221 protein-coding genes, 1 tRNA gene, 1 other RNA gene, 1 pseudogene and 1 other annotated feature (2 of these 225 cut by a window edge) are annotated in these 230,686 nt (G+C 41.7%); of the genes and pseudogenes, 175 read left to right on the top strand and 49 right to left on the bottom strand.

What is annotated here, in order from left to right:
- The 7 genes from MHB41_RS16585 to MHB41_RS16555 all read right to left on the bottom strand — a co-directional run.
- Positions 1–347 carry the start of a sugar ABC transporter ATP-binding protein gene (locus MHB41_RS16585; protein WP_081124932.1) on the bottom strand. 1,135 nt of this gene lie to the left of the window's left edge, so 347 of the gene's 1,482 nt are visible here — the first part of the coding sequence; it begins with the start codon at positions 345–347; the stop codon falls past the left edge of the window.
- 15 nt (positions 348–362) lie between these two features.
- Positions 363–755 carry a D-ribose pyranase gene (gene rbsD, locus MHB41_RS16580; RefSeq protein ID WP_081124929.1) on the bottom strand — a complete coding sequence of 131 codons (393 nt, stop codon included), beginning with the start codon at positions 753–755 and terminating at the stop codon, positions 363–365.
- Entirely contained in the window at positions 752–1,630 is an 879-nt protein-coding gene (rbsK, locus tag MHB41_RS16575; protein ID WP_070326100.1) for a ribokinase, read from the bottom strand. Before rbsK ends, rbsD begins: the two co-directional genes overlap by 4 nt.
- On the bottom strand, positions 1,627–2,613 hold the full coding sequence (locus MHB41_RS16570) for a LacI family DNA-binding transcriptional regulator (protein WP_176967154.1): 987 nt from the start codon (positions 2,611–2,613) through the stop codon (positions 1,627–1,629). Before MHB41_RS16570 ends, rbsK begins: the two co-directional genes overlap by 4 nt.
- A 117-nt stretch (positions 2,614–2,730) precedes the next feature.
- Positions 2,731–3,873, bottom strand: a complete 1,143-nt coding sequence (locus MHB41_RS16565; RefSeq protein WP_075621605.1) for a Ger(x)C family spore germination protein — start codon at positions 3,871–3,873, stop codon at positions 2,731–2,733.
- Positions 3,863–4,960, bottom strand: coding sequence for a GerAB/ArcD/ProY family transporter (locus MHB41_RS16560; protein ID WP_041108093.1), 1,098 nt, complete (start codon positions 4,958–4,960; stop codon positions 3,863–3,865). Before MHB41_RS16560 ends, MHB41_RS16565 begins: the two co-directional genes overlap by 11 nt.
- The gene (locus tag MHB41_RS16555; protein WP_217008703.1) at positions 4,950–6,431 is read right to left on the bottom strand and encodes a spore germination protein; all 1,482 of its coding nucleotides are present in this window, start codon (positions 6,429–6,431) and stop codon (positions 4,950–4,952) included. The genes MHB41_RS16560 and MHB41_RS16555 overlap by 11 nt, the downstream gene beginning before the upstream one ends.
- Positions 6,432–7,177: 746 nt before the next feature.
- Here MHB41_RS16555 and pgsB point away from each other — a divergent pair.
- The 5 genes from pgsB to MHB41_RS16530 all read left to right on the top strand — a co-directional run bounded on the left by pgsB (position 7,178) and on the right by MHB41_RS16530 (position 11,508).
- Positions 7,178–8,359 carry a poly-gamma-glutamate synthase PgsB gene (gene pgsB, locus MHB41_RS16550; protein ID WP_024423670.1) on the top strand — a complete coding sequence of 394 codons (1,182 nt, stop codon included), beginning with the start codon at positions 7,178–7,180 and terminating at the stop codon, positions 8,357–8,359.
- Between the two features lie 15 nt (positions 8,360–8,374).
- Complete coding sequence (pgsC, locus tag MHB41_RS16545; protein ID WP_007497520.1) at positions 8,375–8,824, top strand: poly-gamma-glutamate biosynthesis protein PgsC; 450 nt, start codon at positions 8,375–8,377, stop codon at positions 8,822–8,824.
- A gap of 18 nt (positions 8,825–8,842) precedes the next feature.
- Complete coding sequence (locus MHB41_RS16540; RefSeq protein ID WP_217008704.1) at positions 8,843–10,009, top strand: CapA family protein; 1,167 nt, start codon at positions 8,843–8,845, stop codon at positions 10,007–10,009.
- Positions 10,006–10,176: a hypothetical protein gene (locus tag MHB41_RS16535; protein ID WP_087976066.1), complete on the top strand. Its 171-nt coding sequence runs from the start codon at positions 10,006–10,008 to the stop codon at positions 10,174–10,176. The genes MHB41_RS16540 and MHB41_RS16535 overlap by 4 nt, the downstream gene beginning before the upstream one ends.
- Before the next feature lie 108 nt (positions 10,177–10,284).
- A complete protein-coding gene (locus MHB41_RS16530) occupies positions 10,285–11,508 on the top strand; it encodes a C40 family peptidase (RefSeq protein WP_340899851.1) in 1,224 nt (407 codons plus the stop codon).
- Between the two features lie 56 nt (positions 11,509–11,564).
- Here the strand turns inward: MHB41_RS16530 and MHB41_RS16525 are convergent, their stop codons facing one another.
- Positions 11,565–12,446, bottom strand: a complete 882-nt coding sequence (locus tag MHB41_RS16525) for a Cof-type HAD-IIB family hydrolase (protein WP_176544449.1) — start codon at positions 12,444–12,446, stop codon at positions 11,565–11,567.
- Between the two features lie 163 nt (positions 12,447–12,609).
- Entirely contained in the window at positions 12,610–13,575 is a 966-nt protein-coding gene (locus MHB41_RS16520; RefSeq protein ID WP_025093927.1) for an LCP family protein, read from the bottom strand.
- A 257-nt stretch (positions 13,576–13,832) separates the two neighbouring features.
- Here MHB41_RS16520 and MHB41_RS16515 point away from each other — a divergent pair, with 257 nt between their 5' ends.
- A complete protein-coding gene (locus MHB41_RS16515; protein ID WP_340899855.1) occupies positions 13,833–15,197 on the top strand; it encodes a sugar porter family MFS transporter in 1,365 nt (454 codons plus the stop codon).
- A 136-nt stretch (positions 15,198–15,333) separates the two neighbouring features.
- Positions 15,334–16,731 (top strand): bifunctional glycosyltransferase family 2 protein/class I SAM-dependent methyltransferase, encoded by a 1,398-nt coding sequence (locus MHB41_RS16510; RefSeq protein WP_340899857.1) that lies wholly within the window; start codon positions 15,334–15,336, stop codon positions 16,729–16,731.
- Positions 16,732–16,744: 13 nt separating this feature from the next.
- Here MHB41_RS16510 and MHB41_RS16505 read toward each other — a convergent pair whose 3' ends face one another.
- The 5 genes from MHB41_RS16505 to kduI all read right to left on the bottom strand — a co-directional run bounded on the left by MHB41_RS16505 (position 16,745) and on the right by kduI (position 22,166).
- Entirely contained in the window at positions 16,745–17,890 is a 1,146-nt protein-coding gene (locus tag MHB41_RS16505; RefSeq protein ID WP_101676540.1) for a Ger(x)C family spore germination protein, read from the bottom strand.
- Complete coding sequence (locus MHB41_RS16500; RefSeq protein WP_101676539.1) at positions 17,887–18,987, bottom strand: GerAB/ArcD/ProY family transporter; 1,101 nt, start codon at positions 18,985–18,987, stop codon at positions 17,887–17,889. Before MHB41_RS16500 ends, MHB41_RS16505 begins: the two co-directional genes overlap by 4 nt.
- Positions 18,988–18,990: 3 nt before the next feature.
- Positions 18,991–20,457: a spore germination protein gene (locus tag MHB41_RS16495; protein ID WP_101676538.1), complete on the bottom strand. Its 1,467-nt coding sequence runs from the start codon at positions 20,455–20,457 to the stop codon at positions 18,991–18,993.
- A gap of 102 nt (positions 20,458–20,559) precedes the next feature.
- Complete coding sequence (gene kduD / locus MHB41_RS16490) at positions 20,560–21,330, bottom strand: 2-dehydro-3-deoxy-D-gluconate 5-dehydrogenase KduD (RefSeq protein ID WP_180951402.1); 771 nt, start codon at positions 21,328–21,330, stop codon at positions 20,560–20,562.
- 8 nt (positions 21,331–21,338) lie between these two features.
- The gene (gene kduI / locus MHB41_RS16485; protein ID WP_041115552.1) at positions 21,339–22,166 is read right to left on the bottom strand and encodes a 5-dehydro-4-deoxy-D-glucuronate isomerase; all 828 of its coding nucleotides are present in this window, start codon (positions 22,164–22,166) and stop codon (positions 21,339–21,341) included.
- Positions 22,167–22,424: 258 nt separating this feature from the next.
- Here kduI and MHB41_RS16480 point away from each other — a divergent pair, with 258 nt between their 5' ends.
- From MHB41_RS16480 to MHB41_RS16425, 12 genes are all read left to right on the top strand, one after another.
- Positions 22,425–23,435, top strand: coding sequence for a LacI family DNA-binding transcriptional regulator (locus tag MHB41_RS16480; protein WP_101676536.1), 1,011 nt, complete (start codon positions 22,425–22,427; stop codon positions 23,433–23,435).
- Positions 23,436–23,521: 86 nt separating this feature from the next.
- A complete protein-coding gene (locus MHB41_RS16475) occupies positions 23,522–24,538 on the top strand; it encodes a sugar kinase (protein ID WP_340899866.1) in 1,017 nt (338 codons plus the stop codon).
- A complete protein-coding gene (locus tag MHB41_RS16470; protein ID WP_101676535.1) occupies positions 24,510–25,109 on the top strand; it encodes a bifunctional 4-hydroxy-2-oxoglutarate aldolase/2-dehydro-3-deoxy-phosphogluconate aldolase in 600 nt (199 codons plus the stop codon). The genes MHB41_RS16475 and MHB41_RS16470 overlap by 29 nt, the downstream gene beginning before the upstream one ends.
- A 121-nt stretch (positions 25,110–25,230) precedes the next feature.
- On the top strand, positions 25,231–25,686 hold the full coding sequence (locus MHB41_RS16465; protein WP_024423655.1) for a GNAT family N-acetyltransferase: 456 nt from the start codon (positions 25,231–25,233) through the stop codon (positions 25,684–25,686).
- A 68-nt stretch (positions 25,687–25,754) separates the two neighbouring features.
- Positions 25,755–26,756, top strand: a complete 1,002-nt coding sequence (locus MHB41_RS16460) for a sugar-binding protein (RefSeq protein WP_101676534.1) — start codon at positions 25,755–25,757, stop codon at positions 26,754–26,756.
- Entirely contained in the window at positions 26,753–28,195 is a 1,443-nt protein-coding gene (locus tag MHB41_RS16455) for a sensor histidine kinase (protein ID WP_217008707.1), read from the top strand. Before MHB41_RS16460 ends, MHB41_RS16455 begins: the two co-directional genes overlap by 4 nt.
- Positions 28,189–29,607 carry a response regulator gene (locus MHB41_RS16450; protein ID WP_101676532.1) on the top strand — a complete coding sequence of 473 codons (1,419 nt, stop codon included), beginning with the start codon at positions 28,189–28,191 and terminating at the stop codon, positions 29,605–29,607. Before MHB41_RS16455 ends, MHB41_RS16450 begins: the two co-directional genes overlap by 7 nt.
- A gap of 103 nt (positions 29,608–29,710) precedes the next feature.
- Positions 29,711–30,976: an ABC transporter substrate-binding protein gene (locus MHB41_RS16445; protein WP_101676531.1), complete on the top strand. Its 1,266-nt coding sequence runs from the start codon at positions 29,711–29,713 to the stop codon at positions 30,974–30,976.
- A 56-nt stretch (positions 30,977–31,032) separates the two neighbouring features.
- The gene (locus MHB41_RS16440) at positions 31,033–32,004 is read left to right on the top strand and encodes a sugar ABC transporter permease (RefSeq protein ID WP_101676530.1); all 972 of its coding nucleotides are present in this window, start codon (positions 31,033–31,035) and stop codon (positions 32,002–32,004) included.
- Positions 32,001–32,822, top strand: a complete 822-nt coding sequence (locus tag MHB41_RS16435) for a carbohydrate ABC transporter permease (protein ID WP_024426281.1) — start codon at positions 32,001–32,003, stop codon at positions 32,820–32,822. Before MHB41_RS16440 ends, MHB41_RS16435 begins: the two co-directional genes overlap by 4 nt.
- A gap of 147 nt (positions 32,823–32,969) precedes the next feature.
- The gene (manA, locus tag MHB41_RS16430) at positions 32,970–33,920 is read left to right on the top strand and encodes a mannose-6-phosphate isomerase, class I (protein ID WP_340899875.1); all 951 of its coding nucleotides are present in this window, start codon (positions 32,970–32,972) and stop codon (positions 33,918–33,920) included.
- Positions 33,921–34,043: 123 nt separating this feature from the next.
- Complete coding sequence (locus MHB41_RS16425; RefSeq protein ID WP_340899878.1) at positions 34,044–36,674, top strand: N-acetylglucosaminidase; 2,631 nt, start codon at positions 34,044–34,046, stop codon at positions 36,672–36,674.
- 17 nt (positions 36,675–36,691) lie between these two features.
- Here the strand turns inward: MHB41_RS16425 and MHB41_RS16420 are convergent, their stop codons facing one another.
- Together MHB41_RS16420 and MHB41_RS16415 are read right to left on the bottom strand one after the other, a co-directional pair.
- Entirely contained in the window at positions 36,692–37,882 is a 1,191-nt protein-coding gene (locus MHB41_RS16420) for a CDP-glycerol glycerophosphotransferase family protein (protein ID WP_340899881.1), read from the bottom strand.
- Between the two features lie 11 nt (positions 37,883–37,893).
- Positions 37,894–38,664 carry a WecB/TagA/CpsF family glycosyltransferase gene (locus MHB41_RS16415; RefSeq protein WP_024426277.1) on the bottom strand — a complete coding sequence of 257 codons (771 nt, stop codon included), beginning with the start codon at positions 38,662–38,664 and terminating at the stop codon, positions 37,894–37,896.
- A gap of 359 nt (positions 38,665–39,023) precedes the next feature.
- Between MHB41_RS16415 and tagD the strand changes: the two genes are divergently transcribed.
- The 6 genes from tagD to tagH all read left to right on the top strand — a co-directional run bounded on the left by tagD (position 39,024) and on the right by tagH (position 48,465).
- On the top strand, positions 39,024–39,413 hold the full coding sequence (tagD, locus tag MHB41_RS16410) for a glycerol-3-phosphate cytidylyltransferase (RefSeq protein WP_008343212.1): 390 nt from the start codon (positions 39,024–39,026) through the stop codon (positions 39,411–39,413).
- 97 nt (positions 39,414–39,510) lie between these two features.
- A complete protein-coding gene (locus MHB41_RS16405) occupies positions 39,511–40,977 on the top strand; it encodes an alpha-glucosyltransferase N-terminal domain-containing protein (RefSeq protein WP_340899883.1) in 1,467 nt (488 codons plus the stop codon).
- Positions 40,978–41,025: 48 nt separating this feature from the next.
- On the top strand, positions 41,026–43,296 hold the full coding sequence (locus tag MHB41_RS16400; RefSeq protein WP_171464737.1) for a CDP-glycerol glycerophosphotransferase family protein: 2,271 nt from the start codon (positions 41,026–41,028) through the stop codon (positions 43,294–43,296).
- Positions 43,297–43,479: 183 nt separating this feature from the next.
- Complete coding sequence (locus tag MHB41_RS16395; protein ID WP_024426274.1) at positions 43,480–45,846, top strand: CDP-glycerol glycerophosphotransferase family protein; 2,367 nt, start codon at positions 43,480–43,482, stop codon at positions 45,844–45,846.
- Between the two features lie 170 nt (positions 45,847–46,016).
- A complete protein-coding gene (locus MHB41_RS16390; RefSeq protein WP_024426273.1) occupies positions 46,017–46,844 on the top strand; it encodes an ABC transporter permease in 828 nt (275 codons plus the stop codon).
- Positions 46,845–46,863: 19 nt separating this feature from the next.
- Positions 46,864–48,465 carry a teichoic acids export ABC transporter ATP-binding subunit TagH gene (gene tagH, locus MHB41_RS16385; RefSeq protein ID WP_340899890.1) on the top strand — a complete coding sequence of 534 codons (1,602 nt, stop codon included), beginning with the start codon at positions 46,864–46,866 and terminating at the stop codon, positions 48,463–48,465.
- Between the two features lie 225 nt (positions 48,466–48,690).
- Here tagH and galU read toward each other — a convergent pair whose 3' ends face one another.
- Positions 48,691–49,572: a UTP--glucose-1-phosphate uridylyltransferase GalU gene (gene galU, locus MHB41_RS16380; RefSeq protein WP_008343198.1), complete on the bottom strand. Its 882-nt coding sequence runs from the start codon at positions 49,570–49,572 to the stop codon at positions 48,691–48,693.
- A gap of 269 nt (positions 49,573–49,841) precedes the next feature.
- On the opposite strand from galU, the gene wecB reads away from it, so the two are divergent.
- Complete coding sequence (wecB, locus tag MHB41_RS16375) at positions 49,842–50,981, top strand: UDP-N-acetylglucosamine 2-epimerase (non-hydrolyzing) (protein WP_340899892.1); 1,140 nt, start codon at positions 49,842–49,844, stop codon at positions 50,979–50,981.
- A gap of 33 nt (positions 50,982–51,014) precedes the next feature.
- On the opposite strand, the gene MHB41_RS16370 is transcribed toward wecB, so the two are convergent.
- Entirely contained in the window at positions 51,015–51,935 is a 921-nt protein-coding gene (locus MHB41_RS16370; protein ID WP_024423641.1) for a LytR family transcriptional regulator, read from the bottom strand.
- 182 nt (positions 51,936–52,117) lie between these two features.
- On the opposite strand from MHB41_RS16370, the gene MHB41_RS16365 reads away from it, so the two are divergent.
- From MHB41_RS16365 to MHB41_RS16295, 15 genes are all read left to right on the top strand, one after another.
- Entirely contained in the window at positions 52,118–52,441 is a 324-nt protein-coding gene (locus MHB41_RS16365; protein WP_025093953.1) for a hypothetical protein, read from the top strand.
- A gap of 24 nt (positions 52,442–52,465) precedes the next feature.
- Positions 52,466–54,574: a SpoIID/LytB domain-containing protein gene (locus MHB41_RS16360; RefSeq protein WP_171464735.1), complete on the top strand. Its 2,109-nt coding sequence runs from the start codon at positions 52,466–52,468 to the stop codon at positions 54,572–54,574.
- 23 nt (positions 54,575–54,597) lie between these two features.
- Positions 54,598–56,088, top strand: coding sequence for an N-acetylmuramoyl-L-alanine amidase (locus MHB41_RS16355; protein ID WP_024423639.1), 1,491 nt, complete (start codon positions 54,598–54,600; stop codon positions 56,086–56,088).
- Positions 56,089–56,215: 127 nt separating this feature from the next.
- Positions 56,216–57,712, top strand: a complete 1,497-nt coding sequence (locus MHB41_RS16350; protein ID WP_340899900.1) for a cell wall-binding repeat-containing protein — start codon at positions 56,216–56,218, stop codon at positions 57,710–57,712.
- 129 nt (positions 57,713–57,841) lie between these two features.
- Positions 57,842–58,438, top strand: coding sequence for a hypothetical protein (locus tag MHB41_RS16345; protein WP_340899902.1), 597 nt, complete (start codon positions 57,842–57,844; stop codon positions 58,436–58,438).
- Between the two features lie 199 nt (positions 58,439–58,637).
- Complete coding sequence (locus MHB41_RS16340; RefSeq protein ID WP_024423636.1) at positions 58,638–59,297, top strand: exopolysaccharide biosynthesis polyprenyl glycosylphosphotransferase; 660 nt, start codon at positions 58,638–58,640, stop codon at positions 59,295–59,297.
- An 18-nt stretch (positions 59,298–59,315) separates the two neighbouring features.
- Positions 59,316–60,767, top strand: a complete 1,452-nt coding sequence (locus tag MHB41_RS16335) for an MOP flippase family protein (protein ID WP_340899904.1) — start codon at positions 59,316–59,318, stop codon at positions 60,765–60,767.
- Positions 60,764–61,948: a glycosyltransferase gene (locus tag MHB41_RS16330; RefSeq protein ID WP_198456600.1), complete on the top strand. Its 1,185-nt coding sequence runs from the start codon at positions 60,764–60,766 to the stop codon at positions 61,946–61,948. The genes MHB41_RS16335 and MHB41_RS16330 overlap by 4 nt, the downstream gene beginning before the upstream one ends.
- A gap of 79 nt (positions 61,949–62,027) precedes the next feature.
- Positions 62,028–63,365, top strand: a complete 1,338-nt coding sequence (locus tag MHB41_RS16325) for a UDP-glucose/GDP-mannose dehydrogenase family protein (protein WP_034281112.1) — start codon at positions 62,028–62,030, stop codon at positions 63,363–63,365.
- Between the two features lie 14 nt (positions 63,366–63,379).
- The gene (locus tag MHB41_RS16320; protein ID WP_111926818.1) at positions 63,380–64,309 is read left to right on the top strand and encodes an NAD-dependent epimerase/dehydratase family protein; all 930 of its coding nucleotides are present in this window, start codon (positions 63,380–63,382) and stop codon (positions 64,307–64,309) included.
- A gap of 39 nt (positions 64,310–64,348) precedes the next feature.
- Positions 64,349–65,809 carry an O-antigen ligase family protein gene (locus tag MHB41_RS16315; protein WP_065214831.1) on the top strand — a complete coding sequence of 487 codons (1,461 nt, stop codon included), beginning with the start codon at positions 64,349–64,351 and terminating at the stop codon, positions 65,807–65,809.
- Positions 65,810–65,870: 61 nt separating this feature from the next.
- Positions 65,871–66,548 carry a hypothetical protein gene (locus tag MHB41_RS16310; RefSeq protein ID WP_048237565.1) on the top strand — a complete coding sequence of 226 codons (678 nt, stop codon included), beginning with the start codon at positions 65,871–65,873 and terminating at the stop codon, positions 66,546–66,548.
- Positions 66,549–66,572: 24 nt separating this feature from the next.
- The gene (locus MHB41_RS16305) at positions 66,573–67,328 is read left to right on the top strand and encodes a glycosyltransferase family 2 protein (protein WP_041115571.1); all 756 of its coding nucleotides are present in this window, start codon (positions 66,573–66,575) and stop codon (positions 67,326–67,328) included.
- Positions 67,329–67,347: 19 nt separating this feature from the next.
- Complete coding sequence (locus MHB41_RS16300; RefSeq protein WP_340900278.1) at positions 67,348–68,544, top strand: glycosyltransferase; 1,197 nt, start codon at positions 67,348–67,350, stop codon at positions 68,542–68,544.
- A gap of 134 nt (positions 68,545–68,678) precedes the next feature.
- Positions 68,679–69,746 carry an MraY family glycosyltransferase gene (locus MHB41_RS16295; RefSeq protein ID WP_340899906.1) on the top strand — a complete coding sequence of 356 codons (1,068 nt, stop codon included), beginning with the start codon at positions 68,679–68,681 and terminating at the stop codon, positions 69,744–69,746.
- Positions 69,747–69,781: 35 nt separating this feature from the next.
- On the opposite strand, the gene MHB41_RS16290 is transcribed toward MHB41_RS16295, so the two are convergent.
- Entirely contained in the window at positions 69,782–70,873 is a 1,092-nt protein-coding gene (locus MHB41_RS16290) for an LCP family protein (RefSeq protein WP_034281103.1), read from the bottom strand.
- Complete coding sequence (locus tag MHB41_RS16285; protein ID WP_012011434.1) at positions 70,858–71,526, bottom strand: YigZ family protein; 669 nt, start codon at positions 71,524–71,526, stop codon at positions 70,858–70,860. Before MHB41_RS16285 ends, MHB41_RS16290 begins: the two co-directional genes overlap by 16 nt.
- Before the next feature lie 220 nt (positions 71,527–71,746).
- Here MHB41_RS16285 and MHB41_RS16280 point away from each other — a divergent pair, with 220 nt between their 5' ends.
- From MHB41_RS16280 to MHB41_RS16165, 24 genes are all read left to right on the top strand, one after another.
- Positions 71,747–72,922: a sensor histidine kinase gene (locus MHB41_RS16280; RefSeq protein ID WP_003213166.1), complete on the top strand. Its 1,176-nt coding sequence runs from the start codon at positions 71,747–71,749 to the stop codon at positions 72,920–72,922.
- 64 nt (positions 72,923–72,986) lie between these two features.
- The gene (gene degU / locus MHB41_RS16275) at positions 72,987–73,676 is read left to right on the top strand and encodes a two-component system response regulator DegU (RefSeq protein ID WP_008348273.1); all 690 of its coding nucleotides are present in this window, start codon (positions 72,987–72,989) and stop codon (positions 73,674–73,676) included.
- 215 nt (positions 73,677–73,891) lie between these two features.
- Positions 73,892–74,734 carry a DegV family protein gene (locus MHB41_RS16270; RefSeq protein WP_214755360.1) on the top strand — a complete coding sequence of 281 codons (843 nt, stop codon included), beginning with the start codon at positions 73,892–73,894 and terminating at the stop codon, positions 74,732–74,734.
- Between the two features lie 120 nt (positions 74,735–74,854).
- Entirely contained in the window at positions 74,855–76,252 is a 1,398-nt protein-coding gene (locus tag MHB41_RS16265) for a DEAD/DEAH box helicase (RefSeq protein WP_217008717.1), read from the top strand.
- A 48-nt stretch (positions 76,253–76,300) separates the two neighbouring features.
- Positions 76,301–76,594, top strand: coding sequence for a competence protein ComFB (locus MHB41_RS16260; RefSeq protein WP_024423623.1), 294 nt, complete (start codon positions 76,301–76,303; stop codon positions 76,592–76,594).
- Positions 76,595–76,620: 26 nt separating this feature from the next.
- On the top strand, positions 76,621–77,277 hold the full coding sequence (locus MHB41_RS16255) for a ComF family protein (protein WP_260983460.1): 657 nt from the start codon (positions 76,621–76,623) through the stop codon (positions 77,275–77,277).
- 56 nt (positions 77,278–77,333) lie between these two features.
- Positions 77,334–77,753: a TIGR03826 family flagellar region protein gene (locus tag MHB41_RS16250; protein WP_034281098.1), complete on the top strand. Its 420-nt coding sequence runs from the start codon at positions 77,334–77,336 to the stop codon at positions 77,751–77,753.
- A gap of 79 nt (positions 77,754–77,832) precedes the next feature.
- Positions 77,833–78,096, top strand: a complete 264-nt coding sequence (flgM, locus tag MHB41_RS16245; RefSeq protein WP_024423620.1) for a flagellar biosynthesis anti-sigma factor FlgM — start codon at positions 77,833–77,835, stop codon at positions 78,094–78,096.
- A gap of 18 nt (positions 78,097–78,114) precedes the next feature.
- Positions 78,115–78,597, top strand: coding sequence for a flagellar protein FlgN (locus MHB41_RS16240; protein WP_024423619.1), 483 nt, complete (start codon positions 78,115–78,117; stop codon positions 78,595–78,597).
- Positions 78,598–78,612: 15 nt separating this feature from the next.
- Complete coding sequence (gene flgK, locus MHB41_RS16235; protein ID WP_024423618.1) at positions 78,613–80,133, top strand: flagellar hook-associated protein FlgK; 1,521 nt, start codon at positions 78,613–78,615, stop codon at positions 80,131–80,133.
- A gap of 9 nt (positions 80,134–80,142) precedes the next feature.
- The gene (gene flgL, locus MHB41_RS16230; protein ID WP_034281095.1) at positions 80,143–81,051 is read left to right on the top strand and encodes a flagellar hook-associated protein FlgL; all 909 of its coding nucleotides are present in this window, start codon (positions 80,143–80,145) and stop codon (positions 81,049–81,051) included.
- Between the two features lie 46 nt (positions 81,052–81,097).
- A complete protein-coding gene (locus tag MHB41_RS16225) occupies positions 81,098–81,676 on the top strand; it encodes a DUF6470 family protein (protein ID WP_217008718.1) in 579 nt (192 codons plus the stop codon).
- Positions 81,677–81,704: 28 nt separating this feature from the next.
- On the top strand, positions 81,705–82,139 hold the full coding sequence (gene fliW, locus MHB41_RS16220; protein ID WP_024423615.1) for a flagellar assembly protein FliW: 435 nt from the start codon (positions 81,705–81,707) through the stop codon (positions 82,137–82,139).
- Positions 82,133–82,357 (top strand): carbon storage regulator CsrA, encoded by a 225-nt coding sequence (gene csrA / locus MHB41_RS16215; protein WP_008360181.1) that lies wholly within the window; start codon positions 82,133–82,135, stop codon positions 82,355–82,357. Before fliW ends, csrA begins: the two co-directional genes overlap by 7 nt.
- Positions 82,358–82,518: 161 nt before the next feature.
- Positions 82,519–82,860: a flagellar protein FlaG gene (gene flaG / locus MHB41_RS16210; protein ID WP_034281093.1), complete on the top strand. Its 342-nt coding sequence runs from the start codon at positions 82,519–82,521 to the stop codon at positions 82,858–82,860.
- A 20-nt stretch (positions 82,861–82,880) separates the two neighbouring features.
- Positions 82,881–84,395 carry a flagellar hook-associated protein 2 gene (locus MHB41_RS16205; protein WP_217008719.1) on the top strand — a complete coding sequence of 505 codons (1,515 nt, stop codon included), beginning with the start codon at positions 82,881–82,883 and terminating at the stop codon, positions 84,393–84,395.
- Positions 84,396–84,412: 17 nt separating this feature from the next.
- On the top strand, positions 84,413–84,817 hold the full coding sequence (gene fliS / locus MHB41_RS16200; RefSeq protein ID WP_217008720.1) for a flagellar export chaperone FliS: 405 nt from the start codon (positions 84,413–84,415) through the stop codon (positions 84,815–84,817).
- The gene (fliT, locus tag MHB41_RS16195; RefSeq protein WP_046313066.1) at positions 84,814–85,155 is read left to right on the top strand and encodes a flagella biosynthesis regulatory protein FliT; all 342 of its coding nucleotides are present in this window, start codon (positions 84,814–84,816) and stop codon (positions 85,153–85,155) included. The genes fliS and fliT overlap by 4 nt, the downstream gene beginning before the upstream one ends.
- A 13-nt stretch (positions 85,156–85,168) precedes the next feature.
- On the top strand, positions 85,169–85,549 hold the full coding sequence (locus MHB41_RS16190; RefSeq protein WP_024426250.1) for a hypothetical protein: 381 nt from the start codon (positions 85,169–85,171) through the stop codon (positions 85,547–85,549).
- Between the two features lie 33 nt (positions 85,550–85,582).
- The gene (locus MHB41_RS16185; protein WP_046313069.1) at positions 85,583–87,268 is read left to right on the top strand and encodes a methyl-accepting chemotaxis protein; all 1,686 of its coding nucleotides are present in this window, start codon (positions 85,583–85,585) and stop codon (positions 87,266–87,268) included.
- A gap of 187 nt (positions 87,269–87,455) precedes the next feature.
- The gene (gene raiA / locus MHB41_RS16180; RefSeq protein WP_024423608.1) at positions 87,456–88,019 is read left to right on the top strand and encodes a ribosome-associated translation inhibitor RaiA; all 564 of its coding nucleotides are present in this window, start codon (positions 87,456–87,458) and stop codon (positions 88,017–88,019) included.
- Positions 88,020–88,217: 198 nt separating this feature from the next.
- Positions 88,218–90,743 carry a preprotein translocase subunit SecA gene (gene secA, locus MHB41_RS16175; protein WP_034281086.1) on the top strand — a complete coding sequence of 842 codons (2,526 nt, stop codon included), beginning with the start codon at positions 88,218–88,220 and terminating at the stop codon, positions 90,741–90,743.
- 67 nt (positions 90,744–90,810) lie between these two features.
- A protein-coding gene (prfB, locus tag MHB41_RS16170) for a peptide chain release factor 2 (RefSeq protein ID WP_098677688.1) occupies positions 90,811–91,912 on the top strand; the annotation gives its coding sequence in 2 pieces (ribosomal slippage) (positions 90,811–90,882 and positions 90,884–91,912; 1,101 coding nt in all).
- Between the two features lie 124 nt (positions 91,913–92,036).
- Entirely contained in the window at positions 92,037–93,830 is a 1,794-nt protein-coding gene (locus tag MHB41_RS16165) for a M3 family oligoendopeptidase (protein WP_217008721.1), read from the top strand.
- A 17-nt stretch (positions 93,831–93,847) separates the two neighbouring features.
- On the opposite strand, the gene MHB41_RS16160 is transcribed toward MHB41_RS16165, so the two are convergent.
- The gene (locus tag MHB41_RS16160; protein ID WP_217008722.1) at positions 93,848–94,582 is read right to left on the bottom strand and encodes an alpha/beta fold hydrolase; all 735 of its coding nucleotides are present in this window, start codon (positions 94,580–94,582) and stop codon (positions 93,848–93,850) included.
- A gap of 189 nt (positions 94,583–94,771) precedes the next feature.
- On the opposite strand from MHB41_RS16160, the gene MHB41_RS16155 reads away from it, so the two are divergent.
- The 5 genes from MHB41_RS16155 to MHB41_RS16135 all read left to right on the top strand — a co-directional run bounded on the left by MHB41_RS16155 (position 94,772) and on the right by MHB41_RS16135 (position 99,324).
- Entirely contained in the window at positions 94,772–95,620 is an 849-nt protein-coding gene (locus MHB41_RS16155; protein ID WP_024426245.1) for a YitT family protein, read from the top strand.
- Positions 95,621–95,668: 48 nt separating this feature from the next.
- Positions 95,669–95,998, top strand: coding sequence for a cytochrome c551 (gene cccB, locus MHB41_RS16150; protein WP_024423602.1), 330 nt, complete (start codon positions 95,669–95,671; stop codon positions 95,996–95,998).
- 383 nt (positions 95,999–96,381) lie between these two features.
- Positions 96,382–97,068, top strand: a complete 687-nt coding sequence (gene ftsE, locus MHB41_RS16145; protein ID WP_024423601.1) for a cell division ATP-binding protein FtsE — start codon at positions 96,382–96,384, stop codon at positions 97,066–97,068.
- Positions 97,061–97,951, top strand: a complete 891-nt coding sequence (gene ftsX / locus MHB41_RS16140) for a permease-like cell division protein FtsX (RefSeq protein WP_034281079.1) — start codon at positions 97,061–97,063, stop codon at positions 97,949–97,951. The genes ftsE and ftsX overlap by 8 nt, the downstream gene beginning before the upstream one ends.
- Positions 97,952–98,061: 110 nt before the next feature.
- A complete protein-coding gene (locus MHB41_RS16135; RefSeq protein WP_217008723.1) occupies positions 98,062–99,324 on the top strand; it encodes a M23 family metallopeptidase in 1,263 nt (420 codons plus the stop codon).
- 49 nt (positions 99,325–99,373) lie between these two features.
- On the opposite strand, the gene MHB41_RS16130 is transcribed toward MHB41_RS16135, so the two are convergent.
- The gene (locus tag MHB41_RS16130) at positions 99,374–100,114 is read right to left on the bottom strand and encodes a sulfite exporter TauE/SafE family protein (RefSeq protein WP_024423598.1); all 741 of its coding nucleotides are present in this window, start codon (positions 100,112–100,114) and stop codon (positions 99,374–99,376) included.
- A 153-nt stretch (positions 100,115–100,267) separates the two neighbouring features.
- On the opposite strand from MHB41_RS16130, the gene MHB41_RS16125 reads away from it, so the two are divergent.
- The 3 genes from MHB41_RS16125 to MHB41_RS16115 all read left to right on the top strand — a co-directional run bounded on the left by MHB41_RS16125 (position 100,268) and on the right by MHB41_RS16115 (position 103,670).
- On the top strand, positions 100,268–101,716 hold the full coding sequence (locus tag MHB41_RS16125) for a S41 family peptidase (RefSeq protein ID WP_034281075.1): 1,449 nt from the start codon (positions 100,268–100,270) through the stop codon (positions 101,714–101,716).
- A gap of 344 nt (positions 101,717–102,060) precedes the next feature.
- On the top strand, positions 102,061–102,414 hold the full coding sequence (locus tag MHB41_RS16120) for a swarming motility protein SwrAA (RefSeq protein WP_007500014.1): 354 nt from the start codon (positions 102,061–102,063) through the stop codon (positions 102,412–102,414).
- 68 nt (positions 102,415–102,482) lie between these two features.
- Positions 102,483–103,670 carry a PDZ domain-containing protein gene (locus MHB41_RS16115; protein WP_024426241.1) on the top strand — a complete coding sequence of 396 codons (1,188 nt, stop codon included), beginning with the start codon at positions 102,483–102,485 and terminating at the stop codon, positions 103,668–103,670.
- Positions 103,671–103,679: 9 nt separating this feature from the next.
- On the opposite strand, the gene MHB41_RS16110 is transcribed toward MHB41_RS16115, so the two are convergent.
- Entirely contained in the window at positions 103,680–104,045 is a 366-nt protein-coding gene (locus MHB41_RS16110) for a winged helix-turn-helix transcriptional regulator (RefSeq protein ID WP_046313076.1), read from the bottom strand.
- A gap of 227 nt (positions 104,046–104,272) precedes the next feature.
- Between MHB41_RS16110 and MHB41_RS16105 the strand changes: the two genes are divergently transcribed.
- Both MHB41_RS16105 and MHB41_RS16100 read left to right on the top strand, forming a co-directional pair.
- Complete coding sequence (locus tag MHB41_RS16105; protein ID WP_034281073.1) at positions 104,273–104,947, top strand: NAD(P)H-dependent oxidoreductase; 675 nt, start codon at positions 104,273–104,275, stop codon at positions 104,945–104,947.
- An 89-nt stretch (positions 104,948–105,036) separates the two neighbouring features.
- Positions 105,037–105,262, top strand: a binding site (T-box leader).
- Between the two features lie 75 nt (positions 105,263–105,337).
- Entirely contained in the window at positions 105,338–106,687 is a 1,350-nt protein-coding gene (locus MHB41_RS16100) for an amino acid permease (protein ID WP_034281072.1), read from the top strand.
- A 193-nt stretch (positions 106,688–106,880) separates the two neighbouring features.
- Here the strand turns inward: MHB41_RS16100 and MHB41_RS16095 are convergent, their stop codons facing one another.
- The 6 genes from MHB41_RS16095 to MHB41_RS16070 form a co-directional block, all read right to left on the bottom strand.
- Positions 106,881–108,296, bottom strand: coding sequence for a HAMP domain-containing sensor histidine kinase (locus MHB41_RS16095; protein WP_098677683.1), 1,416 nt, complete (start codon positions 108,294–108,296; stop codon positions 106,881–106,883).
- The gene (locus tag MHB41_RS16090; RefSeq protein ID WP_101676518.1) at positions 108,293–108,979 is read right to left on the bottom strand and encodes a response regulator transcription factor; all 687 of its coding nucleotides are present in this window, start codon (positions 108,977–108,979) and stop codon (positions 108,293–108,295) included. The genes MHB41_RS16095 and MHB41_RS16090 overlap by 4 nt, the downstream gene beginning before the upstream one ends.
- Positions 108,976–109,959 (bottom strand): YncE family protein, encoded by a 984-nt coding sequence (locus tag MHB41_RS16085; RefSeq protein WP_144496408.1) that lies wholly within the window; start codon positions 109,957–109,959, stop codon positions 108,976–108,978. Before MHB41_RS16085 ends, MHB41_RS16090 begins: the two co-directional genes overlap by 4 nt.
- Positions 109,960–110,232: 273 nt before the next feature.
- Positions 110,233–111,567: an MFS transporter gene (locus MHB41_RS16080; RefSeq protein ID WP_101676515.1), complete on the bottom strand. Its 1,335-nt coding sequence runs from the start codon at positions 111,565–111,567 to the stop codon at positions 110,233–110,235.
- 40 nt (positions 111,568–111,607) lie between these two features.
- Positions 111,608–112,180, bottom strand: a complete 573-nt coding sequence (locus MHB41_RS16075) for a TetR/AcrR family transcriptional regulator (RefSeq protein WP_046313085.1) — start codon at positions 112,178–112,180, stop codon at positions 111,608–111,610.
- A 90-nt stretch (positions 112,181–112,270) separates the two neighbouring features.
- Positions 112,271–114,802 (bottom strand): PEP/pyruvate-binding domain-containing protein, encoded by a 2,532-nt coding sequence (locus MHB41_RS16070; protein ID WP_340899978.1) that lies wholly within the window; start codon positions 114,800–114,802, stop codon positions 112,271–112,273.
- Positions 114,803–115,083: 281 nt separating this feature from the next.
- Here MHB41_RS16070 and MHB41_RS16065 point away from each other — a divergent pair, with 281 nt between their 5' ends.
- From MHB41_RS16065 to uvrA, 3 genes are all read left to right on the top strand, one after another.
- Positions 115,084–115,329 carry a CsbA family protein gene (locus MHB41_RS16065; protein WP_034281059.1) on the top strand — a complete coding sequence of 82 codons (246 nt, stop codon included), beginning with the start codon at positions 115,084–115,086 and terminating at the stop codon, positions 115,327–115,329.
- 293 nt (positions 115,330–115,622) lie between these two features.
- Positions 115,623–117,608: an excinuclease ABC subunit UvrB gene (uvrB, locus tag MHB41_RS16060; RefSeq protein ID WP_024423583.1), complete on the top strand. Its 1,986-nt coding sequence runs from the start codon at positions 115,623–115,625 to the stop codon at positions 117,606–117,608.
- A 7-nt stretch (positions 117,609–117,615) separates the two neighbouring features.
- Entirely contained in the window at positions 117,616–120,492 is a 2,877-nt protein-coding gene (gene uvrA / locus MHB41_RS16055) for an excinuclease ABC subunit UvrA (RefSeq protein WP_025093988.1), read from the top strand.
- A 30-nt stretch (positions 120,493–120,522) separates the two neighbouring features.
- On the opposite strand, the gene MHB41_RS16050 is transcribed toward uvrA, so the two are convergent.
- On the bottom strand, positions 120,523–120,753 hold the full coding sequence (locus tag MHB41_RS16050) for a hypothetical protein (RefSeq protein WP_034281058.1): 231 nt from the start codon (positions 120,751–120,753) through the stop codon (positions 120,523–120,525).
- Positions 120,754–120,950: 197 nt separating this feature from the next.
- Here MHB41_RS16050 and MHB41_RS16045 point away from each other — a divergent pair, with 197 nt between their 5' ends.
- The 5 genes from MHB41_RS16045 to MHB41_RS16025 all read left to right on the top strand — a co-directional run bounded on the left by MHB41_RS16045 (position 120,951) and on the right by MHB41_RS16025 (position 126,926).
- The gene (locus tag MHB41_RS16045; RefSeq protein WP_087978111.1) at positions 120,951–121,286 is read left to right on the top strand and encodes a hypothetical protein; all 336 of its coding nucleotides are present in this window, start codon (positions 120,951–120,953) and stop codon (positions 121,284–121,286) included.
- Positions 121,287–121,297: 11 nt separating this feature from the next.
- A complete protein-coding gene (locus tag MHB41_RS16040) occupies positions 121,298–122,389 on the top strand; it encodes a DUF4097 domain-containing protein (RefSeq protein WP_034281057.1) in 1,092 nt (363 codons plus the stop codon).
- Between the two features lie 6 nt (positions 122,390–122,395).
- Positions 122,396–122,590 (top strand): PspC domain-containing protein, encoded by a 195-nt coding sequence (locus tag MHB41_RS16035; protein WP_024423578.1) that lies wholly within the window; start codon positions 122,396–122,398, stop codon positions 122,588–122,590.
- The gene (locus tag MHB41_RS16030; protein WP_024423577.1) at positions 122,591–122,977 is read left to right on the top strand and encodes a phage holin family protein; all 387 of its coding nucleotides are present in this window, start codon (positions 122,591–122,593) and stop codon (positions 122,975–122,977) included.
- 94 nt (positions 122,978–123,071) lie between these two features.
- Positions 123,072–126,926: a metallophosphoesterase gene (locus tag MHB41_RS16025; protein ID WP_217008725.1), complete on the top strand. Its 3,855-nt coding sequence runs from the start codon at positions 123,072–123,074 to the stop codon at positions 126,924–126,926.
- A 30-nt stretch (positions 126,927–126,956) separates the two neighbouring features.
- Here MHB41_RS16025 and MHB41_RS16020 read toward each other — a convergent pair whose 3' ends face one another.
- From MHB41_RS16020 to nagA, 3 genes are read right to left on the bottom strand one after another with little or no spacing between them, the layout of a single operon-like run.
- Positions 126,957–127,682 (bottom strand): GntR family transcriptional regulator, encoded by a 726-nt coding sequence (locus tag MHB41_RS16020; RefSeq protein WP_065214814.1) that lies wholly within the window; start codon positions 127,680–127,682, stop codon positions 126,957–126,959.
- A gap of 18 nt (positions 127,683–127,700) precedes the next feature.
- On the bottom strand, positions 127,701–128,426 hold the full coding sequence (gene nagB, locus MHB41_RS16015) for a glucosamine-6-phosphate deaminase (RefSeq protein ID WP_034281053.1): 726 nt from the start codon (positions 128,424–128,426) through the stop codon (positions 127,701–127,703).
- On the bottom strand, positions 128,423–129,616 hold the full coding sequence (nagA, locus tag MHB41_RS16010; RefSeq protein ID WP_041115593.1) for an N-acetylglucosamine-6-phosphate deacetylase: 1,194 nt from the start codon (positions 129,614–129,616) through the stop codon (positions 128,423–128,425). The genes nagB and nagA overlap by 4 nt, the downstream gene beginning before the upstream one ends.
- Positions 129,617–129,793: 177 nt before the next feature.
- On the opposite strand from nagA, the gene hprK reads away from it, so the two are divergent.
- The 8 genes and pseudogenes from hprK to MHB41_RS15970 all read left to right on the top strand — a co-directional run bounded on the left by hprK (position 129,794) and on the right by MHB41_RS15970 (position 135,599).
- The gene (gene hprK, locus MHB41_RS16005) at positions 129,794–130,726 is read left to right on the top strand and encodes an HPr(Ser) kinase/phosphatase (protein ID WP_024423572.1); all 933 of its coding nucleotides are present in this window, start codon (positions 129,794–129,796) and stop codon (positions 130,724–130,726) included.
- An 11-nt stretch (positions 130,727–130,737) separates the two neighbouring features.
- On the top strand, positions 130,738–131,562 hold the full coding sequence (gene lgt / locus MHB41_RS16000) for a prolipoprotein diacylglyceryl transferase (protein WP_327827528.1): 825 nt from the start codon (positions 130,738–130,740) through the stop codon (positions 131,560–131,562).
- A gap of 19 nt (positions 131,563–131,581) precedes the next feature.
- A complete protein-coding gene (locus tag MHB41_RS15995) occupies positions 131,582–132,526 on the top strand; it encodes a nucleoside recognition domain-containing protein (RefSeq protein ID WP_034281047.1) in 945 nt (314 codons plus the stop codon).
- Positions 132,523–133,173, top strand: coding sequence for a pyrophosphatase PpaX (gene ppaX / locus MHB41_RS15990; protein WP_024423569.1), 651 nt, complete (start codon positions 132,523–132,525; stop codon positions 133,171–133,173). The genes MHB41_RS15995 and ppaX overlap by 4 nt, the downstream gene beginning before the upstream one ends.
- A gap of 1 nt (position 133,174) precedes the next feature.
- The gene (locus MHB41_RS15985) at positions 133,175–133,693 is read left to right on the top strand and encodes an acyltransferase (RefSeq protein ID WP_024423568.1); all 519 of its coding nucleotides are present in this window, start codon (positions 133,175–133,177) and stop codon (positions 133,691–133,693) included.
- A 69-nt stretch (positions 133,694–133,762) separates the two neighbouring features.
- Positions 133,763–134,191: an Rrf2 family transcriptional regulator gene (locus MHB41_RS15980; RefSeq protein WP_024423567.1), complete on the top strand. Its 429-nt coding sequence runs from the start codon at positions 133,763–133,765 to the stop codon at positions 134,189–134,191.
- Between the two features lie 87 nt (positions 134,192–134,278).
- A complete protein-coding gene (locus tag MHB41_RS15975) occupies positions 134,279–134,920 on the top strand; it encodes an NAD(P)-dependent oxidoreductase (protein WP_061110127.1) in 642 nt (213 codons plus the stop codon).
- 45 nt (positions 134,921–134,965) lie between these two features.
- Positions 134,966–135,599, top strand: a pseudogene (locus tag MHB41_RS15970) (DsbA family protein).
- A 40-nt stretch (positions 135,600–135,639) separates the two neighbouring features.
- Here the strand turns inward: MHB41_RS15970 and MHB41_RS15965 are convergent.
- On the bottom strand, positions 135,640–136,428 hold the full coding sequence (locus MHB41_RS15965; protein WP_070326058.1) for a C39 family peptidase: 789 nt from the start codon (positions 136,426–136,428) through the stop codon (positions 135,640–135,642).
- A gap of 233 nt (positions 136,429–136,661) precedes the next feature.
- Between MHB41_RS15965 and MHB41_RS15960 the strand changes: the two genes are divergently transcribed.
- The 17 genes from MHB41_RS15960 (at position 136,662) to MHB41_RS15880 (ending at position 152,367) form a co-directional block, all read left to right on the top strand.
- On the top strand, positions 136,662–137,837 hold the full coding sequence (locus tag MHB41_RS15960; RefSeq protein ID WP_340899982.1) for an ATP phosphoribosyltransferase regulatory subunit: 1,176 nt from the start codon (positions 136,662–136,664) through the stop codon (positions 137,835–137,837).
- A complete protein-coding gene (hisG, locus tag MHB41_RS15955; RefSeq protein WP_065214810.1) occupies positions 137,830–138,477 on the top strand; it encodes an ATP phosphoribosyltransferase in 648 nt (215 codons plus the stop codon). The genes MHB41_RS15960 and hisG overlap by 8 nt, the downstream gene beginning before the upstream one ends.
- Positions 138,474–139,760: a histidinol dehydrogenase gene (gene hisD / locus MHB41_RS15950; RefSeq protein ID WP_340899984.1), complete on the top strand. Its 1,287-nt coding sequence runs from the start codon at positions 138,474–138,476 to the stop codon at positions 139,758–139,760. The genes hisG and hisD overlap by 4 nt, the downstream gene beginning before the upstream one ends.
- The gene (gene hisB, locus MHB41_RS15945) at positions 139,760–140,344 is read left to right on the top strand and encodes an imidazoleglycerol-phosphate dehydratase HisB (protein ID WP_024423560.1); all 585 of its coding nucleotides are present in this window, start codon (positions 139,760–139,762) and stop codon (positions 140,342–140,344) included. The genes hisD and hisB overlap by 1 nt, the downstream gene beginning before the upstream one ends.
- Positions 140,344–140,982, top strand: coding sequence for an imidazole glycerol phosphate synthase subunit HisH (gene hisH / locus MHB41_RS15940; RefSeq protein WP_024427670.1), 639 nt, complete (start codon positions 140,344–140,346; stop codon positions 140,980–140,982). Before hisB ends, hisH begins: the two co-directional genes overlap by 1 nt.
- Positions 140,979–141,716 carry a 1-(5-phosphoribosyl)-5-[(5-phosphoribosylamino)methylideneamino]imidazole-4-carboxamide isomerase gene (hisA, locus tag MHB41_RS15935; protein WP_098677519.1) on the top strand — a complete coding sequence of 246 codons (738 nt, stop codon included), beginning with the start codon at positions 140,979–140,981 and terminating at the stop codon, positions 141,714–141,716. The genes hisH and hisA overlap by 4 nt, the downstream gene beginning before the upstream one ends.
- Positions 141,713–142,471 (top strand): imidazole glycerol phosphate synthase subunit HisF, encoded by a 759-nt coding sequence (gene hisF / locus MHB41_RS15930; RefSeq protein WP_034281034.1) that lies wholly within the window; start codon positions 141,713–141,715, stop codon positions 142,469–142,471. The genes hisA and hisF overlap by 4 nt, the downstream gene beginning before the upstream one ends.
- Positions 142,468–143,097, top strand: coding sequence for a bifunctional phosphoribosyl-AMP cyclohydrolase/phosphoribosyl-ATP diphosphatase HisIE (hisIE, locus tag MHB41_RS15925; protein ID WP_024423556.1), 630 nt, complete (start codon positions 142,468–142,470; stop codon positions 143,095–143,097). The genes hisF and hisIE overlap by 4 nt, the downstream gene beginning before the upstream one ends.
- 131 nt (positions 143,098–143,228) lie before the next feature.
- A complete protein-coding gene (locus MHB41_RS15920; protein ID WP_340899987.1) occupies positions 143,229–144,689 on the top strand; it encodes a tetratricopeptide repeat protein in 1,461 nt (486 codons plus the stop codon).
- A gap of 364 nt (positions 144,690–145,053) precedes the next feature.
- Entirely contained in the window at positions 145,054–146,439 is a 1,386-nt protein-coding gene (locus MHB41_RS15915) for a C40 family peptidase (protein ID WP_034281030.1), read from the top strand.
- A 234-nt stretch (positions 146,440–146,673) separates the two neighbouring features.
- A complete protein-coding gene (gene trxB, locus MHB41_RS15910; protein ID WP_087976242.1) occupies positions 146,674–147,624 on the top strand; it encodes a thioredoxin-disulfide reductase in 951 nt (316 codons plus the stop codon).
- 357 nt (positions 147,625–147,981) lie between these two features.
- Positions 147,982–148,446, top strand: coding sequence for an 8-oxo-dGTP diphosphatase (locus MHB41_RS15905; protein WP_034281027.1), 465 nt, complete (start codon positions 147,982–147,984; stop codon positions 148,444–148,446).
- Between the two features lie 39 nt (positions 148,447–148,485).
- Positions 148,486–149,373, top strand: a complete 888-nt coding sequence (rapZ, locus tag MHB41_RS15900; protein ID WP_034281443.1) for an RNase adapter RapZ — start codon at positions 148,486–148,488, stop codon at positions 149,371–149,373.
- The gene (locus tag MHB41_RS15895; protein WP_034281026.1) at positions 149,374–150,333 is read left to right on the top strand and encodes a YvcK family protein; all 960 of its coding nucleotides are present in this window, start codon (positions 149,374–149,376) and stop codon (positions 150,331–150,333) included.
- Between the two features lie 17 nt (positions 150,334–150,350).
- Entirely contained in the window at positions 150,351–151,301 is a 951-nt protein-coding gene (whiA, locus tag MHB41_RS15890) for a DNA-binding protein WhiA (protein ID WP_034281025.1), read from the top strand.
- 26 nt (positions 151,302–151,327) lie between these two features.
- Positions 151,328–151,585, top strand: a complete 258-nt coding sequence (locus tag MHB41_RS15885; protein WP_024423549.1) for an HPr family phosphocarrier protein — start codon at positions 151,328–151,330, stop codon at positions 151,583–151,585.
- A gap of 38 nt (positions 151,586–151,623) precedes the next feature.
- Positions 151,624–152,367 carry an arylamine N-acetyltransferase gene (locus tag MHB41_RS15880; RefSeq protein ID WP_340899988.1) on the top strand — a complete coding sequence of 248 codons (744 nt, stop codon included), beginning with the start codon at positions 151,624–151,626 and terminating at the stop codon, positions 152,365–152,367.
- 50 nt (positions 152,368–152,417) lie between these two features.
- Here the strand turns inward: MHB41_RS15880 and MHB41_RS15875 are convergent, their stop codons facing one another.
- Both MHB41_RS15875 and MHB41_RS15870 read right to left on the bottom strand, forming a co-directional pair.
- A complete protein-coding gene (locus MHB41_RS15875; RefSeq protein WP_024423547.1) occupies positions 152,418–152,906 on the bottom strand; it encodes a ribonuclease in 489 nt (162 codons plus the stop codon).
- 374 nt (positions 152,907–153,280) lie between these two features.
- The gene (locus MHB41_RS15870; protein ID WP_024423546.1) at positions 153,281–154,258 is read right to left on the bottom strand and encodes a D-glycerate dehydrogenase; all 978 of its coding nucleotides are present in this window, start codon (positions 154,256–154,258) and stop codon (positions 153,281–153,283) included.
- A 553-nt stretch (positions 154,259–154,811) separates the two neighbouring features.
- Here MHB41_RS15870 and MHB41_RS15865 point away from each other — a divergent pair.
- On the top strand, positions 154,812–155,393 hold the full coding sequence (locus MHB41_RS15865; RefSeq protein ID WP_024423545.1) for a carbonic anhydrase: 582 nt from the start codon (positions 154,812–154,814) through the stop codon (positions 155,391–155,393).
- Positions 155,394–155,430: 37 nt separating this feature from the next.
- Positions 155,431–157,053: a SulP family inorganic anion transporter gene (locus MHB41_RS15860; RefSeq protein ID WP_328699368.1), complete on the top strand. Its 1,623-nt coding sequence runs from the start codon at positions 155,431–155,433 to the stop codon at positions 157,051–157,053.
- 26 nt (positions 157,054–157,079) lie between these two features.
- On the opposite strand, the gene MHB41_RS15855 is transcribed toward MHB41_RS15860, so the two are convergent.
- Positions 157,080–157,421 (bottom strand): MazG-like family protein, encoded by a 342-nt coding sequence (locus tag MHB41_RS15855; RefSeq protein ID WP_268420049.1) that lies wholly within the window; start codon positions 157,419–157,421, stop codon positions 157,080–157,082.
- A gap of 137 nt (positions 157,422–157,558) precedes the next feature.
- Between MHB41_RS15855 and MHB41_RS15850 the strand changes: the two genes are divergently transcribed.
- Positions 157,559–158,137 (top strand): TIGR00730 family Rossman fold protein, encoded by a 579-nt coding sequence (locus tag MHB41_RS15850; protein ID WP_041088147.1) that lies wholly within the window; start codon positions 157,559–157,561, stop codon positions 158,135–158,137.
- A gap of 62 nt (positions 158,138–158,199) precedes the next feature.
- Here MHB41_RS15850 and clpP read toward each other — a convergent pair whose 3' ends face one another.
- Entirely contained in the window at positions 158,200–158,796 is a 597-nt protein-coding gene (gene clpP / locus MHB41_RS15845; RefSeq protein WP_024427684.1) for an ATP-dependent Clp endopeptidase proteolytic subunit ClpP, read from the bottom strand.
- Between the two features lie 253 nt (positions 158,797–159,049).
- On the opposite strand from clpP, the gene MHB41_RS15840 reads away from it, so the two are divergent.
- The 13 genes from MHB41_RS15840 (at position 159,050) to abc-f (ending at position 172,050) form a co-directional block, all read left to right on the top strand.
- Positions 159,050–159,125 (top strand) — tRNA-Arg (locus tag MHB41_RS15840).
- Between the two features lie 604 nt (positions 159,126–159,729).
- On the top strand, positions 159,730–159,906 hold the full coding sequence (locus tag MHB41_RS15835) for a hypothetical protein (protein WP_268436348.1): 177 nt from the start codon (positions 159,730–159,732) through the stop codon (positions 159,904–159,906).
- A gap of 366 nt (positions 159,907–160,272) precedes the next feature.
- Positions 160,273–161,319 carry an AAA family ATPase gene (locus MHB41_RS15830; RefSeq protein ID WP_268436347.1) on the top strand — a complete coding sequence of 349 codons (1,047 nt, stop codon included), beginning with the start codon at positions 160,273–160,275 and terminating at the stop codon, positions 161,317–161,319.
- The gene (locus MHB41_RS15825) at positions 161,306–161,731 is read left to right on the top strand and encodes a hypothetical protein (protein WP_268436346.1); all 426 of its coding nucleotides are present in this window, start codon (positions 161,306–161,308) and stop codon (positions 161,729–161,731) included. The genes MHB41_RS15830 and MHB41_RS15825 overlap by 14 nt, the downstream gene beginning before the upstream one ends.
- Positions 161,728–162,477 carry a hypothetical protein gene (locus tag MHB41_RS15820; protein ID WP_268436345.1) on the top strand — a complete coding sequence of 250 codons (750 nt, stop codon included), beginning with the start codon at positions 161,728–161,730 and terminating at the stop codon, positions 162,475–162,477. Before MHB41_RS15825 ends, MHB41_RS15820 begins: the two co-directional genes overlap by 4 nt.
- A gap of 306 nt (positions 162,478–162,783) precedes the next feature.
- The gene (locus tag MHB41_RS15815; protein ID WP_252050519.1) at positions 162,784–163,674 is read left to right on the top strand and encodes an ABC transporter substrate-binding protein; all 891 of its coding nucleotides are present in this window, start codon (positions 162,784–162,786) and stop codon (positions 163,672–163,674) included.
- Between the two features lie 168 nt (positions 163,675–163,842).
- A complete protein-coding gene (locus MHB41_RS15810) occupies positions 163,843–165,012 on the top strand; it encodes a macrolide family glycosyltransferase (protein WP_252049831.1) in 1,170 nt (389 codons plus the stop codon).
- Positions 165,013–165,131: 119 nt separating this feature from the next.
- Positions 165,132–166,775 (top strand): nickel ABC transporter substrate-binding protein, encoded by a 1,644-nt coding sequence (nikA, locus tag MHB41_RS15805; protein WP_106025594.1) that lies wholly within the window; start codon positions 165,132–165,134, stop codon positions 166,773–166,775.
- 15 nt (positions 166,776–166,790) lie between these two features.
- A complete protein-coding gene (opp1B, locus tag MHB41_RS15800) occupies positions 166,791–167,720 on the top strand; it encodes a nickel/cobalt ABC transporter permease (protein WP_058837582.1) in 930 nt (309 codons plus the stop codon).
- Between the two features lie 5 nt (positions 167,721–167,725).
- Positions 167,726–168,613: a nickel/cobalt ABC transporter permease gene (opp1C, locus tag MHB41_RS15795; RefSeq protein ID WP_151284840.1), complete on the top strand. Its 888-nt coding sequence runs from the start codon at positions 167,726–167,728 to the stop codon at positions 168,611–168,613.
- On the top strand, positions 168,576–169,394 hold the full coding sequence (locus MHB41_RS15790; protein ID WP_064498008.1) for an ABC transporter ATP-binding protein: 819 nt from the start codon (positions 168,576–168,578) through the stop codon (positions 169,392–169,394). Before opp1C ends, MHB41_RS15790 begins: the two co-directional genes overlap by 38 nt.
- Positions 169,388–170,158 carry a dipeptide/oligopeptide/nickel ABC transporter ATP-binding protein gene (locus tag MHB41_RS15785; protein ID WP_151284839.1) on the top strand — a complete coding sequence of 257 codons (771 nt, stop codon included), beginning with the start codon at positions 169,388–169,390 and terminating at the stop codon, positions 170,156–170,158. The genes MHB41_RS15790 and MHB41_RS15785 overlap by 7 nt, the downstream gene beginning before the upstream one ends.
- A 332-nt stretch (positions 170,159–170,490) precedes the next feature.
- Positions 170,491–172,050 carry an ABC-F type ribosomal protection protein gene (abc-f, locus tag MHB41_RS15780; protein WP_342502613.1) on the top strand — a complete coding sequence of 520 codons (1,560 nt, stop codon included), beginning with the start codon at positions 170,491–170,493 and terminating at the stop codon, positions 172,048–172,050.
- Between the two features lie 15 nt (positions 172,051–172,065).
- On the opposite strand, the gene MHB41_RS15775 is transcribed toward abc-f, so the two are convergent.
- Positions 172,066–173,475, bottom strand: coding sequence for a polysaccharide deacetylase family protein (locus tag MHB41_RS15775; RefSeq protein WP_326847894.1), 1,410 nt, complete (start codon positions 173,473–173,475; stop codon positions 172,066–172,068).
- A 322-nt stretch (positions 173,476–173,797) separates the two neighbouring features.
- Here MHB41_RS15775 and MHB41_RS15770 point away from each other — a divergent pair, with 322 nt between their 5' ends.
- The 4 genes from MHB41_RS15770 (at position 173,798) to MHB41_RS15755 (ending at position 177,110) form a co-directional block, all read left to right on the top strand.
- Positions 173,798–174,826 (top strand): iron ABC transporter permease, encoded by a 1,029-nt coding sequence (locus tag MHB41_RS15770; protein ID WP_081372098.1) that lies wholly within the window; start codon positions 173,798–173,800, stop codon positions 174,824–174,826.
- Positions 174,823–175,824, top strand: coding sequence for an iron ABC transporter permease (locus MHB41_RS15765; RefSeq protein WP_024426098.1), 1,002 nt, complete (start codon positions 174,823–174,825; stop codon positions 175,822–175,824). The genes MHB41_RS15770 and MHB41_RS15765 overlap by 4 nt, the downstream gene beginning before the upstream one ends.
- Before the next feature lie 17 nt (positions 175,825–175,841).
- Positions 175,842–176,741: an ABC transporter substrate-binding protein gene (locus MHB41_RS15760; RefSeq protein WP_268436358.1), complete on the top strand. Its 900-nt coding sequence runs from the start codon at positions 175,842–175,844 to the stop codon at positions 176,739–176,741.
- A 144-nt stretch (positions 176,742–176,885) separates the two neighbouring features.
- Positions 176,886–177,110, top strand: coding sequence for a phage holin (locus tag MHB41_RS15755; RefSeq protein ID WP_024423530.1), 225 nt, complete (start codon positions 176,886–176,888; stop codon positions 177,108–177,110).
- Positions 177,111–177,401: 291 nt separating this feature from the next.
- On the opposite strand, the gene MHB41_RS15750 is transcribed toward MHB41_RS15755, so the two are convergent.
- Positions 177,402–177,872, bottom strand: coding sequence for a helix-turn-helix domain-containing protein (locus tag MHB41_RS15750; RefSeq protein WP_034280998.1), 471 nt, complete (start codon positions 177,870–177,872; stop codon positions 177,402–177,404).
- 257 nt (positions 177,873–178,129) lie between these two features.
- Here MHB41_RS15750 and MHB41_RS15745 point away from each other — a divergent pair, with 257 nt between their 5' ends.
- The 19 genes from MHB41_RS15745 to MHB41_RS15655 all read left to right on the top strand — a co-directional run bounded on the left by MHB41_RS15745 (position 178,130) and on the right by MHB41_RS15655 (position 198,505).
- A complete protein-coding gene (locus MHB41_RS15745) occupies positions 178,130–178,861 on the top strand; it encodes a Wzz/FepE/Etk N-terminal domain-containing protein (RefSeq protein WP_024423528.1) in 732 nt (243 codons plus the stop codon).
- Positions 178,851–179,534, top strand: a complete 684-nt coding sequence (locus tag MHB41_RS15740) for a CpsD/CapB family tyrosine-protein kinase (RefSeq protein ID WP_024423527.1) — start codon at positions 178,851–178,853, stop codon at positions 179,532–179,534. Before MHB41_RS15745 ends, MHB41_RS15740 begins: the two co-directional genes overlap by 11 nt.
- 165 nt (positions 179,535–179,699) lie before the next feature.
- Complete coding sequence (locus MHB41_RS15735) at positions 179,700–181,574, top strand: nucleoside-diphosphate sugar epimerase/dehydratase (protein WP_268436312.1); 1,875 nt, start codon at positions 179,700–179,702, stop codon at positions 181,572–181,574.
- Positions 181,540–182,688 (top strand): glycosyltransferase family 4 protein, encoded by a 1,149-nt coding sequence (locus MHB41_RS15730; RefSeq protein WP_340899997.1) that lies wholly within the window; start codon positions 181,540–181,542, stop codon positions 182,686–182,688. Before MHB41_RS15735 ends, MHB41_RS15730 begins: the two co-directional genes overlap by 35 nt.
- Positions 182,681–183,520 carry a glycosyltransferase gene (locus tag MHB41_RS15725; RefSeq protein WP_061110107.1) on the top strand — a complete coding sequence of 280 codons (840 nt, stop codon included), beginning with the start codon at positions 182,681–182,683 and terminating at the stop codon, positions 183,518–183,520. Before MHB41_RS15730 ends, MHB41_RS15725 begins: the two co-directional genes overlap by 8 nt.
- Positions 183,513–184,643, top strand: a complete 1,131-nt coding sequence (locus MHB41_RS15720) for a glycosyltransferase family 1 protein (RefSeq protein WP_061110106.1) — start codon at positions 183,513–183,515, stop codon at positions 184,641–184,643. Before MHB41_RS15725 ends, MHB41_RS15720 begins: the two co-directional genes overlap by 8 nt.
- A 14-nt stretch (positions 184,644–184,657) precedes the next feature.
- Positions 184,658–185,761 (top strand): EpsG family protein, encoded by a 1,104-nt coding sequence (locus MHB41_RS15715; protein WP_034280988.1) that lies wholly within the window; start codon positions 184,658–184,660, stop codon positions 185,759–185,761.
- A 27-nt stretch (positions 185,762–185,788) separates the two neighbouring features.
- The gene (locus MHB41_RS15710) at positions 185,789–186,811 is read left to right on the top strand and encodes a glycosyltransferase (RefSeq protein ID WP_340899999.1); all 1,023 of its coding nucleotides are present in this window, start codon (positions 185,789–185,791) and stop codon (positions 186,809–186,811) included.
- Between the two features lie 11 nt (positions 186,812–186,822).
- Positions 186,823–187,845 carry a polysaccharide pyruvyl transferase family protein gene (locus MHB41_RS15705; RefSeq protein ID WP_340900284.1) on the top strand — a complete coding sequence of 341 codons (1,023 nt, stop codon included), beginning with the start codon at positions 186,823–186,825 and terminating at the stop codon, positions 187,843–187,845.
- Positions 187,846–187,873: 28 nt separating this feature from the next.
- Positions 187,874–189,388 carry an MATE family efflux transporter gene (locus MHB41_RS15700; protein ID WP_340900001.1) on the top strand — a complete coding sequence of 505 codons (1,515 nt, stop codon included), beginning with the start codon at positions 187,874–187,876 and terminating at the stop codon, positions 189,386–189,388.
- Between the two features lie 20 nt (positions 189,389–189,408).
- Positions 189,409–190,002, top strand: coding sequence for a sugar transferase (locus MHB41_RS15695; RefSeq protein WP_029707401.1), 594 nt, complete (start codon positions 189,409–189,411; stop codon positions 190,000–190,002).
- Positions 189,965–190,651 carry an acetyltransferase gene (locus tag MHB41_RS15690; RefSeq protein ID WP_340900002.1) on the top strand — a complete coding sequence of 229 codons (687 nt, stop codon included), beginning with the start codon at positions 189,965–189,967 and terminating at the stop codon, positions 190,649–190,651. The genes MHB41_RS15695 and MHB41_RS15690 overlap by 38 nt, the downstream gene beginning before the upstream one ends.
- Complete coding sequence (locus tag MHB41_RS15685) at positions 190,651–191,829, top strand: aminotransferase class I/II-fold pyridoxal phosphate-dependent enzyme (protein ID WP_098677540.1); 1,179 nt, start codon at positions 190,651–190,653, stop codon at positions 191,827–191,829. The genes MHB41_RS15690 and MHB41_RS15685 overlap by 1 nt, the downstream gene beginning before the upstream one ends.
- A gap of 149 nt (positions 191,830–191,978) precedes the next feature.
- The gene (gene nikA, locus MHB41_RS15680; protein ID WP_041107862.1) at positions 191,979–193,601 is read left to right on the top strand and encodes a nickel ABC transporter substrate-binding protein; all 1,623 of its coding nucleotides are present in this window, start codon (positions 191,979–191,981) and stop codon (positions 193,599–193,601) included.
- A gap of 18 nt (positions 193,602–193,619) precedes the next feature.
- A complete protein-coding gene (nikB, locus tag MHB41_RS15675) occupies positions 193,620–194,564 on the top strand; it encodes a nickel ABC transporter permease subunit NikB (protein WP_248351078.1) in 945 nt (314 codons plus the stop codon).
- The gene (gene nikC / locus MHB41_RS15670; RefSeq protein ID WP_024423513.1) at positions 194,561–195,394 is read left to right on the top strand and encodes a nickel ABC transporter permease subunit NikC; all 834 of its coding nucleotides are present in this window, start codon (positions 194,561–194,563) and stop codon (positions 195,392–195,394) included. The genes nikB and nikC overlap by 4 nt, the downstream gene beginning before the upstream one ends.
- Before the next feature lie 4 nt (positions 195,395–195,398).
- Entirely contained in the window at positions 195,399–196,214 is an 816-nt protein-coding gene (gene nikD, locus MHB41_RS15665; RefSeq protein WP_176544472.1) for a nickel import ATP-binding protein NikD, read from the top strand.
- Positions 196,215–196,227: 13 nt separating this feature from the next.
- On the top strand, positions 196,228–197,043 hold the full coding sequence (gene nikE, locus MHB41_RS15660; RefSeq protein ID WP_103131635.1) for a nickel import ATP-binding protein NikE: 816 nt from the start codon (positions 196,228–196,230) through the stop codon (positions 197,041–197,043).
- A gap of 136 nt (positions 197,044–197,179) precedes the next feature.
- Entirely contained in the window at positions 197,180–198,505 is a 1,326-nt protein-coding gene (locus tag MHB41_RS15655) for an MATE family efflux transporter (protein ID WP_176967197.1), read from the top strand.
- 21 nt (positions 198,506–198,526) lie between these two features.
- Here MHB41_RS15655 and yvfG read toward each other — a convergent pair whose 3' ends face one another.
- A complete protein-coding gene (yvfG, locus tag MHB41_RS15650; protein ID WP_024423509.1) occupies positions 198,527–198,742 on the bottom strand; it encodes a protein YvfG in 216 nt (71 codons plus the stop codon).
- Between the two features lie 70 nt (positions 198,743–198,812).
- On the opposite strand from yvfG, the gene rpoN reads away from it, so the two are divergent.
- Positions 198,813–200,111: an RNA polymerase factor sigma-54 gene (gene rpoN, locus MHB41_RS15645; protein WP_046313156.1), complete on the top strand. Its 1,299-nt coding sequence runs from the start codon at positions 198,813–198,815 to the stop codon at positions 200,109–200,111.
- A gap of 172 nt (positions 200,112–200,283) precedes the next feature.
- Positions 200,284–201,021, top strand: coding sequence for a FadR/GntR family transcriptional regulator (locus MHB41_RS15640; RefSeq protein ID WP_046313158.1), 738 nt, complete (start codon positions 200,284–200,286; stop codon positions 201,019–201,021).
- Between the two features lie 30 nt (positions 201,022–201,051).
- On the opposite strand, the gene MHB41_RS15635 is transcribed toward MHB41_RS15640, so the two are convergent.
- Positions 201,052–202,491, bottom strand: a complete 1,440-nt coding sequence (locus tag MHB41_RS15635; protein WP_046313160.1) for a sigma-54-dependent Fis family transcriptional regulator — start codon at positions 202,489–202,491, stop codon at positions 201,052–201,054.
- Positions 202,492–202,700: 209 nt separating this feature from the next.
- Here MHB41_RS15635 and MHB41_RS15630 point away from each other — a divergent pair, with 209 nt between their 5' ends.
- From MHB41_RS15630 to MHB41_RS15570, 13 genes are all read left to right on the top strand, one after another.
- A complete protein-coding gene (locus tag MHB41_RS15630; RefSeq protein ID WP_034280960.1) occupies positions 202,701–203,894 on the top strand; it encodes an ornithine--oxo-acid transaminase in 1,194 nt (397 codons plus the stop codon).
- A gap of 139 nt (positions 203,895–204,033) precedes the next feature.
- Positions 204,034–205,407 (top strand): amino acid permease, encoded by a 1,374-nt coding sequence (locus MHB41_RS15625; RefSeq protein WP_051149965.1) that lies wholly within the window; start codon positions 204,034–204,036, stop codon positions 205,405–205,407.
- 309 nt (positions 205,408–205,716) lie between these two features.
- Positions 205,717–206,754 carry a sugar-binding transcriptional regulator gene (locus MHB41_RS15620; protein ID WP_034280955.1) on the top strand — a complete coding sequence of 346 codons (1,038 nt, stop codon included), beginning with the start codon at positions 205,717–205,719 and terminating at the stop codon, positions 206,752–206,754.
- A gap of 31 nt (positions 206,755–206,785) precedes the next feature.
- Positions 206,786–207,793 carry a type I glyceraldehyde-3-phosphate dehydrogenase gene (gene gap / locus MHB41_RS15615; protein WP_007500174.1) on the top strand — a complete coding sequence of 336 codons (1,008 nt, stop codon included), beginning with the start codon at positions 206,786–206,788 and terminating at the stop codon, positions 207,791–207,793.
- 213 nt (positions 207,794–208,006) lie between these two features.
- On the top strand, positions 208,007–209,191 hold the full coding sequence (locus MHB41_RS15610; RefSeq protein ID WP_024426073.1) for a phosphoglycerate kinase: 1,185 nt from the start codon (positions 208,007–208,009) through the stop codon (positions 209,189–209,191).
- A 30-nt stretch (positions 209,192–209,221) separates the two neighbouring features.
- Positions 209,222–209,983, top strand: a complete 762-nt coding sequence (gene tpiA / locus MHB41_RS15605) for a triose-phosphate isomerase (RefSeq protein ID WP_017359213.1) — start codon at positions 209,222–209,224, stop codon at positions 209,981–209,983.
- Positions 209,976–211,511 carry a 2,3-bisphosphoglycerate-independent phosphoglycerate mutase gene (gene gpmI / locus MHB41_RS15600; protein WP_034280952.1) on the top strand — a complete coding sequence of 512 codons (1,536 nt, stop codon included), beginning with the start codon at positions 209,976–209,978 and terminating at the stop codon, positions 211,509–211,511. Before tpiA ends, gpmI begins: the two co-directional genes overlap by 8 nt.
- A 31-nt stretch (positions 211,512–211,542) precedes the next feature.
- Positions 211,543–212,835 carry a phosphopyruvate hydratase gene (eno, locus tag MHB41_RS15595; protein WP_003212752.1) on the top strand — a complete coding sequence of 431 codons (1,293 nt, stop codon included), beginning with the start codon at positions 211,543–211,545 and terminating at the stop codon, positions 212,833–212,835.
- A 258-nt stretch (positions 212,836–213,093) separates the two neighbouring features.
- Positions 213,094–213,363, top strand: coding sequence for a hypothetical protein (locus tag MHB41_RS15590; RefSeq protein ID WP_024423498.1), 270 nt, complete (start codon positions 213,094–213,096; stop codon positions 213,361–213,363).
- Between the two features lie 58 nt (positions 213,364–213,421).
- Positions 213,422–214,189: an ABC transporter ATP-binding protein gene (locus MHB41_RS15585; protein ID WP_041115638.1), complete on the top strand. Its 768-nt coding sequence runs from the start codon at positions 213,422–213,424 to the stop codon at positions 214,187–214,189.
- A complete protein-coding gene (locus MHB41_RS15580; protein ID WP_061110095.1) occupies positions 214,161–215,558 on the top strand; it encodes a hypothetical protein in 1,398 nt (465 codons plus the stop codon). Before MHB41_RS15585 ends, MHB41_RS15580 begins: the two co-directional genes overlap by 29 nt.
- Complete coding sequence (locus MHB41_RS15575; RefSeq protein WP_034280943.1) at positions 215,555–215,923, top strand: metalloprotease family protein; 369 nt, start codon at positions 215,555–215,557, stop codon at positions 215,921–215,923. Before MHB41_RS15580 ends, MHB41_RS15575 begins: the two co-directional genes overlap by 4 nt.
- On the top strand, positions 215,920–216,201 hold the full coding sequence (locus MHB41_RS15570; protein WP_034280942.1) for a hypothetical protein: 282 nt from the start codon (positions 215,920–215,922) through the stop codon (positions 216,199–216,201). Before MHB41_RS15575 ends, MHB41_RS15570 begins: the two co-directional genes overlap by 4 nt.
- 22 nt (positions 216,202–216,223) lie before the next feature.
- Here the strand turns inward: MHB41_RS15570 and MHB41_RS15565 are convergent, their stop codons facing one another.
- Together MHB41_RS15565 and MHB41_RS15560 are read right to left on the bottom strand one after the other, a co-directional pair.
- Positions 216,224–216,688, bottom strand: coding sequence for a GNAT family N-acetyltransferase (locus MHB41_RS15565; RefSeq protein ID WP_034280940.1), 465 nt, complete (start codon positions 216,686–216,688; stop codon positions 216,224–216,226).
- 14 nt (positions 216,689–216,702) lie between these two features.
- The gene (locus tag MHB41_RS15560; protein WP_061110094.1) at positions 216,703–217,167 is read right to left on the bottom strand and encodes a hypothetical protein; all 465 of its coding nucleotides are present in this window, start codon (positions 217,165–217,167) and stop codon (positions 216,703–216,705) included.
- A gap of 119 nt (positions 217,168–217,286) precedes the next feature.
- On the opposite strand from MHB41_RS15560, the gene MHB41_RS15555 reads away from it, so the two are divergent.
- On the top strand, positions 217,287–217,919 hold the full coding sequence (locus MHB41_RS15555; protein WP_034280938.1) for an NAAT family transporter: 633 nt from the start codon (positions 217,287–217,289) through the stop codon (positions 217,917–217,919).
- A 54-nt stretch (positions 217,920–217,973) separates the two neighbouring features.
- On the opposite strand, the gene MHB41_RS15550 is transcribed toward MHB41_RS15555, so the two are convergent.
- Positions 217,974–218,510: a GbsR/MarR family transcriptional regulator gene (locus MHB41_RS15550; protein ID WP_034280936.1), complete on the bottom strand. Its 537-nt coding sequence runs from the start codon at positions 218,508–218,510 to the stop codon at positions 217,974–217,976.
- A 269-nt stretch (positions 218,511–218,779) separates the two neighbouring features.
- Here MHB41_RS15550 and MHB41_RS15545 point away from each other — a divergent pair, with 269 nt between their 5' ends.
- From MHB41_RS15545 to MHB41_RS15530, 4 genes are read left to right on the top strand one after another with little or no spacing between them, the layout of a single operon-like run.
- The gene (locus MHB41_RS15545) at positions 218,780–219,928 is read left to right on the top strand and encodes a betaine/proline/choline family ABC transporter ATP-binding protein (protein ID WP_025094044.1); all 1,149 of its coding nucleotides are present in this window, start codon (positions 218,780–218,782) and stop codon (positions 219,926–219,928) included.
- 13 nt (positions 219,929–219,941) lie between these two features.
- Positions 219,942–220,595: an ABC transporter permease gene (locus MHB41_RS15540; RefSeq protein ID WP_034280933.1), complete on the top strand. Its 654-nt coding sequence runs from the start codon at positions 219,942–219,944 to the stop codon at positions 220,593–220,595.
- Between the two features lie 13 nt (positions 220,596–220,608).
- Entirely contained in the window at positions 220,609–221,526 is a 918-nt protein-coding gene (locus tag MHB41_RS15535; protein WP_061110093.1) for an osmoprotectant ABC transporter substrate-binding protein, read from the top strand.
- Positions 221,527–221,547: 21 nt separating this feature from the next.
- Positions 221,548–222,237 carry an ABC transporter permease gene (locus MHB41_RS15530; protein ID WP_034280931.1) on the top strand — a complete coding sequence of 230 codons (690 nt, stop codon included), beginning with the start codon at positions 221,548–221,550 and terminating at the stop codon, positions 222,235–222,237.
- A gap of 77 nt (positions 222,238–222,314) precedes the next feature.
- On the opposite strand, the gene MHB41_RS15525 is transcribed toward MHB41_RS15530, so the two are convergent.
- From MHB41_RS15525 to MHB41_RS15515, 3 genes are all read right to left on the bottom strand, one after another.
- On the bottom strand, positions 222,315–222,635 hold the full coding sequence (locus tag MHB41_RS15525; RefSeq protein WP_024423485.1) for a helix-turn-helix domain-containing protein: 321 nt from the start codon (positions 222,633–222,635) through the stop codon (positions 222,315–222,317).
- A gap of 70 nt (positions 222,636–222,705) precedes the next feature.
- The gene (locus MHB41_RS15520) at positions 222,706–223,107 is read right to left on the bottom strand and encodes a transcriptional regulator (protein WP_034280930.1); all 402 of its coding nucleotides are present in this window, start codon (positions 223,105–223,107) and stop codon (positions 222,706–222,708) included.
- Between the two features lie 138 nt (positions 223,108–223,245).
- Positions 223,246–223,641 carry a helix-turn-helix transcriptional regulator gene (locus MHB41_RS15515; RefSeq protein WP_034280928.1) on the bottom strand — a complete coding sequence of 132 codons (396 nt, stop codon included), beginning with the start codon at positions 223,639–223,641 and terminating at the stop codon, positions 223,246–223,248.
- Between the two features lie 154 nt (positions 223,642–223,795).
- On the opposite strand from MHB41_RS15515, the gene MHB41_RS15510 reads away from it, so the two are divergent.
- From MHB41_RS15510 to ssrA, 7 genes are all read left to right on the top strand, one after another.
- A complete protein-coding gene (locus MHB41_RS15510) occupies positions 223,796–224,029 on the top strand; it encodes a helix-turn-helix transcriptional regulator (protein ID WP_101676480.1) in 234 nt (77 codons plus the stop codon).
- Positions 224,030–224,066: 37 nt separating this feature from the next.
- Entirely contained in the window at positions 224,067–224,357 is a 291-nt protein-coding gene (locus MHB41_RS15505; protein ID WP_024423481.1) for an AbrB/MazE/SpoVT family DNA-binding domain-containing protein, read from the top strand.
- 185 nt (positions 224,358–224,542) lie between these two features.
- Positions 224,543–224,776, top strand: a complete 234-nt coding sequence (gene secG, locus MHB41_RS15500; RefSeq protein WP_003212746.1) for a preprotein translocase subunit SecG — start codon at positions 224,543–224,545, stop codon at positions 224,774–224,776.
- Between the two features lie 124 nt (positions 224,777–224,900).
- Positions 224,901–225,647 carry a carboxylesterase gene (locus MHB41_RS15495; protein ID WP_034280925.1) on the top strand — a complete coding sequence of 249 codons (747 nt, stop codon included), beginning with the start codon at positions 224,901–224,903 and terminating at the stop codon, positions 225,645–225,647.
- A gap of 19 nt (positions 225,648–225,666) precedes the next feature.
- Entirely contained in the window at positions 225,667–228,009 is a 2,343-nt protein-coding gene (gene rnr, locus MHB41_RS15490) for a ribonuclease R (protein WP_041115651.1), read from the top strand.
- 139 nt (positions 228,010–228,148) lie between these two features.
- Positions 228,149–228,619, top strand: a complete 471-nt coding sequence (gene smpB / locus MHB41_RS15485; protein ID WP_012011279.1) for an SsrA-binding protein SmpB — start codon at positions 228,149–228,151, stop codon at positions 228,617–228,619.
- A gap of 176 nt (positions 228,620–228,795) precedes the next feature.
- Positions 228,796–229,159, top strand: a transfer-messenger RNA (tmRNA) gene (gene ssrA / locus MHB41_RS15480).
- Between the two features lie 163 nt (positions 229,160–229,322).
- Here the strand turns inward: ssrA and MHB41_RS15475 are convergent.
- Positions 229,323–229,562, bottom strand: a complete 240-nt coding sequence (locus MHB41_RS15475; RefSeq protein ID WP_034280923.1) for a hypothetical protein — start codon at positions 229,560–229,562, stop codon at positions 229,323–229,325.
- A gap of 239 nt (positions 229,563–229,801) precedes the next feature.
- Between MHB41_RS15475 and MHB41_RS15470 the strand changes: the two genes are divergently transcribed.
- Positions 229,802–230,686 carry the 5' portion of a histidine kinase N-terminal 7TM domain-containing protein gene (locus MHB41_RS15470; RefSeq protein WP_034280922.1) on the top strand. Its footprint extends 717 nt past the window's final position, so only the first 885 of its 1,602 coding nucleotides appear in the window; it begins with the start codon at positions 229,802–229,804; the stop codon falls past the right edge of the window.

Below are 230,686 nucleotides of genomic sequence, written 5' to 3'. Positions count from 1 at the left end.
ATTTTCTTAGTATCTAGCAGTCCGAGTTTCGTATAGATTTCTTTCCCGATGAATAGATTCTCCAAGACGGTCATATCCGGCCATATGTTGAGCTCCTGATGAATGAAGGCGATGCCGTGCTGTTCCGCTTCCTTCGGATTTTTGAAAGCGGTTTCTTTTCCGTCGATTTGTATCGTTCCTTGATCTAAAGAATAAAGACCTGTAAGCAGATTCATTAAAGTTGATTTTCCCGCACCATTTTCACCCATGAGTGCGTGGACTTCACCTGTGACGAGGTCAAAGGAGACCCCGGAGAGAACGGTGTTTTTTCCAAAAGCCTTATGGATGTTATGCATCTCTATGTTCATATCTGGCTCCTCCTTTTAAAAGATGACACCGGCATGAAGAATGCAGTTTGCGTATGGGGTGGCTTCACCCGTTCGAATGACTGCTTTTGCCTGTTTGGTCATGTCTTTGAACGTCTCGTGGTCTACTTCATGTAACGGTTTTGAGAGCGCTTTCTTAAGAAATAAATGATCTCGTTCATTGGCTTCTTTGATTTCACTAGCTACAGTGATGTTTTCAACGGCCATTTCCTGAAGAAGGAGGGAGGTGACCTCCTGAAAGGATGGTATGCCGATTGATAACGCCAAGTCGATTTTGACTGGACCTTCTGGGATAGGGAGACCACAGTCTGCGATGACGATTGTATCTGTGTGGCCAAGATCAGCAAGCACCTTGGCGATATGGCTGTTTAGGATGCCGTTTTTTTTCATTTCTTTTTCTCCAATTCTTCTCTTGTTGGCATACCGCCTTGTGCGCCAAACTTTGTGACGGACATTGATGCGGCAAGATTGGCAAAGGCAAGTGCGTCATAGAGGGATTTGCCTTCTGTTAGAGCGACAGCCAAGGCTCCGTTAAAGGTATCGCCAGCTCCTGTTGTATCGACTGCTTCGACAGGAACGCCTGGAACCAACACGTCTTTCGTTCCATCAAAATATCGAACCCCATTTTTTCCTTCTGTGATCAATAATTTGTTAGGGTATTGACGCAAGGCATCACTGGTTGGCAGACCATCAAACATTAGAACAGCTTCATGTTCATTCGGTGTAATGTAAGCAGCCTGCTCTAAAACCTGCTGCGATACTTTGCGGGCTGGTGCAGGGTTTAAAATGACAGGGATTTCTTTTTCACTGCAAATGGCGCAGACCGCTTCGACCGTTTCTTCAGGTATTTCCTGCTGGATGAGAACCATCCCGATATTATCAATTGTAGAAAAGGCCTCTCTTACATAGTCAGGAGTGACCTCATTATTTGCCCCTTTGACCACAACAATGCTGTTATCACCTTCTGCTAAAATGATATGAGCTGTGCCGCTCTCCATTTCAGTAACCGGTTTCATATATGAGGTGCGGACACCTTGTGTTTCTAAATTGCTGAGAATATCCTGACCATAAGCGTCATCACCAACGCGGCCGACCATATATACATCTGCACCGAGTCTGGCACTTGCGACTGCCTGATTGGCACCTTTTCCGCCGGGGACGGTTTTAAACGATTCACCTAAAACCGTTTCACCGGCATTTGGCCGTTTATCTGATGTGACGACTAAATCCATTGAACAGCTTCCTACTACAACAATATGACTCATTGTGAATCCACCTTTCTTGTGGTCTCTCGTTCAATAAAAGAGACGGGCATTTGAATAACTGGTTCATCTATCGGTTGTTTCTGAATCGCTTTGATTAACAGCTGTGCCGCTTCTTTTCCCATCTCATAGGCGGGCTGCCTTATGGTCGATAAGGAAGGGAAGAGCAGCTCACTTTGCGGAATATCATCAAATCCAATGATTTGAACGTCTCCTGGAATGGCTTTTCCGATCCGAAGCGCTTCATGGATGACCGCTGTTGCGACGATATCATTGCTGGCAATGATCCCATCTGTTTCAGGGTACAGCTGGAAAAGGGCCTTGGCGCTTTTTCGGGCTTCTTGAAAGGAAAATGAAGCATTTGACATCACATGAAAGTCGACGCCTGTTTCCGTGAGAACATCGAGTGCGCCTTTGAATCGCTGCCGCGCTGTTTGCAGATGGGCAGGTCCTTTTAACAGTGTGATCTGCCGGCTGCCGCGTCTGATTAATTCCATTGCCGCCATTTTCCCGCCAGCTGCAGCATCTGCAAAAACAGAAGGTGCATGTGGGACCGTTCGATCTAAAAACACAACAGGTAGATCATCATCATTGTATATATCTGATTCAGGTTCATTTGTGACCGCAATGACACCGACTACTTGATTTTGTTTAAAGGTTTGTAAGTAAGCCATTTCCTTCGCTCGATCTTCATCACTGTTCCCGAATAATAACCGAAAACCGTGCGCATGAATCTCATCCTCAACGCCTCTAGCAAGCTGAGGAAAGAAGGGATTTGTGATATCAGGCAAGATTAAGCCGATTAAGCGTGATTCTCTTTTAAAAAGGGATCTAGCCACTTCATTGGGAAAGTAGTTCAACTCCTGCATCGCTTGTGTCACGCGAATTTTCGTATCTGAATGAACATATCCAGTATCATTGAGCACGCGTGAAACAGTGGCAACAGACACTTGTGCAGCTTTTGCAACATCTTTAATTGTAGCCAATGGAGAGCCTCCCTTCATGAATGTGTAACCGTTTACACACATAGATTATCACGAAAGCATCAAAATGACAATCTAAAAAAAATAAAAAAAGAAAAGAAAGAAGGCTTCTTCCTTTTCTTAACTAATAATACCTGTTTGTGTAATGTTCACTTTCACTTTTGGAATGATTTTCACCTTCGGATAATCGGTGACCCAGTTCATTTTCATATATTCATCATAGTGTTTTACCCTATATTTTCTGCCAAGGCTTAGGACGTCAGAATTTGCTTCTTGCAGGGCCGCAATGACTCTTTCGGCGTCTTTAGTCAAAATAGCTGACAGCCTTTTATTTAACATTTTAATTTTCTTGTCTGTATCTAAATTATCTTTCGGATATTCAATAATAGAGGTATTGAATTCAAACTCAAGAGAGAAGGTTACGTTTCGATGATCAGGATTGACGATTTTAATGTCTCTCTTTGTATCGGTAACTTGAATGCTGATGTAATTGTTCTCCTTTGATTTCATATCACTTCTTACTTTTTTTGTGAAGTTTGCATAACTGCCCATTTTTCCATCCATGATGGTGAGCAGAATGGCATCCTGCGCATAAAGTTCACCTTTCTTTTTCTCATTATCAAATAAGGCGACCCCCCTTACACTCGTTAACTTTTTTGATTTATCGTAGTAGAGTAATGGCAGTGTGAAATCCTCGCCGGTTTGCAGCATTTTGGACCGGATGTTTTGAATGTTCTTAGGTGCAACTTGTGAGGAGCGTGATGCAGAAGTGATCAGGTTGTTTAAATAGTCGCTCACAATCAGTTTTTCCTTGAGCAGAGAATTGATTAAGTCCACACAGCTCCCGCCTTGCACCACCGCCAAGTTTGCGAGCAAAGGGCTTTTGGGATCGCGATAAAACATATCTAAGTAAGGGAGCAGCCGGTTTTGGGCAAATTCATCACCGATTAGCAGCACCCGCATTTTCGACAAATCAATTTTTTGGTCTACACTCCGGCTAAAGTTGCTTCTTGCTTTTCTTAAAGTAGGCGCCTCGGTTGTGAGAACAGTAGTTAAATAACTGCCAGTATTCCCTTGCTGCATACTTTGAGATTGCTGCACCTTTCGATAGGTAATTGAATATTTCGCATTGTCATCTTCTCCTTGATCAACGGCTGAAGTTAAAACAAGAGAGATGTCTTTTAATAGGTTTTGATCCCAGCAGCCAGGCATGAAAATGAGAGAAACACACATAAGCAGCGTCAACATGTACTTATGATGCATGTGATTTCACCTTCTTTTTGCGGTGTTTGATCAAGATGATAACGGCCATCATGATTGGAAGTGTGTAAATAAATGAATATTGTGCAGCGGTAGTGAAGTCGTTGAATCGCTGTATTCTAAAGTTATCAGTTGAAAGAAAACAGCTTGCAGCATAAATCAAAATGGCAAAATAATAGACATATTTTTTGTGTTTTTTTTTCTTCAGTATACTCGACACACCATTTGCACAAAAGTACAGGTAATTACTTAGTGTGGCTAGAATGACAAAGACCCAAAAGCTTAGGAAAATTAAATCTGTCCGCTCAATGACACCGAATGTAATGGTTTTTAACAGATACAAAACAGGATTCGGGATGACATCAAGCTCAGCCGGGCTGAAAAACATAAAACAAATTAATGTAATAAATAGGTAGTAAAGCGTCGTGCATATATTTGAAATGGTCATCACTTTATATCGTTGCTTAATGGTGCCCTTCATCAGTGGAGAGATGATCAAAATCATCTCGAATCCATTCATTGACAGTACCACGTCCTTCAATCCAAGCTGAAATTGAGAGATATCCGTTTGGAAAAAAGGCAGGAGGTAATCAATATTGGTTCCTTTCAATGAATAGAACATCAATAGAGAGAGCATGAGCAAAAAGGGAGTTAAGATAAAATTAAACCTGACAATGGCTGTAATTTGCTCCTTTGCGATATAGACAATGCATATCATCAGTAATAGGTTAATCACCCAGTTTGGTGTGAGCGGGAGCACCCATATGCCAAGAATCCTTGTGAATATAGAAAGGACCACAATGCAAACCGAAGCAAAGTATACCGTATAGAGCACGACCAAGGTGCGTCCAATCCATTTTCCAAAGACCTTAATCAGCGTTTGAAAGAATGACGTTTCTGGATATTTGTAGATGATATAAAGAAAAATGGTATTGATGATCTGGATGAAAAAACAAGCTAAAATAATTGCCATCCAGCCATCGTGTCCCATGTCTTTCATCAGCAAATGGGGGAGCGCTAAAATACCAACACCAATTTGAGACTGGATGATAAAAAAAACAGCTTGAGGTGGAGATATTTTATTTTTCATTTTTCTTTTCCCACCCTCTCAGTTCTTCAATTTGTTTTTTCTTTTGCGGATTTAAATAAACAGGGCGGTTTTTGTACATCCACATTGGGAGTCGAACTACAGTATCTTTTAAATCCTGCCAGTTAAAAGGAGTAACAGATGATAAATATGGTACCCCTAGTGATTCTAAGCGGCATAAATTCATGAGAATAATGGCGAGCCCAAATGAAATGCCAATAAAACCAAACATTGATGCCATAAACATGAGCGGGAAACGAAGCATCCTGATGGTGGACGTCATTTCAAACGATGGAAGTACAAATGAAGCGACAGCCGTCACAGCGACTACAATCACTTGGACATTCGAAATAAGTCCTGCTTGTACAACCGCATCCCCAATGACCAAACCACCTACGATTCCAATGGTCTGCCCGATTGGTTTAGGCAGACGTACCCCAGCCTCCCGTATAAGTTCAATCGTGATCTCCATCAGCATAGCCTCTATCAATGGAGGAAAAGGAATGCCAATAATAGAGTTCTTCATCGTAATAGCGAGTTCATCTGGGACAACCTCATAATGAAACGCAATAACAGCAATATAAAAAGATGGCAATATAACTGCGATAATGCAAGCAAGATAACGAAGAATACGAATAAACGTAGCAGGAATCCAGCGGCTGTTATAATCATCTGGTGACTGAAAGAAACTAAAGAACGTGATAGGCAGAATGATGGCCATTGGACTGCCATTCATGAGTACGACTATCCTGCCTTCAAGGATCGCAGATCTCACCTTGTCTGGACGTTCTGTGTCAATCAGCTGCGGGAAAATAGAAAATGAATCTTCCTCAATTGCCTCAACGATAGAGCCAGGACTTATCAGTGTGTCTACTTTAATAGAAGAAATCCGTCTGTTGACTTCTTCGACCTTTTCTTGATTGGCAATATCAGATATATACACCGTTGCAAGCTTTGTTTCCGATTTTGTACCGACCTTATGATATTGAATGGCGAGCTTCCGATCATTTAAATGCGAACGCAGTAAGTAGATATTGGTATCAAGGCTTTCAACAAACCCGTCATGTGCACCCGCGATAATACTTTCAGAAGAAGGTTCAGAAATAGAGCGAAGCGGCGGCTGTCCGACAGCAAACAGCTTGATTTGCGAGGAGTTTTCATCAAGAAAGGCAATACTTCCCGCAATAATACTGTCTGTGATCAGTGTCAAGTCGCCTGTTTCAAGTGTGCTAAGAGATTTTATATAATTCTGCTTTCCAGGAGAGCCTAACAAGTTACCGATAATGAAATCATTTAGTTTTCCTTCATCTATTCTTGTTTTAATAAAAAACAGTGCAGATTTCGTTTCATTCACCATCAACTCTCGGTACTCAAAGTCGCCGCTTTGCTGAAATGTTTTTTTTAGGATACGGATTTTTTCCTCGAAGCTGCCTGATAAAAAATGCAGGCGTGTCTGCTCATTGGTGTTTGGCATCTTTAGCCTCCTCTCACAGATTTTTTACCCATAGTGTAAGCGGAGAAGCGAATTTTATTCGTCTCCTTTGGGGAAAGCCTGACATAAGCTGACAACTTTCAACTAAATTCACATTAAAAATGTTAAGAAATGATGAATCTTGATAAAAACAAATGAATAATGTTTCATTGTTTAGGTCATAAGATGCGAATCTCGTAAAGAGAAGGTACACCAAAATGATCAAATATTTACATCTTATCCCAATTTTTCGTGACCTAAAAATAAGCAGATGACTTGATTTTTTTAGAGGTGACCTTTGTCATAGGTCAACACACAGCGATCTGACCAATGAGAATGACTTTCTAACCTGTTCATTCAAAAATATAAAACATTCCAAAACACGCACTATTCATTTAAAGCGCTGATATGACTGTTGTTATAGAGAAGAGCGGGCTTTAAAACATTGATTCAAAATACATCTTAATAATTGTCAAAAAATTTAGGGAGAAAAGGACAAAAGATTTTCGGATCATTGATGGTAACGCTTTCTCATGAATTCAGCGGAAATTCAGACTGATTTTTGTCCGCCTTTTGGCCTTTTCATTTAAAGGATGGGTAGGCAAAAAAGCCTTCTGATTAGAGGAATTTGGCATACGAGGAAGTGAAAGATTATGTTACATAATACCGATTGTGATTTTATGCTGAACAGATATACTGTTGATTGAATTTACATATCACACTCATAAAAAAAGGAGATGTAGATAGCGATGTGGTTAATCGTTATAGCCTGTGTCATCATGTTAGGGATTGGCTTTATTGAAAAGAAGCGTCATCAGAAAAATATCGATGCCCTGCCGGTGCGCGTCAATATTAATGGTATTCGCGGAAAGTCTACCGTCACAAGATTGACAACCGGTATCTTAATGGAGGCAGGTTATAAAACTGTCGGTAAAACAACGGGAACGGATGCAAGAATGATTTATTGGGATACGCCAGAGGAGAAACCGATTAAAAGGAAACCGCAAGGACCGAATATCGGAGAGCAGAAAGAAGTTATGAGAGAAACAGTTGAAAGAGGAGCAAATGCTATCGTCAGTGAATGTATGGCGGTAAATCCAGATTACCAAATTATCTTTCAGGAAGAGCTGCTTCAAGCAAACATTGGCGTGATCGTAAACGTTCTTGAAGACCATATGGACGTCATGGGGCCGACACTTGATGAAATAGCAGAAGCCTTTACAGCGACAATTCCTTACAATGGACACTTGGTTATTACGGATAGTGAATATACGGATTTCTTTAAAGAGATTGCGAAAAAACGCAACACAGAAGTCATTGTTGCAGATAATTCCAAGATTTCCGATGAGTTTTTGAGGAAATTTGAGTACATGGTTTTCCCAGATAATGCTTCACTGGCACTTGGTGTTGCCCAAGCATTAGGGATTGATGAAGATACGGCATTCAGAGGAATGTTAAATGCGCCGCCTGATCCAGGAGCGATGAGAATTCTTCCATTAATGGACGCGAAAACGCCTGGACACTTTGTAAATGGATTTGCGGCAAATGACGCAGCATCTACATTGAACATTTGGAAGCGTGTGAAAGAAATTGGATATCCAACAGATGAACCGATTATTATTATGAACTGCCGTGCGGATCGGGTAGATAGAACGATCCAGTTTGCGGAGGATGTACTTCCATATATTGAAGCAAGTGATCTTGTCTTAATTGGTGAAACAACAGATCCAATTGTGAAGGCATATGAGGAAGGGAAAATTCCGGCTGACCACTTACACAACCTTGAATATCAATCTACAGAAGAAATTATGAATATGCTTGAGAAAAAGCTTCATAATCGAGTGGTTTATGGAGTCGGCAATATCCATGGTGCCGCTGAACCGTTAATCGAAAAAATTCAAGAATACAAAATTAAGCAGCTTGTCAGCTAGGAGGAAATATAGAAAATGTTCGGATCAGATCTTTATATCTCGTTAATTTTAGGTGTTCTACTTAGTTTAATCTTTGCAGAAAAAACAGGAATCGTACCAGCTGGACTTGTTGTTCCGGGTTATCTGGCGCTTGTATTTAACCAGCCAGTCTTCATTTTAGTCGTCTTATCTGTCAGCTTGCTTACGTACGTCATCGTTCGCTTTGGTCTATCAAAATTTATGATTTTATACGGACGCAGAAAGTTTGCTGCGATGCTGATTACAGGGATTGCTTTGAAACTGATATTTGATTTCTTCTATCCAGTGGTCCCATTTGAAATAGCAGAATTCCGCGGAATTGGAATCATCGTTCCTGGATTGATTGCGAATACGATTCAAAAGCAAGGTCTTACAATTACCCTTGGAAGCACGTTACTTCTAAGTGGTGCAACATTTGCCATCATGTATGTTTACTATCTATTTTAAGATAAGGTGTGTCCAATGATGAATAAAAAATTGAGCTTTCAGGAAAAGCTGCTGAAAATCACAAAGAATCAAAAGAAAAAGACGAATAAACATGTACTGATTGCTTTACCGATCGTTATTGCTTGTACATTTCTATTTACGTTTATCGGGCAAGCACAAGTGCCAACTGTACAAAAGAATCCAGAAAACATCCTGACCGCTTCGTTTGTCGGTGACATTATGTTTGGAAGAAACGTAGAGAAAGTAACAGACCGCTATGGAAAAGAGCATCTCTTTCGTTATGCCAAGCCATATTTTGATGTGTCAGATTATGTGACAGGCAACTTTGAGCATCCTGTCGCTTCAGATAAGGAGCAGGCAGCCCAAAAGAATATTCATTTAAAAACAGATGAAGATTCTGTCCAAGCGTTGAAGGATTTAAATTTCTCTGTCTTAAACTTTGCGAATAACCATGCGGCAGACTATGGTGAAAAAGGGCTGAACAACACGATCAATGCCTTTGAACAAAATGGCATGGATTATACAGGTGCAGGCCGTAACCTCCAAGATGCGAAGCAGAACATTTCGTACAAAGAAGTAAATGGTGTCAAAATTGCTACACTTGGTTTTACAGATGTGTATGGGAAAGATTTCAAAGCAACGAATCGCCAGGCGGGTATTCTGCCAGCCGATCCATCTATCTTTATTCCGATGATTTCGCAGACTGCTGAAAAGGCAGATCTCGTCGTTGTTCATGCTCATTGGGGACAGGAGTACAACAATGAAGTAAACGACAGACAAAGAGAATTGGCAAGAGCGATGTCTAAGGCCGGAGCCGATATCATTATCGGTGCTCATCCGCACGTCCTTGAACCAATGGAAGTCTATAACGGAACAGCGATTTTCTATAGTCTAGGCAACTTTATTTTTGATCAAGGCTGGTCAAGAACACGTGATTCTGCACTTGTTCAGTATCATCTGAATGAAGATGGAAAAGCGACATTTGAAGTTGTCCCAATGTACATCAAAGAAGCAACACCTGCTCCAGTAAAAGCAGGATCTCTAGAATCAAAAGCCATTATCCGTATGCTGACCAATGGAACGAATGCGGATTGGAAAGAAAAAGACGGACACATTTTCTTTGAAGTAGATCACGCTGATAAAGTTAAAAACTTAAAAGAAAACGGAGGGAAAGAGAAGAAATGAAATTCCTAAAAGCAAGCTGGCCGTTTGTTGCGTTAATTTTAGTCTTTGTCTTTATGTCTGCTTTTAAATTTAGTGACAGTCTGACAGATCACGAAAAACAAAAGATTTCGGTTGAAATGCAGAAAATTGAACAGCAAAAGCAGTCAAAAGCGGAAGCAGGTAAATAACCTAAAAAGGATAAAGGGCACGCACATCGCGTGCTCTTTTTTTGTCGAAATACGGTGTAAAATGAAAGGTGTCATGTCGAAACTATAGAAGAAAGGAGGGAAAGGATCATGAAATGGAAAGGAATGTTAATTGGAGGGTGTGCGCTTGTAGGGCTGATGTTCATGTCTCAAACAGCGGTTTCTGCTCAAACACCATCTCTTTTGGAGCAAGCGGAAAAGCTGATTGGAACACCTTATCATAAAGGAGGAACCGATCCAAAAACGGGCTTTGATGCATCTGGGTTTATTCAATATGTGTACAAGACATCCGAAACATTTGATTTGCCGCGGAAGGTCATCGACCAATATCAGATTGGAAAAAAGGTATCATGGGATAAAGCGCAGCCCGGTGACCTTGTGTATTTCCGAAGCCTTGAAGAAACGAAGGATATCCCAACACATGTGGCGTTGTACGCTGGGAACAATCAGGTTATCCACATCACGCTTAGTCAAGGTGTGGTGAGAACAGATGTCAGCAAAAGCAAATATTGGACTGATCGATTTTATGCGGTCAAACGACTGCCTGGCACACAAGAAATTTCTGATAACCCTCTTGTGAAAGATGCGATGACCTACTTGGGAATTCCTTATGTGTTTGGAGGAGCAGATCCAAAGACTGGATTCGACTGCTCAGGATTTTTACAGTATTTATTTGAAAAATCACTTGGAATCTATTTACCTCGAAGTGCTGAACAGCAGTGGATCGTTGGAGAAAAAGTGGCATTAGACGATATCCGCCCTGGGGATTTTGTTTTTTTTAGTAACACATATAAGCCCGGAATTTCTCATGTAGGTATGTATATTGGAGGCGACCGCTTTATTCATGCGAGCCGTTCTGAAAGTGTGACAATTTCTTATTTGTCTGAATCGTATTGGCGCGAGAAATGGACAGGTGCGAAACGATTAACAGATCTGGAGCTTGCGAAAGAGGACCCTATCGTATCAAAAGCCGCTACGTATATTGGTGAAGTCCCTTATGTCAAAGGCGGTACGAATCCAAAGGAAGGATTTGATACAGCAGGGTTCACGCAGTACGTGTATCAAGAAGTGCTTGGCATTGAGCTGCCCCGCTATGCATCAGGTCAAGTTAAAGCAGGTACACCTGTGAAACGTTCTGAGCTTCAGCCGGGAGATCTTGTCTTCTTCAGCGGAACAACATTGATGCCGGCGATATATGCAGGATCAAATCAAGTCATTCATGTGACTGTCTCAAACGGTGTTGTCTTAACCAATATGAAAACAAGTACGTACTGGAAGGACAAATATGAAACGGCTGTTAGAATCAAAAAATAAAGAAAAAGCCCGATCAATACTTGTATCGGACTTCTGGACTTCTCTCTAGGCGCTGATCAGACAAGCGTCTTTTTTTCATGGAATTGATTTTGTAAAAGAAGATCAATAAAATAAGCGACACCATCTTCATGATTTCCTTTTGTGATGAAGGTGCTCTTTTCTTTAATGACATCAACAGCATTCCCCATTGCAATGCGGTGGCCTGCTTCTTCAAACATAGAAAGATCGTTTGGGCTGTCACCAATTGCATAAATATGTGAGCGGTCTACACCATAATGGGCTGCGAGCTTTTTCAGGGCATGTCCTTTTCCAGACTCTTTTGGCAGCACCTCAATAATATGTTTACCAGACGAGGTCAATGAAAGCTCGGGCATGTCTGCCAGAAGATTTCGTGCTTCGTTCAGTTTGTTCATATCAAACGAGAAGCAGAGTAATTTATAGGTCGGTTCGTTCGACTCAAAAATCTCACGTATATCATCCACTGGTTTGATGCCAAATTGTTTAAATTGCGTCATGGCTCCTTCCCATAGATCAGCGAGATCCTCATTTGGGTTTGCGCTTTTGATCAGATCAAATTCTGCTTTCAGCTTCTCTTTTCCATCAAAAGGAGAGAGGAGAGCATCATCTGTATAGACTTCAAAGTAAATGTTTCGTTCCACTAATGCCTTTGCAGCCCGCTTGCCCGCTTCTTGGTCCAATGTGATACGGCTGAAGAGCTCGTATCCTTCTGTATGGACAGTCCCGCCGTTTGCCGCAATAATGGGGATGTCCAAATCGCCAAGCAGCTCCTTTACATCAAAAGTTGCCCGCCCTGTACAGATGGTCACAATATAGCCAGCATCCTTCGCACGAATCAATGCCTCTCGGTTTTGTGCGGATATTTCACTTTTTGTATTTAAGAGTGTACCGTCTAAATCAATCGCAATCATTTTTTTCATCGCTGTCAAATCCTCCTTCATTCATGCAATAGCCTCTTCAAAGTATGTACGATTTCCTTCATTCTCATAAAAAAGGAAGGTTGATTCCTCTCTATCAAGGCTAAACAAAAATGAGTGAATGATCAAGGAAATAAGAAAAAGCGCCCCAAAGGGACGCTTTTATTTATGATAATTCAAGCTGCTTCTTCAATTCAGTTTTCACTTCGTTCAGCTGGTTTTGATCCAATTGGAAATAATAAACACCGTTTGGCTGGTAATCAGATCCTTTAAGCTGAATGGTATCAACCGATTTCAATGATGTCAGAAGCGGGAAAAGACCGACTAACTCCTTCATTGAAAGGGTGGTAGACACATTATCGCCGAGAGTATCAATGATATTGTCGTATGACGGAATAGATGTTAATGATTTTGATTTATCAAAAATGGCTTTTAACACTTCCATTTGACGCTGTCCACGCATTAAATCACTATCTGCTTTTCTTGTTCTCACATATGCGAGCGCTTGATCACCATCTAGTGTATGAGTTCCAGTTTGAAGCACAACCTTGCCTTTTGTATCCTTTTTAATCTGTTTCACAAGATACTCATCCTTGATGTTAATAGGAACACCGTTTAATTCGTTGACGATTTCTTTAAACGCTACGAAATTACTTTGAATGACAAAATCGACCGGAATATCTAGTAAATCTTCAACTGTGCTCACTGTTAAATCTGCACCGCCAAATGCGTGTGCGTGAGTAATTTTATCAAAACCGTGGCCTGGAATATTAACGTATGAGTCCCTAGGAATGCTTAATAATTTAACGGTTTTATTTGTGCGGTTAATGGTTGCCAAAACCATTGCGTCACTTCGTGCTTGTTTCACTGTTTCGCCCGGTCTGCTGTCAATTCCAAGCAGCAAGACAGAAAAACTGTCTTTTCCTGGATCGAATGCTTCAATTCGTTTCACAGATTGTGCGCCGCGATCAAGAGATACTTGAGCCTTTTTAGCAGCATTGGTTATTTTATAGTAGGCATAGCCTGTGACTGAAGCCGTTGTCAGTAAAAGAATACTAATGATAAAAAGAGTGACTTTCACCCATGGTTTTAAACGCTTTTTTCCTTTGCGTTTACTTCGTGATTGATCCATATATTTTAAACCCTCGCTATGATTTTATAGTAAAGATGTCCTTCTTTCTGCTTACAAACTAAAACAAATATACCTTAAAACGGGATATAGTGCGACATTTTTTTCACTAACGCTTAATTGACGTTTCCTTCTCGTAAAAAGTTTCAAAGATACACAAATGAAATATATTTGTCATAAAACATCGAAATGTTTGAAATGACAGGAAGTGAGGAAAATGACTTTTCATAGAGTACAGAGACAAAAGTGGGGTTATGTATATGAAAAATCGGAATGGATGGCTTTATTTCTTCGGCGCCCTTGGCGGTGCCTTATATGGCTATGATACAGGTGTCATCTCTGGCGCCATCTTATTTATGAAAGAAGATTTAGGTTTAAATGCGTTTACAGAGGGGCTTGTCGTCAGCTCGATTTTAATCGGGGCGATGCTTGGTTCCTCTCTTTCTGGAAAGCTGACAGACCAATTTGGGCGGAAAAAAGCCATCATCGCCGCAGCTATTTTGTTTATTATCGGTGGATTTGGTACAGCTCTTGCCCCGAATACGGAAGTGATGATCTTATTCCGAATTGTACTAGGGCTCGCTGTCGGGTGCTCGACAACGATTGTTCCATTATATTTATCTGAACTTGCGCCAAAAGAATCACGAGGGGCACTGTCCTCTTTAAACCAGCTCATGATCACATTTGGTATTCTTCTTGCCTATATTGTGAACTACGCTTTAGCGGATGCAGAGGCATGGCGCTTGATGCTTGGAATTGCGGTTGTTCCTTCTGTTCTTTTATTATTCGGGATTTTGTTTATGCCGGAAAGTCCCCGCTGGCTGTTTGTCTACGGACAGGCTGACCGTGCGAAGGAGATATTATCTAAACTCAGAAAAAGTAAGCAAGAAGTGGAAGAAGAAATTTCAGATATTCAAAAGGCGGAAAGTGAAGAGAAAGGCGGTTTTAAGGAATTATTTGAGCCATGGGTACGCCCAGCATTGATTGCTGGTGTCGGCCTTGCCTTTCTGCAGCAGTTTATCGGTACAAATACGATCATTTACTATGCACCAAAAACATTCACAAGTGTTGGCTTTGGGAATTCAGCAGCGATTTTAGGAACTGTCGGAATTGGTGCAGTGAATGTCATCATGACGTTTGTTGCCATTAAAATCATTGACCGTGTAGGGCGTAAAGCGCTGCTCCTATTTGGGAATGCAGGAATGGTCCTTAGTTTAATTGTCCTGTCAGTGGTCAACCGATTTTTTGAAGGATCACCAGCAGCAGGATGGACAACCGTTATTTGTTTGGGTCTCTTTATCGTCATCTTTGCTGTCAGCTGGGGTCCTGTCGTTTGGGTGATGCTTCCAGAGCTGTTCCCAGTACATGTCAGGGGAATCGGTACAGGTGTCTCGACCTTCCTTCTTCATACAGGAAATTTAATCATCTCGCTGACATTCCCAGCTTTATTAAGCGCGATTGGTATCAGTAATCTTTTCCTCATCTATGCGGTCATTGGCGTAGGCGCCTTCTTATTTGTGAAATACTTGGTGACCGAAACGAAGGGGAAAAGTCTTGAAGAAATTGAAGAAGATTTAAAAAAGAGAAATCGTGCCGTCGCAAGTGGCGAAGGAAAAACGGTATGAACAATGGCCAGCTGCCGTGTGCAGCTGGTTTTTCTATGTTAAACAAACGTTTAATCAAGAAAGGACATTCCCTCATCTTCTGAACGTGCTGCCTATCACATACATATGGAACAGGCGGGAGAAAGGTGGAAATGAGATGAAAGGGAAAACAAGCATTGTCATGCTGACGTACAATGAACTGCATTTGACGAAAACATGTATCGATAGCATGAAACAGCATACGAATAGTGACCAATATGAACTCATCATCGTCGATAATGCATCAACTGACGGCACGAAGGAATATGTAAGAGAGCTGGATGATGTGATTTTCATTGATAATGAAGAGAATGAAGGTTTTGCAAAGGGATGTAATCAAGGGGCAAAAAAAGCTTCTGGAGACAGCATTCTCTTTTTAAATAATGACACGATCGTGACGGAAAATTGGCTTTCTCCATTAAAAGAGGCGCTATTCGCTTCAGAACGAATTGGGATGGTGGGACCCGTCTCTAATTATGTGAGCGGCCCTCAGATGGTCCAGCCATCGTATACAGATGTGAAGGAGCTCCCAGCCTTTGCTAAGGAGTATACGTCTAAGAGAAAAGGTAAGAGAACTTATGTGCACCGGCTTGTAGGGTTTTGCTTGCTCGTGAAAAGAAAGCTGATCGAGGATGTGGGATTATTTGATGAGCGGTTTGTATATGGATCATTTGAGGATGACGATCTATGTTTGCGTTCATTACTAAAAGGATATCAGCTGCAAATTGTGCATGATTCCTTTGTGCATCATCATGGTCATGCTACCTTTAATGCCAATCAAGCAACGAACATCTCTACACTGTTTACTGAGAATAGACTTCGATTTTTAGATAAGTGGGGCATAGATCTAAATTTGATCACTCCTCATCCGTATTTTGCGGAATTACTCCCTGAGGACGCTGCTCGCGTGCTGGATGTTGGGTGCGGAGCGGGCGCAACTGGGCTTGAACTGATGAATCGGCAGTCGGTACACATGTACGGGGTAGAGGCAGATACATTAAAAGCAGCGGTCGCAAAGGCGTATTATGAAGAAGTCATCGAGGCAAATGCAGATGAATACCCATGGTCAGAGAAAGAGGCCTTTTTTGATGCGGTCATTTTTTCGGATGTTTTAGAGCATGTGTCAGATCCTTGGCACATCATTGAGCAAGCGCACGCCTCTTTAAAGCCAGGCGGTGTTATCATTTGCTGCCTGCCTAACATGATGCATGCAGAGGTGCTTCTTCCTTTGATGACAGGTGATTTTACTTATCAAGATGTAGGAATCTTAGACCGAACCCATATACGGTTCTTCACACCAAACACCATGCGTGCGCTTTTCCCAGACCAATTATTTGAACGCGTGATCGAGCAGCGGATCAATGTACAGATTGATCAAAACATCCAATTGTTTTTTGACGAGGTGGCGAGGATAGGAGCATCACTTGGCTTTCAAACAAAAGCGTTGTCTGATCAAGTGACTTTGTATCAGCTTCTCATTGTCGTACGTAAAAAAGGCGGCTCTCTTTTGGGATAACCGCCTTTTTGTATTACCATTTGAAGCTTTTCGTTGCACCTTCTGCACCAAAGTTCAAGATGCTCACTTTGATGTCATACGTTATGTCTGCTTCTTGAAATAGTTTGTCCCATTCATCTCGATGCTGATCCCAATATTCAGGATACTTAATACGAAACTGCCGGCTAAAAAAAATAGGATCAACACCTACTTCATGTTGCATATGACTGACCGTTTTTTGTATGCGCTCTTTAATTTTATGAGAAAAAATCTTCTCAAATCGTTTAATGTACTGTTCATCGTATGAGTTTTCCGGGGGATATTGATCCTCTGACAATTTTCCATTTGTTTGTACACTAACGTTAAATGAAACCTTTCCGTCTTTCAGGTAGGGTTCAATCTTGGTTTTGGCTTTCTTAATTTCATACGTAATCGGAAAGCCTTTATAGGTGGCAGGTACAACGCCGCCTGAGATACGGTCCATCACCCAGTTTAAATATTGTACATCCTGTGCAGAGATGAAACCGATCAGCTTTCTTGTTTTTCCGTGAATGATACCTGCCCCATCATAAATAAGTTCACCGTCTACCGCATCTACACTTTGTACAAGGAAGCTAATGCCCATCTGAAAATAATCAGATGCCCGGCCAATACGTGTTGGCAGTGCGATCTTCCCGTTAAAGCTTCGGTTTTTGGATGTTTCGAAGATATGTTCAACCGGAACCTTTTGCTGTGATTTCAATTTTTGATTGATGACTTTTGACGCTTCACCTCGTGACACGAGGAGATAGCTGCTGCGCCGAACCTCATCATCTCGAATAAAATGATTGAGTGTTCCTTGAATATCGTGATGCTCCGCCTGGGTTTTGCCGAACAAGAAGATTTTCAGGTGATCACTATAGATCGGCGGGTCCTTCAAGGCGACATTACTGACAGCCTCCAGCACATTTTTTCCCTTCGAGACGACATTCACATAGCCGGGAGAATCGGCTTCTTGTGTTCCGCCTGTTTTCGGTACAAGGTTTTGATAGGTCAGCTTAACTCCATTCTCATCTTGTTCATCAATGCCAACACCGCGTACAAACGATAGTTTTTCAATATCCTTTAAGTCCCAGCAGCCTGCTGATAGAAGGAAAAGAAAGCAGGATAAAAAGAATAAAAGTACACGTCTTCCTCTCATGCAGAACGACCTCCCCATTTTTTGCGTATCATCAGCAGGACAGCTGTAATAAAAGGAATGGCTAAAACCGCGAACAATGCGTAGCCAAGTAAAGTAGAGTAGTAAAAGACTTCATTGATATTTTTAGGAAAAAGTGAGAGTGCTGATGTAATCAAAAATAGCACCCATAGCAGTCTCGTTAAGTTGGTTGTTTTAAAAACGGTGAAGCAGCCTTTAATCGCAAACTGGAAAAAGCCCAGCATACAAATGAACTGCTGACACGTCCAAATTGTCAGTAAGAAAATATCAAATCGTTCGATAAACACCCCTTCAAGTTCAAGCGCTTGAATGAGGGAAACTGTCGGCCAGGTGAGAGATTTCGTTTCTCCGACGGTCATGGAGCCAATCACAATAAAAAGTGTGAGCGAGTACACGATAGACGTAATGCCAACGCCAATGGCAGCTGCCCATTTTGCCTTCGACCATTTGTCTTTATAAATGAGCGGTACAACAAATAAAATCACTTCAAAGCCTGTAAATTGAATAAAGGTTTGTGAGAACAGCTTACTAAAATCTTTAAAACCATGCGCCATCACAGGACGTAAATAATCAAAATCAAATATCTTTAAACAAAACAGCATGAGCGCTATGTAAATGATCATGGTGATCGGATAAATATAGGTCACCATTTTGACAACTGGAAAGATACCGCTTTTTAAATGATAAATCGCCACGAGTAGAAAAATCATCACAATCACTGCCATGGGAGTTGATTGCAGGAGGAAAAATTGGACCACCTCGCCGAGAACACGTGCCTCAAAGCCGACAATGCCTAGTAAATAGGCGATCAGCATTAAATTAAAGATCGTGCCAAAGAATGCCCCTGCTCCTTTTGTATTTGACTCAAAAATGGTGTCTGGCGCATTCTTTTCGGCAATCCACCCCAACAAAAAAGCAACGAAAGCAAAGATGACTCCCTGTATTAATACAATGATCCAGCCATCAGGAGATCCTGAATTGGCAGAACTGCGTGGAATGGTTAAAATTCCAGCGCCTATCATTGTAGAGCTGCACAGAATGGTGACTTGTAACAATGATAGCTTCTCAGGTCTGTACATCGTTTAATCTCCTTGTCTTTTGAGATTTTTTATTTTTGCTGTTTTCGGTCTGGATTTAAATAGCCCGATTGGTAAACGAACGTACGTATCCTTTAAATCTGAAAACGGTGAAGACAACACTGGTGTGAAATAGTCAAAACCAAAGGTTTTTAACTGCATCAGGTGACAAAGCACAAATAAATAACACATGATTAAGCCGTATAATCCAAATAATGCTGAACTAAAAATGGCCATAAACCGCAAAATACGCAGTGGGAAACTAAAGTCATATGACGGTGCTGTGAAATCAGCCAGTGCGGTCAGCGACACAATAATGACCATTAAGGCACTGACGATATTGGCTTGGACCGCTGCCTGACCAATAATCACGCCGCCAATGAGCCCAATTGTCTGTCCGATGGCTCTTGGAAGCCGAAGTCCAGCTTCCCGCAGCAGCTCTATCGTAAAAGACATGAGAATCGCCTCGACAACAGGAGGGAAGGGGACATTCTGCCTGCTGCCTGCGATGGTGAGTGCCATTCTTGTCGGTAATAAACCGGGATGATAAGAGACAAGTGCAATGTAAAGCCCGGGTAAAAAAATCGTGAGCAGCACGGCAATATAACGAAGTAAACGCAAAAGAGTCGCGCTTGTCCACCTTTGATAATAATCCTCCGGAGATTGCATTAAAGCTGTAAGTGTCATAGGTAAAATAAGGGCAAAAGGAGTCCCATCGAGCAAAACGGAGACTTTTCCTTCAAGTACAGAAGCAATCACCCGGTCAGGACGTTCTGTGTTTTGAATCTGTGGAAAAATGGAGGTATGACTGTCCTCAATCAGCTGTTCAATATAGCCGGTTTCAGGAATGTCATCCATTTTGATTTTCATCATACGTGATAGAACATCTTCTACTAGTTTAGGATCAGCAATATCGCGAACATACACAAGAGCAGCGGACTTTTTATTGCGAGTACCGATACTCACCTTTTGAATCACAAGATGAGGGTCGTTTGCCCGTTCACGAAGTAAAGCCGTGTTTTTTTCAAGATTCTCAATAAATCCGATCCGCGGTCCTCTTACAAGAACTTCAGATTGCGGCTCTTCTACTTCTCTAAATTGAAAAAGATTCGTATGGAGCGCAAGCGCTTGAGCCGCTCCATCTACAAATAAAATAGCCTTGCCGCTATATAACTGCTCGATGGCAAGGTTCATATCATCCAGCACATCATTTTGAATGCCAAAGAACGTTTTTGAAAGGGAGGGAAGTGTAGTAGAACCAACCTCAGTGATGTCGAGTTCCTTTTGCATTGGTGAAATGATTTGCTTAGAAAGCATCTCAAATTCTGTGAGTCCTTCAACGTACACGAGACATGCAGAAATAGTGGAAGGACCAAATGAAAAAGAGTGGAACACGATATCATCACTTCTTCCGGCAAAGCTTTTGACACGCTTAATGACGGACGCTATATCTTGTTCAATACGACTTTTCATAATACCTCACCCTCATCACATGTTTTTTATAGAGTGACTCGGAAGGTGGAGAATTATACAAATAGAAAAAAGAGAATCCCGGATAGGAATTCTCTCGTTTGTTTATCTTGCAAGCCATCCGCCATCAACAGCTAAAATGTGGCCGTTCATATAATCAGAAGCTGGTGAGCTAAGGAAAACAGCAGCACCGGCTAGATCCTCAGGCTTTCCCCAGCGCCCGGCGGGAATTCGTTTCAGAATCTCTTCATTTCGATTTTCATCGTCACGAATGGCTTGTGTGTTATTAGTCGCAATATACCCAGGCGCAATCGCATTCACTTGAATATGCTGGCTTGCCCATTCGTTGGCAAAAGCTTTCGTCAGCCCAGCGACAGCATGCTTACTTGCTGTATAAGCAGGGACAAAAACGCCGCCTTGAAACGATAGAAGGGAGGCGATATTGACGATTTTCCCTTGCCCATTTTTCAGCATCTGCTGCCCAACCTTTTGCGTGAGGAAAAAGAGACTGTTGATATTCACATCCATGACCGTATGCCAATCTTCCTCTGAATAGTGAGCCGCCTGCTCTCTTTTAATGGTTCCAGCATTATTGATTAAAATATCAATCGTATGCTTCTTTAATATGGCATCGACAGCCTGCTTTGCAGACTGAAGATTAGAAAAGTCAACCTGAACCGCATGAAATGATCGGCCTGCCTGTTCGACAAGCGCCTTTGTTTCTTCAAGCGGTGTGTGATGGTACGTACCGATGATATCTGCACCTGATTTGGCAAGCGCCACGGCAATGCCTTGCCCAATGCCGGTTCCAGGACCTGTCACAAGGGCTGTTTTTCCTTCAAGGGAGAAGAGGGACGCTGCATATGAAGTTGTCATCACCCTCGTTACCTCAGCTGATCCATTGGGACAAAGTCCATATCTTTGAACGTATAGTTTTCGCCCGCCATTGCCCAAATAAATGAATAATTCGCTGTTCCTGAGCCTGAATGAATGGACCAGGCAGGTGAAATGACTGCTTCCTCATTTGCCACCACAAGATGTCTCGTTTCAGATGGCTCCCCCATAAAATGAAAGACCCGTGCATCCTCTTCGATATCAAGATATAAGTACACTTCCATCCGGCGATCATGAATATGAGCAGGCATCGTGTTCCATGTATTATTGGTTTCAAGCTGAGTGATGCCCATCATGAGCTGACAGCTTTGGATGCCGTCTGCATGGATGACTTGATACAGGTTTCGTACGTTGGAAGCAGCTGCTTCCCCTAAGTGGTTTGGTGTTAATTCAGCGATGGCTGCTTTTTGCGTAGGGTACGCCCTGTGAGCCGTGGCTGATACTAAATAGAACTTGGCCTGCTCGCCTGATGAACTAGCGAACTGTACATCTTCGTGACCAAGGCCAATATATAAGAAATCTTTATGCTCCAGCACAAAGGCCTCACCATCAACAGTGACCGTTCCTTGTCCGCCGACATTCACAATCCCGATTTCTCGTCTTTCAAGAAAATACTCCGTCCGTAAAAAGTCTCCGGCATCTAGTGTGATCGGCTCTGCTGCCGGCATCGCTCCGCCAATCACCACGCGGTCCTCATGCGAGTAATAGAGCTTTAATTCACCACTGACAAACAGCGTAGGAATATGAAAATGACGACGAAGTTCCTCTGTTGTAAAACGTTTGACCTGCTCAGGATGTACAGCATAACGATTTTCCATTTGGATAAGCCTCCCTTTCCATCTGAAACAAATATTGATATTTATTTGGTATCGGTTTCAAGGAAAATTTTAGAGGAAAAAGAGAGCGTCGTCAACCGTTATTTTGAAATCGCTTTCTTTTCCTCTAATTAGACAAATTATTTCTATCATCATGCAAAAAAATCTTCTGAAATGCATTCAATTATGATATGCTCTTTTTAAGTTTATTTGAAATCGGTTTCGAACCTAATGAGAAGATCAATTGTGGGAGTTTTTTGAATGAAAGAGAAAAAGCCAACGAAAGTGACCATTAACGAAGTTGCAGCTTATGCAGGGGTCTCGAAATCAACTGTATCCAGATATATCAATGGCAGAACAAATGAAATTTCTTCAGAAAAGGTAAAAAAAATCAAGAAAGCCATTGAGGAACTCCATTATCGTCCTAGTCAGCTCGCTCAAGGATTGAAAGTCAGAAAAAGCAAGGTCATTGGGTTTATTGTAGCCGACATTACGAATCCATTCTCTGTGGCAACACTTCGCGGGGTCGAAGAGATTTGTGATGAATATGGATACAGCATCATGGTGTGCAACACAGATAATCGTCCAGAAAAAGAACGAGAAATGCTCCTAAAGCTGAATGCACATTATATTGAAGGGCTCATCATCAATACGACAGGACAGAACAATGACATTCTGGAGGATTTTAAGAAAAACGGTGTACCGATTGTTCTTGTAGACCGGAAGCTGCCTGAACTGAAAGTCGACACAGTGACCACGAACAACCGTGATATCACCATCCGGCTGCTTCAACAAATGTATGAGAAAGGCTATGATCACATCGCTTTCTTTACTGAGCCTGTCGATGGAATCAGCCCTCGTGAAGAACGAAAGGAAGCATATGAACAGACAGCTTTGAGTAAACATAAGAAGCCGATCATTGCAGAAATTGATTTAAAGCAAAAGGAACAAATGCGCGAAGAGATTGTCCGTTTTTTACAATCAAACGAACAGAAAAAAGCGATTTTAGCCGGTAATGGTTTACTCATGCTGAAGCTGATTAGTGAACTTGTAGAGCTTGGGGTGAAGATTCCTAAAGAGATAGGCATTGCAGGGTTTGATGATACAGAATGGTATAAGCTGATTGGACCTGGAATCACAACGGTCGCCCAGCCATCTCATGAAATGGGGAAAGCAGCCATGCAAAAAATCAAGACGCGGCTAGAAGGGGATGAAAGTGCGCCCCAAACGATTCAGCTTGATGGAGAAATCATAGTAAGGAAATCTTTATAAATGATAGGCAGAGAAGAGTATACATACGTGCATGCTCTCTCTTTTTCAACTGATTTGAAACCGGTACCAAGAAAGGGGAGAAATGGGTGAAAGCGTTGGATGCGGTCACATTTGGGGAATCAATGGCGATGTTTTATGCAAAAGAAGTTGGAGAGCTTCATCAAGTGCATACATTTCAAAAGGCGCTTGCTGGTGCAGAGAGTAACGTGGCTGTCGGCTTGGCGCGGCTGGGCTTTCATGTGGGATGGATGAGCAAAGTCGGAGCAGATTCACTTGGCACATTCATTTTAGAAGAGCTTCAAAAAGAAGGGGTCGATACAAGTGCAGTGCTCCGTTCAAATGATGGATCTCAAACGGGAATCTTACTTAAATCAAAAGTGAAGGAAGGAGACCCTGACGTCACGTATTATCGGAAAGGATCTGCTGCGAGCACAATGAGTCCAAGCGACTTTCCCGCCGCTTATTTCAAACAGGCAGGCCACCTTCATATGACTGGTATTCCGCCTGCCCTATCCAGTGAAATGAGAACGTTTTCTTTTCGTGCTCTTCAAGAAATGAAGGAAGCGGGCAAAACCATTTCATTTGATCCAAACCTACGGCTTCAGCTATGGGAAGAGGAGGAAGATATGATTCAGACGGTGAATCATATCGCCTCGCAAGCGGATTGGTTTTTTCCAGGGCTTGCAGAAGGGCAAAGGCTCACGGGTTGTCACGAGCCAGAAGAGATTGCAGATGTTTATTTGAAAAAAGGTGTCAAGCTAGTGGTCATTAAGCTAGGGGCAGAAGGTGCCTTTTATAAAAGTGCAGCCGGTCAGGGGATTGTGAATGGATTTTATGTGCAGGATGTCGTAGACACAGTTGGAGCTGGTGATGGATTTGCAGTGGGGGTCATCAGCGGCTTGCTTGACGGCTTATCACATGAAAAATCCGTGACAAGAGGCAATGCGGTCGGGGCACTTGCAGTGATGTCACCTGGCGATAAGGACGGACTGCCTACCCGGAAGGAGCTTCAGGCTTTTATGAAAGAAGCCAAGCGATATCAAAGGCGGGAGTACATGAAAGGGGATGAGAGATATGGAAAAGTCAGCAAGTTTGAGCGTTAAAAAGCAGCTAGCGTCTTGTAAATTAATTGCAGTGGTAAGAGCAGGTAGTGAAGCAGAAGGCATTGAAATGATTGAGCGTTTAAAGAAAAAAGGGGTTCGTGCCATTGAAGTAACGTATACTACGCCAAATGCTGAACGCATCATCGCATCCTTCCAGAAGCAGCAGGACCTGATTGTAGGAGCGGGAACAATTACGACGCTGGAGCAGGCGCAATCAGCCATTGAGGCAGGTTCACAGTTTATCGTCAGTCCAGGATACCTTCCTATGATTGGAGAACATCTTTCATTTTACGACACACTCTATGTACCAGGGGTTCTCACCCCGAGTGAAATCATGCAGGCAAAAGCAGATGGATATAGCTTGCTCAAGCTTTTTCCGAGCGGCTCTTTCGGTTTATCCTATATGAAAAACTTACAAGGTCCATTTCCAGAGATTGAATTTATCCCTACGGGCGGCATTCATCCAGCTGATGTTCCAAAGTGGCTCAAAGCAGGCGCGGTGGCTGTTGGTGTCGGAAGTCAGCTTGAAAGCAGTACAGCAGAGGAATTACAAGCCGTTCTTTCTTCATAAATACTTGTCAAACGAACAAACAACTGGCTCGTTGATGCCGGTTGTTTGTTCGTTTATCTGACATAACAGCAGATAAAATTTCAACTCTTCACGTACAATGATCGTGAAGGAGTGATTGAAAATGTACATTCTACAAGATGAACTCACGGATGGACGAATTGACCAGCTGATTACCGCACATATAGAAGAGATGAAGGAGCATTCGCCGCCAGAAAGCATTCATGCCCTTCCATTAACTGATTTAAAAAAACAGGATGTCACCGTGTGGAGTGTGCGAGATGGAGAGGAGCTTCTTGGCTGCGGAGCGTTAAAGGAACTGTCAAGTGAACATGGGGAAATCAAATCGATGAGAACCGCAGCCCTCCATATGCGAAAAGGTGTAGCGAGATATATGCTGAATCATCTTCTCCAAGAGGCAAAACGGCGCGGCTACACACGTGTCAGCTTAGAGACAGGGGCAATGGCTTTCTTTGAACCAGCAAGAAAACTATATGAAAGTGCTGGGTTTCAGTATTGTCCGCCTTTTGGTACATATCAAGAAGATCCAAACAGTTTATTTATGACAAAGGAATTATAGAGGTCAAGAGAGTATGCTTATAAGCAGCTCTTTTTTTATGCGGAAATAGTGGGAAGGAGGAGGACACGGTGAAATTATCTAAGTGGATCGGAATAAGCGCATTTCTCATATTTTGTGCGGTATCTGTCATCTTCTTAACGTTATTAGGTCAAGATTTCTTTAAAATTGAAAGCGCTTCCGATAAAGCGGAGTCAACGTATCAATATCATTTTGTTCTTATACCGGAGGAACTTGATAATGAATATTGGCAGCTTGTACAAAAGGGAGCTGCGGATGCGGCAGACGTTCATCACGTTTATCTAGAATATTTGGGCCCAAAGCAAGCGGATGTAGACGATCATCTGAAAACCATTGATATGGCAATCGCTGGACATGTTGATGGCATTATGACGCAGGGACTTGATGCGAAAAAATACAAACCGCTTTTTCAGAAGGCGAGGGAAAAGGGAATTGATGTTGTCACCGTTGATACAGATGCAGAGGGGAGCAAGCGTCAAGTGTATGTAGGGACGGACAATTACTATTCAGGCTTTATCGCAGGACAGGCACTCATCGTAGATACAAAAGGTGAACAGTATGTAGGAATTGTCACAGGCAGGCTGGATGCCATTCATCAAAAGCTGCGTGTCAAAGGCTTTCGAGATGCCGTCTCTGCTGAAAAACGCATTCATATTGCTGGGATAGAAGAATCAGCCATTACGAAGTCAGGTGCTTCAGGTGCCGCTTATAAATTATTAAACGATCATGCGAAGCTCACCGCATTTTATGGTACAAGTGCATTAGATGGCGCAGGCATTATTCAAGCAATCGCACAGTATCGATCAACCACTGATTTTTATGTGCTTGCATTTGACACATTGCCTGATACGATTCAGGCGCTTGATGATGGAACAATTGATGCCGTGGTCGTACAGCATCCTTATGAAATGGGCTATCAAGCGGTTGAATCGCTTGTTCGTTTGCAGAAAGGTGAAAAAGAAGAACCGCTTCAGTACACGGGAACGAGTGTGATCCGGCGCGGGGATCTGCCTCTTCAGCAAACAGACAGAAAGCAGGGGGTGCAGCCATGAGAAGGATTCGAAGTAAGCTGTTATTGGCATTTTTAATCCTTGTGCTTCTTGGCAACGTAGCCGCTTTTTTTGTCTACTGGAGCAGTTCAAAAATCACATTAGAATATAGCCGGAGCTTTCGTTCTTTTCTCCTGCTCAATGATATATCGACAGAGGCGAAAACGATGTATGAAAAGGTCAATGCCTATGCCATTGAAAAGGAACGGAAGTTTGCCAAAGAATATCTTACGTCAAAACAGAAAATGAAATCATACGATCAAGCGCTGCGAAAGGATGCCGGTCTTCATGCGGCAATTCCTTCTATTGAAAAATATCAATATATGATGCGGACGCTCATCAATGAAAGTGATGCGACCATGACACATGTAAAAGAAGGGAAAATCGAAGAATATGCTGCAAGTGTGAAGGAAGTGAGAACCGTCTCTTCCTATATACAAGAGCAGACGATGACTCTGCTTGATGATGAATTATCTGAGTATCAGATACTCTATCAATCTCTTCAAAAAAGGCATCAAACCTATGCGCTCTTTACCTTATGCCTGTTTACGTTATCAATCGGGGTCGCCTTATGGATGGCGTATATGATTGCTGGCGGGATCTCAAGACCCATCGTTCATCTGTCCCGAAGCGTAAAAGAAGTATCAGAAGGACATTTTGATGGAGCGAATTTGCATGTCACCTCAAAGGATGAAATCTCTGTTTTAAATGAAGCCTTTCAGCGAATGCGACAAGAGATGAAAATGATGATTGAAGAGATCAAACAAAAGGCAGCATTGGATCAAAAAATCAAAGATATGAAGCTAAAAACGCTGCAAAACCAAATGAATCCGCATTTTTTATTTAACACATTAAACATCGTTTCACGTATGGCTTACTTAGAATCAGCAGAAGCCACATCGAGGTTGATTCAATCCGTTTCCACGCTGATGCGGTATTCGCTGTCTGCTCTTAGTACATCCGTTACATTGGAACAAGAAGTGAAAGTGGTGAAAGAGTATTTTCATATACAAGAAACGAGATTTGCCGATCGTATTACGTGCAAAACGTCCATCGATGAATCGTGCTTATCTGTGCATATCCCAAGTCTAACCTTACAGCCGCTTGTCGAAAATGCCTTTATTCATGGCGTCGAGCCAAAGGAGGAAGAGGGACTTGTCGAGCTCTCGATCTATGAAGAAGGCGGCTATGTGATGATTCGGATTCGGGACAATGGGATGGGCATCAATGAACAGGAGAAAAGAAGATTGCTGTCAGAAAAAGAAGAGGAAGATCCGAACATACTGAGTAAAGGCCACTCGACAGGAATCGGTCTTCGAAATGTAATGTCAAGACTGCGCTTGTTTTACGGGGTGCAAGATGCCCTTCAAATTGATTCAAAGCCAAACGAAGGCACCACCATACAATTGGCTATTCCGATGAAGGAGGGACCGGCATGCTGAACGTGCTGATTGTCGATGATGAAAAAATAGAACGGCTAGCGATGCGGAAGTTCTTAACCGAATGGCTTCCAGAGTGTCATATAGCAGGAGAAGCGGAAAATGGAAAGAAGGCGGTTGAATTCGTGCGATCTGAGTCCATTCATCTTGTGCTCATGGATATTCAGATGCCTGGCATGGATGGACTGACAGCGATCAAACAGATCAAAGCAATCAGTCCTCATACAAAATTCATTATGCTGACAGCCTACGATACATTCGATTATGCCAAGCAAGCGATGCAGGAAGGGGTGAAACAATACCTCGTCAAACCAGCTGACAAAGATGAAACCATCGCAGCCATTCGATTTGTAGCAGCAGAGATTCAGCAGGAGGCGACTCTGCGGCAGGCGGCAGCGGCCGATCAGCAGTCAAAGTGGCTTGAAGCGCATGTCATGAACGGTCAATCTTATACATCCATGGAGTTTCAACAACTATTCTCCGAATATGAAGCAGGTCTTATCATCGCTGTGCAGCGGACAGAAGGAGATCAGCTGTTGATCGATTTACAGAAATCAGCACGATTTCATACAGTACCGATTCAGATGGGAAGTGAACTATTTACATGCCTCATTTATAGTCATCAAGGATCAGGTCAGCTAAAGGCAGAGGTGCTGCAAGCCATTCGAGCTGCCATGACAAACGGTCAGCCTTCACCTGTCGTTGGCATAGGGCACCCAGTCTCAAACCCGCTTCATCTTCAGAAAAGTGCAGCAGAGGCGAAGCTTTCCTATTATCAGCGAAAAAAGAGTGGCGGCGTTGTTCGTTATGGCTTTTACCAAACAGAGGTGAAGCCCGGTCCATTGATTTATCTGCCGGAGCTTGCAGACAGCATGATGCAGGCGCTCGAGGAAGGGAGAAGAGAGGATGCGCTGGCTTTATTTGATGCCTTTCAATTAGAGGGGGCGACGATTTCACAGGTAAAAGAACTGCTGATTCTCTTCAAATCACGCCTCCGTACAGACCTATCGATATTGACAATCAGCACCGCAGCTGAATGCCGCCAATGCTGTGAACACCTATTTGATGTGTATGAAGCGAGAACCCAGACCATCAATGACATCGAGCGGGCAAAACGTTACATCAAAACATATTATTGTGAACAGATCACGCTTGAGCAAACGGCTGCTTATGTTGATTTAAGTCCCACCTATTTCACAAAACGATTTAAAGACGAGACGGGTCTGACATTTAAAGAGTATGTGACAGCCTGCCGGCTGGATAAAATCAAAAAGCTCCTCAAAGACAGCACGCTTAGCTTAAAAGAAATTACCTTTCAGGCAGGATATACAGATCCTAATTACGTCAGCCGTGTGTTTAAGAAGATGGTCGGCTGTTCACCGAAGGAATATCGAAAACAGGCCATAAAAAAATGAAGAATTTCATAAAAAAGTGAAGAAGTTTGCCTGAAAAAAAGCAAGGATCTGCCATTATACTTATTTTGATAACGCTTACAAAATGGGGATAGGGGGATCAATTATGAAGTTCAAATTAGGCTTTACACTGCTGGCACTCTGTATGCTTATCGTCACTGCCTGCAGCTCATCGACGAACTCAGAGGCAAAAAAAGAAGGCGGAGCGGAAAAACTCGAAATTTTCTCTTGGTGGACAGGAGCTGGTGAGGAAGACGGGCTGAAGGCACTCATTCAATTGTTTGAAGAGGAGAATAAAGACATTCCAATTGAAAATGCAGCCGTCGCAGGTGGTGCTGGTACGAATGCAAAGGCTGTCCTGACTAGCCGTATGCAGGGAAATGATCCGCCTGCTACGTTTCAAGTGCATGGCGGGGCGGAGCTGAATGAGAGCTGGGTCGCGGCAGGCAAAATGGAGCCTCTGGATGATTTATATGAAAAAGAAGGCTGGAAAGATAAATTTCCAGAATCACTGATTGACCTTGTCAGCAAAGATGGGAAAATCTATTCCGTGCCAGTGAACATTCACAGGGGCAATGTGCTTTGGTATAACAAGAAAGTATTTGATGATGCAGGCTTAGAGCCGCCAACGACATTTGATGAATTTTTCAAAACAGCAGATGCATTAAAGAAAAAAGGAATCACACCACTTGCACTTGGAGATAAGGAGCCTTGGGCAGCGACTCATTTGTTTGAAAGTGTTTTGCTGGGAGTATTAGGTGCAGATGGTTATCAAAAACTTTGGGCTGGCGACATGAAAATGGATGACCCGAAAGTGAAGGAAGCGGCAGACATCTTTGGACGTATGCTCGAATACGTCAATGACGATCACAGTTCACGTAACTGGCAGGATGCCTCACAGCTCGTGGCAAAAGGAGAAGCGGCAATGAATGTCATGGGCGACTGGGCGAAGGGGTACTTTGTGAATGATCTTGATTTGAAGGTGAATCAAGACTTTGGATACGCGGCGACTCCTGGAACGGAAGGAAGCTTTATGGTGATCACCGATACATTTGGACTGCCAAAGGGTGTGAAACAGCCAGAAAACGTGAAGAAATTCTTATCCGTTTTAGGATCTGTGGAAGGACAGGATGCGTTTAATCCGCTAAAAGGATCGATTCCAGCACGTGTGGATGCAGATGTATCAAAATATGATGAATACGGAAAATCGGCGATGAAGGCATTTAAAGAGTCAAAACTGGCGCCGTCTCTTGCTCATGGCTCAGCTGCTGAAGAAGGGTTTGTGACAAAAGCGAATCAAGCCGTCAATATCTTCGTGACACAAAAAGACAGCAGTCAGTTTGTTTCATCATTAAAAGATGCAATGAAATAAAGACGAAGGAGGCGGCGGCTAGGCACCGCCTCTTTTTTAGAAAGGAGTGCAGTTTCATGCGCATAGACACATCGCCGATGACAAAAATACCTGTGCCCAAAGTTAAACGTATGCGGAAAAAATGGAATGGAGACCAGCTGCTGGCGCTGCTCTTTTTAGCCCCGTCAGCGGTTTTATTATTCATCTTTGTTTACGGTTTTATTGGCTGGACAGGATATGTGTCATTATCAAACTGGACCACACTTGTTCCTGATTTCTCTTTCGCAGGTCTTCGCAATTATGTCATGCTGTTTCAAGATTTCCGCTTTCAATCAGATCTTCGAAACACGGTCTTTTTCACTTTATTTTTTATTGGAGCGGTCATTGTCTCTGGTCTCGCACTTGCGATTTTACTAGACCAGAAGATCAAGGGGGAATCTCTTTTTCGGAATTTATTCTTCTTTCCGATGGCCCTTTCCTTCGTTGTCACAGGAGTCGTATGGCAATGGATTTTAAACCCGTCAACTGGGGTGAATTTATTTTTGAAAACGCTTGGTATCCAGCCTAAGTGGTATACGGATACGAACATATTGGCCGGATTTGTCTGGGGGAAAATTGAGTTTGGTGTACCTGCGGCCATGATTGCTGTTGTGATTGCAGCTGTTTGGCAAATGACAGGCTTCTCTCTGGCGATGTATTTGGCGGGGCTACGAGGAATTCCAGAGGAAGTAAGAGAGGCTGCTAGAATGGATGGCGCAACGGAGTGGCAGATTTACTGGAAAATCATTTTCCCTCTTTTAAAACCGATTACTGCAAGTGTTGTCATCATCATGGCTCACATTTCTTTAAAGATCTTCGATTTGATTTACTCGATGACAGGGCCGGGTGCGAACTTTGTCACGGATGTTCCGGGCGTGTATATGTTTGAAATGACCTTTAGAGGAAACCATTATGCAGGCGGTGCCGCCATTGCGGTTGTCATGCTGATCTCTGTTGCGGTCTTTATCGTGCCATATCTCCTGTCGAGCCGGAAGGGGGCTTCATCATGACAGCCAGATGGTTTGTCCGTCCAGTTCTTTATGCTTTATTGATTTTGTGCAGTCTCTTTTTTCTGATGCCTGTTTATGTCATGCTCGTCACAAGCTTGAAGCCATTAGGTGAAGTCACCCTTGAGCGAATGTGGTCGCTGCCATCTACTATCGATTTTTCAAGCTATCAAATCGCGTTTGAAAAGCTGGCGCCCAATTTAATGAATTCTCTTTATCTTGTTATTCCTGCTACTTTACTGTCAGCTGTATTAGGTGCAATGAATGGCTATGTATTATCAAAATGGCGCTTCAAAGGATCAGAAGTCGTCTTTACGCTGATGCTGTTTGGGATGTTTATTCCATATCAAAGTATTCTAATTCCACTTATTCAATTTTTGCGTGAAGTCGGATTGTATAATTCAATTCCAGGGCTTGTGCTTGTCCATGTCGTATACGGACTTCCGATCACAACACTCATGTTTCGAAATTTCTATGTGAGCATCCCAGATGAAATGATAGAATCTGCGAAAATGGATGGTGCAGGGTTTATCGGGATTTTCAGACATATGATTCTTCCGCTTTCGATCACAGGATTTGTTGTGGTGGCCATTTGGCAGTTCACAAATGTGTGGAATGAATTCTTATTTGCGGTCACGATGACCACTGCGGAGCATCAGCCGGTGATGGTTGCCTTGCAAAATCTATCAGGCAGTCAAATTGTGCAATGGAACGTCCAAATGGCAGGGGCGATATTGGCTGCGCTGCCGACACTACTCGTCTATATTCTTCTTGGAAAATACTTTGTCAAAGGGCTTCTTGCTGGCTCTGTCAAAGGGTAAAATATTTTTTGTGTTATCGTTTTCATTCGGTGTACTGAAAGGATTGACTTCTCTTTAGATAGCGTCATAATAAAAGTTGAGACTTACTAGTTTTCATCAAGCTAGGTAAGGATTATCAAAGGGTAGCAAAGGGAGGAGTCATCCTGAATGAAGCAGTCACCAATTTTTTTACTGCCTGAATTGAAGGAGAGAATATGGGGAGGTACAGCCTTAAGGGATCAATTTGGCTATGATATTCCTTCTGATCAAACGGGAGAATGCTGGGCAATTTCTGCTCATCCAAACGGACCAAGTGTCGTACAAGACGGTCCATATAAAGGGAAAACGCTGATCGAACTCTGGGACAATCATAGAGAATTGTTCGGGGGGATAGAAGGCGACCGCTTCCCGCTGTTAACTAAAATATTAGATGCAAACCAAGACTTATCCGTTCAAGTGCATCCAGATGATGATTATGCGGAAAGACATGAAAATGGCGAGCTTGGAAAAACAGAGTGCTGGTATATCATTGACTGCGAAGAAGGAGCAGAAATGATCTATGGGCACAATGCAAGAACAAGAACTGAGCTTGTCACCATGATGAATAGCGGAGATTGGGAAGGTCTTTTGCGGCGGGTGAAGATTAAGCCTGGTGATTTTTATTATGTGCCAAGCGGTACCATCCATGCGCTTTGCGAAGGAACGCTTGTCCTTGAAACGCAGCAAAGCTCAGATACAACCTATCGCGTATATGATTATGAACGAAAAGACCAAGATGGCAACGAACGTGAACTTCATTTTGCGCAAGCGATTGATGTCACAACAGTTCCTCATGTAGACGGGTATGCAGATGAATCAGTTGAAACACGCCGGGGAGTGACCATTCGTACATTTGTCGAAGCAGAATATTTCTCTGTGTATAAATGGGAAATTGATCAAAAAGTAGAGCTTTCGCAGGATTATCCGTTTTTGCTATGCAGTGTGATTCATGGAGAAGGTTCTTTACAGCATGACGGACACACATATCCACTGCCAAAGGGCGCTCATTTTATTTTGCCGGCTGAAACAGGAAGCTTCTCAATTGAAGGATCTTGTGAACTGATTGTGTCGCATATATAAGGAAAAGAGGACTTCGAGGGGTCCTCTATTTTTCTATTGCATAAATGACTTGAAAGAGTACTTGTTTTTGTCGATAAAGAGATTAGTAGACTATTATGCAAAGTTAAGAGAGGGACAGGGAACGTGAAAAAAACCATCAAGATTATGTTACTCGCAGCTGCCTTTGGTATGACATTACACACGGGTAAAGAAGCGCAAGCAGCCTCCTATGTCGATCAATCCATTTATACGATGAACACCTCAAAGGTATTTACAACAGAAGCAGAAGTGAAAAAAGCAGTGGAAACACTGAAGAAAGACAAAAAATGGACAGCCACTTATCAAACCTCAGGAAATACGTCGACCTATCAGCTCACTGCTTCAGGATATGAGTCGCAAGCAGCAGCGAATGCAAGTGCAGCTGCATTAAAAAAAGAAGTGGGCATGAGCGGTACGGTGTCTCCAGTAGGTGACCGCCTTCCTTTACAAAAGGTCGTATCTGACCCAGTCAATGATGAAAGTCAGGCGAAAAAGCTTTCACTTGAACTAACGAAAACATCAGGGCTCAATAGCTCCTATGAAGTCATCAATCAAAGCAAACCTTCTTATCAGGTCATATCAGGAACCATTGATTCTGAAACGAAAGTGAAAAATATTCAAACTGAGCTGCAAAAGCAGGCAGGCGTCACCAGTACATACCAAACCGAAACGAAAGCTGGCACTGTGTATCAGCTGATTTCAAGCGGTATTGTTGGACAAAGTAAGGCGAATTCCATTCTGCAAGGCTTTCAAAAGGCATCAGGTTTAAAACCAGTCCTTCAAACGGTGACAGCAGGTAAGCCGTATTACATCGTCACATCCGCTGCACAAGCGAACCAGTCGAAAGCACAGACGCTCCTTACACAGCTGCAAAAAGAAGCAAAGATCAGCGGGAAGATTCAAAAGGCTGGTGCCTTAAAAAATGTCTACAGCTTGGAATCAGGCTATTTTAAAGACAACAAACAAGCAGCTTCAGCTGCAGCTCAGATTAAGAAACAAACTGGTGCTGCAGGTACTGTCCAGCGCGTGGGGAAAACAAAAAATTATATCGTGAAGCTCAATCAACTGAACGATACAGCTTACGCCAAAACGGTAGCCTTTTTCAAGAAAAAGAAATGGCGCTACACGTCCAAAAAGATTTCTTCTACACAGCCATATCAAGTCGTGACGGGAAACCTTTTAGGAGATGACCAAGCGAAAAAAGCAGCGGCTTTCTTCCAAAAGAAAAAAGTATCTGCGACAACGAAAAAAACCGGCAAGGTATCAGACAGCACATATCGACTCGTGGTCAATCAAGCAGTGGACCAAGCGAAAGTGAATAAAGGTGCCGCCTACTTAAAAACGCAGAAGCTGACAAGCAGCATCAAGGCAAGTAATGGACAGGCTGTCAGCAAAACGTATAGTCTCAAGACAACACCTGTATATGAACAAAGTAAAGTGAAGCAGGCTCAAGAGATTATCAAGAAAAATGGCGTTGCCAGCAGTACAAAAACGCTGACAGAAGCGGTCAAGCAATACCGTATCACGACAGAGCCGACAGTGAATCAGACAAAATTGAATCAAGCACTCAGCTATTTGACCAAACAAAAAATGAAGGCCGCTGCTCAAAAAACAGGCGCAGCCGATTATGCTCAATATCAGATCAAAACAGGTGTCATCTCAACAGCTGCACTTCGTGACCAAGGCTTGGCATTTTTCAAAAAACGGAATGAAACCGCTGCGTATACAACAACAACGAAACCAACTTACAAAATCAACATTACGCAGCAATTTACAGGATTACCAACTGTAAATGAAGCCATTGCTTTTGTGAAAAGCCAATATGGCTGGACCGCCACAGCCGTAAAAATTAAAAATGGCCCAATGGTCATGCAAACGAACTACAACCTTACTGTCAATGAGATGGTCAACAAACAAATGAAGGTGTCACCACAGACAGATGGTGCGGCCTATGTCTATGCAGCATATGTAGACCAAGCCACATCGACAGTGAATACGGATGGCTTAAATGTCCGTTCTACACCTGATTCGAGCTCTGCAAGCAACATTGTGGCACAGCTCAATAAAGGAGCAAAAGTGAAACAGCTTGGGAAAGAAGGGAACTGGATCAGGATCAACCTAGGCTGGAGAAATGCAAGTGCAGCAGAGGTGCAAAAATATGTAGATCCAGCTAATATTGCCGAAGGCACGCAATCTTATTTTCAATTTCTGAAACTCTCTGAAGCTGCGAATCTCAATCCAGCAGAGGTCAATTCAAAGATTTTAGCAGGAAAAGGGATTCTTGCGGGTAAAGGACAAGCCTTTATTACAGCAGCAAAAACGTATCATATCAACGAAATTTATCTTATTTCTCATGCGTTGCTTGAAACGGGTAACGGAAGTTCCATTTTAGCGAATGGTACAATGTATAATGGAAAGAAAGTTTATAACATGTATGGCATTGGCGCATATGACAGCAATCCGAATTATCTAGGTGCAAAGTATGCGTATGAACAACAATGGTTCACGCCAGAGGCTGCCATTATTGGCGGAGCAAAATTCATTGGCAACAGCTATATCAATAATGCCACATACAAGCAAGATACAATTTATAAAATGCGCTGGTCGGCTACAGCGACTCATCAATATGCAACAGATATTGGCTGGGCTTCTAAGCAAGTCACTCGCATGTATAGTTTGTATAACCTGCTTGATGACTATACACTGTATTATGATATCCCGGTGTATAACAAATAAAAAAACGTCCGTGCTTCCTAATGAGAAGCCGGACGTTTTTTGTGTAGGAGCAGCTGCTGTTCAATAAATGAGAGGAGCTGCTGACTGGATTGTCCCTTTGAATATTGGTTCCATTCCTCAGCAAAGGTTTTGATTCGTTCTTTATTGGTTGATCTGTTTAGGTGTAAAAGCTCCTGCAAGAGCATGTCTTGAGTGACGCAAGCCTTTCCAGGAATGATATCTTCATACCGATCGACTAAGCCGCGTTTCTCTCGATAAGTGTCTAAGTCATAAGTGAAGAACAACACAGGCTTTTCGAGCAGTGCATATTCAAACACAATGGACGAATAATCTGTCACCAGGACATCACAAGCACAAAGCAATGGATAGAGCGGCTGATCGGACACATCAAATATCCATTCACCGTCTGTTTCTGCTTTCGCTAAATGTTTGACCGCAGGATGAAGCTTGACGAGCAGAATGTAATCGCCATTCAGCTCAGTTTGCAACTGCTCTTTTGAAAAAGGCAGCACAAGACCGTCCATTGCAAAGTCTCGATAGGTCGGTGTATAGAGCAGGATCTTTTTCCCTTTTGGGATATCATTTAGCTTCAAGGAAGGCTGATGCTGTTCATAGTACACATCCGTCAGTGGTACACCAGTTGGTAAAAAGCGATCATCGTTGACCCCAAACGAGGTCTTGAAAATCTCACGCATGTGATCTGAGCCTGTCACGATGTAATCGAAAGACGCATAAACACGCTTGAAGCGTTCGATGTCACGGGGACTTCGTTCAGAATTTGAAGCATCTTCAAGCCCGAACTTTTTCAAAGCCCCATTGGCATGCCATACTTGAATACAGGTGGTAGAAGGCCGTTTTCTTAGCACACTCGTCATGAGAAAGTAATTATCCGTCAAGACAACCTTGCTTTTAAACATCGTATATATACATTGAATGAGATGGAGAGGGTTTTTTTCATGAAAATAGCGAAATGACAGATGAGGCTCGTCCTTTTCTATCGCAGAAGCATGCTTCGTATAGAGGATAGTGAGCTTCATTGTCATGTTCGCCTGTTGTTGATAAGTATGAATGAGAGCAGCCGCATTCTCTTGGAATGAAACAAGCAGCGTCACCTGGTTTTCACGAGGCTTCACGCCGCTCATCAGCCATCCAATGAAAGAAATAAAAGCTGCGTAACATGAAATCATCATTGAGCGTATATTCATCATTTATCAGTCTTTCACAGCTGTTTCGTCTGATCCTTTACTTGCTCAGGATAGTAACGTTTTTTTCCTTTGCTTTCCTTTAAGACGGCAAAAGCGTACTTAGGAATATTCAGCATTCGTTTCCATCTCCATGGATTCACAATCAATCTGTACAGCCATTCTGTATTTGTCTTAATCATCCAGCGTGGTGCACGCTTCACCGTTCCGCTAAATACATCAAAGCTTCCGCCTAAACCGATGCAAACAGCTTGCGGGAATAAATGGCGGTATTCGTAAATAAAGTTCTCCTGGTTTGGATAACCTAATGCAACAAACACCATATCAGGTTTCGAGCGCGCGATTTGCTTCGCTACGAAACGTTTATCGGCTTGATAGCCGTCACAGCTTCCTGCGAGGACCACATTTGGATATTCCGTATCAATTCGCTGTTTCACAGCCTCAAGCACTTCTTTTTTGGCACCATATAAAAAGATTCTTTTAGACTGCTTGTTTGCTAGATCAAGCATAGACATGAAGACATCAAAGCCGGCAATTCTAGACTTAAGCGGACTTTGGGTCATGCGGGACATCAATACGACGCCTACGCCATCCGGTAGTACATAATCCGCAGATGAGACGACTTGATGGTACGCATGATCCTTCATGACGGCATAGCCTATCTCTGGATTGACAGTCGCAATCATGGCGCCTCTTCTCTGAGAAATATGATGCTGGTTCATATAGCTGATAAATTCATCTAAGTCGCCGTTTACATAAGAAAGGTTAGAGACCACTTCTGTTTGCATTGTTTAGACCTCCTTTTTAACTTGTTATCTATGAACGTTCATTGTAAATTCATTCTTCACCTACTCATCATTTTATCACAGATGCTCCATGAAATATTAACAATAACTTTACAAACCTTTAAATTTCATGACATTTTCATCATTTCATCTGGACAATCCTTTGTGAAACATTGATTCTTCGGACTTTTCCTCCTTTGCCCAATAAATTGGAAATAGTTTGTCTTTACATCTGCTTAACGTTTGGTAGGCGCTGTGATATAATGAGGTTCCGAAGAGCGAATCGAATATCACAGAATTACGGATAAATTACTGCACGAATGCAGTCGAATAAGGATTGAAGAAAGGAGTTTATGTTTGCAATGAAGAAAGTTATTACTTACGGTACATTTGATTTATTACACTGGGGGCACATTAAGCTGCTAGAACGTGCAAAGCAGCTCGGAGATTACTTAGTGGTGGCCATCTCTACAGACGAGTTTAATTTACAAAAATCAAAAAAAGCTTATCACAGCTACGAGCATAGAAAGCTGATTCTTGAAACCATTCGTTATGTAGACGAAGTTATTCCAGAAAACAGCTGGGATCAAAAAGTCCGTGACGTGCAAGAGCACGATATCGATGTGTTTGTCATGGGAGATGACTGGGAAGGTAAATTCGATTTCTTAAAAGAACATTGCGAAGTCGTATACTTGAAGAGAACAGAAGGCATCTCGACAACACAAATTAAGGAAGAAATTGCGGGACTTTAATAGATCGAAAAAAAGTACTTCTTATCTTTTGGTGAGAAGTACTTTTTCATGTAAAATACAATGAGCAAGTCATCATTATTTTTAAGGAGAGCTTCCTTTGTTTCAAAATTGGATGAAGATAAAAGTTGAAGACACATTGGATCAACCTGAACAACATGAAACAATGGCATCAATGAACGTGCCTGATATGGACTACTACTTTATTATGGGTGATGTGCCAAAACAGGATGAGAGCTTAACGAAGTCTTTAAAGACAAGGATTAAGCCTTTGGCTGATCAACATAAACGTACTGCAATTTTAACTTTAAATTACGATGCAAATGTGAAGGAACGTATTCATCACATGGGAGAGTTCTTTTCTCCTGAGGTTGACATATTGAATGTATATGAACACTATATTCTACCGGAAAGTGGTAGTAAAAGACGTTACTCGGAATTTATTGTTGGTGAATCATCGCATTCGATCAATGAAGCAGTGATTCCAGCAGATGAATCCACGATTCAAGTGACGAGATATGAATTGCCTGCTTCCCCCATTTGTTATATTGATCAATATAATGAAGAGCAGCAACTGGTGAAGAGGGAAGAATACAATTGGCAGGGCGTTTTATGCAGAGTACAAAGCTTTGTTCCCCATACAGGTGCACTATACTTAGAGGAATTAATCAATGAAGATGGCAGTATTTATATGGAGCTCATCTATCCTGGTGATGCAAAAAAGAATCCAGTCCGGCATATTAATTGGTATAAAAAAACAGGAATTCAAACATTTACAAAGAAGACGGATATTAAACAATTATGGCTATCCAGCATTCAATCACAAAATGACCGTTTGAAACTGATGATTACAGAAGACCGGGATCAAGACCGCCACCTGTTTAAAATTGATCAGCCTGAAACAACTTATTATGCTGCATTTGTACATGACGCACATTATGAGGAAGATCTGCATCAAGTCAATTCTCAATATGGAGAATTATTTAAACAAATAAGAAAACAGCAAGTGGATGCTGTCTTTTTTGGGGATACTAAACATAAAGAAGATGTCGAAAAACTATTGGGAGAACAAGCCTATTTTTATCTTGTTCCTTCTGACGAAGAGACTGTTTGGAATACGGCGATTCATCATATGCTCGAAAATCGTGAGCATAAAGATGAACTGAGAGGGATCGTTGACAGCATGAAATGGGTCTTGCGTGATCTAAGCTCTGAGCATCATGTTCTTCACCTTCAACTCGAGTTAAAAGATGAAATGAGTCATGCGGATCATGTGCAAATTGATTTCGCAGGATATGATCGAGTGAATGGAGCTGAAATCATCTCTCAAACAATCGATGAGAACCATCAAGTCAGCTTCCCAATCGGCCATTTTCAAACAAAGAAAAACATTGAAATCAACCAAACGAAATTTGTGGATTTTTACATTCGTTTTAAAACAGAAGAACTTCAAGAGGTTTTGCAGCGTCTAGAAATAGAAGGTGAGCTGCTTACGAATAAACCATCGTCCATCGATGGATGGTCATATCAAACGAAACAAGGCAACTATTCTTGGAAAGTGAAATAGTGATATAACATAACGGTAAGATTTCTGAACAGAGGAGATTAACGATTAATGATTGAAGAGGGAATTCATAAGAAGAGTGTCGTTGAAGGGTTAAAAAATCACCATGAGAAACTAGAAATGCTGATTCGCATCAACGATGACATGCCATTAACAGATAGAGAATTTTATTTGTTTATGAGGGAGAGAGTTTCGAAACAAGAACTCTTCCTTCCGCTTGTTCATCAAGAAGAGAATCTATTCAAATTGGTATTGAATGAAGCATCGCTGCCGCTTGCGTTAGAGCAAGGCCAGACATATAACTTGTATGTCACGGACTATTTGAGCACAAACAAAGAAGAGGATGAGGACGAGCTTGAGGACTCAGCTTATGATTCTGATTCCGAAGAAGAGGAAGAAGAAGTAAAAGAAGCGGATATCAATACAGATATTGAATCTGAAGAGAAAACGTCAAACTATAAACGCCGTTTAAAAATGGAAATAGAAAAGCCTGAGCTGACCTTTTTAGAAAATAAAGACGCCATGCTGTGTATCATTCCATACCGTACAGACAAAGGAAATGCTTCTTTGAAAATCAAGCGTGAGCTAAAGGTTGTGAAATTCAATCATATCGAGCTCAACAAAGGGTGTATGTTATCTTTATCCGGGTATGCAGGCGTATTAAGTGCAGAACATCCGTATGAGATCAAAGAAGCAAAGCTTCTATTGAAGAAAAATGGTGAAGAACCAATTGAACATCGCTTTCCGGTTAATATCACCCATATAAATGACGAAGTGATCGAATACCGTGATGATCAACATGTACCACAGCTTTATCAATTTTTAGCAGAAGTCCCTTTAGAGGAATTGACCTATTCATTAAACAAACGCTTTGTATATCGCTTCTATCTTGAATTTATCTGCGATGTAAACGGAGTAGAGGAAACATTAACAACCACTTCTTTAGTGCTTGGAGACCGCTCGAACAAACTCAAAGGACTTGTTCAAATTCATAAACGAAACGATGTACCGATTCGATATGAAGTGTACCGAAAGAAAAAAAGACAAACGCTTGGCATCCGTATTAATGATTACACAATGAAAACACGTGCCAAGTATTACGTCAAAAGCAAGTGGAAGAAATTTAAAAAGAAGATCAGTAAAATCAAAAAAGTCCGTAACCGTCTTGTGACAAGAACGTTTAAAACGACCTTTAAACTGGCGAGTAAGCTGTCTGTGAAAAAGAAAACGGTTGTTTTTGAAAGTTTTAACGGAAAACAATTCAGTTGTAACCCGCGTGGGATTTATGAGTATATGAAGGAACATCACCCTGAATATACGCTGATCTGGAGCGTTAAAAAGGGTCATGAAGCACCGTTTAAGGAAAAAGGCATCTACTATATCAATCGTCTGTCATTGAAATGGATCTTTGCGATGGCAAGAGCTGAGTATTGGGTCGTAAACAGCCGTTTGCCGCTATGGGTTCCAAAGCCAGATCACACAACATACTTGCAGACTTGGCACGGTACGCCGTTAAAACGGCTGGCAATGGACATGGACGAGGTGCATATGCCTGGAACAAACACGAAGAAATACAAAAAGAATTTCACAAAAGAAGCATCGAATTGGGATTATCTCATTTCTCCAAATGCCTACTCGACTGAAATCTTTACACGTGCGTTCCAATTCCAAAAGACCATGATTGAGTCAGGATATCCGAGAAATGACTTCCTTCACAATCAAAACAATGAAGAAACGATGAGAGCACTGAAACAAAAAATGAACCTGCCGCTCGATAAAAAATTGATCTTATACGCACCGACATGGAGAGACGATCAATTTTATAAAAAAGGGCAGTACAAATTTGATTTAGACCTTGATCTGCATGAACTCAGAGCTGCAATCGGAGATGAATATATCATCATTCTGCGTATGCACTATCTAGTTGCTGAAAACTTTGATTTAGGGCCATATGAAGGCTTTGCCTATGACTTCTCTCATTACGAAGACATTAGAGACCTTTATATGATTTCAGATCTGCTCATCACAGATTACTCATCTGTGTTCTTTGATTATGCAAACCTCAAACGTCCGATGCTGTTCTATGTGCCAGACATTGAAACATATCGTGACAAGCTCAGAGGCTTCTACTTCGACTTTGAACAAGAAGCACCTGGACCACTTGTGAAAGAGACAGCAAGTGTCATTGACTGGGTGAGAGAAACAGAACAGCCAGACTTTACACTACCAGCTTCTTTTGCACCGTTTTATGAGAAATTCTGTTACTTAGAGACTGGAGAATCTTCGAAGCGGGTCGTTGAAGTAGTGTTTTCTGAAAAATAGTTTAAAAAGTACCGTTCTTCGCATAGTAGAACGGTACTTTTTTGTTTTTTTTATTCCATTGTACACATATTTAAATGTAATGGTAAAAATAAAAAAACATAGAAATTTAACAGTAAACATGCTAAATTTAGATAAGATTATCCGGTACTGTAAAAATGCTGAAAATAATATAGAGGTGCTTCAATGTACAAACTTTATCATAATTTTATTGAAATTCTTAATTTAGATGAACAAAAGTTAGTGTTATATATTGATGACATAGAGAAGTTATGTACTTTTGAATTTAAAGAGCTAATTGTAAACGAATCAAAGAAGATTTGTGAAATTAATGTTAAGGATCAGATGATTTTTGAATCTTCAATAGATCATTCTAATGAAATGATCTATCTCTATTCTAAGGATCAGAACTTGTATATTGTCAAAGAAAGCTCTGACATCCTTCAATCAAATCAAATACATCCTATTGACATTAACAATCAATTTGAAGATATATATGTCAAACAATTAGGGTTAGACCGCTATGGCTTATATAGAGGCGAAGAGGAACTGTTATTATTCTCAGGGCTGCTGAACGTTGATGAGATCAATCGGAATTATAAAATGGATTTGAAGATTCACGGGGCAGAAAGAAGATTTGTAGACATCTCCTTTATCCAATATAGTCCCTTCAACTTTGTTGTTACGTATGATTGCCAAAATAAAGAACTAAATGTAAGGAAAATTTTGTTTGATGTGATGCAGGAACATAAAGATATTGAAGTGACTGTGAATAATCGTAATCAAATCAAAATTTTAAATAAGGTGACTGAGCAAAAGAAAATCGTCAACTTTAGACTTGTTCCTAGATATCAGCCGCTCAAAGTTTTTGGTAAAGATACATTAGAGCAATTCAAAGAAGATAATATCCTCAATATTTTGGTGATTAATAAACAAAGGTATTACATATATGTAAGAACGAATGGTGTTTACTTAGTAAGAGGAAACCCTTATCTTGTTACAAAACATACATCAAGACTACGTATTTTTAGTTTGTTTAATAGCTTTTATGTTTATGGAAGACTGACACATTACGCGTATAATTCAGACCAAAAGTATGAATACCTGTACATTAGAAATTCTGATCACCAAGTGGCGAAATTTATAAGACCATTTAGAAAGATCAAATTCTTAAAAAGGTATGGTTTCTTTAAAATTTCGTTAAATGATCTTGACTTAGACAGCAGAATCCATAATAACCTATTTGTTGGCAATGATAACCGAATTATCCATAGTTTAAGGCTGAAAAAAAGAGATAAAAAGGTGAAAACATATATCACGAAAAAGAATGGGGACAAGCTTCAAGTACTAAGAACAAATCTATTTGGAAATGTGACATCAACCATTATTCCTTATTCACAGGAATATTCTTTATTTAGTAAAGTAAAAATAAAAATAGCGAGTATCTTATCATCATTCTATAAAGACAAGAATTATCGTGTGAATTTGTTTTTTGAGAAAAAGAGTGATAAAGCAGATGAATCCGCTATTAGAGTGTATGACTATGTACAAGAGAATTGTCAAACAGACTCAAGAAATTACTTTATTCTTAATAAGAAATCAAGTGCTTATCCGGCACTTAAAGCTAAGTATGGAAAGGGAATCATTCCGAAATATAGTCTGAGACATTATTTAAGTATCTTCAATGCCAGCTATTTTATTTCAAGTGAGTTATCTAACCATGTTCTGAACGATAGATTATATATTGATCATCTTAGAGAGAGAATTATGAGCGTACCACTTGTCTTTTTGCAGCATGGAATAATGTTTGCGAAACCAGTTGATAATCCAATGGCCTTTGGATTCCATAAAGACAAGAACCAATATAATATTTATAAATCAGTCATCAGTTCTGAACTAGAGGCTGGTGAATTCTACAAAATGAAATATGACCGTGAGGATTTGATTTTGACAGGCCTCGCAACTTTTGATCATGCCAAATTAGTAGACGGTGCAGATAAGATCGCCTTTATGCCAACTTACCGCTATTGGGAAGAGGGGCTAATATATACAAATAGAATCGAAGAAACATCTTACTATAGAGTTCTGATTAAAATCATTAAAAGCTTTGAAGAAGCAGGTCTTCTTGATCGTTTGTTAATTGTACCGCATAACAAATTTTCTCAGTACGTTTATCAAAACCTGCCTCAGTATAAACATATTATTTCTGATAATCCATCAGAAGCGCTAAAAGTATCAAAGGTGTTTATCACTGATTACTCTTCTGCTATTTATGATGCACAATATAGAGGAGCGTACCCTATTTTTTATTGGGAAGAAAAAGATTACTTGATTAGACAGTATAAAGCGATTCCTCCTGTAAACGAAGAAAATGCACCAGGACCGATTGCATATAATACTCAAGAGCTTATTCGTATTGTCAAACATGCGATTGAGAATGAGTATGTCGTGGAAGATGAATATAAAGAAAAATACTTGAAAATTAACAGCTTTAACGATAATCAAAATACGAAAAGAATTACAGATTTCTTAAAAGAGCATCAAATTATCTAATGTCTTATGCCCCCTGAATCTAAGATTGAAAGGATTCAGGGGTTTTTTGTCTTCTAGTTTGACGTGCATGATTTTGTTATAAGATGAAATGTGTATCGTTATCTGTTACAATTATGAGCGGTGCTTTTTAAAAAAGTAATCCCAAAAACTTATATCTAAGGAAGATTAGAATGAACGCAATGTTGACGATACTAAAGGAGCAAATCAGCTCATTTCCGCTGATTATGCGACTTGCTGTTTATGAAACAAAATCAAAATATCAGATGAATTATTTAGGTGTTTTATGGCAGTTTTTAAATCCATTGATTCAAATGCTGGCTTACTGGTTTGTTTTTGGTATGGGCATTCGCGGAGGACAGCCAATTGTTATTGGCGGTGTGGAGATTCCATTTATCATCTGGATGCTTGCCGGATTAATCCCGTGGTTTTTCATTAGTCCGACCATTCTTGATGGATCAAACAGTGTGTTTAAACGCATTAATATGGTATCGAAGATGAATTTTCCGATTAGTGCGCTGCCGTCTGTGGTGATTATGTCCAACTTGTTCAGCTACTTTGTTATGATGGGTGTCTATCTGATTGTGCTGATTTCCTATGGCATCTACCCTGATGCGCATTGGCTGCAATATATATACTATTTTATTTGTATGATCGCGTTTATGTTTTCGTTTAGCTTGTTTAATTCCACGATTAGCGTACTCGTGAGAGACTATCAATTTCTTTTACAATCCGTGACACGATTACTTTTCTTTTTGCTGCCGATTTTTTGGAATATTTCAGAGAAACTTACTGGGGATAAAGCGTGGATTGGAGATATTTTAAGACTGAATCCTCTTTTCTACATTATTGATGGTTTTAGAAATAGTTTGTTAAAGGGAGAATGGTTCTTCCATGATGTCAAATACACACTTTATTTTTGGCTGATCACGCTTCTTCTTTTAACAGTTGGTTCATTGCTTCATATGAAATTTAGGGATAAATTTGTCGATTTTCTTTAAAAAGTAAGGAGATTATACGATGAAACTAAAGGTTTCGTTTCGAAACGTATCCAAGCAATACGTCCTATATAAAAAGCAGTCAGATAAGATTAAAGGGCTGTTTTTTCCTAATAAAAATGAAAAAGGTTTTTTTGCTGTTCGTGATGTGTCCTTTGATGTCTATGAAGGCGAGACAATTGGTTTTGTAGGAATTAACGGATCGGGGAAATCGACAATGTCGAACCTTCTAGCGAAAATCATTCCACCGACAAGTGGTGAAATTGATATGGACGGCCAGCCTTCGTTAATTGCCATTGCAGCAGGGCTGAACAACCAGTTAAGCGGAAAAGACAACATTCGATTAAAGTGCTTAATGATGGGACTGACGAATAAAGAGATAGATGAGCTTTATGAAAAAATTGTAGAGTTTGCGGATATTGGAGACTTTATTGACCAGCCGGTTAAGAGCTATTCAAGTGGAATGAAATCACGTCTTGGCTTTGCCATTTCAGCGCATATCGATCCAGATATCCTCATTATTGATGAAGCACTGTCTGTTGGAGACCAAACCTTCTATCAAAAATGTGTGGACCGCATTACAGAATTCAAGGAACAAGGAAAGACGATCTTTTTTGTCAGTCACTCCATTAGCCAAATTCAAAAAATCTGTGATCGGGTGGCTTGGATGCATTATGGTGAGCTTCGTATGTTTGATGATACGAAAAAGGTCGTGAAAGAATATAAGGAGTTTGTTGATTGGTTTAACAAGCTTTCCAAGAAAGAGAAACAAAAATACCAAATGGAACATAAAGAAGGTAGAAAAGGCGTACAAAAGACAGAAAAGGTGTCTCGTTATCAAGAGAACGGCAAACGGCGTTCATTGTTTGGCCCCGCATTTCAAGTGACAGTTTTAGCGGTCTTAACGCTATTGCTAGCCTTATCGATGTTTTCAGATCGCCCGCTTCGTACATTGGCGACATTTGGCGCAATCCCATCAGATAAGACAGAAGCGCCTCAGTCGAAGAACCCGCAGACCAAAGGAGCACCTGATATGAAAAAGGTGGATCAACAGCTGATAGTCACGGCAGATCCACTTACGGTTTACAAAGACCAAGCCATGAAAAAAAAGGCCGATGTCACTTTGCCATTTGGACTAGAAGTACAGGCTGTGGCTGAAAATAAACAAACCGTTCAAATTAAAACAGCGTCAGAAACGTATTTTGTCAAACCCGATGCGTTTCAAAATGCAGAGGAATTAAAGTCATTATCTATTAGGCCAGGACAGTTTAATTCCTATGTATCGCCTGCATCGGCAGGTTCGTATGAGTATTTACTTTCTTTCCTTGGAAAAGAAGAATCTGTGCTGAAACAGAGAATGCAGACGCTGAGTTCAGTGAAAAATGACCAAGGAGATACGATTGAGCGATTGACCACAGAGAAAACCGACTATGTCATTCAAAATGGTCAGGCAAACACGATTATGTTTCGCGGCATTATGCCAATCTCTCCTTCCACACTTGGGCTGACAGAACAAGATGTCTGGATGAATGAGAAACGAACAAAGTTCGCAGTGAAGGGTGAAAACAACCTGTTTGTCATTGATAATGAACAGCATACACTGACTATTTCAGTCATTAAATAAAAAAGCTGCCGATGCCGGCAGCTTTCAGCGTGTAGACAAACCCTCGCATTCGGTGTCAGGTCTGCGCTCCGGTGCTCACGAATGTCCAATTCGCTCCGCTCCGGTACTCGCCCTTCCTAGACTGCAAAGGTTTTCTATCACGCTGAAAAGAAGACAAAGGGCTAAAATGATCTTGATTTTAGCCCTTTGTCAACAATCTGAAAGCTGCCGATGATGGCAGCTTTTTTAATTCACTTCTTCTTTTTCGAGAAGCTGTTTCATAAATGGAATGAGTTTCTTTTTCAATTCTTCATCCTGAAGAGCAAACTCAAGCGTCGTTTCAATGAAGCCTTGCTTCTCGCCGACATCATATCGTTTTCCTTCGAAATCATAGGCGAAGACGCGCTGGATGTCATTTAGCTTTTGAATGGCATCTGTCAGCTGTATTTCTCCGCCTGCACCAATCTCTTGCTGATCGAGGTACATAAAGATCTCTGGCGTGAAAATATAGCGCCCTAAGATGGCTAGGTTCGATGGTGCTGTTCCTTGCGGCGGCTTTTCAACAAAGTTTTTGACTTGATAGCGGCGTCCTTCTTGTGTAAGAGGGTCGATGATCCCATAGCGATGCGTATCGCTGTCCGCTACTTGCTGAACCCCGATGACAGATGAAAGGGTTTTTTCGTATTCATCCATCAGCTGGCGAAGCCCAGGCGTTTCGGCTTGAACAATGTCATCACCTAATAAAACAGCAAAAGGCTCATCACCGATAAAGTTACGTGCACACCAAACGGCGTGTCCGAGTCCTTTAGGCTCTTTTTGACGTATGTAATGGATGTCAGCAATGTTAGAGGATTTTCTCACTTTCTCTAAAAGCTCGCTCTTTCCCTTTTCCTCAAGATTGCGCTCCAGCTCTGGTGCAAAATCAAAATGATCCTCAATGGCTCTTTTCCCTTTTCCAGTGACGATAATAATGTCTTCGATTCCTGATTCAACAGCTTCTTCAATAATATATTGAATGGTTGGTTTATCAACGATTGGGAGCATTTCTTTAGGCATCGCTTTTGTTGCAGGGAGGAAACGTGTCCCAAGACCTGCAGCTGGTATAATGGCTTTACGTACTTTTTTCAATGAACTTTGCACCTTCCTTACATAGATAACCGATTTCATATTTCAATGTTTGTTCTTGGTCGTCTGTTTAAAGTGTAACTTACAAATCATAGGAAAGACAAATGATTTCACTAAAATGACTTTTAGATAATTCATATTTTATATGTAAAATGTAAAGGAAAGAGAAATTTAACGTTAATTCAATGTAAATTTCTTTTTTTATATCATTAATTTTATCCTCCCAATTGTGTATAATTGAAAGTACTATACTAGGAAAGAGGCATAAACAAGTGAAAAAACTAAATGTAATGACTATTTTCGGTACTAGACCTGAAGCAATTAAAATGGCACCACTTGTCCTTGAACTGAATAAACATCCGCAGATAAATTCGATTGTTACTGTAACAGCTCAGCATAGAGAAATGCTTGATCAAGTCCTTGAGGCTTTTTCTATTACGCCAGATCATGATTTAAACATCATGAAACAACGCCAGACATTATCTGAAATCACATCAAATGCACTCTTAAAACTAGATCAACTATTCCAAGAGGAAAAACCTGATATTGTCCTTGTTCATGGAGACACAACAACAACCTTTGCAGGAAGCTTGGCCGCATTCTACCACCAAATTTCGGTTGGTCACGTTGAAGCGGGTTTAAGAACACACAATAAATACTCGCCGTTCCCTGAAGAATTGAACCGACAAATGACAGGCACTATTGCTGATATTCATTTTGCTCCTACAAATGAGGCAAAGCAGAATCTTTTAATTGAAAATAAAAAAGAAGAGACGATTTGTGTGACGGGGAATACTGCGATTGATGCGTTGCAAACAACGGTTACAGAACAGTATGAGCACCCTATTTTAGAGAAGATAGGCACAGATAAAATGATCTTGTTAACGGCTCATCGCAGGGAGAATCTCGGTCAGCCGATGAAAAACATGTTTAAAGCAATTAGACGTATTGTAGAAGAGTTTGAAGATGTTCAGGTTGTATATCCTGTACATTTAAACCCTGCTGTTCGTGATGCGGCTCAAACAGAATTCAGTGATCTTGATCGTGTGCACTTAATTGAGCCGCTTGAAGTCGTTGATTTCCATAACTTCGCTGCTGCCTCACACTTTATATTAACGGATTCTGGCGGTGTCCAAGAGGAGGCGCCTTCTCTAGGGAAGCCAGTATTAGTTCTGCGAGATACAACAGAACGCCCTGAAGGTGTGAAAGCTGGCACGCTTAAGCTCGCGGGTACAGATGAAGAGACCATTTACAACATGGCAAAACAGCTGTTAGTCGATCAGAAAGAGTACGACAACATGTCGAAGGCGTCTAATCCATATGGTGATGGACAAGCGTCAAAACGAATTGTCGAAGAGCTTCTCCATCGTTTTGGATTAAGTGAAGAAAAACCAGTTCCATTTCAATCATAAAAAAAGAAGACTACATTTCTGTAGTCTTCTTTTTTACTGCTCCAAACTTTCCTTCAATTCCTTCTTCACATTCGCAAGACTGCTGTCATCAAGCTGGTAGTAATAAATGTTATTGATACGTGTGCCTGATCCTTTCAACTCGTGCTGCTTCACATGCTGTCTTGCATCACGATAATCATTCATCATCGTCCACATATCATCAAAAGACATGTTTGTCTTCATATTATTTTCTACGACTTTGAACATATCGCCGAATTTCGTAATAGATGAAATGTTGGCACCTTTTGCAATGATGCCTTCAATGACCTGACGCTGTCTTTGCTGACGTCCGAAGTCACCTTTTGGATCTTGCTTTCTCATTCTCGTATAGGCAAGGGCTTGATCCCCATTCAGGTTAATTTCTCCTGTACCAAATGAATGGCCGTCATAACTAAATGCAAACGTGCTATTTACTGTAATGCCGCCAAGTGTATCAACAATATCTTTGAAGCTTTCCATGTTCACTTTGACAAAGTAATCAACAGGTACATCAAGCAGTTCCTCTACAGTATCTGCTGCCATTTGTGTACCGCCGAATGCATAGGAGTGGTTGATTTTATCCATTGTGCCTTTTCCGACAATCTTCGTATACGTATCACGCGGGATGCTCACCATCTCGGTCGTTTTCGTTTTGGGATTTACTGTCATGTATATTAATGTATCTGCACGGCCTCGGTCATTTTTTCGTTCATCGACACCCATGACTAAAATAGAAATCGGGTCTTTCTTACTTAAATCGACATCTTTGTCACGCTTATCTGACTTCTTTAAATTCTCCTGAATGCCTGCGACGGTCGATGCTGCTGTGTTCCAAAGATGATATGCGTACCCGCCAGTTGCTAATACGAATAAGCCAATAATCGATAAAACAATCCAAAGAACCTTTTTCTTCTTTCTTTTTCTTTCAGCTCTCATAATGTCCCTCACCTTTTCTATGATTCTTCCATGATTATAGGTTTACGAATCTTGATAAACAAGTTATTTTTTTACTCTGAACCTAGATATAGACGTTGTAACAAAAAAAAGGTTTCAAAAAACCTTAAATTTACCTTAAAATAATAACTTATAAGACGATACAAAGACATGAGGTGAAAAAAATGAAGAAAATCGTCGTTTTACCGTTCTTAATACTGCTACTAGGTATCGTGCTCACAGCATGTGGAACGGCTGAGCAGTCCTCAGGAGAAAACAAGACAAGCAGTTCAACTCCTCAGGTACTGGAAGAGAAAGCTGAATTTATTGGAATGGCTGATGCACATACAGTCGAAGTGAAAAAAGTGAATACGACCCTAAGCTATGAATTTACGGAAAATTTTAAAGATGTGTTAAATGAATTTAAACCAGGAGACACAGTAGAAATTTCTTACTTTATTAATGACAATGGTCAAAAGGAAATCCAGAAGATTGAAAAACAGAAGTAAAAAAGATGGGCGGGATGAACAAAATTGAAGAAAACAGGCGTTACACTAATCGTTCTCATGATACTGACTCTACTAGTTGCACCCTTTCAGTCTGCCATGGCAAGCTCGGCAATTTCAGTGAAATTGTCTAATTATATCGGAAACAAAACAAGCATGGATATCTCAACAACTGGGGAATACAAGCTATCAGGATCAAATGTTGCTGTGACGAAAAGATATGACGGCAAAAATAGATACGAAGTAGCCAACAGCATCGCATCTGCTGGCTGGAAAAATCCATCAACTGTTGTCATTGTCAGTCGTGATGCATTTGATCATGCAATTTCTGTATCACCGTTAGCATACAAACTGGGCGCACCTATTTTGTATACGAATATTGAAAAACTGACGAAAACAACAGAAAACCAGCTCAAGAAAATGAAGCCGGATAACATTCTGATTGTCGGAAATACGAAAAGCATTTCAACAGCTGCTGAGAAGTCTATTAAAAAGTATGGCAAAGTCAGACGTATTAGTGGAAAAGATAAGTTTGAAATCTCCCAAAAAATCGCTAAAGAAATGGGTAACTATAAGCAAGCTGTCGTTGTCGGCGGGAACTCATTTATGAATGGGATTGCCATTGCATCCTACGCATCGAGAAAGGGATACCCTATCCTGTTAACAAAAAAAGATTCCATTCCGTCTTATAGAATGCCAAGTAAAGTGATCATCATCGGCAGTACGAAAAGTACTGGACAAAAAGTTGAAAATCAAATCAAAAAAACCTCACAGGTGACAAGAATCAGCGGTGCCAATCGCTATGAATTATCTGTGAATATTATAAAGAAATTAAATATTAATGCAGATAAAGTTTATTTGGCAAAAGCCTCTAGCTATATTTATGCGATGCCGCTGTCTCAATTGGCTGCAAAATCTAACAGTACGGTTGTGTATGTAAAGCCCGATTCTGTCACAGCGTCTTTAAAAGCACTGCTGAAGGAAAAAGGTACATATGCTTATCATCTTGCTGGCAGCACAAGTGCAATTAAAGATAGCTTGAAAAACTCATTAGCCAAACAAGTCTATCTGAAAAAAAATCAAAACTACCAATTGAATATTTCTAACGGAAAAATTTCATTAAAAGGCATAAAGACGTATAACACAGTAAGAGTTGTTCCTGAGAAATATTCAACAAAAAATGTCCTTCAAATTGCAGGAAAGCCGTATTTAGGCAGCGTAAACTTTGCAATTGAATCAGGGTATATCAGGCCGACTCTCGAAAATATTCCATTTGAAGACTATTTAAAAGGTGTAGTGCCAAATGAAATGCCTGCAAGCTGGAATGTCGAAGCGTTAAAAGCACAGGCGGTTGCTGCTAGAACGTATTCGGTGAAAAGTATTGGAAAAGTCGTCCCTGATACAACAGCCTTCCAAGTATATGGAGGATATAACTGGTATACAAATTCGACAAAAGCTGTCGATGCCACAAAAGGAAAGGTTCTGAAATATAACAATCAGCTCATTTCAGCAACCTATTACTCTAGCAATGGCGGTTATACAGAGGCAAGTGAAGAAGTATGGGGAAATGCACTGCCATACTTAGTGGCCAAAAAGGATCCAAAAGATCCAGTCAATCCATGGACACTGAAACTCTCTAAAAAACAACTAGGCACGACATGGACTGCTAGCACAGCAGCATCTGAGTGGTCTAAAGCAAAAGAGACAAATGCAGCTGACCTTGCCGGCTTGAAATCATGGCTGCTCAAAAACAAAGAAACTGCTGCATCTGATATGAAAATCGCATCGATCTCAAGCCTGACGTTCTCAGGGAAAACAAAAGGACAGCGTGCGAAGACGGTATCGATCAAACTGACATACCATCTGAAAAACAAAACAGGCACATATTCGGTAAACAAAAGCACAACGGCAAGTATGAAGATGACCGAGTTTCGATCAGTCATGGGCGCAACAAAGGTGAAAAGCACGTTTGCGTCAGTCAAAAACAATACAAATGACTTCACGATTTCAGGAAAAGGATATGGCCACGGCATTGGTATGAGCCAATACGGAGCCAAAGCGAGAGCTGAATCTGGAAACTCATATTCTTCCATACTCTCGTTCTACTATCCAGGTACAAAACTAACAAACTATTAAAGGGAAAAAGGAGGACATAGAAGATGCGCTCAATGATGAAAACAGCCATCCTCAGCCTCATCGCCATTTTCGTTATCGTTCCAACAGCATTGGCAGACAATTCAGTCTCAAGAATTGATGGCGGGAGCAGATATGCTGTAGCGGCAAACGTAGCGAAAAAAGGATGGGGAACTGCAAGTACAGTCGTTTTAGTAGGGAAAACTGCGTATGCAGATGCAACAGCAGGAATTCCACTTGCATATCAAAAAAATGGACCAGTTCTTTATACAAACAGTAAAAGCCTTTCGGGTGATACAAAAAAAGCCTTAACTTCATTAAAAACAAAGACGGTGATCGTTTTAGGCAGCACATCAAGTGTGTCAAACAACGTGGTCAACCAAGTGAAGAAAATGGGCATCTCCACACAGCGTATTTCAGGAAAAAACCGATATGAGCTATCTGCCAATATCGCGAAAAAAATGAAAAAGCCAGCAGGCGTCGTTGTCGTTGAGGGTTCTTTCTATGCACATGGGATTGCGATTGCACCTGTAGCAGCTCAAAAAGGATTCCCAATTCTATATACAGATAAAAAGGGACTTCGTTCTGAAATCGCTTCTGTTGCAAAAGCAAGCAATGTGAAACAAACCATTGTAGTCGGCGGAGAGAATTACGTCACAAAAGCAGCTTATAACCAATTGAAATCACCAACACGGATCAAAGGCTCGACTCGTTATGATGTCGCGGCAAATATTGTGAAAAAGTACAATATGAGTGTCAATAATACCTATGTAGGAAGAGGATTTGGTTATGCCACTTCATCTTCTGCTGCAGGCATTGCAGCGAAGCAAAACAAAGCATTGCTTCTAACGAATGAAAAGACACTGCCAAAAGTAACAAGAGCAACAGTGAGCAGTAAGAAAATCACCAAATTTACTGTCGTAGGCAGTACAAATACAGTGACACCAACTGTTGTGAACCAGCTGAAAAACCCGGCTGTTGGGAAAAAAGTATTCATTGACCCAGGTCATGGTGCGCATGATTCAGGAGCTGTAGGATACGGATTATATGAAAAGAATTTGAATTTAGATGTAGCAAAGCGTTTAAATACGAAATTAAACAACGCTGGTGCACTTGTGACCATGTCAAGAACATCAGACACATTTGATAGTCTTCAAACACGAGTGAGCAAAGGTGCGTCAGCAAATGCAGATATCTTTATCAGTGTCCATGCGAACTCAAACGATAACAGCAGTGCAAATGGAACAGAAACGTATTATGACAAAACCTATGCGGCTGCAAACAGCCTGAAGCTGGCGCAAAACATCCAGCCTAAAATGGTCAGCGCACTAGGTACAAGAGACCGTGGTGTGAAAACAGCTGGCTTCTACGTCATTAAATATTCTAAGATGCCGAGCGTTCTTTTGGAAACTGGTTTTGTTTCCAGTCCAGTAGATTCAAACATCTTGAAATCTGCTACGTATAAAGATCGATTAGCGTCAGGCATTTCAAGCGGTGTGTCAGGTTATTTTAGATAAGAAAACACAAACCTGAGGGGTGCCTCAGATACTCCTCTTAGGCTGCTCGAGAACGTACTCGGCAGCCTTTTTTCAAAAGTCCATGAAGCATCTTTGGTGAAGGGTTCAAACCAAGGAGGTTGACTTCATGCGTTTTGATATCAAATGTATGTTACTGATTGCTATTTCACTATGTTTATATACACCATCCGTTTTTGCTCAGCACACTGTATCGAGGATAGAAGGAAGCAATCGATATGAGGTGGCTGTAAATGCCGCGAAAAGGGGCTGGCAGGAAGCGCCTGCCGTTGTTCTTGTGGGCGGTGATGCTTATGCAGATGCCCTGAGTGCTGTGCCTTATGCTTACCAGCAAGGGGCCCCAGTCCTGTTAACGAATGCTGGCAGTCTTTCAGGTGCTGTAAAGACAGGGTTGCAGCAGCTCAAAACGAAGCGGGTAACGATTCTTGGCGGGACTGCAAGTATTTCTGAAAACGTCGTGAAGCAGCTAAAAGCAATGAATCTATCTGTTTCCCGTATTCAAGGAAAGAACCGCTATGAATTGGCGGCAAATGTGGCTAAGCACATGAAGAGTGCTAGTGCGGCAGTCGTCGTGAATGGTTCTGCTTATGCTGATGCTGTCGCGATTGCTCCATACGCTGCCAAACAAGGCTATCCTATTTTATTAACAGATGCGAAAGGACTGCGCGAGGAAACAGCCAATCTATTAAAAAACAAAGCAGTCAAGCGGACCATTGTGATAGGCGGAGAAGCAAGTATCAATAAAACGGCTTTTCAAAAGCTTCCATCACCAGTCAGAATAAGCGGAGCCAATCGGTATGAGGTGGCTGCCCAAATTGCTAAAACGTATCCAATGAAGACAAGCCAAACATTTATAAGTTATGGGTATGCCTATGCAGATGCAGCCGCTGCGGCAAGTATAGCAGCGAAACAGGGCCAAACCCTTCTTCTTACAGACGCTCAAACGGTGCCGGATGCTATCAGAAAAGTCATCGGAGCCAAACAGAAGTCAGCTTTTTCTGTTGTAGGCGGAACATCAACCGTTCAAACGAATGTCATCACGCAGTTGAAAAATGCGGTGTTAGGTGAAACGATTTTTATTGATCCAGGTCATGGTGCGCAGGATGCTGGAGCGATAGGGAATGGGCTGCTTGAAAAGAACATCAATTTAGAAGTAGCATTAAAACTTCAGTCGAGGCTCAATCAAGCGGGTGCCCTTACTGTCATGTCGAGAACATCTGATACATTTGATTCTTTGCAGACACGTGTCAATAAAGGAGCGCAGGCCAATGCTGATATTTTCATCAGTATCCACGCCAACGCAAATGATAACAGCGGTGCGAATGGAACAGAGACGTATTATGATACGACATATGCGGCTGCTCATAGTATCAAGCTGGCACAAAAGGTTCAGCCTCGAATGGTCAGTGCCCTTGGAACAAAAGATCGCGGAGTGAAAACAGCATGGTTCTACGTCATCAAATATTCTAGAATGCCGAGTATTTTGCTAGAAACCGGCTTTGTAACAAGTCCAATCGATGCGAGTATTTTAAAATCTACCACTGCAAAGGATCGGCTGGCTTCTGGAATTACAACTGGTGTGTCCAATTACTTTGACGCAAAATGAACTGATAAAAGAAGTGTCAAGTTAAAAATACATTTCATTTTTGGTTATGTTTGTTATAATTGAAACATAGAAGGTGAATGGTTTACACATAAATCTTCAAACGACAGCAAACCGACAAATCATGAAGAGGTGACGATTTTGAAAAAATTAATCACAATGCCGTTTCTAGTATTGCTTCTAGGTGTATTGCTCACAGCGTGCGGCACAACAAATCAATCAAGCGATAACAAAAAAGAAGACAGCAAAAAAGAAACAACCGAAGCAGCCGATCAAAACAAAGATAAGGCTGCAGACGAAAAATCAGAAGATCAATCATCAAAAAATGAAAAATCAGATGATCAAAGTAAAGAAACAGCTGCTCAAACAGAAGAGCCAGCAAGTCAATCTGATGAAGAGGCAAAAGACAGCTCAAGCAAAGAAATTACAAAAGAAGAACCTGCTAAAGACCAATCAAAAGCTGACTCTAAAGGTGACTCTAAAACAAAGAAAGAATCAACGACTAATAAGAAAAATGAAGTCACCAAAGAAGGCACATATGTCGGTTTGGCTGATGGACATACAATTGCTGTCAACATTGATGGAAAAGAAGTAGCTATTCAATTCGGAAATACATTTTCTAAACAAGTGAACAGCTTAAAAGAAGAATCAAAAGTAAAAGTAACCTATACAAAAGATACAAACGGAACACTTCGATTAAAAACGATCGAATCTGTAAAAGCAAAATAAAGAAAAGACCCGGAGACCCGCAGAATTGCGGGTCTTTTTTACGTTGAAAAGGGCATAACTTGATTTAAGTGCACATTCTTAACACAGTTTTACAAGACTTAACAGCGCATTTACATTTGCTTAATGTTGCTCTGCTAAACTGACTTTCATAGAACATCTCTTTACACAACAACTACTTTGAATGGTGAGGTGCAGGTCAGTGAGTGCAGAGAAAGCGATGAATCTTTACAGAGAATATGAAGTGAGACGAAATCACTCTTTTGCCTTAACAGAACATATGGTTCGTTATTTATTTGCAAAACGTTTCATAGATTTAATGTTCTCGTTCATCGGATTGATGTTGAGTACGCCAATCATTTTGCTGTTTGCTCTTTTGATTAAGCTGGAAACACCAGGGCCAGCCTTTTATATGCAGGAAAGGGTCGGGAAAGACGGTGTTTACTTTAAATTATGGAAGCTCAGATCGATGAGAATTGACGCAGAAAGCGGAGGAGCGAAATGGGCGCAAAAAAATGACCCGCGTATCACCAAAGTGGGGGCATTCATCCGTAAAACAAGAATTGATGAACTTCCGCAATTTATCAACGTGTTAAAAGGAGAAATGAGTATCGTAGGTCCTCGTCCAGAAAGACCGATGTTTACCGCAGAATTTAATCGGACGATTCCAGGCTTCACAAAAAGGTTGGCGGTAAAGCCGGGGCTGACAGGTCTTGCTCAAGTAAATGGCGGATATGAAATGAGTCCAAGTGAAAAATTAACACATGACTTACAGTATATTCAAAACTTGACATTTTCTCTCGACACGAAGATTATGGTAAAAACGTTAAAAGTCATCATGACTGGTGACGGAGCCAGATAAGTAAAGTAGGGAAGAGAAATGGCAAGTATGAAAAAACGCATGCTAGGCGGGGCAAAATGGACAAGCTTGTCCGCATTGATCATCACCATCATCCAAATTGCACAGTTCGCCTTTTTAGGGAACGTGATGTCACTCAAGGAGTTTGGACTCGTTGGTATGATCACAACTGTCACAATATTTACGCAGATTTTACTAGATCTAGGAATTGGGGCAGCAATCATTCAAAAGGAACAAACGACAGAACGTCAATTATCTACATTATATTGGATCAACCTGCTCACAGGGATTATCTTGTTTTGTCTGCTCATCCTGCTAAGCCCAATGATAGCCGCTTTTTATAACCGGCCAGAGCTAGAGGGTCTGCTCAAGCTATTATCGATTATGTTTCTGATCGCACCGATTGGCCAGCAGTACCAGTATATGATGCAAAAAGACTTAGCCTTTAAAACATTAAGCACCATTGAAGCCATTGCGACCATCATATCGCTGCTCGTTTTACTCGTTTTCGCCTTCTTCATGAATCCGATTGTCGCCTATGTCATTTCTCAAGTGCTGCTGCAATCAGGAAAAGGTCTCATGTATGCAGCGGCTTATTGGAAGAAGTGGCGTCCAGCACCTGTATTTGCATTAGGAGAAGTGAAGGAATTTTTCTCATTCGGTGCATTCCAGCTCGCATCCAGACTGGTCAACCGAGCGGGATCAAACATCGACATGATTTTAATCGGCCGGTTTCTTGGAGCGGAAGCGTTAGGTATTTACAGCTTGGCGTATCAAATTGTGACAATACCCGTGCTGAAGATAAATCCGATTGTGACGAGAGTGGCTTTCCCGGTTTTCGCAAAAAGTCAGCGGGATCACTCCATGCTGCGAGAGGGCTTCCTAAGTATGACGAATATGCTCGCATTGGTTAGTTTTCCATTATTAATCGGTCTTGCTGCCGTATCAGACAGCTTTATAGAAGTCGTGTTTGGAGAGAAATGGCTAGTAGCGGTCCCGGTTTTAAATATATTGTGCATTGTCGGCCTGCTGCGTGTGCTGATGAATCCAAACGGTTCAATCCTTCTTGCAAAAGGGAGAGCGGACTTAGCCTTTTATTGGGATACGGGAATGCTCATCGTGTATGGCTGCGCATTATATGCAGGTGTCACTACAGGCAGTCTGCTCACAGTAGCTTGGATCTACTCAGGTGTCAGTCTGCTCAACTTTATTGTCGGCAGATGGCTTATGGCATATGTCATTCAGCTTGATATGAAGGTGTATTTAAAATCACTTGGAAAACCTGCTGTCATGACGCTGCTCATGGCGGTCTGTGCGGTAGCTTTACATCAAGGGATGAAGCTGACGTCAGCAGATATTTCACTTCAATTACTACTGACTGTTTGTGTCAGTGCTGCATTGTATGGCTTGCTGCTCATCAAAATGTATCCGCAGGCTGCAGGCAAATTATTGAGAAGAGGTCGTTCGTCATGAAGGTACTATGGCTGACAAGTGTATATCCTAGTGAAAAACATCCGAGTGAGGGCGTATTTCATGAAACGCAAGTACAGGAGCTGCTCAAACAAGGAATAGAAGTGACTGTCATTTGTCCTAATCCAGTGAATCCACCGGTTTTACGGATGCTCAAGGCATCCTATCGGCAGAAAAGGGATCTTCCTGAACAGGAAGTGAGGAACGAAGTGAAGGTTTACAGACCGCCTTACCCAGCGCTCCCTGGACAGCTGAAATGGGCGCAGCCGAGTAAACGAATAGCGGCTTCTGTTCTCAGAGCAATGCAGCGTCATCAGCTGTCACCAGATTTTATCCATGCGCACTTTGCCATGCCGTCTGGCGGAGCGGCGGCTGTTATTCAGAAAGAAACGAAAATCCCTTATCTTCTGACCTTGCACGGCAGTGATGTGAACGTATATCCGAACTATAGCAAAGGGGCGAAGGCAGCCTTTGAAACGGCGGTGAGGCAGGCATCTGCTGTTCTGACAGTGAGTGAGGAGCTGGCTAAAAAGACAAATGAGATGACGAAGGTAGAAGCAAAATGTCTTCCGCTTGGTATTCCGCTCCGATCATTTTCCAGAACGGAAGAAGGTCAAGAAGGCATCAGAAAGCACTTACGTTTACCGCTTCAAGATAAGCTCGTTGTTTTCGTCGGGCGTTTAGTGAAAGAGAAGGGCTTGCTTGAATTAGCTGATGCTGTCAGCAGCATGGATGGAGTGAAAGCAGTTTTTGTTGGAAAAGGCCCCCTTGCAAACGAACTCAAGGAACGGGCGGGGGCATCTATTATACTCCCAGGGCAGGTGCCGAATGAGCAGGTGAGAGACTACTTAATGGCAGCTGATCTGTTTGCACTCCCTTCCTACAGTGAAGGAATGCCAACCGTCGTTCTAGAAGCGCTCGCTTTAAAAGTACCTGTCATTGCAACACGGGTTGGTGGTCTCCCATCCTTATTTTCAACCTATCAACACCTGCTCGTTGAACCGCGTTCGACGCGTCAGCTGAAAGAGGCGATTCACGCCTGCCTTTATGAAAACAGATGGAATGAAGAAGTGAAGAACGATCTTCATGAAATGGTTCATACAGAATATTCATCAGAACATAATGCGAAACATCTCATTCAGCAATATGAGAAGGTGCTCAATCAATCAACATCCATCGTTTAAACAAGATGAAATGTGCAAAGAATGATAGATAGATAAACAGCTTGGAACGGACAATATGCTTTTACTGAGAGGATGAAAAATGTTGAAGAAAATTGCTGTGATTGGAACAGGTTATGTCGGGTTAGTATCGGGTACTTGTTTTGCTGATATCGGAAATCGTGTCATCTGCTGTGACATCGATGAATCAAAAATCAACAGCTTAAAAAGTGGTGTCGTTCCCATTTATGAACCAGGTTTAAAAGAATTGATTGAAAAGAATACAGAAGAAGGAAGACTGTTTTTTACAACGAATATTCCTGCCGCTATTAGGGAATCAGAGATTATCTATATTGCCGTAGGGACACCGATGACACCCCAGGGGGAAGCAGATTTAACGTATGTGAAGGCTGTCGCTCAAACAATCGGTGAACACATGAATGGCTATAAAATCATCGTCAATAAAAGCACAGTGCCCGTTGGAACAGGCCGTCTCGTTCAAGCCATTGTGGAAAAGGCATCGCGCAGTAAATATCCTTTTGATGTCGTATCCAATCCAGAGTTTCTCCGAGAAGGCTCAGCGATTCAAGATACGATGAATATGGAGCGGGCGGTCATTGGTTCGACTAGCACTCATGCCTCTACCATCATCAAAAGACTGCATGATCCGTTTCAAACAGAGGTTGTAGAGACCAACTTAGAAAGTGCTGAAATGATTAAGTATGCTGCAAATGCCATGCTTGCCACAAAAATCTCATTTATTAATGACATTGCAAATATTTGCGAAAGGGTAGGCGCTGACGTTGAAAAAGTCAGTGAAGGAGTTGGATTAGACAGCCGAATCGGGCATAAATTTTTAAAAGCAGGCATTGGATTTGGAGGTTCTTGTTTCCCGAAAGACACGATGGCTCTTCTCAAAATTGCCGAAACATCCGGGTACCGGTTCAAACTGATCGAATCTGTCATTGAAACGAACAACAACCAAAGAGCCCACCTTGTCAGCAAATTGATGAGTGTGTTCGGTGATATTAAAGGAAAAACCATTTCTGTCTTAGGCCTCGCCTTTAAACCGAATACGAATGATATGCGTTCAGCGCCTGCACTAGATATTATCCCAATGCTGAGAGAGCTGGGGGCTTTTGTGAAAGCCTATGATCCGATTGCTTATGTAGAAGCTGAACGTGAGCTTGGCCCGCAGGCGATCTTCAGCAATGATCTGTATGAAACAGTAAAAGATACGGATGCCTGTCTCATCCTAACAGAATGGGATGACGTACAGAAGATGGATAAAGACCAGATCAAGCAGCTGCTTCGTTCACCGATTGTAATTGATGGAAGGAATTTGTTTGATCCAGCAGAAATGAAAGAGAGAGGATTTATTTACCAGTCTATCGGCCGCCCGAGTGTATGGGAAGCAGAATTGGTATCGAAGGCACAATAACAGGGGGAGCTTGGATGAAGAAAGTATTGGTTACTGGGGGAAGCGGATTTATTGGATCACATACGGTTGAGGCTTTACTAGAAAAAGGCTATGAGCCCATCGTTCTTGATAACTTTTCAACTGGATCTCGAGAAAATATTGCCCATCTTTCCGTGCAATGCATGGAGGCAGATGTTACAAAGCCAGCGACGATTGATTTGATCAAACAAATCGCACCGGATTATATCATTCACCTTGCAGCACAAGTAAGTGTAGCCGTTTCCGTTCAGGATTTCGTATATGACGAAGAAGTTAATATAAAAGGATCTCTGCACGTCATAAAAGCCGCGGCTGAAGCGGGAGTGGAGAAAGTGATCTTTGCCTCATCAGCAGCTGTCTATGGAGACCCGGTGTATCTGCCAGTGGACACCGCTCACCGGCTGAAGCCTGGTTCACCATATGGCTTAGCAAAACTGACAGTAGAGCGCTATTTAGAAATGGCAAAATCACTCTATGATGTGGACTATTGTATTCTCAGATACAGCAATGTATATGGTCCGCGCCAAGACGCACTTGGAGAAGGCGGTGTTGTCTCTATTTTCTCTGATAAGTTTGCAAAGGATGAGGCCCCTTTTATCTTTGGAGATGGGGAACAAACAAGAGACTTCATCTATGTGGGTGATCTAGCGGCAGCGAATGTTGCGGCTTTAACAGCCCAATCAAACGTTTGTTTAAATATCTCGTGTGGTGATTCCATCACTGTAAATGAACTGTTTCAAACGATGAAACGGGTAACGAGATCACAGCTTGAACCGATTTACAAGCCGCAGCGTGCAGGAGATATCGTGCATAGTACATTGGCAAATGAGGAAACGAAACAAGTCTTAGCATGGGAGCCTGTTGTGAGTTTACAGGAAGGTTTGGCTCGTACCATTTCCTACTATAAACAGGAAGTCAAGGCTTAATCCCTCAAATCGGATGGGTTGCTTAGGAGGAAAATGGGTATGAGTGTGAAACAAACAGCATGGCAAATCATGATCGGTTGTATATTATTTGCAGCAGGGCTAGGACTTGTACAAATGGCGTCTGCGCAGCCCGCCGGGTTAAAAAAGATCGTCGCCATTCCGGTCCTGCTTTTGGTTCTGACAGCTTTTCTCGTGTTAATGAAGCTATACATGAACGGTGAGCAAGTGTTCATGTCAGCCATATATCTTTTAATTGCATTGACCTTTCTCAACAACGCTTTCTTTTCAATTAGTGCCGGGTTCTTTAGTCTTTTTCTCTACCGTATCATGCTCATTGCCGCCTTTGCTTTATTTATATGGCGGATGAGAGATAAGGGAACGTACATATCGCAGTGGCAGCAGATTCGTGTAAAAGGCATTCTTGGTTTTTTCGCTGCATGGTTTCTTTACGGGCTCATCTCACTGCTGTGGGCTCACTCGGTGACAGACGGTCTCAAATATATGTCCCTGCTTGCTATGGGGATGGGATTTGTCTTTCTTGTGGTCATGTACATTCAGCGAATGGATCAAGTGATCACCTTTTACAGCATTTGGCTCGTCATGACTGTATTTGTCATGGGGATAGGGTTTTATAATCACTTTACTTTGAACCATTTACCGAATACTTCACTGTATCTTGGGCCGGCGTATAAACAGCACTATCCTACAGCTGTCTTTTTTAATCAAAATGACTTTGCGACGTTTTTATCGATTAGCTTTTTCTTGTATTTAGCGTGTATGCGGCAAATGAAAAATGGTTATATCAAAGCATTTGGATTATTTGGCGCCATCGCAGCACTGTATCTCATTTTGTTAACAGAATCCCGCGCGAGCCTGCTTGGCATATTTGCAGGAGCGGCCATCTATGTGTGGCTGCTCATGCCGCGCTTTCTCAAAAAGTGGTCACTCATCGCAGCAGGCGGACTTGGTGTCATCTGTATCGCTGTTTTTTCAGCCAAGATTTATTCAGTCTTTTATGACTTGTTTCTCGCTTCTCAGGTCGCGCATTCTTTTAGTGAACCACTCCCATCCAACATTGCGAGAGCGAATTTGATCAAAAATGCATGGCATTTCTTTACGGATTCATACGGGTTTGGTGTCGGAGCGGGTAATGTGTCTTACTACTTAGCCCACTTTTCGATCTTTGATACAGATCAAGTCGTTGAAGTGCACAATTGGCTGCTGGAAGTGATGACGAACTTTGGATTTGCGGTCATGCTGGGCTATATCTCCGTCTACGCTTATCTCATGTTCACGCTGTATAAACAATACCAATGGGCGGACACAAGATCAGCAAAAATGATCATTGAAGGTTTGTTTGCTGCCATGCTGAGCTTTCTCGTTTCAAGTATCAGTCCTAGTTCGGTCTCGAATTTATATTTCCACTGGGTCTTTTTAGGGCTCGTAATCGCAGCGGTGAATATGTTGAAAAACAAACAGCTCTTGGTAAACCGTGTGTGATGCTGCGCTGGTATGGCTACACTAATGAAAAAGCAAATACGTCAATGTTGGGAGAATGAACATGTCTGGTTTCATATCTAGAATAGGGAAGCGAATCAAAAAGTATATCGTATGGCTCGTGCTGCTGCCTGTCGTATTAGGCGCTTTTGGATTCTTTTTTGCCAAAGGAACAGCGCAGCAGTCTAGTTACACAGCTGCCGTTACTCTCACACTTGGTAAATATGATGACGGAGTGTATAACAATATTGCAGAAGTGACATCTCTATTAAAAAGCGATGCATTTTTGAATGAAGCACTCAGTGATGTTAAAGAAGAAGAAAGGCAGGATGTGAAAAGCCGCCTCATCCTCACCAATCAATCAGATACACAATTACAGCTGTCTTTCACAGATGCTGATAAGGATCATGCTTTAGCTGTCGTGAAGCAGGTGTCGGATACATTTCTGAAGCAAGACAAAGCATTATTTACAAAAAGGCAGCAGGTGATTGAAAGTAGATTATCTGCTCTAGAAGACGAATCTGTCAGCAACGATTCCAAAGTAGATAAAGAACGATTTTTATATGAATTGGAGTCTACAAAGCTTGGAATGAAGCAGGCGAAGATTGTTGATCCTGCCCAAGTTCTTGATGAAGGCAATAAAGGCATGTCAGCGAAAAAGCGGGCACTGCTTGGACTTGTCATTGGCTTTAGCATCTCGCTCATGTTTGTGGTCTTACCCGAAGTGTTCAAAGAATCTTAATGATGAACTGGAGATGAGTCTTAGGTGAACAATCAACCGTTAGTATCAATCATTACACCGGCCTATAATGCGGAACGTTATTTAACGGATACAGTTCATTCCGTCCTTGCCCAAACCTATTCTAATTGGGAACTGATCATCGCAGATGATTGTTCAACAGATGGAACAAGGAAGCTGCTTGGGGACTTAAGTGAAGCAGACGACAGAATCAACGTCATTTATTTAGAGCAAAATGGGGGAGCTGCCATCGCCAGAAACGCAGCCATCAAACAGGCAAAAGGCCGCTTTATCGCTTTTTTAGACAGTGATGATAAGTGGAAAGAGACGAAACTCGAAAAGCAGGTAGACTTCATGCTGACAAACGATTATGCCTTTACATTCACGGCATATGACATCATTGCAGAAAATGGAGAACCGTTAGAAAAAACTGTCACTGCACCAGCAAGATTAACTTATGATGAAGCTTTGAAAAATACCATTATCGGCTGTTTAACGGTGATGCTTGATGTACAGAAGATAGGACATATAGAAATGCCGAACATCCGCACAAGACAGGATTTAGCTACATGGCTGTCCATATTAAAAAGAGGATTTACAGCCTATGGAATGAGTGAACCGCTCAGTGAATACCGCATCGTTGGAAACTCGATCTCTAGTAACAAGTGGAAAGCAGCGAAAAAAACGTGGTTCGTCTACAGAGAAATTGAGCAGCTTCATTTTGTCAAAGCATCTTGGTGTTTTATGCACTATGCGACAAATGCTGTGAAGAAGCGCTTATAAACAGAAGGGAAAAAAGGTGATAAAGGTGAAAGCAGACTCGATCATACATGTTATCGTAGCGACGGGAGAATGGGGACAGGACGGCCTGAGGTACAGACGGCATCGACTGGCGGAATTTCTAGCATCTGATCCAGAAACGAAAGAGGTCATCTGGGTATGCCCATCTGCATCCCGTCACACAGCTCCCTTTCAGCCCATAACCGATCGAATGAAGCAATTGACCATTCCTGATGTGCTCAAGAGCAAATTTTTCCGCTTTGGCCGATATCAAGACATGTTCTATATTCATAAATTGTCCCCTCTTCTTGAGCATTTGCGGCAGGAGGAAAAGAAGGGAATCGCTGTTTGCTTATGGTATACGTTTCCGGGTTTTCCGCTCTTATCTTCTTTATTTGAATGGAAACATATTGTCTATGATTGCAGTGACCTGTGGGGAGAGCCGATAAGCGGCAAAAATAATTTGCTTTCTTATATGAGGCAGCGTGTCATTGTGAAAGCAGAAAATCGAATCATCAAATACGCACACAGCATTACATGTTCTTCTCAATACTTACACGATCAAATCAAAAAGCGTCTCATGGGTGAACCGAAAGATGTCTTTACAGTTGAAAATGGCGTCGAGTACGATGTGTTTGCAAAAAGCAATCTTCCATGTAAGGAGGATGTGCTGCAAGGTAGAGAAGGAACTGTTCTTGGTTTTATTGGAGGCATCAAGCCGAAGCTGGATTTTGACATGATAGCAGAAGCTGCCCGCATGCAGCCTGATTGGATATTTTTATTTGTCGGTCCGGATGGAACAAATGGTGATCCATCTTTTCAGCATGCACTTAAACTGCCGAATGTGATTTGGACAGGTGCTGTTGCACCAGAAGAAGTGCCGGCGTATATGAAGCTGATTGATGTAGGCATGATGCCATACAAACAATCTCCTTACAATCAAGCCGTGTTTCCGCTCAAGCTATATGAATTTTTAGCCGCAGGAATACCGGTTGTTGGTTTAAATCTTCCGTCAACGGAAAGGCTAAAAGAGAATGATGTGTATGAATATTTAGAAGGCGAGGATCCTGCGCTCTTCGTAGAAGCCTGCCAAAAAGTGATCAGCAAAAAAGACGACATGACCTATAGACATCTAAGACAAAGCCGTGCGAAGAAAAAAGATTGGCGCGCGCTGTTCACAAACATGGTGGAACTAACGAATATTAAAGAAAACGCATAATTCATCAGGGATTGTGCGTTTTTATTTGTTTCTTCTTCACAGGGGGAGCTTGTGATCATCCTCTATTCAATTGTATAATGGAAAGAGCGGCCAATATACAAAATACAGATTTCAATTTAGAAGGAGACTGACCTATGGATTACGAACGCGCCTTATTAGCGTTTTTTGTCTCTCTGGCTACAGTTTTAATTGTGACACCAATCGTCAAAAAGTTTGCAATTAAGATTGGTGCAGTGGACCAGCCGAATAAACGAAAAGTTCATGATAAAGTAATGCCTCGAATGGGCGGTTTGGCAATTTTTATTGGGGTAGCGGCTGGAGCATTAGCAGGCGGGCTGTTTCTACATAATAAAATTACAGCAATTTCAGTTGGTGCCGTACTTATCGTCATTCTAGGTATATTTGATGATAAATATAATTCAAGTGCAAGATTTAAATTTCTCGTACAAGTTCTTGTTGCTTGTCTGATTGTAAGCACAGGCTTAAAAATGGACTTTTTCTCTGTTCCTTTCTTAACAGATCGAATTGAGTTAGGCTGGATGGCATATCCCCTAACCGTGTTATGGATTGTCGGAATCACAAATGCCATTAATTTAATTGACGGCCTTGATGGACTGGCTGCCGGTATTTCTGTCATCGGTTTATCAACCATTGCCGTGATGGCATTTTCAGCTGATAAAATTTTGATTCTTTCATTATCCCTTGTTGTCATTGGCAGTACCATCGGCTTTCTTTTTTACAACTTTCATCCAGCGAAGATTTTTATGGGTGACACCGGTTCGCTTTTTTTAGGCTATATGATTTCGGTACTGTCACTATTAGGGCTGTACAAAAGTGTCACTTTGTTTAGTGTTGTTGTCCCAGTGATCATCTTAGGTGTCCCTATTTTCGATACCACTTTTGCCATCATTAGACGAATATTAAACAAACAGCCGATTTCAGCACCTGACAAATCTCATATTCATCATAGACTGATGGCCTTTGGCTTGTCTCATCGTATGGCTGTCATCGTGATTTATATGATTGGCTTAGTCTTTAGCTTAAGTGCCATTTTGCTGACAAGTGCCACCATATGGTTATCACTGATTATTATCTTTTTACTGGTCATGTTCATGCAAGTGATTGCAGAAGTCACAGGATTGGTGAATGAAGAGTTTAAACCATTTACGAAATTTTATAAACGAATGGTCAAAAGACAATAAAAAACAGCCCGTTCCTAGGAACTGGGCTGTTTTTATTATTGTCCAGGTGTGCTGGTCGAAGAGTTAGGTGTATCACTTGTCCCCGTTTCACCAGAGGACGGATTGGTTTGTGAATCTGTTTCAGTTGAAGATTCAGCAGGAAGCTTTAAATGCGTGCGTAATTCATTTTGTACGTTAGCTAAATTGGTCGGATCTGGCTCAAAGTAATACGTGCGATTTGGCCCTAAATAAAGGTCTGATCCCTTAATAGAAAGAGTTTCTGTGTCATCTCCTTTAAATCCGCTGTAGATTTGCTGAAGCGCAAGACCTTCTGTGATACGGAAATTGGTCGTAATGTGATCACTGACTTCTTTCGCAATGTTATCGACGTTCGCAATGTTATTTGGCTTCGCCATTTGATCAATCATTGCACGTAAAATTTGTTTCTGACGATCGTTACGTCCGAAATCACCGCGTGGATCTTGTTTTCTCATCCGTGCGTAAGCAAGTGCTTCTTCCCCGTTTAAATGCATATTGCCTTTTTTGAAGTAAATCTTTTTCGATTTTTTAACATCACTTTTTTCATTGAAGTCAAATGGAACATCGATATCAATTCCGCCGACTTCATCAATGACATCCTTGAATCCGTCAAAATCAACGGTTGCATACTTATCAATCGGAATATGCAAGAATTGTTCGACAGTTTCGATCGTTTCGTCTTTACCACCTTTAGCAAATGCTGCATTGATCTTTTCTTTACTTCCTGTTGTATCACTTGCAAGCTGTACGCGTGTGTCACGAGGGATACTAACCATTTTCATCGTTTTGTCTTGGGGGTTAATCGTTGCAACAATGAGTGAATCTGAACGGCCATGATCACCCTTTGTGGCATAATCCTCAATTCCGACAAATAGTACAGAGAAAGGTTTTTTCTTAATATCAATGACAGCATCACGAAGATTCGATTTCTCTCCACGGTTTAGTTCATCATATGTTTTGTCAGCAGCTTGAAGAGTATTGACGATTTTATATACTGCAAATCCGCCCATGCAGATGATAAGAAGCAAAAATAAGACCAGAATACGTTTGATAATTCTCTTCTTCTTACTCTTTTTCTTTCGTACACGCACTTTTACTCGTTGTGCCATTCATCTGTCTCCTTTATCGGACCAATGTCCTTTTCTAAATAAATCAGTTCGCCTTCTTTTGTAACACTCTTTCCATTTGTCAGCTCAGTCATCCACTCAATGAACTGCTCTGTTTGTGTTTCTTCGACATATGTCTCAAAAATAACATCTTCTGCATAATGGATTTCTTTTAGCTGAAAAGATGAGGCTCTAAGCTCATTCTCTACCTTTCCAAGCCATGTATAATCTATTGTTGTGTGCATTGTACGCATTAAACAGCGCTCTACCATTCCAACATGGTTGATAGCTTCTGATACAGATTTTCCGTAGGCACGAATCAATCCACCGGCACCAAGCTTGATACCGCCGAAATAACGAGTGACCACAACGACTGTATCTTTCAGCTTCCGTTTTTTTAGCACTTCAAGCATTGGCACACCTGCTGTACCGCTTGGTTCACCATCATCATTCGCCTTTTGAATCAGGTCATGTTCACCAATGAGATAGGCTGAACAATTATGTGTGGCATTCCAATGTTGTTTTTTAATGGATTGTATAAATGCTTGTGCTTCTTCTTCTGAGACAGCACGCTGTATATGACAAATAAAACGTGATTTTTCAATGACGATCTCATGCTCGCCACGACTTTTTACTGTAAGATAGCGATTCAGCAAAAGACATACCCTCCTGACAAGCAAATTGTAAGACTAGTGAAAATTTGCATTGGTTTTAGAATTTTACAGCGTATTTTGTTATGATGATAGGAGCGGAAAAAGGGTCGTCATAAAAACTTCATGATTATACGCATTCTTTCATTATAATTCGACATAAAATGCAGATCAATGACATTTATAATAAAAAAAGATGACATCACTGTTACGGGAGGGAAAAGCCATGACAACACCCAAAATGGATCCGAAATTATTGGATTCAATCATCATGAAAATGCTAAGTACAGTTGATGGCAGCAAGGACGAAGTATTTAGAATAGGCGAACAGTCCCGTCAACAATATGAAAGCCTAGTAGAAGAGCTGAAGCAAATCAAACAGCAAGTAAACGAAGTAATTGATTTTGGGGATAAGCTGGAAGTCCATACAAGACATGCTAGAAACCGCTTATCTGAGGTCAGCAGAAACTTCAACAAATTCAGCGAAGAAGAAATACGTGAGGCCTACGAAAAAGCACATAACTTGCAAGTGGAACTCACCATGATTCAGCAGCGCGAGAAGCAACTGAGAGAAAGAAGAGACGATCTGGAAAGACGATTATTAAGCTTACAAGACGTCATTGAACGTTCTGAAACGCTTGTGAGTCAGATTACAGTGGTTCTCAACTATCTCAACCAGGATTTACGCCAGGTCGGCGTTTTACTTGAAGATGCTCAGGCAAAACAAGATTTTGGTCTCAGAATTATTGAAGCCCAAGAAGAAGAACGCAAAAGAGTGTCTCGGGAAATTCATGACGGCCCTGCTCAAATGCTGGCCAATGTGATGATGCGTTCCGAATTAATTGAACGGATTTTTAGAGACCGCGGTACAGAAGAAGGTTTTAAAGAAATTAGAAGTCTCAGACAGAATGTGCGAAATGCACTGTACGAAGTGAGAAGAATCATTTATGATTTAAGACCGATGGCTTTAGATGATTTGGGTCTGATTCCGACACTGAGAAAATACTTAAACACAATTGAAGAATATGATGGAAAAACCAAAATTACGTTCCAATGCCTAGGTGATACAGAAAGCGAAAGAATTGCTTCTCAATTTGAAGTAGCACTGTTTAGACTAGCCCAAGAAGCTGTCACAAATTCATTAAAACATTCTGAAGCTGAAGAAATCTCTGTCAAAGTAGAAGTAACGAAAGACTTTGTGACCTTAATTATTAAAGACGATGGAAAAGGCTTTGATATGAAAGATGTAAAAACAAACAAAAACAAATCCTTCGGTTTACTTGGCATGAAAGAACGCGTAGACTTACTGGAAGGTAAAATGACCATAGACTCAAAAATAGGTCTAGGGACATTCATCATGATTCGCGTGCCATTAACATTGCAAAATAAAATTGTAAAATAGAGTCAAAAGACATATTGACCATAAAGTTCAGGTGTAGAACAATAAACATGGGGAGGCGTAGCTTGTGACTAAAGTAAATATTGTAATTATTGATGACCACCAATTATTCCGTGAAGGTGTCAAACGGATTTTAGATTTTGAACCTACTTTTGAAGTAGTTGCAGAAGGAGACGACGGTGACGAAGCTGCACGTATCGTAGAACACTATCATCCGGATGTTGTCATTATGGACATTAATATGCCGAATGTAAATGGTGTTGAGGCTACAAAGCAGCTTGTTGAGCTTTATCCCGAATCAAAAGTCATTATTCTATCTATTCATGACGATGAAAACTATGTAACACATGCATTGAAAACAGGGGCGAGAGGCTACCTGTTAAAAGAAATGGATGCAGACACACTCATCGAAGCAGTGAAAGTTGTAGCTGACGGAGGCTCTTATTTACACCCGAAAGTCACTCATAACTTAGTAAATGAATTCCGACGCCTAGCGACTAGCGGCGTTTCAGCACATCCACAGCACGAGGTATATCCTGAAATTCGCAGACCACTTCATATCTTAACTAGACGTGAATGTGAAGTTCTTCAAATGTTAGCTGACGGAAAGAGCAACAGAGGAATCGGTGAATCGCTCTTTATTAGTGAGAAAACAGTCAAAAACCACGTGAGTAACATTTTGCAAAAAATGAATGTAAACGACCGTACACAAGCTGTTGTTGTAGCTATTAAAAATGGCTGGGTAGAAATGAGATAGTGTTCCGGACAAGTACTCCTTTTTCGCCTGTTTTTATTCTCTCACATTTTAGGTGAAGGGAAATGATAGACAGGGTAAGGATTCTTTTTCGGATATAGAGGGCTTGCCTATTGATTAGGCAGGCTTTTTTGATTACTATTATAAATCTAATGAAAAAATGATCATTCTTTTAAAATAAAAAAGAGTAACTTAACGAATAAGGAAGGTATTTAAGAATGAAAATAGCCGTTGTAACAGACAGTACTGCTTATCTACCACAAGAGCTGCGTGATAAACATAATATTCATATGATCCCCCTTAACGTCATCTTCGGCAGTGAATCATACCGTGAAGAAATAGAAATGGACTGGAAGACATATTATGAAGAAATCAAAAAACACAAAGATCTTCCAACAACCTCTCAGCCTGCTTTCGGTGAATTAATAGCCTTATATGAAAAACTAAGTGAAACATACGACGCCGTGATTAGTATCCACCTTTCAAGTGGAATTAGTGGAACGTATAATAGTGCGGTCTCAGCGAATGATCTAGTTGACGGGATTGATATTTACCCGTTTGATACAGAAACAAGCTGTATGGCACAAGGTTTTTATGTGTTAGAAGCTGCTGAAAAAATCCAAGAAGGTGCTTCTTTAGAAGAAGTGTTAGCACATCTAAATTACCTGAAAGGAAGTCAGCGGGCGTATTTTATGGTAGACGATTTAACTCATTTGCAAAGAGGCGGCAGATTAAATGGTGCTCAGGCTTTTATTGGAAGCCTCTTAAAGGTAAAGCCTATTTTGCATTTTGACAACAAGCTAATTGTTCCTTTTGAGAAGATTCGCACACGTAAAAAAGCCATTTCACGTATTTTTGAATTATTTGATGAAGATGCATCACGTGGTGTTCCGATGAGAGCAACACTGATACATGGTAATAGAGAAGAAGAAGCAGAAGAATTAATTGCGCACTTATCAGAAAAATATCCTCATGTTGAATTTTATAAAAGCTACTTTGGTGCCGTGATCGGCACCCATCTAGGTGAAGGCTCTTTAGCCCTTGGCTGGGTGATTAGATAATTCCTAAAAAACCTCTTTTCGTATGGAAAAGAGGTTTTGTTTTTTGATTTTACCTGTTGGACGAAAGGTCATGTCTTTGCGCATAATAGCCAAACATCAATTGAAAGGTGTTTGGTGAAGATGAATATGGACAAAGCAATGGAACTAATGGGGCAGCTGCATTCACGCCATCTGCTCACCGTTGAAACAAAGTGCCCACAGTCCAATTTAGATTGGCTGGAGGAGAAGGGCTTAGTCAATCGGTCTCCAGCCATTGAGAGGAAAGCAAATGGTTTTACATGCTGCCGGTGCGGTGTATCACACAAGCGGTATTTCGCTCATTCTCCATGTGAAGTGTGTCAAAAGGATTGTGTGTACTGTAGATCATGCATCATGATGGGAAAAGCAGCAGAATGTGGGTTTCTCTATGAATGGACAGGTCCACAAATGGTAGAAACAGGTCGAGCCGAATTAACATGGCAGGGAGAGCTGTCTAAAGGACAAAAAAGAGCGTCAGAAAGAATGATTGAAGCTATTAAAAACAAATTTGATCTACTTGTTTGGGCGGTTTGCGGAGCAGGGAAAACGGAAGTGCTTTTTCACGGAATCGAATATGCATTAAATCAAGGAATGAGTGTCTGTATTGCGACACCTAGAACAGATGTTGTGCTTGAACTCGAACCGCGGCTTAGAAAAGCATTTCAAGGGGTGATAATTACCGTACTTTATGGAGGCAGTTCTCAAAGGTTTCAAATAGCACCGCTTGTGATCACCACAACCCACCAGCTGATGAGATACAAAAATGCTTTTGATGTGCTCATTGTAGATGAAGTCGATGCCTTCCCTTATTCAATGGATGAGCGACTCCAATTTGCTGTTCTAAAGGCGATGAGAAAGAACGGAGGGGTTAGGATTTATTTAAGTGCGACACCCTCTAAAAAAATGACGAGAGAGGTTTCTCGCGGAAAACTGGAAGCGATAAAAATTCCTTTGCGTTTTCACGAGCACCCATTACCCGTACCGACCTTTCATTGGATCGGACATTGGAAAAAGAAATTAAAAAAGAACCAGCTGTCCCCTAAAGTGATGAATTGGATGCAGAGACATATTGCAAATAAGAGAAGAATATTACTTTTTGTTCCTTCAATTGCTGTCATGAAGAAGGTAACGAAGATTCTTCGGGAACAATCCTTAAACGTGGAGGGAGTATCTGCCGATGATCCGGATAGGAAACAAAAGGTTCAGCACTTTAGAGATTACGTATACGATGTACTAGTTACAACCACTATTCTAGAAAGAGGCGTAACCATTCCAAATGTTCAAGTGGGGGTACTAGGTTCGGAATCTACTATTTTTACAGAGAGTGCACTTGTTCAGATTTCTGGACGGGTAGGCAGACATCCGGATTATTGTACAGGAGATGTTTTCCTTTTTCATTTTGGTTTAACGAGAAGTATGAAACAAGCAAAGAAGCATATCGCAAAAATGAATGATACGGCTGCAAAAGAGTTTTCTGAAAAACAGTGTGGGTTCAACTAAATCATGGTACATTATATTCACAATACACAAATGGCAGGAGAGACAAATATGCTACTCAATGCAAAAGAAATACTACTCAAGGAAATTCTCAATCAATATCTCAACCAATTAAACATGATTTGTCATTGTGAAAAGTGTATGGAAGATGTATTAGCGATTTCACTGAATCAAGTGAAACCACAATATATAACAGATATCGATAAAATATCTTACAGTAAATCTGAGATGGTGGATAAACAGAAGAATACTGCGATGCTGGTCATTCTGACAGAAGCAGCTTCCAAGGTTTCCGCATTTCCAAGGTGTGAAAATCGTCTGCTGCTGAACAAAGAAACCAATTGATTTGTCAAATTTGCGAGGGACATTTTGTGCCTGCTTTTACATGGAAATCATTCCTACTATTAAATGATGATCGTCTTTGTGTAGCATGTAAGAATCACTTAGTAAAGATTGATCGTCCTATTTGTCCAACATGCGGAAGGGCGCAGTCAAATGACCAATTATGCCAGGACTGTAATAGTTGGAATGAACGCTCTGATTCTACTAAAGTCCTTGTAAAAAATAGGTCAGTTTATACTTACAATGATTTGATGAAAGATGTCCTTGCCCGCTTTAAATTTCGGGGTGATACGGCTTTAGCTGAGCTGTTTAAAAAAGATGTACAAGCAGCATTTAAACATTCCTTCTGCATAAAAGACCCATTGCTGATACCGATCCCTTTAAGTCATGAAAGACTAAAAGAAAGAGGATTTAATCAGTCCGTGATAATCGCTTCTTTGCTAGATAAGCCAATATTGCAGCCACTCGTGAAAATACATCAAAGTAAGCAGTCTAAAAAAAAGAAAAATGAACGCCTAGATCAAAAAGGATTGTTTCAAATAAAGCAAACAGATGCGATTGTTCAAAGGGATATTATATTAGTTGATGATATCTATACAACGGGAGCAACCATCTATGATGCGGCAAGAATTTTGAAAGACGCAGGTGCTAAAAGTGTTTCTTCTTTTACGTTGATACGTAGTTAAAAATCATGATAATTAACCGATAATAAGAAAAGAAAATAACGTAAGGGGTTTTGGTTATGAATCAATTGGCAAACTGTCCACAATGTAATCAGCTATTTTTAAAAACCACCATCCAAACGGTTTGTAACAAATGCTTTGAAGAAGAAGAACGTTCTTTTGATATCGTATATAAATTCTTGAGAAAACAAAGTAATAGACAATCAACGATCGCTGAAATAGTAGAAGCAACAGACGTTGATGAAGAATTAATCTTGAAATTTATTCGTTTGAAAAGACTGCAAATTAGTCAATTTCCAAATATTAATTATCCTTGTGAAAGATGTGGCAAAGCGATCAGGAAAAACAAGCTATGCAGCCAATGTGAACAGGATATTCATTCGCAAATCAGCCAAATGAACCAAGAAGAGGAGCGTAAAAGGGAGATTGAATCTAGGAAAAAAGACACCTATTATGCCATTAATCCTAAAAACGACTGATTCCCTAAACTAAGTTGCAGTTTGGTCGATAAAATGGATAGAATCAAGACAGACTGTAACGGAAAGCGAGAGGAATCCCGTGAAAATTAATCGATATGGAACACAACCAGTAAATCCTTACAAGAAAACATATGAGAAACAAACGTTGCAATCGAATCAAGCTAAATCAACTGATAAAGTCGAAATTTCTAAAAAGGCAATCGAAATGCAAAAGGTGCCGAATATTATGAGAGAACGTCAAGATAAAATTGACCAAATTAAAAAAAGCATTGAAGCCGGAACATATCAAGTAGATACAAAAGGCATTGCAGATAAAATGCTGAATTTTTATAAACAACAATAACAAAAGGGAGCAGCGTGAATGTCAGTTAAAATAATTATTGAAGAACTGCATCGTCTCTATGGATTGCATGAACAGCTTTTAAAGTTGTCTAAGGATAAAACAGAAATGCTGAAAAGCAATGAGATTGATGCTCTTTCAGAGGTCCTGAATTTAGAGCAAAAGTATATTCAGGCCATTTCTCAATTAGAAGAAAAACGAATTGAAGCGACCGTTCAATTTTTACAAAGTGATCAATCACCAACCATCACTGCATGTATCGAAAAGGCTGAAGGTACAGATCAAGAAGAGCTCATTTCATTATATGAGAAACTAAATGACATCATGGTGGAACTAAAAGATGTAAATGAACTGAACAAGCAGCTTATTCAGCAGTCACTTCAATTTATTTCACTGACATTCGATCTCGTTAACCCTAATAAAGAAAATATGAATTACGGACAAAATGGTCTTGAGAGTTCAAAGCCTAAACAGCAAAGGGCTTTGTTTGATTCAAAGGCGTAAACAAGGAGGATACCAATGGGTTCTACATTCATGGGACTAGAAACGGCAAAAAGAGGCATCACAGCCCAGCGTGCAGGGCTTTATGTCACATCAAACAACGTCTCCAATGCAAATACGGAGGGCTACTCAAGACAAAGAGTGACCTTTAAAGCAGAAAATCCTTATCCAGTCATTTCTGTTTATGACGGCAAAACGTATGGCCAAATGGGGACAGGTGTACAAGTTGGAACCGTTGAAAGAATTCGAGACAGCTTTTTAGATCTACAATACAGAGATCATAATAATAACTTATCTTACTACTCAACGAAGTCAGATGCCCTTTCACAGATGGAAGGGGTTATGAATGATTTGACGGATGAGGGCTTGAACAGAGCTTTTGATAATCTATGGAAATCATTACAGGTCTTATCGGAATCAAAAAATGCTGATACGGCTTCTGCACGTACAGTTGTTAAAACAAGTGCACAGGCTTTAGTTGACCAATTCCGTCTGCTCAATTCTTCTTTAACAACGATACAAAAGAATTTAAAAACGGAACTCGATTCAACAGCCAAAGATGTAAACACTCTTTTATCTCAAATAGATGAAGTGAACAAACAGATTGCAGCAGTTGAGCCAAATGGATATCTTCCAAATGATCTTTATGATACACGTGATACTTTGGTCGATCAATTATCCTCACTTGTTGATATTAAGGTCAGCTACAATCCACCTGGCGGTAATGCACTCAAAATTGCTGAAGGAACTGTCAACATCGACATTATCGGTGCAAATGGACAATCTGCTGGAAACATTTTGAATGGTATTACGAACGAAAAGTCTGAACTGCAAATCTCTTACGATAATACAACGGGACTTGTTAACTCACTTCAATTCGGAACAACAACAATTGCAGCGGATCAATTACAAGTGAACGGTAAAGTAAAAGCACTTGTTGAAGCTTATGGCTACATGTCAAACGGTGCTGAAAAAGGCATGTATCCAGATATGCTTGCAGAGCTGGATGAAGTAGCAAAAGTATTCATGGATACATTTAACGATGTACATAAGCAGGGGTACACGTTAAATGGTGCAAGTGGACAAGACTTTTTTGATATCGAAAATAACAATGAGTTGAATAAAGGTTTGGCAGCTCGTATTAAAGTGAGCGATGTCATTTTAGCATCAACAGATAATATTGCTGCATCTCTCAATCAAACACAAGGTGACGGTTCGAATGCTACGAAATTAGCTAATATACAAGACTTAAAGTTACCAATCGGCGGAAATACAACGACAATTCAGGATTATTACCAAAATGTGATTGCTGAGATGGGGGTACAAGGGAAAAAGAACATGACGCTTGAAAGCAGTTCAGCTGCTCTTGTCAATTCAGCCAATGAACGTAGAATGTCGACTAGCGCTGTCTCCATTGATGAAGAAATGACGAATATGATTCAATTTCAGCATGCATATAATGCGGCTGCGAGAATTATGACATTACAAGATGAAGTATTGGATAAGGTCATAAACGGCATGGGTGTCGTAGGAAGGTAGGGATAACGGATGCGAGTCACACAAGGTATGATTTCTCAAAACTCACTTCGAAATATTAGTAAAAGTTATGAAAAACTTTCTAAAATTAATGAGCAGGCACAAACAGGCAAACGTTTTACAAAAACGTCTGATGATCCTGTTGCAGCAGTAAAAAGCCTTCAATATAGTACTGCCTTGTTCCGAAATGAACAATATAAAAATAACTTAAATGAAGCACAAAACTGGATTGATACATCTGAAACAAGTGTCACTGAAATCATTGATATTATGTCAAATATACGAGATAAAGTGCTTGATGCGGCAAATGGAACAAAGCAGCCCGAAGATTTAGCAGCTATCGGAGTGGAAATTGGCCAGATGAAGAATCAAATCATTGATGCAATGAACACTCAAATGCTAGGTAAGTTCGTATTTAATGGGACAAATACAAATGTTAAACCAGTTGTTGAGAATGCAGACGGAACGTATACATTTAACTTCGAAAATTATACAGATGCGAATGCTGTTCAAGCGAATATTTCTGATGGTATCACTTTAAATGTAAACTCAAATCCAATCTCAGCGTTTGGCGGACAGGCTAACGGTCAAAATGTCATTGAAATGCTGACTGATTTAGAAAACTCATTGAAAAATGGAACGTTTGCGAATTCTGATGATGCATTAGGAAGTATCGATCAGTTTAAAGAAGTAATGAGTGCTGAGCGATCTGACCTAGGAGCGCGTTCGAATCGTGTTGACTTAGTAGGAAGTCGTTTGACTTCACAATTTCAAGTACTGAAAAATGCTAAATCAGATAATGAAGATGTTGAAAGTGAAAAGGCAATTCTTGATCTTCTTCAACAAGAGACGGTGAATAGAGCTGCTTTAGCGACAACAGCGAAAGTCATTCAGCCATCCCTTGTAGATTTCTTAAGATAATAAAAAGCATCCGATGGGTGCTTTTTTGCATCATGGAGGTGAACATATGCAAATCCCTAGATTGTTAATGCAGCAAACCTATGCAAAACTTCAAATGTCGACAACTCCTTCCCGGCAAGAAGTAGAGCAGCCACAAGCTGATCTTGAGATTCAGCAGCCACGAGCTGTCATGAATATCAAAAGGACACCATCGAAATTAACCATTGATCAAACCGAGGCGTTTGCCGATATGGACATCAAGTCAATTTTTAGACGTTCTGAGGAATGGGCAGCTGAGGGGAAGCGTGCTGTTGGAGAAGGAATGGGTCGAAGAGCGGAAGAAGGAAGTGAACTCATCAAGATCGAGAATGGTGGGAATGCGATTGCTGAGTTTGCCAAAATCAATGGCAGTCCCCCAGCAAAACAATTCACCATTGGTGTGATACCTTCATTCTTTAGTGTGAAAACTCACTATCAGCCTTCTGAGCTTCAAATTGATGTGGAGCCGCAAAAAGCTATCATAGAGGCCACACCTCATAAACCAATCGTTAACTACCAGCCAGGCAAGGTCAATATTGATATGTTAGAATACCCAGAATTAAAAATAGAAGTTGACGAAACGGGCCAAAATGGTGATAAGGTATAATTAAGAAAAATGAAAAAGGTCGTGAATTATGATCATTCAAACAAAATACCATGGTGAAGTGACAATCAAAGAGGAGCAAATCATTCACTTCTCTAACGGGATACCAGGATTTCTGGATCAAAAACAGTTTGTCATTTTGCCTTTATCAGAAGAGTCTCCATTTTTAGTTCTTCAATCATTAAATAACTCGGCATTAGGTTTTATCGTCAGCAGCCCGTTTTTATTCTTCAATCAATACGAATTTGATTTAGACGAAACGGTTGTAGACATTCTGGAAGTAGAAGATGCCAATGATGTGGAAGTAATGGTTATTTTAACAATGGAATCATCTATTGAAAAAACAACAGCCAATTTAAGAGCGCCTATTATTGTGAACCGGAAAAACATGAAAGCCAAGCAGGTGATTTTGCATGATTCAGCCTATCATACAAAACATTTGTTAGAGGTGGCATCCTCATGTTAGTGCTGTCTCGTAAATTAAACCAGTCGATTCAAATAGGCGATGATATTGAAGTCAAGATTATTTCAATCGAAGGCGATCAAGTGAAAGTCGGGATTGAGGCTCCTAAGCACATCGATATTCACAGGAAAGAAGTGTACCTGTCAATTCAAGAAGAGAACAATCGTGCTGCGAGTTTATCCTTAGATCTCCTCTCTCAATTATCCTCACAAAAAAAGTGAGGATTTTTTTATCGCATTCAGCTGTCCTTCTCCGTGTGAAAGCGTTTCGATACAGATGTTCATGATCTATAGGAAACTTTAACAAATCGGTCCATCTATATTTAATTTGCAAATTCAAAGCCGATATAAAAGATAGATTAAAGCACAGGAGCTGAATAACTATGTCTGTTGGTAAGTTGACATCGCTAGAGCCAATTATCGATGCATTTCAAACCCGTGTTTCTAATAACCAGAATGACAATGTAAACTCTGACTCACAAGCAAATGGCAGGGCTGTTTCAAAAGAAGAAATTGAAAAAACGCTTCAAGGGGCAAACAAGCTGATTGAACCTACTCAATTTCATCTTCAATTTGAATTACATGAAAAACTCAACGAATATTATGTCAAAGTCGTAGATAACCAAACAGATGAAGTCATTAGAGAAATTCCTTCCAAGGAATGGCTTGATTTCTATGCAGCAATGACAGAAATTGTCGGTTTATTTGTAGATAAAAGAATGTAAATGAAGGGAGAACATAAATAATGGTCAATCGTATTACTGGATTTTCAAATGTGTTCGATATTGATGAAATCGTATCAAAGCTGATGAAAACGGAGCAAGCACCACTTGATACAATGACGCGTCAGAAACAAACACTTGAATGGCAAAGAGACAGCTATCGCGAGGTTAACTCGAAAATTAAAGAATTAGATGATTTGATTAACAGCTTAAACTTAACGCTTCCAAGTACATATGGCGCCAAAAAAGTGACAAGCTCAAATGAATCTGCTGTCACAGCAACTGGATCAACAAATGCGACCTCTGGCTCTATTCATGTCACTCAACTAGCGACAGCTTCCGTCTTTAAATCTTCTGGTACTTCTGGATATACACCAGCAAACGGCACTTTTACTTTTGAGGTGATGACACCAGATTCGACAAAACCGAAAACGGTGACGATCAATACTTCTGATTCCGATACAATTGATGACATCGTGAAAAGTCTGAACAACTCGCAATTAGGTGTGACGGCTTACAAAGGCCAAATCTTTGATGGAACTAACTACGTGGATACCATCGCTCTTACTTCTCGGACAACGGGTGAAGGCGTCAGTATTAAAGCAGCTGATGGTAATTCTGCTTCATTTTTAACGCAATTAGGCTTCCAAGTAGATGGAGATAACAAATTAGTTGCAACCACTCAAGGACAGAAGGCGCAATATGAGATTAATGGCCTGAAAATGGAGAATAACAACAATACCTTTACACAGGCTGGTATTACGTACGAGCTTAAAGGAACCACGGATAAGCCCGTCAGCTTAAACGTTTCAACAGATGTGGATGCAATCTTTGATAAAATTAAACAATTTGTTGATAAATACAATGAGCTCGTTGAACAGATTAATGGTAAAGTCAATGAAAAGAAAAACAGGGACTATCATCCATTAACGGCAGAAGAGAAAAAAGCGATGTCTGACAAAGAAGTGGAGCTATGGGAAACGACCGCAAAGTCTGGCTTGCTGAGAAGTGATTCTATTTTACGATCTGGTGCCTCTAAAATAAGAAATGATTTTTATGCTGATATTACGACAAGTGATGCGAATAAAATTCATATCACGCAAATTGGAATTACGACATCATCAAAATATAAAGATGGCGGAAAACTTGAAATTAATGAAAAGAAACTAAAAGAAGCCATAGAAGCAGATCCGCAGAAGGTCAGTCAAATGTTCATCTCGGGTAGTTTAAATGTGGATTCAAAGGATAAAAACAAAGCACAGCAGCAATATCAAGAACAAGGAATCATCTATCGTGTCAAAAATTCCTTATCTGCCTTCACCAAAAGCATTCAAACAAAGGCTGGCAGCACAACTATGGAATTAAAGGAATACGGACTTGGTAAGGACCTTGACTCTTTGACCAAACGAATGAGTACGTTCCAAGACCGTTTGAAGATGGTTGAAGCCCGTTACTATACGAAGTTTAACGCCATGGATAGTGCAATTCAAAAGCTAAACAACCAATCTGGCTACCTTTCTCAACTGCTTGGACAATAATTGGAGGTTTATAACATATGGCAATACAGAACCCTTATGCCGCCTATCAAAAAAATTCTATTGAGACCGCAACACCTGCCGAGTTGACGCTTATGCTTTATGAAGGCTGCTTAAAGTTCATCAGAATAGCGAAGCATGCCATTCAAAAAGAGGATGCAGAAACGAGAAACTTGAACTTGAAAAAGGCTCAAAACATCATTCAAGAATTAAATGTCACCTTAAATCGTTCCTATGACGTATCAAAGAGTATGGCAAGTATGTATGATTACATTTATCGCAGACTGATAGAAGCCAATCTTCAAAATGACGAAGATATATTGAATGAAGTAGAAGAGTACGTAACTGATTTTCGTGATGCGTGGAAGGAAGTCATTCAAACCGATCGAAAAGGCCGTCACCACTCTATCGGGGGCTCTCTATGAGTATTGTGGACCAGCTGCATGATCAAACATTAAAAATGGCAGCCGAAATAGCGGAAAATCCGCAAAGTGATACACTGGTTGAAGACTTTGATGCCTTTTTAATTGAGAGAGACGAATTAATGAGAGATATACAGCATGAATTGACGGATCAAGAAAAAGAGAAAATCCGCGAAATCATCCAAACAGATCAACAGATGGCGAAGCAATTAACGGTTATCCAAAATGGAATAAAGGCAGATATTCAAGCCATACAAAAAAAGAAAACAAAACAGCTGAATTATCAAAATCCATACCAGCCCATAACAAGTGACGGCGTATACTACGATAAACGGAAATAAATAGGTGAGACCTGTGGCGTATCGTTCAAATGACTATATTTTATTAACCACATATTATGAACTTCTATACACGATAGAAGAGAGTCTAAACTATTTAGATGAAATTGAGAAGGATTTTGACAAAACAGAAGGGGATCGGATCTTTAATGATCTGATCCATGCCTTCTTTCATTTAGACACAACACATCCTCTTCTGCTTTCAATTATTGAAAATGAACACTTTGCCAAAACGATTCGTTCGTTTGATCAAATATTTTTAAGTTTTGATATACTAGCTTTCTATACATTCCCTTCAAATCACTTCCAATCATTCCTGAAAACATACTTTATACCTGAATATAGAAAGTGGATGGATGAAATACATGCCTGTATGAGGCCGTATGTCATTCATTAATTTTTGTCCAATTCAGACCATTCGGAGGAAATTATGAGACTAAAAAATCAATTTTTATTTGGGCTTATTGTCATATGTGTATTGTTTGTCAGTATGTTAGGATTCTCAAGCTTTCTCTATTACAAAACAGATCAATCCTATAAAGCGCTATTAAGCAAGGAAGTGAAGCTTTATCAGACATCGCTGGAATTAGAAACTCTTCTGCAAAAGCAGGAAGCACAGATTAAAACATATGTCGTCGTGCAAGATGCTGAAAATTTGCAGAAAATTGAGCAAACATATGAAGATATTAATAAGAAAACAGCAGAAGCTTCTAAAATGAGTACGGTCAAACAAGCAAAAAATCTATTAGATCAAATCTCAGAAAAAAATTATCTCTACTACACCTCAACAAATCGATTATTTAATTCATTAAATATGCAAAATCAAAAAGAATTCAACACCCGCCTCAGTCAAGAATTACAACCTATCGAACAAGAAATACATACCTTTACAAAAGAATTCGCTCAAAATCAGCTAAAACAACGTGATCAAAAAATCAATCAGCTCAATCAAGATAGTAATCAATTATTGCTTACACTCATTTTGGTCAGTGCAGCGATTATTGTTGGCCTTTTGGTGATTGGGATCAGATTTGTTCATCGCATGACAAAACCAATTGTTTCTGTCACAAATGCCGCAAAAAGGATGGCAGATGGTGATCTTACCCTTGAAGAGATTGAAGTGACCTCTAAAAATGAGATTGGTCAACTCGGCACAGCCTTTAATCAAATGACGGCTCATTTGCGTCAGCTTATTTTGCAGGTGCAAAGCGGATCAAGACAGCTTGCTGATTCTGCTGCTCAATTTGAGGAAACCATCAGTCAAACGATATCGGCTAGTGAGCAGACATCCAGCTCGATTGAACAGGTCAGTGAAGCTTCACGTGAACAATCAGATGCGGTCGGAAAAGTGGCATCCGCCATTCAGGAAGTGTCGACTGGCATGCAAAATGCAGCTGTACACACGTCCGATGTTTCGGGTCACTCAATTTCAGTGACTGAAAAGGCTGAAGAGGGTGCCGCCCTTATTCAACAATTTGTGCAACAAATGAGTTCTATTAAAGAGTCTGTGAATGAACACCATTCCACAATGGCCCATGTGCAAGCGCAGTTTACAGGCATTCAAGATCTGTTAGGTCATATCCATGCCATTGCTGACCAGACGAATTTGCTTGCTTTAAACGCAGCTATAGAAGCAGCAAGAGCGGGAGAACATGGAAGAGGCTTTGCAGTTGTAGCAGATGAAGTGAGGAAACTGGCAGAAGAATCTAGTCAGTTGACAGATCAAATTAGTCAATTACTCGAGAACGTGAACAAAGATACAGAAAGGTCATCACAATCGATGACGAAGGTTGAGCGGGATGTAGCAGAGGGTGTAAAAGTATCACAATTATCTGAACAAAGCTTCCATGAAATATTGGAATCTATTCGTGATATTTCAATGAAAGCAGAAGAGCTGTCAGCCACTGCAGAACAAATTTCTGCTAGTACAGAGGAAATTTCTCAAACGGTTGGTTTCATTGAAGAAGGTGCGAAACGAAACTCAGAAGAAACAGAGTACATGTCTGCTGCTGTTGAAGAATCATTAGCGGCCAATGAAGAGATGAAAGCGGCTGCGGAGGATCTAAAATCCTTATCTCAATCGCTGAAAACATCGATTTCATCTTTTACCATTTAATGTACGCTGGTCTTTTTCAAGAATCAGCCGAATATATATTCATCACCTATCAAGCAACAGTTGAAGCACCGCAAAATTCGACAAATTTCAATAAATATTCACATTTTTTTACGTTTGAGCAGGAGAAAAGGAGGGAAAAGTAGAAATAGGTTTACATATCCTTAATTTTAAAGGAGGCGTTCTTTACATGAATTACAATGTCAGAGGAGAAAACATCGACGTAACACCTGCACTAAGAGATCATGTCGAGAAAAAAATTGGAAAGCTGGAGCGTTATTTTGAGACAGATGTAGATGCTTCAGTCAACGTGAACTTGAAGTTTTACAACGATCAAGAATCTAAAGTTGAGGTTACCATTCCAATGACTGATCTAGCACTTCGAGCTGAGGTGCATAATGAGGATATGTACAATGCAGTAGACCTAGCAGCCAGTAAATTAGAACGTCAAATTAGAAAGCACAAAACAAAAGTAAACCGTAAATTCCGCGAGCAAGGTGCCAAAAAGCACTTATTTGCTGGAGGAAATGGTACGGCTGAAGTAGCAGTTCAAGATGACGAAGAGATTGATGAAACAGAAATCGTCAGACAGAAACGTTTCAATTTAAAGCCAATGGATAGTGAAGAGGCCATTCTCCAAATGAACATGTTAGGTCATAGTTTCTTCGTTTTCACAAATGCTGAGACAAATTTGACCAATGTGGTTTATCGCCGAAATGACGGTAAATATGGACTCATTGAGCCAAACGCTTAAATATCAGTTGATGCTGATTCAAAAACAACCTAAATAAAGTAAACCCGTTCCCTTCATAAGGGGCGGGTTTTTTGTGCGAAATTATGGCAAATTCTTTGGAAATGAAAGAAGGTATGGTATGATAAATGCAGGTAAATATGGACCTGTCAAACTTTTGGACATGCCGAAAAATTGCATGAAATAGAGGAGCGTTATTATATGCTTGGAATCTTAAACAAAGTGTTTGATCCTACGAAACGTACGATCAGCCGATATGAAAAAAAGGCAAATGAAATCGAAGCTCTCGCTCAAGATTTTGAAAAATTATCTGACGAGGCTTTACGAAATAAAACGATTGAATTTAAAGAAAAACTTGAAAAAGGACAATCGGTGGATGACCTGCTGGTTGAAGCATTTGCAACGGTTCGCGAGGCATCCCGCCGCGTAACAGGAATGTTCCCATTTAAGGTGCAGCTCATGGGGGGGATCGCGCTTCACGAAGGTAACATCGCTGAAATGAAAACAGGTGAAGGTAAAACATTGACATCAACAATGCCTGTTTATTTAAATGCTCTTTCTGGAAAAGGCGTCCACATCGTGACAGTCAACGAATATTTGGCAAGCCGTGATGCGCAGGAAATGGGCAAAATTTTTGAGTTTCTTGGTTTAACAGTCGGCTTAAACTTAAACAGCTTAGACAAAGATGAAAAAAGAGAAGCGTACGCCGCTGATATCACGTATTCAACAAACAATGAACTTGGCTTTGACTATTTACGAGATAACATGGTGCTTTACAAAGAGCAAATGGTTCAGAGACCGCTTCATTATGCCGTGATCGATGAAGTTGACTCCATTTTAATTGATGAAGCGAGAACACCTCTTATTATTTCAGGTCAAGCTGCGAAATCAACAAAGCTTTATGTACAAGCCAATGCATTTGTCCGCACATTAAAAATCGAAGATGATTTCACGTATGATATTAAAACAAAAAGTGTGCAGCTGACTGAAAGCGGAATGACGAAGGCGGAAAAAGCATTCGGCATTGAGAACTTGTTTGATGTCAAACATGTCGCGCTGAACCATCACATCGCTCAGGCGCTGAAGGCACATGTTGCGATGCAAAAAGACGTGGATTATGTAGTAGAAGAAGGCCAAGTAGTCATCGTTGACTCCTTCACAGGACGTTTAATGAAAGGACGCCGTTATAGTGAAGGTCTGCATCAAGCCATCGAGGCAAAAGAAGGTCTTGAAGTGCAGAACGAAAGCATGACACTAGCAACAATTACGTTCCAGAACTACTTCCGTATGTATGAAAAATTATCTGGTATGACTGGTACAGCAAAAACGGAAGAAGAAGAATTCCGTAACATTTACAACATGCAGGTTGTCTCAATCCCGACCAACCAGCCAGTTGTTCGTGATGACAGACCTGATTTAATTTACCGCACAATGGATGGTAAATTTAAAGCAGTGGCTGAGGATGTTGCGCAGCGCTATATGACAGGGCAGCCAGTTCTTGTCGGAACAGTTGCAGTTGAGACATCTGAGCTTATTTCTAAGCTGCTTAAAAATAAAGGCATTCCTCATCAAGTGTTAAACGCAAAAAACCATGAGCGTGAAGCACAAATTATTGAAGAGGCTGGTCAAAAAGGTGCTGTGACCATTGCGACAAACATGGCAGGACGTGGTACAGACATCAAGCTTGGCGAAGGTGTAAAAGAACTTGGAGGTCTGGCTGTTATCGGGACAGAGCGTCATGAATCCCGTCGTATTGATAATCAGCTTCGCGGACGTTCTGGACGTCAAGGAGACCCAGGGATTACCCAATTCTATCTCTCCATGGAAGATGAATTGATGCGCCGATTTGGTGCAGAGCGGACGATGGCGATGCTTGACCGCTTTGGCATGGATGACTCTACACCAATCCAAAGTAAAATGGTGTCTAAAGCCGTTGAATCATCTCAAAAACGTGTAGAGGGGAACAACTTTGATTCCCGTAAGCAGCTTCTGCAATATGACGATGTGCTTCGTCAACAGCGTGAAGTAATCTACAAACAGCGTTTTGAAGTCATCGATTCTGACAACTTAAAATCAATTGTCATCAATATGATCCAATCTTCAATTGAGCGTGCTGTAGGATCTTATACGCCAAAAGAGGAGCTGCCTGAAGAATGGAAACTAGATGGTCTTGTTGAATTAATCAACACGAACTATTTAGACGAAGGTGCCATTACGGTCAAAGATATCTTCGGTAAAGAAGCAGATGAAATCACAACCTTCATCATGGATCGTATTAAAGAAAAATACGATGCAAAAGAAGAAACATTTGGCGAAGAACAAATGCGTGAATTTGAAAAAGTCATCGTTCTTCGTGCAGTGGATTCGAAGTGGATGGACCATATCGATGCAATGGATCAGCTGCGTCAAGGTATTCATTTACGTGCGTACGCACAAACGAATCCGCTTCGTGAATACCAAATGGAAGGATTTGCGATGTTTGAGCATATGGTTGCTTCAATTGAAGATGATGTGGCCAAGTATGTCTTGAAATCAGAAATCCAAAACAACCTAGAACGTGAAGAAGTGGTTCAAGGTCAAACAACGGCTCATCAGCCACAAGAGGGCGATGAGGAGAAGACAGTGAAGAAGAAGCCGGTACGTAAAGTCGTAGACATTGGACGAAACTCCCCATGTCACTGCGGAAGCGGCAAAAAATATAAAAATTGTCATGGGAAGACAGAATAAGTAATGGAAAGAGGTGAAAACCTCTTTCTATTCATGTCAGCCCCCATACATCTATGAGGTGAAGGATATGGAATTAGTAGAAATTAGACAAGAGCTTGAAAATATGGCTAGCAGGCTAGCTGATTTTAGGGGGTCTCTTTGACTTAGAAACAAAAGAGGCCAAAATCGCAGAGCTTGAAGCGACGATGTCAGAGGCTGATTTTTGGAATGATCAGCAAAAGGCTCAAGGCGTTATCAATGAAGCCAATGCACTGAAGGATTCTGTGAATTCCTACCATGAGCTCAGTGAATCACATGAAGAGCTGCAAATGACGCATGACTTATTAAAGGAAGATTATGACGAGGAGCTTCATGCAGAGCTTGAAAAAGAGCTGAAGAACTTAACGAAGCAGTTTAACGAATTTGAGCTGCAGCTTCTTTTAAGCGAACCTTATGATAAAAACAATGCCATTCTGGAGCTTCACCCAGGTGCAGGCGGTACTGAATCACAGGACTGGGGTTCTATGCTTCTGCGAATGTACACTCGCTGGGCAGAGCGCAGAGGCTTTAAGGTCGAAACGCTTGATTACCTTCCAGGTGATGAAGCAGGAATTAAGTCTGTGACTTTGCTTATCAAAGGGCATAACGCGTACGGTTACTTAAAAGCTGAAAAAGGTGTCCATCGTTTGGTTCGTATTTCTCCTTTTGATTCTTCTGGCCGCAGACATACATCCTTCGTTTCCTGTGATGTCATGCCGGAATTCAATGAAGAAATTGATATTGATATACGGACAGAGGATATCAAGGTAGATACGTATCGTGCAAGCGGAGCAGGTGGCCAGCACGTTAATACGACGGACTCTGCTGTTCGTATCACACACATTCCAACGAATGTCGTCGTGACGTGCCAAACAGAAAGATCACAAATTAAAAACAGAGAACGTGCGATGAAAATGCTGAAATCGAAACTTTATCAAAAACGGATCGAAGAACAGCAGGCAGAATTGGATGAAATCAGAGGAGAGCAGAAAGAAATTGGCTGGGGAAGCCAAATCCGCTCTTATGTATTCCACCCTTATTCTCTTGTGAAAGACCATCGAACCAATACGGAGATGGGAAATGTTCAAGCGGTGATGGATGGAGATTTAGATTCATTTATCGATGCGTACTTACGTTCGAAATTATCATAAAAACTCGGCTTCTTGCCGGGTTTTTTTAATTGTGAGAAAATATAATGAATATAAAGGTATACATACGACATACTGATTCTATATCCTTTGTATGATGAAATTAGCAAATAAAGGGGGAAATATTTTGGGATTAACACCATTGCAAGAAACGTGGGATTTAGATGCCTTTTTTAAAGGAGGCAGTTCTTCACCAGAATTTAAGACATACCTGCAAAACATTCAGCAGCTACTAGATGAATTACGACAAAAGGTGGATGCCTTTTCAAAAGAAGATACACACATTGAAAGCCAATTAACGTCTGTCCTTGACGCGTATGAAACTACATATAAAAAATTGTCTCAAGCAGGTTCATTTGTATCCTGCCTACAAGCTCAAAATACGAAGGATATGAAGGCAGGCAGCCTTCGAGGTACGATTGCCAACCTAGAAGCTGATTTAGGAACCATCCTTGCACTGTTTGATCAAGCGCTAGCTGCTATCCCTGCAAACAAGTGGGAAGAATTGATGAATTCAGCAGCCTTTTCAGATGTCCGCTACATATTAAATGAGCGAAGAGACCGTGTGAAGGATCAATTACCTGTTGAACAAGAAACGCTGATTCAAAAGCTGGCTGTAGATGGGTACCATGCGTGGGATGAGCTTTATTCCAGCTTAGTCAATAAAATTACCATTCCGTTTGAACAGCATGGAGAAACGCAGATGATCTCTGTAGGCCAAGCAGAAAATGCTATGGATGATTCAGATCGTGAAGTCAGAAAGGCCGTTTATCACAACCTAGAGCATGCATGGAAGCAGGATGAACATTTATTTGCTAGTACGCTCAATCACCTTGCTGGTTTTCGTTTGCAAGTGTATGAAGCAAGGGGCTGGGATCACATTTTAAAAGAACCGCTTGAAATTTGCCGGATGAAACAAGAAACCCTGGATGCAATGTGGTCTGTGATTGATGAACATAAGCAGCCATTCATTGATTATTTACACCGAAAAGCTGACATGCTTGGAGTGGATAAGCTGAGCTGGTTCGATGTTGGGGCTCCTATCGGCAATGAGACCAAAATCTATCCTTATCAAGAAGCAGCTGCTTTTATTGTGAAACATTTCGCAGGATTTGGAGAAGAGCTCGCTGCTTTTACAGAAAAAGCCTTTAATGAACGCTGGGTAGAAGCTGAGGACCGTCCAAACAAACGGGTAGGCGGCTTTTGTACAAATTTCCCTGACAGCGGAGAATCACGTATTTTTATGACTTTCTCAGGAAGTCCATCCAATGTGGCGACACTAGCGCATGAGCTTGGTCATTCGTTCCATCAGGAAGTGATGCAGGATGTTCGCATTCTGAATCGCAAATACGCAATGAATGTAGCTGAAACAGCTTCGACATTCGCAGAAATGATTGTAGCTGATGCCTCATTAAAAGAAGCGGCAAATGAAGAGGAGCGGCTCAGCCTGTTAGAGGATAAGCTGCAGCGCAGTGTAGCTTTCTTCATGAACATTCAATCTCGTTTCTTATTTGAACAGCGCTTTTATGAAGAGCGTAAACAAGGAGAAGTGCCGGCTGACAGATTGAATGAATTGATGGTCGAAGCGCAGAAGGAAGCGTTCGGTGACTCATTAGATGAATACCATCCGCATTTCTGGGCTTCTAAGCTGCATTTCCATATCACGAATGTTCCATTTTATAATTTTCCATACACCTTTGGATACATGTTCTCGTTAGGAATTTACGCAAAAGCATTGCAGGCTGGTACATCGTTTGAAGAGAAATACATTGCATTATTAAAGGATACTGCTTCAATGACAGTAGAAGATTTAGCCAAAAAGCATCTAGGCGTTGACCTTACCCAAAAAGCATTTTGGGAAGAAGCCATTCGTTTGGCTGTAGCAGATGCTGAAGAATTTTTAGAGGTGAAAAAAAAATAAAAAATGAAAAGCTCCTATTATGGGAGCTTTTTTGCTGGCTTCAGCCAGTCAACCATTGTCTGGATGAGATCATTTTGCTGCGACAGGGCTGGAATGTCCGCTGGCTGATCCCCTTTTTGTTTGCCATACATGCCAAACTGCGCATGATTCCCGCCTTTTATTTCATGAAAAACGGTTTGAGACGGCAGATTTGCTTTCGATTTTTTGATTTTTTCTTGTGTTGCCAGCCCATCCTTTTCACCTGAAATAGAGAGGATTTTTAGTGACGATTGTTTCAGGTCATCTGATGCTGGATAAGATGCTAGGAAAAAGAGTCCATCGAGCTTGCTCTGATTTTTTTCTGCAAACATAGCGGCAGCTGCCCCGCCAAGTGAATGTCCGCCAATATACCAGTGTTTGATCGATTGGTGATCTTTGATGATGTCCTGCGCTTTGTTTGGATTGAAGATCGCAAAGGAAAATGGCATGTCAGGGATAAAGACAGAGTAGCCTTTTTTCATCAGCGTATCCCCGATATAGGCATACGCAAGTGGTTCCACCTTTGCCCCAGGATAGAGAATGATGCCAGTATCACTTTTTGATGTTTCAAATGTATAAACATTGTTTTTATGTTCCACTTGCTCCATGTTCACTTGTTTTTTTAATGCTTCTGATGGTCCATATGTAAAGCGGCTCCATGTATAGAAAGCACCAAAAGCTAAGATGATCAGTGCAAGTAATGTCATACCTGTTATCTTCAGTATTTTCTTCATCGCATGCCCCTTCTTTCTCATGTACATATTAAATATACCATCAATTCATCTTATGCCAACCGGCAAGTACGCTGATCCGTCTGTGTGATAAAGTATTAATCCATTAGCACTGCATTTGGCTGTTATTTACAATCGTTTTAAGAGGGATTAAAATAGGTGTGCATTCAGAAGTAACGGAGGAAGACAGACATGAAGCAGGGACATTCACAATTTTGGATCGAAGTGAAAAATTATTTGTTCATTTTAATCGGATCTGCCATCGTGGCGATTGGTTTTAATACGTTATTATTACCGAATCAGATTGCAGCAGGCGGTGTGAGCGGCATTAGTACCATTATGCAGTCATTCGGCTTTGAAGCGGCGTATGTGCAATGGGGGCTTAATATTCCCCTGTTTATCGCTGGCTTTTATTTATTAGGCGGTACATTTGGAGTGAAAACACTCGTTGGCTCGATTTTTTTACCTTTCATGGTGTTTGTCACAAGACATATTGCACCTGTCACACATGAAGCACTGCTGGCGGCTATATTTGGCGGTGTGGTCATTGGGATCGGAATAGGGCTCGTGTTCCTTGGGAATGGATCAACGGGTGGAACAGCACTCGCTGCCAAAATCATCAATAAGTACACAGGACTCACGCTAGGCACCTGTTTAGCGATGATGGATGGCTTGATTGTTCTGGCTGCGATGACGGTCTTTGGAATTGAAGAGGGGCTGTACGCGGTCATTGGTGTGTTTATTTCTAGTAAAACGATTGATGTGGTACAGGCTGGCTTCAGTCATTCAAAAATGGCAATGATCATTACAGGGCATGAAGATGAGGTCAGACAGGCGGTTTTTGATCAAATTGACCGCGGTGTGACGAAGATCTCAGCAGTCGGAGGATATACCGATCATGACCGCCCAATTTTGATGTGTGTCGTTGGGCAGTCACAATTCACAAAGTTGAAACAAGTGGTGAAAGCAATCGATGCATCAGCATTTGTCATCGTGATGGATGCAAAAGAGGTGCTTGGTGAGGGTTTTAAAAGGGCATAAACAAGGATATAATAGCGTTGACCAAATGATTGTAAGGGAGGGAAATAGATGAAAAAAAGCGGATTAACGATGCTATTTGCAGCGATGCTTCTTGTTCTCGCGGCTTGTGGAGGAAATTCAAGCAGCAGCGACAAAGAAGGCAGCAAAAGTGCATCATCTGTAAGCAGTGGTGAGGAGATCTATCAGCAAAACTGTATCGGCTGTCATGGGAAAGACCTATCTGGCGGAGGCGGTCCAAGCCTGAAGGAAGTAGGGAAGAAATATAATGAAAGCCAAATCGCAGATATTGCGCAAAACGGTAAAGGCTCTATGCCAAGCGGTATGGTAGATGAGAAGCAGGCAAAAGAAGTAGCAAAATGGCTTGCAGAGAAAAAATAAAACCTTTGTCTAATCGACAAGGTTTTTTTGTTTTTTTATATGTAGAAAAAGACTTTTGGATAGTATGAAAACGCATTATATTAAATTTTATTTAAAAAATAAGGGTATAAAGGCATGTTTTTCGGTTTTGATTGTTCTATTTACCTTTTATTTATAAGTTTTGAAATATAAATGTAATACCATTGCGTCGATTCATGACGTATAATTGGAGTTGTTGAAATTTAGACGATTCAATTTTTTCATCTTTTTGGATGAAAAGGACATAAATTGTTAGTAAGTATCGAAGGGTATGTGCGTGACCATACATAACGTTTTTTGACGAGAAGTGTCAAAACATCATGATAAGCTGTTAGTCAGCGAATAAGAAAAGATTAGGTGATTACATGATTCAAATGAAGGAAGTCTACAAGATCTATCCTAATGGCGTAAAGGCGATCAATGGAATCAATGTCTCTATCCATCCAGGAGAGTTTGTGTATGTTGTTGGTCCCAGTGGTGCTGGTAAATCCACTTTCATCAAAATGATGTATCGTGAAGAGAAGCCAACCAAAGGGCAAATCTTAATTAATAACAAAGATTTAGGCTCAATGAAGGAAAAAGAAATTCCTTACGTAAGAAGAGAAATTGGCGTAGTATTCCAAGATTTCAAGCTGCTCCCAACTCTTACTGTGTTTGAGAACGTAGCATTTGCTCTTGAAGTGATTGGTGAACAGCCTCATATCATTAAGAAAAAAGTGCTTGATGTTCTCGATCTGGTTCAGCTAAAGCACAGAGCGCGTCAATTTCCTGACCAGCTGTCCGGCGGTGAACAGCAGCGTGTGTCTATCGCCCGCTCGATTGTTAATAGCCCTGAGGTCGTCATTGCAGATGAGCCGACAGGAAACCTTGATCCAGACACTTCTTGGGAAATCATGAAGACGCTCGAAGAGATTAATAACCGCGGAACAACAGTGGTTATGGCGACACACAACAAAGAAATTGTAAACACCATGAAGAAACGCGTCATCGCAATCGAAGATGGAATGATTGTGCGTGACGAAGCAAGAGGGGAGTACGGAATTTATGATTAAAACTCTCTCGCGGCATTTACGTGAGAGCTTCCGTTCACTTGGAAGAAACACGTGGATGACATTTGCATCAATTAGTGCGGTTACTGTCACATTGATTTTAGTTGGGGTTTTCCTTGTGATTATGCTCAACTTGAATAACATGGCATCGAACGCTGAAAAAGAAGTAGAAGTAAAAGTATTAATCGAATTAACGGCGAATCAAAAGCAACAGGATGAATTAAAAGCAGAAATTGAAAAGATTCCTGAAATCAGTAATGTGAAGTACTCATCTAAGGATGACGAACTGAAAGCGCTGATTAAAAGCTTTGGAGAAAATGGACAATCCATGGGACTTGTTGATCAAGAAAATCCATTAAACGATGCGTTTATTGTGAAAACAACAGATCCTCACGATACACCAAAAGTAGCGAAGAAATTAGAAAACCTAAAGGGTACATATAAAGTAACCTATGGGAAAGAAGAGGTCAGCCGACTCTTCAATGTAGTTGGAGTAGCGCGTAATGTCGGCATTGTGCTCATTATTGGGCTGTTATTTACAGCTATGTTCTTAATCTCCAATACGATCAAAATTACGATTTTTGCTAGACGTAAAGAAATTGAGATTATGAAGCTGGTAGGTGCAACGAACTGGTTTATCCGCTGGCCATTCTTCATTGAAGGATTATTGCTTGGTGTATTTGGTTCCATTATACCAATTGCCCTATTGCTTGGCACGTATCAATATGCAGTTGGCTGGGTCGCACCGAGAGTACAAGGCTCATTTATTTCAATGCTTCCATACAATCCGTTTGTCTATCAAGTATCACTGGTCCTGCTAGTGATCGGTGCAATCATTGGTGTATGGGGAAGCTTAACGTCTATCCGTAAATTCTTAAAAGTATAAATATATTTTGATGGCAGCATTCGAGGATTCTATAGAAGATGTGACCGGTTGATCCGATTCATCCGGTCGGCTCTTCATGTCGACAGTTGTCATGGGAGGGGAATATCGTTTTGAAAAGAAAGCTGATGATGGCTGGAATGGCAGCGTTTATTGGAACAACGTGGCTATACATTCCAGGGAACGAGAATCGTGCATTCGCATACGAAGACCTAGATCAAAAACGTCAACAAATCGAAGAGAAAACATCGAAGACTGAATCAAGCTTGAAGAAGAAGCAGTCAGAGCTGGCAAAGCTTGAAAAGAAAGAATCAAAGCTCAAGAAAGAAATTGAACAAATTGACCAAAAGGTAAGTACTGCAACTGAAAAAGTCGCTGAAAAAGAGAAAGAAGTTAAAAAAACGAAGCAAGAAATCAAGAAGCTAAAAAAAGACATTCAAGTCATCAATGAGCGAATTGAAAAAAGAAAAGCCATTTTCAAAGACCGAATTCGTTCAATGCAAAAAAGCGGCGGTACGATCAACTATTTAGATGTGCTGCTAGGTGCTCGCAGCTTTAGTGATTTTGTCGGTCGTGTTGGGGCTGTCACAACGATTGTCGAAGCAGACAAAGACATGATTACAGAACATGAAAATGATTTAAAGCTGGTGGAGCAAAAAGAAGCAGAGCTAAATAATCAGCTAAGCGGACTTGAAACATCTCTGAAAGAGCTAGAAGCACTGAAAAAAGATTTATCTAAGAAGCACAAACAAAAAGAACACATTTTAGGTGATGTGACAGATAAAAAAAATCATGCTCATGATGAACTAGGCAAGCTTGAGAATGAACAAGAAATCCTAGCGAATCAAAAAGCGGCTGTGAAATCTGAGGAAGCACACCGACAAAAGGAAGAAGCGAAGAAAGCAAAACAAGCAGCTGAAAAAAATGGACCTGCACCTCACAGCGGCGGCTCAGATCAAGTGTCTGATACACCAGCAAGCAGCTCTGGCTTTATTAAACCAGCTGCAGGACGTTTCTCATCTGGCTTTGGCGGACGTTCTGGCGGAAACCACTTCGGATTAGATATTGCAGCAAAAGGCACAGTTCCTGTCTATGCAGCAGCATCTGGAACAGTCACGAACTCCAGCTACTCATCGAGCTACGGAAATGTTGTGTTCATTACGCACAATATCAATGGACAGACATATCAAACTGTATACGCCCACCTGTCTACAAGAAGTGTGTCAACAGGACAGAGAGTCGAACAAGGACAATTCCTTGGATATATGGGAAATACCGGCCAATCGCATGGTCAGCATCTTCACTTTGAAATTCATAAAGGATTATGGAATGGCGCAAAATCAAATGCAGTCAATCCAGCGCAATATATCCGCTAATCAAAAAGCCGATAACATGATGTTATCGGCTTTTTTGATCTAGTTAGAATTAAAATAACAGCAGTAATCCGGCAATAATAGGTGTTAACAGAACAGCTGATTTCAATAAGAGCTTCGGTGCAAGGCGTGTGAATTTCGCGCCGATAAATGCGCCTAATACGGTGCCAATTAATATTTGGATCAGCAAGATAAAATCAACATAGCCCTCTGAAATATATCCAATTCCACCGCCGATGGAAATCGGAATAATGACAAGCATGGTCGTGCCAACGGCTTGCCTAATCGACAGCTTCAGTAAAATCAAAAGTCCTACTTGAATGAATGGTGCAGACCCGATACCAAACATGCCTGACAGCATCCCAGACACAAGGCCTAAAATAATGCCTCTTGTCATCAGCTGACGAGAAGAAAGCGGCTGCTGCTCAGCCTCTTCATTAAGAACAAATAGTTTGATCATCATAAAAACAGCGGATAAAAAAAGCATCCCTGCTGTTAAATAGTGCAGACTCTCTTCTGGAATAAAAGGAGCAACCTTAGCCCCGGCAAAAGAAGCGATACAAGCAAGTGCCCCGACAATCAAACCAGATTTCAGCTGAATGTTCCCTTCCCGGTAGTGGCTGTATGCACCTGATAGTGTCGTAAATGCCATGGCGGCTAATGACGTCCCGAGTGCTGTATGGATAGGGATATCAAAAATTAACGTAAGCAATGCGATGACAAATCCTGCCCCGCCTGCTCCTACAAAACCTAATAAAATTCCTAATAAAAGCATCGTCAAGATAATATACATAGCGAAGACTCCTTCTCAATCATAACAAAATAAAAATTACACCTAATAAAATGATTCGTCAAGCCTTCACGGGAGAATGTCTTTACATGAAATCCCTTCTTCTGGCATATAATAACTCAGGTCATCAGGAAGAGTTGAAGAAGGAGGCCAAATATGAAAAAACAAATCGCATCTATTATGGCAAGTGTCGTTCTCTTAATAAGTGCAGGTGTGATGACGCATAAAGAGGGAACTCATGCGGAGTCACCGCAAGCAGCAGCTGCAATGGCTGGACAAGCTCAATCAAGTGATAAGGCGAAAGAGAATGGGATGGAAAAGATCGAGAAAGCCTATGACCTTATTTCAAATGAATATGTAGAGGAAGTGGATCGGCAAAAGCTGCTTGAAGGCGCGATCCAAGGAATGCTTTCGACTTTAAACGATCCGTATTCAGTATACATGGACAAGCAAACCGCAAAGCAATTTTCTGATTCGCTTGATTCTTCCTTTGAGGGAATTGGGGCAGAAGTGGGGATGGATGAAGGAAAGATCATTATTGTCTCCGCCTTTAAAAAATCCCCTGCGGCAAAAGCAGGTCTAAAGCCGAAAGATGAAGTCATCAGTATAGACGGTGAGCCGATGAAAGAAAAAAGCTTAAACGATGCTGTACTGAAAATAAGAGGAAAAAAAGGAACGTCTGTCGCCTTAACAATCAAACGAAACGGGATTGAAAAAGAGCTAACGTTCCATATCAAACGAGAAGAAATCCCGCTTGAAACAGTGACTTCCTCTGTAAAAGAGGTAAATGGTCATAAAACAGGCTATATTGCGATCTCCAGCTTCTCTGAAGATACGGCGAAGGATTTCACTTCAAGCTTGAAACAGCTCGAGAAAAAGGGCATAGAAGGCCTTGTACTGGATGTGAGAGGAAACCCTGGCGGCTATCTGCAAAGTGTGGAAGATATTTTGAAGCATTTTATTACGAAGGATCAGCCTTATATTCAAATCGCAGAACGGAATGGCGACCGGAAACGATATTTTTCAAAACTGAAAGAAAAAAAGCCTTACCCAGTCAATGTCTTAATTGATAAAGGCAGTGCTTCCGCTTCGGAAATACTTGCTGGAGCCATGAAAGAAGCTGGAAAGTATGAAGTCGTCGGTGATGTCTCCTTTGGAAAAGGAACTGTGCAGCAGGCGGTTCCGATGGGAGATGGAAGTAATATTAAATTAACGCTGTATAAATGGCTCACGCCAAAAGGCAATTGGATTCACAAAAAAGGCGTCGTACCGACAATTGCGATTCATCAGCCGGATTACTTTACCGCAGGTCCGCTTCAGCTAAAAGAACCGCTTCAGCGTGATATGAACAATGAAGAAGTGAGACAAGCGCAGACGCTGTTAAAGGGATTGTCATTTGACCCTGGCAGAGTAGATGGATACTTTGATGAAGAAACGAAAAAGGCCGTACTTGCCTTCCAAAGCACATACAATCTCGATAAATCAGGTGTCATTGATTTGAAAACAGCGGAAATGATGAACAAAATGGTGGATGAAGTGAAATCATACGAAAAAAATGATCTTCAATTACAGACTGCACTAAAAGCACTATATCTTAAAAAATAAAGAGGCGAATAATAGCCTCTTTTTTTTGGTTCATAAGTGTCATGAACATGTAATAATTTATGATTAAAAATAAATTATATCGAGAAATATATTCATTTATTTTACAAAAAACATAACATTCCTTCAATTTTACCCGATAACATATGTATATAAGAGACTTTCTGTTGATTTAAACATGTCATGAAAATGAAACTTTTGAAAGTTGTATGTTACATAAATAATTCTTACAATAAAAAGTAGCACTCATTTTAAATATTTTATTTTTTGCGGATATTCAGCTTGAGCATGAAGCTGTACCGAGGTTTGCGCTTTTCTTAAAAGAACTAGTAAATGGGGGTACACAATTGAAAAGGGCAAGTATTGTGAGAGAGAAAAAATATTACGAGTTGGTAGAGGAACTTAAGAGTCGTACGAAAGATGTGACGTTTTCCGCTACAAAGGCATTAAGTCTGCTCATGCTGTTAAGCAGGTACTTGGTCAATTACACAACGGTAGAATCAGTCGACGAAATCGATGAAGACTGTGCTGAGATATACTTCAATTATTTAATGGATAATCATAAGAGACTTGGTATAAACTTAACCGACATCAAGAGGTCGATGCAGCTGCTCGGCGGCATACTAGATGTAGATGTCAATCACTACTTAAAAGATTTTTCACTGTCGAATGTCACACTTTGGATGAATCAGGAGAAATAAACCTGATGTCAAGCATCGATTTATTTGATAGAATAAGAGAAAATGCTTGACTTGGGCGGTGAACGATAATGAGCTCGGAGTGGATGGGAGCTGGATTAAAAGCGGTCGGTCTGTTTTTAATCCATCCTCTTTTTTATTTCATGATATTAATCAGCCTATTGCATGGCTACATCCGCGTAAAGCGGGAGAGAAAAGCGTTTCAAACAAGAATAGAAGATGTATACGATGAACTTAAATTTACATATTCAAAGGGATGGATTCTAGGGATTTGCCTATCCGTTATTTCAGTAGGCTTAGGGATTGCCCTCCCCCCTGGATTCATCGTGCTGATTGCAGCGATGACCATCGTTTTCTCTTTATTCTTTAAGGCGAGTGCGCTTTCGTCTGCATACACACTCGGTTTCAGTTTTATTGCGGCACTTGGACTGATGCATTTCCAAGTGAGTCATTCTTGGCTGCCGCAGCTCTCAATGATGAATGCATCAGCCGTTGTCATTCTGCTAGGACTTCTATTAATGACGGAGGGGATTCTAGCCTATCGAACGGCGCATTTACGTACATCGCCTGCTATGGTGATGAGTGCGAGAGGACTTTTAATTGGTCAGCAGCGGGCAAACCGTCTGTGGCTTTTACCGCTTGTTTTGCTGATGCCGGCAGGTGAATTCACTTCTTCTCTGCCATGGTGGCCGGTGCTTCAAGTACATGATCAAAGCTTTTCATTTATTTTGATTCCATATATCATCGGATTCGGTCAGAGAATTCAAGGCTCACTGCCAATTGTTAGTATTCAAATTACAGCGCGGCGTATTCTCATGCTCGGACTCGCTGTCGCCTTATTAGGTGCTGCAAGTATTTGGTTTGAACCGATTGCTTGGGGAGCTGTATTGATTGCGGTGATAGGAAGAGCCTTTCTCTCATGGAAACAGAGGGTCAATGACAATGCTGCTCCGTTCTACTTCTCTAAGCGTAATCAAGGGCTGATGGTGCTGGGGATTATTCCAAATACACCAGCGGCTGATTTAAAGCTTGAGATCGGAGAAGTCATCACAAAAGTGAATGGAATTGAAGTCAAAACCGTTTCGGAATTTTATGAAGCCCTTCAAACCAATCGTGCTCTAACAAAGCTCGAGATCATTGGCTTAAATGGTCAGACAAGATTTGAGAAACGTGCTTCTTACGAAGGGGAGCATCATCAGCTTGGCATCCTGTTTGTAAAGGATGATCCACAGCAAGAGCCAACGGCAATTTCATCTTAAAAAAAGCTGCTAGAGATGGCAGCTTTTTTCTTTTGGGCGCGCTTCTCTCCCATAGGATTCGCCCCATTCACGCATGGCGAAGATGATAGGCTTTAATGTATTTCCGAGAGAAGTGAGTGAATATTCGACACGAGGGGGGACCTCCTCATAGACTTCTCTATGAACAATGCCGTCTTGTTCAAGCTCACGCAATTGCAGTGTGAGGACACGCTGAGAAATTCTTGGCAGCAGCCGGCGCAATTCATTGTAGCGTTTTGGTCCGCAAGTCAAATGATAAAGGATGACTCCTTTCCATTTCCCTCCGATGACACTTGTCGTCACTGAAACGGGACAGCCATGATTGACAATACTGACTGGATTGGATGGTGCACTCATCTTAACACTCCTTTCTAAGACAAATTTGGTGATACACGAACAAGATGGTACCTAACGAACAAAAATGTGCGTACTTGAATCACTCGAAGCTTTTCTTATACCATAGGGATATCACATCACACATTCGGGCTGTTGTTTTTTTATCATAACAATTTCTATATGGGAATGGAAAGAAATTGGATTGATGAAACTAACGCCCTAATTGGTTAATAGAAAGGATGAATACAATGCAAGACAAAGAGCAATTAAAAAAAGAAATCATTGAGGCGTATGAGTTCCGCCATGCGACAAAAGAGTTTGATCCAACGAAAAAAATATCAGAGGATGATTTTGCATTTATTTTAGAAACAGGAAGACTTTCCCCAAGCTCTGTAGGATTTGAGCCTTGGAAGTTCCTCGTTGTTCAAAATGAAGCATTTAGAGAAAAATTAAAAGAGTATACATGGGGAGCGCAAAAGCAGCTTCCTACTGCCAGCCATTTTGTGATCATCTTGGCAAGAACAGACGCCCGTTATGATTCAGCATATGCAGAATACATCAACAAGCAAATCAAAGGAATGTCAGACGAAACGTTCGAGATGGTGAAGGGACGCTACCAAGAATTCCAAGAGAATGATCTTCATTTGTTAGAAAATGAACGTACGCTCTTTGACTGGGCTTCAAAACAAACGTATATTGCCCTTGGAAACATGATGACAGCTGCTGCACAAATTGGCATTGATTCATGCCCGGTCGAGGGATTCAGCTACGATGAGATTCATCGCATTCTAGATGAAGAAGGGCTGCTTGAGGATGGTCAGTATGATATTTCTGTCATGGCAGCCTTTGGTTATCGTGTCACCGAGCCAAAGCGCGGCAAAACGCGCCGTCCGATGGATGAAGTAGCTGTTTGGATTCGTTAAAAGAGAATGTCTGAAAAAGGATGTTGACAATTGCGTGGTTAGTCAGTATATTTAAAAAATAAAATCTTTGATGAATATACAAATTGACTATAAACGCTTTGACTTGAGAATAGTAGATGAACATCCGTTTTTTTAAGAGAGCTGCGGGTTGGTGCAACGCAGTAAAACGAATCATTGAACTCGCTCAAAGAGCGGTAAGACTGAATGAATAGTAAGTCTTTACGTGTGACCTCCGTTAACGGGTTTTAAGTTGGATTCAGCTATGGCTGAATCAATTAGAGTGGTAACGCGGTTGCAAGGTCAGTCGTCTCTTCAAGGAGATGACTGGCCTTTTTATATGTTTTTATCCTATATTTGTCTGAAGATTCAAATTTAAAGGAGCTATAGAAAATGGAAAAGGAACATGTGCAGTTAAAACGAACAATGACGTCAAGGCATATTATGATGCTCGCACTTGGTGGTGCAATTGGTGCTGGTCTGTTTAAAGGAAGCAGCTCCGCTATTGATATCGCAGGTCCTGCTGTCATTTTGGCATATATGATTGGTGGTCTTATTTTATTATTTATTATGCAAGGACTTGCCGAAATGACGGTTGCACGACCTGGCGCAAGAACATTCCGTGATTTAATTGAACCGGTGTTAGGGAAATATCCGGCTTATTTCTTAGACTGGATATACTGGAAAATGTGGGTGCTGAACATTGCAGCAGAAGCAATCGTATCTGCGATCTTTATTCAGTACTGGTTCCCACAGGTGCCGATTTGGATACTTGTGTTAATCATTTCACTTGTTGTGACATTGATCAATGTTTGTTCTGTTAAAATGTTTGCTGAGACGGAGTACTGGTTAGCTTCTATTAAAATTGCTGTCATTATTTTATTTATTATCATTGGGTTAACCATGCTGTTTGTCTCATTTGGTCAGCATGCTGCACCGGGATTATCCAACTTAACCGACCACGGAGGATTTTTCCCGAATGGAACAGGCGGCTTAATTGCGGCCATGCTTGTGGTGGTGTATTCATATGGCGGGACTGAAATGATCGGGGTCACATTAGCAGAAACAAAAAACCCTGAAAAAGTCATCCCAAAAGCCATTCAAAGTACATTTGTACGAATCATCGGTTTCTATGTACTGCCGTTCTTCATCATCGTCAGCTTGATTCCCTGGAATCAAGTAAACAATGAGCAAGTGAGTCCATTCGTCACCGTGTTTGCAACGATTGGCGTGCCATACGCAAGTGACATCATGAACGGTATCATTTTATTAGCGATCTTGTCTTCTATGAACTCTGGGCTGTACGCATCCTCAAGGGTACTTTATACGCAAGCGATGGATGGGCGTGTATGGAAGGGCTTCTCAAAGCTATCAAAACAGCAGGTGCCTGTCAGAGCGATCCTAGTGTGTACATCTACATTGTATGCTGCTGTATTGATTTCTCTTTTTGTAGGAAGTCAAACCTTTAATTATTTAATGGGATCTTTAAGCTATACGGTCTTATTCATTTGGTTTATTATTGCTGTCGGGCATTTAAAATCTCGAAGTGTAGCAGAACCAGGAGGATATCGTGTGAAGCTGTATCCTTTCACAACATGGTTTTCTGTGATTGCGATCATTGCCATTTTCATCGGCGTTGTGTCAACAACTCCAATTGTCCAAACGATGGTCACAATGGGCATTTATCTGATTATTACTCTTTCTTTCTTCATCAACAGAAAGCGGTTTGAAACAGCTGTTTGATTTAAAAGCGTGCAGGACGTTCTCAAGAAGGTCTTGCACGCTTTTTTTGTGATAGTATTTCGTGAATGAAGCATTCAGCTCTCCCTTTTGAAAAATAGAATATGTGATGAAAAAGGGATTAAAAATAGTGGTTGTTAAGAAGACTGTTCAAATGTAGACAGCTGATTCTCATAGATAGTCTTCATCTCATTTGTTATTTGGTTGGCACGTCTTCAGTGAAAGGAGTATTTGGCAGCTGAATGATGGCTGTCGTACCAATGCCAGGCTCAGATTGAATGTCGAATGTTCCATGATGTTTTTTGATGATTTGATAGACAACGGCTAGTCCAAGGCCAGAGCCGCCATCCTTTCTTGTTCGTGCTTTATTTACACGATAAAATCGCTCAGAAACATGTGGAAGATCTTCTTTTGGAATACCGCTGCCTTCGTCGGTCACTTTCAATTCAGCAACACCTTGGTGAACTTGTAATTCAATCGATATTGATTTCCCAGATGGCGTGTAATGAATGGCATTGTCCAGTAAATTACGTATCACTTGTTGGAGACGGTCGCTATCACCATAAACAATACAATCCTCTTCTAGCGTTCGTTTGAAAATAATGCTTTTTTTGTCAGCGATGAATGCCATTTGATCAAGAACATCGTGGATGAGCTGTGCAAAGACGACTGGCTCCATCGTAAGTGGATAAGAGTCACCTTCTAACTGTGCAAGATCTAAAAGGTCGTGCACAAGCCGGCTTAAACGTGTGGCCTCATCTTGGATGATTTGCATCCCCTTTTTTTGATCAATGACCCCTTCTTCAATTCCTTCTGCATAGCCTTTCATATAACTTAAAGGCGTTCTAAGTTCGTGAGAGACATTCGCAAGAAATTCCCTGCGGTGCTGCTCAACTTTTTCGAGGGTTGAAGACAGTTTATTAAAGGAGCGGCTAAGCTGGTTTAACTCGTCTCCTTTTTTAGTTACGGCCATTCGTTTTGAGAAATCGCCAGATTCCATTTCCATTGCAATTTTTTTCATTTTATTTATTGTCTGTACAATGTGATTGGAGCTCTTATATCCGATTAAAAATATCAGGAGCAGAATCAATGAGATGGATATACCCAGCGTCAATCTAATTTGGACAAAGGGTTCATATACATCTGATAATGGCATGGAGAGGAAAATAGTTCCCGATAGATCATCATTGCTTGAGAAAACAGGGATGGCGATGCCAAGAATATCTTGGTGAAACTGTGGGTGTTCTCTAATTAACACGACGGTTTCACCTTGAAGGAGCTTTTGGCGTTCCTTGAACGTAATGAGATTATCATTTGTGTTCGTATCAAAAGGAAGACCACTTGAAAGCTCCATTGGATCATCTGTAAAAATAACGTTCGCCTGACTTGAGTCATTTGCCCATTTCATTCTGTCGGTAAAATACTTGTCTTTCCCGTGTGTGTGATAGATTTCTGCAAGCTTCTTACCTTGCAAACTTAAGGAATCAATCTGTTTATCAATATATAAGTGCTGGTATAAGTAAAAGGTAAGGGCAAGCGCTGAGGCTGCAACGATTCCGATCACTGCAAGAATTAAGAAGAGTACTTTCTTTTTAATCGATAATGGCTTCATTCTTCCTCCTCAAACTTATAGCCGACACCCCAAACGGTTTTAATATATCGTTCTGCTTCCTTTAACTTTAGTCGCAGCGTTTTGATATGTGTATCGACTGTTCTTAAAGAGCCGCTCATTGAATGTGATTCCCACAATTTTTGATAAAGGTGTTCTCGTGAAAACACTTGTCCTTGGTTGAGCAAAAGAAACATGAGTAAATCAAATTCTCTTCTTGTTAAATTAACGGGCTGTTGATGGAGGTAAACTTGTCTGCCATCTTGATCAATCTCCATGTCACCAATCTGTATTCGGTTGCGCTTTAGCGAAAGACCTCTAATTCGTCTCAGGGTTGTTTCAATTCTTGCTGCAAGCTCACGCAGACTGAAAGGCTTCATGATGTAGTCATCCGCTCCAATTTCAAGTCCTCTAATACGGTCCTCTTCATAACTCCTCGCTGTTAAAAATAAAATCGGTATTTGAGATGTTTGTCGAATACGCTGACAGACTTCAAATCCATCCATGTCAGGCATCATGATATCTAATACAACAAGATCAACAGATTCCTTTTCAAGCTGATGCAAGGCATCTTTTCCATTATTCGCAGTGATAATGTGAAAGCCATGTCTCTTTAAAAAAGATCCGATTAACTCAAGCATATCAAGCTCATCATCTACGATTAAAATACGCATTTGTTCCTTCATTTCTTTTCCTCCAACACGATAGCGTAAGGTCCTGATGGGACATTCAGTTGATTTTTCATGATAAATGAGTGTTTATCGATGATGGATACTGAATTGTCATCCAAGTTACTCACATAAATTGATGACGTATCAGCAGTGATATAATTCGGATTTTGACCAGTTTCAACAGAAGCAAGCTGTTTATTTGTTTTGGTATCTACTTTGTATAGCGTATGATCTCCATGACATAGTACATATAAAGTAGAAGAATTTTTCTCTGGAAAAAATGCAACAGGCATAACGCCTAGCTTTATTTCTCGCTGTTTCTTGCCTGTTTTAGGGTCATAAGCAAAAATACTCTTATTTAAGGTGCCTTGTTTACCATGACCGCCGATCCAAATGGACTGTCCATCAAAATGAATCCCAGAAGGCCGTTCAAGTACAGAAAACGTACGTATATTTTTTTCCTTTTCAATATCTATGACGGAGACAGTATGACTTTCTGCATTTAAAACAAATAAAATACCTGACGAAGAAAGAGTCATAGAAGAAGGTGATTTTCCAGTTTTTACAGTCGATTTTATTTTTTTGCGCTCCGTATCAATAAAATAAACGACATTTTTCTGTGAGTTGGCAGCGATTAATGTATGAGAAGCTGCATCATATGTAAGGGAAGTCAGTCCTTTATCCACATTCATATAATCTGCTGCTGTCCCGTGTTTTAGATTAATTTCGATAAGGGATTCTCCCTCTTTACTAGTAGCGATGATGACGTCTTTATTGATTTGAATAAGATCAGTGAGTGGGTGTTTTAAATCCACAGAAGAGAGCATTTTATTTTTTTGTATATCAACTATTGAAAAGGAGGCTTTTTTTAATTGAGAGATGACAGCGATGGATTGAGAGCTGCCTGGCGGCGTAAATTGCTGTTCTTTTCCACAGCCTGTAACGAATAAAAGTAGAGCTGATAAACAGATCAAAACATATTTCACACGTTCCATTCTTCCGCTCCTTTGCTTTCTCTATTTTCAAAATCATACCACAAAAATTGTGAAAAAAAATTGAAGTTATCTATGCTGAAAGAATGAAAAAAAGCTTTTAGGTAAGTGAGGGAGACCATTTGTACCTGAAGTTCCTTTTTTGTTTGGATCATATGCCATTTTTTCTTTCTTAAAAGATGATTTTCAGGATTTGATGGATGCACTCGCTATAGTTTACAGTGATACAAATGACGAAAACTCCCCGCTCTAAAGAAATATAGAGCAAGGGAGTCATTAGGCGGAATGTTCGGATGATGGGGAGGTGGATTTGGTTCTTACACGTTGAGATAAAAAGAAACCAAGAATGCCTGCACCCATTAATACAATAAATAAAGATTGAAAACCACTCATGATCCCAATCAATGTAGACGAAATGATACTGCCAAAATATCGAAAGGTAGAGAAAATACCAGATGCTGAACCAGATAAGCTTTGATCAACAGACGTTAAAGAAGCCATCTGCATACTGGTCATCCCAATACCTGATGAAATTCCACCTGCGACAAGTGTCACGATAAGCAGAGGTAAGGTAGGGTACTGACTCAGTGTGATTAACATGATGCCTGATAAAGTGAGGCAGAGAAATGAAAAGCCAATCATTTTTTTCGCGCCTTTTTTCGGATGGAGTCTTGCCCCTAACAAGCCGCTAATAGACATGCAAAGAGAAAATACTGATAGAATAATACCGCTTTGTGTATGAGAAAGTGCAAGTTGTTGCTCCATAAACAGCGGCATAATCAGAAGGATGGCATACATCACAAAATTACTTAGCATGATTGACAGGTTCGCATTTGTAAATGAACTGTTTTTAAAAAGTGACAAATCGATGATCGGATTTTTTACTTTCCGTACATGTTTAAAGAATAAAGGAATCACGATCAACGCTAGAATTCCATAGATCAAGTATTCATTTAGCAATTGGCTTTTAGTGCATAGAATGAGTGTGGCAATCCCGATGGTTAAGTATATTGAACCAGTGATGTCTACATTTGCTTGTAAGCGGGTATGCTTTGTTTTCGGAATGAGTAATACGCCGGTAACAAGTGTAAGGAACAAGAATGGGATATTGACAAAGAATATAGAGTGCCAATCAAAACTCTGAATAAGAATCGAACCAATAAAAGGTCCAAGTGCGGCACCAATACCGGCTCCAAATCCAAAATACCCCATTGTTTTAGACAGTTTTTCGGGGGATACTGTTGCACGAATCAATGCAATGCTATTCGGTGTTAAAATAGCACCGCCAGCTGCTTGAATGGAACGAAAAGTGATGAGAAAAGCTAGATTAGGAGCTAAAGCACATCCAATTGAGCCAATTAAAAAGAGCATGACCCCAATTAAATACATTCGCCTGTGTCCGTATATATCTCCTAACTTACCAGCGATAGGTTGAGTGACTGCCATGACAATAAGGTAAATCGTGACAACCCAAGTGATGTTTGCAAGAGATTGATCATAATAAGTTGATATGGATGATAGAGCGACAGCGATCATCGTTGAATTGACGGGAACTAGTATAGCTCCAAGCAACAAAGAATAGATGACGAAACTCTCTTTTTTTAACCTCAATGTGTATACCACCTTTTGTAAAAAAGAAGAATTCCACCCTTTAAGCGGGAGAAATTCCTCTCATGAAAATGTGTGTGCATGTTTCGATAAAATCTTCTTTTTGTGTGAGAACGAGTTGAAAATCTTGCTCTAGCTGCTGAATGAAAAATCCGAAATACGTACTAATGAAAATGTCTGCATAAATGTCTTCATTTCCTTTTAATACATGATGCTGGGCACCCATCTTTTTGAAATATTGTATGAGCATTTCTCTCAGTTCTTGAGGGTAAATCTTTTCATGACTGGTTAAATCCTTAAACATAGCCGGTTCTCGCATGCTGATATAAATAAATTCTTTTTTGGAAGTCAAATCTTCAAGGAAATAGGTACCGAGAAACTTCAAATCGGTGTATAAATCGCCTTTGAATTCTGCTTCTAGGGTTTTTGTCGGTGTTGATTTCATTTTCATAATGGCAGCAATGACGCCGCGTTTGTTTTTAAAGTTGCGAAAAATAGTTGCTTCACTCACATTCGCTTTTGTCGCTATTTCTTTGGTTGTTGTTTTTTGATAGCCCTTTTCAGTTAATAAATCCATTGTTGCGCGAATGATTCGTTGATTTGTAGATTTTAACAAGCATACTCACCTCAGGTTATGAATGTGTTTGCAACAAAGTAAGTATACCGATAAAACCTATGACCGCCAATATCATCCAAAATGATAAGTTTATACACGCGAATGCTGCTTTAAAATCTGAATGCGTCCATTGCTGCCATCTACTGTCACAAGGTCACCGGATTGAAGTGTTTCAGTTGCTATTCTAGTACCTAAGACAGCTGGTATCATATACTCTCTTGCGATAATAGCTGAATGAGATAAAATGCCTCCAGCATCGGTGATGACTGCTTTTGCATCTCTAAATAAGCTCGTCCATAAAGGTGTGGTCGTTTTACAAACTAAAATATCATCCTTTTGAAATTGTGAGAATTCGTCAGCACATGTAATGACTTTTACTCTTCCAGAAACAATACCGCTGGATGCGCCAATTCCATGGATCACATCGTGTGTGTTGTTTTCATTTTCTCTTAATGAACCAAGCATTCTTTCTACTTGCTGCAGTTCAGCTTCAGTTGGTGTGCCAATGTAAGCCGGTGGTTGAATGTCTTCATTTTCCTTCATTTCTATCTTTCTTTGCTGGATAACCGAATTAAATGAGATAGACGTTGTGAGCGCTTTTTGTACCTCTTCATCGTAGAGATACCAAAGATCTTCTTGATGAGGAATGGCTCCTTTTTGTACAAGAAGCTCACCAATTTTTAATAGATATACCCGGGCCTTTGCATCTAACATGGCATCAATGTAGAAGTGGTGGTCATCTCGGATATTCGCTGCTTGAAGGGCAAATTGATACAGCGTCTCAAATTTTGTTTTAAACGATTCATCCTTCACTTGATTGATAAAATGTTTATACGTCTCTTGTCTTTTGATAACTGCTTTTGCAAATTCTTCATCAAAATCACAATGGCAATGGATATTATTTCTGATGATATCTAATATAAACTCTGGGTTTTCTGCCCAAGTCTCATCTGTAAGGTCATGACTTTTAATAGATCGCCAGCCGTAAACTTGGAGAAAACCCTCCAATTTCGAAATGAAATGCCTTCCTTTTTCCGAGTGATTGAGCGCATGTAACAGCTCCGAGTTCTTTTCATGATGAATAAATGCATGGTGAAGTTCTGGATCTTGAAGGACATCCTTTGCGATATCAGATAGCACCTTGTCTGTTTCAAGAGATTTGTTCATCACACCTATCATCATTTCATGAAGCAAGACGACTTGGGTTTGGTCACCAGTATACGTGACAAGCATGTCTTCAATGATGGCTGATAGAATGACTTGTGGTATGACGATATCAAAATGATCATCATATGCTTGGATATAAAAATCCTTTAATTCTTCAAAGCCAATGATGGCTTTTTCAATGGTCATAGGTTCATTCATTTGGCGATCGAGTTTTTCGTAAAATGGAAAGAAATTTTTCTCTAGAATCTCATACATCCGTTCACTTAAATGTGGAAATAACTCAAATATACTTTCATCAAAAACGGGTGCAGCTCCCTCTTCCGCTTGTGGCAGATCCGGTGCTGAGTATAGGTGGCCTCTGTAAAGCTTAATATCTTTGATGTTCATATCAGGTACTTGATACTTTTCTACATTTTTCTTCATCCCGCTTTTTAAGGCTGGTATGATCAGACTTGAGAAAAGAGGGCTCGTTGGACCAGGCATATGATCATCCATTGAAATCCAGAAATCCTGAAGCTCTTCTGGTTTCATTTGAAAAGAAGCACCTGCTGTTTCATTTACTGCTTTTGGAAGAGCTGTAGTAATCGGCCTTGCTTGAAGTAAATAAAACGACCCACCTGCAATTCCGAATTCGATATCGACTCCATGTCCGTAAAGTTCTTCTACTTGTTTCGTGATTTGTGTGATTTCTTTCAATTGATCATCGTTCAGGCAAAACTGGCCAGCCATTTCCTCCGATACCGGCTCCTCGATGACACCCTCTTGGAAAGGAACAATTTGCAGCTCTTTCGCCCCAAGTGTTTTTTCAATCGAAAAGTTCTCTTTATCTACAATAAACGTGTCTGGTGTCACAAGACCGGAGACAATTGCTTCTCCCAATCCGTAGCTTGCGGTCAGCATCATTTCATTTGTTTTCCCCGATACGGGATTCTCACTAAAGATGACACCGGAGACGTCAGAATGGATCAACCCTTGAACGACAACAGCCATGAGCGGCATCTCTTTCTCGTTTTCATTCATCTCTTCCTTATATTCTGTGACCCTCGCTGCAAAATAAGAAGACCAGCATTCTTTGACTGCCTGTAAAAACTCTTCATTTGTTTTGATATTTAAATAGGTCTCGTACTGTCCTGCAAATGAGGCGCCTTCGAGATCTTCAGCAACAGAAGAGGATCTGACTGCAACTGAGGGGTAAGTCTTCCGCAAGGATTGAAAGGACGAAAGCAGCTCTGCTTCCATTTGTAAAGGAAACGATGCTTCTTTGATTTTTTGAGAAAGGTTTTGTTCTGCTGGCTGCAGATTGTGATATGAAAGAAAGCTTGCAAAGCTGTTGGTTTTGATAATAAATCCATCTGGGACTGGCAGGCCGTGATTGTTTAATTTGATTAAATTCAGGCCTTTTGCCCCTGCGAGTGATGCGGATTCTTCAGCCGCATGAAATAAAACTGAATACATGGGAATGCCCCCTTATCCAAATAGCCAATGGTTTGTATGTCTCTCTATTTTTCAAAATGATAGTGCGCACTATCATTTTAATCATAGAATTGATTGGATGTTATTGTCAAAGACGGAAAGACCTATCTTTACAAAGGGGACAATCTCACTAATTTCCTTCTTCTTCTACAACAAAAGTCTCCGAACATGAAGAAAAAAGGCGAAATTGAAAACTGTGAATTGTTCATTATGCCAATCTTTACTATAATCAAGGAAGTAGACCATGAAGAGGGAGGGTTTTTGTGATTACAAAAGCCATATTTGCACTAGTTTTTCCTTTCCTGCTCGTTATTTTATTTTCAAAGGTTACTTACAATCATTACGTGGGCATTGCGTTAACAGCAGCGCTTTTATTTGCTTCGTACATGAAGGGATATACAGAAACCTACTTTATTGTGGGATTAGATATTATTTCTTTAGTAGCTGGGGCTTTGTTTATGGCTAAGAAAGAAATCGAAAAAAGAGAGAAAGCTGAAAAAAATCAATGATGTCATCGCCATCAAGAGCATGACGGCTGAAAATTGACATGTTTTAAACAAGAGCTGTGCTTACGATTTCTAGTAAGCGCAGCTTTCTTTTTCTGCCCATCGAATATCTCACTCCAAAATGTTCCATACTGAAAGGAAGGTTTTCTTAAGAGGGTTATTTGCCATGGGAGAGAGGGTATGACTGTATTGGAAATAAAAATCAAGTAAGAGCCGAACTTTAGTTCGTATTTTTGTGTTCTTTTATGATAATATATTCATTAGATAGATTTCGTAAACGAAACGGAGGCTTTGATGTGAGTGACCGCTTTGAATTAGTTTCTAACTATCAGCCCCAAGGAGATCAGCCAAAGGCGATTGAAAAGCTTGTTGAGGGGATCCATCAGGGGAAACAGCATCAAACGCTGTTAGGTGCTACAGGTACGGGAAAGACCTTTACTGTCTCCAACCTGATCAAAGAAGTAAACAAACCGACACTTGTCATTGCGCATAATAAGACACTTGCCGGTCAGTTATACAGCGAATTCAAGGAATTTTTCCCGAATAACGCTGTTGAATATTTTGTGAGTTACTATGATTATTATCAGCCAGAGGCATATGTGCCTCAGACCGATACATTTATTGAGAAGGATGCCAGCATCAATGATGAGATTGATAAGCTGAGACACTCGGCTACGTCCTCGTTATTTGAGAGAAGAGATGTCATCATCATTGCCAGTGTGTCCTGTATTTATGGCTTAGGTTCGCCAGAGGAATACAGAGAGCTTGTGCTGTCTTTGCGTACTGAAATGGAGATTGAACGCAATCAGCTTCTTCGTAAGCTGGTGGATATTCAGTATTCTCGTAATGATATAGATTTTCAGCGCGGAACCTTCCGAGTCCGAGGAGACGTCGTTGAGATTTTTCCTGCTTCACGAGATGAGCATTGTATCAGAGTGGAGTTTTTCGGTGATGAAATTGAACGTATTCGTGAAGTGGATGCGCTGACTGGAGAAATACTTGGTGATCGTGATCATGTGGCGATTTTCCCAGCATCTCACTTCGTCACAAGAGAAGAAAAAATGGAAAAAGCCATTATCAATATTGAACAAGAGCTAGAAGAACAGCTTGAAAAGCTTCGTGAAAATGGAAAATTGCTTGAAGCGCAGCGCCTTGAGCAGCGGACAAGATATGACCTTGAGATGATGAGAGAGATGGGCTTTTGTTCAGGAATTGAGAACTATTCAAGACATCTGACCTTGCGTCCTCCTGGTTCAACACCTTACACACTGCTTGATTATTTCCCAGATGATTTTATGATTGTTGTCGATGAGTCGCATGTGACGATTCCGCAAATCCGCGCCATGTACAACGGGGACCAAGCTAGAAAGCAAGTGTTGGTTGATCACGGATTCCGCCTGCCATCAGCACTTGATAACAGACCGCTCACCTTTGATGAGTTTGAAAAGCATATCAATCATATTGTCCATGTATCAGCAACGCCTGGTCCGTATGAGCTTGAGAAAACACCAGAGGTTGTGGAACAAATTATCCGTCCAACAGGATTACTTGATCCAATTATTGAAGTTCGTCCGATTGAAGGACAAATTGATGACTTAATTGGAGAAATTCATGCACGAGTTGAGAAAAATGAGCGTGTGCTCGTGACCACACTGACGAAGAAAATGTCTGAGGATCTCACAGATTACTTAAAAGAAATCGGAATCAAGGTGAATTACCTGCATTCAGAGATTAAGACCCTTGAGCGGATTGAGATTATCCGTGATCTGCGTCTCGGTAAATATGATGTGCTTGTTGGAATCAACCTTCTTCGTGAAGGACTGGATATTCCAGAAGTGTCGCTCGTGGCCATTTTAGATGCGGATAAAGAAGGCTTTTTACGCTCTGAAAGATCCCTCATCCAGACGATTGGCCGTGCAGCGAGAAATGCAGAAGGCCGTGTCATTATGTATGCAGACAATATGACGAAATCGATGGACATTGCGATTCAAGAAACGAAGCGAAGACGAGAACAGCAAGAAGCGTATAACGAGAAATTCGGGATTACCCCGCAAACGATCCATAAGAAAATTCGAGATGTCATTAAGGCAACAAAGATACATGAGGATTCAGAAGAATATGAAACAAAAGCAGCACCAAAGCTGTCGAAAATGAGCAAAAAAGAACGAGAAAAAGTGATCGAAAAAGTCGAGATGGAAATGAAAGATGCAGCAAAAGCGCTTGATTTTGAAAAAGCAGCAGAATTAAGAGATCTATTGCTAGAGCTAAAAGCGGAAGGATGATTGCCTGATGGCTATGGAGCGAATAGAGGTGAAAGGTGCTAGAGCCCACAACCTTAAAAATATTGATGTGAATATCCCGCGTGACCAGCTAGTGGTCATTACGGGATTATCTGGTTCAGGAAAATCGTCGCTTGCCTTTGATACGATTTATGCAGAAGGTCAGCGCAGGTACGTTGAATCTCTTTCAGCGTATGCACGCCAATTTCTTGGGCAGATGGATAAACCGGATGTAGATGCCATTGAAGGTCTTTCTCCGGCGATTAGTATTGACCAGAAAACGACGAGCCGAAACCCTAGATCAACAGTTGGTACTGTTACTGAAATTTATGATTACTTGCGTCTTTTGTATGCTCGAGTCGGAAAACCTATTTGTCCTATACATGGGATTGAAATTACGTCACAAACGATTGAGCAGATGACAGATCGTATTTTAGAGTATCCTGAAAGAACGAAATTACAAGTGCTTGCGCCAGTTGTATCCGGCCGCAAAGGAACACATGTGAAAGTGCTTGATCAAATTCGGAAGCAGGGCTATGTACGAGTGAGAGTCGATGGAGAGATGGAGGATCTTTCAGAAGATATCGAGCTTGAAAAGAACAAGAAGCATTCCATTGAAGTAGTCATTGATCGAATTGTCGTGAAGGAAGGCGTAGCTGCTCGGCTGTCTGACTCCCTTGAAACGGCGCTGCGGCTGGGCGAAGGCCGAGTGATGATTGATGTGATTGGACAAGAAGAGCTGTTATTCAGCGAACATCATGCTTGTCCGCATTGCGGGTTCTCTATTGGTGAACTTGAGCCGAGAATGTTTTCATTTAATAGTCCTTTTGGTGCCTGCCCGAGCTGTGATGGGCTCGGTTCAAAACTGGAAGTCGACCCTGAGCTTGTCATTCCTAATAAGGATCTGACTTTACGGCAGCATGCCATTGCACCATGGGAGCCGCAAAGCTCGCAATACTATCCGCAGCTTCTTGAGGCTGTTTGTACACATTATGGCATCGACATGGACATTCCAGTGAAAGATATCCCATCGCATTTATTTGATAAAATTTTATATGGAAGCGGATCTGAACGGATTTATTTTAAATACGAAAATGATTTTGGACAGGTACGTGAAAATGAAATTGAGTTTGAAGGCGTTCTTCGTAATATTGAACGGCGTTATAAGGAAACCAGCTCTGATTATATTCGTGAACAAATGGAAAAATATATGGCCAATCAGCCATGTCCGACATGTAAAGGATATCGTCTGAAAAAAGAAACGCTGGCGGTTCTCATCAATGGCAAGCATATCGGAGAAATCACCGATTTGTCTGTCTCTGATGCCCTTGATTTCTATGAAAAAATTGAGTTGTCTGAGAAAGATTTGCAGATTGCCCAGCTCATTTTACGTGAAATCAAAGAGCGTTTGTCCTTCTTAAATAATGTGGGATTAGATTATCTGAATTTGAGCCGGTCCGCTGGCACACTATCAGGCGGAGAGGCGCAGCGGATTCGCTTGGCAACTCAAATCGGCTCAAGGCTGACAGGTGTTCTTTATATATTAGATGAACCATCCATTGGTCTGCATCAGCGCGATAATGACCGGTTGATCGGGACGTTGAAAAACATGCGCGACATCGGGAACACACTGATTGTCGTGGAGCATGATGAAGATACTATGCTAGCCGCTGATTATTTAATAGATATTGGACCTGGAGCAGGAGTTCATGGGGGAGAAGTGATTTCAGCTGGAACGCCAGAAGAAGTCATGAAGGACCCGAAATCATTGACAGGACAATATTTATCTGGTGAGAAATTTATCCCGCTGCCAATTGAGAGAAGAAAGCCTGACGGCCGCTATATTGAGATAAAAGGTGCAAAAGAAAACAACCTGAAAAACGTGAATGCGAAGTTTCCTCTGGGCGTCTTTACAGCTGTGACCGGAGTATCCGGCTCAGGGAAAAGTACGCTTGTGAATGAAATTCTATTAAAATCACTTTCGCAAAAATTGCACAGAGCGAAAGCGAAGCCAGGGCAGCACAAAGAAATCAAAGGAATGGATCATTTAGATAAGGTCATTGATATTGATCAATCTCCAATTGGCCGTACACCAAGATCCAACCCTGCCACGTATACAGGTGTCTTTGATGATGTGCGGGATGTGTTTGCACAAACCAACGAAGCAAAGGTACGAGGCTATAAAAAAGGCAGATTCAGCTTTAACGTCAAAGGCGGCCGCTGTGAGGCGTGCCGCGGGGATGGCATCATTAAAATTGAAATGCACTTTTTGCCAGATGTGTATGTGCCTTGTGAAGTGTGTCACGGGAAACGTTATAACCGCGAAACACTCGAGGTCACATATAAAGGAAAAAACATTGCTGATGTGCTTGAAATGACCGTGGAGGATGCACTCCAATTTTTCGAGAATATCCCGAAAATTAAGCGGAAGCTTCAAACGATTTATGATGTGGGGCTAGGATACATTACACTTGGACAGCCTGCAACGACATTGTCCGGAGGAGAGGCGCAGCGCGTGAAATTGGCATCTGAGCTTCACCGCCGTTCAAACGGAAGGTCTCTTTATATTTTGGACGAGCCGACAACAGGTTTGCATGTGGATGATATTGCCCGTTTATTAAAAGTGCTTCAGCGTTTGGTTGAAAATGGAGATACGGTGTTGGTCATTGAGCACAACCTTGATATTATCAAGGCTGCTGATTACCTTGTTGATCTCGGACCAGAAGGCGGTGCAGGCGGCGGAACGATCATTGCCTCTGGCACTCCTGAGCACATTGCAAAAGAAGAAGCATCTTACACAGGAAAATACTTGAAGCCTATTTTAGAGCGTGACCGTAAACGCATGAAACAACTGGTTAAAGAAACGGAAAGTGTGACTTCTTCATAAAGAAAACCCCTCGATAAGAGGGGTTTTCTTTTATTGCACATCTTCCTTCGGCATTAAATTACTGAGGTGCGTTAAATCCTTTAAAATATGGGTGCTGCTGCTGTCGAGCAGTACCTTTAAATAACGGATATCACCATACTTTGGATGAGACGGATGAATGGTCTCAAGCTCCTTGATCATATCGCTGTTCATGCTTTTTTGTTTCTGTATAAGGTCTAAAAGCGTTTGAGCCGTGTGGTTTGAATTATGATGATCTGTCAAAATAATTACCCCCTATAATGATAATCACCATCTTTTCAACATATTTTAAAGGGTAATCTGTGAAGAATCTACTCTTAGGTGCAAAAAGAAATAATTTGTGTCTAAGGTCATATGTAAATCGAATGATTTTGAAACTTTTTATACGCAATAAACGTATGAGTTAGAAAGGAATTTTCGTTATGAAGGAGCGAATATATATGAATAGAGATCAGTCGATTATTGCTTCTATTTGTTATTTTAGTGTATTGTTTATGCCGTTTATCGTACCGATCGTGGCGTTTTTTGTAGTAGATCAAAAGGAAACGAAGCGGCACGCATTGCGGGCATTATGGTCACATCTTTTGCCGGTCGCAGCGTGCATTCTGTTGATTTTTGGGTCTATCCCATTTTTATTGGCGACACAGGCAGGTGACTCGCTCATTCCAGTCATGACGGTGTTCATCTTGTCTTTTTTAGTAGTCATTGGCTTTTTGATCTCTGTCATTTGGAATATCATTCAAGGGATTAAAGTACTTCAATCCATCAAATCTTAGGAGGGCTTTGTATGAATGAAAAAGAACGAATTTTAAAATTAGTAGAAGACGGAGTATTATCAGCAAAAGAAGCAATTACGCTGCTGGAAAAACTAGAAGAAGGTCAGTCAGTCTCATTAGAAAAGTCTACGGCTGATCACAGCTTTCATGAAGAAAAAGCTGGAGCAGAGAGCAAAGGAAATGGTACCGAAAATCTTGGTGCAAAGCTGTTTGGCTGGTTAGATTCTGCGGTGAAAAAGGTAAAAGACGTGGATCTTGATTTGAACTTTGGACAGTCAGTTGATGTTGAGCACATTTTTCAGTTCAAAGATGCATCGCTTTCTCATTTAGATATTCAATTGGCGAACGGCAGTCTCAACGTGATGCCTTGGGACGATCGAGATATTCGAGCTGAGTGCCATGCGAAAATCTACCGTGCAGAGGATGGAGAGCAGGCAAGACAGCAATTTCTCAATCAATTGGACTGCGGGCTTGAAGGAGATAAATTTTTTATTCGAACCGAAAAGAAGACGATGAAAGTCAATGTTACATTATACGTACCTCGTATCCAATACGATAAGATTAAGGTCAAGCTGTTTAATGGACCGATTCGCGGGGAAAAGCTAAAGACAAAAGAACTTGCCGCGAAAACGACAAATGGGGTTGTCTCTTTTGCTTCGTTACAAGCAGAAAAAGTCGGAATTGAAACAGCAAACGGACAAATCAAACTGGCAGATCATGAGTGTGGTATGATTGAAGTAGAAACCATCAATGGGCTCATAGACCTGCGTGGGAAAAGTGAATCAATTGATGCCCAAAGCTTTAATGGAAATATTGCTGTTCAGCTGTCAGATGAAAAGTGCCGTTCCATCTATGCGAAAACGACAACAGGCAGTGTGGACGTTCAAATCCCGCGTGCTTGTGCAGTGACCGCTGAGCTGAAAAGCAATCTTGGGTCTATCTCTCACGATTTACTTGATGCAGAGATGATTAAAGAGAAAAATGAAACATTACAAAAAGAGAAAATGATCAAAGCCAATCAACAAGCGGTGCACAGTATATCCATTTTTGCAGAAACAAAAACAGGCTCAATACAAGTAAAGCACCAATCAGACAAGGAGTGATTCTACATGAAGAAGCTTTATCGTTCAGCAACAGATAAAAAAATAGCGGGTGTTGTTGGTGGACTTGCGGAATATTTAAGTGTGGATGCATCGCTGCTTCGCATTTTAACCGTCATCATCGGATTTTTGACAGCATTTATGCCGATCTTCCTGATCTACTTCATATGGTATTTTGTTGTTCCGGAAGAAGGCACTAAATAAATGCTTAGATGGATCGTCAGTATTTTAGTAAATGCATTACTTTTAATCGTCATTGCTGGATATTTTGATTCGGGCATTCTGCCTGGACTCGGGAGCGTGTATATTGAAGGTTTTGGCGCAGCCATTGTGGCAAGTATCATTTTGTCTTTGCTCAATATTTTAGTGAAGCCGTTTTTGATCATTTTAACGCTTCCAGTGACCGTTCTTTCACTAGGATTGTTCTTATTTGTCATCAATGCGATTACACTCATGATGACATCGAGCTTTATGGGAGATAGCTTTAACATTGATGGATTCGGAACGGCCATTTGGATGGCTGTCATTTTATCCATTTTCCACCTGTTGATACAAAAAGGAATTGTAGAGCCGTTAGCGAAAAAAAGCTAACGGTTTTTTTGTGCAAATTTGCATCGTTTCTCCGTTCCATCTGACATAAAAACGACCTTCAGGAGACACAATATCCGAAGGGAGGCGGTGCAAGATGGTGAACGTGAGCAGACAAATCATGCTTTTATGTTTTTTTATCATTCTTTTTTGTTTCAGTCAGCCTGCTTCAGCAGGACCTTTTCTTCAAACAGAAGTGAATGTACCGGACAAGCCTTTTTCGCCTTTTATCTTTGACCAATTTCATGTGGACGTCCGCCCGGTTCTAGGAAAAAGCCATGATCTACAGTTTCGTGCGTCCATTAGTGACCAAGAACAGATTTTGTCTGCGAACTTGTATTATAAACAAAGTGATGATCTGGGGTATCGCTTGATTCCAATGGAACGGCTGCCAGGGATGAAGCCAGAATTTACAGCGAAAATTCCGCCAGATCAATTATGGAATCCAACCGTTCGTTACTATACAGAGTTCCTTACGCAAAAATCAGTCATCAAAACGGCAGAGAAATCGGTTCATTTAAATGGATTTGAAGAAGATCTTTCACATATTCCGGACTTATTCATCACAGAAATTGTCGTCAATTCAAAAAACCGAAAAGGCAAAGATGCTTTTGAGTTTATCGAAGTGTATAACACGACACAGGCGCCTATCTCTCTTAAACATTATCAGCTCCGCTACCGCAATCCTGCACAGGGCATTGAAATGGATGATGTATATTCCTTTCACACAAATCCAGTCACCATTTCACCTGGAAAACCTTATGTATTCTGGCTGAGAAAAAAAGGGCAGGAGCATTTAACGGCAGCGGACTTTAATGCCATGTACAAAAGCCAATTAAAAGAGGGCGAGCATCTATCCATTATCGAGAGCAAAGGGCTGTCCAACTCAAAATCTCGTCTTGTTTCGATCACAACAAATATAGGTGAAGAGATTTCTTCTGCCGCATTTCGTTTGAAGCCATCATGGTTTAGCGAGCATAAATCCTTGCTGTTTAAGTATCCAATGGATGGTACGACGCAGACGAAGCTGATTTCGAAAATTGAGGAAGAACCCACTCCAGGTAAAGTGCTAAAAGCACAAATTCCATCTGAAAAAAAGGAAATTTCTCAAGATATCCATAAACCTGTGATTGAAGATATGACGGTAAGGAAACCGGTGAAACCCACTGAAAGTGTAGAGATTAAAGCAGATGTCCAAGATGATCAGGCCGTAAAAACCGTCAAGCTGCGCTATCGAACGAATCGAAAAGATCCGTTTAAGGAAATCCTGCTGCAAAAAGACCATAATGACCGGCTATTTCATCATATTATTTATTCACCTGAGTTGATTGGGAAAGAACAATTGGAATATCAGCTTGAAGCGTCAGACGGCGAAAATGAAGCCAAGACGTTGAAAAAAACGATTGATGTGGAGCAGGTCAGTAAAGCCCACGGTCTGCGATTCAATGTAGAAGAGGGAGATACGGTATCAGGTTTATTTTCATTAAAGGCAACGTCTGATCAGAAAAAAAGCATCGAATTACGGATAGATGGAAAACGGAATCAGCAAGTATCCTCTGCCCTTGAAGCAGATCCATATATCGCATTTGATGTCAAAGGAACAAATTTATATTTTAAAAATGGTGTGTCTATAGGTAGGCGTTTACTTTCTATTTTTGATGATTCGACAAAAGTGTACCGTACCTATACAATGCCAATACCCGAAGAAGAGATAAAAAAGGCAGGTCTCCAAACGATCTCTTTTCACGCTGGTACAAAGTCTTCTCCGGTGGACCGGCTGCCTGGAGAGAATCATGATGATTTTGAATTGAAAAACGTCAGGATGATTTTATCAAATGGAACACAAATTCCGCCAATCAATGCGAAGCCGCTAAAAGAATGGAGAATGGGAGACAGCGGGAACGCAAAAAAGGTGAGAACGTTTCAATTTGAGATTCCAAAAGAGGCGTATGTCTCAACCTATATAAAGTGGGACACAAAAAGGCTGAAAGAAGGGCCGCACCTGATTGAGGCCAAAACCTCAGACGAGTACGCTTCAGTACGTGTGAAAGTTGATAACACTGGGCCGAGAATTAAGACCAACGTACAAGCAAAGGATCAATATAAAGGCGCCTTTACATTAAAAGCAAAAGTAACGGATCGCTGGAGTGACATAGAGGAGTTGAAGGCATATGTAGATGGCAAACCAGTTTCTTTGCCATATCAGACGTCCTCTAGTGAATTAAAGCCTGGAAAGCACACGTTTACAATAAAAGCAAAAGACGCTGCCGGGAACATGTCGACGTTGAAAAAAGAGTTCAAGACGGTACATGAGCATCCTGAAACACCAGAGCGGGTGGCAGATAAGACGAAAATGAAATCATCAAAACAAACTGTGCTAACCAAGGATCCAACGAATGATAAGTTAGATTACTCTTTTTATCGTGCCTATCAATATACATCGCTGCATCCTTCAATGAAGATTTTTAAATATGCAGCAGAGACAGAACCGCCTAAGAGTTATCTCCAAAAAGGAGAAATGATTTTTTCTGATCAAGAAAGGAACTGCATTGCATTTGTTGATGGGAAGTCAGTTGAAACGAAGGATTTACAGCGTTTTCCTTATCATCGTTTTCAAATTAAGGTTCATCATGATGTACGTGAAAAGGATGTCGTCGAAGCTGTATGGAAAGGGAGTTCATTGTCAGGGAGAAAGGTGACAATGTACGCGTGGAATCACCAGCAGGAAAAGTGGGATAAAATCACTCATCACTTTGCCAAGGATCAAAAGGAATTTTACCTGAAAGGGCTGCTGTCAGTCAGACAGTACATGAAGAATCAAACGTTTGATTTGCTAGTACAGGATGAAATCAGCAAATCGCAAAAGCCATATAAGTTGATATGGATGTCTGATACTCAATATTATGCAAAGAGCTATCCTCATATCTTTAAACAAATGGTCGAATGGATCAGAGATCAAAGGGAAAAATTAAACATTCAATATGTGTTCCATACAGGCGATATTGTGGATGATTCAAAGGATAAGCAATGGCACCGTGCTGATACGTTTATGCGTGTATTAGATGAGAATCACATTCCCTATGGTGTTTTAGCAGGAAATCATGATGTTAGACACAAGGATGGTTTATATGCGGATTACGGAAAATATTTCGGGGAAAAACGCTTTGCGGATAAGCCTTACTATGGTGAATCCTATCGAAACAATAAAGGTCATTATGATCTCATCTCTGCCGGCGGCAATGATTATATGATGGTGTACATGGGCTGGGGGATTAAGCAAGATGAAATTGATTGGTTAAACCGTGTCATTTCTGAGCATCCAGATCGTATCGTCATTTTAAATTTCCATGAGTATTTGTTAGTGAGCGGCAACCGGAGCCCGATTGGCGACCTCATCTTCCACCAAGTGGTGAAACGTCATCCTAATATTGTGGCCGTATTTAGCGGCCATTACCATGGAGCAAGCAGGAAAGTAGATGAGCTTGATGATGACCATGATGGAAAAGTAGACAGGAAAGTATATCAAATACTCGCCGATTATCAGTCAGGACCTGAAGGTGGTCAAGGGTTTATGAGGGTAATAACAGCCGATCAAGAAAAAAATCAGCTTCACTTTACGACATACTCACCTTACTTGAATCAAGAGCATTTTTATGATCCTAAAACGTATGGAGATCAAGATGAATTTTCAATCGATGTAGATTTGACACCGAAAATGAAATCTGTCAAAACCAATTATTTTGAACTCAATGTGTATACGAATGTTCTTCTAGGAGAGGCTCGAGGCATAAAAAGCGGCAAAAAAGCGAGCTTTGAGTGGAAGGGCTTAAAGCCAAATGAAGATTATTATTGGTACACTGTAGCAAAAGATCGTTTTCAAGGAAAAGCCATTTCACCAATATGGAAAATTCATACAAAAGATGATGACGAAATAAAATTTCTTAGGAAATAAAAAAACAGTGCTCCGTGTCAGGGGCACTGTTTATCTTTCCATTGTATGAATGAGCTTGTAACGATCCCCTCTATAAACGGAAACAACATACTCAAATGGAATGTCTTTTTGAAAAAAAGTCGTTCTTGTTATGGACAGTACAGGGTCTCCTGCTAGAATAGACAGCAAGTGTGCTTCTTCCTTTGAGGCAACATTGGCTTCAAGCTCCTGTTTGGCATGAGCAATGACATGGCCAGTGTGAGTTTCAATATATTCATATAAAGAGCCAGTTAAATGTTCCTTTGTTAAATCTCCTGCAAATCTTTCAGGTATATAGCTCGTTTCAATCGCCATCGGTTCATCATTTGCAAGGCGTATCCGTTTTAGTTCAAATACAGCATCACTATTAGTCAGCTGTAAGACGGGCAGCAAGTGCTCTGGACATGCGGTTTTTTTAAAGTCAATCAGCTGGCTTGATGCTTTGAGCCCACGCTGGCGCATATCCTCTGAAAAGCTTGTTAAGCCTTGAAGCGGCTGTTCAAATTTTTTCCGGCTAACAAAGGTGCCTTTTCCTTTTTGACGATACAAATATCCTTCGTTCACAAGATTCGATAAGGCTTGTCTGACAGTCATTCGACTAATACCAAAGCGTTCGGCATATTCTCTTTCAGAAGGAATGAGTGTATCAGGTGCTAATGTTCCATCCTCAATCTGCTTTTTCAAGTTCTCCATAATCTGATGGTACATCGGAATAGGTGACTGCTTATCAATAAACATGTGAAAATCCTCTCGTTTTTAGCGTAGTGATCCAGCTTCTCGATCAATCATAACCGTTACATCTTCATGAAGTTTCAGTGCAGACGCTGGGAAGTCCGGATGAATCTCTGCCCGTTCTAAATATTGTATCACTTTCGCTTTTGATTTTCCCGAAGCAAGAAGGAGAATCTTTTTACTTGAAAGAATGCTCGCGATTCCCATTGTGATGGCATGTGTAGGTACCTCATCAATAGAAGAAAAGTATCTTGCGTTAGCCTGTCTCGTGTTTTCATCTAACTGCACGACATGAGTTTTTGAGTTGAAAGGGGTACCTGGTTCGTTAAAACCGATATGCCCATTTTGACCGATTCCAAGGAGCTGAAGATCGATGCCGCCTACATCCTCAATGAGCTGGTCATATCTTAAGCATTCCTTTTCTAAATGAGCTGCTTTGCCATTTGGAAGAAAATACTGATCCTGAGGGAGATCAATATGGTCAAATAAATGACGTTTCATGTAGGTCATATAACTATTTTCGTGTTCTGGATTGAGTCCTGCATATTCATCTAAATTGATTGTTTTTGTTTGCTTGAAAGACAGTTGATTCGCTTGATGAAGTTGAATTAACTCTTTGTAAGTTTCAATAGGTGTACCGCCCGTTGCTAGGCCGAGTACGGCATCGGGCTTAGCAGCTATTGTCCTTGCAATAATGGCAGCTGCTTCTTTTCCTAATTGATCTTTGCTTTCAAATTCGATGATGTTCATGAGTGGTTGGCCTCCTTTTTTTCAAAGACGATTTGTCCACGGCAGATCGTCATCATCAGTTCACCAGATTCATCCCAAATCACCAAATCTGCTATTTTTCCAATTTCGATGGAACCGAGCTGTTGGTCAAGACCCAGTTGAGCGGCTGCATTGGTTGAGGTCATCTTCGCAATCTCTGTCCATTCACAATTTGTGAGCTGTTTCATCCGTTTGACGCCATCTTTCATTCGCAAAATTGATCCTGCAAGTGTACCATCGTCCAGCAATGCTTTTTCGCCGCTGACTGTGACCGTCTGACCGCCAAATTCGTATGTTCCATCCCCAAGACCTTTTGCACGCATTGAGTCTGTGATCATGATCAAACGATCACTTCCTTTTGCCAAATACGCAAGCTTGATGGAAAGAGGGTGGGAGTGAATCCCATCTGTGATCAGCTCGGTATAAAGGTTCTCATTCGTAAGAGCAGCACCTACAGCATTCGGTTCACGATGCTGAAACGAACTCAGTGCATTATAAAGGTGTGTTACATGGCGTGCACCATGCTTAGCTGCTAAATTCATCATGTCATGATGGGCATTCGTATGTCCAATAGAAGGGATCATGTTCATTTCCTGTAACATGGAAAGGAAAGCAAAATCTGTGTCTTCCTCAGGCGCAAACGTGACAATTCGAATGAGCTGTTCAGAAGCATCCAGCCATTTTTTAAAAAGCGGAATATCGGGCTGTTTAATCCATTGAACAGGCTGTGCCCCTGCCTTATGTTTAGAAATAAATGGACCTTCTAGGTGGATTCCTATACATTGTGCCTGACTTCCTGCTTGTTCTTCATTACTTTGTTTCCACTGAGCGACATTTTTAAGTGCCTGCTCAATCTCATGATGGTTTTGTGTGATGGTTGTCGCTAAAAAACTTGTCGTTCCTTCGGACGGAAGGTTGTCAGCGAGTGTATTCATTGCTTCTGCTGTCGCATCCATCATGTCTGCACCATATCCGCCATGGATGTGAATATCAATCATTCCAGGGAGTAAATAAAAGTTTTCCCGGGAAATATATACTTTTTCATAATTTCCTGTCGGTGGAGATGTTGAAATATAGTCAATCTTGCCATCGCGTAAACCGACAAAACCGTTTTCAATGATCTTTGTCTTTGTCACAATATGAATATTGGAGAGCAATAAAGAACCGCTCATGTTTGAGCCCCCTTATTCGTTATCTTTACTTTAAGTTTACTCTTTTTAAGTATAGTTGTCTATACCAGTTAGGGCGGTCAAACAGGAACAGGATAAAATACTGTTTTGGGTTCATCATTGAAAGTGATAAAATAGAGCTGTATTTCTGAATCGCCTGTGATAAAAGGAGGAAGAAGCGTGCCGAAAGTTCGTACGAAGGACATAATGGAACAATTTCATCTTGAACTGGTAAGTGGGGAAGAAGGGATTAATCGTCCCATTACAATCAGTGATCTTTCCAGACCAGGTATTGAAATGGCTGGTTATTTTACATATTACCCAAAAGAAAGAGTTCAACTTTTAGGGAAAACAGAGCTTTCTTTTTTTGAACAGCTCCCAGAACGCGAACGAAAGCAGAGAATGATGTCTCTTTGTACAGATATTACCCCTGCCATTATTTTGTCACGAGATCGTGATGTCCCGAAGGAATTAATCGAAGCATCAAATGAAAATGGCGTGCCCGTTTTACGATCTAGCCTAAAAACGACAAGACTTTCGAGTCGATTGACCAACTTTTTAGAAAGTAAGCTTGCACCAACGACTGCTATTCATGGTGTGCTCGTAGATGTATATGGTGTAGGTGTATTATTAATTGGGAAAAGCGGAGTAGGAAAAAGTGAAACAGCCTTAGAATTAGTGAAGAGGGGACATCGGCTTGTCGCAGACGATTGCGTGGAAATCCGTCAAGAGGATCAGGATACATTAGTCGGGAGCGCACCAGAGCTGATTGAACATCTTTTAGAAATCCGCGGGTTAGGTATTATTAATGTGATGACCTTATTTGGAGCAGGCGCTGTTAGAAGCTATAAGAGAATTACGATTGTAATGAACCTTGAGCTTTGGGAACAAGGCAAACAGTATGATCGTTTAGGACTTGAAGAAGAGAAAATGCGCATCATCGATACAGATGTGCCGAAGCTGACGATCCCTGTACGGCCAGGTCGAAACTTAGCTGTCATCATTGAGGTGGCTGCGATGAACTTCAGGCTGAAACGTATGGGACATAATGCAGCAGAACAATTTACAAGTAAACTTGCCGATGTCATTGAAGACAATGGCCAGGATGAATAGGAGTTGACTATATGAACGAAGCAATTCAGCCAATTGATCCGATTGCTTTTCAGCTTGGACCTATTTCGGTTCATTGGTATGGTGTGATTATTGGGGTCGGGGCCTTGCTTGGACTCTGGCTCGCACTGAGAGAATGTGAAAAAAGAGGAATCAATAAAGATATGTTTATTGACTTAATCTTATTTGCCATTCCAATAGCGATTATTTGTGCACGAATTTATTATGTATCCTTCGAATGGGATTACTATCAGCAGCACCCAAACGAAATCATTAAAATTTGGAATGGTGGAATTGCGATTCACGGCGGGCTGATCGGTGCCGTGCTGACAGCCATCGTTTTTACAAAAGTGAGAAAGGTATCCTTTTGGAAAATAGCTGACGTCGCAGCACCTAGTATTTTACTAGCGCAGGCAATTGGGCGCTGGGGGAACTTTATTAACCAAGAAGCGCACGGTGAGGCGGTTTCAAGAACCTTTTTAGAAAATTTGCATCTGCCTGAGTTTATCATTAATCAAATGTATATTGATGGGACCTATTATCACCCGACGTTCTTATACGAATCATTATGGAATCTTGCCGGTGTTGTCATATTGATTTTACTACGCAGAACATCGCTGAGAAGAGGCGAAATCTTCTTGTCTTATTTAATTTGGTATTCAATCGGCCGTTTCTTCATAGAAGGGATGAGAACAGACAGTTTAATGCTGACAGAGCATCTTCGAATCGCACAGATGATTTCGATTGCGATATTCGTAGTGGCTGTTCTACTGATTTTCTTTAGAAGAATGAAAGGATACGCATCGATTCCGTATAAAGAGAACAACTCATCGAATTAAGCAGGGGGGATCATAAGAGATGGGAGAGACATGGAAAAACGGCTTGAAGGCAGGGCTATCGACAACTTGGACACTTGGCAAAGTCATCTTTCCAGTTACCATTCTCGTCAGTATCTTGCAGCATACGCCTGTAATGGGTTGGATCATACAATTCATTCGGCCATTTATGGGGGTGTTTGGTCTTTCGGGAGAAGCGGCTATTCCGCTTGTATTAGGAAACATGCTGAACTTGTATGCGGGGATTGCGGCCATTTTGACATTAGAGCTTCCTGTGAAGGAAGTGTTTATTTTGGCAGTGATGCTGTCCTTTTGCCATAACCTGATCATCGAATCGACAGTGGCAGCAAAGGTTGGACTGAGAGTATCTGTGATTTTGTTGGTCAGAATCAGTCTTGCTGTTATTTCGGCTATTGTCATTCATCTCGTTTGGCAGGGAGGCGAGGAGCCGGCGCAATATGGACTACTGACGGCAGCTCAGGCGGCTGATGTGCCTTCCAGCTGGTACATGATCGTCCTGCTTGCTTTACAAAAAGCTGTACTCGGTGTGCTCCAGCTCGCCTGTATCGTCATCCCTCTCATGGTCATCATTCAATTCATGAGAGATTTAGGGTGGCTTCATACACTGTCTAAGTGGCTGTCACCTTTTACTAGAATGCTTGGAATGAAAGAAAATACATCTATGACGATGGTGGCTGGATTAACGATTGGTCTGGCGTACGGAGCCGGCGTGATGATGAAGGCAGTGGAAGAGGACGGTGTGAGTAAAAAGGACTTAACTCTTGCCTTTATTTTCCTCGTTGCCTGCCATGCGGTGGTCGAAGATACGCTGATTTTTATACCACTTGGTATTCCAGTATGGCCGCTTCTTGTCATCCGCCTGATTTCTGCAATTTTATTGACAGCTGCTATTAGCTATATTTGGCGGAAGCGGGAACTTGCAGCTGTTAGAAAGGAAGCCATATGAACGAATCGACGATCAACACAGTGCTATTTGATTTAGATGGCACATTAATCAATACAAATGAATTAATTATTGCTTCATTTCAGCATACGCTGGATCATTATTACCCTGGTCAGTACAGCCGTGAGGATATTCTTCATTTCATTGGTCCGTCCTTGTTTGATACATTCTCTGCGATGGACCCTGATTTGACGGATGATATGATTCAGATGTACCGCACGTTTAATCATAAGCAGCATGATCTGCTTGTGACTGAATATGAGACCGTTATCGACACATTGAAAGTCCTGCAGGATCGAGGATTTAAGCTCGGTATTGTCACAACGAAGATACGGGATACGGTTTTAATGGGATTGAAGCTGACCGGTTTAGAGCCGTTCTTTGAGGTCATTGTGACGCTCGATGATGTGCAAAATGAGAAGCCGCATCCGGAGCCTGTTCAGCTGGCATTATCAAAGCTTGGCAGTGATCCGCATGAAGCGGTGATGGTCGGTGATAATTATCACGATATTTTGTCTGGTCAAGCGGCAGGGACAAAAACGGCAGGTGTTGCTTGGTCGATTAAGGGAGAAGAGGCGCTTTTAAAGCATCGCCCTGATTTCATGCTGAAGAAAATGAGTGATCTCCTGGCGATTGTTGGAGCTGATTAAGTTGAGAAAAACAGATCGTTATCCTGTAAAAGGGGTCAATTCACTGCGGCAAGTCTATCGGACAGTTCCCTTTTTCAAAGTGGTGAAAAACTTCATTTTTATTCAAATGGCAAGGTACACGCCTTTTATGGGAATGAAAAATTGGATATACCGAACCTTCCTTCGTATGAAGGTCGGCGAGGATACGGCGTTCGCCTTAATGGTGATGGTTGATCTGATGTTTCCTGAGAAAATCACTGTCGGTCGAAATAGTGTGATCGGCTATAATACGACCATCTTGTCCCATGAGTATTTGATTAAAGAGTACAGACTTGGGGAAGTCTATATTGGTGATGAAGTTTTAATTGGAGCTAATTCAACTATTTTACCTGGTGTGACCATTGGGGATGGTGCGATCGTATCGGCTGGTACACTTGTTCATAAGGATGTGCCAGCAGGCTCATTTGTTGGAGGAAATCCAATGCGCATGATTTATACGAAAGAAGAAATGGAAGCACGTCAATCTACGTCTGCTGAGTAGCTCGGCAGACTTTTTTGTTGACAATGTGACATGGTGTAACTATAATGATTACAACAGAGGTGAGAAAACATGAAAATCAGCAGCAGATTTACTGTCGCTGTCCATATTCTGGCCTTGCTATCACTTGAAAAAGGATCATTACAGACATCGGAGGATATCGCGGGAAGTGTGAATACAAACCCAGTGGTCATCCGCCGCATTATGAGTAAATTAAAAAAAGCTGGCCTAATCTCAACGAGTCTTGGCAAAGGCGGTTCTCAGCTGAACCGCAGTGAAGACGACATCACACTGCTCGATGTGTATAAAGCGGTTGAAGTCGTGGATGAGGGAGAATTGTTTCAAATTCATGAAAGCCCAAATCCTGACTGTCCGATCGGTGCAAATATTCAAGCGGTGCTTGAATTAATTTTATGCCGCGCTCAAAGTGCGATGGAGCAAGTACTTGCTGAGATCAAATTAAGTGAACTAACGCATGTGCTAATCAAAAAAATTGGATGATCTATTCAATTTTTTTTACCTCTGTTGTAACCGTATTAGTTACACCTTTCTTTATCAACATAAAACCATATTGCAGGAGGAGTTAACATGAAAATTGGAATTATTGGCGCAACAGGTAAAGCAGGACAAGAAATTGTGAAAGAGGCTCAATCAAGAGGACATGAAGTAACGGCGATCGTCCGAGATGCACAAAAGGTGACAGATTCATCACTAGCTGTTCTTGAGAAGGATGTGTTTCACTTGCAAGCAGAAGACATCAAAGGCTTTGATGTGATTGTAAATGCATTTGGCGCACCTGCTGGAAAAGAGCACCTGCACGTAGAAGCTGGGAAAAAGCTGATCGATATTTTAAAAGAGGCACCTGAGACTCGTTTGATCGTTGTGGGCGGAGCAGGAAGTCTATTTGTAGATGAGGCGAAAACAACAAGACTAGTGGACACACCAGAGTTTCCTAAAGAATATGCTGCTACGGCTTCACAGCAAGGAGAAAACCTAAAAGATCTTCAACAGACAGAGGGATTAAAATGGACCTTCCTCAGTCCAGCTGCATTCTTTAATCCAGCTGGCAAACGTACAGGTTCTTACGTGAAAGGGAAAGACCATCTGATTGTCAATTCTAAAGGTGACAGCTATGTGAGCTATGCTGACTACGCCATTGCGCTGGTTGATGAGGTGGAGCAGGCAGCCCATGTTGGAGAACGTTTTACCGTTGTATCTGAAGCTGAATAAGCAGTTTCATGACCGCCTAAAAATGATAAATGGGGAGTCTAACGTATGAATGAGCAAGAATTGTCTTTCATCTATGTATGGGATGCATATTGTGGCTGGTGTTATGGATTTTCAAACAGTATCCGCACTTTGCATGAAAATCATCCGGAGATATCATTAACACTTGTGTCGGGTGGTTTATTTGTAGGGGAAAGAAGTCTTCCAATAAAGGATTATCCACACATTTCAGAAGCAAATCAGCGTATTAGTCAGCTGACTGGTGTCGAGTTTGGTGAACGTTATCAGGAGCTGCTAGCAAACAAGAACGTTTCTTTTAGACTCTGAAGCTGCGGCCATTGGTTTTTCTGCATTAAGATCCATCGCACCTGAGCGCGCATTGCACTTGGCTTCATCGATGCAAAAGGCTTTTTATCAAGACGGAAAAAGCCTGAGTGATGAAGAAACGTATCGGGAGATCGCTTTGGCGCATCATCTTGATCCTGACGCAGTCATTGAACGCATGAAAACAAAAGAAGCGATGAATGATGCGTATGCCGACTTTGCGAAGGTTCATCAACTTCAGGTGAACGGCTATCCTACACTTTTATTAAAAAGAAGGGATGAATACTTCAGCCTGGGCGGAGGTGCGATGACAGCTGAAAAGCTTGAAGACCGCCTGAAGGAATTATTAGAAAAATGAAGCATTAAAAACAACCTCTATGCGGATAGAGGTTGTTTTTTTACGCTTTAATGATAATCGCCTGACTGCCCATCTGTTCCCAAGAATCTTCAAACTGATCACGGTCGACTTTTTGATTCTTTTCTCCATAGGGGTTATTCAAGTAGACATGCTCCTTGTCATAGCCTGTGATGACCACGCTATGCATATTAAAGCTTACATTTATTTTGCCATTCGGTGTATTCCAAGTTTCGATGTTATCTGTTTTGTCAAAGGTGGATGTCGTAATCACCCAGACAGGATAGTCCTTTTCAAGTGATTGATAGATGGCCTTTTTAACAGGCTTTCCGGTTAAGTCGACAACTTGATCGCCTGCATATTTTTTCGCAAGCTGATAAATCGGTTCGTGGTAAACACCAAGACCCGGCCCATTCTCCATATCGCCTACAAACCCGTCATGAGGGTCTCCTTTTAAACCATTTTCATAATTGAGCGGAACTCGTTTTACTTCATTTGCCAACTTGTTTTTCGTAACATGCTCATAGCCGCTGAAATGAAGCAGCATCGCTAAGCTCGTGACTTCGCATCCGTTATAAAGCCTTGGCGCATCCATTTGATTGTAGAGGATGACGTCCATGGCTTTTTTGCTTCCTTTTAATGAATGATGTGTGGTTTCTGCTTTTTTCGTTGAACGAGTTTCTTCAGCTGCAAGTGCCGTATCGTTTTCTTTTGCTGCTTTTTGCGGCGAAGCTGTTTTCTTGACTTGATCGATTTGCGAAACGTATATAAAGCCAAAATAAACAAGACATGCGCACAACAAAGTTAAGATGAATGTCTGGATGAACTTCACTGTTAATCTCCTGTGTTATTCAATATTTTTAAGTATTATAGCACGTTCTTTCTTCGAACATACAGAAAAGACACAGGTGTCACTTGAATGTAATAATTCCAGAATATGTTGATGAAAATAGGGGGAAATAAAAATGATTGATTTAATCGCTTTATTTTGTTAGCATATTATCATATTAGCGAACTAAAGGATTCGGAATTTTTTGTTTTAATGTGTTGGAGGTGCGGAAGAACATGTTTATGTTTGAGAAACCATATGGTATGCGAGATTCATTACCTGGATTGTATGAGACGAAGAAAAAAGTGAGACATTCTTTAACAGAGGTCATGACTGGTTGGGGTTTCCGTTTGATGGAGACACCAACGCTTGAATTTTACGATACAGTCGGTGTTCAATCGGCGATTACAGATACACAGCTCTTTAAGCTGCTTGATCAAAACGGGCAAACCCTTGTACTGAGACCTGATATGACGGGGCCGATTGCAAGAGTGGCGGCTTCCAAGCTTCACCAGCAGGCGTATCCGCTTCGTGTTGGGTATGCAGCCAACGTGTTCCGAGCGCAGGAAAGAGAAGGCGGAAAGCCGTCAGAATTTGAGCAGGTCGGAATTGAATTGATTGGTGATGGTTCGATTAGTGCAGATGCTGAAGTCATCGCGCTTGCCGTATTTGCCTTAAAAAATGCCGGGCTAAGGTCCTTCAAAATCGCGATCGGGCATGTCGCTTTAGCAGAGACGTTATTTGTCGATGTACTCGGAAATACAGAGCGTGCAAATGTCCTTCGCCGCTTCTTATATGAAAAGAATTATGTGGGATACCGTCAGCATGTGAAACAATTACCGCTCTCCTCCATCGATAAAACGAGGCTGTTACAGCTTTTAGAGTTAAGAGGCGGCCAAGAGGTTATAGGGCGGGCAGAGGAAATCGTCGTTTCACAAGAAGGAAAAGAAGTGCTCGCACAGTTAAAGTCGCTTTGGGAGACACTTGAAGATTACGGCTGTACAGAATATATCCGTTTAGATTTAAGCATGGTGAGTCATATGAGCTATTATACGGGTATTTTGTTTGAAGTATTTGCAGATCATGTTGGGTCGGTCATCGGAAGCGGCGGGAGATATGATCAATTGCTTGCTCATTTTGATGCACCTGCACCAGCTACAGGGTTCGGACTTCGACTAGACCGTCTTCTTGAAGCGCTCGATGCAAAAGAAATTGTTGAGCCGCAGGAGGCTGTGATTTTTAGCAAAAAACAAAGACTGGAAGCTTTTGCTTTTGCAGAAAAGGAGCGGTCAAAAGGGAAAAAGATCGTCCTGCAAGACTTAGCGGGGATTGAAAATATTGACGCGATGACCAAGGCATTTGAGCAGGTGACTTATTTTATCGGTGCTAGAAAGGAAGAGCAAAATGGGTAAAGTGTTGACGATGGCGATGCCAAAGGGCCGGATATTTGAAGAAGCAGCAGGGCTGTTAAGACAGGCGGGGTACCAGCTGCCAGAAGAATTCGAGGATTCAAGAAAATTAATCATTGATGTACCAGAAGAAAACCTCCGCTTTATTTTAGCCAAGCCAATGGATGTGACCACCTACGTAGAGCACGGCGTGGCGGATGTTGGCATTGCAGGGAAGGATGTCATGCTTGAAGAAGCTCGTGATGTGTACGAAGTGCTCGATTTAAACATCAGTAAATGTCATTTAGCTGTTGCTGGCTTGCCAGGAGCGAGCTGGGGGGGTGTCGCACCGCGTGTGGCGACAAAGTACCCAAATGTTGCATCGTCCTATTTTAGAGAGCAAGGGGAGCAGGTGGAGATCATTAAGCTGAATGGTTCCATTGAATTAGCACCGCTCATTGGGCTTGCCGATCGCATTGTGGACATTGTCTCCACAGGTCAAACACTAAAGGAAAATGGCCTTGTGGAAACGGAGCATATTTGTGATATCACGTCACGTTTTATTGTCAATCCTGTGAGCTATAGGATGAAGGATAACGTGATCGATGAAATGGCGCAGCGTCTTGCAAGAATCATTGAAGGAGAAGGGGAGGAATCATCATGAACATCACCTGCATACAAGAAGGTGAGACAGATACTCTCTCACTCAAACGGTCTTTAGATACAGGAACAGAAGAGCAGCGTCAGGCTGTTCAGCGCATTATACAAGAAGTGAGAACAAATGGTGATGAAGCTGTACGGTCTTTTACAAAGCAATTTGACGGGGTATTGATTGAAGATCCACTTGTTACAGAGGAGGAAATGGCAAAAGCCTGTGACCGCTTGGACAAAGAGATGATTCAGATTATCCAAACGGCTATCAAGCATATTCGCACATACCACGAGCGCCAGCTGACCTCTTCTTGGTTTTATCACCAAAAGGACGGCTCAATGCTTGGTCAAAAGGTGACACCGCTTGATACGGTAGGTGTGTATGTCCCCGGTGGAACAGCTGCCTATCCATCATCTGTATTAATGAATGTGATCCCTGCGCTAGTCGCAGGCGTTGAACGAATCGTTCTTGTGACACCCCCTGGGAAAGATGGCTGTCTCTCTGACGCTGTCTTGGCTGCGGCGAAGGAGCTTGGTATTTCAGAAATGTATAAAATGGGCGGAGCACAGGCGGTTGCTGCACTTGCCTATGGAACGGAAAGCATCAAGCCTGTTGATAAAATCACAGGTCCAGGCAACATTTATGTCGCGCTGGCAAAGCGGGAGGTATTTGGTCAGGTAGACATTGATATGATCGCAGGTCCAAGTGAAATTGCAGTTCTAGCAGACGAAACAGCAGTCGCGCATGAGGTAGCGGCGGATTTACTTTCACAGGCAGAGCATGATGCGCTGGCATCTAGTATTTTGGTAACACCGTCTAAGACACTTGCTGAAAGTGTGCAGGCTGAAGTTCGAAAGCAGCTGGATACTTTGCCGAGAAAATCAATCGCAGCAAAATCTATACAAGATCATGGCCGTATTTACGTGACAGAATCAATCGATCGTGCAGTAGACGTCATCAATCAATTAGCACCAGAGCACTTAGAGGTGCTGACAGCATACCCAGAATCACTTCTTGGTCAAATCAAGCATGCTGGCGCAATTTTCTTGGGACGCTATAGTCCAGAGCCGGTGGGCGATTATTTTGCAGGGCCGAATCATGTGCTGCCAACAAACGGAACAGCTCGATTCTCCAGCCCGCTTGGTGTGACTGATTTTCAAAAGAAAACGAGCATTATTTCATATAGTCAAGAAGCCTTTGAAACACACCGGGAAAGCATTGCAGCTTTTGCCAGATTAGAAGGGCTTGAAGCACATGCAAGGTCGATTGAAGCGAGAAAGCGGGAGGAATCGTAATGAGACAGGCGAAAACAGCGAGAAAAACAAATGAAACGAACATTTCATTAGCGCTAGAAATTGATGGAGAAGGAAAAGCGGATATTCAAACAGATGTCCCTTTCATGACGCACATGCTTGATTTATTTACGAAGCATGGACACTTTAATTTGACCGTCGATGCGAAAGGAGATACGGATGTTGATGATCACCACACAACAGAAGATATCGGCATTGTACTTGGGCAAATGTTTAAGGAAGCGTTAGGCGATAAAAAAGGGATTAAGCGGTATGGCTCCAGCTTTGTTCCGATGGATGAAACACTTGCCCAGGTCGTGGTCGACTTAAGCAACCGTCCTCATTTGGAAATGAGAGCGGCCTTTCCGAGTCAAAAGGTTGGTACCTTTGATACAGAGCTAGTACATGAGTTTCTGTGGAAATTTGCACTTGAAGCCCGGATCAACCTTCATGTCATTGTTCACTACGGAACCAATACACACCATATGATTGAAGCCATTTTTAAAGCGATGGCACGTGCCTTAGATGAAGCAACAACCATTGATCCACGTGTGAAAGGAATTCCTTCAACAAAGGGGATGCTCTAATGATCGGAGTTATTGATTACGGAATGGGAAATTTGTTCAGCGTATCAAAAGCACTGGAACGAGCAGGTGCCCGCTATATCGTCTCCTCTGATGTGGAGGAGCTGAAAAAAGCAGATGCTTATATATTGCCCGGAGTAGGTTCGTTTCGTGATGCAATGCAGCTGTTAAAAGAGACTGGACTTGAGGCGTTTATTCACCAAGTCGTGCAGGAAGGAAAGCTGTTATTCGGCATTTGCCTTGGCATGCAGCTGTTATTTGAAGAAAGTGAAGAGGCAGGCCTCACAAAAGGATTGGGGCTGTTAAAAGGGCGTGTCGTTCTTTTAAAGGATCATGATCAGGACGGGCAAAGATTGAAGGTACCTCATATGGGGTGGAATGAGCTCACATTTCATCAGCCCTCCCCATTGTTTGACGGTGTACCAGAAGGATTTGCGTACTTTGTTCACTCGTATTATGTGAGCGATATGAATCCAGATGAGCAATTAGCAAGCGCGGACTATGGTGTTCAAGTACCAGCTGTTGTTGGCAAGGGAAATGTGCTTGGTGCACAGTTTCACCCTGAAAAAAGCAGTACAACGGGAATGGCGCTGCTCAAACAATTTATTCAATTAGCAAACGAACAGAGGGTGAGCAAATGAGCGAGTTTATATTATATCCAGCGATTGATATGAGAAATGGCAAATGTGTACGTCTTGTGCAAGGAGATTATGATCAAGAAACCATTTATGGAGATTCACCGCTCGACATGGCCGCGCAATTTGCGAAGGATGGAGCAGCATGGATTCATCTTGTGGATCTAGATGGTGCAAAAGCAGGGAAACGTGTCAATCATGAGCATGTGCTGGCGATTGCTTCTTCTTTAGATGTGAAGGTACAAATCGGCGGCGGAATTCGGACAGAAGAAGACGTTGCCTTTTATTTAAAGAGCGGCGTAGATAGAGTGATTCTCGGCAGCTCAGCTGTATCTAACCCAGCCTTTGTGAAAAAAATGCTGGCGCAATATGGAGAGAAAATCGCAATTGGGATTGATGCGCGAAACGGCTTTGTATCGACTGAAGGATGGCTTGAAACGTCTAAAGTGAAGGCAGAGGAACTCGGCAGGGAATTGGCAAAGGAAGGCGCAGAGGTCTTTATTTTCACCGATATTCAAATGGATGGCATGCTGTCTGGTCCCAATGTAGAAAGCACGGTTCGCTTAGCAGAAGCAACCGGCAAACAAGTGATTGCTTCAGGTGGTGTCAGCGCAGTAGCTGATCTTCAAAAGCTGTCAGCGCAAAAACAGTCTGGTGTGTCTGGTGCGATCGTTGGAAAGGCACTTTACACAAACCAGTTTACTTTAGCAGAAGCATTTGAAGGGCTTGACCGTATATGATGACAAAACGAATCATCCCATGTCTTGATGTGAAGGAAGGTCGTGTTGTCAAAGGGGTGCAATTCCTTGGCTTAAAAGATGCTGGTGATCCGGTTGAATTGGCGCAGATCTATGATGAAGAAGGGGCAGATGAACTCGTCTTTCTTGATATTTCTGCTTCTCATGAAGGCCGGAAAACGATGGTGGATGTGGTCAAACAAGTCGCGTCTACGCTTGCGATACCATTTACGGTGGGTGGAGGGATTAACCACCTTGATGACATGAAGCGTATATTAAGAGCGGGTGCAGACAAAGTATCTGTCAACACAGCAGCTGTGTTAAGACCAGAACTGATTTCAGAAGGTGCTGACTTTTTTGGCTCCCAGTGTATCGTTGTTGCAATTGATGCAAAATACGATGAAGAGAAAAAAGCATACATGGTCTATACACACGGAGGACGCCGTCAAACAGATTTAGAGGTCAGCGACTGGGCGAAGGAAGCTGTGCAGAGAGGGGCAGGAGAGATTTTACTGACAAGTATGGATGCTGATGGTGAAAAGACAGGCTTTGACCATCGATTGACAAAGCTTGTATCAGAGGCGGTCAATGTGCCAGTGATCGCTTCTGGCGGCGCTGGCAATGCTCAGCATATGCTCGAGGCCTTTACAAAAGGAGAAGCTGATGCAGCATTAGCAGCCTCCATTTTCCATTATAAAGAAACCTCCATTCATGAGGTGAAGACATATTTGAGAGAACACGGGGTGAAGGTCAGATGAAACAGGCAAATGAATTAACCTTTAATGAAGCAGGCCTGATTCCTGCGATTGTACAGGATGCTCAAAGTAAGGAAGTATTGACGCTTGCATATATGAATCAAGAATCCTATGAAAAAACGCTGGAGACAGGTGAAACATGGTTTTATAGCCGGTCGAGAAACGAGCTTTGGCACAAAGGCGCCACCTCTGGACATACCCAGCAAGTGATTTCTATTCGATATGACTGTGACAAGGACGCTCTGCTTGTCCTTGTGGCGCCAAGCGGCCCAGCCTGCCATACTGGCAGCTATAGCTGTTTTTCGGAAGAAGGGGTAAAACGCCTGAGCGAAGAGCAGGAACGTTTTGCGATATTAAATGAACTTGAACAGGTCATTGCAAAGCGTCAGGCGGAAATGCCAGAAGGGGCTTATACAACCTATCTATTTGAAAAAGGGGTCGATAAAATCCTGAAAAAGGTAGGGGAAGAGGCGTCTGAGGTGATCATTGCAGCGAAAAATCGGGATCAAGAGGAATTGAAATGGGAAACTGCTGACCTCCTCTATCATCTTCTTGTATTATTACGTGAACAGCAATTGCCGCTTGATGATGTATTAAAGGTATTAAAAAAACGTCATCAAGGTGAATGAAAAGCCGGGGGATATCCCAGGCTTTTTACTTTTAAATGAAAAACAAATCCTTCCTTTCCTTTTGTTCTATGTGACGACTGGTGAAGTATGTTATACTACACACGGTACACTGTTCGAAATGGAGGGTATCGGTGAGTAAATACACTTCTCAAAATAATCACACACAAGTCGTCCAGCTATTTCAAGATGGGCATTACTTTTTTCATAAAGGTCTTAAAGCATATAGAGAAAGAAATCTGTCTAGGGCAAGTAAGCTGATACAGCGGGCCATCGTACTTGAGCCTGAAAATGTAGAAATGCTGTCACAGCTTGCCATTATTTATACTGAAATGGGTCATTACCAGCAATCAAATGAACTGCTTGATTTTATCCTTGAACACATCGATGAAAACATGTCTGAGTGCCACTATTTTAAAGCCAATAATTATGCGAATCTCGGACTGTTTCAAGAGGCATATAAATCAGCTACTGCTTATGCCGCGCTGGAAGAGAACGGGGAATTTGCGGATGAAAATGACGACCTTCTTGACCTGCTCGATATGAGCGACGAAGAGGACGAAGATTTTCCTTATGATCAGGATGACCTGATTGTGAAGCAGGATCAAGCAAACCATTTGCTAGAAAGCGGCAGACTCGATGAAGCCATTGAGATGCTGGAACAGATGATTGTTGAGTATCCAGAATTTTGGTCGGCGTATAATAATCTCGCTTTGGCCTATTTTTATTCTGGCCGAATCCATCAGGCGAAAGAAATGTTGAACCGGGTCCTTCATGAAAATCCCGGTAATCTGCATGCCCTTTGCAATCAGCTAGTCTTCTACCATTATGAAAAAGAAGAAGAAAAGGTCAATGTGTTAGCAAAGCAATTAACGCACGTGTATCCAATACTAAGTGAACAGCGTTATAAGCTTGGTGCAACATTTGCCCTTGTGGGAGAATTTGAATGGGCCTTTAAATGGCTTTATTCTTTGTACAAAACAGGTTTTCAGGGAGATAGTACATTTTTATACTGGCTTGCAAGCGCAGCCTATCATACAGGCCACAAAACACTCGCCCAAACGGTTTGGGATAAGATGGTTGAAGAAGATATCGACGCAGATGAAATCAAGCCGTGGCAGGATAAACCTGAGGAGACTGAGCCAATGGTCTCGATTGAGGAACGGCTGACTGCATACTATGTCAGTAAACAAAAAGGGGAACGTGACGTACTGCAGTCTGTCCTTGATGCACGCGCAGCGAAAACGGCCTTTGAACAGCAATTTATAGAACTGCTTTTGTATGAAGATGAAATGAAAGAAAAGTCTTTTTCAGAAGATGCTGTTTTTGCAAAACAGGCGGCATCCAGTCTGGAGGAAGCGGTTCAGCCTGACAGCCATATGCCTTATTTTTGGTTATTCCATATTATTCAGCAGGCACGTGCTTCTGGTATTGATAAGAAAAATGCGCCTGCCTGGGCAGCAGCATCTTATTATCTATGGATGAATGAACAAGAAGAAGCAGCTGTCAGCAAAAAAGACGTTGCGTCCGCTTTTCAGATCAGTGTTCAAACACTGTCTAAATACGAACGAGAGATCTGTACGTTAATCGATTAAATAGGTAAATAGATTCAGAACATCCCAGCATGGCCGAAAAGGTCATGCTTTTTTCTTGGATAAAAAGGTGTGATTTGCAAGGAATTGGCGAAGTATGACAATCACGACATGTTTTTGAAACATAAATGTAATAAAAATATTAGCTCATTTTGTCGATGTCTCATGTATAATGAAAATCGTGGATTAAAACAAAGATAGATATTTAAATATTTTACTATACATAATGAAACACCTATTGATAGAAACAATCTGGTCAACATCTGACTGAACAATCAGGAAGAAAGACATAGAGAGCACAGATTGGTCGCAGAGAATTTGCTGCTTTCTAATGTCGCTTGGGAAATTGTCAAAGGAGGAACTATTCGTGAAAAAGTTTATTACTTTCGGTTTAGCTTCGGTGATCGGAGCGAGCGGTTTATTTATTCCATTTACGCATGAAGCAAACGCACAGAACTTTGAACAAAAGAAACAAGAACTAGACAGCAAGCAGTCTGAGGTAAACAAGAATCTTCAAAAGAAAAAAGAAGAGCTTTCAAAGCTTGAAGCAAAACAAGAGGCACTTGCACAAAAGCTTAAGGATATTGATGAGAAAGCTTTAAAAACAAGTGATCAAATCGAAGAAAAACAAAAAGAAAATGAAAAAACAAAAAAAGAAATCAAAGCACTGAAAAAAGAAATTGCCGATACAGAAAAACGTATTGAAGAAAGAAACGAGTTCTTGAAAAAGCGTGTACGTGCCCTTCAAGAGAGCGGCGGTTCTACGAAATACATAGATGTATTACTAGGAGCAAAAAGCTTTAGCGATTTCATCAGCCGTGCAGGTGCAGTATCTACACTGATCAACGCAGACAGTGAAATCATTAAAGAGCAGGAAAAAGACAAAGCAGAACTTCAAAAGTCTGAAAACGAATTAAACACAAAGCTTGAAAATGTGCAAAACACACTTGCAAAGCTTGAAACGCTTCAATCAGACTTGAATAAACAGCTTGATGAAAAAGACAAGCTATTCAAGCAAGTGAAAAAGCAAAAAGGAAGTGCTTTTTCTGAAATCAGCGAGTTAAACAGTGAGGCTAACAGCATTGCATCTGAAAAAGACGCAACAATCGCTGCACAAAAACAAGCTGAAAAAGAAGCAAGAGAAGCAGCTCAAAAAGCAAAAGAAGAAAAAGCGCAAAGACAACAGCAGCAGCGTCAAGCTAGTGTTCAAGCGGAAGACAACAGCTCAAATAACGATAGCAGCCCGTCTTCAAGTAACAGTGGATCATCTAATGACAACAATAACAGCAACAGCAGTTCACCAAGCAAGAAGCCATCTTCTGGCGGTGGATCACCTGTCAGCAGTAACGTAGGCGGAATTGAAGGTGCGATCAGCACAGGTTCTACGATTGTTGGACAATCTCCATATAAATGGGGCGGCGGCAGATCACAAGCCGATATTGACGCACGTCGTTTTGACTGTTCTTCATTCGTTCGCTGGGCATTTGCATCAGCAGGCATCAACCTTGGACCAGTTGGCGGTACAACAACAGATACGCTTGTAGGTAAAGGAAGAGCTGTAAGTGCATCTGACATGAAACGTGGAGACCTTGTGTTCTTTGATACGTATAAAGTAAATGGACACGTTGGTATTTACTTAGGAAACGGTTCATTCTTGAACGACAACAGCTCTCGCGGTGTTTCAGTTGACTCAATGAACAACGTATACTGGAAAAAAGCTTTCAATGGCGTTGTAAGAAGAGTCGTTGAATAAATCATTACTTTTTATATAACCGTAAACAGGCTTCCTTAAACAGCAGTTTAAGGAAGCTTTTTCTTTTTTTGAAGATATGAGCAAATGATTCGCTTATTCCCCGCAGATTTAATAGGATATGGGTAAGGAATAAAAGCTAAGAGTGGAAATGATGCTCTCTGTCATGAATGGAAGCATCACCCAAGGGCATTCTAATAAGAAATGCGAGCAGCAATTGAAGAGGGAGTGACAGTTGTGTCAGAAGAAAAAATCTACGATACGATCATCATTGGAGCGGGTCCTGCCGGAATGACAGCCGCTGTTTATACATCACGGGGAAATCTTTCAACATTAATGATTGAAAGAGGAATTCCAGGCGGACAAATGGCGAATACGGAAGATGTCGAGAACTATCCTGGCTTTGAAAGCATTTTGGGGCCGGAACTTTCAAATAAAATGTTTGAGCATGCGAAGAAATTCGGTGCAGAGTATGCATATGGCGATATTAAAGAAATCGTGAACGGTGAAGAATACAAAATCGTCAAAGCCGGCTCAAAAGAATACAAAGGACGCTCTGTCATTATCGCGGCAGGGGCTGAATACAAAAAAATCGGGGCACCAGGTGAAAAAGAACTTGGCGGCCGCGGCGTATCATATTGTGCAGTATGTGACGGGGCTTTCTTTAAAAACAAAGAACTTGTCGTCATTGGCGGCGGTGATTCTGCGGTAGAAGAGGGTGTGTATCTCACACGCTTCGCTTCTAAAGTAACGATTATCCATAGACGCGATAAACTTCGTGCACAAAGCATTTTACAAGCGCGTGCCTTTGATAATGAAAAAATTGACTTCAAGTGGAACAAAACCGTCAAACAGATCAATGAAGAAAACGGGAAAGTCGGCAGTGTGACATTGGTTGATACGGTGACTGGTGAAGAAGAAGAGTTTAAAACAGACGGTGCCTTCATCTATATCGGAATGCTGCCGCTGTCTAAACCATTTGAAAATCTCGGCATTACAAATAAAGAAGGCTACATCGAGACAAACGAAAGAATGGAAACAAGAGTGGAAGGTATTTTCGCAGCTGGTGACATTCGCGAAAAAACACTTCGTCAAATTGTGACAGCAACAGGTGACGGAAGTATTGCAGCACAAAGCGCACAGCATTATGTAGAAGAGCTTGCTGAAAAACTCAAAGCAACGAAATAAAAGGCTGTCGTAAATCCTTAATATAGCGTCATGGGCTTTTAACTGGAATGTAACACGGGTGAAATAATTTTCCGTTATGATGAAACTAGTAATTGACCCCCTTTTATAAGGAATAGATGTTTGGCACGGATGTGAATCCGTGTCCTTTTTTTTGCCTGAAATCAGAAATTCACGAGATGTTCACAAATGACGCATGGAGAACCATTAGATGCTGTAAAATAAAGAGTAGAGAAATTGCCCGTTACACGATTCAAACGAAAACCGGTCTGTTTTCGGGGAAGAACGGGCATGTTCATTGTGGGAGTCAGGTTGAACCTGTATAATAAGTTAAAGACATAAAAGAGTAGGTGACAGCTGATGCAACGAGTAACCAATTGTGTGCTGCATCACGAAGATCAAGTTCTCTTGCTGCAAAAGCCAAGACGGGGCTGGTGGGTAGCACCGGGCGGCAAAATGGAAAGCGGAGAATCGGTCAAGGATTCAGTCGTTCGAGAATATAGAGAAGAAACAGGTATTTATATTTTAAATCCGCAGCTGAAAGGTGTTTTTACCTTTATCATAAAAGAAGGCGATCAAATCGTTCAAGAGTGGATGATGTTCACCTTCATGGCAGATTCATTTACCGGAAAAAACGTAACAGAGTCAGAGGAAGGCGTTTTAAAATGGCATGACGTAAAGGATGTGCCTGATTTGCCGATGGCCCCAGGAGATTCCCATATTCTTGATTTCATGCTTAAAGGAAAAGGACTACTGCACGGCACTTTTACGTATACACCCGACTTTGAGCTGATTGCTTATCGGTTAGATCCTCAGGGAGAATAATACATGAACCGTTTTCATAAAGAAGGAGAGGAAGCAGGCATGAATACACACAAACAAGAAGATATTCAGCTTGTGATTATTACAGGAATGTCAGGTGCGGGGAAAACCGTCGCCATTCAAAGCTTTGAAGATTTAGGCTACTTTTGTGTTGATAACCTGCCGCCATCACTTTTACCGAAGTTCTTAGAGCTCATGAAGGAATCGAATTCCAAGATGAGCAAGGTCGCTCTTGTGATGGATTTGCGCGGACGCGAATTTTTTGACAGCTTAATTGCCGCCTTAGATGAAATGAGTGATCTTGACTGGATCACGCCAAGAATTCTATTTTTAGATGCAAATGATAAGGTGCTTGTCTCAAGATACAAAGAAACGAGACGTTCGCATCCCCTTGCGACAACAGGTTTGCCGCTCGAAGGAATTGAAATGGAGCGCGAGCTGTTAGAGGAGTTAAAAGGCCGGTCTCAAATGATTTTTGATACATCGGATTTAAAACCGAAACAGCTGCGAGAAAAAATTGTCACGCATTTTGCCACCAATCAAGGACAGGTGTTTACAGTAAATGTGATGTCCTTTGGTTTTAAATACGGCCTGCCGATTGATGCTGATCTTGTCTTTGACGTGAGATTCCTGCCGAATCCTTACTATATTGAGAGCATGCGTCCACAGACTGGAAACGATGAAGAAGTGCGCTCCTATGTGATGAAATGGAGTGAAACGCAAAAATTCACAGAGAAATTAATCGATCTCCTCAGCTTTATGCTTCCGTCCTATAAACGGGAAGGAAAAAGCCAGCTTGTGATTGCCATCGGCTGTACAGGCGGACAGCATCGATCTGTGACACTGGCCAACTATTTATCGGAGTATTTTAAAAACGATTACTATACACATGTCACTCACCGGGACATTGAAAAGAGAAGCAGAAAATAGATGACGACACTACCAAAGGTGGTCATTCTTGGCGGGGGCACTGGCTTATCTGTTTTGCTCAGAGGGCTTAAAACGAAGCCAGTGGACATTACCGCTATTGTAACGGTTGCTGACGACGGAGGCAGCTCAGGCAGACTGCGGCATGATTTGAATATTCCCCCTCCAGGAGATATTCGAAACGTCCTTGCGGCTCTCTCTGATGTGGAACCGCTAGTAGAAGATCTATTTCAGCACCGTTTTAACAAAGGGAATGACTTAACAGGCCACTCACTCGGCAACCTCATTCTTGCGGCCATGACAAATATAACCGGTGATTTTTTTCATGCCGTCACTGAAATGAGTAAGGTTTTAAATGTGAGAGGAAAAGTATTGCCAGCAGCAAATTCAAGTGTTGTTCTTCATGCTGAATTAGAAAATGGGCAAATGGTGACAGGAGAATCGAAAATTCCCACCTATGGTGAGCGAATCAAACGAGTGTTCCTCACACCCGATACGATTGAACCACTGCCAGAATCCATTCAAGTCATTCGTGAGGCGGATTTGATCGTCATTGGGCCCGGCAGCCTGTATACAAGTATTTTACCAAACTTGCTTGTCCCGCATATTGGAGAAGAAGTGATTCGCTCTAAGGCGAAAAAAGTATATATTTGCAATGTCATGACGCAGCCGGGGGAAACGCTTTCCTACAGTGCAGCTGATCATGTTCAGGCATTAAATGATCATATGGATCGTCCATTTATCGATACGATTTTTGTGAACAATAAAGAAATTCCAGAAGAAATCAAAGCAAAATATGCAGAAGAACAGGCACAGCCTGTCCAATTCGACACAGATGCACTGAAAGCAATGGGACTAGAAGTGATTCCTGGAGAAATCATTACATATGACCAGCATGTCATTCGTCATGACACGCTGAAAGTAGCCTCACTGCTTGTCGACCTGCTGCATCAGAAAAAATAGGAATGGGGGTGGCAAGGATGTCATTTGCATCCGAAACAAAAAAAGAGCTGACTAATCTGGACGTGAAGGACTGCTGCACAAAAGCAGAGCTTTCTGCCCTCATCCGTATGAACGGTTCATTATCTTTCTCTAATCGAAAATTGATTTTAGATATACAGACAGAGAACGCAGCCATTGCAAGACGGATTTATACGCTGCTCAAGAAGAAATACGATGTGACAGTCGAACTGCTCGTCCGTAAAAAAATGAGATTGAAAAAGAATAACGTGTATATTGTCAGACTGGTAGAACGAGCGAGAACCATTTTAGAGGATTTAAAAATATTAGGTGAGCAATTTGTATTTGAGCGCAATATTTCAGAAGAGCTTGTGAAGAAAAGATGCTGCAAGCGCTCCTATATGAGAGGTGCTTTTTTAGCAGGCGGTTCTGTGAATAACCCAGAAACGTCCTCCTATCACCTTGAAATTTTTTCACTATATAAAGAACATAATGATGCCCTTTGTGAGCTGATGAATCAATTTCATCTCAATAGTAAAACACTTGAGCGCAAAAAAGGGTACATTACGTACATGAAGGAAGCAGAAAAAATCACGGAATTCTTAAGTGTTGTGGGCGCTCATAACTCACTGCTCCGCTTTGAAGATGTGCGGATCGTCCGAGATATGAGGAACTCCGTCAACCGGCTCGTCAATTGTGAAACAGCAAACTTGAATAAAACGATTGGTGCATCACTGCGTCAGGTCGAGAACATTCAATTCATTGATGAAAAAATTGGACTTGATGCCCTGCCGGAAAAGCTTCGTGAAATTGCCAAACTGCGAGTCGACTATCAAGAGGTCACGCTGAAGGAACTTGGAGAAATGGTAGAAAGTGGCAAGATCAGCAAGTCAGGGATTAACCACCGTTTAAGAAAGCTAGATCAAATCGCAGAACAATTACGAAACGGACAAGCTGTTACACTCAAATAGGAGAATGAAAAAGGGAGGCAGATCATATGGTGGAAAAAACGGTCACCATTCAGCTGAAAACAGGCCTGCAGGCACGTCCAGCTGCTTTGTTCGTACAAGAAGCCAATCGCTTTGGTGCTGATATTTTTCTAGAGAAAGATGGGAAAAAAGTCAATGCGAAAAGCATTATGGGTCTCATGAGTCTTGCGATCAGCTCTGGGGTTACTGTCACACTGATTGCAGATGGTGCGGATGAGCAAGAAGCCATTGAGGCGTTAACGGATTTTATCAATCAAGAAAACTGAGTCTCTTCAAAGGCTCAGTTTTTTTAGGAGGGAATGTCATGATTCAATCAGCTTTTTTACAGAAGATCGAATATGAAGGCCAGTCCATCACCTTTGATGACTTGCCTGTAGTATTAAAAAAAATGGCCTTTACCTTTCCGTTTGAAAATAGAGCTGTTCTGAACAAACAATCCTACGCTTTGAATCAAGAAGGGTTGAAGCAGCACCTACTTGAAGGAAACAGAGGAGGTCTTTGTTACGATCTCAATCCTCTCTTATACTATGTGTTAAAAGAGGCTGGGCTCTCTGTACAGCTTCTTCAAGGCACAGTGTATATCAAAGAAGCGGATACGTGGGCCATTGATGGCACGCATGTAGCCATCATGTTGAAGCATCACAACGAACGCTTTCTCATTGATGCGGGATTTGGTGTGAATTTACCTCTCCAGCCTGTGCCTTTTACAGAAGATTGGGTGGAAGGAGCGTCTATTCGGTTTCGCGTCAAAGCAAAGGAAACCGAAAAAGGGACACATCTGCTCCAATTAGATAAAGGAGATGGCGCTGAAACAGGCTATGCGTTCACTTTGAACGAGGTGGATGAGGATGCATTGTGCCAATTGAGACACGAGATTTATGAAAATGAATCCTCTCCATTTAACAAAAGACCGCTTGCGTCAAAGCTCACGCCAACAGGACGTGTGATCGTTACTGAGGATCATGTCACCACACATGAACACGAAGAAGTGTCGAAAAAGCCGCTGCCGATTCCTTTTGAGGATTACGTGAAAAACCTCATACCGTAAACCACCATACGAAAAGACAGGCCCAGATCAAATAGGGCTGTCTTTTTTGATTATCGAATACGGGTGAAAGTCGCATAATGGTCTGTTGTTTTGTAAATGAGCCAGTCGCTTGAATACACAAGACGGTCTGCATTGCGGAAGCCTGAAACGTAGTTGATGTCTGCCTCACGCCATGTTCGGCCGCTTGCTGAAGGAAGACGTCCCTCCCGGTTTGAGAAAATATCTCCACCAATGCTTTTACCTGGCGCCACCTCGGCTAGATTTCCCTTAGATGCCACCCATCCGAGAGCACTTGCTTGTGATTTCGTAATGTAGTTATCAGGCAGTCGTTTGTAGCGAATTAAATAATCTGCTACACCATCAAACGTATTAATGACGGCAAGGGTGCGCACATCTGGCGTGAGCTGAATAGAAGCAGTTTCAGTTGTGGCTGTTGGTGTAAGAGGTGTTTCTGCATGAGCTTGCTGCGGGACAAATCCAGAAAACAGAATAGCAGCGATCAGAGCGAACATAGTAAAAACCGAACTCAATCTTTTCATCTTCATCCTCCTATTAAGGAAATCGGATGCCGTCCTCTTGATGCTTGTCTAGCTCATATTATAGCACCCGAACATGAAGGAAATGTAAAGAATGAGGATCTTTGCTAAAATGAGTCTTTTATCCTGATGTCTCCTAAAGAAATAAATAAAAAGACGCAGTTTCGCGTCTTTCAGCGTGTAGACAAACCCTCGCATTCTTTGTCAGTCCTGCGCGCTGGTGCTCACGAATGTCAAATTCGCTCCGCAAAAGTAGCCGTCCTTCCTAGACTGCAAAGGTTTTCTATCACGCTGAAAAGAAGACAAAGAGCTAAAATAAAGATCATTTTAGCCCTTTGTCAACAATTTGAAAGACGCAGTTTCTGCGTCTTTGCTGTTCAAGATGAAGCAAGCTCCTTCACAACATCAACAGGCGCCTTTCCATCTATTCCATGAATCACATTATGAATGGCTCGTTTCAGCATGAGATCCCTTGTTGTTTCAGTAGCGGAACCGATGTGGGGGGCAAGGGTGACATTGTTCATCTCTTTGAAAGGATGATCCTCTTGAAGCGGTTCCTGCTCATACACATCAAGACCAGCGCCTTTGATCCATCCCTCCTGAAGTGCTTGAATGAGGCTTTGTTCATCCACTGTTTTCCCGCGGGAAATGTTTACAAATAAAGCCGTTTGCTTCATTAACTTCAATTCTCGTTCCCCAATCATATGATATGTTTCCTCGGTCAGCGGTGTAATCAACACGATGATATCAGCTTGTTTTAAAAGATCATCAAGTGCACAATAGACAGCGCCATATGCCGATTCAGCCTTTTCATTCCGGCTTCGGTTATGATAAAGAACGTTCATATCAAAACCATGTGCTGCCCGTTTGGCCACTTGTTCTCCGATACGTCCCATGCCAATAATACCGAGCGTTTGGTGATGGACGTCGATGCCAAAGATCTCTTCTTCCTGTACGAATTTCGTCCATTTTCCTTCACGGATAAAACGATCAAGCTCGGCGATTCTTCGCGCAGAGGAGAGAATGAGCGAAAAGGCAAGGTCAGCCACGGTATGATCGAGCGTATAAGGAGTATGCGTACCAATCACGCCTCTTTGCCTCATCGCTTCTATATCAAAATTGTCATAGCCGACAGAGTTATTGCTCACCACCTTGAGTTTTGGTGCGTGATCTAACAGCTCTTGATCGATTTTTGTTCCAGACGTTAAAAGACCATCAGCGTGCTGCAGCTTCTCAAACAACATGTCTCTTGGAATAGGGTCTTTGGATTGCCAAACCTCGTATGTACAATGTTCCTTTAGCATTTCTTCAAAAGAGGCAGGCAAGGGTTTGGCGACAAAAATGTGTGGTGTCACAGTCAATTCGCTCCTTTCACTTGGTCATCTTACTCCTTTTATTATAAAGCAACCATTTCGGCAGAACACGTTTGAATGTTAGCAGCTCAATATTTAATATACTGAAATAACGGTAAAGAAAGACATTTTCTTAGTGAAAAAGTAGATTCTTATGCCATCTGATGCATTTTTTATCTATATAAAAATAAGCTGATAGTAGATGAGACATGTGAAATTGCAAAAATTTACGAGAGATTATCTGACAAACTGGAAAATAGATCGAGACTTTTTGATAGAAAATTTATTATATTTGAAATGTATTAAACGGGATGATCATTTTCTACTAAACCATTTTATTGTCTTTTGGTGTGATGAGAACAATAAATTGAAAGCAAACCCGCGAAGCCGTTGGGATGCAGCGTAAAATAGAGAAAATGATGATATTTCTTCTCATCGTTTTCTCATTTTTTTCTTTTTTTTCTATCATTTTTCTTCTCTATTCTTGAGAACACAAGAAAGAAAAGGAGGACAGGCACGAGCTTACGTTACTTAAAAAAAGATGGGAGATGGCAAAATGGAGTCAAAATTAGAACAGATTCTTCAGCACAATTCAGAGTTTGTGAATGAGAGACATTATGAGCCTTACAAAGCGGGGAAATTTCCTGAGAAAAAACTGGTTATTTTAACGTGCATGGATACCCGTCTTTTGGAATTATTGCCGCAATCTATGGGTCTGCGCAACGGGGATGCAAAAATCATTAAGAATGCAGGTGCCATCGTGACACATCCGTTCGGCAGTGTGATGCGGAGTATCCTGCTAGCTATCTATGAGCTAAAGGCAGAGGAAGTATGCATTGTAGGGCATCATGAATGCGGAATGGCAGGTCTTGCGGCGGACCCTTTACTTGAAAAGGCGAAAGCACGCGGAATCGAAGAGAAATGCTTAAGCATTGTGAAAAACTCAGGAGTTGATTTAAAGGGCTGGCTGACAGGCTTTGATTCAGTTGAAGAAAGCGTGGCCCAAAGTGTGAAATTAGTGAAAGAGCATCCACTGATGCCAAGTGATGTGGCAGTTCATGGACTGGTGATTCACCCAGCGACAGGAAAGCTGGATGTCGTAGTGAAAGACAAACAAATTGACCCACAGTATACCTAAATCATCTACACATACTTGAAGGAGGCCAACACATACCATGCGTTTTTATGGAAGATTTGAAGGGTACAATTCATCAAAGTTTAGACGCGATTTAATCGCTGGGCTTGTCGTGGGCGTTGTGGCAATTCCTTTAGGCATGGCATTTGCCATTGCATCTGGTGTCGGACCAGAATATGGATTATACACAGTCATCGTTGCCGGCATTTTGATTTCATTGTTTGGTGGTTCAAAGTATCAGATCGGCGGGCCGACCGGGGCGTTTGTTCCCATTTTATTCGGGATCGTCAGCCAGTACGGTATTGAAAACTTACTCATTGCCGGTTTTATGGCAGGCTGTATGCTTGTATTATTCGGAATATTCAAACTAGGAAAGCTCATGAAATTTATTCCTCGTCCGGTTATCATCGGTTTTACTGCTGGCATTGCTGTCATTATTTTTTCAGGACAGATTGCCAACTTCCTCGGATTAAAGGGTGTTGAAAAACATGAAAGTTTTTTCCTCAATATGAGAGAAATCGTGGTCCATCTCGGTACCACAAACAGTCTCGCCATCATCACAGCCGTCACCGGGCTCATTGTGATTTTGGCGGCACAAAAATACATTCCCAAAATACCTGGTGCTCTATTAGGTCTATTGGCTTCTACGTTTCTCGCCGTTCTTTTCTTTCAAGGACAAGTTGAAACGATTGGCTCTGCATATGGTGAAATCCCTCGTCAGCTGCCAACCTTCGCTTTTCCTGAATTGACGATTGAAAAAATGATATACCTCCTGCCTCCAGCAATTATCATTGCACTTTTAGGCGGCGTGGAATCGATTTTGTCCGCAATGGTTGCTGATAATATGAAAGGCTCTAAGCATGACAGCAATAAAGAGCTTGTTGGACAAGGAATTGCCAATATGGCGGCACCGCTTTTCGGAGGAATTCCAGCGACGGGAGCTATTGCCCGAACGGCAACGAACATAAAAAATGGCGGGGCAAGTCCGATTTCTGGTGTGGTGCATGGCGTTGTCGTCTTGCTGATCTTAATGGTATTTGCGCCGTATGCGTCGATGATTCCACTTGCTGCAATGGCACCGATTTTAATGTTTGTTGCTTGGAATATGAGTGAGAGAAAAGAGTTTATCAATATTTTGAAAGTGAAAAATGCTGATTCGCTTGTACTGGTCGTGACTTTCCTGCTCACAGTGATCGGTGATTTGATTATTGGCGTCACTGCTGGTCTCATTTTAGCGTTTATCGCCTTTATCAAAAAAATGAGCCAGACGACCAATATCCATACAAATGTCGCCGTTCCTCAAATGGAAACAGCAGCTGCTTTAGAAAAACAGACAGAGGAGAAAGGGATCAGTATGTATTCCATTGAAGGGCCGCTCTTTTTCGGCACAACAGATTCATTAGAAAATTCGATATTGGATCATGTTCAAACAAAACCGAAAACGCTCATTCTGCTTATGAATAAAGTCAATTACATGGACACATCGGCAGAAGCGGTTCTCATGAATATCTCCAATCGGTTAAAGCATCATAATGGAAAGCTGATGATCGTTGGACTTCAATCACAGCCTAAGGAGCTTTTGCATCGAACGGGACTATTCCATCATATCGGAAAGCAGCATTTCTTTGAACGAACGGATGACATTTCACCACAGCATCTTTAAGGCGTAAAAAACACGTGACAGCTTGGTCACGTGTTTTTTACTGGCTCTTTTTCTCCAGAAAAGCGTTTGTTGAGTTTTTGTTGATGAGCGCTGAAGATCTCTTCTACTGTGACATCATATTGATCCGCTAAAATGAGGAGATTTGCTAAAACATCTCCCATTTCTTCAATGAGTTCTTTCTTCAGCTCAGATGATTCCTGTCTCTGCTCATCAGGCCGGTCTCGTCCGATTTCTATTGCTCTAACAGCGCGAGCGAGTTCTCCCGTTTCTTCCATTAAGAAGCCTAACCGGATAAACGGTCCGTATTCTGTCCAATTTCTCGTTTGATAAAAATCCTTGATCCACTTCTCCATCTCAGTTGTTTGCATTCTCTCTATACAGCTCCTTATATGGTGTTCACTCTTTTGATTTTACACTATATATAGAAGAAACGGCTGTTTCTTTACAAATCATTATAGTAGAATGAGTGGGTGAAGAAATCATAGAGAGAGATGGGGCTGTTTTGATGAAAACGATTTGTGTGTTTGCTGGTTCGAATCCAGGTGTAAATGATGTCTATAAACAAAAGGCTGTAGAGCTGGGTGCTTATATGGCGAAGCAGGGCATTCGTCTTGTTTACGGCGGATCGCGTATTGGGTTAATGGGCGCGATTGCCGATGAGGTCATGAGACATGGCGGGCAAGTGATCGGGGTCATGCCTAAGGGACTTTTTAGAGGAGAAGTCGTGCATCAAGAGCTGACAGAGCTAATTGAAGTAACAGGCATGCATGAACGAAAAGCAAAAATGAGCGAGCTGGCCGATGGGTTTATTGCGATGCCAGGTGGCTTTGGTACATATGAAGAATTATTTGAGGTGCTGTGCTGGGCACAAATCGGCATCCATCAAAAGCCGATTGGATTGTATCAAGTGAATGACTATTTCAACCCGCTTATGGACATGGTGAAGTTTAGTGTACAGGAAGGCTTTTCAAATGAATCACACCTTCAATTGTTACATGCTTCGAGCGAACCGGAGGAATTAATCACGCAGATGGCTTCTTATCAAACACCGTCTCTTCAGCAGAAATGGACGGAGCTGTCTTAAAGTATAAGTTTAAATGACAAAAAACCGTCTGTTCAAGGAACAGACGGTTTGTGTTGTGATCATTATTTTTGGTCTTCTGTATTACGGGTCAAGACTTTGTCAATGAGTCCGTATTGAAGTGCTTCTTCCGCTGTTTTGAAGTTGTCACGATCTGTATCGCGCTCAATGACTTCAATTGGCTGACCAGTACGTTCAGCAAGTACTTGGTTCAGTTTATCGCGTAAAGAAAGGATTCGTTTTGCCGCAATTTCAATTTCTGTTGCTTGACCTTGGGCTCCGCCTAGTGGTTGGTGAATCATGACTTCACTGTTTGGAAGAGCATAACGCTTACCTTTTTCACCAGCAGCAAGCAGGAACGCACCCATAGATGCAGCCATACCAATACAAATAGTTGATACCTTTGGTTTAATAAATTGCATCGTATCGTAAATGGCCATACCAGCTGTGATTGAACCGCCAGGGCTGTTAATGTAGATAGAAATATCTTTTTCTGGATCTTCAGCTTCTAAGAAAAGCAGCTGTGACACGATGGAGTTGGCAACATTGTCATCGATCGCAGAACCAAGCATGATAATACGGTCTTTTAAAAGACGAGAATAAATGTCGTAAGCTCTTTCCCCACGATTTGTTTGCTCAATGACTGTAGGTATTAAATTCATAATGTTCCTCCTTCACCTTTTAGGTAAGTATGTAATTCAATGATACATTTTTGGTCAATAAAGGTCAAACAAAACGCTGACCTAAATTCAAATACCCCTATCCATTTTCCCCAAAATCATTCCACTTCAAACCATCATATTAGTTTATGTATCCAAAGTAAGAAAATACATCATCATGACGAATGATTAATCATTGCTTTCTCGCAGTATTTCCCTTATAATTTGATATGCTGACGTTCAAAAAACATATCGTGCGCTCGTAGCTCAGTTGGATAGAGCGGTGGTTTCCGGTACCACGTCTGCCGGGGGTTCGAATCCCTCCGAGCGCGTACTTAGTATCTGATAGGATTCGATTAATAAATTGTGAAAAATGAGAAAACCCTTTTGAATAAAGGGTTTTTCTTTGTTTTTTATGTGATTGAAATATGTAAGTAAACGTTATTAATTAGATTGGTTTTGCACAAATTTTTCACTTGTGTAACTTTCGAGTACTAACATTTTGGAACAAATCTAAAGTACTTATAGTCTCTTCTTCTCTAAACTCCTTCATAACATGAGCAAAATATCTAAATAAAAGACATCTGAGGAAAGATTGCGCCTGCATTTGATTTTGAAAGTCCCGACGAAAATGGTCGATAGTTACTTGGCATACAAGAAAAGCGGAAACCGTTCTTTAGTTGAAATGGAAGAAACGAAGCACAGCAGTGAAATGAAGGGCGAAACATCAGTGTAGGCATTACGTATGAGCTTCCGCGTATAAATGTTGAGCGTCATACAGGTCACCTATTTGATGATGAACAGGTGAAGAAGAAAGACTAGAGAATCACGTATGATCTTGTGGATGGAGCGAGTAGGTTTTATAGCCCTATTTGGTCTTATATGGGGAAGTATGGAAAGAAACTGAAATCACAGCTTATGGGTGTGAATCTCGTTATGGTGGATTTGCAACAGCAACTAGAGCTATACGCCCATATGTATGCTCATATGGATTCAGAAACGAAAGAATATGACGAGGTTCTTTTAATGCCAGTATATACAGATGATCCATTCCCGAATGGCTTACCAGAGGGATGGACAAAAGAGGACATGGAATGGATAAAAAACAACTAGCAGAGAGGGGTATATGGAATAAGTTTTGTAGAAGTTTTAAGAAAAGTTATGTATGAAGCGTTAAAATTAAGCTCCGAATGGATTTATCACATAAATGAAAAGAAATTTTATGAATATATAAGGAGATTTGAATATTAGAAGCTTTCATAGATATTGGGAGAAGTCTTATAATGATAAGGATTTTAACGCGACATTTTTGATTTTTGAGGATATACTCTTCTCTGTTATATGATCAGGAATACTTTGTTTTTCGATGTCAATATAAAGTTAAATTCTAATCAATTAATTACAATAATTTTACATAAAAGTATCTATATCGTATTATTTATAGTAAATGATATCTAAATAATAGAGTGGAGTGGAAAAATGGATACTAATAAAGCTAAAGTTATTTCTTTTATTAATCTAAAGGGTGGAGTGGGGAAAACTTCTACAGCGATAAATATTGCTGATGCTTTATCTCGTGATAACCTCAAAGTTTTAGTAATAGATATGGACCCACAATTTAACGCTACACAAGCATTACTTACGCATCAATTTAAGTATCACAAAAAAGAAATAGAGAAAAATTTATTATCTGAGGTTCTTAGGGAGCTAAAGGAGAACTACGAAGAGGTAGTATCACCTACAGGAGTGCTGCAAGAGGAAGAGGTTGAACAAAATGACGGACTTAATCAAGATGACAATTATAAGAAAGAAATATCTTCTCAGTTAATATATAATAGAATAAAAGAAAAAGGAATGACGGTAAGATCTTTATTTACTCAAGAGGGTTTAGTTGATGAACCAGAAAACCTTTCTTTGGTTTATAATTTAAAAAACAATTTAGATTTAATACCTGGAGATTTAGATTTGTTTGAATCATTATATGGTGATACAAGCGGAAAGCATAATGTTCTAGATGATCATTTTGAAGCCTATGAATTAAGAAAAGAGTATGATTATATAATCATCGACTGTCCACCCAATTGGACAATCTTAACTCAGGCTAGTTTATTTGCTTCAGATCATTACATAATTCCAAGTAAGGTTGACCTATTCTCTAGTATAGGAATTGGCTTATTAGAAAGTTTAGTAAATGCAACTTTTTATGAAAAAAAGTCAGGAATATATAAATTGTATACGATGTATAGAAGAGATTTAAACCGTCCTTGTATTAATTCTTTAGGAGTTTTATTTACTTTAACACATGATATGCCTATTGCAAGTAAGCTAAAAGAAAGACTTCAGAATAATATCCCACAGTCTTTCTTTGAAACAGAAATACCATATCACTCGTCAGTTCCTCTGAAATTTTCTTTATACGAAGAAAGTGGAGCAAAACATGAAGCATTAAAAAACTCTATTACAAGGGTTGTCTCAGAAATCAAAGGATTGGTGTCGGATTTGGAGGGAGAACATGAAAAAAGTTGATAGTAAAAAGGATTTTATAAATGAGTTTAGTGTAATAAATAAGAACAAGTTTTCTCTACAACAAACTAAAAGTCTATTTTTGGGGCTTCTTTATGAATTAATTTCGGAAAGAGGAATATTTCTAAAAAACAAAGATTTAGAGGACTTTATAAAAGAAGTATTCAAAAAAAGCTATAATGAATATGTGTTTAGAAGTAGACCTTATCTTGCCTCTAGGCTACTTAAAGATATTTCAAAAGAGTACGATCCTTCAAAAATATCAGCATTTATAAAATTAATTGTAGTATACCTGCATGAAAAAGACACGAATAATGAAATTAGAGATCCTAGAGTGCAAAGGTCATCGAAAAATATGGAAGAAGATGTTATAGGGTGGTTTAACACAGTTAATAAAGGAAGTAAAGAAAAGTGAAAACATTAGATGACCTTTTAGAGAAAGAGTTTGAAAAGATACAAAGTTTAGAAGGGATCAAACATCAATTTTTAACAACAAATTTAACTGAATTTAGGAATATTTTCAGTTATATATATGCGCTTAATTATCTTAAGAACAAAGTAGAGACGAAGAACTACTTTGGTTCTGAATTTCAGATGACTTTTTCGTTACTACTTGAATCATTTTATGCACTTCTTAATGGGCAATGTAGGGGTGCTTTATTATTACTGAGATCTGCACAAGAGGCAAACTTTAAATTCGTATTGGAAAAAGAGAGGGGAGTTATGCTAAATAATGACCCCACTCTGAAATTTAAATCATTAAATTTCAGGTTTTCAGAAACCCAATCTCAATTTACCAATGATTTGAAAAGATGCCTAGATGAAAAAGATTTTAAGGAGTATTATAAGTCAGTTGAGAGGAACTTAACTCTTTACAAACGATTAAGTGCGGTAGTTCATTCGGTATCGAAAAACACTCCTATAATGAATGTTGCATACTTCTCTAGTCTGCATAATAATACTATTATAGATAAAGATAAGTATTTTAAGCTGTTTCATGATGTTGTTGATAAAATATTTCTTTTGAATTATTTTTTAATACGAGAAAGCTTAATCAATTGGGATTCTTATATCCTCAAAGATTTTCTGAGAATTATGTACGGTAAGAGAAGAGCTAAAACTTTGATTGAAATTGTAAAAAAAGATAAAATTTCTTCATGATAGCATTAAAGTAAAGTTAATAGTGATTTAAAATGTTAATAGAAATATTCTTTGCACAAATTTTGCACGAGGTCATTTTAAAACGTTGTTACAACAATAATTAAAGACACAAATTATACGTTCTCCAAGCGCGTACTTGACCTTGTTTACGATAGACAATGGTCTCACGAAACCCTCTCCTTTGGAGAGGGTTTTTTTGTTCCGCCTCATGTATGATTCACTTTTAAAACGTTTCATCTATGAATGTTTATTTATGCTATAATTAATAATCATTCTCAATTAAAGGTGGTTTTGTAAGTGAAAAAAATGATTTGGCTAGTCAGTCTGCTGGCACTGCTGTTAGTAGCATGCGGGCAGAAAGAGAATAAAGAGCAAGCAGCAAGTACGCGTACATATACAACGGAAACGGGTGAAAAGATCACGATTCCTGCCAAGCCGAAGCGGATTGTTGTGTTAACAGCGCAGCTTGGGAACTTTAAAAAGTTAGGTGTGACACCTGTTGGCATGACAGATGTTTATCCTAAATCATCCTTTTTAGATGAAACAGGTGTGAAGCGGGTGCCGATGGAAAATGTGGAGGCGATTGCAAAGCTGAAGCCTGATTTAATCATTGCTTATTCACAAAACGAACAGATTGAAAAGTATAAAAAGATTGCCAAAACGATCACGTTTACGACAAGTGAACATAGCTTCAAAGAGATGCATATTGAAATTGGAAAGATTCTTGGAAAAGAAGCGTTAGCGAAAAAACAAATACAAGAAATGGACGAGAAGCTGAAGAAAGACGGAGAAGAAGTGAAAGCGAAAATTGGTGATGACAAGACATTCTCCATTATGGATGTCCAGCCAAAGCAAGTGTACTTATTTGGTACGGACTTTGGCCGCGGCGGGGAAGTCATCTATCAAGGCTATGGATTCAGCTTACCTGAAAAGGCAGAAAAGGCACTTCCAAAGGAAGGCTATCTTGGAATTTCATTAGAAGAGATGAATGAGTATACAGGAGACTATTTACTTGTACCAACAAAGGATGGAAAAGAGCCAAATCTTGATATTACGAACAGCGCTGTATGGAAGAAAAATCAAGCGGTGAAGCAAGGGCATGTCCTGTACTATTCAATCAAGGAATTTATCTATGCAGATCCGATCTCCATTGAAAAACAGTCTGATGCATTTAAAAAAATGCTGCTCAAATCATAATGTGAAAAAGACAAAGTGCTTATTAGGAGACTTTGTCTTTTTTTCTGCCACTTTATGATGAAATACTGGACATAAGACTCATTTCTTCCCTTTTCAGGCGTATTTGTTGAGCCGGCTTGCTGTATATGATTAACATGGAAGGGAATTGACAATGAGGAGGGATTTCTTGTGGCGAAGATTTTATTGATTACGTTTCCAGCTGAAGGACATGTGAACCCTATGTTAGGAATGATCAAAACATGGGCGGATCGAGGCGATGAAGTGCATGCGGTTACAACTGTACATTATCAGGAACGAATCAAACGCTTAGGCGCTCACGTACATATACATCCAGACTATATTCGGACATTACATGTGGAAGAAGGAGATTTAGATTCCATGCAGCCGTTCTTTCATGCCATGCTGCAAACATCATATGATATTTTAGAGGTAGTGGAAACACTTTCCGATAAGCATTCATTTGATTTGGTCTACTACGATATGTTTGGGGCAGGAGAGCTTGTTCGAGATTACTTGCGCATTCCGAGCATTGGATCCAACCCATCTTTTGTGCTGCAAGAGGCGCATTTTGATACACCGCTATACAGGAAGGATGAGAAAGCTGAGCATCTGTTAGAAAAAATACAAGAGCGTTTTAGCGTTCAGCCAACGCGTTTGATGCAATTTATGAAAAACCGTGGAGAACTGAATATCGTCTATACAAGTGAATATTTCCAGCCTTCTGTTGATTCATTAAACGATTCGTTTGTCTTCATTGGACCGAGCTTTCTAAAAAGAGCCGACCAGCATGATTTCCCGCTGGAAGCACTTGAGCAAGAAAAAGTCGTTTTTATTTCCATGGGCACCGTTCTTGGGGATACAGAAGCATTTTTTAATATGTGTATAGATGCCTTCGCAGACTTTGACGGAAAAGTAATTATCGCAACAGGTGAAAAAGTAGATCGTTCTCTCTTAAAAGAGGCGCCTGCTCATTTTCTGATCGAGCCTTATGTGCCGCAGCTTGAAGTGCTCGAACTGACAGATGTGTTTATAACGCACGGCGGGATGAATAGTGTCAATGAAGGTATTCATTACCACGTTCCGATGGTCGTCATTCCAGTCGACAAAGATCAGCCGATGGTGGCACAAAGACTTACCGAATTATCTGCTGCCTGCGCACTTGATAAAGATCAGCTGACAGCAGAGCAGCTAAGAGAGACCGTTGAGACGGTTTTAGGCAGTGATACGTACCGGGCGGGGATTGAGAAAATTGAAGAAAGCTTCCAAGCAGCAGGTGGAACAGAAAAAGCATTAAGGGTGATCGATCAATTCATACAAGCGAAACAGACTCAATCATGAGTCTGTTTTTTTATGAAAAGATGTTGTATTTCCCATTTCTGTATGCTAGTATTCAATTCGTAATCATTTCGATTAATAATCGTAATGATTACGATAATGTTGAATTGGAGGAAGTACATATGAGTGATCAACCTGTTTACATAAAGAAGAAATATGAGAAAAAGCATCTCTATGTGACATACACCATGATGCTGTTTTCAGTGATGGCTTGTTTTTTATTGGCCTCATGCTCTGGAAACAAAGCATCTTCCAGCATGAATGATAGAGAAGAAGATGAGCTCGTGTATGCAAGTACAAAAGATATCAGGGACATCAATCCCCATCTATACGGCGGAGAGATGGCTGCTCAAAATATGGTGTTTGAATCGCTTGTCGTCAATACAGAGAAGGGCGTTCAGCCTGCTTTAGCGAAAAGCTGGGACATTTCAAAAGATGGAAAAACCTACACCTTTCATCTTCGAAAAGGTGTGACTTTTTCAGATGGTGAGCCTTTTAATGCAAAGGCAGTTAAATTGAACATAGATGCTGTCGTCAAAAATATTGAAAAGAACGCTTGGCTTAATCTCGTATCCGAAATCAAATCCACAAAGGCGTTAGATGACGATACATTTGTTCTCACGTTGAAAGAGCCTTATTATCCTACGTTAGAAGAGCTGGGCTTAACACGCCCCTTCCGTTTTATTTCTCCAAAAAGCTTCATTGATGGAACGACTGCAAAAGGAGTCAAAAGCTATGCAGGTACAGGTCCTTATGTTCTAAAGGAACATAAGAAAAATCAATATGCCGTTTTTGAAATGAATGACCACTATTGGGGGAAAAAGCCGAAAATTTCAACCGTGAAATGGAAAGTCATGCCGGATCACCAGACCATCTTACTTGCGCTCCAAAAAGGAGAGATAGATCTTTTATTTGGAGCAGATGGTGACATGATCGATGGAGACTCATTCCAGGCTTTAAAAGAAGCAGGTCAATATGGTGTAACCGTGAGTCCTCCTGTTGGTTCAAGATCGATAGTCATTAATTCAAACCAGCCAATCACAAAAGATCCGAAAGTAAGAGAAGCGTTTCAATACGCCATTCAAAAGGACATGATCACAGAAGGCATTTTAAATGGAACGGAAAAGGTGGCACACACATTGCTTGCCCCTTCTGTCCCTTACGCAAATATTCCATTGAAAAAGAAAACTTATCAAAAGAAGAAAGCAGAGGCAATATTGGATGAGGCAGGCTGGAGGATGAAAGAAGACGGGTATCGCTATCAAAATGGCAAACTGCTGAGTGTGGCTATTTACTATAATTCCGATAATGCAGGGGAAAGAACGATCAGTGAATCGATTCAACAAGATTTCAAGCAGGTGGGGATCAAGCTGGATATTAGAGGAGAAGAAAAACAGGCATTTTTAGATCGCCAAAAAACAGGAAAGTTCGATCTGATGTACTCGCTGTCTTGGGGACTCCCATATGATCCACAAACTTATGTCTCTTCATTCCGTGTAGCATCCCATGCTGATTATCAAGCCCAATTAGGACTGAAAAAGAAAAAGTGGCTGGACGAGACGATTACGGAAGTATTAGTAGAACCAGATGAGCAAAAGCGGAAACAAATGTATCAAGAAATATTGACGTATATCCATGATGAAAATGTCTACATCCCAATCTCTTATTCTGTGACAAAGGCCGTTTATAATAAGCGCCTGAAAGGCGTAGGTTTTCATGTGTCTCAGTATGAAATTCCATTTGACCGTATGTATTTTGCGTCATAAAACGGAGGTAGAGACATGACTCGCTATCTCTTAAAACGAATACTGATGCTTTTTCCGCTTATGATCTTCATCACCTTCTTTGCTTTTGTCCTGCTGACGATGCGGGCAAGTGATCCAGCAGAGGTCGCTTTGCGGGTGAATCAAGTCACACCAACAGAAGAAATGATTGAATCGATGCGTCAGGAGTTAGGCTTAGACCAGCCGTTTTTCATCCGCTATGCCACATGGCTTAAAGATGGATTAACAGGTGATTTTGGTAAGAGCTATGTCACACAGGAGCCAGTTTTTAATCTTATCATGGAGGCGCTGCCTGCTACATTGCAGCTTGCAGGAGCAGCGCTCTTTTTGATCATATTGCTCAGTTTGTTGTTCGGGGTGATTTGTGCATATGCTGCTCATTCCTGGGTGGACCGGATCTTGAGAGCCTTTGTGTTTATCGCCGCTTCAATGCCTAGTTTTTGGCTGGGGATTTTGTTGATTTGGCTTTTTTCTGTCAAATTCAATTGGGTCAATACGAGTGGAATGGAAGGGTTCAAATCGATTCTTCTTCCAGCTGTCACATTATCATTTGGCTACTTATCGACCTATGTGAGACTGATACGCAATCAAATTCTAAAATTTCAGCACGAGCCCTTTGTTTTTTACGCAAGAGCACGTGGTTTAAAGGAACGAACCGTTCAACTGAAGGTCATGAGGCATGCCCTGCAATTAGCGGTGACAGCACTTGGCATGTCTATTCCAAAGCTCATTGCGGGAACCGTCATTATTGAGAACCTTTTTGCTTGGCCAGGGGTTGGCCGGTTGTGTGTAACAGCTATTTTCCATGCTGATTTCCCTATTATTCAAGCCTATTTATTTGTGATGGGGTTCCTGTTTGTTATGTGCAATCTCATCGCTGATGTGATCCAAATGACCATGAATCCGCAGTTGCGAAAGGAGGTCTGACAACGATGATAGGGTGGCATCAATTAAGAAAAGACCGTATGGCGATTCTTTCAATCTGGCTGTTAGCACTGGTTGCATTAGCTGGACTGTTTGCACCAGTGTTAGCACCACATGACCCAACAAATACGAACATTCTTCAAAAATATGCCGGTATCAGTCTTACTTATCCATTAGGAACGGATCATCTAGGGAGATGTGTATTGTCTCGGCTTTTATATGGCATTCGGACAACAATGCTTGCGGCCATGCTGACGATGTGTATCACGATGCTCATTGGCAGTGTACTTGGACTCATGGCAGGATTCTTTCGAGGAAAGGTGGATGGGGTTTTGATGAGGCTGTGTGATGTCATGCTTTCCTTTCCAGCAGAGGTGATGATCCTTGCGGTTGTGGGAATCCTCGGACCTGGACTATTCAATATTATTTTGGCGAATGTTCTAGCGAAATGGGCCTGGTATACAAGAATGATTCGTTCATCTGTCCTTCAATATGCGAATGAACCTTCTGTTCAGTTTGCGAAGGTGTCTGGCGGCACACCCTTTTACATATTGAGGAGACATCTAATTCCTCGTATCTCAGGAGAAATTGCTGTTTTTGCGACACTTGATGCGGGCTGGGTAATCTTAAATATATCAGCACTGTCTTTTCTTGGGTTAGGTGTGAGTGCACCTACACCAGAATGGGGTATGATGCTCAACGAGGCGAAGAATGTCATGGTGACACATCCTGCCCATATGCTTGCGCCTGGACTTGCCATCTTGTTTGTGGTCATGGCGTTGAACTTTTTAGGAGACAGCCTTCAGCATGCCGCGAATCCTGCCATGCATCATACCAGAAAGAAAGGGGGGAGGCCATTTGCCTTTAATCGACGTAAAAAATCTGTCCGTACATGATCCACAGCAGCAAAAGAATATAGTGACGAATATCACATTTTCTTTACACCAACAACGCTGTTTAGCCGTCATTGGAGAAAGTGGCAGTGGAAAATCAACTCTCGCAAAAGCGTTAATTGACCTTGTCGCCCCTTCGCTAGAAGTGGAAGGAACGATCATTTTTGACGGCAAAACATTGACAAATCAAGAAGCACATCAATGGCGGGGGAAACGAATAGGTTTCATCTCACAAGATGCTATGAATGCATTCAATCCCATCGAAACGATTGGTCATCAAATATTGGAAACATTTCAGCAGCATTTGGGCTTACGCGGGAAAGAAGCAAAAGCACATGCTATGGCTGGGCTTGCACGTGTTCATTTAAAAAATCCATATGATTTGATGAAAAAATACCCGTATGAACTGTCTGGAGGAATGCTTCAGCGTGTGATGATTGGCATCACGTTGATGCTTTCTCCTGACGTGATCATTGCAGATGAGCCAACTGCATCGCTTGATGCCTTTAATCGGCGTGAAGTCATCAGACAATTACACAGGCTAAAGGAAGAAACCGGTGTTACCTTGATCGTTATAACGCATGATTTAGGCGTCGTTCAGGCAATCGCCGATGAGTTGATGGTCATGCACCAAGGAGTGATGCTTGAGCATGGGTCAGCCAAGGAAGTGTTCACATCACCCGAGCATCCCCAAACAAAGCATTTACTGGAGACGAGGCTTCGATTATCTGCTCCTATTAAAGCACTGCGGCAGCAGAAGAGAGCGGAGGCGTTTCCATGTTGATCACAGCTATAAATCTAGTCAAACACGGTGAGAAGAAAGGTCTTTTTTCACATCAAAAGAAACCAAAAGACCGCATATCAAACGTTTCGTTTCAAATTGAAAAAGGACAATGTGCCGGATTAGTCGGTGAGAGCGGCAGTGGCAAAAGTACATTGGCACGTATCCTGCTCGGTTTAGAAAAAATAGATAGAGGCGAGGTACAGATTGATGGCATGCCAGCTGACAAGTGGCGGAGGGTGAATCGGGGGAAAATGAGTGTTGTTTTTCAGGATTATCTATCTTCTGTTCATCCCTCCTTTACGGTGAAAGAGATCGTAGCAGAACCGATGCGTTTGTTAAAGCAGAATCAGAATCTGGATCAGAAAGTTTTGTCATTACTTCAGCAAGTCAGGCTGCCCTCGTCTGTACTGAATCAATATGCTCATCAGCTAAGCGGCGGTCAGCTTCAGCGAGTGTGCATCGCACGAGCCATATCAACGCACCCATCCATTCTCATACTAGATGAAGTCCTGAGTTCACTGGATGTTTCTGTTCAAGTACAAATATTGGAGCTGCTTGAGACATTAAAACAAGAGCTAGACATGACGATCCTTCTCATTACCCATGATGTAGAAGCAGCGGTGTATCTATGTGACCGTCTTCTATTTTTACATGAAGGAAGCCTAGTGGAGGAATGCAAAAAGGACCAATTGTTTGAAGTGTCCCATCCATTTACACTCCAGTTAATCGACTCACTTATGCCTTTTCAGCTTGACAAAAAATAACCAATCTTTTATCGTATACGTAACAAACGACGGAAGGGTGACCCAATGCAATGAAGTACTAATCCTATGACCTGTAAGCAAAATGAATGAACGAAGGCAGTGAGCAAACGATCGGTTTGCCATGTTTGCTGCGTTTTCATTTTTTAGCTTCGGAATAGGATGGTACAGCTTGGGAATCAAAGAATGAGGTGTTTGATACGTGGGATGTGTGTGTTCAAATTGGAACGGCACACCATACTGGATCAATCCGCTTATTTTTGTACACCATTTTGCCTCCTATTCTGAGAATGGGAGGCTTTTTCATGTCTCCTGATATGAAAGGAGAGGATTGGATGTTATTAAAAGCCAATCAGTTAAAGGTATTTCGAAAAGATCGCTTGTTATTTGATATTGAGGAACTAGCCATTCATCAAGATGATCGCATTGGTCTTGTAGGGACAAATGGCAGCGGCAAAACGACTTTATTGCATGTGCTGGCGGGGCAGGAAACACCAGACAGCGGCACGGTGGCCGCCACTGCGACTTGTACCCTGCTTCCACAATTGAAACAAGGAGATGGCAGACAGAGTGGCGGTGAAATGACCCAGACTTATATTGAAAGAGCATTAAGCCGGCCGTCAGCCCTTTTATTAGCAGATGAACCGACCACTCATTTGGATACAGAGCATATTGAGTGGCTGGAAGATAAGCTGCGTCATTATCAGGGAGCTCTCATTGTTGTTTCACATGATCGTGCTTTTTTAGATGCAATATGTACGGAGATTTGGGAGCTGGATCATGGGAAGCTTCATCATTACAAAGGCAACTACACACATTTTGCACAGCAAAAAGAGCTGGCACATCGTCAGCAGGTGGAAGCGTACGAAGCCTATACACAAAAGAAAAAACAATTAGAGCATGCACTGGAAAAGAAAAAGAAAAAGGCGGACAAAGCGACAAAGCCATCCCAAAAGGTGAAATCCTCAGGACCTAAAATTGCAAAGCCCTACTATGCAAATAAGCAAAAAAAGCTGCAAAAAACAGCCAAATCCATTGAAACCAGGATGGAGAAATTAGAAAAGGTTGAGAAGGTAAAGGACATTCAGCCGATCCAAATGACTCAGCATACGATGAAGGCAGTAGCTAGCCGTACCATTTTGCGAGTGGAAAATGTAGATGGCAAGGCGGGCGATAAAGTGCTTTGGAAGCAGGCGAATGTGGAAGTGAGGGGCGGAGACAAGGTTGCCATTATCGGAAACAACGGGAGCGGCAAAACGACATTTCTCCGTATGTTAGTGAATGGACATCCCGGAGTTACTCGCTCAGAGGCCGTCAAGCTAGCGTACTTCCGTCAGGATCTTTCAGGATTGAAGGTAGATGAATCGATTTTACAAAATGCGCTGAAAGAGGCGGTTCAAGAAGAGACAGTGGTTCGAACGGTTTTGGCGAGACTAGGATTTAGAGGGGATGATGTGCATAAGCCTGTTGGCGTATTAAGCGGGGGAGAACGGGTGAAAACGATGCTTGCGTCCTTACTTGTCAGTGATGCCAATGTTCTCATGCTGGATGAACCGACGAACTTTTTAGATCTGGCCGCAGTTGAAGCACTTGAAGGTCTCTTGAAAGATTATCCAGGTACCGTTGTGTTTGTTTCCCACGATCGCAGGCTGATTGAGGAGGTTGCCACTCGTATTTTCCATATTCATGAGGAACGTATTGAAGGATTTGACGGCACATATGAAGCATATAAACAAAAGGAAGAAAAACCAGCTGTGACAAATAGAGAAGAGGAGCTTCTGTTAATTGATATGGAGCTGTCTGAAGTGCTCAGCCGTTTAAGTATTGAGCCGTCGCAAGAGCTTGAAGAGAGATTTCAAGCATTATTGAAGCAAAAAAAGTCTTTGGAGTTATAAAACAAAAACCCCTGTTTACTCTACAGGGGTTTGTTCATGTCGTTCTTTTTTTAATTGTTCAAGTTCACTCACTGTGACGAGCTGGTAGCCTTGTTTGGTGAGTTCATGGATGATCTTTACGGCTGCTTGGGCTGAGCTTTCATAAATATCGTGCATTAACACTGTTCTGCCATCGGCTGCATGTGAGAGAACGCGGTTTGTGATCTGCTGGCTGTTGCGGATTTTCCAATCCTCAGGATCAACATCCCACAAAGTGACCTTCATCCCAATTGCATGATTGATATCTTGATTTGTACCGCCATATGGCGGTCTAAAGTGCGTAGGTGTATATCCGCTCGCTTTCTCAATCAGCTGCTGGGTGTCCTTCACTTGTTTCACCGCTTCATCTAAAGACAGTCTTGTTAATAAAGGGTGATTGTAGGAATGGTTTCCGATCTCATTCCCGCCTTTTAAAATATCGGCAAGCATTCCAGGATAATATTGCACCCTGCTGCCTAATACGAAAAAGGTAGCATGTCCTTTATTTGCCTTCAGCGCATCTAAAATTTTTGAGGTTGTCGCTGGATTCGGTCCATCATCAAATGTGAGTGCGATGGCTTTTTTATTCGGGTCAAGCTTTGATTTTTGCGGCAGCTTGACGGCTTTTCTTTTTGGATTCGGTTCTTTCATTTCATTTTTATTTTTCAGTTTATCCATATATTCTGGCTTTAAAATGTCCTTCAGCAATGTCTTTTTGATCGCTAGTGTTTGCGGACCAAGATCCTCTGCGGCTACTTGAGATGCAGGGAAATAAAATTCTACATATTTGTCTTTTAAGGCAAATTGACTGAAGTTTTGAGCATCAGGGGCTGTTCCTTTTTGAAGGAGAGGCTGATCCTTAGATAAGGTTTTGTCCTTCCGAAGCTCTGTATATGTAATATAGGATAATTTCTTTAAATAATTGGTTTTAGGCAGAAATAAATCTTTTGTGTCAAGAAAGGTTTTTTTCTGAAAATCAAAGTTAATCGTGAGATGATTGGTGGTTCCATTTTGCTGGCCAGTATACGTATAGGTCGTAAAACGAATGGCAGCAGACTGCTTTGCATAATGCACCATTTCATAATCAATATTCAGTTCATAGCGTTTATGTTCATCGATATCCTTTGCTTCACTGAATGTTTTTTTGAAATGCTCTAATGCCGAATTGGCATAGCTTTGAATCTTATCATCTAGCTCTTTTTGATGAAAAAGAGGATAGTTGACTGCATATCTCATAAATTTCCCGTCATTTACGAGAGTGACAATTTCTACGTTTTTATAGTTCGTATCCTGCTTTACATTTTTCTTCTCTGTACCGCTTGCTTGTTGATTTTGAAAGAAAGCAACTGCTCCAATGACGACTGCAAGCGCAAATAGGACGATACTCCATTTTCCCTTTACTGACACAACTTTCAAATCTCCTCTCATGACGGGTCATTCTTTATTAGTTTGACATCTGTTTGTAATATTTTTATAACATTTGACTTACTTTTGTAATTTTAGAGGATATTCATGCGAAATGTCAACTATTTTCCTATTAAACTATGAGAAAAAATGATAGGCCGTTCTAAGCGGCAAAAAGAAATCTCCTTTCTCTGCTCCGCACATACCTTCATTAATTAAAAAATAGGGTGTACATTGATTTTTTAGAGGCTGGCGGCTATAATTTTGTTGATTATGATTCTCATTTTCAAACTGACTTTTAATGAAGAAAAGGATGACACCGATTTTGCAGGATAAGCGAAAACCTCAACAAAAACGATCATCACATATTCTGTTCTTTTTGATATTTTTTCTCGCCGTTATTGGTTTAGCGGCTGCCATGTTTTTTGCTGTGTCATACGGTGCAAAAACATTGTCTCTGCAAACGGTTTGGACAGCTGTATTTGACTACCAGTCGAATGTTACAGAGCAGCAGATCATCCATGAATTAAGACTCCCTCGTGTTTTAGGGGCAGCTCTAGTGGGAGCGGCGTTTGCCGTAGCGGGTGCTCTTATGCAGGGCATCACAAGAAATCCACTGGCAGATGCGGGGATTTTGGGCATTAATGGAGGTGCGATGTTTGTGGTCGCTCTCTGTTTTGCTTTTTTTCCAGGAATACCTTATTCGGCACTGATGTTTTTTTCCTTTATTGGTGCTGTGCTCAGTACGCTGCTGATCTTTGCGATTGGTGCGGCTGGCGGCGTATTGACACCGCTGCGCCTCACTGTGGCAGGAGCGGTTGTAGCCGCATTGCTTCATGCGCTCAGCTCTGGGATCGCGATTTATTTTGACCTGAGTCAGGATTTGGCTTTTTGGTATGCAGGCGGGGTAGCTGGTGTGAAATGGCCGCAGCTGACGATTCTCGCCCCGGTTATTCTGATTGTGATCGTATGGGCAATGCTATTAGGCCGGTCACTTTCCTTACTATCGCTCGGTGAGGATACAGCGGCAAATTTAGGGGTGAAAACACGGCAAGTGCGAATACTAGGAATGACTGCTGCTGTGTTATTAGCAGGAGTTTCTGTTTCAGCAGTCGGATCGATTGGGTTTGTCGGTCTTGTCATCCCTCATATTGCACGAAAGCTTGTTGGTGTAGACTATCGTTTCGTCATTCCGATGTCAGCGATACTAGGCGCCATGCTGCTTGTCTTTGCAGACCTTGCCAGCCGTACAGTCAATCCGCCAAGAGAACTTGCCATTGGGGTGATGGTGGCACTTGTTGGTGTTCCTTTCTTCTTATACATTGCCAGAAAAGAAGGGAGGAACCTGTCATGAGAGAGAAACAGCGTGCTCTTGTCGTGACACTCGTTTTGCTTTGCATGAGTGCGGCTGTTGTGCTGTATAGTTTAAATACCGGTACGCTGAAACTAAGCCCTGTCATGGTCGTCAAGACGTTATTTGGCTTTGGAGATTTTCAAAGTGAAACGGTGCTGTTTGACTATCGTCTGCCTCGAATTGTGGTGACGATGTTAGCTGGTATTGGTCTTGGCATTGCTGGCGGCATTTTGCAGAGCTTATCCCGTAACCCGCTGGCCGATCCTGGGATTATTGGATTGAATGCAGGGGCAGCCTTTGGCTTAATTGTGTTTGTGACATATTTTCACGCACTTGAAGGCAATCCGTCTCTTCTTATTCCGCTCTTTACGTTTGGCGGCGGACTGCTTGCGGCAGCTGTCATCGTGCTTCTTGCATATGACCGGCATGAAGGGCTTGTTCCTATCCGGCTGATCTTAGTTGGCATTGCGGTTGCTGCGGGGTTTAGTGCACTCACCTTATATTTGTCATTGAAGCTGGATGAAGATACATACACGTTTGCTTCAAGGTGGCTTGTGGGCAATGTATGGGGGAGAGACTGGATTCATGTGCTGGCGCTTCTGCCTTGGATTGTATGCCTTGTGCCGCTTACGCTGATGCAGACGAACACGCTCAATGCATTGACATTAGGAGATGCTGTCGCCTCAAGTGTAGGTGTACGTGTCCAGCGTAAACGTCTTCTCCTCTTGACTTTAGCGGTAGGCCTCGCGAGTGCAAGTGTTTCAATGACAGGTGGTATTGGCTTTATTGGCCTCGTCGCCCCGCATTTAGCTAGGAGGCTTGTCGGTTCACTGCATCAGTATTTTTTACCAGTTAGTGCGCTGCTTGGCTTGTTGATTTTGGTCAGTGCCGATACAATCGGACGTTCCATCTTTGCTCCAAATGCCATACCGGCGGGTGTGGTCGTGGCCTTTATCGGTGCCCCGTATTTTCTCTATTTATTAACTAAAACGAAATAAATATGAAAGAGGAACTCATCATGAAAAAACTACTAGTAATTGGATTAACGCTCTGTTTCTTGCTGCTTGCCGCTTGCGGACAACAGGAAACAAAAAATACAACAAATGAAAAGACCAATGGCACACCAAAGATTGCTTCCTTGTCTATTCATTTAACAAATGACTTGTTAGCACTCGGTATCAAACCGGCGGGCTCTGTTGTAGGAGGAGACTTAAAAGATTTCCTTCCACATGCGAAAAAGCAGCTGAGTCAGACGAAGAAGCTCGGCATTGCATCTGATCCAGATATGGAATCACTGCTTGCGTTACAACCAGATGTCATTTATGTTGATGAAGAATTAGCCGGACAAGACTTATCGAAATATAAGAAGATCGCCAAAACAGAAGTGTTTAATTTAAATGATGGCACATGGCCGGATCATTTGAAAAAAATCGCCAAACACGTCAATAAAGAAAAAGAAGCGGATCAATATATTAAGAATTACAATCAAGAAGCAAAAGAGGTCAAATCGCTCATCAAGAAAAAGATTGGAAACGGAAAAGTCATGGCGATCCGTGTGACAGCAAAGGAGCTGCGCGTATTTAGCATGAAGCGCCCAATGGGTCCTATTTTATACGAGGATTTAGGCCTGACACCTGTCGATGGTGTGAAAAAGCTGGACAGCAAGCGCCCGTTTGAAGTGATTTCTCAAGAGGTTCTTCCTGATTATGATGCTGATGCGATCTTTGTCGTTGTCAACCGTGATGATAAAGCGCAGCAGGCATTCAAGCAATTAGAAAAGACTCCGATTTGGAAGGGTCTAAAAGCAGTGAAGAAAAACCAAGTCTATCCGATTGCCGATCAGCCTTGGCTCGATTACTCAGCTCTAGGCAATAAAATGGCATTGGATGAAGCAAAAGAGATGTTTTCTAAATAAATAGCAAATGAAATCAGGCATCATTCCGCATATAGGAATGATGTCTCTTTTTTTGATTCGTTCTTCTATTCATTCGGCTGATGCATACATATGAGAGAGAACGAGCAATACCGCCCGTGAGAAGAGGAAAGGGAGGGGTTACAGTTGGAGGTTCAAAAAATTAGTGCAGGTACAATTGCAAGGCTTGTGCTGCTTTTACTGGCGCTTGTTAACAGCGCGCTAACTGCTGCAGGAAAAAGCCCAATTCCTATTGATGAAGAAGGCGTTCAGCAATTCATCACACTGGCCTTTCTGGGAATTACATCACTATGGGCCTATTGGAAAAACAATGATATAACGAAAAAAGCACGAACAAAAAAAGAAGAATAACAGAAGAAAGAGCCTTTCATGAATCAAAGGCTCTTTCAGCGTGTAGACAAACCCTCGCATTCGTTGTCAGGTCTGCGCTCCGGTGCTCACGAATGTCAAATTCGCTCCGCTCCGGTACTCGCCCTTCCTAGACTGCAAAGGTTTTCTATCACGCTGTAAAGAAGACAAAGGGCTAAAATAAAAACCATTTTAGCCCTTTGTCAACAGTCTGAAAGAGCCTTTCATAAATCAAAGGCTCTTTTTCATCGAAGCGTCAAACGCCTCTCCCCGCAATCATTCTTCCTGAAAGGCTTACGCCCGGCGTTCTCCCATGTTGTTGAGGAAAGCTTTTACTTCCTCAATGCTTAAACCAATTGCCTTCGCTTCACTCATTAGACGCTTCCACTCTGCGATATTTGAATCGGTCAGCTTTCTATGGGTGACATGTAACGACTTTTCTTCCTGCTCCTTTCGGTACGTTTGGAGCAGCTGATAGAGCTCTTCTTTAGGCATGCCTGATTGGACGGCACTCACAATATGCTCCCGCCATTCGTGTTCACTACCCTCAGCGTAATGAAACATCATCGTCTCTGCATCAAACAGCTCTTGTAAATCGATCTCTAATGAAGAGGATACCTTTTTTAAGAACTGGACAGATGGATTTCTGTGGACACCACGCTCAATTTTGCTCAAATATGACTTAGAGACATGAGCATCCTCAGCCAGCTGCTGAATCGAGTATCCTTTTCTCTTTCGGTAAATGCGTATCACCTTGCCTATCATTCGATCAATGATCTCCCTTCTCACCGGCGAATAGTTCTGCGACCTTTTCGTTCATTATAAGAAATAAATTGTTCTTTATAAAATTCAAAAACGTAAGAATCAGGAAGTAAACAAAAGAAAACGAACGATTTCGTTCTTTAAAAAGAACTATAAGACCTATTATGACATTTTTCTTTGCGGGTATTATCTTTTATAATCCAATCATTAACAAAAAGAAACCATATATAACCTTTTTATGATGAAATCGGGAGGTATCTATGAATGAGAATATAGGTTTTAAGCAGCTGTTTTCTGTCATTAAAGAGAAAATGGCCCTTCTGATCCTGATTGTCCTGATCGTAACGGGCATTTCAGCCTATTATCAGTTCTATGTCTCGACTCCTGTATATCAGGCAACCACTCAAATTCTTGTTCATAAACGCAGCAATGACGCACAAGCAGATTTAAACGATATTCAGATGAACCTTCAATATACACGTACCTTTCAAGTTTTATTAAAAAGCCCAATTGTCATTGAAAAAGTAAAAGAAACACTCCATCTCACAGAATCAGCAGAAGGACTAAAACACAAAATTGCCACAAGTACAGAAAATGAGTCTGAGGTCATCAATATTTCTGTACAAGATGAGGATCGCGCGAAGGCAGTCGCCATTGCGAATACCGCAACAGAGGTGCTGCAAGAAGAAATCAAAAAAACAATGAATATGGATCGCATTAATGTTTTGTCTGAAGCCAAGCTGTCCAACACGATTCTGATGAATTCAAGGAAGTTCGTTCATATCGTTCTGGCACTAGGCGCCTCCTTATTAGGGGGCATGACACTCATTTTCTTAATGAATTTACTCGATGATACTGTAAAACGAACACATCAAATAAGAGAAGAGATCGGATTGCCGTCGCTTGGCAGTGTCTATCAGATGCAGGCAGACAGGAGGGCCAAAAAAGACAAGCAGTCCGTCATAACGGGAGGACAGAACATTGATCTTTAAGAGGAAGAAAAGAGAAAAGAGAGATTTATCCTGTATTTCTGTATTAAATCCTCACTCTGTCATTGCGGAACAATTCCGTACGATCCGAACAAACATCGAATTCACATCGATCCAAACAAGGCTGAAATCGATATTAGTGACCTCCTCCTTGCCGAAGGAAGGGAAATCATTTACGGCTGCAAACTTAGCAGCTGTTTTTGCACAGCAGAACAAGCGGGTGCTGCTCATGGATGCTGACTTGCGAAAGCCGGCCGTCCATGAATATTTTGACTTGAGTCATCATACCGGTTTGACGAATGTGCTATTAAATAATTGCAGCTTGGAAGAAGCTATTTTACCGACACCGATTGAGCATTTAGAGCTGCTTCCAAGCGGAACCATTCCGCCGAATCCAGCTGAGCTGCTCTCCTCTTCTGTGATGAAGCAGCTCTTTTATGAGATTGAACAGCAATATGACATGGTGATTGTTGATTCCACGCCGCTTCTGCCAGTTGCAGATGCAAAGATCTTGGCGAACCGGACGGATGGAAGCATCCTCGTTGTCTTAAGCGGCAAAACAAAGATAGCTGCTGTGAAGAAATCAAAAGAAGTATTAGAGGGAACAACAAGTAAACTGCTTGGAGCTATGCTAAATGGCAAGAAAGAGAAAAAGGGCAGGCTGTATATGTATTAAAAAGATTGATAGGTGATGTCTCCTAATCTTTAACAATGGAGGCACTCGATCCTGCTGTGGGCATAACCGGTGCCTTAGATGCTCGTCATCAGTAGTGGGGTGTGAGGACGGGTTTGATGCCCATGTTACGTAAGAATAGTGATGCTTTAAAAAGGGGGAGGAGCGTTGACTTACGCCCAAAGATTATCAATTATCGTAGCACTAGATTCATATCTCATCTTAGTTGCCGTCTTTTTTGGCTTTCAATTTGTCCAAGAGGCGGCTTTAACCGTTTATACATTTGAAATGCTCGCCATTTCTTCACTCAGTCTGCTCATTGGGCACCATTTATTTGCCTGCATATTTCATGTGTACAAGCAAGTATGGGCTTATACAGGAGTAAGAGAGCTATTTTCTTTAATGAAGACCTTTGTGTGTTCTTTTTTATTTTCGATGACGATGCTGTACCTTTTCGTGCAGACATGGCCATTTCGGTTTTTATTCATCGTGTGGCTTTTTCATATCTTATTCATCGGTGCATCTCGTATGGCTTCTAGGCTATTTCATGACGGGGCAAAACGGCTTCAGGCAGAAAAGGAGCGGGCCTTAATTATTGGCGCCGGATCAGCGGGGACCATGCTCGTTCGTCAGCTTCAGCAATCGAGTGATGTACATATTGAGCCAGTCGCCTTCATCGATGATGACAAGACGAAGCATAGGCTTGAAATTATGGGTCTGCCTGTCATAGGAGGAAAAGAACAAATTCAAACAGCTGTCGTCATGATGGATATTCAGAAGATCATCATCGCCATTCCGTCCAAAAGCAGCCACACCTTAAAAGGGCTGTATAAGGAATGTGTAGCGACCGGAGTCAAAACACAGATCATGCCGGAAATGGAGCAGATTTTAAAAGGAACCCATGCGCTGAATCAATTACGGGATGTACAGCCAGAGGACTTATTAGGAAGAGAACCGATTCAATTAGATACGAGCCGTCTATCTGTACATTTAAAAGGAAAAACGATTATGGTCACAGGAGCAGGCGGATCGATTGGGTCAGAAATCTGCCGTCAAATTTGTGTGTTTGCTCCTCAAGCGATTGTACTTGTGGGACATGGAGAATTTAGCATTCATTCTATTTTACTAGAGCTGAAAGAATTATATGGAGGCAGCATCAGACTCTATCCACAAATTGCGGATATTCAAGATAAACAGAAAATGAGTGAAATCGTTGGTCAATTTCAGCCGGATATGATTTATCATGCTGCGGCACATAAGCATGTTCCGCTCATGGAGATCAGTCCGAAAGAAGCTGTGAAAAACAATATTATCGGGACAAAAAATGTCGCAGAAGCCGCACACGAGCACGGCATTGAAACATTCGTCCTCATCTCATCTGACAAAGCGGTCAACCCTGCCAATGTGATGGGAGCCACAAAGCGGTTTGCTGAAATGCTGATCATGCAAATGGGGGCAAGCAGCGAAACAAAATTTGTTGCCGTTCGATTTGGAAATGTACTCGGAAGCAGAGGGAGCGTCATCCCTATTTTTAAGAAACAAATCGAGCAAGGCGGGCCGGTGACGGTCACGCACCCAGCCATGACAAGATATTTTATGACCATCCCAGAAGCATCAAGGCTTGTGATTCAGGCAGGTGCACTGGCAGAAGGAAGACAGATTTTTGTTTTAGATATGGGGGAGCCAGTGAAAATCGTGGACCTCGCAGAAAACCTCATTCACCTCTCAGGCTACACCACAGACCAGATTCCAATCACTTTCACAGGCATTCGTCCTGGAGAGAAAATGTACGAGGAATTACTCAACCAGCATGAAAAAGCACAGGAGCAAATCTTCCCGAAAATTCATATCGGCCATGCGCTGGATGGTGACCCATATGTGCTGAACCGTTTTATCCATGAATTTGACATGATGAATGAAGAGCAGATGAGACAAGCATTATTTGCTGCCATTGAGTCGCATGATATGTTGTCCGATCAGATGACACGAGAGGAGGAAGCGCTTGCCAATGAAGAAAAAAGTCTTGTTTTGCGCAACGGTTGATTATCACTTTAAGGCCTTTCATCTTCCGTATTTCCGGTGGTTTCAGGAACAAGGATGGGAAGTGCATACAGCGGCAAACGGCCAGCTGAAGCTGCCCTATGTGAATCAAGCTCACTCAATTCCGATTCAGCGCTCTCCTTTTCATGTACGCAACCGGCTTGCGTATGTAGAACTGAAGAAGCTGTTAGCGAAAGAGCGCTATGATTTCATCCATTGCCACACACCAATGGGAAGTGTCATTGGCAGGCTCGCAGCCAAAGGTACGCGCAAAAAAGGAACGAAGGTTCTTTACACGGCACATGGCTTTCACTTTTGGCAGGGGGCGCCGCTTCAAAACTGGCTTCTCTATTATCCAATAGAGAGATTTCTCGCCCGCTATACAGACGCTCTGATCACCATTAATGGAGAAGATTTTAAAAGAGCCGACCGTCTATCAAAAGAACGGACATCTGTTTATTATGTGCCCGGTATGGGTGTGGATATGAAGCGGTTCGCACCTGTCGATGAAAAAGAGAAGCAGAGCCTTCGCGCAGCCTATGGCTTTTCCTCGGAAGATTTTATCGTGCTGTGTGCTGGTGAATTAAATACGAATAAAAATCAAGGGATGCTCATCAAAGCATGTGCACAGCTGTCTAGGAAAATACCAAATATAAAGATCGTATTTGCCGGGGAAGGGACAATGAGGCCGAACTATGAAAAGCTTACCCGCCAGCTCCATCTTGAAAATCATGTCCACTTTGCTGGGTTTTGCAAACAAATGGAGGAATGGATGCATATGAGCGATGTATGTGTTTCCACCAGCTTGAGAGAAGGGCTCGGCATGAACCTGCTTGAAGCGATGTCTGCAGAAAAACCTGTGATCGCAACGGAGAATAGAGGACATTGTGAGCTTGTCAAACATGGCGTCAATGGTTTTTTAGTTAAACCGCAAGATGTGAATAGTTTAGCTGATTACTTGCAGCAGCTCTACGACAAAAAAGATCAGCTGCCCCTCATGGGGAAAGCGGGACGCTCTATGGCTCATGCATTTGCACAGGAGCAGACGGTCAGTGCAATGGAAGAAATTTATACAATCTATATGGATCAAGCAGAGAAGGTGATACAGCATGCATAAACCAAAGGTGTCTATGATCATGGGCGTCTACAATTGCCAAGAGACAGTAGAAGAAAGCATTGAATCTATTCTTCATCAAACATATGAAAACTGGGAGCTCATCATATGTGATGACGCATCAACAGATGGCACTTATGAGAAAGTGCTGTCTTATACAAAACGACATCCTGAAAGAATTCGCCTGATCCGCAATAAACAAAATCAAAGACTCGCTGCCAGTCTCAATCGCTGCCTGGCTGAAGCGAGGGGAGAGTTGATTGCAAGGCAGGATGGCGACGATCTATCAGTGCCTGTTCGTTTAGAAAAACAGGTTCATTTCCTCGATACATATCCTGAATATGATGTGGTTGGTACGGCGATGACAGTTTTTGATGAATCTGGAACAAAGGGTGTACGGGCACTTGTTTCAGAGCCCGATCGGAAGGTGATGGCAAGAGGGACTCCTTTTTGTCATGGGACCATTATGATGAGGGCTTCTGCTTACAAGGCTTTACATGGATATCGCTCTGTGAAAACAACAAGGCGGATGGAAGATATCGATCTTTGGATCCGCTTTTTTGCTGCTGGGAGAAAAGGCTTTAATTTACAAGATCCGTTATATCTGGTGAGAGAGGATGATGCGGCTTTTCAGCGGCGGAAGTTTCGATATTCGATAGATAATGCCTGGCTCGTTTTGAAAGCATGCTGGCTATTAAAGCTGTCGCCGCTTGACTATTTATTTGCTCTAAAGCCGGTGGTCCGTGCCTTCTTGTCACCGAAGATCATGAAGCTTTATCATCGCCGGAAGCTGGCGTCGTCTATGCTGAAGAGGAGGGCGGTTCGGGATGAGTGAGCCAAAGCGCGTGCTTCATATTGTGGGCGGGATGAACCGCGGCGGAGCTGAAACGATGATTATGAACATTTATCGTGCACTCGACAGGAATGTCCTTCAATTTGATTTCATTACCCACCGGCAGGACGTCTGTGATTATGATGAGGAAATTCGCCGGCTTGGGGGACGCATCTTTTACGTCCCAAGTATTGGGGCGTCCTCTCCGGTTGCTTTTGTGAAAACATTGACCAAGACAATTAGGCAAACAGGGCCCTATCAGGCAGTGCATGCACATACGGATTTTCAGACAGGCTTCTCCGCACTTGCTGCCAAACTAGCGGGGGTGAAGGTGCGCATTTGCCATTCACATAATACAGCGTGGAAGCCGTCACCAAACTGGCTGGATCATATGATGCTCAAAGGGTTTCGCCAGCTGATCTTTACATTCTCTACACAGCTTGTTGCATGCGGCAAGGATGCCGGTGTCTTTTTATTTGGACAGAAAAAAATGCAGAACGGGCAAGTTGAGGTGCTGCCAAATGGGATTGATTTATCCCTTTTTTTTCAGCCCAATCCAGAAGAAAAGGCGGAGATCAAAAAGCACCTCCATCTTCGCGAAAAAAACATGGTCATTGGTCATATTGGGCGGTTCCATGAGCAAAAAAATCATGTTTTTTTTATGGAGCTGGCACAGACCTTAAAGAAGCAAGGGGTTTCATTTCAGCTTGTCCTCGTAGGGGATGGACCGCTGAAGCAAGTAGTCGAATCGTATGCGGAGAAGGCAGGCTTGATGGATGACGTTGTCTTTACAGGTGTCGTATCAGACGTTCCACAGTATATGAAAGCATTTGATGTATTTGTGATGCCTTCCTTGTTTGAAGGTCTTCCGCTTGTATTAGTGGAAGCCCAGGCGTCTGGTCTGCCTTGTGTGATTTCAGATCATATTACAGAGGAAGTAGATTTAGGCTGCGGGCTTGTGAAAAGGAAGTCGCTGCGAGATTCCGCGCATGAATGGATGAAGGCGGTGCTTGAAGCATATCATGAAGAACCTCCTCTTCAAGAAACCATTACCTCTCAGCTTGAAAAAAGAGGATTTGATGTGAAACAGAATATTACACGTGTGATGAATCTATATGGACTGTAAGGAAGGAAGAGCAGATGGCGGTTTATTTGGTGAACATGATCATGGTCTATTTATGGTCGAGCTTTGCCGCATTCTACGGCAGGCGTGATGATACCATTCAAAGCGGATGGCGGCCTAATAAGCTTCTGGTGTTTTTTCCGTTTCTGTTTCTTTGTATCGTAGCTGGTATTCGGTATAAAGTAGGAACCGATTTTGTCACATATGGCCAGATGTATGAGTTCTCCATCAATTACGAAAAGCCTTGGCATATATTTGGATTCGGTGTGGATAAGGCCGCAACGGATCCAGGGTTTACGTTTATTTTATGGATGCTTAATCAACTGTCTCATGATCCGCAAATCATGTATATCTCAGTCGGGGCCATTACTTATTTTTTTATCATAAAGACGCTTATTCAATATGGCCGTCCATTTGAGCTGAGTATGCTGCTTTTTCTTGGGACCTTTCATTATTATGCGTCATTTAATGGCATGCGTCAGTATATGGTGGCAGCGATTCTTTTTTATGCCGTCCGGTTGGTGATCAATGGACAGTGGAAATTGTATTTTCCGCTCGTCCTTGTATGTTCATTGTTTCATTCATCCGCTCTCATCATGATTCCTGTGTATTTTATTGTGAGAACAAAGGCTTGGTCTTGGATGATGCTGGTCTTATGCCTGGTGTTCTTAGGCTTAACCGCTCTTTATGACCGTTTTGTCTCAGTGTTTGTCGTGATGCTGCAAGGCAGTTCATATGGTCATTACGAGGAATGGCTCACAACGAATACGAATGGAATGAATGTGACAAAAATCGGTGTCTTGATTTTGCCGCTTCTGCTTGCTTTTTTTTATCGAAAACGACTTCGTGAGCTGACGCCTGAGAGTGATTACATTGTGAATTTTTGTTTGCTTGGTTTCTTGTTTGGCATCCTTGCAACGAAGGATGTCATTTATGCAAGATTTCATATTTATTTTGGCTTGTATCAGCTCATTTTACTGCCATATTTCACACGCATTTTTGATCAGCGGTCTAATGTGTTTATGTATGTAGGGATTGCTGTTTGCTATATTCTGTACAGCATCATGCTGATGCCGTTTGATTCTTCGGTTTTGCCGTATAGAACGATATTTACAAAGTAGATTTGAAGAAAGGTGGGGCATGCTGTAATGCCAGCTATCAGTCTATTGGTCGCAGTTTACAATACGAGTCAATATGTGGAGCAATGTCTTCAATCAATTGCAGATCAAAGCTTTTCTGATATAGAAGTCATTCTTATCAATGATGGATCGACCGACCGCAGCGGTGAATGGCTTGAAGCATTTGCTGAGCGTGATGAGCGTTTCCGGGTAATCCATCAACCCAATCAAGGGTTAGGCGCTGTGAGAAACCGGGGCATCGAGGAAGCGAAGGGGACGTATCTCGCCTTTGTGGATTCAGATGATATTCTCGCTCCTCATTACTGTGAAGCTATGTATGAAAAAGCCGAAATGACCGGGGCAGATCTTATTGTGAGCGAGTATTGGATTCAATTTGAACAGTCAAAGCGAACGATAGGAACGACGCTGTTAGACAAGCGCTCAGCCGAAAAAACGGATTTAATCAAAGCGTTATTACACGGAGACTTGACTGGATTCTCATGGAATAAGCTGTATCGGCGTGCCTTTATGGAGGAACACCACATTCGATTTCCGCTGCGGGGTGAGCTTGAGAACATTGAAGATCAATATGTGACGCTGCGCTGTTTTTCTTTATCACGCAGCATCGCCTTTGTTCATGAGCCTCTTTATTATTACAGGGTTCATCTGTCATCTATTGTACAGCGATATCAGAAGCAGTATTTTCATCATGGACTGACCTTTTATCATGCACAGCGCTCTTTTTTAAAAGAGCATGATGACATCTCTCTGTATGAGAAAGCATTAGACTTTTTTATCGTCAATCATACGCTTCATTGTATGCTCAACGAATGGAAGAGCCAAAATGATCTCTCTATTCAGGAAAAGCTTGATCACATGCGTGAAATGGTCACACATGATGCCTTTCAGCATGCCGTCAAACAAGTGGAACCATCGAAGCTCACAGTACGAAAGCGAATGATTTTATTTCTTGCTAAGTGCCGATTGGTTTATCCGCTTTCTGCCGCGGCTTCTAGCTATCAAAAATGGATCGAATATCAGACAAGGAAATAGGGGTGATGGGATTGACAGTGCAGCAATTGAAGGCAAAAACCGCAGAGTGGCTGCTCTTAAAGGTCAAATATCCGCTTGAGTATAAACTGAGCCGCCAAAGGCTGCCAGAGCTGAGTCATCAGAAGAAAATCATTCTCACGCTGCTGCCGGGCCATGATAATTTAGGGGATCATGCGATTGCCTATGCGAGTTATTGTTTTTTAAAGAAACACTTTCCAGCCTATGACATCATAGAAGTGGACATGAAAGAGATCTATCGCCTTGCCCGTCCGCTAAAGCGCAGCCGGCATCCAGAAGACATCGTCTGTATGATCGGTGGGGGCAATATGGGGGATTTATACCGGTACGAAGAATGGACGAGACAATTTATCATCAAGACCTTCAAGTCCTATCCCATGATCCAACTGCCTGCTACTGTACATTTTACAGAAACAAAGAGAGGGAAACGAGAGGAACAGCGCGCCATTCACACGTATAGTCAGCATCCAAGACTGCTCCTCATGGCAAGAGATCAAACAACCTATGAATGGATGAAGCTTCACTTTCCTGATCAAGATGTGTGGAAACAGCCTGATATGGTGCTGTCATTAGACGAATCATCAAAGGATGAAACACGTGAAGGGGTTCTGCTTTGTCTGCGTGAGGATCAAGAAGCATATCTCACAAAGGAGGAGCGCCAGCAGCTGCAGCAGCATATCCAAGAGACATATGATCAAGTCGGTTTGATTACAACGACAATTGGTAGACGAGTCGATCGAACAACTCGCTTAGAGGAGTTAACGTCTTTGTGGACGGAGTTAAAACAAGCGCAAGTCGTCGTGACAGATCGTCTGCATGGCATGATCTTTTGTGCGATCACTCATACACCGTGTGTTGTCCTTAGATCGTTTGATCATAAGGTGATGGAAGGATTTGAGTGGGTGGCTCACCTTCCGTTTATGACCCTTTTAAAAGAACCAAATGAGGCCGCTGTGAAAGAGGCCGTTCATCAGTTGATGAAAACAAGCGGTCAAAAGGGAGAGGAAGCTGGATGAGGGCTCTTAAACGCTGCGTGAAAGCACAATGAATCGAGCGTTTCTTTATAATGCCAGTGCGAACTTAATCACGTTTGTCCTGATGATGCTTATGTCTGTTTGTTTAACACCTTATATTGTTCATACGCTTGGAGTGGAAGCATTCGGCTTAATCCATCTGACGCAAAATATGATCAACTATTTATCGGTCATTACGGCTTCGTTAAGTGCGGTTGTTGTGCGATTTTTTTCTGTGGCGGCTCATAAAGGAGAGATGGAGAAGGCGCAGCGCTATCTCGCTTCCTATTTCGTCAGTTCGTTTTTACTATCTATTAGTCTCTTTTTGCTTTGTCTTTTCGTGTCTCATCAGCTGGTTGAATGGCTTCATGTGCCTGTTCATCTCGTGAAAGACACACAGACCGCCTTTATTTTAGGGGGTCTTTTATTTATGCTCAATTTCGTCATGTCTGGCATTGGGGCTGCACCGTTTTATGCGAATAAGCTCTATGTATCAAGTATTGGACAGGCGATTCAAATGTTTTTGAGGGCGCTGATGATTGTCATCCTGTTTACATGGACGACACCAGCCATTTGGCATATCCCGCTTGCGGCCGTCATTGGAAGCTTAGCAGCTATGGGAATCGGTATCTATTATTTTAAGAAACTCATCCCTTGGTTTTCGTTTAAGTGGCGGCACGTCTCATTATCGTCTAGTCTCACTCTTGTTCGATCAGGGGTCTGGCATTCATTTGAGCAAATGGGGATATTGCTGTTTTTACAAATTGATTTATTGATGACCAACTTGCTCATTGGAGCGGAAGCGACGGGCCAATATGCGGCAATTTTACAGTTTCCATTATTATTACGCACACTGGCAGGGACATTGGCCGTTGTGTTTGCACCAACGATCACGAAATTTTATTCGAATCAGGACAAAGAGGGACTCATTCAATATGCTGCAAACGCCATTAAGTGGAGCGGCTTATTTGTTGCGTTCCCAGCCGCACTTCTAGGAGGTCTCGCTGGTCCGCTCATGCTTTTATGGCTTGGGCCTGCTTTTGAGGAGCTGAAATGGCTTCTCATGATTCATGCGGCTTATTTATGTTTGACCTTGATGTTTTTACCGCTCACATATGTGCCGACCGTGTTTAATCGATTGAAAGTTCCTGCAGTTGTCACCCTTATATTAGGTGTGTCTAATGTGCTTTTTGCCTATGGATTGACTCATCTGCTACAGCTTGGTTTATATGGCATTGCATCAGCGGGGGCAATGGTTTTATTGATTAAAAATATTGTGTTTCTGCCATTTTATACGGCCAGGATCACGAATCAGAAACGCACTATCTTTTACAAGCATACACTGGTTCCACTTGCTGGAGGGCTATTTATTTGGGGCATCTGTGCGGGGATTCAGGCGGTATATAACGTGACTTCATGGTGGGAGCTGTTTTGTATTGGAGGGCTTTGTTTCATTCTCTATATGGGCTACTTGTATCTGTTTGCAGGAACGAAACGAGAGCGGATGCAGCTGATGCGTAAGGTAAAACATGCGGTCTCCCGCTAATATGAAAAGGAGATGCAATGATGAAAAGAATGATAGATGTGATGGTGGCATTGACGCTGCTCATCGCAGGCAGTCTTCTTTTTCTTCTCATCTATGGACTGATTAGATGGAAAATTGGAACGCCTGTGGTGTTTCGGCAGAAGCGGCCTGGTTTGTATGGCCGGCCTTTTATGCTATATAAATTTCGGACGATGACCGATGAACGCGATGAACATGGGGTGCTGCTGCCAGATCATCTGCGATTAACAAAAACCGGTGCCTTGATTCGAAAGCTTAGTCTTGATGAATTGCCGCAGCTTGTCAATGTACTCAAAGGAGAGCTTAGTCTTGTCGGGCCAAGACCGCTTTTAATGGAGTATTTGCCTATGTATACAGAAGAACAAGCAAGGCGTCATCTTGTGAAGCCCGGCATAACAGGATGGGCACAGGTGAACGGCCGGAACACGCTTTCCTGGGAGGAGAAATTCACCTATGACCTTTGGTATGTCGAGCATCAATCGTTTTGGCTCGATATGAAAATTTTATGGATGACCTTGCTGAAAGTCATGAAAACAGAGGGGGTGCAGCAGCCGGATCATGCCACAGCTGAAAAATTTAAAGGAACCGATATGTAAGAAGCAAACCATTGGTTTAATTGGGGCCGGAGGACATAGCAAAGTCATTCAAGATCTCATTTTTGCACATGCCGATTACTCATTATATGCGGTATTAGATGATCATTTTGAAGAGGCGATCACTCAAAGCGGGATTTTGTATGGACCGATCTCCATGAGTGAGCAGCTGAGAGAGACAATGCCTCATATGAAATGGCTGATTGCGATCGGACAAAATGAGATCAGACAGCTCATGAAGGAACGCCTCTCATTTGAAGACACAGCATATGCCACACTCATTCACCCAGAGGCGGTCATGAGTCCGTCATCTGTCATTGGAAGGGGGACTGTTGTGATGGCAAGGGCAGTGGTTCAAGCAGATGCAGCCATCGGTGAGCATACGATTATAAATACAGGGTCTATCACCGAGCATGACTGTATACTCGAATCGTTTGTGCACCTGTCACCAGGCGCGGTGCTGACTGGCGGTGTATCCGTGCGGGAAGGTGCCCATATTGGGGCTGGTGCCGTGGTGACACCGGGTATAACGATCGGAAGCTGGACGGTCATTGGCGCTGGAGCGGCAGTGACAAGAGATATACATGATCAGAAGGTCGCTGTAGGAATTCCTGCAATAGAAATCAAAGATCGGAGAGAAGGTGGGAAGTGATGAAAGAAAGGAAGCGAATTTACTTATCCCCTCCGCATATGAGCGGAAAAGAGACTTTCAAAATAGAGGAAGCTTTCAAGAGCAACTGGATTGCGCCGCTTGGACCGCTTGTGAATGAATTTGAACAGGCAGTGGCGGACTATGCAGGAGTGAAGACAGGAGCGGCTTTATCCTCAGGAACAGCAGCGATTCACCTTGCTTTAAAGCTGATAGGTGTGCAAAAAGGAGACATTGTCTTTTGTTCCACCCTCACGTTTGTTGCAACGGCAAATCCGATTTTATATGAACAAGCAGAGCCCGTTTTTATTGATTCTGAAAGGGAGACATGGAATATGTGCCCGCTTGCTTTAGAGAAAGCCTTAGTTGAATCAAAACGTCTTGGGAAAAAACCTCGTGCGGTCATCGTTGTCCATTTATATGGGCAAAGTGCAAAAATGGACGAGATCATGGCTCTGTGTGAAGCATATGATGTACCAGTCATTGAGGATGCCGCTGAATCGTTAGGTGCGCTTTATAAAGGAAGAAAAAGCGGCTCAATGGGCAGGTTCGGTATCTATTCTTTTAATGGAAATAAAATCATTACAACATCAGGGGGCGGAATGCTTGTGAGTGATGATGAAGCTGCGATTGAACGATGCCGCTTTCTTGCTTCACAGGCCAGAGAACAAGCGATGCACTATGAGCATCAAGAGATGGGATACAACTATCGTATGAGCAACCTCTTAGCAGGAGTCGGGATTGCTCAAATGGAAGTGCTGGACGAGCGTGTTGAACAAAAGCGCCGCATTTTTCAGCGTTATCAGGACGCTTTATCAGAAGTAGAGGGTGTTCATTTGATGCCAGAATATCAAGAAACGAAATCCAACCGCTGGCTGACGGCATTGACCATTGATCGTGACACACAATTGTCTCCAGCAGATATCATTGGTGCTTTAGAAAAAGAACAAATCGAAGCAAGGCATGTATGGAAGCCGCTGCACCAGCAGCCGCTCTTTCGTCACTGCCCTTTTTATACTGCGGAAAAAGGCACTCCTGTATCTGAGCTGTTATTTGAGCGGGGGCTTTGTCTTCCGTCTGGAACGAGCATGACAGATGCAGATCAGGAGCGTATCATCCATATACTCCATGACATGCTGCGAGAAAAAACATTTACCTCTTCACAGGCTGCTCATTCGTAAGCAGCCTGCCTCTCTTTCTATCAAATTCCTCAATTTATGGAATAAATCGGAATAAGTATTGTCATTTCGTTTCAAATATGATATTGACAACGGCTTCCTTCCTCCTTAAAATGAAAATGATTATCAGCATCAATTAGGAGGAGCAACTTATGTCTATTTGGAGAAATTTTCCGAAAATTAAAATAAATTCAGTATTACCATTCCTGCTTATTTTCTTTTTACTAGTAGGATGCTCTCAAACAAACAATGGAGCAGAAGGCAATAAGGATCATCCTGATATGATCACAATGGCGTGGCCAAGAGATATTGGTGAAATGAATCCACACGTATACAACCCATCACAATTATTTGCGCAATCAATGATTTATGAGCCATTGGTCAGCTATCAAAAGAATGGTAAGCTGAAACCTGAATTAGCGAAATCATGGGATGTTTCAAAGGATGGCAAGGTGTATACGTTCCATTTAAGAGACGGAGTGACTTTCTCAGACGGCTCTGAATTTAATGCGGACATTGTCAAAAAGAACTTCGATACAATTTTAAAAAATAAAGATTTACATAGCTGGTTAGGTGTCATTAAGAAAATCAAAAAGACAGAAGCCGTTGATAAAAAGACATTTAAACTCACATTAACAGCACCATATTATCCAACTGTGCAAGAATTAGCCGTTGTTCGTCCAGTTCGTTTCTTAGGTGAAGCAGGTTTCCCTAAAAACGGAGATACGTCAAAAGGAATTGAAAAACCAGTGGGGACAGGCCCTTGGGTTTTAAAAACATATAAGAAAGATGATTATGCCATTTTCGAACGAAACGATCATTATTGGGGAGAAAAACCAAAGGTAAAAGAAATCAAGGTAAAGGTCATCCCAGATGCGGAAACGAGAGTCATGGCTTTTGAAAAAGGTGATGTGGATTTACTTTACGGAGAAGGAACCATTAGCCTTGATTCCTACAAACAGCTGGAAGCAAGCGGCAAGTATGAAACGAAAATGTCAGAGCCTGTTGCAACGAGACAGCTTGTTATGAACACAAAAGTGGATCAGCTGTCAGATGAGAAAGTGCGTCATGCCCTTCAATATGCCTTCAATAAAAAATCAATGGTAGAAGGGGTTACCTCAGGTTTAGAGGATGAAGCAGATCACATCCTGCCGACTAACATGCCGTATACGTCACACATTCAAGTGAAGTCTTTCAAATATGATGTGGACAAAGCCAAAGCATTGCTGGATGAAGCGGGCTGGACACTTCCAAAAGGAAAATCCGTTCGTGAAAAAGATGGGAAAAAGCTTGAGTTTAGTATGATGTATGACTCAGCGGAATCGATTCAAAAAGCGATGGCGGAAACGCTGCAAGCAGAATGGGCAGCCGTTGGTGTCGGCGTCAAGCTTGAGGGTGTGGATTTGGCGACACAGGTTCAACGCTTTAAAGCCAATAAGTTTGATATGAACTTCTTTAGCAACTACGGAGCGCCGTATGATCCGCATACATTTATGAACGTTCTCTCATCAGATGGTTTTGGATTCAAAGAAGCCATTTCAGCCTATCCAAATAAGGAAAAGCTGATCAAAGAAATGACGGAAATTCCATCCACAACAAATGAAAAGAAACGCAAAGCACTGTATTCGTCTGTCTTATCCTCTTTACAGGATCAAGGGGCAATTGTGCCAATCTCTTATTTTAAAAAGACAGCCGTTTATCAAAAAGCTGTGAAGGACTTTGAATTCCCTGCAAATCGTGATGAACATCCTTTCACAGGCATTAAGCTGAAGTAACAGAAGGAAGGTAAGGAAATGGGCCGCTATATCGTCAAACGAGTGCTATCAATTATTCCTGTATTTTTATTAGCCACACTGCTCACAACTGGTATGATTCACCTCTCGCCAGTTGACCCGGCTGAGGCATATTTAGCAGCGGCTCATATCCAGCCTACAGATGAAATATTAGCGCAAAAACGAAGTGAATTCGGCTTAGACGAGCCATTTTATATGCAGTATCTTCATACCATTGAAAAAGTCATTCACCTTGATTTCGGCCGGTCGTATATGTCCAATCAGCCTGTCGTTGATGAGGTGATTTATCGAATACCGGCGACAATTCAATTGACGCTTACCAGTCTGCTGATCGCTATATGCGTCAGCATTCCGCTCGGCTTTTTCAGCGGCATGAGGAAAAATGGTGCCGTTGATCATGTGAGCCGGCTCATTTCTTTCTTAGGAGCATCTATCCCGACGTTTGTCTTGGGGTATTTGCTCATCTTCTTTTTTTCAGTGAAACTTGACCTCTTACCAGTTGAAGGGATTGGAACATGGGAGCATCTCATTCTGCCCTCGATCACACTTGCAGTCCCTTTAATTGCTACGTATACAAGGCTGTTAAGGTCAAGTGTGAGTGAGGCGCTTCAAGAGCCTTTCGTTCAATATGCGAGAATCAGAGGTTTGAAGGAACAATCGATCATGTTCAAGCATGTGTTCAGAATTGCGATATCGCCGATGCTGACCGGACTAGGGGTGAACCTTGGCAAGCTCTTGACAGGAACCATTATTGTAGAGGCCGTTTTCTCATGGCCAGGGTTTGGCCGCTTTTTTATTGAAGCGATCTTTAACCGAGATCTGCCTGTCATTCAATTTTATGTCCTCATGTCAGCCTGTATTTTTATCGTGAGCAGCTTGATCGTTGACTTAGTTCAGCTAATCATTGACCCCCGTATTTCTAGAAAGGAAGGCCGCCAGCAATGATGACAAAAGTAAAACATCTCTTCGTTCATCAAAAGATGATTTCGATCTGCGCTTTGCTGCTCGGTCTCCTGCTCATTGTCACAATATGTGCACCATGGATCGCTCCACATGATCCGGCTGCTGTCAATCTAGCAATGAAGCTAAAGGGATCTTCGTGGGAGTATCCTCTTGGAACAGATCAATTAGGACGATGCAATTTATCTCGTATTTTATATGGTGCGCGTGTTTCGCTCGGCTGTGCGTTATTAATCTTTCTTTCTTCGTTATTCATTGGATTAATTGTCGGCCTCTTTTCAGGATACAAAGGCGGCTGGATCGATCATGTTTTGATGAGAATCTGTGACGGCGTCATGGCATTTCCCAACCTGGTGCTGATTCTTGGATTAGTCGGCATCTTCGGTCCGGGACTTCCTCAAGTCGTACTTGCCTTGATGCTTGTGCAATGGGTATATTATGCCCGCGTCTTCCGAGGAATGGTGCTGAGTTTAAAAGAACAGAACTTTATAGCAGCTGCAAAAATCAGTGGGACCTCGCATTGGAACATTATGAGAAAGCATATGATTCCCAATGTCCTGCCGCCATTAGCAGTCATTGGAACACTTGAAATGGGCTGGGCGATTATGGACATTTCTGCGATGTCTTTCCTCGGATTAGGGGTTCAGCCTCCTATGCCTGAATGGGGAGCGATGATTCATGAAGGGAAATCTTACATTCAAACGAATCCTCAGTTAATGCTGTACCCAGGTCTTGTGATCATGGCTGTGGTGGTTCTGTTTAATTTACTAGGAGAAGCCCTTTCAGAGAAATATGGCATCAAACGCCGTGTGTAAAGGAATGATCAATGTGCAAGAGTCCATTTTACAAGTAGAGAACCTGCATGTGCAGACGAAAACACCTCAAGGGACAACCCCTCTTATTCAAGAAGTATCGTTTGAAGTAGGGCGCGGTCAAATCCTTGGATTAATTGGTGAGAGCGGCTGCGGGAAAACAGTGACAAGTATGTCGATCTTGCGTATGCTTGATCGAAAAACAGCGGAAGTCACTGGCAGTATCACATTACAGGGACGAGAATTGATCGGTATAAGTGAAAAGGATATGCGTTCCATTCGGGGCAAAGACATCTCGTATATTATGCAAAATCCAATGAACAGCTTTACGCCGGTATGGACAATCGGCCATCAGCTGGTTGAAACGATCCGCCGGCATACGGCTGTCAGTAAAAGGCAGGCACGATCACAGGCAATAGATGCGTTAGCGAAAATGAATCTGCCGCAGCCAGACCAGCTGTTCAATAAGTATCCTTTTGAATTAAGCGGAGGGATGCTGCAACGTGTCATGATCGCCATGGCTGCCTGTATGCACCCGCCCCTCATCATTGCAGATGAGCCGACAACTGCATTAGATGTACACAATCAGAAACGGGTCCTTCAGCATCTGAACCAAATTCGTCATGACTATGGAACGGCCATTTTACTGATTACCCACGATCTTGGTGTTATTGCTGAAATGGCAGATCAAGTTGTCGTCATGAAACAAGGAGAAATTGTTGAAAAGGCAGGAGTTCTTGAGATTTTTGAACAACCAAAACATGATTATACAAAAAAACTATTAGCAGCTCGTCCGTCGATTCCAGCTGTTTGCCCGATTTGAGGTGAGAAGGCCCTTGCATTTATTAGAAGTGAAAGCAGTCAGTCATGCATACACGAACCGGTCGTTTCTAATGAGAAAAAAAGGCGCAGCCCCTGTCCTGAAAAGCGTCGATTTAACTATTGAAGAAGGCACCTGCCTTGGGCTGCTGGGACAAAGCGGCGCAGGGAAAAGTACACTTGGCCGCATCATACTTGGTCTAGAGAAGCCAAGAGCTGGACAGGTTCTTTTTGAAGGTCAGGATGTCTATCGTGCAGATCAGCAAACACGTAAGCATTTTCGCCGGCATGTGCAAGCAGTGTTTCAGGATTCCTATTCGGCGGTAAATCCAAGGTGGACAGTTGAACAAATTTTATCTGAGCCGCTTGAAAACTATGAATCCATAAGCCGAAAGGAACGTAAAAATGTATTGATTCACTGGCTGGAAAGAGTCGGGCTCGGTGAAAAGGATTTGTGTAAATATCCGCACCAATTCAGCGGCGGCCAGCTCCAAAGGATCAACATCGCTAGAGCCTTATTGCTCCAGCCAAAGCTCATTGTACTGGATGAATCTGTCAGCAGCTTAGACATGGTGACGCAGGCTGTCATTTTAGATTTATTAGTAGAATTAAAGAAGGAGCTGGGTGTGGCTTACTTATTTATTACACATGATATAACAGCAGCCTATCACTTATGTGATCAATTGGCGATTCTTGATCAAGGAGAGCTAGCTGCCCAATTTCAATCAAAGGATGACTTCTTTTCATCAGAAGAGGAAGCGGTGCGGAAAATGAGAGATGCAATGCTCGCAGACCATCCTTTGTCACGAACGATTGGCAGACCGGTTCGGTAAAACTTCATTTTATCAATGCCTCAGCGTGCAGCCAAAGCGTCGCATTCGGTAAAAAGCAAAGAGCGAAAGCCCCTTTGCAGGCAATCTGCGCCTCTTTTAGGAAAGAGGCTATTTTTCATGAAAGGCAGGTGGCATCGTGAACCATCGAGCGTATTTAGCTTTGGCCATTCCTTTAACAATTTCAACGATGACCACTCCATTACTGGGAGCTGTTGATACAGCGGTTGTCGGTCAGCTCGCAAATCCCGCTTATATTGGAGGCGTTGCGGTCGGCAGTCTCATTTTCAGTACATTATATTGGCTGTTTGGTTTTTTGCGGGTAAGTACATCTGCTTTTGCCGCCCAGGCAAACGGTGCGCAGAATGAGGAGCAGGGCGTTCTTGCTTTTCTAAGACCTTTTTTCGTCGCCATCATCGTCGGACTTTGTTTTATTGCCCTGCAATGGCCGATCATTCAATCTGCTTTTCTAGTGATCTCTCCTGATGCTGATGTCCGTCAATTTGCCGCAGACTATTTTCATATTCGCATTTGGGGAGCGCCATTTACCTTAATGAATTATGTTATATTGGGCTGGCTGATGGGGATGGCAAAAATGAAAGAAGCTCTTTCATTACAAATCTTGATCAATGTCATGAATATGGCGCTCGCATTTCTGCTTGTTCATGTGTTTTCGTTTGCGGTCAAAGGAGTTGCGGCTGCGACATTGATATCTGAACTAACCGCTTTTGTGTTAGGGGCATGGATCATTCTGAAGCATTCGTCAAACGGATTCCAGATGCCTTCCATCAAGAAAATCATGGATACTCAGGCAGTGAAGAAAATGTTTCATGTGAATAAAGATTTGTTCATTAGGACGATCTGTCTGCTAGTGGTCATCAATATGTTTACGGCAAAAGGTGCTTCTTTTGGTACAGAGCTGCTGGCAGCCAATGCCATCTTATTTCAAATTCACTACATCATGGCTTATTTGTTCGATGGTTTTGCCAATGCGTCCAGCATCCTTGTTGGCAGGTCAGTTGGTGCAAATGACCGCACCCTCTATGAAAGAACCTTAACCCTTTCGAGGCAGTGGGCACTTGTGATGGCATGTGTCATTGCGGCGGTTTATTTTTTATTAAAAGAGCCGATATTGAGCTTGTTTACAAATCTCCCTCAGCTGCTAGATGTGACATTACACTATGCAGACTGGCTTGTTCTTTATCCATTTGCGGCTTGCTTCGGTTTGGTCATTTACGGCGTATTTACAGGTGCGACAGAAATTGCCCCTGTTAGAAATTCGATGCTGTTTGCGATGATTTTGTTTATCGTCGTTCAAACCGCAGTCACGCCCATTTGGCACAATCATGGCCTATGGTTGGCCTTTATCATCTATACTGTAGGGCGGTCTGGCTTTTTAATGATGTATAAATCGAGGCTGGATCAGAAGCTTTTTGCATATGATAAACACCCTTTGTCATCTTGACAAAAGGGTGTTCTTTTTCGTTCATTCGCTTTCCTTTTTCACCTTTTGATAGGCTTCATCAAGATGCTGAATTCGCTTCAATACAACCGCATTTTTGGTCAGCTGGTCTTGAACAAGCGTTGACACCACGGAGCGGTAATAGGCATTCATGGCATGAACCTTGTCTTCATTTTGGTTCATGGCGATGTGTTGTTTCAAGTTGTCGACAAAGTATGGAACGGAAAAAAGTTCAGACATAGAAATCACTCCTATTTCGTATATACGGTCCGTCAATCTTCATGTAAAATGATGAGAGGGAGGGGAGACAATGAGCCTTAAACTGCAACAAGAACAGGTATTAAAGCAGGTGCTCACACCAGAACTCAGGCAGGCCATTACGCTGCTGCAGCTGAATTGCACAGAGCTCGGCGAGTATCTTGACCAGTTAGCACTTGAGAACCCTCTGATTGAGCGGAAAGACACGGACAGCTACCAACCAGTTTATCATAAAAAATCACACGATCGAATGACAGAGCCGTATAGAACGCATCAAAAAGAAAGCCTGCAAATGTTCTTAAAGAGACAGGCGATTGATTTAAATTTAAGTGACAAGAATCAAAGAATCTTTTACTTTATGATTGAGTCCATTGATTCCAATGGCTATCTAAATGAACCGATTGACGCAATGGCAGCTGTCTTAGAGGTCCCAGCTGAAGAAGTAGAAGCCGTCCTTCATCAGCTGCAATCCCTAGAGCCTGCCGGTATTGGCGCAAGATCATTGCAGGAATGTATCCTCCTTCAACTGAGAAGAAAAAAGGAACGCTGGTATGAAGCCGAGCTGATCATCGAAGAGCATTTCTTTCTTTTTGCCAGAAAGGCTTGGAAGGAAATTGCGGCGAAAACAGGTGTTTCAATGAAAACACTCCAAGCGGTACAAGATGTAGTGTCTCAGCTTGAACCAAGACCAGGCCTTCATTTCTCATATGATGAAGAGCATCTGTATATAGAGCCTGATGTGACGATTACTGTGATGCAGGATCACATCACATTTGAGCTGAATCAGCGCGCTTTTCCAGACGTTGAAATGAATGAAGGCTACTTCGCCATGATTCAAGAACAAAAGCGGCATGAAGCATACACGTATTTAAAGGAAAAAGAGCAGCAGTACAATTGGCTTGTCCAAGCGCTGAAGCAAAGAAAGCAAACGATGACTCATGTCGTTCGTGAGATTATCTCACATCAGACAGATTTTTTCCTAACAGGGAAACATAAAATGAAACCGCTTACGATGAAGCGGATTGCAGATATACTGCAAGTGCATGAGTCAACAGTCAGCCGGACTGTAAAAGGGAAAATGGTGCAAACCCCTTATGGTCTCATGGAAATGAAACAATTTTTCCAAGCAAAATTAGAAGGGCATTCACTAGAAGAGGCGTCCAGCTACACTGTCAAAACGCACATTGCAGAACTCATCCAAACGGAAAATAAGAAAAAACCGTATTCAGATCAGCAAATCATGACGCTGCTTCAGCAAACCTTTGGCATCCGGGCGTCACGCAGAACCATTGCAAAATATCGCGAACAAATGAATCTTCCGTCCTCTACGCTGCGGAAGCGATACGATTAAAAAGAAGTACTTGCCAGAACATGGCACGTGCTTCTTTTTTTGTTGAAAGCAAGGCAGCCCGAAGATTTCTTGAAAATTAAATAGGGGAGACGTGTGATCGGAAATTTTGGGGTAAAGTATAAGATAGGGCATGAGCCGATAGGGATAGACAACAGTGATGAGGTGAGACCAATTGAAATATAAACAAATCAAAACGAAAAAAATATATGAAGAAATTGCGGATGCATTAATTGAATCCATTCGTACAGGTGAGCTTCTTCCGGGGGAAAAATTAGATTCGGTTCAAGCGCTCTCAGAAAGCTTTCAAGTCAGCCGTTCTGCTGTAAGAGAGGCGCTGTCTGCTCTCAAAGCGATCGGATTAATAGAGATGAAGCAAGGGGAAGGTACATATGTGAAGCAGTTCGATCCTGAACAGCTCACATTTAGTCTGTCTCCTGCATTTTTGATGAAGCAGCATGATGTCACGCAGCTCCTTGAATTAAGGACCATTATTGAGACGGGTGCTGTCAAAAAGGCAGCGCTGCTCCGAACGGACGATGACCTTCATCAGCTGCGTGAGGCACTCGAACAAATGAAACTCGCAGAAGCACATAAAGAAACTGGTGAAGAGGCAGACCTCTCCTTCCATCTCGCCATAGCCACAGCCTCAAAGAATGATTTATTAAAAGCATTAATGAATCAGGTCTCCACCTTGCTGGTAGAAACGATGCGTGAGACGAGAAAAGCCGTCTTGTTTTCAAAAAAAGCCTCCATTCGGCAGCTTTACAAAGAACATGAACACATTTACAAAGCCGTCTTGGCAAGACAGCCAGAAGAAGCAGAAAGAGCGATGCTCACGCATTTAAAAAATGTAGAAAAACTGCTGAGTGACGTGATTCAAGAACCGGCAGAAGAGTCTGAACCACAGTAAGCTGTGCCGAATAAGGGCACAGCTCTATTATTAACGAGAAATATGCAGTTTTTTCATGCGATATTGCAGACTTTGCCTGCTCATGCCCAGTATCTTTGCAGTCTGTGAAATATTATCGTCCATTTTTTCTAAGTAATGGACGATGTATTGTTTTTCGAATCGTTCCATTTGGGTTTGAAAATCAGTCGTATGTTCTTGGCTTGTATAAATAAACGTGTCAGCTGCTGCGGTATGATGCAAAGGATTCGTCTGTAATTGCGCTGCAGGACGCCCTTCCCCATGCTTAAATCTAAAATGATATGGAAGGTGATGCAGGCTTAAGTAATCCTCATCCATCATCATATTCATCCCCGCTTCAATCACATGCTCCAGTTCTCGTACATTACCCGGCCAATCATACGCTTGAAAAAGGGCTAGTACCTCTTCGTCAGCCGCTTTCACCTTCATTTGAAACAGCTCATTATATTTTTGAATAAAATGACTGACAAACGTAGGAATGTCTTCTTTTCGCTCAGAAAGCGGCGGAATAAATAATGTGACAATACCCAGCCGATAAAATAAATCCTTGCGCATGCGTCCGCCTGCGATTGCATCTACAGGATCCTCATTCATATTGGCAATGACTCTTACATCAACAGCGATTTCTTTTGTGCTGCCAAGCCTTCTCACACGCTTCTCCTGTAAAACACGCAGCAGTTTTGCTTGAAGACCAGGATTTAATGAGTTGATCTCATCAAGCAGCAGTGTACCTCCCTGCGCCTGTTCAAATAAGCCGGGCTGATCAGCTGCGCCTGTAAAAGCCCCTTTTTGTGTACCAAAGAGCAGACTTTCAATGAGATTATCAGGCAGTGCCGCGCAATTCTGGGTAATAAATGGTCCAGATGATCGGCTGCTGCCGTTATGAATGCTTTGCGCAAATAGTTCTTTTCCTGTCCCTGTTTCTCCAACAATGAGCACATAGGAAGAGGTGCGTGTCGCTCGTTTTGCATGCTCAATTACCTCTAAAAACGCAGGACTTTGTCCAATAATGGAATCAAAGGTAAAGCGTGTGCTTCCTTTTTTCTTCATATTGTGGTGGATCAGCCGTTCCAGCTTGGTCACATCATTCGAAATTTCAACCGCTCCTTGGATGAGGCCGTCTCGAACGAGCGGGTATGTATGATTAATCGTTGTGATTTCTTTTCCGTTGTAATTATGATACGTCTGCTTTGCATGAACGGTTTGTTTCCCAGTACGCAGCGCTTGGACAAGCGTACTGTGCATGTCGTCTTGGAAGACGAAGAGGTCTAATACATTTTTATGGAGAACATCAGAGCGTTTCAAAGACTCAATCTCCATCATTTTTTTATTATAGACAACAGTATTGCCATTCTCGTCAATTGCATGAACCCCGACATCTATTAAATCGAGCATTTGTTTATACAGATCAATCTCATTTTCGAGCTTTGCAGTATACGAATCTTCTTTCATTGCGCCACCTCCAGACGTTACCTCTATTTTACATGAAAAATTTTGCGGTTTCCTCTAAAAAAATTGGCAGAAGCAAAAATATTTTGCATAAAAAACCAGATCAATCACCGCCATAATGCAGGCAGAAAGTTGGCACGATCCTTGCATATCATATGTGTGTAGATGAACCTAATGAAAAAGAGGCTAGCTTATAGAAGGAGGAATAGACGATGACACAGACAAATGAATTGATTCAACAAACCGAACAATACGGTGCGGCAAACTATCATCCACTGCCAATTGTGATTTCAGAGGCTGAAGGAGTTTGGGTGACAGACCCTGAAGGCAATCGATATATGGATATGCTGAGTGCATATTCCGCAGTGAACCAAGGGCATCGCCATCCCCGCATTATTGAAGCGCTCAAAAAACAGGCAGACCGGGTTACACTGACCTCAAGAGCTTTTCACAATGATCAGCTTGGTCCTTGGTATGAGAAAATTTGTCAACTGACGAATAAAGAGATGGCACTCCCGATGAATACTGGAGCTGAGGCTGTAGAAACAGCTGTCAAAGCAGCAAGACGCTGGGGCTATGACGTCAAGGGAATCGAAGACAATCGCGCAGAAATCATTGCGTGCGTCGGTAACTTCCATGGCAGAACGATGACGGCTGTTTCCCTTTCTTCTGAAGCAGAATATCAAAGAGGTTTCGGTCCAATGCTTCCAGGCATTAAACTGATTCCTTACGGAGATATTGAAGCGTTACGTGAAGCCATCACACCACAAACAGCGGCTTTTCTGATCGAACCTATTCAAGGAGAAGCGGGAATTGTCATGCCGCCAGAAGGCTTCTTGAAGGAAGCGAAGGCGCTTTGTGAAAAGGAACATGTGCTGTTCATTGCGGATGAAATTCAGGTCGGATTAGCACGAACAGGCAAGATGTTTGCATGCGACTGGGAAGACATTGAGCCAGATATGCTGATTCTTGGGAAAGCTTTAGGCGGTGGTGTATTCCCAATCTCGTGTGTGGTCGCAAACCGCGATATATTAGGTGTGTTTAACCCTGGATCTCACGGCTCTACCTTCGGCGGAAATCCTCTTGCGTGTGCGGTGTCGCTGGCTGCACTGGATGTCTTAATCGACGAAAACCTTGCAGCGCGTTCTATGGAGCTTGGCGAATACTTAAAAGACAAACTCACGCGCATTCAAAGTCCTGTCATCAAGGAAGTGCGCGGCCGCGGATTATTTATCGGCATGGAGCTGACAGAGGCAGCGAGACCTTATTGTGAAAAGCTGAAACAAGCAGGACTGTTATGTAAGGAAACCCATGAGACCGTCATCCGCTTTGCACCGCCTCTCACGATTTCTAAAGAAGATTTAGACTGGGCGATTGGTCATATTGAAGCATTATTTCAAGCATAAATGTCAAAGGGGGAGAAACCTTCACTTTCTCCCTTTCCCTTTCAACGAACAGCGAATTTTGTCAAAGGATGATGAATAGAAGAGTGAAAGTGGGGAAAATGATTTGAAGCAAGAGCAGCATAATGAACTAGAACGTTCCATGAAAAGCAGGCATCTCTTTATGATTGCCTTAGGCGGCGTCATTGGTACTGGTCTTTTCCTTGGGTCAGGACTCATTATCCATCAGGCTGGACCCGGGGGAGCCATTCTATCCTTTATCATTGGCGGATTGTTAATGTATTTGGTGATGCTGTGTCTTGGAGAATTAGCGGTGGCAATGCCGACAGCGGGTTCCTTTCAGGAGTATGCAACCAAATATATAGGCCCGTCCACAGGCTTTATGATCGGCTGGCTTTATTGGTTTAGCTGGGCATGTACAATAGGACTGGAGTTTACGTCAGCAGGCATTTTGCTCCAAAGGTGGTTCCCAGATATCCCTGTGTGGCTGTGGTGTCTTGCATTTAGCGTGATTTTATTTGCCGTGAATGCCATCTCAGCTCGCAGCTTCGCTGAAACCGAGTTTTGGTTTTCGGCCATTAAGGTCGCTGCCATCCTATTATTTATTATCATTGGAATTGGCGCAATTTTCGGAATGATTCATTTGAAAGATGGAGAACCAGCTCCTCTATTTCGTCATTTGACGGATCATGGCGGACTATTTCCTAACGGTGTTTTTGCTATTTTATTAACCATGGTCACGGTCAATTTCTCCTTTCAAGGAACAGAACTTGTAGGGATTGCCGCAGGAGAGAGTGAAAGCCCTGAAAAAACATTGCCGCGATCTATACGAAATATTATTTGGAGAACGATGGTCTTTTTCGTTTTATCCATTGCGGTTCTGGCCGCACTTCTTCCGTGGCAGACAGCAGGCACCGTCGACAGCCCATTTGTCGTCGTGCTGGACAAGGTCGGTATACCGTATGCTGCAGATATCATGAATTTTATCATCATCACAGCGGTCTTATCTGTAGCAAACTCTGGATTATATGCATCATCACGTATGCTTTGGGCGCTGTCGAAAGACGGGAAAGGACCTGACTTTACGAAAAAGCTGTCCAAGCGTAAAATTCCGATCAATGCACTATTGGTGACAATGGGCGTATCTGCACTATCTCTGCTGACAAGTGTTGTGGCACCAAAAACGGTGTATGTGTGGCTCATTTCTATTTCTGGTATGGTTCTTGTTGTGGTGTGGATGTCTATTTGCTTGTCCCAGTATTTCTTTAGAAAACAATTCATAAAGGCGGGCGGAGATGTAAAGGATCTCGTCTTCCGAACACCGCTCTATCCATTTGTCCCATTAGCAGGCTTTATCGCATTTGGCATTGTCCTCATCAGCTTGTTTTTTATCGAGGATCAGCGGATCGGTCTTTATTGCGGAATTCCGTTCATGGCTGCCTGTTACATCATTTATTATCTCAAAATCAAACCGAAGGAAGAGGCAAAACAGTTTGGAACCATCACAAAAACATAAGCAAATCCTGAAAAAAATGTGCATGCTGATCTCACCAGCATGCACATTTTTCATCGTGAATACATTCTATATAAAAGAAAATAAATATTTTGAAAAGAAATATCATAGCAAGAACCTTGATGACAAGCAGGTTATCGGCGAAAATGTGTCTATTTTTTGTCTAAATGTGTTTGTAAGAGTTGAAAATGCAAGATTATCCTGTTAAAATAATTAAAGAAAGCAGGGATTGATTTTTTTTGGCTGTGGCGGGACGTTTTTTGTCACAGTGGGACGTTTTTGGTCCAACGTGAAAAGAAAGGGTCGTTAGCCATGAATCATTTATTGGAAGCTCAAAAAAAATTATTGCCAGATCTTCTCATTGTTATGCAAAAACGCTACGACATTTTGCAGTACATCAGATTAGCTGAACCAATTGGCCGCAGAAGCCTTGCGACGAGTCTTGGTCTCAGCGAGCGCATCTTACGTGCTGAAGTTCAGTTTTTAAAAGAACAAAATCTGCTGGATGTCAAAACGAGCGGCATGATGCTGACGAGTGAGGGTCACGCTTTGCTTGAAATGCTTGAAGGAATGATGAAGGACGTTTTAGGTTTAACCTTTTTGGAAAATACATTAAAGAGAAAGTTAGGCCTGGAAGAAGTCATGATCGTTTCTGGTGACAGTGACGAATCCCCGTGGGTGAAGCAAGAAATGGGAAGAGCTGCTGTCCAATGCATGAAAAAAAGGTTTACTGGAAATAATATCGTCGCCGTCACTGGCGGAACGACGATGGAAGCCGTTGCCGAAATGATGACCCCTGATGCCAAAAACCGCGATATGATGTTTGTCCCTGCGAGAGGCGGTCTTGGGGAGAATGTAAAAAATCAGGCAAACACCATTTGTGCCCACATGGCTGAAAAAGCTTCCGGTACTTACAAACTGCTGTTTGTTCCAGGGCAGCTGTCAGAAGGTGCTTACTCTTCCATTATTGAAGAGCCGTCCGTCAAAGAAGTGCTTCAAACGATTAAATCGTCCACGATGCTTATTCATGGTATTGGTGAAGCAAAAACAATGGCGATGAGACGAAATACACCAGCTGAAGATTTAAAAAAGATTGATGAGCATGACGCAGTGACAGAGGCCTTTGGCTATTACTTTAATCGTGATGGTGAGGTCGTACACAAAGTGCACTCCGTCGGTATGCAGCTAGATGATCTAGAAAGCATTCCACATATCATTGCTGTTGCAGGTGGATCATCAAAGGCGGGGGCGATTGAAGCTTATTTCAAAAAACCGCGCCGAACGGTTCTCGTCACAGACGAAGGAGCCGCAAAAGAGTTATTAAGGGAGTCAATTGATCCCTCAATATAAAACATTGTGACCTATAAAAGGAGGAAACATCATGGCAGTAAAAGTCGGTATTAACGGATTTGGACGTATTGGACGTAACGTATTTCGTGCAGCATTAAATAATCCTGAAGTTGAGGTAGTAGCGGTTAACGATCTAACAGATGCTAACATGCTTGCACACCTTTTACAATATGACTCTGTTCACGGAAAACTAGATGCAGAGGTTTCTGTAGACGGTACAAACTTAGTAGTGAACGGTAAAACAATCGAAGTATCAGCTGAGCGTGACCCTGCGAAATTAAGCTGGGGTAAACAAGGCGTAGAAATCGTTGTTGAATCTACTGGATTCTTCACAAAACGTGCAGACGCTGCGAAACACTTAGAAGCTGGCGCTAAAAAAGTCATCATCTCTGCTCCTGCTAACGAAGAAGATATCACAATCGTTATGGGTGTAAACGAAGACAAATACGATGCAGCTAGCCACGATGTCATCTCTAATGCATCTTGTACGACAAACTGCTTAGCTCCATTTGCAAAAGTACTTAACGATAAATTTGGTATCAAACGCGGTATGATGACAACTGTTCACTCATACACAAATGACCAGCAAATTCTTGATCTTCCGCACAAAGACTACCGTCGTGCTCGTGCAGCTGCGGAAAACATCATCCCAACTTCTACAGGTGCTGCGAAAGCTGTTTCACTTGTATTGCCTGAACTTAAAGGTAAATTAAACGGTGGCGCTATGCGTGTTCCAACACCTAACGTTTCTTTAGTTGACCTTGTGGCTGAATTAAACCAAGATGTAACAGCTGAAGACGTAAATGCAGCACTTAAAGAAGCAGCTGAAGGAGAACTTAAAGGAATCCTTGGCTACAGCGAAGAGCCATTAGTATCTGGTGACTACAATGGTAATGCAAACTCTTCAACAATCGATGCTCTTTCTACAATGGTAATGGAAGGCAGCATGGTGAAAGTGATTTCTTGGTACGATAACGAGAGCGGATATTCTCACCGCGTTGTTGACCTTGCAGCTTACATTGCAAAACAAGGTCTTTAATTTCTCACACTGAAGGAACTCACTTGGTTCTTTCCTAGAGACACGATATAATGAAGACGGACAAGGGAAGGGGAAGCATCCCTTTCCCTTTTTCTCTGTTTTTATCCGTTCTGCACGATTTCTCGTTTTGATGAGGGCAAAATGGGAAAAGGATAAAGAGAGTCTTGTCCAATGCGTAAGGAAACCAGAATAAAGGAGGATCTCCTGACGAGCATGAATAAGAAATCAGTAAAAGACATTGACGTAAAAGGTAAAGTTGTGTTCTGCCGCGTAGATTTTAACGTTCCGATGAAGGACGGAGAAGTGACGGATGATACTCGTATCCGCGCAGCATTACCAACAATTGAGTATTTAACAGGACAAGGCGCAAAGGTACTGCTAGCTAGTCATTTGGGTCGTCCGAAGGGTCAAGTTACTGAAGAACTGCGTCTGACACCTGTGGCAAAACGTCTGCAAGAGCTTCTTGGAAAAGAAGTGAAAAAAGCAGATGAAGCTTACGGCGACAACGTGAAAAAGCAAATCTCTGACTTAAAAGAAGGAGATGTGCTAGTGCTTGAAAACGTTCGTTTCTATCCTGGTGAAGAAAAGAACGATCCTGAATTATCAAAAGCATTTGCTGATTTAGCCGATGTGTATGTCAATGATGCGTTCGGTGCTGCACACCGTGCACATGCATCGACAGCTGGTATTGCAGCTTATCTTCCGGCTGTTTCAGGCTTCCTCATGCAAAAAGAGCTTGAGGTTTTAGGAAAAGCCATTTCAAACCCTGATCGCCCATTTACAGCGATTATCGGCGGCGCAAAAGTAAAGGATAAAATCGGTGTGATTGAAAGTCTTCTTGATAAAGTGGACAACCTCATCATCGGCGGCGGACTTGCTTACACATTTGTGAAAGCATTAGGCCACGAAGTAGGGAAATCTCTATTAGAAGAAGACAAAGTAGATTTAGCGAAATCCTTTATGGACCGTGCAAAGGAAAAAGGCGTGAACTTCCTGATTCCAACAGATGTTCTGGTAGCCGACGACTTTTCAAATGATGCGAATACAAGCATTGTGCCAATCTCTGAAATTCCAAGTGATCTAGAAGCACTTGATATTGGAACAGAGACAAGAGAAAAGTATGCTGACGTTATTAAAAACAGCAAACTTGTTGTCTGGAACGGACCAATGGGTGTATTTGAAATCGATGCATTCGCTAAAGGAACAAAAGCTATCGCAGAAGCACTGGCAGAAGCAAAAGATACATATTCTGTCATTGGCGGTGGAGATTCAGCAGCAGCTGTTGAGAAATTTGGTCTTGCCGATCAGATGAGCCATATTTCTACAGGCGGCGGCGCTTCACTTGAATTTATGGAAGGCAAAGAACTTCCTGGTGTTACTGCATTAAACGATAAATAAGACCAAAACTGCTATAAGGAAGTGTCAATCATGAGAAAACCAATTATAGCTGGGAACTGGAAAATGAACAAAACACTTGGCGAAGCAGTCAGCTTCGTTGAAGAAGTCAAGTCATCTATTCCATCTCCTGACAAAGTGGAATCCATTGTCTGTGCGCCAGCTCTTTTCCTTGAAAAGTTAAACAGCCTTTCAAACGGAACAGACCTTAAAATTGGTGCACAAAACATGCACTTTGAAGAAAATGGTGCATTCACTGGTGAAATCAGCCCTGCTGCTCTAAAAGATTTAGGCATCGGCTATTCAGTGATTGGGCATTCAGAGCGCCGTGAATTCTTTGCTGAAACAGATGAAACAGTGAACAAAAAAGCACATGCTGCATTCAAGCATGGCATCGTTCCAATCATTTGTGTAGGTGAAACGCTTGAAGAGCGTGAAGCTGGCAAAACAAATGAACTTGTCGCTGATCAAGTGAAGAAAGCACTAGCTGGTTTAACGAAGCAGCAAGTCGCTGAATCTGTGATTGCATATGAGCCAATCTGGGCGATCGGTACAGGAAAATCTTCTACAGCGAAAGATGCAAACGACGTTTGCGCACACATCCGCCAAACCGTTGCAAGCGAATTTGGTCAAGAAGCGGCAGACAGCCTTCGCATTCAATATGGCGGAAGCGTGAAGCCGGCAAATATTAAAGAATATATGGCAGAATCCGATATTGACGGTGCTTTGGTAGGCGGCGCAAGCTTAGAACCTCAGTCTTTCGTTCAATTATTGGAGGAAGGTCAATATGAGTAAGAAACCAGCTGCATTAATCATCTTAGACGGGTTCGGTTTAAGAGGCGAAACAGTCGGTAACGCTGTCGCACAAGCAAAAAAACCGAACTTTGACCGCTACTGGAATGAATTTCCGCATCAAACCTTAACGGCTTCAGGTGAGGCAGTAGGCCTCCCAGAAGGTCAAATGGGAAACTCTGAAGTTGGGCATTTGAACATCGGTGCAGGACGTATTGTGTATCAAAGCTTAACAAGGGTGAATGTTGCCATCCGTGAAGGGGAATTTGAGAAAAACGAAACGTTCCTAGATGCAATGACTTATGCAAAAGAGAATGACAAGGCGCTTCATTTATTTGGACTCTTGTCAGACGGCGGTGTGCACAGTCACATCCAGCATCTTTTTGCCCTGCTGAAGCTGGCGAAAAAAGAAGGCTTAACAAAGGTATACATTCATGGCTTCTTGGACGGACGTGATGTTGGTCAGAAGACAGCCAAAGTGTACTTGAAACAGCTGGAAGATCAAATCAAAGAAATCGGTGTCGGTGAAGTGGCAACACTTTCTGGACGCTATTACTCAATGGACCGTGACAAACGCTGGGATCGTGTGGAGAAAGCGTACCGCGCGATGGCATATGGTGAAGGCCCAAGTTATCAAAACATTTATGATGTCGTTGATGACTCCTATGAAAATGGAATCTACGATGAATTCGTTATTCCATCTGTCATTACGAGAGAAAATGGTGAGCCGGTTGCCAAAGTAAACGACGGTGACTCTGTGATTTTCTATAACTTCCGTCCAGACCGTGCCATCCAAATCTCAAACACTTTCACAAATGCAGATTTCCGCTCGTTTGACCGCGGAGAAGCTCATCCGAAGAATTTACACTTCGTCTGCTTCACACACTTCAGTGAAACGGTTGATGGTTATGTTGCCTTCAAACCAGTGAATTTGGATAACACAGTAGGAGAAGTGCTTTCTCAAAACGGATTGAAACAGCTGCGGATTGCTGAAACAGAGAAATATCCTCACGTGACGTTCTTTATGAGTGGTGGACGTGAAGAAGAATTTCCTGGTGAAGACCGCATCTTAATCAATTCACCAGATGTGGCAACCTATGACCTCAAGCCGGAAATGAGCGCTTATGAGGTAAAGGATGCACTTGTTGCAGACATCAATGCTGACAAGCATGATGCGATCATCCTGAACTTTGCTAACCCGGATATGGTTGGTCATTCAGGTATGCTTGAGCCAACAATCAAAGCTATTGAAGCAGTAGATGAGTGCTTAGGAGCTGTAGTCGACGCAATCCTGGCAAAAGGCGGACATGCCATCATCACGGCAGACCACGGTAACGCAGACGTGCTCATTACCGAAGAAGGAAAGCCGCATACTGCACATACAACGAATCCTGTACCAGTCATCGTGACGAAAAAAGGTGCGACGCTTAGAGAAGGCGGTATTTTAGCCGATCTATCTCCAACGCTTTTAGACTTACTTGGTCTTGAAAAACCAAAAGAGATGACAGGAACATCATTAATTCAGAAATAAAAAAATTGATTCAAAAGGAGAGAAATTAAACATGCCATACATTGTTGACGTATATGCACGCGAAGTATTAGACTCTCGCGGTAACCCAACAGTTGAAGTAGAAGTTTACACAGAATCTGGCGGCTTTGGCCGTGCGCTTGTTCCAAGTGGTGCTTCTACTGGTGAATATGAAGCAGTAGAACTACGTGACGGAGACAAAGACCGTTACCTTGGAAAAGGTGTTCTGACAGCTGTAAACAACGTAAATGAAATCATTGCACCAGAGCTTTTAGGCTTTGATGTAACAGAACAAGTAGCGATTGACAAAATGTTAATCGAACTTGATGGAACAGAAAACAAAGGGAAATTAGGCGCAAACGCAATCCTTGGCGTATCTATCGCTGTAGCACGTGCGGCTGCTGATTTCTTACAAATTCCACTGTATCAATACCTTGGTGGCTTCAACTCCAAAACGCTTCCAGTACCAATGATGAACATCGTCAACGGCGGAGAGCATGCGGATAACAACGTAGACATTCAAGAATTCATGATCATGCCTGTAGGTGCACCGAACTTCCGTGAAGCACTTCGCATGGGCGCTCAAATCTTCCATAGCCTGAAATCTGTATTAAGCGCAAAAGGCTTAAACACAGCTGTAGGTGACGAAGGTGGATTCGCTCCAAACCTTGGTTCTAACGAAGAAGCACTTCAAACAATCGTTGAAGCGATCGAAAAAGCTGGCTTCAAACCAGGTGAAGAAGTGAAACTTGCAATGGATGCTGCATCTTCTGAGTTCTACAACAAAGAAGACGGTAAATATCATTTATCAGGCGAAGGTGTTGTGAAAACATCTGCTGAAATGGTTGACTGGTATGAAGATATGGTATCGAAATACCCAATCATCTCTATCGAAGACGGCCTTGATGAAAACGACTGGGAAGGTCACAAACTATTAACTGAGCGCCTTGGCAGCAAGGTTCAGCTAGTAGGAGACGACTTGTTCGTTACAAATACGAAGAAGCTTTCTGAAGGAATCAAAAACGGCGTTGGTAACTCAATCCTGATCAAAGTAAACCAAATCGGTACATTAACTGAAACATTTGATGCAATCGAAATGGCAAAACGCGCAGGATACACAGCTGTTATCTCTCACCGTTCTGGTGAAACAGAAGACAGCACAATTGCAGACATCGCTGTGGCAACAAACGCTGGACAAATCAAAACAGGTGCTCCGTCTCGTACGGACCGTGTGGCGAAATACAACCAATTACTTCGCATCGAAGATCAATTGGCTGAAACAGCACAATATCACGGCATTGCAACATTCTATAACTTGAATAAATAATGTCAGCTATGCGCTGCGTTCCGCTCTTTCATGAGAGCGGGACGCAGCGTTTTTTTGTGTTGAGCGAAAATCCGGTGGCTAATTCATTTGGCTTATCCTATTTCTGTAAAAAATCCTCCTTCAGTTAGAGAAGAAGCCAAAATCCCCTCCATTTATAAGCACTAAATCATGAAAAATCGACTAAAAATATGATCTGAAATGAACTTATGCTTTCTGTAAGGAGGTGGTATCATTTTACATATATTAGGGGGTGATGAGATGCTGAATCCTTTTAGCCTTCGTTTTCCAGTAGGTGTGTATATGTATGTCCTTCACCTATTGGCGGCATATGATGAAAGGAAGCAACGAATTTTAACTTCTAAGAATGTACAGAAAAACGCATTTTGGATTTATGTCCTTGCCGCTATATTAGGCATTATTTCACTTGGAGCATTGATTTGGGCATGCAAGACCTTTGGACGGGGCTCGAAATTTTTAGGAGAGTTCAAATTATTAGGCATGTACGTTAAAATCCAGTGCGGTTTTTAACAGGGATGAGAACAGATGCAAGGTCATCTGTTTTATCTGAAACAAACGGAGGGATAGGATGCTGACATTACAATTAAAAGAAAAAACATATAGCCGCACCTTCTCTCTCCGTAATATTCAAATGAATGTCGAGAAAGGGCAGATGCTGCTGCTTTTGGGGCATAATGGTGCGGGAAAGACGACGATGATCCAATCCATGTTTGGGCTGACACCATTTATAGGATGCGTCACTTTACACGGTAAACAGCTGAACCTTCAATCCTCAGAACACATCTCCTTGTTGAAAAAACATGTTTCCTATATTCCTGACGAGCATTCGTTGTTCGATTATTTATCACCGAGGGAATACTTTCAATTACTTCAGCTGCCAAATGAGCAAGATGTCACACGGGAGGAGACGTTCATCGAACTGTTTGAGCTGGGTTCATATATGGATCAGCCTATCGCTCAGCTGTCTCATGGCAATCAAAAGAAAACGCAGATCATTTCCCAGCTCCTCAGGCCATGTGATTATTATGTGTTCGACGAGCCAACGAACGGACTTGATCCAGATATGATGATCATCTTAAAAAAGGTGCTCATGAAGCTGAGAAATCAAGGCGCTGGCATTCTCATTTCAACCCATCATTTGAGCTTTGGTGATACGCTTTATGACCATCTCATGATCTTAAGAAATGGGGACGTCAAGCTGGATATGTCCCGCCAAGAAACGAATCAGACATTTCCTCATCAGGCACTTGAAGAGATTTATAAAGAAGTGAATCGAGATTACTATATGCAGGTGGAGAGGTTACTCAATGATCTGGACACGACACGTTCTTCATAAAATAGAATGGGGAATGCTGACAACGAAAGGAAAGCAGCTCGCAAAAAAGTACCCTATACAGCTTCTCGCAGCCGCGGCTTTTTTCTTGCTCATGTACGCGATATACGTCGTTATCAGCCTGCGCTTTTTCATGCAGGTAGGAGAAAGTGAGCCGGCTGCTCTATACCTCCAATTGATGAAAATGACGCTTTTACTTTTAGGCGCAGCTATTTTGTTATCCCGCAATAAATTAAAGCGACAGGAATATCAATTCTACTTTTTGAATAGTGCGATACAAAGTGTGCCATTTGTCCTTTGTGTGTATTTCTTTCCGATGCTCTTTTGTTTTCTCATGGTAGGACTGCTTTTTTTACCGATTGTCTTAGGCCTTTTGATCAGCGGTGTTACGCCATCTTTGTATTGGATAACGGCTGTATGCATGACTTGCTGTGTACTGGCGCTGCTTGCACTTGCTTCTTGGATGGTGATGCGGATTGCTGTGAGCCATTTCGTATCTAAAACAAAAGAGCATTTGCTGCTGCAAACGCTAGGCTTTGCGGTGCTGAATCTATTGGTGTTTCTCCTTTTGAAAAAAGCAATGGAGATGATCCGTGTATGGCCATCAGTCTATCTCATATTTCTGGTGATCCTTCTAAGCGCTGGCTGGCTATGGCTGAAGGGGTTAGCGGCTTCTTATGTCCATCGGATGTTTTTGCAGCTGAAAACAGAGGTAAAGTCGTTTTCTTACAAGAAAATCAGAACGCAATCTTCCTTTCTGACGCACCTGCGGCAGGAATTGGTCTATTTCAGCCGGTCAGCTGTTTTTAAAGAACAGGGCATTTTGTTTTTATTTCTCGTTTGTTTGACGGCGGGGCTGCCATTTGTTTTTACACCGGTAGAAACCGGCTGGCTGTATGCCTTTATTGTGCAGTATGCATTAAAGGAAATATTGATCATGCTTCCGCTGATGATTGGCAGAGAATATCATATGAATCAAAGGGCTATTTTTATGTTAAATACATCAAAGAGTGCTTATTTATTGTCGAGAATTTTATTTTATTACGCTATTAATTTGTTGACATATTTTGTGTTTATTTGGCTTGCATCTATGGTGATAGGCATTGAAAGTGAAGGGCATGGCCTCGCAAGTTTGTCCATTTTGTTGATCACTGCCATGGCGGCCTGTACAGGGTTTATCGTGAAGATCAGTGAGTTCAATAAACTGTTTGTCATCGTGATGATGATTGCTGTATTCAGCTTCATCGATATGCTTTTATTGAAGTGGCTTTCATCAGATGTGTATCTTCTCGCCACCGCCTATCTGCTAGGTTCACTTGCATTCTTTATCTGTATATATGCTGTCATGTTAAAGAGGCCTGTCTTGCGATGATAGAGCTTGTGTGCAGTTTCCTAGCGGTTGTGGTGATACATGAACTCGGTCATATACTGATGGTCATGGTGTGTAACAAATTCGAAAAAAGGCCGCTCTTTGATTTTGTGATAACGATTGATCGGAAGCATGTGGCGGTCGTCCATGAAACGTTTGGCCGGCCGAGCTTCAATATGATGGTGGCACTTGCAGGGCCGCTCTTTCCGGTGCTTTGTTCGATTGTTCTTTTTATGATATGGAAGCATCCGGTCAGTCATCAGCTGCTGTTTTTTTCTTTACTAAATACGGTGATGCTGCATCCAGCTTGTCCAGACGGGAAAAATATCACAGCCAGTTTAAAAGAGATGAAGGAGAGAAAGAGATGATCAAAGTATTTCATTCGTTTTCCAGCGGTATAACACTTGCGATGCTGTATGTATTTGCTGTGTTTATGACCCCTGTTTTTTTATTGCTGCTAGAGGTCAATCATGTTGAATCAAGCCCAACATTGTTTGGCATGCCATTTTATATCATGAAAATTGAAGAGTATCAATTCAGCTCAGAGGCGACGCTCTTTGGATGTGTGGTCTGTTTTTTAGCTGGCGCCGTCCTTTATTTCTTCATTCAATATGTGAAGCATTTGGTAAAAAAGCGCAGAACATAAAAAAAGCAGACGGAACAAAACATCAGTCTGCTTGCAAAGTGAGTGACAGCCGTACCATATCCATACACTGAATGCCATTTTCAAAAATCGGTTCATCATAATGCTTAAGAAAGAAATCGTGGTCAATAGATGTCATGCGGAAGCCGCATTTCTGATAAAGTGCGAGCTGCTGAATGCTCGAGTTGCCTGTGCCGATTTCAACCGTGTGAAAACCTGCGGCTTTCGCTTCAGCAATGGCATGGCGGATCAGTTGCTTCCCAATTCCTTTTCCTTGCCATGATTCCTTCACGGCGACATTAATGATTTCGACTGTCTGCTGAGACAGAGATAAAAGCACATAGACGCCAATCACGTCCTGATCATGATACGCGGCATAACAAGAGCCGGATTGCACATAAGTAAGAACCTTTTCCTTGGAAGGATCAGCTAAGAGTAAAAGATCCATAGGAACAGATTGATCACCTGACAATGGCTGAATGTGTATCATGTTTTTCATCCTTTCTATTCTTTAATATACCCTTGTTTCACACCCCAATCATATTGATCCTGTACCCATTGTGAGGGCGGATTGTAGGTGACATTTGGGTCTTTTTTGACAGTTGGTTTCCTTGCAGCCTGTGCTCTCTGCTTATTCGCTTGAGCAGTGGCTTTCGCTGCTGTCAGCTCTTTTTGAAGCTGGTCAATTTTTGCCTCAAGCGCTTTTCGCTGCTTGACTTCTTTTTGATAGGCTTTCTTTTCGTTTTTGAGCTTTTTCGACATGGTCGACAGTTTCTTTTTTTGATCTTCGTTTTCATGCTTCATATCCGCTTGATCTGATTTTAACTGCGAAAGCTGCTCAGTGTTCGTTTTGCTTTCTTGCTGATGTTTTTCCTCAGCTGCTTGGATGGTCTGCTGCTGCCAAACCATCCAGCCGGCTGCGCCTAAAACCGCAACAGATAGAAGGACGATAGTGATTGTTTTCTTCATGTGTGATTCCCCTTTCAATAAAACCTCTATTAACATCGGTTAAATATATACAGGTTTTAACATCACAAGGGAATATTCACATCAGATTGGCAGACACTATGAAAAAAGGAGGGTGTCTGTTGATTTCCTTTATGATTCATGTCGTGGTCTCATTATTTGCTGTATCAAATCCCATTGGAAACGTGCCTCTTTTTATCACCTTAACAGAGGGATATACAGAGAAAGAACGCTCCCAGACAGCCAAAAAAGCCATTGTGGTCTCTTTCATCATTCTGATTGCCTTTCTATTGGCAGGAAGGCTTATTTTCAAATTGTTTGGGATCGATATTCATGCACTCCGCATCGCTGGAGGTATTTTTATTTTTGGTATCGCTTACAATTTACTGAATGCAAAGGAGTCACATGTCCAAAATCCACATTCTGAAGAAAAGGCAGAAAGCAAAGAGAAAGCGGATGTCTCCGTTACGCCGCTGGCGATCCCGATCATCGCTGGTCCTGGTACAATCGCTACAGTGATGAGCTTAACCCCGGGAAGTCAAGTGATGCTTCACATGTTTGCCATTGTAATTGGCATTGTCATCGTTCTGGCAATGACCTTTTATGCCTTTCATTATTCAAGTTTCATTATGCGGAAAATGGGGAAAACAGAGATGAATGTCGTGACGCGGTTAATGGGATTAATTCTTGCTGTAGTGGCAGTTGAGATGATCGGCGCAGGCTTAAAAGGGATGTTTCCAATGTTTATGCAATAAGTGTATATAAAAAAGCTGTTTTTTCTACAATGATGTAAAATAAAACAGCTTTTTTTAAGGTTTCGGCACATGCTTAAACACTTCTTCACTTTCAAAGAATTCAATTAAGCGGCTAATCCAATCATAGTAATCAAGACTTTCCTTGATTTCTGAAAGAAGCAGATTGATTTTATCCTCTGTCTCTTCTGGCAGGTCGTCCTGTTCAAGCAGCTCCAGCAATTCCTTGCACGTTTTCTTATGTGCCTTGCGGTTTTTGCTGACAACACGGGACCAATTGGCTGCAAACAAGGAAATAAACGTTTGATATTGATCTTGCTCAACGTCATATAGATCTTTACGTATTCCTTTTTCATAAACCTTTTCCGCAATATTCAAATCAAGCATTTCTCGAACGACTTGACTCATTCTCGTTTTGCTCATGCCTGTCGCCTCTGATAGCTCCCCAAGCGTCATTGGTTTACGGTTCATGTGAATGATACCAAGCACTCTACCCACTGTAGAAGAAAGACCAAAGGCATTCATGTTCTCGGCAGCTTTTTCAATATAATGATCCTGTGCTTTTTGAATGGCGCCTAACGCTAGCTTGTCCACTCCCCGATTCATCCCTTCACGACTGACAATTTGTAACACAATATATCATATACCTGTTTGTTGATGAAAACAATAAATATTGAGTATTTGCTCGTAATTTGGAGGAAAAAGGAGAGATCTCTATCTATCGGGCCGTTAACTGAAAATTTTAAATAAATGTTATGCAATACAAACACATCGTAAACTTTTTATTTTATAAAGTTTGCACTATAATAAATAAGGTGTAAATTTTCTGAAAATATTGATCCGACTAATTGGAGGTGTCTCATTTGCTGAAACTAGAGAATGTATCTAAGACGTATAAAGGCGGAAAAAAAGCTGTCAAAAATATTGATTTAGAAATAGCAAAAGGAGAATTTATTTGTTTTATTGGACCGAGTGGCTGTGGTAAGACAACAACCATGAAGATGATCAACCGACTCATCGAACCTTCCTCAGGAAAAATCTTCATCGAGGGAGAAAACATTATGAAAAAAGATCCAGTTCAATTAAGAAGAGAAATTGGCTATGTGATTCAGCAAATTGGACTGTTCCCCCATATGACCATCGCACAAAACATTTCACTTGTTCCGAAGCTGTTAAAATGGCCGGAAGAAAAACGAAAAGAACGGGCGCGTGAACTGCTGAAGCTTGTCGACATGGGACCGGAATATTTAGAGCGCTATCCTCATGAACTCAGCGGAGGACAGCAGCAGCGTATTGGTGTTCTTCGCGCACTAGCAGCGGAACCCCCTCTGATCCTCATGGATGAACCGTTTGGCGCACTTGATCCAATCACACGAGATTCATTGCAGGAGGAATTTAAGAAACTGCAAAAAACGTTAAATAAAACCATCGTATTCGTCACACATGACATGGACGAAGCTATTAAACTAGCTGATCGAATTGTGATTTTAAAAGATGGAGAGATTGTCCAAGTAGGTACGCCTGACGATATTCTGCGAAACCCAGCCAATGAATTCGTAGAAGAATTCATCGGCAAAGAACGTCTGCTTCAATCAAATCCGAATATGGAACGTGTAGAACAAATGATGAACACGTCACCAGTCACCGTTACAGTTGAAAAAACATTAACAGATGCCATCTACATCATGAGAGAAAAGCGGGTCGATTCCTTGCTTGTAGTAGATGAACATCATGTGCTAAAAGGCTATATCGATATTGAAACAATCGATGCGAACCGCAGAAAAGCAGCTTTTGTTGGTGATATTTTAAATACAGAGTTCTATACCGTACAAGAAGGCGCACTTCTAAGAGACACTGTCCGGAAAATCTTAATACGCGGCATTAAATATGTACCGGTTGTGGATGCAGAAGGGCACTTAAAAGGTATTGTGACACGTGCAAGTCTGGTAGATGTTGTGTACGACTCCATTTGGGGAGACGATACGCCGGCAGCTGTCACTGAAATGAAGTAAGGGAGGTGTACACATGGATCAAATCATCGACTTTCTAGAGAAAAATGGCGGGGAACTCCTCACAAAAATGTGGGAGCATTTATATATTTCCTTAATTGCTGTTGTGCTCGGTATTCTTGTTGCCGTTCCTTTAGGCGTGGTACTCACACGAATGAAGCGAGGCGCAGGTTTTATCATCGGTATCGTGAATATCTTTCAAACACTCCCTAGTTTAGCGATTCTTGCCTTTTTTATTCCTATTTTGGGGGTTGGGAAAATACCTGCAATCGTTGCTCTCTTTTTCTATTCGGTTTTACCTATTTTAAGAAATACGTATGCCGGGGTACAAGGTGTGAACAAAAACTTGCTTGAATCCGGTAAAGGAATCGGGATGACAACATGGGAACAAATTCGTCTTGTTGAACTCCCGCTTGCTGTACCGGTCATTATGGCAGGTGTCAGAACGTCAACGATTTATTTGATTGGCTGGACAACACTTGCAGCCTTTATCGGTGGAGGCGGTCTAGGTGACTACATTTTGATTGGACTTCAGCTGTATCAGCCGGAATTCATTATTGCGGGTGCGATCCCAGTCACAATTTTAGCAGTCATCATCGACCTATCATTAATGAAGCTGGAGAAAAAAGTAACACCTGAAGGCTTAAAAGGATTGAAGGAAGTTTCATAAGGAGTTGGCTTATGTGAAGAATCGAAAAACAAAATGGATCAGTGCACTGCTTGCCGGATGCTTGCTATTGATAAGCGGCTGTTCACTTCCTGGACTAGCCGGCTCCTCAGGGGGCACGCTGCGAATTGGAGCACAAAACTTTACCGAATCAGAAATTATGGCCTATATGGTTAGCGATATGATTGAACATTACACTGATAAAAAGACGACCATTGTGAAAAACTTAGGTTCCAACACTGTGCAGCAGAAAGCAATGGAAAACGGAGATGTCGACATTTCTGCCACAAGATATTCAGGCACAGATTTAACAAGCACGCTTGGAATGGATGCGGAAAAAGACCCGGAGCGGGCGATGGAGATCGTCCAAAAAGAATTTAAAAAACGCTATGATTACAAATGGTTTGATTCTTATGGATTTGATAATACGTATGCCTTTGCCGTGACGCAAAAGATGGCGAAGGAAAATAATTTAGAAACGGTCTCTGATTTGAAAAAGAATGCGACCAATTACCGATTTGGGGTCGATAACATATGGCTCAAAAAGAAAGGCGACGGCTATGACGGATTTGTGAAAACATACGGAATCAAATTTGGCAGCACATATCCGATGCAGATTGGTTTAGTCTATGATGCATTAAAAAATGAAAAAATGGATATTGTACTTGCCTATTCAACAGATGGACGAATCAAAGCCTATAATCTCAAAATCTTAAAAGATGATAAACGGTTCTTCCCGCCATATGATGCATCGCCAGTAGTCCCGGAGAAAGTCTTAAAAGAAAATCCAGGGCTTGATAAGGTGATCAACAGGCTGATCGGAAAAATCGATACAGAACAAATGCAAGAGCTGAACTATCAAGTCGACGGAGAGCTTCAAGAACCAGCAACCGTTGCGAAGAATTTCCTGAAAAAACACAATTACTTTGAGTAAGATGGGGAGGTGTCACGGCTGATGGACACACTGCAGCAATTATGGACGTATTATCAGCAGAACGGGTCATATGTGTTAGAAGAATTTTATCGGCATTTTCTCATGTCGGCGTATGGGGTGTTGTTTGCGGCGATTGTCGGGATTCCAGTAGGCATCTTTGTAGCGCATTATCGCAAGCTGAGCAATTGGGTCTTTGCCATTACCAACGTCATTCAAACGATACCGGCATTAGCGATGCTTTCCGTGTTGATGCTTGTATTAGGACTTGGCGCAAATACAGTCATCCTATCACTCTTTCTGTATTCGCTTCTGCCGATCATCAGAAACACATATACAGGCATTGTCAGCATTGAACATGCCTATTTAGAATCAGGTAAAGCGATGGGCATGACGAAATGGCAAGTGCTGAGAATGGTTGAACTACCGCTTGCTTTATCAGTCATTATGGCTGGTTTAAGAACCGCACTGGTCATTGCCATCGGTATTACAGCGATTGGAACATTTGTGGGCGCGGGAGGTCTTGGTGATATCATCATCAGAGGGTCAAACGCCACAAACGGAACAGCCATCATTTTAGCAGGTGCGATTCCAACTGCACTTATGGCTATTATCGCTGACCTTGTCATGGGCTGGCTCGAACGCTATTTAAGCCCGACAAACAAGAAAAAAGAAAGAAAAGCGTTAGCTGAAAAAAACATCACATCTGCTTAAGCTGTTGAAAAGACAAAACCTCCCTTACATCTGTAAGGGAGGTTGTTTTATGAAGATCAGGTGGTTCGAATGCTGGTTTATGATTCAAGCGTGATCCATTCAGAGGACCACTTCGCAATTTCCTCAAAAACGGGTGCAAGTGAACGCCCCATATCTGTTAAAGAATACTCAATGCGCACGGGTGTTTCAGCAAAAACCTCCCGTTTTACAATACCTGCTGCTTCCAGCTCTTTTAATCTCTCAGATAATACTCTTCCGCTTAAGTTTGTCAGAGCCGCCTCAATTTCACTAAAGCGCTGCTGACCTGAGAGAAGCTGAAAAACAATCAGTGCCACCCAGCGTTTACTCAATAACTCAACTGCTTTTTCAAACCGCGGGCACATGTCAGATTGATTCATCTTTCTTCACTCCAATCTGAACCCATTATACCGTAAATCTGTTATAAATCGGCGCAAAAAGCTTAAACATTTATGAGGACGAACGGCTGTTTAACATAAATAACAAATAGCGGTTGAGGTCCTCTATTTCTTTTTTCGAAAGGGTCGACCATATGTCACCATCAAATATTTCGAGATCACCAAGTTCATATTGCGCTGCGGCTTCTTTTATTTTGGATAAAGCAAGATCATCTTCCCTAAGCTGTTGGACAGAAGCGGCTTCCTCAATATAGCCCGCAGCCTGCATCATGTCTTCATAAGGTACCTTTAACGCACCAGCTAACTTTTTAATCGTAGGAGGTTTCGGAATGCCGCGTTTCCCGTTTTCAATACGAGAAATACCGGCAGCGCTGACCTCAGAATACATCGCTAATTGGTTCACCGACAGCTTCTTTTCCTCACGTAATGCTCTTAAATATGCACCAAAGTTCATTAACGCAAAACCTCACATGGTTATAGATTAGATATGTCTATTTTACTTGATTTGTTGACTATTGGCAATAAGTGCACCATGAAAATATTGACATTAGTTAATGGTGGATGTACATTAGGTTTATGCCCCGCTATTTGTTCACCTTTTTTGGTTGATGAGCGTGAGAAAGTATTCATTCAGCTGGCTGATGTCTTGTGCGGAGAGCCTTTCCCATTTGTCCCCGTCAAAAATGGGGAGATGTTCTACATCCTTTTGAAGCGCCGTTTGATAGATTTTTAACATGGACTCATATTTCGGTTTCATTTCATGAACTTGTTCCTGTTCAATATGACCGGCAAGCAGCATTAAATCCTCATAAGGCACCTTCAAGGCGTGTGCTAATTTTTTTATGGTTAAAGGCTTTGGCACACCGCGCTTTCCATTTTCAATACGAGAAATACCAGCAGCGCTTACACCTGAATACATGGCAAGCTGATTGACCGACATTTTTCTATTTTCTCTTAAAATGCGTAATTGTTCACCAAAGTGATTCATGACATCGAACCTCACATTTCAGTATATGACTTATTTTAGTATGATCATTGACCAAAGGAAATAGCATAGGGGTAAAAGTGTTGACATAAGTTAATGGATCTGCTTGATGTGAGAGTCTTACATGTTGTACATAATGATTCCATAGGAGGTTGTAATGATGGTCGAAAAGATTCAGATCAGGCGGGCTTTTGTCATGCAGTATATGATCGAGAACGATATGTCGTTAAATCAGCTCGCTGATGAAATTGGCATCTCTCCTGCCACACTTAGCAGGGTATTAAATGGTCACCGAAAACCGGGACAGCTTGTCATTGGCAAAATGATTCATTACTTTGATAAAAAATTTGAAGAACTATTTTACTATGAAGATGTTGACAAAAGTCAATGAGTGATATCATCATATCATCATCAAGGAGGAAATGTCATTGAAAAGGACTGGGATGGTCAGACACATTGATTCTCTCGGCAGAATTGTACTGCCCTCAGAAATGCGCAAGGTACTCAATATTAAAGAAGAGCAGCTGTTAGAAATTTTCATTGAAGATCAAACCATTATGCTGAAAAAATATGATGCAGATAAGAGCTGCCTGCTGACGGGACAAGTGACGAAGTACAACAAAAGTTATGGAAATGGGAACGTGATGCTGAGTCCTGAAGGAGCTGAACGTTTGTTAGTAGAATTAAAACAGCTATTGAAGGAAGAAGCAACTCATTAAAAATGTGTTTTTAACCGAAAAATTCATATAAAAATGCTGCAGCCAGCACTTTGGAACGAAATTGTATCAAAATAACGAATCAAGTCGACAATATATAGGAAATCTTTATTTTGATGTTTCGTGACATGCACCTTGTTTTCATGTAAAATAAAGTTATGTGTACCAGTTTGTCTGGAGGTGTTTTCATGCACGCATTTGTTATCACATTACTCGTAATTGTCAGTATCGCACTTATCATCGTTGTATTACTACAATCAAGTAAAAGTGCTGGACTGTCAGGCGCTATTTCAGGTGGAGCCGAGCAGCTTTTCGGTAAGCAAAAAGCGAGAGGCCTTGACTTGATTCTTCACCGTTTAACGGTTATTTTGTCAGTGCTTTTCTTCATCTTAACACTTGCATTGGCATATTTAGGCGTGTAAAGCGCGAGTAACAGAAGGTCTGATCTTTTTTCAGACCTTTTTTTATTATCAGCACTCTTTTGTGTTTGTTTCATACATACAAGTGGAAAATATAAACCATACCAGAAGGAAAGGAAGTCACATCATGAAAGTTGTTACACCAAAACCATTCACGTTTAAAGGTGGAGAAAAGGCGGTGCTTCTTCTTCACGGTTTTACTGGGAATACAGCCGATGTTCGAATGCTTGGCCGTTATTTGAACGATAGAGGATATACATGCCATGCACCTCAATATAAAGGACACGGTGTGCCGCCAGAAGAGCTTGTCCATACAGGCCCGGCTGACTGGTGGAAAGATGTTGAAGAAGGCTATCAATTCTTAAAAGATGAGGGTTATGAGGAGATTGCAGTTTGCGGACTATCCCTCGGAGGAGTTTTTTCATTGAAATTAGGTTACACTGTACCTGTAAAGGGAATTGTACCTATGTGTGCACCTATGTACATAAAAAGTGAAGAAGTCATGTACCAGGGTGTACTAGATTATGCCCGTAACTATAAGAAATTTGAGGGTAAGTCAGAGGACCAAATTGAACAAGAAATGGAATCGTTCAAGAAAACACCAATGGATACACTGAGGAGCCTGCAAGAACTGATTGCAGATGTTAGAAACAATGTCGACATGATCTATTCACCTACTTTTGTTGTGCAGGCACGTCACGATCATATGATTAATACAGACAGTGCGAATATCATTTATAACGAAGTAGAGACAGATGATAAGCATTTGAAATGGTATGAAGAATCAGGCCATGTTATCACGCTTGATAAAGAGCGGGAGAAGGTTCATCAGGATGTCTATGCATTCTTAGAATCACTTGATTGGTCAATTTAAATATATAGGGGGTTAGAGTGTGCAAAAAGAAGAATTTATGGATGAATTACTCGCTTTTATGAAAGAAGAAGCGTATAAACCGTTAACCGTTCAAGAGCTGGAAGTCATGATGGAGATTACCAATCCTGATGATTATAAAGAGCTCGTCAAAGCACTTGTGACGCTGGAGGATCAAGGACTCATCGTTCGCACGCGCAGCGACCGTTACGGTGTACCAGAAAAAATGAATTTGGTAAAAGGAAAGCTGTCTGCTCATGCAAAAGGATTTGCATTTGTAACGCCTGAAGAGTTTGGACAGGATGATATTTTCATTCCGCCAAATGAGTTAGGCACAGCGATGAATGGAGATACCGTCATGGTTCGTGTCAGCCACAAATCAAATGGCACGAAAAAAGAAGGAACTGTTATCCGCATTCTCGAGCGTAATACTCAGACGGTTGTCGGTACCTACACAGAAACGAAAAGCTTTGGCTTTGTCATTCCTGATGATAAAAAAATCACAAACGATATCTTCATTCCGAAATCCGCTAAAAACGGTGCGGTCGAAGGTCATAAAGTCGTTGTGACGCTGACAAGCTACCCTGAAGGAAGAATGAGTGCAGAAGGTGAAGTGACTGAAATCCTCGGTCATAAAAATGACCCTGGCATTGATATTTTGTCGATCATTCATAAACACGGTCTGCCAGGTGAGTTCCCAGAAGAAGCACTTCAGCAGGCAGCAGACACACCTGAAACGATTGATGAAAAAGACCTTGAAGGCAGACGCGACTTGCGCAATGAAACGATTGTGACGATTGACGGTGCAGATGCGAAGGACTTAGATGATGCTGTAACTGTGCAAAAGCTGGATGATGGCAAATATAAGCTTGGCGTGCACATTGCAGACGTTTCTCATTATGTCACAGAGAATTCGCCGATTGATCAGGAAGCTTATGAACGTGGAACGAGTGTGTATCTCGTCGACCGCGTCATCCCGATGATTCCGCATCGTTTGTCAAACGGTATTTGTTCATTAAATCCAAAGGTCGATCGTCTCACACTGTCTTGTGAAATGGTCATTGATCGAAACGGAAAAGTCGTCAAACACGAGATTTTCCAAAGTGTGATCAAAACGACGGAGAGAATGACCTATTCTGATGTGAATAAGATTTTAGTCGACCAAGACGAAGAGCTTTTAAACAAATATGAGCCGCTAGTGCCGATGTTTCAAGAGATGGAGAAGCTTGCAGAGATTCTTCGTGACAAACGAATGGAGCGCGGAGCTGTAGACTTTGATTTCAAGGAAGCAAAAGTACTTGTAGATGATGAAGGCGCAGCGAAAGACGTTGTCATTCGTGAGCGTTCCGTTGCAGAGAAATTAATTGAAGAATTCATGCTTGTTGCAAACGAAACGGTTGCAGAGCATTTCCACTGGATGAATGTTCCGTTCATTTACCGAATTCACGAAGAACCAAACCCTGAGAAGCTTCAGCGCTTTTTAGAGTTCGTAACGACATTTGGTTACATTGTGAAAGGGACGTCAACGAACATTCACCCGCGCGCACTTCAAAGTGTCCTCGATGCTGTCAGGGATCAACCGGAAGAAGTTGTCATTCAAACTGTGATGCTTCGCTCTATGAAACAGGCGAAGTATGATCCAGAAAGCATTGGCCATTTTGGATTATCAACGGAATTCTATACACACTTCACATCACCGATCCGCCGTTACCCGGATTTAATCGTGCATAGACTGATTAGAACCTATTTGATTCAGAAAAAGACAGATGAAGCGACCTTAGAAAAGTGGGGCCAGCTGCTGCCTGAAATCGCAGATCATGCATCTACAATGGAGCGCCGCTCAGTCGATGCAGAGCGTGAAACAGATGATCTGAAGAAGGCAGAGTTTATGCTAGATAAAATCGGTGAAGAGTTTGATGGCATGATTAGTTCCGTGACGAACTTCGGACTATTCGTTGAACTGCCTAATACGATAGAAGGCCTTGTCCATGTCAGCTACATGACAGACGACTATTATCGCTTTGATGAACAGCACTTTGCCATGATCGGTGAACGTACAGGGAATGTCTACCGTATCGGTGACGAAATCACTGTCAAAGTTGTTAATGTTAATAAAGATGAGCACTCAATTGATTTTGAAATCGTCGGGATGAAAGGCACTCGCCGTAAATCTCCAAAAGATTTCAAGTTCAAAAAACGGACAGATCCACCAGCGAAAAAAGGACGTGGAGGTCAAAAAGCCTCTGGGGAAAAAGGCAAAGAGGATAAAAGCGGAAGTGACTGGTTCACAAACCGTAAAAAGAAGAAAAAGAAAAAACGCGTATTTGAAAACGCACCGAAACAAAAACGCAAAAAGAAAAAGTAACGTGCCAAAAAGCAAATAGGGCATCCCGCTCTATTTGCTTTTTGACCACATGGCGTCAGCATTGTCGAAAGCTGGATTGTTTGATAAAATAATCCGTACGATTTGGACCGTGTTTGTGTCAAAAGGAGGGTGTACGCCAATGCCAAAGGGAGAGGGAAAAGTTGTTTCCCAAAACAAAAAAGCAAATCATGATTACTTTATAGAAGAAACATACGAAGCAGGCCTTGTATTACAAGGAACTGAAATCAAATCGATTCGTGCTGGAAAAGTGAATTTAAAAGATTCCTTTGCCAAAATCGAGCGAGGAGAAGTGTTTCTTCATAACATGCACGTGAGCCCATACGAACAGGGGAACCGTTATAACCATGATCCGCTGAGAACGAGAAAACTGCTGCTTCATCGCAAGCAAATCAGCAAATTGATTGGTGCGACAAAGGAAGAAGGCTACTCACTTGTGCCTCTGAAACTATATTTGAAAAATGGCTTTGCCAAAGTGCTGATCGGAATCGGAAAAGGGAAGAAGAAATACGATAAACGTGAAGATCTGAAGAAAAAAGATGCAAAACGTGAAATCGAACGTGCCTTCCGCGATCGTCAAAAGCAATTCTAGCCTGATGCAGATGGCTTGCTGAGAGCAGAAGCATTATGCTACAATATGTTATGCAGTAAACAATCACCGCTATTTTTACAGAAACCACCAGTTGTTTCGAGCGATGAGATTGTTATAATAGTTATATACGGAAGCAGTTAAGCTGAACGTTTCCATCCCGTATATCCCTTTTACAAGGGGACGTTACGGATTCGACAGGGATGGTTCGAGCTTAGGCTGCGAGCCGAGAGGCGATCTCGTTAACACGCACTTAAATGTAACTGGCAAAACTAAAAGTTTTAACCAAAACTTAGCACTAGCTGCCTAATAAGCGCAGCGAGCTCTTCCTGACATCGCCTATGTGTCTGTGAGGAGCCCAATGAAGTAGGCTACGCTTACGTTTCCGTCTGAGGACGTAAGAAGAGATCCATCAGACTAGCTCTCCAAGCGCCCGTCAGCAGGCATGAGGATGAGTGAACACGTAAATATGTTGACTACGCTCGTAGACGCTTAAGTAATCGATGTCTCTGGACGTGGGTTCGACTCCCACCGTCTCCATAATTTTAAATATTTAAAAAGGCCCCTTTCTATAAAGGGGCTTTTTTTATCTAATTTAAGAAGTTAAGTTAGTTTTGATTTTGATATTTAATGTTTTTTGAATTTATTTACATTTTTGATTGGGTTATTCCTACAAGGAATAATCGGAGTTTCTTTAATTATTTACTTATGTACGGTTTCTCAAAGAAGACTGCACCAACCGAACAAACAAAGGAAAAACGACAACCACCGCAAGCATCATCAAAAATCCATCCGGTACAAGTTCCACAAACGTTGTCTGAATCACATAAACCGCAATCAGCAGTAAATAACTGATCAAAAATAACAATCCAGAACTTCTCTTTTCAAACGGTTTTTCTAAAAGAATCAACATAAACAGCCCCGTCATAATCATCCAAAAAGTCATATTCCTTTCGAGTCTCCTCTCCATTGATCTCCACATTGTACAGATATTTCTCCAGACGCAACATACTTCTCCCTCAAATTAAGCAAAAAGTAGTGAAAATATAAGGGATCACAAACAGATAACGCCTGAAATTTTACAAAAAACCTCCAACCAATTCAAAATCACATCTTCCCATTTGTGACTTCCTCATATATAGTAAGATTAGACTAGTTCTAAATAACTGAAATTGGGGCGTTTACATGGATTCGATTGTTTTACATTTTATTGTGATCATGAGTGTTTCTGGCATTCTGTCCGTGATATTATCAATCATTGCTCATGCGAACCGCCACCGGTATATTGGCTGTCAATTGTTTATGTACATGTCTGGAGCAACTGCGATTTATATCTTTGGGCATACGTTTGAATTATTGGCTCGTACCCCTGAAGAAATCATGTTCTGGGTTTGTTTTCAATACATAGGTCTTCCGTTTATCGCACCGCTCAGTCTGCTGATTGTGCTGCAATTTACGGGGTTCCAACAATATTTCACAAAGCGCCGCGTGCTTCTCATCTTATTGATTCCAACTCTCACAACCATTATGGTGTTCACCAACTCTTTACATTCACTCTTTTATCGAAGCATCACGATGAATCCAGTAGATGGGTTTTTATTGGCTGATTTTACGATTGGCTATTGGTATATCATTCATGGCGTTTATACGTTTGGCTGTTCGATGCTTGCTATTTTTATGCTGCTTTGGTTTTTACGTGTCACAAAAAAAGAATATTTAAAGCAGATTCTGATACTGTTAGTGGGAATGTCCTTACCAATTTTGACTTCTTTTATTTATTTATTAGGCGTTACACCCCTGCATATTGATCCTGTTCCTGTGGTGATGTTTATTACCAACGCACTCTATTTATGGGCAATTATGTCGTTCCAGCTGTTTAAGCTGTCTCCCATTGCAATGGAGCGTGTGTTTGAGCATATGTCTGAAGGGGTTTTGATTTTAGATCGATATCGAACACTCATTGATTACAATCCCGCTGCTGCATCGATCATTCCAGCACTTGCGAATAAAAAGGGAATTGGCTATAAGATCGACGATATTTTCTCAGCAATCATCAAAGATTCAGCGTTC

The organism is Bacillus sp. FSL H7-0578, assembly GCF_038630855.1.
GTDB lineage: Bacteria > Bacillota > Bacilli > Bacillales > Bacillaceae > Bacillus > Bacillus safensis.
Note: the sequence above shows the minus strand (reverse complement) of the source record. Positions and strands in the feature narration are given on the sequence as shown.

Coding starts and splice junctions, on each gene's coding strand:
- MHB41_RS15575 (WP_034280943.1), top strand. CDS start 215,555: ATGATAGAGCTTGTGTGCAGTTTCCTAGCGGTTGTGGTGATACATGAA.
- MHB41_RS16295 (WP_340899906.1), top strand. CDS start 68,679: ATGGATTACGAACGCGCCTTATTAGCGTTTTTTGTCTCTCTGGCTACA.
- MHB41_RS15875 (WP_024423547.1), bottom strand. CDS start 152,906: ATGAAAAGATTGAGTTCGGTTTTTACTATGTTCGCTCTGATCGCTGCT.
- MHB41_RS16560 (WP_041108093.1), bottom strand. CDS start 4,960: ATGAAAAATAAAATATCTCCACCTCAAGCTGTTTTTTTTATCATCCAG.
- smpB (WP_012011279.1), top strand. CDS start 228,149: ATGCCAAAGGGAGAGGGAAAAGTTGTTTCCCAAAACAAAAAAGCAAAT.
- MHB41_RS15765 (WP_024426098.1), top strand. CDS start 174,823: ATGAGAGAGAAACAGCGTGCTCTTGTCGTGACACTCGTTTTGCTTTGC.
- MHB41_RS15525 (WP_024423485.1), bottom strand. CDS start 222,635: ATGAATCAATCTGACATGTGCCCGCGGTTTGAAAAAGCAGTTGAGTTA.
- MHB41_RS15860 (WP_328699368.1), top strand. CDS start 155,431: ATGCGTTTTTATGGAAGATTTGAAGGGTACAATTCATCAAAGTTTAGA.
- MHB41_RS15540 (WP_034280933.1), top strand. CDS start 219,942: ATGGATCAAATCATCGACTTTCTAGAGAAAAATGGCGGGGAACTCCTC.
- raiA (WP_024423608.1), top strand. CDS start 87,456: ATGAATTACAATGTCAGAGGAGAAAACATCGACGTAACACCTGCACTA.
- MHB41_RS16450 (WP_101676532.1), top strand. CDS start 28,189: ATGCTGAACGTGCTGATTGTCGATGATGAAAAAATAGAACGGCTAGCG.
- MHB41_RS15730 (WP_340899997.1), top strand. CDS start 181,540: ATGAAGAAAAAAGTCTTGTTTTGCGCAACGGTTGATTATCACTTTAAG.
- flaG (WP_034281093.1), top strand. CDS start 82,519: ATGTCTGTTGGTAAGTTGACATCGCTAGAGCCAATTATCGATGCATTT.
- MHB41_RS16225 (WP_217008718.1), top strand. CDS start 81,098: ATGCAAATCCCTAGATTGTTAATGCAGCAAACCTATGCAAAACTTCAA.
- kduD (WP_180951402.1), bottom strand. CDS start 21,330: ATGACAACTTCATATGCAGCGTCCCTCTTCTCCCTTGAAGGAAAAACA.
- pgsC (WP_007497520.1), top strand. CDS start 8,375: ATGTTCGGATCAGATCTTTATATCTCGTTAATTTTAGGTGTTCTACTT.
- cccB (WP_024423602.1), top strand. CDS start 95,669: ATGAAAAAAAGCGGATTAACGATGCTATTTGCAGCGATGCTTCTTGTT.
- MHB41_RS16325 (WP_034281112.1), top strand. CDS start 62,028: ATGTTGAAGAAAATTGCTGTGATTGGAACAGGTTATGTCGGGTTAGTA.
- whiA (WP_034281025.1), top strand. CDS start 150,351: ATGTCATTTGCATCCGAAACAAAAAAAGAGCTGACTAATCTGGACGTG.
- MHB41_RS15710 (WP_340899999.1), top strand. CDS start 185,789: ATGCCAGCTATCAGTCTATTGGTCGCAGTTTACAATACGAGTCAATAT.
- flgK (WP_024423618.1), top strand. CDS start 78,613: ATGGGTTCTACATTCATGGGACTAGAAACGGCAAAAAGAGGCATCACA.
- MHB41_RS16415 (WP_024426277.1), bottom strand. CDS start 38,664: ATGCAAACAGAAGTGGTCTCTAACCTTTCTTATGTAAACGGCGACTTA.
- MHB41_RS16540 (WP_217008704.1), top strand. CDS start 8,843: ATGAATAAAAAATTGAGCTTTCAGGAAAAGCTGCTGAAAATCACAAAG.
- MHB41_RS16355 (WP_024423639.1), top strand. CDS start 54,598: ATGCGCTCAATGATGAAAACAGCCATCCTCAGCCTCATCGCCATTTTC.
- hisA (WP_098677519.1), top strand. CDS start 140,979: ATGAGCGAGTTTATATTATATCCAGCGATTGATATGAGAAATGGCAAA.
- MHB41_RS15960 (WP_340899982.1), top strand. CDS start 136,662: ATGTTTATGTTTGAGAAACCATATGGTATGCGAGATTCATTACCTGGA.
- MHB41_RS16205 (WP_217008719.1), top strand. CDS start 82,881: ATGGTCAATCGTATTACTGGATTTTCAAATGTGTTCGATATTGATGAA.
- abc-f (WP_342502613.1), top strand. CDS start 170,491: ATGTTATTAAAAGCCAATCAGTTAAAGGTATTTCGAAAAGATCGCTTG.
- MHB41_RS16090 (WP_101676518.1), bottom strand. CDS start 108,979: ATGAAGGAACAAATGCGTATTTTAATCGTAGATGATGAGCTTGATATG.
- MHB41_RS15995 (WP_034281047.1), top strand. CDS start 131,582: ATGGGAGAGACATGGAAAAACGGCTTGAAGGCAGGGCTATCGACAACT.
- rbsD (WP_081124929.1), bottom strand. CDS start 755: ATGAAAAAAAACGGCATCCTAAACAGCCATATCGCCAAGGTGCTTGCT.
- MHB41_RS15885 (WP_024423549.1), top strand. CDS start 151,328: ATGGTGGAAAAAACGGTCACCATTCAGCTGAAAACAGGCCTGCAGGCA.
- MHB41_RS16045 (WP_087978111.1), top strand. CDS start 120,951: ATGAATAGAGATCAGTCGATTATTGCTTCTATTTGTTATTTTAGTGTA.
- uvrA (WP_025093988.1), top strand. CDS start 117,616: ATGGCTATGGAGCGAATAGAGGTGAAAGGTGCTAGAGCCCACAACCTT.
- hisF (WP_034281034.1), top strand. CDS start 141,713: ATGATGACAAAACGAATCATCCCATGTCTTGATGTGAAGGAAGGTCGT.
- rapZ (WP_034281443.1), top strand. CDS start 148,486: ATGAATACACACAAACAAGAAGATATTCAGCTTGTGATTATTACAGGA.
- MHB41_RS16085 (WP_144496408.1), bottom strand. CDS start 109,959: ATGGAACGTGTGAAATATGTTTTGATCTGTTTATCAGCTCTACTTTTA.
- MHB41_RS16030 (WP_024423577.1), top strand. CDS start 122,591: ATGCTTAGATGGATCGTCAGTATTTTAGTAAATGCATTACTTTTAATC.
- MHB41_RS16520 (WP_025093927.1), bottom strand. CDS start 13,575: ATGGATCAATCACGAAGTAAACGCAAAGGAAAAAAGCGTTTAAAACCA.
- rpoN (WP_046313156.1), top strand. CDS start 198,813: ATGAGCCTTAAACTGCAACAAGAACAGGTATTAAAGCAGGTGCTCACA.
- MHB41_RS15475 (WP_034280923.1), bottom strand. CDS start 229,562: ATGACTTTTTGGATGATTATGACGGGGCTGTTTATGTTGATTCTTTTA.
- MHB41_RS15585 (WP_041115638.1), top strand. CDS start 213,422: ATGCTGACATTACAATTAAAAGAAAAAACATATAGCCGCACCTTCTCT.
- MHB41_RS16525 (WP_176544449.1), bottom strand. CDS start 12,446: ATGAAAAAAATGATTGCGATTGATTTAGACGGTACACTCTTAAATACA.
- eno (WP_003212752.1), top strand. CDS start 211,543: ATGCCATACATTGTTGACGTATATGCACGCGAAGTATTAGACTCTCGC.
- MHB41_RS16350 (WP_340899900.1), top strand. CDS start 56,216: ATGCGTTTTGATATCAAATGTATGTTACTGATTGCTATTTCACTATGT.
- MHB41_RS15855 (WP_268420049.1), bottom strand. CDS start 157,421: ATGCAAACAACTGAGATGGAGAAGTGGATCAAGGATTTTTATCAAACG.
- MHB41_RS15880 (WP_340899988.1), top strand. CDS start 151,624: ATGATTCAATCAGCTTTTTTACAGAAGATCGAATATGAAGGCCAGTCC.
- clpP (WP_024427684.1), bottom strand. CDS start 158,796: ATGAATTTAATACCTACAGTCATTGAGCAAACAAATCGTGGGGAAAGA.
- MHB41_RS16500 (WP_101676539.1), bottom strand. CDS start 18,987: ATGTACAGACCTGAGAAGCTATCATTGTTACAAGTCACCATTCTGTGC.
- MHB41_RS16470 (WP_101676535.1), top strand. CDS start 24,510: ATGGAAAAGTCAGCAAGTTTGAGCGTTAAAAAGCAGCTAGCGTCTTGT.
- MHB41_RS16250 (WP_034281098.1), top strand. CDS start 77,334: ATGAATCAATTGGCAAACTGTCCACAATGTAATCAGCTATTTTTAAAA.
- opp1C (WP_151284840.1), top strand. CDS start 167,726: ATGATAGGGTGGCATCAATTAAGAAAAGACCGTATGGCGATTCTTTCA.
- MHB41_RS15830 (WP_268436347.1), top strand. CDS start 160,273: ATGGATACTAATAAAGCTAAAGTTATTTCTTTTATTAATCTAAAGGGT.
- MHB41_RS16265 (WP_217008717.1), top strand. CDS start 74,855: ATGAATATGGACAAAGCAATGGAACTAATGGGGCAGCTGCATTCACGC.
- MHB41_RS16315 (WP_065214831.1), top strand. CDS start 64,349: ATGAGTGTGAAACAAACAGCATGGCAAATCATGATCGGTTGTATATTA.
- MHB41_RS15610 (WP_024426073.1), top strand. CDS start 208,007: ATGAATAAGAAATCAGTAAAAGACATTGACGTAAAAGGTAAAGTTGTG.
- MHB41_RS16435 (WP_024426281.1), top strand. CDS start 32,001: ATGACAGCCAGATGGTTTGTCCGTCCAGTTCTTTATGCTTTATTGATT.
- MHB41_RS16565 (WP_075621605.1), bottom strand. CDS start 3,873: ATGCATCATAAGTACATGTTGACGCTGCTTATGTGTGTTTCTCTCATT.
- MHB41_RS15495 (WP_034280925.1), top strand. CDS start 224,901: ATGAAAGTTGTTACACCAAAACCATTCACGTTTAAAGGTGGAGAAAAG.
- hisB (WP_024423560.1), top strand. CDS start 139,760: ATGAGACAGGCGAAAACAGCGAGAAAAACAAATGAAACGAACATTTCA.
- MHB41_RS16390 (WP_024426273.1), top strand. CDS start 46,017: ATGAACGCAATGTTGACGATACTAAAGGAGCAAATCAGCTCATTTCCG.
- csrA (WP_008360181.1), top strand. CDS start 82,133: ATGTTAGTGCTGTCTCGTAAATTAAACCAGTCGATTCAAATAGGCGAT.
- MHB41_RS15590 (WP_024423498.1), top strand. CDS start 213,094: ATGCTGAATCCTTTTAGCCTTCGTTTTCCAGTAGGTGTGTATATGTAT.
- MHB41_RS15580 (WP_061110095.1), top strand. CDS start 214,161: ATGATCTGGACACGACACGTTCTTCATAAAATAGAATGGGGAATGCTG.
- pgsB (WP_024423670.1), top strand. CDS start 7,178: ATGTGGTTAATCGTTATAGCCTGTGTCATCATGTTAGGGATTGGCTTT.
- nikB (WP_248351078.1), top strand. CDS start 193,620: ATGGGCCGCTATATCGTCAAACGAGTGCTATCAATTATTCCTGTATTT.
- MHB41_RS15895 (WP_034281026.1), top strand. CDS start 149,374: ATGACGACACTACCAAAGGTGGTCATTCTTGGCGGGGGCACTGGCTTA.
- MHB41_RS15720 (WP_061110106.1), top strand. CDS start 183,513: ATGAGTGAGCCAAAGCGCGTGCTTCATATTGTGGGCGGGATGAACCGC.
- MHB41_RS15685 (WP_098677540.1), top strand. CDS start 190,651: ATGAAAGAAAGGAAGCGAATTTACTTATCCCCTCCGCATATGAGCGGA.
- MHB41_RS16310 (WP_048237565.1), top strand. CDS start 65,871: ATGTCTGGTTTCATATCTAGAATAGGGAAGCGAATCAAAAAGTATATC.
- MHB41_RS16240 (WP_024423619.1), top strand. CDS start 78,115: ATGTCAGTTAAAATAATTATTGAAGAACTGCATCGTCTCTATGGATTG.
- flgL (WP_034281095.1), top strand. CDS start 80,143: ATGCGAGTCACACAAGGTATGATTTCTCAAAACTCACTTCGAAATATT.
- MHB41_RS15745 (WP_024423528.1), top strand. CDS start 178,130: ATGAATGAGAATATAGGTTTTAAGCAGCTGTTTTCTGTCATTAAAGAG.
- MHB41_RS15530 (WP_034280931.1), top strand. CDS start 221,548: ATGGACACACTGCAGCAATTATGGACGTATTATCAGCAGAACGGGTCA.
- ppaX (WP_024423569.1), top strand. CDS start 132,523: ATGAACGAATCGACGATCAACACAGTGCTATTTGATTTAGATGGCACA.
- MHB41_RS15570 (WP_034280942.1), top strand. CDS start 215,920: ATGATCAAAGTATTTCATTCGTTTTCCAGCGGTATAACACTTGCGATG.
- MHB41_RS16125 (WP_034281075.1), top strand. CDS start 100,268: ATGAAAAAACAAATCGCATCTATTATGGCAAGTGTCGTTCTCTTAATA.
- tagD (WP_008343212.1), top strand. CDS start 39,024: ATGAAGAAAGTTATTACTTACGGTACATTTGATTTATTACACTGGGGG.
- MHB41_RS16530 (WP_340899851.1), top strand. CDS start 10,285: ATGAAATGGAAAGGAATGTTAATTGGAGGGTGTGCGCTTGTAGGGCTG.
- ftsX (WP_034281079.1), top strand. CDS start 97,061: ATGATTAAAACTCTCTCGCGGCATTTACGTGAGAGCTTCCGTTCACTT.
- MHB41_RS15975 (WP_061110127.1), top strand. CDS start 134,279: ATGAAAATTGGAATTATTGGCGCAACAGGTAAAGCAGGACAAGAAATT.
- MHB41_RS16185 (WP_046313069.1), top strand. CDS start 85,583: ATGAGACTAAAAAATCAATTTTTATTTGGGCTTATTGTCATATGTGTA.
- MHB41_RS16040 (WP_034281057.1), top strand. CDS start 121,298: ATGAATGAAAAAGAACGAATTTTAAAATTAGTAGAAGACGGAGTATTA.
- MHB41_RS16130 (WP_024423598.1), bottom strand. CDS start 100,114: ATGTATATTATCTTGACGATGCTTTTATTAGGAATTTTATTAGGTTTT.
- MHB41_RS16555 (WP_217008703.1), bottom strand. CDS start 6,431: ATGCCAAACACCAATGAGCAGACACGCCTGCATTTTTTATCAGGCAGC.
- MHB41_RS15835 (WP_268436348.1), top strand. CDS start 159,730: ATGGTGGATTTGCAACAGCAACTAGAGCTATACGCCCATATGTATGCT.
- kduI (WP_041115552.1), bottom strand. CDS start 22,166: ATGGAAAATCGTTATGCTGTACATCCTGAGCAGGTCAAACGTTTTACA.
- ftsE (WP_024423601.1), top strand. CDS start 96,382: ATGATTCAAATGAAGGAAGTCTACAAGATCTATCCTAATGGCGTAAAG.
- MHB41_RS16070 (WP_340899978.1), bottom strand. CDS start 114,802: ATGTATTCAGTTTTATTTCATGCGGCTGAAGAATCCGCATCACTCGCA.
- gpmI (WP_034280952.1), top strand. CDS start 209,976: ATGAGTAAGAAACCAGCTGCATTAATCATCTTAGACGGGTTCGGTTTA.
- MHB41_RS16370 (WP_024423641.1), bottom strand. CDS start 51,935: ATGAGAGCTGAAAGAAAAAGAAAGAAGAAAAAGGTTCTTTGGATTGTT.
- nikC (WP_024423513.1), top strand. CDS start 194,561: ATGATGACAAAAGTAAAACATCTCTTCGTTCATCAAAAGATGATTTCG.
- fliS (WP_217008720.1), top strand. CDS start 84,413: ATGGCAATACAGAACCCTTATGCCGCCTATCAAAAAAATTCTATTGAG.
- MHB41_RS15825 (WP_268436346.1), top strand. CDS start 161,306: ATGAAAAAAGTTGATAGTAAAAAGGATTTTATAAATGAGTTTAGTGTA.
- nagB (WP_034281053.1), bottom strand. CDS start 128,426: ATGAACATCATCGAATTTGAAAGCAAAGATCAATTAGGAAAAGAAGCA.
- MHB41_RS16035 (WP_024423578.1), top strand. CDS start 122,396: ATGAAGAAGCTTTATCGTTCAGCAACAGATAAAAAAATAGCGGGTGTT.
- fliW (WP_024423615.1), top strand. CDS start 81,705: ATGATCATTCAAACAAAATACCATGGTGAAGTGACAATCAAAGAGGAG.
- MHB41_RS15620 (WP_034280955.1), top strand. CDS start 205,717: ATGAATCATTTATTGGAAGCTCAAAAAAAATTATTGCCAGATCTTCTC.
- gap (WP_007500174.1), top strand. CDS start 206,786: ATGGCAGTAAAAGTCGGTATTAACGGATTTGGACGTATTGGACGTAAC.
- nagA (WP_041115593.1), bottom strand. CDS start 129,616: ATGAGCGGTTCTTTATTGCTCTCCAATATTCATATTGTGACAAAGACA.
- MHB41_RS15815 (WP_252050519.1), top strand. CDS start 162,784: ATGATTTGGCTAGTCAGTCTGCTGGCACTGCTGTTAGTAGCATGCGGG.
- MHB41_RS16400 (WP_171464737.1), top strand. CDS start 41,026: ATGATTGAAGAGGGAATTCATAAGAAGAGTGTCGTTGAAGGGTTAAAA.
- opp1B (WP_058837582.1), top strand. CDS start 166,791: ATGACTCGCTATCTCTTAAAACGAATACTGATGCTTTTTCCGCTTATG.
- tpiA (WP_017359213.1), top strand. CDS start 209,222: ATGAGAAAACCAATTATAGCTGGGAACTGGAAAATGAACAAAACACTT.
- yvfG (WP_024423509.1), bottom strand. CDS start 198,742: ATGTCTGAACTTTTTTCCGTTCCATACTTTGTCGACAACTTGAAACAA.
- MHB41_RS15515 (WP_034280928.1), bottom strand. CDS start 223,641: ATGAATCACTTTGGTGAACAATTACGCATTTTAAGAGAAAATAGAAAA.
- MHB41_RS16445 (WP_101676531.1), top strand. CDS start 29,711: ATGAAGTTCAAATTAGGCTTTACACTGCTGGCACTCTGTATGCTTATC.
- MHB41_RS16440 (WP_101676530.1), top strand. CDS start 31,033: ATGCGCATAGACACATCGCCGATGACAAAAATACCTGTGCCCAAAGTT.
- nikA (WP_041107862.1), top strand. CDS start 191,979: ATGTCTATTTGGAGAAATTTTCCGAAAATTAAAATAAATTCAGTATTA.
- nikD (WP_176544472.1), top strand. CDS start 195,399: ATGATCAATGTGCAAGAGTCCATTTTACAAGTAGAGAACCTGCATGTG.
- MHB41_RS15695 (WP_029707401.1), top strand. CDS start 189,409: ATGAAAAGAATGATAGATGTGATGGTGGCATTGACGCTGCTCATCGCA.
- MHB41_RS15565 (WP_034280940.1), bottom strand. CDS start 216,688: ATGATACACATTCAGCCATTGTCAGGTGATCAATCTGTTCCTATGGAT.
- MHB41_RS16495 (WP_101676538.1), bottom strand. CDS start 20,457: ATGAAAAGTCGTATTGAACAAGATATAGCGTCCGTCATTAAGCGTGTC.
- hisH (WP_024427670.1), top strand. CDS start 140,344: ATGATCGGAGTTATTGATTACGGAATGGGAAATTTGTTCAGCGTATCA.
- MHB41_RS16535 (WP_087976066.1), top strand. CDS start 10,006: ATGAAATTCCTAAAAGCAAGCTGGCCGTTTGTTGCGTTAATTTTAGTC.
- MHB41_RS16515 (WP_340899855.1), top strand. CDS start 13,833: ATGAAAAATCGGAATGGATGGCTTTATTTCTTCGGCGCCCTTGGCGGT.
- MHB41_RS15850 (WP_041088147.1), top strand. CDS start 157,559: ATGAAAACGATTTGTGTGTTTGCTGGTTCGAATCCAGGTGTAAATGAT.
- MHB41_RS16110 (WP_046313076.1), bottom strand. CDS start 104,045: ATGAGTGCACCATCCAATCCAGTCAGTATTGTCAATCATGGCTGTCCC.
- MHB41_RS15690 (WP_340900002.1), top strand. CDS start 189,965: ATGCCACAGCTGAAAAATTTAAAGGAACCGATATGTAAGAAGCAAACC.
- MHB41_RS16480 (WP_101676536.1), top strand. CDS start 22,425: ATGAAAGAGAAAAAGCCAACGAAAGTGACCATTAACGAAGTTGCAGCT.
- MHB41_RS16115 (WP_024426241.1), top strand. CDS start 102,483: ATGAGCTCGGAGTGGATGGGAGCTGGATTAAAAGCGGTCGGTCTGTTT.
- hisD (WP_340899984.1), top strand. CDS start 138,474: ATGAACATCACCTGCATACAAGAAGGTGAGACAGATACTCTCTCACTC.
- hisIE (WP_024423556.1), top strand. CDS start 142,468: ATGAAACAGGCAAATGAATTAACCTTTAATGAAGCAGGCCTGATTCCT.
- MHB41_RS16335 (WP_340899904.1), top strand. CDS start 59,316: ATGGCAAGTATGAAAAAACGCATGCTAGGCGGGGCAAAATGGACAAGC.
- MHB41_RS16365 (WP_025093953.1), top strand. CDS start 52,118: ATGAAGAAAATCGTCGTTTTACCGTTCTTAATACTGCTACTAGGTATC.
- MHB41_RS16260 (WP_024423623.1), top strand. CDS start 76,301: ATGCTACTCAATGCAAAAGAAATACTACTCAAGGAAATTCTCAATCAA.
- MHB41_RS15750 (WP_034280998.1), bottom strand. CDS start 177,872: ATGATAGGCAAGGTGATACGCATTTACCGAAAGAGAAAAGGATACTCG.
- rbsK (WP_070326100.1), bottom strand. CDS start 1,630: ATGAGTCATATTGTTGTAGTAGGAAGCTGTTCAATGGATTTAGTCGTC.
- MHB41_RS16095 (WP_098677683.1), bottom strand. CDS start 108,296: ATGAAGCCATTATCGATTAAAAAGAAAGTACTCTTCTTAATTCTTGCA.
- MHB41_RS16025 (WP_217008725.1), top strand. CDS start 123,072: ATGGTGAACGTGAGCAGACAAATCATGCTTTTATGTTTTTTTATCATT.
- MHB41_RS15635 (WP_046313160.1), bottom strand. CDS start 202,491: ATGAAAGAAGATTCGTATACTGCAAAGCTCGAAAATGAGATTGATCTG.
- MHB41_RS15625 (WP_051149965.1), top strand. CDS start 204,034: ATGAAAAGCAGGCATCTCTTTATGATTGCCTTAGGCGGCGTCATTGGT.
- hisG (WP_065214810.1), top strand. CDS start 137,830: ATGGGTAAAGTGTTGACGATGGCGATGCCAAAGGGCCGGATATTTGAA.
- MHB41_RS16510 (WP_340899857.1), top strand. CDS start 15,334: ATGAAAGGGAAAACAAGCATTGTCATGCTGACGTACAATGAACTGCAT.
- MHB41_RS15980 (WP_024423567.1), top strand. CDS start 133,763: ATGAAAATCAGCAGCAGATTTACTGTCGCTGTCCATATTCTGGCCTTG.
- MHB41_RS16020 (WP_065214814.1), bottom strand. CDS start 127,682: ATGTTTATTGATAAGCAGTCACCTATTCCGATGTACCATCAGATTATG.
- MHB41_RS16320 (WP_111926818.1), top strand. CDS start 63,380: ATGAAGAAAGTATTGGTTACTGGGGGAAGCGGATTTATTGGATCACAT.
- MHB41_RS15520 (WP_034280930.1), bottom strand. CDS start 223,107: ATGAACTTTGGTGCATATTTAAGAGCATTACGTGAGGAAAAGAAGCTG.
- MHB41_RS16505 (WP_101676540.1), bottom strand. CDS start 17,890: ATGAGAGGAAGACGTGTACTTTTATTCTTTTTATCCTGCTTTCTTTTC.
- MHB41_RS16155 (WP_024426245.1), top strand. CDS start 94,772: ATGAAGCAGGGACATTCACAATTTTGGATCGAAGTGAAAAATTATTTG.
- MHB41_RS15715 (WP_034280988.1), top strand. CDS start 184,658: ATGGCGGTTTATTTGGTGAACATGATCATGGTCTATTTATGGTCGAGC.
- nikA (WP_106025594.1), top strand. CDS start 165,132: ATGAGTGATCAACCTGTTTACATAAAGAAGAAATATGAGAAAAAGCAT.
- tagH (WP_340899890.1), top strand. CDS start 46,864: ATGAAACTAAAGGTTTCGTTTCGAAACGTATCCAAGCAATACGTCCTA.
- MHB41_RS16330 (WP_198456600.1), top strand. CDS start 60,764: ATGAAGGTACTATGGCTGACAAGTGTATATCCTAGTGAAAAACATCCG.
- MHB41_RS16100 (WP_034281072.1), top strand. CDS start 105,338: ATGGAAAAGGAACATGTGCAGTTAAAACGAACAATGACGTCAAGGCAT.
- MHB41_RS16455 (WP_217008707.1), top strand. CDS start 26,753: ATGAGAAGGATTCGAAGTAAGCTGTTATTGGCATTTTTAATCCTTGTG.
- lgt (WP_327827528.1), top strand. CDS start 130,738: ATGAACGAAGCAATTCAGCCAATTGATCCGATTGCTTTTCAGCTTGGA.
- MHB41_RS15700 (WP_340900001.1), top strand. CDS start 187,874: ATGAATCGAGCGTTTCTTTATAATGCCAGTGCGAACTTAATCACGTTT.
- MHB41_RS15725 (WP_061110107.1), top strand. CDS start 182,681: ATGCATAAACCAAAGGTGTCTATGATCATGGGCGTCTACAATTGCCAA.
- MHB41_RS16465 (WP_024423655.1), top strand. CDS start 25,231: ATGTACATTCTACAAGATGAACTCACGGATGGACGAATTGACCAGCTG.
- MHB41_RS16395 (WP_024426274.1), top strand. CDS start 43,480: ATGTACAAACTTTATCATAATTTTATTGAAATTCTTAATTTAGATGAA.
- MHB41_RS15510 (WP_101676480.1), top strand. CDS start 223,796: ATGATGGTCGAAAAGATTCAGATCAGGCGGGCTTTTGTCATGCAGTAT.
- MHB41_RS15630 (WP_034280960.1), top strand. CDS start 202,701: ATGACACAGACAAATGAATTGATTCAACAAACCGAACAATACGGTGCG.
- MHB41_RS16105 (WP_034281073.1), top strand. CDS start 104,273: ATGCAAGACAAAGAGCAATTAAAAAAAGAAATCATTGAGGCGTATGAG.
- MHB41_RS15865 (WP_024423545.1), top strand. CDS start 154,812: ATGGAGTCAAAATTAGAACAGATTCTTCAGCACAATTCAGAGTTTGTG.
- fliT (WP_046313066.1), top strand. CDS start 84,814: ATGAGTATTGTGGACCAGCTGCATGATCAAACATTAAAAATGGCAGCC.
- secG (WP_003212746.1), top strand. CDS start 224,543: ATGCACGCATTTGTTATCACATTACTCGTAATTGTCAGTATCGCACTT.
- MHB41_RS15560 (WP_061110094.1), bottom strand. CDS start 217,167: ATGAAGAAAACAATCACTATCGTCCTTCTATCTGTTGCGGTTTTAGGC.
- MHB41_RS15905 (WP_034281027.1), top strand. CDS start 147,982: ATGCAACGAGTAACCAATTGTGTGCTGCATCACGAAGATCAAGTTCTC.
- MHB41_RS16290 (WP_034281103.1), bottom strand. CDS start 70,873: ATGGCACAACGAGTAAAAGTGCGTGTACGAAAGAAAAAGAGTAAGAAG.
- MHB41_RS16270 (WP_214755360.1), top strand. CDS start 73,892: ATGAAAATAGCCGTTGTAACAGACAGTACTGCTTATCTACCACAAGAG.
- manA (WP_340899875.1), top strand. CDS start 32,970: ATGAAGCAGTCACCAATTTTTTTACTGCCTGAATTGAAGGAGAGAATA.
- MHB41_RS15785 (WP_151284839.1), top strand. CDS start 169,388: ATGTTGATCACAGCTATAAATCTAGTCAAACACGGTGAGAAGAAAGGT.
- MHB41_RS16280 (WP_003213166.1), top strand. CDS start 71,747: ATGACAACACCCAAAATGGATCCGAAATTATTGGATTCAATCATCATG.
- secA (WP_034281086.1), top strand. CDS start 88,218: ATGCTTGGAATCTTAAACAAAGTGTTTGATCCTACGAAACGTACGATC.
- MHB41_RS16420 (WP_340899881.1), bottom strand. CDS start 37,882: ATGATGAATATACGCTCAATGATGATTTCATGTTACGCAGCTTTTATT.
- MHB41_RS16160 (WP_217008722.1), bottom strand. CDS start 94,582: ATGAAGAAAATACTGAAGATAACAGGTATGACATTACTTGCACTGATC.